Origin of the sequence: Polaribacter sp. Hel1_85, from assembly GCF_000766795.1 — a bacterium.
In the GTDB taxonomy this organism is placed as follows: Bacteria; Bacteroidota; Bacteroidia; order Flavobacteriales; family Flavobacteriaceae; genus Polaribacter.
The window spans coordinates 235687-466372 of the sequence record NZ_JPDS01000002.1 but is presented as its reverse complement, the minus strand read 5'-3'; the positions used below and the strand labels follow the sequence as shown (position 1 = coordinate 466372).

214 protein-coding genes, 2 tRNA genes and 1 pseudogene (1 of these 217 cut by a window edge) are annotated in these 230686 nt (G+C 28.8%); 108 read left to right on the top strand and 109 right to left on the bottom strand.

Features of this window, described 5'->3' with window-relative positions; translation table 11 throughout:
* Positions 1-135: 135 nt before the first annotated feature.
* Positions 136-1314 carry an acyl-CoA dehydrogenase family protein gene (locus PHEL85_RS09335; protein WP_036824359.1) on the bottom strand — a complete coding sequence of 393 codons (1179 nt, stop codon included), beginning with the start codon at positions 1312-1314 and terminating at the stop codon, positions 136-138.
* 208 nt (positions 1315-1522) lie between these two features.
* On the opposite strand from PHEL85_RS09335, the gene rnpA reads away from it, so the two are divergent.
* The 19 genes from rnpA (at position 1523) to PHEL85_RS09240 (ending at position 21820) form a co-directional block, all read left to right on the top strand.
* Complete coding sequence (gene rnpA / locus PHEL85_RS09330; RefSeq protein WP_036824358.1) at positions 1523-1915, top strand: ribonuclease P protein component; 393 nt, start codon at positions 1523-1525, stop codon at positions 1913-1915.
* The gene (locus PHEL85_RS09325) at positions 1905-3533 is read left to right on the top strand and encodes a S41 family peptidase (RefSeq protein WP_156109226.1); all 1629 of its coding nucleotides are present in this window, start codon (positions 1905-1907) and stop codon (positions 3531-3533) included. The genes rnpA and PHEL85_RS09325 overlap by 11 nt, the downstream gene beginning before the upstream one ends.
* A 27-nt stretch (positions 3534-3560) precedes the next feature.
* A complete protein-coding gene (locus PHEL85_RS09320; protein WP_036824354.1) occupies positions 3561-5240 on the top strand; it encodes a DUF6909 family protein in 1680 nt (559 codons plus the stop codon).
* 36 nt (positions 5241-5276) lie between these two features.
* Positions 5277-6314: a hypothetical protein gene (locus PHEL85_RS09315; protein ID WP_036824352.1), complete on the top strand. Its 1038-nt coding sequence runs from the start codon at positions 5277-5279 to the stop codon at positions 6312-6314.
* Between the two features lie 2 nt (positions 6315-6316).
* Positions 6317-7324: a dTDP-glucose 4,6-dehydratase gene (gene rfbB, locus PHEL85_RS09310; RefSeq protein ID WP_036824350.1), complete on the top strand. Its 1008-nt coding sequence runs from the start codon at positions 6317-6319 to the stop codon at positions 7322-7324.
* Position 7325: 1 nt separating this feature from the next.
* Entirely contained in the window at positions 7326-8180 is an 855-nt protein-coding gene (gene rfbA / locus PHEL85_RS09305; RefSeq protein WP_036824344.1) for a glucose-1-phosphate thymidylyltransferase RfbA, read from the top strand.
* Positions 8180-8722: a dTDP-4-dehydrorhamnose 3,5-epimerase gene (gene rfbC / locus PHEL85_RS09300; RefSeq protein WP_036824341.1), complete on the top strand. Its 543-nt coding sequence runs from the start codon at positions 8180-8182 to the stop codon at positions 8720-8722. Before rfbA ends, rfbC begins: the two co-directional genes overlap by 1 nt.
* Positions 8722-9462, top strand: a complete 741-nt coding sequence (locus PHEL85_RS09295) for a cytidylyltransferase domain-containing protein (RefSeq protein WP_036824339.1) — start codon at positions 8722-8724, stop codon at positions 9460-9462. Before rfbC ends, PHEL85_RS09295 begins: the two co-directional genes overlap by 1 nt.
* Positions 9459-10493: an N-acetylneuraminate synthase family protein gene (locus tag PHEL85_RS09290; RefSeq protein ID WP_036824337.1), complete on the top strand. Its 1035-nt coding sequence runs from the start codon at positions 9459-9461 to the stop codon at positions 10491-10493. Before PHEL85_RS09295 ends, PHEL85_RS09290 begins: the two co-directional genes overlap by 4 nt.
* The gene (locus PHEL85_RS09285; protein ID WP_036824333.1) at positions 10494-11015 is read left to right on the top strand and encodes a KdsC family phosphatase; all 522 of its coding nucleotides are present in this window, start codon (positions 10494-10496) and stop codon (positions 11013-11015) included. It abuts the gene before it with no gap.
* 16 nt (positions 11016-11031) lie between these two features.
* Positions 11032-12264, top strand: coding sequence for a lipopolysaccharide biosynthesis protein (locus PHEL85_RS09280; RefSeq protein WP_036824330.1), 1233 nt, complete (start codon positions 11032-11034; stop codon positions 12262-12264).
* Entirely contained in the window at positions 12257-13270 is a 1014-nt protein-coding gene (locus PHEL85_RS09275) for a hypothetical protein (RefSeq protein ID WP_036824328.1), read from the top strand. The genes PHEL85_RS09280 and PHEL85_RS09275 overlap by 8 nt, the downstream gene beginning before the upstream one ends.
* Entirely contained in the window at positions 13267-14529 is a 1263-nt protein-coding gene (locus tag PHEL85_RS09270) for a DUF6418 domain-containing protein (protein WP_162179434.1), read from the top strand. The genes PHEL85_RS09275 and PHEL85_RS09270 overlap by 4 nt, the downstream gene beginning before the upstream one ends.
* Entirely contained in the window at positions 14519-15679 is a 1161-nt protein-coding gene (locus PHEL85_RS09265) for an O-antigen ligase family protein (RefSeq protein WP_156109163.1), read from the top strand. Before PHEL85_RS09270 ends, PHEL85_RS09265 begins: the two co-directional genes overlap by 11 nt.
* Positions 15680-16034: 355 nt before the next feature.
* Complete coding sequence (locus PHEL85_RS09260) at positions 16035-17138, top strand: glycosyltransferase (RefSeq protein WP_036824316.1); 1104 nt, start codon at positions 16035-16037, stop codon at positions 17136-17138.
* Between the two features lies 1 nt (position 17139).
* Complete coding sequence (locus tag PHEL85_RS09255) at positions 17140-18495, top strand: exopolysaccharide biosynthesis polyprenyl glycosylphosphotransferase (RefSeq protein WP_052108516.1); 1356 nt, start codon at positions 17140-17142, stop codon at positions 18493-18495.
* A gap of 5 nt (positions 18496-18500) precedes the next feature.
* Entirely contained in the window at positions 18501-19271 is a 771-nt protein-coding gene (locus tag PHEL85_RS09250) for a glycosyltransferase (protein WP_036824310.1), read from the top strand.
* 51 nt (positions 19272-19322) lie between these two features.
* Entirely contained in the window at positions 19323-20597 is a 1275-nt protein-coding gene (purD, locus tag PHEL85_RS09245; RefSeq protein WP_036824305.1) for a phosphoribosylamine--glycine ligase, read from the top strand.
* Between the two features lie 164 nt (positions 20598-20761).
* Positions 20762-21820: a glycosyltransferase gene (locus PHEL85_RS09240; RefSeq protein ID WP_036824301.1), complete on the top strand. Its 1059-nt coding sequence runs from the start codon at positions 20762-20764 to the stop codon at positions 21818-21820.
* On the opposite strand, the gene PHEL85_RS09235 is transcribed toward PHEL85_RS09240, so the two are convergent.
* The gene (locus tag PHEL85_RS09235) at positions 21785-22825 is read right to left on the bottom strand and encodes a sensor histidine kinase (RefSeq protein ID WP_036824298.1); all 1041 of its coding nucleotides are present in this window, start codon (positions 22823-22825) and stop codon (positions 21785-21787) included. The two genes, PHEL85_RS09240 and PHEL85_RS09235, sit on opposite strands and share 36 nt — an antisense overlap.
* A gap of 12 nt (positions 22826-22837) precedes the next feature.
* Positions 22838-23533: a response regulator transcription factor gene (locus PHEL85_RS09230; protein WP_036824295.1), complete on the bottom strand. Its 696-nt coding sequence runs from the start codon at positions 23531-23533 to the stop codon at positions 22838-22840.
* A gap of 243 nt (positions 23534-23776) precedes the next feature.
* Here PHEL85_RS09230 and PHEL85_RS09225 point away from each other — a divergent pair, with 243 nt between their 5' ends.
* Positions 23777-25849 (top strand): T9SS type A sorting domain-containing protein, encoded by a 2073-nt coding sequence (locus PHEL85_RS09225; protein WP_036824294.1) that lies wholly within the window; start codon positions 23777-23779, stop codon positions 25847-25849.
* 105 nt (positions 25850-25954) lie between these two features.
* The gene (locus tag PHEL85_RS09220; protein WP_036824293.1) at positions 25955-26674 is read left to right on the top strand and encodes a 3'-5' exonuclease; all 720 of its coding nucleotides are present in this window, start codon (positions 25955-25957) and stop codon (positions 26672-26674) included.
* On the opposite strand, the pseudogene PHEL85_RS09215 reads toward PHEL85_RS09220, so the two are convergent.
* Positions 26671-28540: pseudogene (locus PHEL85_RS09215) on the bottom strand (ABC-F family ATP-binding cassette domain-containing protein). The gene PHEL85_RS09220 and the pseudogene PHEL85_RS09215 overlap by 4 nt on opposite strands.
* Before the next feature lie 280 nt (positions 28541-28820).
* Entirely contained in the window at positions 28821-33005 is a 4185-nt protein-coding gene (locus PHEL85_RS09210; RefSeq protein ID WP_036824291.1) for an immunoglobulin-like domain-containing protein, read from the bottom strand.
* A gap of 365 nt (positions 33006-33370) precedes the next feature.
* Here PHEL85_RS09210 and PHEL85_RS09205 point away from each other — a divergent pair, with 365 nt between their 5' ends.
* From PHEL85_RS09205 to PHEL85_RS09190, 4 genes are read left to right on the top strand one after another with little or no spacing between them, the layout of a single operon-like run.
* Entirely contained in the window at positions 33371-34387 is a 1017-nt protein-coding gene (locus PHEL85_RS09205; RefSeq protein ID WP_036824289.1) for a sugar phosphate nucleotidyltransferase, read from the top strand.
* The gene (locus PHEL85_RS09200; RefSeq protein ID WP_036824285.1) at positions 34388-35368 is read left to right on the top strand and encodes a tetratricopeptide repeat protein; all 981 of its coding nucleotides are present in this window, start codon (positions 34388-34390) and stop codon (positions 35366-35368) included. It begins immediately after the preceding gene.
* A 2-nt stretch (positions 35369-35370) separates the two neighbouring features.
* On the top strand, positions 35371-36144 hold the full coding sequence (locus PHEL85_RS09195) for a DUF4292 domain-containing protein (RefSeq protein WP_036824282.1): 774 nt from the start codon (positions 35371-35373) through the stop codon (positions 36142-36144).
* The gene (locus PHEL85_RS09190; RefSeq protein WP_081965106.1) at positions 36144-37379 is read left to right on the top strand and encodes a murein hydrolase activator EnvC family protein; all 1236 of its coding nucleotides are present in this window, start codon (positions 36144-36146) and stop codon (positions 37377-37379) included. The genes PHEL85_RS09195 and PHEL85_RS09190 overlap by 1 nt, the downstream gene beginning before the upstream one ends.
* Position 37380: 1 nt before the next feature.
* Here PHEL85_RS09190 and PHEL85_RS09185 read toward each other — a convergent pair whose 3' ends face one another.
* The 3 genes from PHEL85_RS09185 to PHEL85_RS09175 form a co-directional block, all read right to left on the bottom strand.
* On the bottom strand, positions 37381-37884 hold the full coding sequence (locus PHEL85_RS09185) for a mechanosensitive ion channel domain-containing protein (protein ID WP_036824280.1): 504 nt from the start codon (positions 37882-37884) through the stop codon (positions 37381-37383).
* 15 nt (positions 37885-37899) lie between these two features.
* Entirely contained in the window at positions 37900-38409 is a 510-nt protein-coding gene (locus PHEL85_RS09180) for an acyl-CoA thioesterase (RefSeq protein ID WP_036824276.1), read from the bottom strand.
* 74 nt (positions 38410-38483) lie between these two features.
* Positions 38484-39395 (bottom strand): SPOR domain-containing protein, encoded by a 912-nt coding sequence (locus tag PHEL85_RS09175; protein ID WP_036824274.1) that lies wholly within the window; start codon positions 39393-39395, stop codon positions 38484-38486.
* Positions 39396-39490: 95 nt separating this feature from the next.
* On the opposite strand from PHEL85_RS09175, the gene dprA reads away from it, so the two are divergent.
* Both dprA and PHEL85_RS09165 read left to right on the top strand, forming a co-directional pair.
* The gene (gene dprA, locus PHEL85_RS09170) at positions 39491-40591 is read left to right on the top strand and encodes a DNA-processing protein DprA (RefSeq protein ID WP_200882341.1); all 1101 of its coding nucleotides are present in this window, start codon (positions 39491-39493) and stop codon (positions 40589-40591) included.
* Between the two features lie 43 nt (positions 40592-40634).
* Complete coding sequence (locus PHEL85_RS09165) at positions 40635-41693, top strand: hypothetical protein (protein WP_036824268.1); 1059 nt, start codon at positions 40635-40637, stop codon at positions 41691-41693.
* 100 nt (positions 41694-41793) lie between these two features.
* Here PHEL85_RS09165 and PHEL85_RS09160 read toward each other — a convergent pair whose 3' ends face one another.
* The 6 genes from PHEL85_RS09160 to mutY all read right to left on the bottom strand — a co-directional run bounded on the left by PHEL85_RS09160 (position 41794) and on the right by mutY (position 47860).
* On the bottom strand, positions 41794-42651 hold the full coding sequence (locus PHEL85_RS09160) for a DMT family transporter (RefSeq protein ID WP_036824265.1): 858 nt from the start codon (positions 42649-42651) through the stop codon (positions 41794-41796).
* A 128-nt stretch (positions 42652-42779) separates the two neighbouring features.
* Positions 42780-44336 (bottom strand): hypothetical protein, encoded by a 1557-nt coding sequence (locus PHEL85_RS09155; protein WP_156109161.1) that lies wholly within the window; start codon positions 44334-44336, stop codon positions 42780-42782.
* 110 nt (positions 44337-44446) lie between these two features.
* Positions 44447-44998, bottom strand: coding sequence for a gliding motility lipoprotein GldD (gene gldD, locus PHEL85_RS09150; protein WP_036824262.1), 552 nt, complete (start codon positions 44996-44998; stop codon positions 44447-44449).
* Complete coding sequence (locus PHEL85_RS09145; protein ID WP_036824260.1) at positions 44991-46319, bottom strand: gliding motility-associated protein GldE; 1329 nt, start codon at positions 46317-46319, stop codon at positions 44991-44993. Before PHEL85_RS09145 ends, gldD begins: the two co-directional genes overlap by 8 nt.
* A gap of 19 nt (positions 46320-46338) precedes the next feature.
* Entirely contained in the window at positions 46339-46776 is a 438-nt protein-coding gene (locus PHEL85_RS09140) for a single-stranded DNA-binding protein (protein ID WP_036824257.1), read from the bottom strand.
* 40 nt (positions 46777-46816) lie between these two features.
* The gene (mutY, locus tag PHEL85_RS09135) at positions 46817-47860 is read right to left on the bottom strand and encodes an A/G-specific adenine glycosylase (RefSeq protein WP_036824256.1); all 1044 of its coding nucleotides are present in this window, start codon (positions 47858-47860) and stop codon (positions 46817-46819) included.
* A 141-nt stretch (positions 47861-48001) separates the two neighbouring features.
* Between mutY and PHEL85_RS09130 the strand changes: the two genes are divergently transcribed.
* Together PHEL85_RS09130 and PHEL85_RS09125 are read left to right on the top strand one after the other, a co-directional pair.
* Positions 48002-48292, top strand: a complete 291-nt coding sequence (locus PHEL85_RS09130) for an HU family DNA-binding protein (RefSeq protein WP_036824254.1) — start codon at positions 48002-48004, stop codon at positions 48290-48292.
* 287 nt (positions 48293-48579) lie between these two features.
* Positions 48580-50112 carry an Rne/Rng family ribonuclease gene (locus PHEL85_RS09125; protein WP_036824252.1) on the top strand — a complete coding sequence of 511 codons (1533 nt, stop codon included), beginning with the start codon at positions 48580-48582 and terminating at the stop codon, positions 50110-50112.
* A 161-nt stretch (positions 50113-50273) separates the two neighbouring features.
* Here the strand turns inward: PHEL85_RS09125 and PHEL85_RS09120 are convergent, their stop codons facing one another.
* Positions 50274-51329 (bottom strand): endonuclease/exonuclease/phosphatase family protein, encoded by a 1056-nt coding sequence (locus PHEL85_RS09120; RefSeq protein WP_036824249.1) that lies wholly within the window; start codon positions 51327-51329, stop codon positions 50274-50276.
* Positions 51330-51461: 132 nt separating this feature from the next.
* Between PHEL85_RS09120 and PHEL85_RS09115 the strand changes: the two genes are divergently transcribed.
* The 8 genes from PHEL85_RS09115 to truB all read left to right on the top strand — a co-directional run bounded on the left by PHEL85_RS09115 (position 51462) and on the right by truB (position 59413).
* On the top strand, positions 51462-54218 hold the full coding sequence (locus PHEL85_RS09115; protein WP_036824246.1) for a carboxypeptidase-like regulatory domain-containing protein: 2757 nt from the start codon (positions 51462-51464) through the stop codon (positions 54216-54218).
* A 25-nt stretch (positions 54219-54243) separates the two neighbouring features.
* A complete protein-coding gene (locus tag PHEL85_RS09110) occupies positions 54244-55665 on the top strand; it encodes a DUF5689 domain-containing protein (RefSeq protein ID WP_036824244.1) in 1422 nt (473 codons plus the stop codon).
* Positions 55666-55743: 78 nt separating this feature from the next.
* Positions 55744-56223 carry a hypothetical protein gene (locus tag PHEL85_RS09105; RefSeq protein WP_036824241.1) on the top strand — a complete coding sequence of 160 codons (480 nt, stop codon included), beginning with the start codon at positions 55744-55746 and terminating at the stop codon, positions 56221-56223.
* Positions 56224-56294: 71 nt separating this feature from the next.
* Positions 56295-56696, top strand: a complete 402-nt coding sequence (gene mce / locus PHEL85_RS09100) for a methylmalonyl-CoA epimerase (RefSeq protein WP_036824239.1) — start codon at positions 56295-56297, stop codon at positions 56694-56696.
* 74 nt (positions 56697-56770) lie between these two features.
* Positions 56771-57649 carry a cell division protein FtsX gene (locus tag PHEL85_RS09095; RefSeq protein ID WP_036824236.1) on the top strand — a complete coding sequence of 293 codons (879 nt, stop codon included), beginning with the start codon at positions 56771-56773 and terminating at the stop codon, positions 57647-57649.
* A 4-nt stretch (positions 57650-57653) separates the two neighbouring features.
* Positions 57654-57896, top strand: a complete 243-nt coding sequence (locus PHEL85_RS09090; protein ID WP_036824234.1) for a DUF3098 domain-containing protein — start codon at positions 57654-57656, stop codon at positions 57894-57896.
* Positions 57897-57898: 2 nt separating this feature from the next.
* The gene (locus PHEL85_RS09085; protein WP_036824231.1) at positions 57899-58693 is read left to right on the top strand and encodes an undecaprenyl-diphosphate phosphatase; all 795 of its coding nucleotides are present in this window, start codon (positions 57899-57901) and stop codon (positions 58691-58693) included.
* A 24-nt stretch (positions 58694-58717) separates the two neighbouring features.
* Positions 58718-59413, top strand: a complete 696-nt coding sequence (gene truB, locus PHEL85_RS09080) for a tRNA pseudouridine(55) synthase TruB (RefSeq protein WP_036824228.1) — start codon at positions 58718-58720, stop codon at positions 59411-59413.
* Positions 59414-59463: 50 nt separating this feature from the next.
* On the opposite strand, the gene PHEL85_RS09075 is transcribed toward truB, so the two are convergent.
* The 7 genes from PHEL85_RS09075 to PHEL85_RS09040 all read right to left on the bottom strand — a co-directional run bounded on the left by PHEL85_RS09075 (position 59464) and on the right by PHEL85_RS09040 (position 64723).
* The gene (locus PHEL85_RS09075; RefSeq protein ID WP_081965105.1) at positions 59464-60180 is read right to left on the bottom strand and encodes a DUF4097 family beta strand repeat-containing protein; all 717 of its coding nucleotides are present in this window, start codon (positions 60178-60180) and stop codon (positions 59464-59466) included.
* Positions 60181-60241: 61 nt separating this feature from the next.
* Positions 60242-61045: a DUF4097 family beta strand repeat-containing protein gene (locus PHEL85_RS09070; RefSeq protein ID WP_036824226.1), complete on the bottom strand. Its 804-nt coding sequence runs from the start codon at positions 61043-61045 to the stop codon at positions 60242-60244.
* 14 nt (positions 61046-61059) lie between these two features.
* Complete coding sequence (locus tag PHEL85_RS17350; protein ID WP_081965146.1) at positions 61060-61824, bottom strand: zf-HC2 domain-containing protein; 765 nt, start codon at positions 61822-61824, stop codon at positions 61060-61062.
* Positions 61821-62357 (bottom strand): RNA polymerase sigma factor, encoded by a 537-nt coding sequence (locus tag PHEL85_RS09060; protein ID WP_052108514.1) that lies wholly within the window; start codon positions 62355-62357, stop codon positions 61821-61823. Before PHEL85_RS09060 ends, PHEL85_RS17350 begins: the two co-directional genes overlap by 4 nt.
* A 134-nt stretch (positions 62358-62491) precedes the next feature.
* A complete protein-coding gene (gene mscL / locus PHEL85_RS09050) occupies positions 62492-62902 on the bottom strand; it encodes a large conductance mechanosensitive channel protein MscL (protein WP_036824221.1) in 411 nt (136 codons plus the stop codon).
* A 52-nt stretch (positions 62903-62954) separates the two neighbouring features.
* Positions 62955-64052 (bottom strand): alanine racemase, encoded by a 1098-nt coding sequence (gene alr / locus PHEL85_RS09045; protein WP_036824218.1) that lies wholly within the window; start codon positions 64050-64052, stop codon positions 62955-62957.
* A 29-nt stretch (positions 64053-64081) separates the two neighbouring features.
* On the bottom strand, positions 64082-64723 hold the full coding sequence (locus PHEL85_RS09040) for a thymidine kinase (RefSeq protein WP_036824216.1): 642 nt from the start codon (positions 64721-64723) through the stop codon (positions 64082-64084).
* Positions 64724-64878: 155 nt separating this feature from the next.
* Here PHEL85_RS09040 and PHEL85_RS09035 point away from each other — a divergent pair, with 155 nt between their 5' ends.
* The 4 genes from PHEL85_RS09035 to PHEL85_RS09020 all read left to right on the top strand — a co-directional run bounded on the left by PHEL85_RS09035 (position 64879) and on the right by PHEL85_RS09020 (position 67646).
* Complete coding sequence (locus tag PHEL85_RS09035) at positions 64879-65601, top strand: hypothetical protein (RefSeq protein WP_235318254.1); 723 nt, start codon at positions 64879-64881, stop codon at positions 65599-65601.
* 10 nt (positions 65602-65611) lie between these two features.
* Positions 65612-66595, top strand: coding sequence for a glycosyltransferase family 4 protein (locus PHEL85_RS09030; RefSeq protein WP_036826084.1), 984 nt, complete (start codon positions 65612-65614; stop codon positions 66593-66595).
* A gap of 24 nt (positions 66596-66619) precedes the next feature.
* Entirely contained in the window at positions 66620-67093 is a 474-nt protein-coding gene (locus PHEL85_RS09025; RefSeq protein WP_156109159.1) for a hypothetical protein, read from the top strand.
* Between the two features lie 76 nt (positions 67094-67169).
* Positions 67170-67646 (top strand): DUF4252 domain-containing protein, encoded by a 477-nt coding sequence (locus PHEL85_RS09020; RefSeq protein WP_036824209.1) that lies wholly within the window; start codon positions 67170-67172, stop codon positions 67644-67646.
* A gap of 21 nt (positions 67647-67667) precedes the next feature.
* On the opposite strand, the gene PHEL85_RS09015 is transcribed toward PHEL85_RS09020, so the two are convergent.
* The gene (locus PHEL85_RS09015) at positions 67668-68015 is read right to left on the bottom strand and encodes an arsenate reductase family protein (protein WP_036824206.1); all 348 of its coding nucleotides are present in this window, start codon (positions 68013-68015) and stop codon (positions 67668-67670) included.
* Between the two features lie 40 nt (positions 68016-68055).
* Here PHEL85_RS09015 and PHEL85_RS09010 point away from each other — a divergent pair, with 40 nt between their 5' ends.
* Positions 68056-68511: a DinB family protein gene (locus PHEL85_RS09010; RefSeq protein WP_036824203.1), complete on the top strand. Its 456-nt coding sequence runs from the start codon at positions 68056-68058 to the stop codon at positions 68509-68511.
* A gap of 6 nt (positions 68512-68517) precedes the next feature.
* Positions 68518-69753 carry a cation:proton antiporter gene (locus PHEL85_RS09005; RefSeq protein WP_036824201.1) on the top strand — a complete coding sequence of 412 codons (1236 nt, stop codon included), beginning with the start codon at positions 68518-68520 and terminating at the stop codon, positions 69751-69753.
* 93 nt (positions 69754-69846) lie between these two features.
* On the opposite strand, the gene PHEL85_RS09000 is transcribed toward PHEL85_RS09005, so the two are convergent.
* The 3 genes from PHEL85_RS09000 to PHEL85_RS08990 are packed head-to-tail and all read right to left on the bottom strand — an operon-like array spanning position 69847 to position 73064.
* Positions 69847-70638 carry a THC0290_0291 family protein gene (locus PHEL85_RS09000; RefSeq protein ID WP_036824199.1) on the bottom strand — a complete coding sequence of 264 codons (792 nt, stop codon included), beginning with the start codon at positions 70636-70638 and terminating at the stop codon, positions 69847-69849.
* 60 nt (positions 70639-70698) lie between these two features.
* The gene (locus PHEL85_RS08995) at positions 70699-72321 is read right to left on the bottom strand and encodes an Ig-like domain-containing protein (RefSeq protein ID WP_036824196.1); all 1623 of its coding nucleotides are present in this window, start codon (positions 72319-72321) and stop codon (positions 70699-70701) included.
* 56 nt (positions 72322-72377) lie between these two features.
* A complete protein-coding gene (locus PHEL85_RS08990; RefSeq protein WP_036824193.1) occupies positions 72378-73064 on the bottom strand; it encodes a ComF family protein in 687 nt (228 codons plus the stop codon).
* Positions 73065-73192: 128 nt separating this feature from the next.
* On the opposite strand from PHEL85_RS08990, the gene PHEL85_RS08985 reads away from it, so the two are divergent.
* Positions 73193-74734 carry a glycine--tRNA ligase gene (locus PHEL85_RS08985; RefSeq protein WP_036824192.1) on the top strand — a complete coding sequence of 514 codons (1542 nt, stop codon included), beginning with the start codon at positions 73193-73195 and terminating at the stop codon, positions 74732-74734.
* A gap of 75 nt (positions 74735-74809) precedes the next feature.
* On the opposite strand, the gene PHEL85_RS17640 is transcribed toward PHEL85_RS08985, so the two are convergent.
* Positions 74810-75355, bottom strand: a complete 546-nt coding sequence (locus PHEL85_RS17640; protein ID WP_081965104.1) for a cation transporter — start codon at positions 75353-75355, stop codon at positions 74810-74812.
* 93 nt (positions 75356-75448) lie between these two features.
* On the opposite strand from PHEL85_RS17640, the gene PHEL85_RS08975 reads away from it, so the two are divergent.
* The 15 genes from PHEL85_RS08975 (at position 75449) to PHEL85_RS08905 (ending at position 87730) form a co-directional block, all read left to right on the top strand.
* On the top strand, positions 75449-76321 hold the full coding sequence (locus PHEL85_RS08975; RefSeq protein WP_036824190.1) for a DMT family transporter: 873 nt from the start codon (positions 75449-75451) through the stop codon (positions 76319-76321).
* Positions 76322-76469: 148 nt separating this feature from the next.
* Positions 76470-77147: a 50S ribosomal protein L21 gene (rplU, locus tag PHEL85_RS08970; RefSeq protein WP_036824188.1), complete on the top strand. Its 678-nt coding sequence runs from the start codon at positions 76470-76472 to the stop codon at positions 77145-77147.
* A gap of 40 nt (positions 77148-77187) precedes the next feature.
* Positions 77188-77448 carry a 50S ribosomal protein L27 gene (rpmA, locus tag PHEL85_RS08965; protein WP_036824185.1) on the top strand — a complete coding sequence of 87 codons (261 nt, stop codon included), beginning with the start codon at positions 77188-77190 and terminating at the stop codon, positions 77446-77448.
* Between the two features lie 91 nt (positions 77449-77539).
* Positions 77540-78772 carry a 3-deoxy-D-manno-octulosonic acid transferase gene (locus tag PHEL85_RS08960; protein ID WP_036824183.1) on the top strand — a complete coding sequence of 411 codons (1233 nt, stop codon included), beginning with the start codon at positions 77540-77542 and terminating at the stop codon, positions 78770-78772.
* Between the two features lies 1 nt (position 78773).
* On the top strand, positions 78774-79331 hold the full coding sequence (locus PHEL85_RS08955; RefSeq protein WP_036824180.1) for a YeeE/YedE family protein: 558 nt from the start codon (positions 78774-78776) through the stop codon (positions 79329-79331).
* A gap of 3 nt (positions 79332-79334) precedes the next feature.
* Positions 79335-79748: a DUF6691 family protein gene (locus PHEL85_RS08950; protein ID WP_036824177.1), complete on the top strand. Its 414-nt coding sequence runs from the start codon at positions 79335-79337 to the stop codon at positions 79746-79748.
* Positions 79748-80164: a hypothetical protein gene (locus PHEL85_RS08945; protein WP_036824174.1), complete on the top strand. Its 417-nt coding sequence runs from the start codon at positions 79748-79750 to the stop codon at positions 80162-80164. The genes PHEL85_RS08950 and PHEL85_RS08945 overlap by 1 nt, the downstream gene beginning before the upstream one ends.
* Positions 80157-81149 (top strand): GTP 3',8-cyclase MoaA, encoded by a 993-nt coding sequence (gene moaA / locus PHEL85_RS08940; RefSeq protein ID WP_081965103.1) that lies wholly within the window; start codon positions 80157-80159, stop codon positions 81147-81149. Before PHEL85_RS08945 ends, moaA begins: the two co-directional genes overlap by 8 nt.
* Positions 81150-81329: 180 nt before the next feature.
* On the top strand, positions 81330-82520 hold the full coding sequence (locus PHEL85_RS08935) for a molybdopterin molybdotransferase MoeA (RefSeq protein WP_036824170.1): 1191 nt from the start codon (positions 81330-81332) through the stop codon (positions 82518-82520).
* A 247-nt stretch (positions 82521-82767) separates the two neighbouring features.
* On the top strand, positions 82768-83088 hold the full coding sequence (locus tag PHEL85_RS08930; protein WP_036824167.1) for a GIY-YIG nuclease family protein: 321 nt from the start codon (positions 82768-82770) through the stop codon (positions 83086-83088).
* 113 nt (positions 83089-83201) lie between these two features.
* Entirely contained in the window at positions 83202-83678 is a 477-nt protein-coding gene (moaC, locus tag PHEL85_RS08925; protein WP_036824164.1) for a cyclic pyranopterin monophosphate synthase MoaC, read from the top strand.
* A gap of 113 nt (positions 83679-83791) precedes the next feature.
* A complete protein-coding gene (locus PHEL85_RS08920; protein ID WP_036824161.1) occupies positions 83792-84949 on the top strand; it encodes an NTP transferase domain-containing protein in 1158 nt (385 codons plus the stop codon).
* Between the two features lie 48 nt (positions 84950-84997).
* On the top strand, positions 84998-85462 hold the full coding sequence (locus tag PHEL85_RS08915) for a hypothetical protein (protein ID WP_036824159.1): 465 nt from the start codon (positions 84998-85000) through the stop codon (positions 85460-85462).
* 50 nt (positions 85463-85512) lie between these two features.
* The gene (locus PHEL85_RS08910; protein ID WP_036824157.1) at positions 85513-86922 is read left to right on the top strand and encodes a sensor histidine kinase; all 1410 of its coding nucleotides are present in this window, start codon (positions 85513-85515) and stop codon (positions 86920-86922) included.
* Between the two features lie 34 nt (positions 86923-86956).
* Positions 86957-87730, top strand: coding sequence for an enoyl-CoA hydratase/isomerase family protein (locus PHEL85_RS08905; protein WP_036824154.1), 774 nt, complete (start codon positions 86957-86959; stop codon positions 87728-87730).
* Between the two features lie 89 nt (positions 87731-87819).
* On the opposite strand, the gene PHEL85_RS08900 is transcribed toward PHEL85_RS08905, so the two are convergent.
* The 3 genes from PHEL85_RS08900 to PHEL85_RS08890 all read right to left on the bottom strand — a co-directional run bounded on the left by PHEL85_RS08900 (position 87820) and on the right by PHEL85_RS08890 (position 90123).
* On the bottom strand, positions 87820-88404 hold the full coding sequence (locus PHEL85_RS08900; RefSeq protein WP_036824152.1) for a hypothetical protein: 585 nt from the start codon (positions 88402-88404) through the stop codon (positions 87820-87822).
* Positions 88405-88681: 277 nt separating this feature from the next.
* Positions 88682-89266, bottom strand: a complete 585-nt coding sequence (locus PHEL85_RS08895) for a hypothetical protein (RefSeq protein ID WP_036824149.1) — start codon at positions 89264-89266, stop codon at positions 88682-88684.
* A 278-nt stretch (positions 89267-89544) separates the two neighbouring features.
* Complete coding sequence (locus tag PHEL85_RS08890) at positions 89545-90123, bottom strand: hypothetical protein (RefSeq protein ID WP_036824146.1); 579 nt, start codon at positions 90121-90123, stop codon at positions 89545-89547.
* Between the two features lie 204 nt (positions 90124-90327).
* Here PHEL85_RS08890 and PHEL85_RS08885 point away from each other — a divergent pair, with 204 nt between their 5' ends.
* The gene (locus PHEL85_RS08885; protein WP_036824143.1) at positions 90328-91200 is read left to right on the top strand and encodes an AraC family transcriptional regulator; all 873 of its coding nucleotides are present in this window, start codon (positions 90328-90330) and stop codon (positions 91198-91200) included.
* A gap of 4 nt (positions 91201-91204) precedes the next feature.
* Positions 91205-91375 (top strand): hypothetical protein, encoded by a 171-nt coding sequence (locus tag PHEL85_RS17955; protein ID WP_200882340.1) that lies wholly within the window; start codon positions 91205-91207, stop codon positions 91373-91375.
* On the opposite strand, the gene PHEL85_RS08880 is transcribed toward PHEL85_RS17955, so the two are convergent.
* The 3 genes from PHEL85_RS08880 to PHEL85_RS08870 all read right to left on the bottom strand — a co-directional run bounded on the left by PHEL85_RS08880 (position 91376) and on the right by PHEL85_RS08870 (position 92760).
* A complete protein-coding gene (locus PHEL85_RS08880; protein ID WP_036824140.1) occupies positions 91376-92035 on the bottom strand; it encodes an HD domain-containing protein in 660 nt (219 codons plus the stop codon). It lies immediately after the preceding gene.
* Between the two features lies 1 nt (position 92036).
* Positions 92037-92276: a hypothetical protein gene (locus PHEL85_RS08875; protein ID WP_036824137.1), complete on the bottom strand. Its 240-nt coding sequence runs from the start codon at positions 92274-92276 to the stop codon at positions 92037-92039.
* Between the two features lie 73 nt (positions 92277-92349).
* Complete coding sequence (locus PHEL85_RS08870; protein ID WP_036824134.1) at positions 92350-92760, bottom strand: BrxA/BrxB family bacilliredoxin; 411 nt, start codon at positions 92758-92760, stop codon at positions 92350-92352.
* Positions 92761-93114: 354 nt separating this feature from the next.
* On the opposite strand from PHEL85_RS08870, the gene PHEL85_RS08865 reads away from it, so the two are divergent.
* The 6 genes from PHEL85_RS08865 to PHEL85_RS08840 all read left to right on the top strand — a co-directional run bounded on the left by PHEL85_RS08865 (position 93115) and on the right by PHEL85_RS08840 (position 99748).
* A complete protein-coding gene (locus PHEL85_RS08865) occupies positions 93115-93879 on the top strand; it encodes a TerB family tellurite resistance protein (RefSeq protein ID WP_036824132.1) in 765 nt (254 codons plus the stop codon).
* A gap of 80 nt (positions 93880-93959) precedes the next feature.
* Positions 93960-97367 carry an isoleucine--tRNA ligase gene (gene ileS, locus PHEL85_RS08860; protein WP_036824130.1) on the top strand — a complete coding sequence of 1136 codons (3408 nt, stop codon included), beginning with the start codon at positions 93960-93962 and terminating at the stop codon, positions 97365-97367.
* 5 nt (positions 97368-97372) lie between these two features.
* Positions 97373-97750, top strand: a complete 378-nt coding sequence (locus PHEL85_RS08855) for a TraR/DksA family transcriptional regulator (RefSeq protein WP_036824127.1) — start codon at positions 97373-97375, stop codon at positions 97748-97750.
* 122 nt (positions 97751-97872) lie between these two features.
* Positions 97873-98451: a hypothetical protein gene (locus PHEL85_RS08850; protein WP_156109156.1), complete on the top strand. Its 579-nt coding sequence runs from the start codon at positions 97873-97875 to the stop codon at positions 98449-98451.
* Positions 98452-98494: 43 nt separating this feature from the next.
* The gene (locus PHEL85_RS08845) at positions 98495-99115 is read left to right on the top strand and encodes a lipoprotein signal peptidase (RefSeq protein WP_036824122.1); all 621 of its coding nucleotides are present in this window, start codon (positions 98495-98497) and stop codon (positions 99113-99115) included.
* A 36-nt stretch (positions 99116-99151) separates the two neighbouring features.
* Complete coding sequence (locus PHEL85_RS08840; RefSeq protein WP_052108513.1) at positions 99152-99748, top strand: DUF4230 domain-containing protein; 597 nt, start codon at positions 99152-99154, stop codon at positions 99746-99748.
* Between the two features lie 66 nt (positions 99749-99814).
* Here PHEL85_RS08840 and PHEL85_RS17950 read toward each other — a convergent pair whose 3' ends face one another.
* Together PHEL85_RS17950 and PHEL85_RS08835 are read right to left on the bottom strand one after the other, a co-directional pair.
* Positions 99815-99982 (bottom strand): hypothetical protein, encoded by a 168-nt coding sequence (locus tag PHEL85_RS17950; RefSeq protein ID WP_200882339.1) that lies wholly within the window; start codon positions 99980-99982, stop codon positions 99815-99817.
* A 25-nt stretch (positions 99983-100007) separates the two neighbouring features.
* On the bottom strand, positions 100008-102020 hold the full coding sequence (locus PHEL85_RS08835; protein ID WP_036824117.1) for a T9SS type A sorting domain-containing protein: 2013 nt from the start codon (positions 102018-102020) through the stop codon (positions 100008-100010).
* Between the two features lie 359 nt (positions 102021-102379).
* On the opposite strand from PHEL85_RS08835, the gene PHEL85_RS17345 reads away from it, so the two are divergent.
* Positions 102380-103381, top strand: a complete 1002-nt coding sequence (locus tag PHEL85_RS17345) for a hypothetical protein (protein ID WP_052108512.1) — start codon at positions 102380-102382, stop codon at positions 103379-103381.
* Between the two features lie 55 nt (positions 103382-103436).
* On the opposite strand, the gene PHEL85_RS08825 is transcribed toward PHEL85_RS17345, so the two are convergent.
* The 6 genes from PHEL85_RS08825 to PHEL85_RS08800 form a co-directional block, all read right to left on the bottom strand.
* Positions 103437-104054 carry a phage tail protein gene (locus PHEL85_RS08825; protein WP_200882338.1) on the bottom strand — a complete coding sequence of 206 codons (618 nt, stop codon included), beginning with the start codon at positions 104052-104054 and terminating at the stop codon, positions 103437-103439.
* 165 nt (positions 104055-104219) lie between these two features.
* Positions 104220-104900: a response regulator transcription factor gene (locus PHEL85_RS08820; protein ID WP_036824111.1), complete on the bottom strand. Its 681-nt coding sequence runs from the start codon at positions 104898-104900 to the stop codon at positions 104220-104222.
* A gap of 13 nt (positions 104901-104913) precedes the next feature.
* Positions 104914-105705: a sensor histidine kinase gene (locus PHEL85_RS08815; protein ID WP_036824109.1), complete on the bottom strand. Its 792-nt coding sequence runs from the start codon at positions 105703-105705 to the stop codon at positions 104914-104916.
* A gap of 135 nt (positions 105706-105840) precedes the next feature.
* Positions 105841-106488: a hypothetical protein gene (locus PHEL85_RS08810; protein ID WP_036824108.1), complete on the bottom strand. Its 648-nt coding sequence runs from the start codon at positions 106486-106488 to the stop codon at positions 105841-105843.
* Between the two features lie 25 nt (positions 106489-106513).
* Complete coding sequence (locus tag PHEL85_RS08805) at positions 106514-107173, bottom strand: hypothetical protein (protein WP_036824106.1); 660 nt, start codon at positions 107171-107173, stop codon at positions 106514-106516.
* Positions 107173-107580, bottom strand: a complete 408-nt coding sequence (locus PHEL85_RS08800) for a hypothetical protein (RefSeq protein ID WP_036824103.1) — start codon at positions 107578-107580, stop codon at positions 107173-107175. The genes PHEL85_RS08805 and PHEL85_RS08800 overlap by 1 nt, the downstream gene beginning before the upstream one ends.
* Positions 107581-107756: 176 nt before the next feature.
* Here PHEL85_RS08800 and uvrC point away from each other — a divergent pair, with 176 nt between their 5' ends.
* Both uvrC and PHEL85_RS08790 read left to right on the top strand, forming a co-directional pair.
* Positions 107757-109553 carry an excinuclease ABC subunit UvrC gene (gene uvrC, locus PHEL85_RS08795; RefSeq protein WP_036824100.1) on the top strand — a complete coding sequence of 599 codons (1797 nt, stop codon included), beginning with the start codon at positions 107757-107759 and terminating at the stop codon, positions 109551-109553.
* Complete coding sequence (locus tag PHEL85_RS08790; protein ID WP_036824097.1) at positions 109550-111751, top strand: patatin-like phospholipase family protein; 2202 nt, start codon at positions 109550-109552, stop codon at positions 111749-111751. Before uvrC ends, PHEL85_RS08790 begins: the two co-directional genes overlap by 4 nt.
* A 64-nt stretch (positions 111752-111815) precedes the next feature.
* On the opposite strand, the gene PHEL85_RS08785 is transcribed toward PHEL85_RS08790, so the two are convergent.
* Both PHEL85_RS08785 and PHEL85_RS08780 read right to left on the bottom strand, forming a co-directional pair.
* On the bottom strand, positions 111816-114095 hold the full coding sequence (locus tag PHEL85_RS08785; RefSeq protein ID WP_036824095.1) for an inorganic phosphate transporter: 2280 nt from the start codon (positions 114093-114095) through the stop codon (positions 111816-111818).
* 79 nt (positions 114096-114174) lie between these two features.
* Entirely contained in the window at positions 114175-115404 is a 1230-nt protein-coding gene (locus PHEL85_RS08780) for a porin (protein WP_036824092.1), read from the bottom strand.
* A 338-nt stretch (positions 115405-115742) separates the two neighbouring features.
* Between PHEL85_RS08780 and PHEL85_RS08775 the strand changes: the two genes are divergently transcribed.
* Together PHEL85_RS08775 and PHEL85_RS08770 are read left to right on the top strand one after the other, a co-directional pair.
* Positions 115743-118541, top strand: a complete 2799-nt coding sequence (locus tag PHEL85_RS08775; protein WP_036824089.1) for a TonB-dependent receptor — start codon at positions 115743-115745, stop codon at positions 118539-118541.
* Positions 118542-118671: 130 nt separating this feature from the next.
* On the top strand, positions 118672-120636 hold the full coding sequence (locus PHEL85_RS08770) for a hypothetical protein (RefSeq protein WP_036824088.1): 1965 nt from the start codon (positions 118672-118674) through the stop codon (positions 120634-120636).
* Between the two features lie 72 nt (positions 120637-120708).
* Here PHEL85_RS08770 and PHEL85_RS08765 read toward each other — a convergent pair whose 3' ends face one another.
* From PHEL85_RS08765 to PHEL85_RS08725, 9 genes are all read right to left on the bottom strand, one after another.
* The gene (locus tag PHEL85_RS08765) at positions 120709-121062 is read right to left on the bottom strand and encodes a hypothetical protein (RefSeq protein WP_036824085.1); all 354 of its coding nucleotides are present in this window, start codon (positions 121060-121062) and stop codon (positions 120709-120711) included.
* Positions 121063-121314: 252 nt separating this feature from the next.
* A complete protein-coding gene (locus PHEL85_RS08760; RefSeq protein ID WP_036824083.1) occupies positions 121315-121812 on the bottom strand; it encodes a hypothetical protein in 498 nt (165 codons plus the stop codon).
* 71 nt (positions 121813-121883) lie between these two features.
* Complete coding sequence (locus PHEL85_RS08755) at positions 121884-122402, bottom strand: DUF3575 domain-containing protein (protein ID WP_036824081.1); 519 nt, start codon at positions 122400-122402, stop codon at positions 121884-121886.
* A gap of 103 nt (positions 122403-122505) precedes the next feature.
* Positions 122506-123636, bottom strand: coding sequence for an efflux RND transporter periplasmic adaptor subunit (locus PHEL85_RS08750; protein WP_036824079.1), 1131 nt, complete (start codon positions 123634-123636; stop codon positions 122506-122508).
* 14 nt (positions 123637-123650) lie between these two features.
* Positions 123651-127964 (bottom strand): CusA/CzcA family heavy metal efflux RND transporter, encoded by a 4314-nt coding sequence (locus PHEL85_RS08745; RefSeq protein WP_036824076.1) that lies wholly within the window; start codon positions 127962-127964, stop codon positions 123651-123653.
* 71 nt (positions 127965-128035) lie between these two features.
* A complete protein-coding gene (locus tag PHEL85_RS08740) occupies positions 128036-128425 on the bottom strand; it encodes a hypothetical protein (RefSeq protein WP_036824073.1) in 390 nt (129 codons plus the stop codon).
* 71 nt (positions 128426-128496) lie between these two features.
* The gene (locus PHEL85_RS08735; RefSeq protein ID WP_036824070.1) at positions 128497-131874 is read right to left on the bottom strand and encodes a hypothetical protein; all 3378 of its coding nucleotides are present in this window, start codon (positions 131872-131874) and stop codon (positions 128497-128499) included.
* A gap of 230 nt (positions 131875-132104) precedes the next feature.
* On the bottom strand, positions 132105-132605 hold the full coding sequence (locus tag PHEL85_RS08730; RefSeq protein ID WP_036824067.1) for a methylated-DNA--[protein]-cysteine S-methyltransferase: 501 nt from the start codon (positions 132603-132605) through the stop codon (positions 132105-132107).
* Positions 132605-133369, bottom strand: coding sequence for a TatD family hydrolase (locus PHEL85_RS08725; RefSeq protein WP_036824064.1), 765 nt, complete (start codon positions 133367-133369; stop codon positions 132605-132607). Before PHEL85_RS08725 ends, PHEL85_RS08730 begins: the two co-directional genes overlap by 1 nt.
* Before the next feature lie 101 nt (positions 133370-133470).
* Between PHEL85_RS08725 and PHEL85_RS08720 the strand changes: the two genes are divergently transcribed.
* Entirely contained in the window at positions 133471-134823 is a 1353-nt protein-coding gene (locus PHEL85_RS08720; RefSeq protein WP_036824061.1) for a DEAD/DEAH box helicase, read from the top strand.
* Positions 134823-135188, top strand: a complete 366-nt coding sequence (locus PHEL85_RS08715; RefSeq protein WP_036824058.1) for a hypothetical protein — start codon at positions 134823-134825, stop codon at positions 135186-135188. Before PHEL85_RS08720 ends, PHEL85_RS08715 begins: the two co-directional genes overlap by 1 nt.
* 173 nt (positions 135189-135361) lie before the next feature.
* Here the strand turns inward: PHEL85_RS08715 and PHEL85_RS08710 are convergent, their stop codons facing one another.
* Positions 135362-135970 carry a hypothetical protein gene (locus PHEL85_RS08710; protein ID WP_036824055.1) on the bottom strand — a complete coding sequence of 203 codons (609 nt, stop codon included), beginning with the start codon at positions 135968-135970 and terminating at the stop codon, positions 135362-135364.
* A 284-nt stretch (positions 135971-136254) separates the two neighbouring features.
* On the bottom strand, positions 136255-137100 hold the full coding sequence (locus PHEL85_RS08705; protein WP_036824050.1) for a flagellar motor protein MotB: 846 nt from the start codon (positions 137098-137100) through the stop codon (positions 136255-136257).
* A gap of 115 nt (positions 137101-137215) precedes the next feature.
* Here PHEL85_RS08705 and PHEL85_RS08700 point away from each other — a divergent pair, with 115 nt between their 5' ends.
* Together PHEL85_RS08700 and PHEL85_RS08695 are read left to right on the top strand one after the other, a co-directional pair.
* The gene (locus PHEL85_RS08700; protein ID WP_036824048.1) at positions 137216-138208 is read left to right on the top strand and encodes an FAD:protein FMN transferase; all 993 of its coding nucleotides are present in this window, start codon (positions 137216-137218) and stop codon (positions 138206-138208) included.
* A gap of 74 nt (positions 138209-138282) precedes the next feature.
* Positions 138283-139596, top strand: a complete 1314-nt coding sequence (locus PHEL85_RS08695; RefSeq protein WP_156109154.1) for a WG repeat-containing protein — start codon at positions 138283-138285, stop codon at positions 139594-139596.
* Here the strand turns inward: PHEL85_RS08695 and PHEL85_RS08690 are convergent.
* Genes PHEL85_RS08690 through gpmI form a run of 5 tightly spaced genes read right to left on the bottom strand, consistent with a single transcriptional unit; the run spans position 139579 to position 143705 of the window.
* Positions 139579-140373 (bottom strand): class I SAM-dependent methyltransferase, encoded by a 795-nt coding sequence (locus PHEL85_RS08690; protein WP_036824039.1) that lies wholly within the window; start codon positions 140371-140373, stop codon positions 139579-139581. The two genes, PHEL85_RS08695 and PHEL85_RS08690, sit on opposite strands and share 18 nt — an antisense overlap.
* A gap of 5 nt (positions 140374-140378) precedes the next feature.
* The gene (gene map / locus PHEL85_RS08685) at positions 140379-141188 is read right to left on the bottom strand and encodes a type I methionyl aminopeptidase (RefSeq protein WP_036824035.1); all 810 of its coding nucleotides are present in this window, start codon (positions 141186-141188) and stop codon (positions 140379-140381) included.
* A 59-nt stretch (positions 141189-141247) separates the two neighbouring features.
* Positions 141248-141649 carry a BT0820 family HAD-type phosphatase gene (locus tag PHEL85_RS08680; protein WP_036824030.1) on the bottom strand — a complete coding sequence of 134 codons (402 nt, stop codon included), beginning with the start codon at positions 141647-141649 and terminating at the stop codon, positions 141248-141250.
* A complete protein-coding gene (locus PHEL85_RS08675; protein WP_036824026.1) occupies positions 141649-142173 on the bottom strand; it encodes a thioredoxin family protein in 525 nt (174 codons plus the stop codon). The genes PHEL85_RS08680 and PHEL85_RS08675 overlap by 1 nt, the downstream gene beginning before the upstream one ends.
* 14 nt (positions 142174-142187) lie before the next feature.
* On the bottom strand, positions 142188-143705 hold the full coding sequence (gene gpmI, locus PHEL85_RS08670) for a 2,3-bisphosphoglycerate-independent phosphoglycerate mutase (protein ID WP_036824024.1): 1518 nt from the start codon (positions 143703-143705) through the stop codon (positions 142188-142190).
* Positions 143706-143971: 266 nt separating this feature from the next.
* Between gpmI and PHEL85_RS08665 the strand changes: the two genes are divergently transcribed.
* The 3 genes from PHEL85_RS08665 to PHEL85_RS08655 all read left to right on the top strand — a co-directional run bounded on the left by PHEL85_RS08665 (position 143972) and on the right by PHEL85_RS08655 (position 146708).
* Complete coding sequence (locus PHEL85_RS08665) at positions 143972-144358, top strand: ankyrin repeat domain-containing protein (protein ID WP_036824020.1); 387 nt, start codon at positions 143972-143974, stop codon at positions 144356-144358.
* Positions 144359-144635: 277 nt separating this feature from the next.
* Entirely contained in the window at positions 144636-146381 is a 1746-nt protein-coding gene (locus tag PHEL85_RS08660; RefSeq protein WP_036824018.1) for an aromatic amino acid hydroxylase, read from the top strand.
* A gap of 9 nt (positions 146382-146390) precedes the next feature.
* The gene (locus tag PHEL85_RS08655) at positions 146391-146708 is read left to right on the top strand and encodes a rhodanese-like domain-containing protein (protein ID WP_235318253.1); all 318 of its coding nucleotides are present in this window, start codon (positions 146391-146393) and stop codon (positions 146706-146708) included.
* An 89-nt stretch (positions 146709-146797) separates the two neighbouring features.
* Here PHEL85_RS08655 and PHEL85_RS08650 read toward each other — a convergent pair whose 3' ends face one another.
* From PHEL85_RS08650 to alaS, 9 genes are all read right to left on the bottom strand, one after another.
* Complete coding sequence (locus tag PHEL85_RS08650) at positions 146798-147184, bottom strand: hypothetical protein (RefSeq protein ID WP_036824016.1); 387 nt, start codon at positions 147182-147184, stop codon at positions 146798-146800.
* 48 nt (positions 147185-147232) lie between these two features.
* The gene (locus PHEL85_RS08645) at positions 147233-147886 is read right to left on the bottom strand and encodes a response regulator (protein WP_036824013.1); all 654 of its coding nucleotides are present in this window, start codon (positions 147884-147886) and stop codon (positions 147233-147235) included.
* A gap of 46 nt (positions 147887-147932) precedes the next feature.
* Complete coding sequence (locus tag PHEL85_RS08640) at positions 147933-149894, bottom strand: tetratricopeptide repeat protein (RefSeq protein ID WP_036824010.1); 1962 nt, start codon at positions 149892-149894, stop codon at positions 147933-147935.
* A 26-nt stretch (positions 149895-149920) separates the two neighbouring features.
* Complete coding sequence (locus tag PHEL85_RS17890; protein ID WP_036824007.1) at positions 149921-150193, bottom strand: hypothetical protein; 273 nt, start codon at positions 150191-150193, stop codon at positions 149921-149923.
* Between the two features lie 89 nt (positions 150194-150282).
* A complete protein-coding gene (locus PHEL85_RS08630; RefSeq protein ID WP_036824004.1) occupies positions 150283-150735 on the bottom strand; it encodes a hypothetical protein in 453 nt (150 codons plus the stop codon).
* Between the two features lie 96 nt (positions 150736-150831).
* Positions 150832-151305 (bottom strand): DUF6252 family protein, encoded by a 474-nt coding sequence (locus tag PHEL85_RS08625; protein ID WP_036824002.1) that lies wholly within the window; start codon positions 151303-151305, stop codon positions 150832-150834.
* 92 nt (positions 151306-151397) lie between these two features.
* Positions 151398-152471: a hypothetical protein gene (locus tag PHEL85_RS08620; protein ID WP_036824001.1), complete on the bottom strand. Its 1074-nt coding sequence runs from the start codon at positions 152469-152471 to the stop codon at positions 151398-151400.
* Positions 152472-152935: 464 nt separating this feature from the next.
* Entirely contained in the window at positions 152936-153889 is a 954-nt protein-coding gene (locus tag PHEL85_RS08615) for a GSCFA domain-containing protein (RefSeq protein ID WP_036823999.1), read from the bottom strand.
* A 72-nt stretch (positions 153890-153961) separates the two neighbouring features.
* Positions 153962-156580, bottom strand: a complete 2619-nt coding sequence (gene alaS / locus PHEL85_RS08610) for an alanine--tRNA ligase (RefSeq protein ID WP_036826074.1) — start codon at positions 156578-156580, stop codon at positions 153962-153964.
* Between the two features lie 160 nt (positions 156581-156740).
* Here alaS and PHEL85_RS08605 point away from each other — a divergent pair, with 160 nt between their 5' ends.
* From PHEL85_RS08605 to PHEL85_RS08580, 6 genes are all read left to right on the top strand, one after another.
* On the top strand, positions 156741-157709 hold the full coding sequence (locus PHEL85_RS08605; protein WP_036823995.1) for a M23 family metallopeptidase: 969 nt from the start codon (positions 156741-156743) through the stop codon (positions 157707-157709).
* A 149-nt stretch (positions 157710-157858) separates the two neighbouring features.
* Positions 157859-158188 carry a MerR family transcriptional regulator gene (locus PHEL85_RS08600; RefSeq protein WP_036823991.1) on the top strand — a complete coding sequence of 110 codons (330 nt, stop codon included), beginning with the start codon at positions 157859-157861 and terminating at the stop codon, positions 158186-158188.
* A 114-nt stretch (positions 158189-158302) separates the two neighbouring features.
* On the top strand, positions 158303-158914 hold the full coding sequence (locus tag PHEL85_RS08595; protein WP_036823989.1) for a LemA family protein: 612 nt from the start codon (positions 158303-158305) through the stop codon (positions 158912-158914).
* 2 nt (positions 158915-158916) lie between these two features.
* On the top strand, positions 158917-159354 hold the full coding sequence (locus tag PHEL85_RS08590; protein WP_036823986.1) for a TPM domain-containing protein: 438 nt from the start codon (positions 158917-158919) through the stop codon (positions 159352-159354).
* Positions 159351-160184, top strand: coding sequence for a TPM domain-containing protein (locus PHEL85_RS08585; RefSeq protein ID WP_036823983.1), 834 nt, complete (start codon positions 159351-159353; stop codon positions 160182-160184). The genes PHEL85_RS08590 and PHEL85_RS08585 overlap by 4 nt, the downstream gene beginning before the upstream one ends.
* Before the next feature lie 56 nt (positions 160185-160240).
* A complete protein-coding gene (locus PHEL85_RS08580; protein ID WP_036823980.1) occupies positions 160241-161089 on the top strand; it encodes a hypothetical protein in 849 nt (282 codons plus the stop codon).
* Here PHEL85_RS08580 and PHEL85_RS08575 read toward each other — a convergent pair.
* From PHEL85_RS08575 to msrB, 9 genes are all read right to left on the bottom strand, one after another.
* Positions 161086-161469: a DUF423 domain-containing protein gene (locus PHEL85_RS08575; RefSeq protein ID WP_036823978.1), complete on the bottom strand. Its 384-nt coding sequence runs from the start codon at positions 161467-161469 to the stop codon at positions 161086-161088. The two genes, PHEL85_RS08580 and PHEL85_RS08575, sit on opposite strands and share 4 nt — an antisense overlap.
* Before the next feature lie 5 nt (positions 161470-161474).
* Positions 161475-165167, bottom strand: a complete 3693-nt coding sequence (locus tag PHEL85_RS08570) for a metallophosphoesterase (protein ID WP_036823975.1) — start codon at positions 165165-165167, stop codon at positions 161475-161477.
* A gap of 35 nt (positions 165168-165202) precedes the next feature.
* Positions 165203-165796 (bottom strand): NTP transferase domain-containing protein, encoded by a 594-nt coding sequence (locus tag PHEL85_RS08565; protein ID WP_036826070.1) that lies wholly within the window; start codon positions 165794-165796, stop codon positions 165203-165205.
* Position 165797: 1 nt separating this feature from the next.
* The gene (locus PHEL85_RS08560) at positions 165798-166811 is read right to left on the bottom strand and encodes an XdhC family protein (RefSeq protein WP_036823972.1); all 1014 of its coding nucleotides are present in this window, start codon (positions 166809-166811) and stop codon (positions 165798-165800) included.
* Between the two features lie 65 nt (positions 166812-166876).
* Positions 166877-167821 carry an aldo/keto reductase gene (locus PHEL85_RS08555; RefSeq protein WP_036826068.1) on the bottom strand — a complete coding sequence of 315 codons (945 nt, stop codon included), beginning with the start codon at positions 167819-167821 and terminating at the stop codon, positions 166877-166879.
* Between the two features lie 87 nt (positions 167822-167908).
* Positions 167909-169471, bottom strand: coding sequence for a protein adenylyltransferase SelO (locus PHEL85_RS08550; protein ID WP_036826065.1), 1563 nt, complete (start codon positions 169469-169471; stop codon positions 167909-167911).
* The gene (locus PHEL85_RS08545; RefSeq protein ID WP_036823968.1) at positions 169471-169707 is read right to left on the bottom strand and encodes a glutaredoxin family protein; all 237 of its coding nucleotides are present in this window, start codon (positions 169705-169707) and stop codon (positions 169471-169473) included. Before PHEL85_RS08545 ends, PHEL85_RS08550 begins: the two co-directional genes overlap by 1 nt.
* Before the next feature lies 1 nt (position 169708).
* On the bottom strand, positions 169709-170245 hold the full coding sequence (gene msrA, locus PHEL85_RS08540; RefSeq protein ID WP_036823964.1) for a peptide-methionine (S)-S-oxide reductase MsrA: 537 nt from the start codon (positions 170243-170245) through the stop codon (positions 169709-169711).
* Between the two features lie 2 nt (positions 170246-170247).
* Positions 170248-170700, bottom strand: coding sequence for a peptide-methionine (R)-S-oxide reductase MsrB (gene msrB / locus PHEL85_RS08535; RefSeq protein ID WP_036823963.1), 453 nt, complete (start codon positions 170698-170700; stop codon positions 170248-170250).
* A gap of 187 nt (positions 170701-170887) precedes the next feature.
* Between msrB and PHEL85_RS08530 the strand changes: the two genes are divergently transcribed.
* Entirely contained in the window at positions 170888-172096 is a 1209-nt protein-coding gene (locus tag PHEL85_RS08530) for a Pycsar system effector family protein (RefSeq protein WP_036823960.1), read from the top strand.
* A 1-nt stretch (position 172097) separates the two neighbouring features.
* On the opposite strand, the gene PHEL85_RS08525 is transcribed toward PHEL85_RS08530, so the two are convergent.
* Both PHEL85_RS08525 and der read right to left on the bottom strand, forming a co-directional pair.
* Positions 172098-174482 carry a hypothetical protein gene (locus PHEL85_RS08525; protein ID WP_036823956.1) on the bottom strand — a complete coding sequence of 795 codons (2385 nt, stop codon included), beginning with the start codon at positions 174480-174482 and terminating at the stop codon, positions 172098-172100.
* 78 nt (positions 174483-174560) lie between these two features.
* Positions 174561-175871 (bottom strand): ribosome biogenesis GTPase Der, encoded by a 1311-nt coding sequence (gene der, locus PHEL85_RS08520; protein ID WP_036823953.1) that lies wholly within the window; start codon positions 175869-175871, stop codon positions 174561-174563.
* Between the two features lie 81 nt (positions 175872-175952).
* Between der and PHEL85_RS08515 the strand changes: the two genes are divergently transcribed.
* Complete coding sequence (locus PHEL85_RS08515; protein ID WP_052108511.1) at positions 175953-176477, top strand: hypothetical protein; 525 nt, start codon at positions 175953-175955, stop codon at positions 176475-176477.
* Here PHEL85_RS08515 and era read toward each other — a convergent pair.
* Positions 176474-177358, bottom strand: coding sequence for a GTPase Era (gene era / locus PHEL85_RS08510; RefSeq protein ID WP_036823951.1), 885 nt, complete (start codon positions 177356-177358; stop codon positions 176474-176476). The two genes, PHEL85_RS08515 and era, sit on opposite strands and share 4 nt — an antisense overlap.
* Positions 177359-177529: 171 nt before the next feature.
* Here era and PHEL85_RS08505 point away from each other — a divergent pair.
* Positions 177530-177602 (top strand) — tRNA-Met (locus tag PHEL85_RS08505).
* Here the strand turns inward: PHEL85_RS08505 and PHEL85_RS18335 are convergent.
* From PHEL85_RS18335 to PHEL85_RS08375, 26 genes are all read right to left on the bottom strand, one after another.
* Complete coding sequence (locus tag PHEL85_RS18335; protein WP_410477249.1) at positions 177562-179151, bottom strand: recombinase family protein; 1590 nt, start codon at positions 179149-179151, stop codon at positions 177562-177564. The genes PHEL85_RS08505 and PHEL85_RS18335 overlap by 41 nt on opposite strands.
* On the bottom strand, positions 179138-179284 hold the full coding sequence (locus tag PHEL85_RS17755; protein WP_156109152.1) for a hypothetical protein: 147 nt from the start codon (positions 179282-179284) through the stop codon (positions 179138-179140). Before PHEL85_RS17755 ends, PHEL85_RS18335 begins: the two co-directional genes overlap by 14 nt.
* A gap of 12 nt (positions 179285-179296) precedes the next feature.
* Positions 179297-180088 carry a hypothetical protein gene (locus PHEL85_RS08500; RefSeq protein WP_036823948.1) on the bottom strand — a complete coding sequence of 264 codons (792 nt, stop codon included), beginning with the start codon at positions 180086-180088 and terminating at the stop codon, positions 179297-179299.
* A 78-nt stretch (positions 180089-180166) separates the two neighbouring features.
* On the bottom strand, positions 180167-180850 hold the full coding sequence (locus PHEL85_RS08495) for a hypothetical protein (protein ID WP_036823945.1): 684 nt from the start codon (positions 180848-180850) through the stop codon (positions 180167-180169).
* On the bottom strand, positions 180843-182408 hold the full coding sequence (locus PHEL85_RS08490) for an AAA family ATPase (protein ID WP_036823943.1): 1566 nt from the start codon (positions 182406-182408) through the stop codon (positions 180843-180845). Before PHEL85_RS08490 ends, PHEL85_RS08495 begins: the two co-directional genes overlap by 8 nt.
* A gap of 17 nt (positions 182409-182425) precedes the next feature.
* Entirely contained in the window at positions 182426-183154 is a 729-nt protein-coding gene (locus tag PHEL85_RS08485; protein WP_036823941.1) for a hypothetical protein, read from the bottom strand.
* Positions 183155-186193: an N-6 DNA methylase gene (locus PHEL85_RS08480; protein WP_036823939.1), complete on the bottom strand. Its 3039-nt coding sequence runs from the start codon at positions 186191-186193 to the stop codon at positions 183155-183157. It abuts the gene before it with no gap.
* Between the two features lie 92 nt (positions 186194-186285).
* The gene (locus PHEL85_RS08475) at positions 186286-187224 is read right to left on the bottom strand and encodes a hypothetical protein (RefSeq protein WP_036823936.1); all 939 of its coding nucleotides are present in this window, start codon (positions 187222-187224) and stop codon (positions 186286-186288) included.
* A 308-nt stretch (positions 187225-187532) separates the two neighbouring features.
* Positions 187533-188198 (bottom strand): recombinase family protein, encoded by a 666-nt coding sequence (locus tag PHEL85_RS08470; RefSeq protein ID WP_036823931.1) that lies wholly within the window; start codon positions 188196-188198, stop codon positions 187533-187535.
* Positions 188199-188280: 82 nt separating this feature from the next.
* A complete protein-coding gene (locus tag PHEL85_RS08465; RefSeq protein WP_036823929.1) occupies positions 188281-188679 on the bottom strand; it encodes a hypothetical protein in 399 nt (132 codons plus the stop codon).
* 36 nt (positions 188680-188715) lie between these two features.
* A complete protein-coding gene (locus PHEL85_RS08460) occupies positions 188716-189444 on the bottom strand; it encodes a hypothetical protein (protein ID WP_036823927.1) in 729 nt (242 codons plus the stop codon).
* A 95-nt stretch (positions 189445-189539) separates the two neighbouring features.
* On the bottom strand, positions 189540-190298 hold the full coding sequence (locus PHEL85_RS08455; RefSeq protein WP_036823924.1) for a hypothetical protein: 759 nt from the start codon (positions 190296-190298) through the stop codon (positions 189540-189542).
* 220 nt (positions 190299-190518) lie between these two features.
* Complete coding sequence (locus PHEL85_RS08450; RefSeq protein ID WP_036823922.1) at positions 190519-191385, bottom strand: RnfABCDGE type electron transport complex subunit B; 867 nt, start codon at positions 191383-191385, stop codon at positions 190519-190521.
* 54 nt (positions 191386-191439) lie between these two features.
* On the bottom strand, positions 191440-192297 hold the full coding sequence (locus PHEL85_RS08445) for a ferredoxin--NADP(+) reductase (protein WP_036823919.1): 858 nt from the start codon (positions 192295-192297) through the stop codon (positions 191440-191442).
* Positions 192298-192548: 251 nt separating this feature from the next.
* Positions 192549-193130 (bottom strand): electron transport complex protein RnfA, encoded by a 582-nt coding sequence (locus tag PHEL85_RS08435; protein WP_036823915.1) that lies wholly within the window; start codon positions 193128-193130, stop codon positions 192549-192551.
* Entirely contained in the window at positions 193127-193759 is a 633-nt protein-coding gene (gene rsxE / locus PHEL85_RS08430; protein ID WP_036826060.1) for an electron transport complex subunit RsxE, read from the bottom strand. Before rsxE ends, PHEL85_RS08435 begins: the two co-directional genes overlap by 4 nt.
* Positions 193752-194468 carry an FMN-binding protein gene (locus tag PHEL85_RS08425; protein ID WP_036823913.1) on the bottom strand — a complete coding sequence of 239 codons (717 nt, stop codon included), beginning with the start codon at positions 194466-194468 and terminating at the stop codon, positions 193752-193754. Before PHEL85_RS08425 ends, rsxE begins: the two co-directional genes overlap by 8 nt.
* Positions 194465-195484 (bottom strand): RnfABCDGE type electron transport complex subunit D, encoded by a 1020-nt coding sequence (locus PHEL85_RS08420; RefSeq protein WP_036823911.1) that lies wholly within the window; start codon positions 195482-195484, stop codon positions 194465-194467. The genes PHEL85_RS08425 and PHEL85_RS08420 overlap by 4 nt, the downstream gene beginning before the upstream one ends.
* A complete protein-coding gene (rsxC, locus tag PHEL85_RS08415) occupies positions 195477-196835 on the bottom strand; it encodes an electron transport complex subunit RsxC (protein WP_036823895.1) in 1359 nt (452 codons plus the stop codon). Before rsxC ends, PHEL85_RS08420 begins: the two co-directional genes overlap by 8 nt.
* A 5-nt stretch (positions 196836-196840) precedes the next feature.
* A complete protein-coding gene (locus PHEL85_RS08410) occupies positions 196841-201811 on the bottom strand; it encodes a 2-oxoacid:acceptor oxidoreductase family protein (protein ID WP_052108510.1) in 4971 nt (1656 codons plus the stop codon).
* Between the two features lie 1056 nt (positions 201812-202867).
* Positions 202868-204415 (bottom strand): T9SS type A sorting domain-containing protein, encoded by a 1548-nt coding sequence (locus tag PHEL85_RS08400; RefSeq protein WP_036823885.1) that lies wholly within the window; start codon positions 204413-204415, stop codon positions 202868-202870.
* Positions 204416-204877: 462 nt separating this feature from the next.
* Positions 204878-205111 (bottom strand): hypothetical protein, encoded by a 234-nt coding sequence (locus PHEL85_RS08395; RefSeq protein WP_036823883.1) that lies wholly within the window; start codon positions 205109-205111, stop codon positions 204878-204880.
* A gap of 11 nt (positions 205112-205122) precedes the next feature.
* Positions 205123-205746 carry a thiamine diphosphokinase gene (locus PHEL85_RS08390; RefSeq protein ID WP_235318252.1) on the bottom strand — a complete coding sequence of 208 codons (624 nt, stop codon included), beginning with the start codon at positions 205744-205746 and terminating at the stop codon, positions 205123-205125.
* Positions 205747-205795: 49 nt separating this feature from the next.
* The gene (locus tag PHEL85_RS08385; protein ID WP_036823879.1) at positions 205796-207118 is read right to left on the bottom strand and encodes a serine hydrolase domain-containing protein; all 1323 of its coding nucleotides are present in this window, start codon (positions 207116-207118) and stop codon (positions 205796-205798) included.
* Positions 207119-207121: 3 nt separating this feature from the next.
* Positions 207122-208564 carry an alpha/beta hydrolase family protein gene (locus PHEL85_RS08380; RefSeq protein WP_036823878.1) on the bottom strand — a complete coding sequence of 481 codons (1443 nt, stop codon included), beginning with the start codon at positions 208562-208564 and terminating at the stop codon, positions 207122-207124.
* A gap of 3 nt (positions 208565-208567) precedes the next feature.
* A complete protein-coding gene (locus tag PHEL85_RS08375) occupies positions 208568-208909 on the bottom strand; it encodes a MotA/TolQ/ExbB proton channel family protein (protein ID WP_036823876.1) in 342 nt (113 codons plus the stop codon).
* A gap of 205 nt (positions 208910-209114) precedes the next feature.
* On the opposite strand from PHEL85_RS08375, the gene PHEL85_RS08370 reads away from it, so the two are divergent.
* The 8 genes from PHEL85_RS08370 (at position 209115) to PHEL85_RS08335 (ending at position 215734) form a co-directional block, all read left to right on the top strand.
* Positions 209115-210158, top strand: coding sequence for a sensor histidine kinase (locus tag PHEL85_RS08370; RefSeq protein WP_036823875.1), 1044 nt, complete (start codon positions 209115-209117; stop codon positions 210156-210158).
* A 9-nt stretch (positions 210159-210167) separates the two neighbouring features.
* Positions 210168-210881: a LytR/AlgR family response regulator transcription factor gene (locus tag PHEL85_RS08365; protein ID WP_036823872.1), complete on the top strand. Its 714-nt coding sequence runs from the start codon at positions 210168-210170 to the stop codon at positions 210879-210881.
* Positions 210882-210918: 37 nt separating this feature from the next.
* Positions 210919-211998, top strand: coding sequence for a diphosphomevalonate/mevalonate 3,5-bisphosphate decarboxylase family protein (locus PHEL85_RS08360; protein WP_036823870.1), 1080 nt, complete (start codon positions 210919-210921; stop codon positions 211996-211998).
* 25 nt (positions 211999-212023) lie between these two features.
* A complete protein-coding gene (locus PHEL85_RS17340; RefSeq protein WP_052108508.1) occupies positions 212024-212419 on the top strand; it encodes a toxin-antitoxin system YwqK family antitoxin in 396 nt (131 codons plus the stop codon).
* A 54-nt stretch (positions 212420-212473) separates the two neighbouring features.
* Complete coding sequence (locus PHEL85_RS08350; protein ID WP_036823862.1) at positions 212474-213400, top strand: mevalonate kinase; 927 nt, start codon at positions 212474-212476, stop codon at positions 213398-213400.
* A 4-nt stretch (positions 213401-213404) separates the two neighbouring features.
* Positions 213405-214322 (top strand): geranylgeranylglycerol-phosphate geranylgeranyltransferase, encoded by a 918-nt coding sequence (locus PHEL85_RS08345; protein WP_036823857.1) that lies wholly within the window; start codon positions 213405-213407, stop codon positions 214320-214322.
* A gap of 36 nt (positions 214323-214358) precedes the next feature.
* The gene (locus PHEL85_RS08340; RefSeq protein WP_036823855.1) at positions 214359-215213 is read left to right on the top strand and encodes a pseudouridine synthase; all 855 of its coding nucleotides are present in this window, start codon (positions 214359-214361) and stop codon (positions 215211-215213) included.
* 71 nt (positions 215214-215284) lie between these two features.
* Positions 215285-215734 (top strand): hypothetical protein, encoded by a 450-nt coding sequence (locus PHEL85_RS08335; protein ID WP_036823854.1) that lies wholly within the window; start codon positions 215285-215287, stop codon positions 215732-215734.
* A 45-nt stretch (positions 215735-215779) separates the two neighbouring features.
* On the opposite strand, the gene PHEL85_RS08330 is transcribed toward PHEL85_RS08335, so the two are convergent.
* A tRNA-Phe gene (locus PHEL85_RS08330) sits at positions 215780-215852 on the bottom strand.
* 99 nt (positions 215853-215951) lie between these two features.
* On the opposite strand from PHEL85_RS08330, the gene PHEL85_RS08325 reads away from it, so the two are divergent.
* The 7 genes from PHEL85_RS08325 (at position 215952) to PHEL85_RS08295 (ending at position 223576) form a co-directional block, all read left to right on the top strand.
* Complete coding sequence (locus tag PHEL85_RS08325) at positions 215952-216680, top strand: type III pantothenate kinase (RefSeq protein ID WP_036826053.1); 729 nt, start codon at positions 215952-215954, stop codon at positions 216678-216680.
* The gene (locus PHEL85_RS08320; RefSeq protein WP_036823841.1) at positions 216677-217963 is read left to right on the top strand and encodes a membrane protein; all 1287 of its coding nucleotides are present in this window, start codon (positions 216677-216679) and stop codon (positions 217961-217963) included. The genes PHEL85_RS08325 and PHEL85_RS08320 overlap by 4 nt, the downstream gene beginning before the upstream one ends.
* A gap of 15 nt (positions 217964-217978) precedes the next feature.
* Complete coding sequence (locus tag PHEL85_RS08315) at positions 217979-219310, top strand: tetratricopeptide repeat protein (protein WP_036823839.1); 1332 nt, start codon at positions 217979-217981, stop codon at positions 219308-219310.
* Between the two features lie 6 nt (positions 219311-219316).
* On the top strand, positions 219317-219874 hold the full coding sequence (lptC, locus tag PHEL85_RS08310) for an LPS export ABC transporter periplasmic protein LptC (RefSeq protein WP_036823837.1): 558 nt from the start codon (positions 219317-219319) through the stop codon (positions 219872-219874).
* Positions 219875-219881: 7 nt separating this feature from the next.
* Positions 219882-220082 carry a membrane protein gene (locus PHEL85_RS08305; RefSeq protein ID WP_036823834.1) on the top strand — a complete coding sequence of 67 codons (201 nt, stop codon included), beginning with the start codon at positions 219882-219884 and terminating at the stop codon, positions 220080-220082.
* Between the two features lie 15 nt (positions 220083-220097).
* Positions 220098-221363, top strand: a complete 1266-nt coding sequence (locus PHEL85_RS08300; RefSeq protein WP_081965102.1) for a hemolysin family protein — start codon at positions 220098-220100, stop codon at positions 221361-221363.
* A 122-nt stretch (positions 221364-221485) separates the two neighbouring features.
* Positions 221486-223576 (top strand): peptidylprolyl isomerase, encoded by a 2091-nt coding sequence (locus PHEL85_RS08295; RefSeq protein ID WP_036823828.1) that lies wholly within the window; start codon positions 221486-221488, stop codon positions 223574-223576.
* A gap of 285 nt (positions 223577-223861) precedes the next feature.
* On the opposite strand, the gene rho is transcribed toward PHEL85_RS08295, so the two are convergent.
* Positions 223862-225568, bottom strand: coding sequence for a transcription termination factor Rho (gene rho / locus PHEL85_RS08290; RefSeq protein WP_036823825.1), 1707 nt, complete (start codon positions 225566-225568; stop codon positions 223862-223864).
* Between the two features lie 196 nt (positions 225569-225764).
* Here rho and PHEL85_RS08285 point away from each other — a divergent pair, with 196 nt between their 5' ends.
* The 4 genes from PHEL85_RS08285 to PHEL85_RS08270 all read left to right on the top strand — a co-directional run bounded on the left by PHEL85_RS08285 (position 225765) and on the right by PHEL85_RS08270 (position 229841).
* Positions 225765-226196 (top strand): DUF4293 domain-containing protein, encoded by a 432-nt coding sequence (locus PHEL85_RS08285; RefSeq protein ID WP_036823822.1) that lies wholly within the window; start codon positions 225765-225767, stop codon positions 226194-226196.
* 280 nt (positions 226197-226476) lie between these two features.
* Positions 226477-227142, top strand: a complete 666-nt coding sequence (locus tag PHEL85_RS08280; RefSeq protein ID WP_036823819.1) for a response regulator transcription factor — start codon at positions 226477-226479, stop codon at positions 227140-227142.
* A gap of 203 nt (positions 227143-227345) precedes the next feature.
* Positions 227346-228020: a hypothetical protein gene (locus PHEL85_RS08275; protein ID WP_036823817.1), complete on the top strand. Its 675-nt coding sequence runs from the start codon at positions 227346-227348 to the stop codon at positions 228018-228020.
* A 24-nt stretch (positions 228021-228044) separates the two neighbouring features.
* On the top strand, positions 228045-229841 hold the full coding sequence (locus tag PHEL85_RS08270) for a tetratricopeptide repeat-containing sensor histidine kinase (RefSeq protein WP_235318251.1): 1797 nt from the start codon (positions 228045-228047) through the stop codon (positions 229839-229841).
* Here PHEL85_RS08270 and PHEL85_RS08265 read toward each other — a convergent pair.
* On the bottom strand, positions 229828-230325 hold the full coding sequence (locus tag PHEL85_RS08265) for a metallophosphoesterase family protein (protein ID WP_036823813.1): 498 nt from the start codon (positions 230323-230325) through the stop codon (positions 229828-229830). The genes PHEL85_RS08270 and PHEL85_RS08265 overlap by 14 nt on opposite strands.
* Positions 230326-230425: 100 nt before the next feature.
* Here PHEL85_RS08265 and truA point away from each other — a divergent pair, with 100 nt between their 5' ends.
* Positions 230426-230686: the 5' end (the start) of a tRNA pseudouridine(38-40) synthase TruA gene (gene truA, locus PHEL85_RS08260; RefSeq protein WP_036823798.1), read on the top strand. It continues 465 nt past the right edge of the window; 261 of the gene's 726 nt are visible here — the first part of the coding sequence; the start codon lies at positions 230426-230428; its stop codon lies beyond the right edge, outside the window.

Here is a 230686-nt window from a genome sequence, read left to right as displayed (position 1 = left end):
GTGTTTTTAAACAGAAAAAAGACTGTTGTGTTTAATCGTTTATAATAAAAAAACCATTGAATTTAAATTCAATGGTTTTTTTACTACTCGTTTTTTGAAACTCTTTATAAGAGCTAAAATGTTTGTTTTTTAATATTATTTAAATGCATTTAAACCTGTTACATCTAAACCAGTTATTAATAAATGAATATCATGAGTACCTTCGTAAGTAATAACACTTTCTAGGTTCATCATATGTCTCATAATAGAATACTCGCCAGTAATTCCCATTCCGCCTAACATTTGTCTTGCTTCTCTAGCAATTTTTATTGCCATGTCTACATTATTGCGTTTTGCCATAGAGATTTGTGCAGAAGTGGCTTTTCCATCGTTTTTTAATGTACCTAATCTCCAAGCTAATAATTGTGCTTTGGTAATTTCAGTAATCATTTCTGCTAATTTTTTTTGCTGAAGCTGAAACTGACCAATAGGTTTCCCAAATTGTTCTCTTTCTTTGCAGTAACGTAAAGCAGTGTCATAACAATCCATTGCAGCTCCAATTGCACCCCAAGCAATTCCAAATCTTGCAGAATCTAAACAACCTAAAGGAGCTCCAAGACCAGATTTATTAGGTAATAAATTTTCTTTTGGCACTTTTACATTATCAAAAATTAATTCTCCAGTAGCAGAAGCGCGTAAAGACCATTTATTATGAGTTGTAGGTGTCGTAAAACCTTCCATTCCACGTTCTACAATTAAACCATGAATTCTTCCTTCTTCATTTTTTGCCCAAACAACTGCAACTTGTGCAAAAGGCGCATTAGAAATCCACATTTTTGCTCCGTTTAAAAGATAATGATCTCCCATATCTTTAAACTTAGTTTCCATTCCTGAAGGATTAGAACCGTGATTTGGCTCTGTTAATCCAAAACAGCCCATCCATTCTCCAGAAGCTAATTTTGGTAAATATTTTTTACGTTGTGCTTCATTTCCATAAGTATAAATTGGATACATCACTAATGATGATTGCACAGAAGCTGTAGAACGAACTCCAGAATCTCCACGTTCTATTTCTTGCATAATTAAACCATAAGAAATCTGATCTAAACCAGCACCTCCATATTCCTCAGGAATATAGGGTCCAAAGGCTCCAATTTCTGCTAAACCTTTAACAATTTGAGTTGGAAATTCTGCTTTTTGAGCATACTCTTCAATAATAGGAGAAACATCACGTTTAACCCAATCACGAGCAGCATTTCGTATTAATTTATGTTCTTCAGTTAATAAATCGTCTAAATTATAGTAATCAGGAGCCTGAAAGAGATCTTGTTTCATGGTTTTGTTGAATTTAAAATTATCTAATTCTAAGTTTAGAGGTTGTTTTGTTAAAGAAAATGTAATATTAAATCAAAAATAAGGATTGTAAATGAGATTTCTTCTTTTTTATAGTAAAAAAAGAGTTATCTAATATTAAAATAAAGAAATGTGAAGTTCAGTTAGGTAAAGGATAGAAAATTAGTTCTTTTCTATTAAGTTTGTAATAATGAAATACACTTTAGGAAAAGAAGAACGTTTAAAAAGTAAGAAGCTCATAGAAAGGCTTTACGAAGAAAAGAATTCTGTGAAAGCTTTTCCTCTTAGAATGATTTTTTTACAGACTGAACATACATCAAGTTTTCCTGCTCAAGTTGGTGTTTCTGTACCAAAAAGAAACTTTAAGTTAGCTGTAGATAGAAATCGAATTAAACGTTTAATGAGAGAAACCTATCGATTACAGAAGGAAATTGTATATAATGACTTGGAAAAACCTTATGTTTTTATGATTTCGTATCTTGGGAAACAAGAATGTACCTATGAAGAAATGTTCTTAAAGATGGAAAAATTATTAACTCGGTTTGTTAACGAAACAAAAAATATAAAAAATGATGAAATTTAATCTTTCTAAAAAAACGATTATAGTTCTTTTAGTAGGAACTATTTTTTTATCGTTTTCATTTAAATCGAAGTTTTTTGAAGTTGCAAAACAAATAGAAATTTACAATACTTTATTTAAAGAGTTAAATATGTATTATGTAGATGAAATTAATCCTGCAGAATTAACAAATAAAGCAATAAAAAATACACTTAAAGATTTAGACCCATACACTAATTTCTATAACGAACAAGATGTTGAAGATGCAAGAATAAGAAGAGAAGGAGAATATGGAGGAATTGGAGTTTCTGTATACTATTCAAAAAAAGGTATTCAAATTAATGAGATTTATAAAGGATATTCTGCTGATAAAGCAGGCTTAAAAGCTGGAGATGTAATTATTTCTGTTGATGGGCAATCAGTTAAAAATATGGAAAGAGATCAACTTTCTATGTTTTTAAAAGGTACACCAAATAGTAAATTTTCTATTGAGATTGAAAGACAAGGAAATGTTGTTCAAAAAGAAATTATAAGAGATAAAGTAGTTGTAAATCCTGTTCCTTTTTCAGAAATGATTGATGAAGAAACAGGTTATATTATTTTAACTCGTTTTAATAATAAAGCTTCATCCGAAGTGAAAAAAGCCTTTAGAAAACTAAAGAAAGAAGGAATGAAAAAGTTGGTTTTCGACTTACGTGCTAATCCTGGAGGTTCTTTGTTAGAATCTATTAGAATTTCTAACTTTTTTCTTCCGAAAGGAAAAAAAATAGTAAGTACAAAAGCTAAAGTTAAAAAGTGGAGTAATACCTATTTTACAAAAAATGATCCTTTAGATTTAGAGATTCCTATTGTTACTTTAGTAAATGGTCGTTCTGCTTCAGCATCAGAAATTGTAAGTGGTTCTTTGCAAGATTATGATAGAGCAGTAATAATGGGGCAACGCTCTTTTGGTAAAGGATTGGTGCAACGTTATAGAGAACTAACTTATGGAACTCAGTTAAAAGTAACGATTTCTAAATATTATACACCAAGTGGAAGATGTATTCAAGAATTAGATTACGCAAATAGAGATAAAAATGGAAAAGTTCCTAAATTTTCTGATAAAGGAATAAATGAGTTTAAGACAGCAAATGGAAGAACTGTTTTTGATGGTGGAGGAGTTTTACCAGACGTAATCATTGAAACATCAAAAAGAACTTCAGCAACTAAAAAATTACTAAAATCAAGAGCAATTTTTAACTTTGCCTCAAGTTATTATTATCAAAATCCACAAATAGAAAGTGAAGATAGTTTTGAGTTTTCAGATACAGATTTTAAAAAATTTACAACTTATTTAAAAGGAGATACAACTTTTGTAACTAAACAAGAGTTATTATTTAAGAACGCTTATAAGGAGTCAATGTCAAATAATATATCTAAAGAATATGAAAAAATTCAAGAGAAATTATTTGATGAAAAAATTAATGAAATATCAAAAAATAAAGATATCCTTAAAATAGTTTTGAAAGAAGAAATTTTAAATAGATATTATTATAAAGAAGGAGTTTATAATCATAATTTAAAAAATGATTTAGTGATAAAAGAAGCAGTTAAGTTACTGCATAACCAAGATAAATATAAGCAGCTATTATCCGCTAAATAATTTTATCTTTGAACCCTAAATTTTAGAATGGCAAAAGTTAACAAAATAGATAGAACAAGAGCACAAGAATCTACAAATGCAATAGAAAAGTTATATATTTCTATGCGTCATTTATTTACTCGAGGTTTTTATAAACCAATGGGAATTTCTGGGGAAACATTAAGAAAGTCTTTACTTTCTTTAAGACCAGAAATTTATGGCTCAATTGCAGAAGATAGAGTAGAGTTAAATGGATTAATATACGTAATAGAAAGACTTCCAAAAGGAATAGAAGAATGTCAGTTTATTAATCTAACTGCAGATGAAGGGTATAGTGATTCTCATTTTGAGACAATAATTCCTCCAAAAAGAAGAAGAAATTGTTACAGAATAGATAAAGATCAAATGAATATCGAGATTACTAGAGGAAGATCTGAAATTTATGATATTTTGACGCATTTAACTTTTTTGTTTATCGAATCTCATAAAATTCAGAAAAGGGTAACAATTGGAGATGGAGTAGATTTTATTAGAGAATGGAAATATTTAGAAGATATTGTTATTCATAATAAAGTAATTTCTGAACAAGAAAGAGAGGTTGCTATTGCTCACTTAGGAAACATTCTTGGAAGGACTTTTGATGAAGTTTTAAGTATTCATAAGGCGCTTAAAACAACAGAAAATCAAGATAGATTTTTTCATCTAATTTATTGGTTAGGTAAATTAGGAATCAACGAAGTTTTAGAACAAAAGAAAAGAACAATTACATTTAGTACTGTTTTAATTGAAGAAATTGGTCATCATATTTATGGTGATGTTTGGGCAAATAACATAAAAAAAGTATTAAAAGAAAATCAACTTTTAAAAAGACCAATTCATATTATTAGTGCAAATATGCACAGTGTATTAAATTCTATTTATGCAAAAGCAGCTTTACCAAAAGAAGCAGCAGAACATGAAGGTTTTGAGTTGTATCAATTATTAAGTAATGCAGATAGTAAACCATTACAAAAGGCAGTTAAAGAATATGCCTCTGAAAACGGTTTGATTTATATTAAAGATACATCTGGTACAAATATAAATGTACAGGTTATAGATACTGATAAAATAAATTTTGAAGTTTCAACGTTTAAAAAAGAGAATTCTATTAACAAAAGTCCTGTAATTATTGTTATGGATTATGCTTTTGGAGAACAAGCTTATGAAACAATGGATGAACTTTTAAAACCATATAAAAATAGCAAGAAAAAGAATCATTTAGATGTGAAATCTGTTTCTGTAATGGGAAAAGCAGGAATTTTAGAAGGAGGTAAAGGAGATATAATGATTCCTTCTGCACATATTTTTGAAGGTACAGCAGACAATTATCCTTTTAAAAATGAGTTATCTAAAGAAGATTTAGAAGGTTTTGGAGTAGAAGTGTTTGATGGTTCTATGATTTCAGTATTAGGAACTTCATTACAAAATAAAGACTTATTAAAGTTTTTCCATGATTCTACTTGGAATGTTATTGGTTTAGAAATGGAAGGCGCACATTACCAAAAAGCCATACAATCTGCATCAAAAATTAGAGGTAATATCTCTAAAAATGTAAAAGTTAGATATGCATATTATGCATCAGATAATCCTTTAGAAACAGGAGCTACATTAGCTTCAGGAGGGTTGGGTATGACAGGAGTTACGCCAACTTACGCAATTACTCAAAAAATATTAGAACAAATTTTTTAACAGTCAATAGACAGATTTTATAACCAAACTAAAACAATGTCAACAAATCAAAATAACAACGAAGAAGAAGTAGATTTAGGGTCCTTATTTGTAATTATAGGAAAAGGTTTTGCTAAGTTTTTCAATTTTATTGGAAATATTTTTAAAGGGATATTTCATGCTATAATTTCAGTTTTAATTTTCTTAAAAGAGAATATCATTAAAATAGGGATTGCAACAGTAATTGGTTTTGGAATTGGTCTTTTTTGGCAAATAAAAACAGAAACTAAATATGGTTCAGATTTATTAGTACAACCAAATTTTAAAAGTGCAAGACAATTATACAATAATATAAACTATTATAATGATTTAGTTAAGCAAAAAGATACTTTAGGAATTCAAAATACTTTTAAATTAGATAAAAACACAGCTGCATCTCTAAAAAAGTTTACTATTGAACCCATCATAAATGAAAATGATATTATAAATTCTTATAATGATTTTATAATAGAAGTTGACACAACAACTGTGAATAGTTATAGTTTTGATGATTTTAAAGTTTCATTTACTGATTATGATTATAAAATTCATAAAATCAGTGTAATAGCAGGTAAAAATGATGTTTTTAAAAGTTTAGATGAGGTAATTATCTCATCAGTTGTAAAAAATAAATATTTTGATAGAAAAAAAACTCTAACCAATGTAAATTTAAACAGAACAGATTCTTTATTACTTCAAAATTTAGGACAGGTAGATTCTTTAAGAAAAGTTTACATGCAAGTAATGATAGAAGAATCTAAAAAACTATCTAACGGAACCAATATAGATTTAGGAGGAGAAAAAAGAACAACTAAAGAGTTAGAGTTGTTTGAAACAAATAGAAGAATTAATAAGGATTTAAAAGATCTTACAGAAGATAGGTCTGAAAAATATGAAGTAATAAATATAGTATCCAATTTTCAAGATATTGGTTATGAAATAAAAGGGGTTATTAAAAATAAAGCAGTACAATTAGCTATTTTGGGAGCAGTATTAATGATATTAATATTACTCTTAAAGCAGTTAAATAGTTATTTAAATAATTATAAAAAATAGGAATGCAAACGATTCTTGTAACTGGAGGAGCAGGCTTTATTGGATCCAATTTTATACCTTACTTTTTAAAAGAAAATAAAAAATGTAAAGTTATAAATTTAGATGTATTAACCTATGCAGGTGATCTTTCTAATTTATCTGAAGTCGAAGATAGTTCAAGATATACATTTATTCATGGTGATATTTGTGATAGAGGTTTGGTTGAAAAACTATTTAATCAATACAAATTTAATGGAGTTATTCATTTTGCTGCAGAATCTCATGTAGATAATTCTATTAAAAATCCAGATGCATTTGTAAAAACAAATGTTTTTGGAACGTTTAATTTATTAGATGTTGCCAAAAACTATTGGATGGAATCTCCAAATAATTATAAAAAAGGATTTGAAACAGCTAGATTCCACCACATTTCTACAGATGAAGTATATGGTACTTTAGGAGAAACTGGTTTATTTACAGAACAAACCTCTTATGCACCTAATAGTCCTTATAGCGCTTCAAAAGCATCATCAGATTTTATGGTTAGGAGTTATTTTCATACTTATGGAATGAATGTAGTTACAACTAATTGTTCAAATAATTATGGGCCAAAACAACATGATGAGAAACTAATACCTACAATAATTAGAAAAGCAATTTCTGGAGAAAAGATACCTATTTATGGTGATGGAAAAAACATTAGAGATTGGCTCTATGTCTTAGATCATTGTAAAGGAATTGAGTTAGTCTATAAAATTGGAAAAATAGGAGAGACTTATAATATTGGAGGTAGAAATGAACGTGATAATTTATATATAGTTGATACAATTTGTGGGATTTTAGACACAATTATACCAAAAGAAGAATCATATAAAGAACAAATTAGTTTTGTTAAAGATAGACCAGGACACGATTTTAGATATGCAATAGATGCATCAAAAATAGAAAATGAGTTAAGTTGGCAAGCTGATGAAAATTTTGAAACAGGCATCCAGAAAACGATTGAATGGTATTTAAAAAAATATCAATAATATGAAAGGAATTATTTTAGCAGGAGGTTCAGGTACTAGGTTACATCCACTTACATTAGCGGTTAGTAAACAGCTAATGCCTGTGTATGATAAACCAATGATTTATTACCCAATCTCTGTACTAATGTTATCAGGAATTAATGAAATACTAATTATATCGACACCTCAAGATCTACCTTTATTTAAAAGACTATTAGGTGATGGGAAAAAATATGGATGTGATTTTCAGTATGCTGTACAAGAAAATCCAAATGGATTGGCTGAAGCTTTTATTATTGGAGAAAACTTTATAGGAAAAGACAAAGTAGCTCTAATTTTAGGAGATAATATTTTTTATGGATCTGGACTCCCAAAATTATTGAGAGCAAATAATAACCCTAATGGAGGAATTGTTTATGCTTATCATGTAAATGATCCTGAAAGATATGGTGTAGTAGAGTTTGATGAAAATATGAATGCAATTTCTATTGAAGAAAAACCACTAAAACCAAAATCGAATTATGCAGTTCCAGGAATTTATTTTTATGATAATTCTGTGATTGAAATTGCAAAAAACATGAAACCTAGTAAACGAGGTGAATTAGAAATTACGGATGTAAATAAAATATATTTAGAGAAAGGGAATTTATCCGTTAGGGTTTTAGACAGAGGTACAGCTTGGTTAGATACAGGTACTTTCAATTCTTTAATGCAAGCATCTCAATTTGTACAAGTAATAGAAGAAAGACAAGGTTTAAAAATAGGTTCTATTGAAGAAGCAGCTTATAGAAGTGGTTTTATAAATAAAGAACAGTTACATAAATTAGCAGAACCTTTATTAAAAAGTGGTTACGGAAAAAATTTAATGGATATTTAATGAAAGTTACAGAAACATATTTAAAAGATTGCTTTGTAATTGAACCTCAGATTTTTGGTGATAATAGAGGTAGCTTTTTATTAGAATATAATAAAAAAGAGTTTGCAGAAAAGACAGGATTTACAGGTGATTTTGTTTTAGGAAACCAATCAACTTCTCAATACGGAACCATTAGAGGTTTGCACTTACAAAGAGGAGAGTATTCTCAAGCTAAATTGGTGAGAGTTGTTAAAGGTAAAATTTTAGATGTTGCAGTTGACGCTAGAAAAGACTCAGAAACTTTTGGAAAAGTTTTTTCAATTGAATTATCTGCTGAAAATAATAAACAATTATTAGTTCCTAGAGGTTTTTTACACGGTTTTTCTGTACTAGAAGATGATAGTATTGTATCTTATAAATGTGATAACTATTATCAACCAGAAGCAGAAGATGGAGTTCTGTATAATGATGAAGAATTAAGTATTAATTGGAAAATTCCTTTAAAAGATGTTGTTTTATCAGAAAAAGACGCAAAATTAAAAACATTTAAAGAGTTTGTTTAATGATTGAAGATGTTGGTATAATAATACAGGCAAGAGTTTCATCTACAAGATTGCCAAGAAAAATTATTTTAGAAATAGATGAGCAAATTACATTCTTGGATATTTTATTGAATAAGTTAAAAAACTTAAAAGTAAAACTTCCTATAATTTTAGCTACATCAAATTTACCTGTAGATTCTGTTTTAAGTGAATTTGCTAAGAAACATAAAATAAAATTTTATAAAGGTTCAGAAGAAAATGTACTAGAAAGGTTTATTGATTGTGCCGAAGAAAATAAGATTAAGACAATTGTAAGAATTTGTTCAGACAATCCTTTTATTGACTTGTTCTACATTGAAAAAATGATTAATAACTATAAAGGAGAAGATTATTTGTCTTATAAAATTAATAATTCTCCTTCAATTTTAACACATTTTGGTTTTTTTACTGAAATAGTAAGTTTAAAAGCATTAAAAAAAGTAGCCTCAAAAAACGATAGTAATTGTATAGAACATGTTACAAACTGTATCTATAAAAATCCAGATCATTTTAATGCTCGATTTTTAGAAGAAAATATTGAAAATAATGATGTTAGATGTACATTAGATACTAAAGCTGATTTAGAAATACTAAAAGAAATTTATTTTGATTTTATAAAAGAGAATCCAAATGCAGGATATTTAGAAATTATTAAATTTATAGAAACAAGACCAGATTTGTTAATTGGAATGAAAAGAATAATAAAAGAAAATACAAAATGACATATATAATTGGTGAAATTGGGCAAAACCATAATGGATCTGTAGATTTATGTAAATTAATGGTTGATGTTGCTGCAAGGCCAGTAAAAGATAATTTATTTGGTAAGGATTTAAAACAGATGGATGCTGTTAAACTTACAAAAAGAGATTTGTCTCAAGAATTATCATCAACTCAAATGAAGAGCTTGTATAATTCTCCACATTCTTTTGGTAAAACTTATGGAGAGCATCGATCTTTTTTAGAATTAAATGATGAGCAACATTTTGAGGTTTATCAATACACAAAAAAGAAAGGTTTAGATTTTGTAGAAACTTTATGTGCGATTGGTTGTTTAAGTATGCTTAAATTATTTATACCTGATAAGTTAAAAGTTGCTTCTAGAGATTTAACAAATTTACCTCTGCTTTCTGCTTTAGCAGAAACTGAAATTCCTATTATTGTTTCTACAGGGATGGCTGGAGAAAAAGAATTAAACCAAGCATTAGAAACTATTAACAAATATCACCAGAATATTTCAATCTTACATTGTGTTTCTGAATACCCTACTAGGTATGAGAATGTTAATTTAAAAACTATTACATATTTACAAAAGAACTATCCACAATATACAATTGGTTATTCAGATCATACTATCGGTATTTCTACACCTATTGCAGCAGTTGCAATGGGAGCAGAAATTATTGAAAAACATATTACTTTAGATAGATCAATGAAAGGTACTGACCAAAAAGGGTCTCTGGCTATAGATGGTATTTATAGAATGATTAGAGATATAAGGAATTTAGATATGTCGATGGGTGAGGAGAAAATTGAAATTGTAAACTCTGTGGAGAGTGCAAGAAATAAATTAGAAAGGTCAATAGCTGCAAATAAAGACTTAAAAAAAGGTGCGTTGATTTCAGAGAAAGATATTCATCTTTTAAGTCCTGGAGATGGTGTTAAATGGATAGATAAAGATAAATTAATAGGAAAAACACTTTCATTAGATATTCCTAAAGATGAAATTATATACTTAAACAAAATAAAATAGATGCTTCCAAAACTTATTTTAACTGATATAGATGGTGTTTGGACAGATGGAGGTATGTTTTATGATGAGTTAGGAAATGAATTCAAAAAATTTCATACTTATGATAGCGCTGGTGTTCTTTTTTGTAAAATACTTGAAATTCCGATAGGTATAATTACAGGAGAGAATGTCAAATCTGTAAAAAGAAGAGCCGAAAAATTAAAAGTTGAACATCTTTACTTGGGAATTAAAGAAAAAGTAAAAGTTATTCAAAATTTAATAAATGAATTAAATATTAATTGGGATGAGGTTGCTTATATAGGAGATGACATAAACGATTATTCATTATTGAAAAAAGTTGGGTTAAGTGCTTGCCCATCTTCTGCACCTAATTACATGAAAGAAATAGTTGATTGGCAGTTATATAAAAAAGGAGGGGAAGGAGTTTTTAGAGAGTTTGTAGAAAAAATATTATCGAATAATAATATTGATGTAGTAAATTTACTTAAGGATAATAATCTTATTAAAGAATATAATCAATAAAAGAGGTTTATTATTAATGGATAAAAATTCACTTTATTTAAAACTGATCAATGTTTTTTTAAGAATTGGAGGAATTGGTAGTAAGTTTTTAATTATTACTCTAATGTCTAAATATTTCGATGTTAAAGTCTTTGGTAATTTTGGATTAATAACTTCCCTTATAACAATTCTTATTTTTGCCCTAGGTTTAGATTTTTACAATTTTAGTATTAGAGATATTTTAAAAACGAGTGATAAACAAAATATTTTAAATAAAGTTATTTCAACTGGGGTACTTTATTTATTTATTTATATTTCATTTATTGTTTTTGGTTATTTTATTTTTAATAACATAGATTATCTAAAACCATTTACTTTTTTGGTAATTTTCTTAGTGATAACAGAACACCTTTCTCAAGAAATTTATAGATTATTAATAGGCTTTAAGAAAGTACTTTTAGCAAACATTCTATTGTTTTTTAGAACTGCGGGATGGAGTGTGGTTGTAATTTATAACTATTACTCAAAAAGTTTAATTACGATTGAGAAAATTTTTAATCTTTGGCTTCTTGCTAATGTTTTAACCATTTTTTATGTTTTAATTTTAACTATAATTAAAAATCATAAAAAAATAAGTAAAACAAATTTAAATTTTGAATGGATTAAAAGAGGTTTAAAAGTGTGTTCTGTTTTCTTTCTTACTACAATTAGTTTAAAAACAATAGAATATGCTAATAGGTTTATAGTTGATTTTTATATGGGAGAAGAGGTTGCAGGTGTGTTTTTATTTTATTCTAACATATCTATTCTAATTACTGTTTATATAAATACTATTGTTATTTCATTTGAATTACCAGAACTTATAACTTCGGTAAATTCACCAAATATAACAAACCTTCTTAAAAAATTTAAAAAATCTTTATTAGTACATACTATTATTTCATCTTTCTTTATACTATTAATTATAAAACCATTATTAATTTGGCAAGATAAAGCAGAATTTGAAGATTATTTACCATTAATGTATTTCTTGATTATTGGTGTTGGGCTAATGAATTATTCTTTATTATATCATTTTAAATTATATATTTACCACAAAGACAAAGCATTGCTGAAATCTATGGTAGTGCCTGCTCTATTTAGCCTATTACTAAGTGTTATTTTAACGTTTTTTTATGGAGTTTATGGTACAGCTTTAGCTTTTGTACTTTCTTGCAGTATCTTGTTTTTTATGCGTTATAATGAAGCGAAAAAAATGAATTATGATTAATATATACATAGGCTTGTCAAAAAATCAAATATCTTCTTATGAAGAAATTATAAAAGAGAACAAGAATAAAGATTGTGAAAATATATTAATTTCTAATAAAACATTAGAAAATGATTCTATTTTATGGAATAAAGTTATTCGTGCTGAACAGTCTTTTAATAATCAGTCAAATGGTACTTTATCTGCAATAAAAAATATTATTGTAAAAATTAAGCAATACAAACTTGTAATTAAAGAACTTTCTATTTACAAGAAAGAAAAAAAAATAACTTTTTATTTTACTTATCTTGAAGATATTTTAACCAATTATCTATTGTTATCTTTTAACAAAAAAATGAAAGGTGTTGTTGTAGAAGATGGAACATTAAATTATTACCCTCATACTATAAAATCTTTATCAAAAAAGAAAGTGTTTTTGAAATGGTTTTTAAGTAATCTATACAATGTTAGGTTTAAATACTACAAAGGGCATTCAAGTGGTGTAGAATTTGAAAAAGTAATTAAACAATATGTAAGAGTTCCAGAACTATCTATGTTTCCTGAGAAATCGGTTAAATTACCTTACCCTACTAGAATATTAAATTTAACAAACACAATTTTAATTATTGGGCAAGAGGGATACATAAGTCAATTTGGTGAAGAAAAATATACTAATAACTTAATTGATTTAACAAGTTTAATTAAATCTATGGATTATTATTCTAATATTGATAGAATATATTATAAGTCTCATAGAAATGGTAAAAGAATTGATATTGGAGTTTTAAAAAAACAGTTTATTAAAAAAGAATTGGTTTATTTAGATTCTGATGAACCTCTAGAAGATTTGTTTTTTAAAAAACTGGGGTCTAAAAGTGTATTTTCTTTTGATTCTAGCGCGTTATTAAATATTTATCTAGAAGCTGAAGAAGAAAAGAAAAAAGAACTTAGTTTTAATGTTCTATTAAGGTATAATAGTCTCTTAGAACCAATTTTTAAGAAATTTGAATTTAATATTTATAGATGATTATTGCGTTTAATATTTTAATTGCCCTTATAGCTATTGTTATCACTCTATACTTTCTAGAAAAGAATCTAGGTCTTTTTCTATTATCTATTATGATATTTGTTCAATATATTTGGATGTTTTTTTCTCTAGTTGTTATAGAATCAGGTGTTCATGTAGTTGAACAAGGGAGAGATGGATATTTTGTTTATAGTAGTTTAGTTTTGTTATTGTTTTTTATAACAACTATTCTTTCATTACTATTTTTTAAACAAGTTTTTACACGATTATTTGAAAACATCAAAGTAACTAAAATTAAATTTGGGAAAATAAAAGAGTATCAAATAATAAGAGTTTTTTTAGGATTTATTTTTTTTATGGCTTTCTTAAACTTACTTTCATCTTCAATACCAATTTTTTCAGATGATGTGTCAAAATTTAATTTTTGGGAACATGCTAGATTCCCTTTTTTGAAATCTATTATAGGAAATGTAATGGCATTTGCCGCATTTGGAACAGCAATACTTTATAAATATTATAAAAAAACATCAATTTTATTTTTTACACTCTATATCTTTTATTTATTATTAATAGGGCAGAAGTTTACTGGTTTTTTTATAGGAATAACAGGTGTTCTCTTAGCGCTTTATTTTACTTCAGAAAATAAAATAAACTTTAAATTAAAATGGGTTTTTAATAAGTATTTAATTCTATTTATTGGAGTGATGTTTTCTTTAGTGCTATACAAATATACAATTAGTAGACCTTTTAGAAGTTTAGGATTAACCCCAATAGAATCTGTTTTTTATAGGTTTTTTGGTCTACAGGCACATGTTTTTTGGGGTGTTACAGAACAGTATGTTTATTTAAATAAGTCTAATACCTGGGATGTTTTAGAGCTTTGGAAAGGAATGCACCATTTAATGTTAGAATTTTGGCCATGGAGATATCAAGATTTTATTTCAGTAACCACAAGGGGAGTAAGTTGGACAAATGCTTACCCATCTATTTTAATTAGAATTTTCCCTTTACCATTAGCATTAGTCGCTAACTTTTTTTTAATTTCATTTGTTTCTTTAATTCAAACCTTATTAAGTATTTTTATTAAAAGGAAGTCTTTATTTATAAGTATTATTTTATTTCAATTATTAATTTGGACTAGTTATGCTTATACAATGGCTTATTTTAGTAAGTTGTTAATACCTTTTTTCTTCATTTTACTCTTTTTTGCTTATAGATTTCTTGTATTATATTCTAAAAAAGAATCAAATGAAAAATAAGATATCATTAAAAATTTCAACTTATTCTTATTTATTGTTGATGTTTTTTTTACCCATTTCATTACTACTAGATAATATTTTTTTAATAATAATGTTTTTGAGTACCCTTTTTAATGTAAAAAAAGTAAGGGATAATAAAGTTACTTATTACCTTTTAGCTTTTTATTTATTTATATTATTTAACGGATTACTTAATTATGAACTTGTTTTAGAAAAAGAAAATTATATTAAATTACTTCCTTTTTTATTGATTCCTTTTTGTCTTGAAAATATAGATAATGAAATAAAATTAAAAGGATTATTTTTTCTTTTCATTAGTATTATAATTATCCAAGTAAATTCAGTTTATGGTATAATTAATTATTATTATTTTACTGAGGGTAAAAAGTATGCATTAAAAAATTATTCAAAAATTAATGAGATATTAAATTATGAGAGACCATATTTAGGTTTTTTTTCAGCATTAAATATTATTATTTGTTTTTATTTTTTTTCAATAAAAAGGAAAAGATTTTTAAGTATTCTGATAGCTGTTTTTTCTCTAATTTTAATTATTGTTATATCAGCAAGATTGGCAATAATTGTTGTTTTTTTTACAGGAGTTATTATTTTTTTTAAAGAAATTAGCAGAAGGAAAGTGATGATAGCTTTATTCGTTTTAATCGGCACGCTTTTAATTGTATTACTAAGTGATAGTTCTTTAAAAGAAAGGTTTAATCAGATTGGTAATGATGCTAGGGTTGTAACATGGAATGGAGCAATTCATTCGTTTAACAATACTAATAAATATGTTTTTGGTTCAGGTAGCGGGCAAAAAACCAGAATTGATTTATTAGAATACTATAAGAATTATGAAGGCTTTATAAGTCAAGATGAAAAAAATAGGTTTATTTCTAAAAATTATAATACACATAATCAGTATTTAAATGAATTATTAAGAGGCGGTTTTATTGGTTTTTTCTTGTTATTAATCCCTCAGATAATATTATTATATTTTAATTTTAAGAAAAATAATGTTATTGGATTAATGTTTCTTATTGCTATTATGAGTTTTAGTTTAGTAGAAAATATTTTAGATAGACAGGTCGGAGTATATTTATATGCATTACTTTTGAGCCTAACAAGAATTACATATAAAGTAAAAGAATAAATGATTAAAATTTTACATGTAGCAACACCAATTGGTGGAGTAGGTGTTTATTTTCGTTATTGTCTAAGTACATCGATAGTACTAAGTTTTCAAATACAATAAGATGTAATAAAAACGAGAAAATCATCAATATAAATAATGATTCTGGAAATAAAATAGACCATTTTCATTGTGAGTTAAAAAGAGAAATACATTTAATTTTCAGGGAAATAATAAGTGAATTTGTTTTTTTTTTAACTTGAGTTATTGAGTTTCAATCTTAAGAAGTAAAATCTTATGGAGATTTTTTAGATTTTTTATCGATTTTAGTACAATATTCTATAAATTTGAAAAAAAAATAAGATTTAAATTGTCTATGAAAAAAGCACTAGTACATGACTGGTTTTATACGAACGGAGGTGCTGAAAAGGTAGTTCATTCCATAGGTAATATTTGGGATAAATTAGATTATTTTTCTTTAATAGATTTTTTAGATAAAAAAGATCGAAATTTTATTTTAAAAGGTAAAACAGCAACAACAACCTACATTCAAAATTTTCCTACTGCAAAAAAAAATCATAGAAAATTTTTACAATTTTTTCCAAAAGCAATTGAATCATTTAATCTTAACGATTACGACGTTGTAATTTCATCATCATCCTCAATTGCAAAAGGAGTTTTAACAAATCAAAATCAATTACATATTTGTTACTGTCATTCTCCAATGAGATATGCTTGGAATTTGTACCATGAATATTTAGAAGATAAAAACTTAACAACTGGGTTGAAAGGGTGGTATGCAAAATATATATTGCATAAACTTAGAGTTTGGGATGTTATTTCTACCAATAGGGTTGATTATTTTGTGGCGAATTCTAATTATATTGCACAAAGAATAAAGAAAATTTATAATAGAGATGCGACAGTTATTTACCCACCAGTTGATGTAAGAAATTTTCAATTAGAGGAAAATAAAGAAAATTATTATGTAGCAGCCTCAAGATTAGTTCCTTATAAGAAAATTCATTTAATTGTAGAGGCTTTTAATAAAATGCCGAGTAAAAAATTAAAAGTTATTGGAGAAGGTCCAGAGTTGTATAAAATTGTTAAATTGGCTAATGGTAATATTGAGGTTTTAGGTAAAAGAAGTCAAAGTGAAATGGTTAAAATCTTACAAAAGTCTAAAGCTTTGGTTTTTGCTGCCGATGAAGATTTTGGAATTTTACCTGTAGAAGCTCAAAGTTGTGGTACACCTGTTATCGCTTTAAATAAGGGAGGGTTAAAAGAGACTGTGGTTGAAAATGAAACGGGTGTGTTTTTTGAAAAACAAAAAACGGCGGATATTATTGAAGCTGTAAACAGGTTTGAAACTTTAAAATTTGATGCTAAAATAATAAGAAAAAATGCTGAGCGTTTTAGCAAAGAAAGATTTGAGAAAGAGTTTAAAGAATTTGTTGAACAAAAAATAAAAGATTTTTAATTTGAGAAATAGATATTCGAAATATATAAAACCTTTATCGATATTTTTTGATTTATTAATAATAAATTCAGTTGTATTTTTTATCTCAGATATTCAGTTTTTAAATGGATTGTTTCTAATTTATATATCATTATTTTGGTTTATATCTTCATTGTTTATTGAATATTATAATATTTTTAGACATACAAAATTATATCAACTTTTTAAATTATTAATAACACAAACCGTTATTTTTATTTTAGGATATTTTACATATTTTGGTTTTTTTAGAGAAGGAGATATTATTAATAATCAAACAAAAATACTACTTACCATTATTCTTTCTTTATGGAGTTTTAAGCTTTTTGTTTTTTATTCAATCAGAGTTTATAGATCTAAAGGAAATAATTATAGAAAGGTAGTTGTTTTAGGAAGTGATTCTTCCACTAAAAAAATTATAGAAACTTTAAAAAAAGAGAAGGAATTGGGATATAAATATCTCGGTTTTTTTTCTAATAAAATTAGAAATAATAGATTGTATTTAGGTACTCTTAAGGAAAGTTTTAATTATATAATTGATAATGAGGTTGATGAGGTGTTTTGTTCCTTAAATGAGTTAAAAGAGGTAGAGTTAAGAAAAATTATAAAATTTTCGAATACAAATAATTTAGTGATAAAATTAATACCCAATCCAAATGAATTATATAATAAAGATGTAAATGCAGAGTTTTTTGGAAATTCTGTAGCTATTTTAAATGTAAAAAAATTACCTCTAGAAATTTTTGAAAATAGAATGTTAAAAAGGTTTTTTGATTTGATGTTTTCAATCTTTATTTGTGTTTTTGTTTTTTCTTGGTTGTTTCCAATAATAATCTTATGTATTAGAATTGAGTCCAGAGGGTCAACAATTTTTAAGCAAAAAAGAGAGGGTATTAATGGCGAAGTATTTGTTTGTTATAAATTTAGGTCTATGTATCAAGGAAAACCTTTAGATATAGGACACACCAAGAAAAATGATGAAAGGATTACTAAAGTAGGTGCTTTTTTAAGAAAAACAAGTTTAGACGAACTTCCCCAATTTCTTAATGTTATTATTGGGCAGATGAGTATTGTAGGGCCAAGACCTCACATGAATGTTCATTCTTTAAAGTTTGATAAAGAAGTTGCTAATTATATGAAAAGAAAATCTGTAAGACCAGGTATTACAGGAATAGCTCAAATAAGTGGATATCGAGGTGAAATACAAAAAAAATCAGATATAGATAATAGAGTTCGTTTAGACGTTTTTTATATAGAAAATTGGTCTTTTTTATTAGATATAAAAATTATATTTAAAACTGCTATTAGTGTTTTTAGTGGTGAAGAGAAAGCATATTAAATAATATGAAAGAAAGATTAGGCATAACTGTATCTATTGTTCTTTATAATGAAGATTTAGAAGAGCTTACAAAAACAATAAATTGTTTTTTAAATATTCCTATCAGTAAAAAGCTTTATTTAATAGATAATTCAGGAAGTAGTACATTAAAACAAAAATTTAAACAAAAAGAGATAGAATACATAACTGTTGGTAAAAATATAGGTTTTGGAGCTGGGCATAATATGATTCTAGATAAAATAAAACTTAACTCAAGATATCACCTAATATTAAATCCTGATGTTATTTTTAGTCCATCGGTTATACCTAATTTAATTTTAGAATTAGGAAAAAACGAAAACATATCTATGATTGCTCCAAAAGTATTATTTCCTGATGGGCAACATCAATATTCATGTAGAAGATATCCTTTAGTTTCGGAGCTTTTAGCAAGAAGGTTTACTTTTTTAAACCCTATATTTAAAAGAAAAATTTTTGAAGGGCAATATAAAGACAGAAATTTAAGTGAGGATTTCTTTGTAGAATATATAACGGGTTGTTTTCACCTTTATAAAACGGATGATTTTGTTAAATTAAAAGGTTTTGATGAGCGTTATTTCTTGTATATGGAAGACGTAGATATATGTAAGAAAATTGATGGTTTAGGAAAAAAGAAGTTATACTATCCTAAAGAAGAAATTATACACGTATTAAAACAAGGTTCCTCAAAAGATATAAAATTATTTTTGCTTCACATATCTTCAGCAATTAAATATTTTTTAAAGTGGGGATTCTAGTTTCCTGATTTTTTTTAAAATATATTTGCACCCACAACAACACAATAAACAATGAATGTACTTATTTTAGGTTCTGGAGGTAGAGAACATGCTTTTTCATTAAAATTAATAGAAAGCGATAAAATTAATAAACTTTTTGTAGCTCCAGGAAATGCTGGAACTGATAAAATTGCAACAAATATTAATATAAATCCTACAGATTTTGAAGCAGTTAAAAAGACTGTTTTAGAAAATAATATTAAAATGGTAGTTGTTGGCCCTGAAGCGCCTTTGGTTGAAGGAATTCATGATTTCTTTTTAGCAGACAATGCCCTGAAAAACATACCTGTAATTGGACCAAAAAAAGATGGTGCTTTATTAGAAGGTTCTAAAGATTTTTCTAAACAATTTATGCAAAAACATGGAGTTCCTACTGCAAAATATAAATCATTCACAAAAGAAAATTTAGAAGAAGGTTTTGCTTTTTTAGAAACTTTAGATCCTCCTTTTGTTTTAAAAGCAGACGGTTTGGCAGCAGGAAAAGGAGTATTGATTTTAAATTCTTTAGAGAATGCTAAAGTTGAACTAGAAGAAATGGTTTCTAACAAAAAATTTGGAGAAGCATCAACTACAGTAGTAATAGAAGAGTTTTTAAAAGGAATAGAATTGTCCGTTTTTGTTTTAACAGACGGTAAAAATTATAAAATTTTACCATCGGCAAAAGATTATAAAAGAATTGGAGAAGGAGATACGGGTTTAAATACTGGTGGAATGGGAGCAATATCTCCAGTGCCATTTGCAGATGATGCTTTTATAAATAAAGTTGAAGAATTGGTTGTAAAACCTACTATTGCTGGTTTACAAAAAGACGGAATTGATTACAAAGGTTTTATTTTTATTGGCTTAATGAATGATAACGGAAATCCTTCAGTTGTAGAGTATAATGTTAGAATGGGAGATCCTGAAACTGAAGTTGTTTTGCCTAGAATAGAATCTGACTTGTTTGATTTATTTGAAGGTGTTGCAAATCAGAACTTAAATGAAAAATCTTTTTCTGTTACAGATAAAACTGCTACCACTGTTATGTTGGTTTCTGGCGGATATCCAGAAGCGTACGAAAAAGGCAAAGAAATGTCTGGTTTTGATGCGCTAGAAGACTCAATTGCTTTTCACGCAGGTACAACCATTAAAGATGGTAAAGTAGTTACAAGTGGAGGTAGAGTTATGGCAGTAACTTCTTTTGGAAACACCATAGAAGAGGCTTTAAAAAAGAGTTATAAAAGCATCAACAAAATTCATTTCGATAAAATGAATTACAGAAAAGATATCGGTTTCGATTTAGTGTAAATACATTTTTATTTGGGCGTTTTAACAGGCTTTCCATTATATCTTTTTTTCAGAAAAAGAAAAAAGGATGCCATTTCAATCCTTAACGCGCTTTTTTAAAAACGAATTTTTAACCTAAAAAAGGAAGTTATATTTAAAAAATTGGTAGATTTAAATTGAATAAAATGAAAACTACCAACAAAAAAATAATAATTGCACCTTTAAATTGGGGTTTAGGTCATGCAACACGTTGTATACCAGTAATAAATGCATTATTAGAAAACAACTTTACACCAATAATAGCTTCAGACGGAAAGGCTTTAAGTTTTTTAAAAAAAGAATTTCCAGATTTAGAATATTTAGCAATCCCGACTTATAATATTTCTTATCATAGAAATTTAAAGTTGGGATTACTTTTTCAAATTCCTAAAATTTTAAAAGCAGTAAAGAAAGAAAAACAAGTAATTGATAATTTTATACAAAACAATAAAGATGTTGTTGGTATCATTTCTGATAATAGATTTGGAGTAAGAAGTAATTTAGTCCCATCTGTTTACATCACACATCAAGTAAATGTTTTGTCTGGAAATACAACTTTTTTAACATCTTATTTTCATCAAAAAATCATTAAAAAATTTGATGAATGTTGGATTCCAGATAATATGAATTCTCAATTTTCAGGAAAATTATCAATTTCAAATTCTAAAATAAACGCCAAATTTATTGGAGTTTTAAGTCGCTTTAAAAAAGAAGAATTACCTCAAAATATAGATGTTTTAGTTATTCTTTCTGGTCCAGAACCTAATAGGACCTTTTTTCAAGATAAATTAATTTCTGAGCTTAAAAACCAATCTAAAAACATTGTTTTTGTTTTAGGTAAAGTTGAAAGTGAGCAAAAAAAGTGGACTTCAGAAAATATAGTTTTCTATAATTATTTACTTACCAATCAGCTTCAAGATAAAATAAATTCGAGTAAAATAGTTGTTTCTAGATCTGGTTATTCTTCTATTATGGATTTAGCAGTTTTAGAAAAGAAAGCTTTATTTATTCCTACTAAAAATCAATCAGAACAAGAATATTTAGCAACATATTTAGAGGGTAAAGAAATTGCTCCATTTTCTATCGTAGAAGATTTTTCAAAAGAAAATCTTTTCAAAATGAAAAAATATATAGGTTTAAAATCGAATGAAACAAAACTGAATTCTCAGTTATTTAGCCTTTTCAAGCGTAAAAGAAAATTCTGAACCTTCACCGTATTTGCTTTTTAAGAAAATAGTTTCATTATGAGCTTCAATAATATGTTTTACTATAGACAAGCCTAAACCAGAACCTCCTTGTTCTCTAGATCTACTTTGGTCTACTCTATAAAAACGCTCAAAAAGTCTAGGAAGGTGTTTTTGTTTTATTCCTTCTCCATCATCTATAACCTTAATAATAAATTTTTGATCATTATAACTATCTATAGTTAAGGTAGTTGTGCCCTTTGGTTTGCCGTATTTAATAGAATTAACCACTAAATTTATTAAAACTTGCTCTATTTTTTCAATATCGCCCCTAACGTAAATTGCAGATTTATAGGTTTTTTCAAATTTTAAAACAATATTTCTTTTTTTTGCTTTCATTTCTAACAAGTCAAATACATTTTGTATTAGTTCTATAATGTTAAAAACGTCGATATTTAGTTTTAAACCCTCGTTTTCTAACTTAGCAATCATATCTAAGTCTTTTGTAACAGCAACCAATCTTTCTACTCCTTTATTGGCTCTTTCTAAATATTTGGTCCTTATTTGTTTGTCGTTTATAGCACCTTCTAATAGAGTTAAAATATAGCCTTGAACTGTAAATAATGGGGTTTTAAGTTCATGTGCTACATTACCTAAAAAATCTCGCCTAAAAGAGTCTCTCTCTGTTAAGCTTTTTATTTCGAGTCGTTTACCTTCAACGAATTTTTCCATTCTTTTAGAAAGTTTTTCAATATCGGTAGTTACAGAATCATTGCGAAAATCGTTTTCATCTAAGATTGAAACCTCTTCGTATATTTTTTTTAAACGCCTGTATATAAAATGTTCTGTTCTGTATTGAATAATGAAAAATGAAATAAAGAATAATGCAAGAATTGAAATAATAACCGTGCTAACTCCAAAATGTTGAACAATGAAAAAGTATGAAATAGCCGCTATAGCTGTAGAGAGTAGTGTTAAGTATAATGCAGACCAGAGTGCATAAGAATATGTTTTCTTTATTTTCATTGAGACAGATGTTTATTTATCTTCGTCTAAAACAAATTTATAACCAACCCCTTTTACAGTTTTAAAGTGATCGTCACCAATTTTTTCTCTCAATTTTCTAATATGAACATCTATAGTTCTACCTCCAACAACAACTTCATTTCCCCAAACTGTATCTAAAATAACTTCTCTTTTAAATACTTTACTCGGTTTTGAAGTTAATAAAGAAAATAATTCGAATTCTTTTCTGGGTAGTGATATTTTTTTTCCAGCTTTATAAACTACATATTCATCTCTGTCTATAACAATATCTCCAATTTTAAAAACCTCTTCGCTTTCTTTTTCAGTTTTTAATCTTCGTAAAAGAGATTTTACTTTACTTACTAAAACTTTTGGTTTTATAGGTTTGGTTATATAATCATCTGCACCAGCTTCAAAACCTGCTACTTGTGAATAATCTTCTCCTCTTGCTGTTAAGAATGTAATAATTACATTTTCTAAAGATTTTATTTTTCTAATTTTTTCACATGCCTCAATACCATCCATTTCTGGCATCATAATATCCAATAAGATTAAATGAGGAATATTTTTTTTTGCAGACTTTACAGCTTCAAGTCCATTAGTAGCTGTGAAAATTTGATAGCCTTCATTTTTTAAATTATAACCTACAATTTCTAAAATATCTGGCTCATCATCAACCAATAAAATTTTAATATCACTTTTATTCATAAAACAGATTAAATAACAACGAATATCAAAAATAGGAATAATTATAGTAGAATCATAAGTACTTAACAATCATTTAATCTGTTGAGCTTCTATTAACGTTTATGTAACATTGCAAAATTTAATTTATTTATTATCAAGAGAATAGAATCTTGTAATAATTAACGATTAATTAATCTATTACTAGTCAGTGTGTAATTTATTTTTTCACTATTTTTACGAAATAACTTCATAAAAACACATCACATGAAAAAAAATTACTTTTTTACTTTATTATTAACCCTTTGTTTTAGTGTATTGTCTTTTGGGCAGGATTTATTAATTACTGGTGCATTCGATGGTCCTAATACTGGAGGAACACCTAAAGGAATAGAGCTTTATGTTGCAAATGATATTGCAGATTTAAGTATTTATGGTATTGGGAGTGCTAACAATGGTGGGGGTACAGATGGTGAAGAATTTACTTTTCCATCAGTTGCAGCCACAGCAGGAACTTTTATTTATGTTGCAACAGAAGCTCCTCAATTTACTGCTTTCTTTGGTTTTGCACCAACTTACACTGATGGCTCAATGGGAATTAATGGAGATGATGCTGTAGAGCTTTTTAAAAACGGAAGTGTTGTTGATACTTTTGGAGATATTGCGAAAGATGGCACAGGAGAAGCTTGGGATTTTGTTGATGGATGGGCGTATAGAAAAGATGGAACAGGACCAGATGATGGATTTGTTTTAACGAATTGGACTTTTAGTGGAACGAATCAATTAGAAGGAGGTTCTACAAATGCAGCAACTAACTCACCTTTTCCTGCAGGTACTTATTCTGCAGTAGCTTCTACAACACCAGAAATTACAGCAACTGGAGATTCAGAAAGTTTTGATTATTTTGAAGGTCATGGGCCTTCAGCAGAACAATCATTTACAGTTATGGGAACAAATTTAACTGCAGACATTACTGTGACTATTCCTACAAATTTTGAAATTTCCTTAACTTCTGGGAGTGGATTTGGGAGTTCTGTAATGATTCCACAAACTGATGGTTCAGCCTCAGGAATTATTTACGTGAGATTATCTGCTGGATTGAGTGCTGATACTTATACAGGTGATATAACTGCTTCATCTGCTGGTGCTACAGATCTTACAGGAACATTTGAAGGAATAGTTAGTCCTGCAGATCCACAATTTACAGTGACTGCTTTTTTAGATGATTTTAATTATGTAATTAGCGCAGGTTTACCTTCAGCAGAACAAACTTTTAATGTAGAAGGTTTATTTTTAACTGCAGATTTAATTATTACAGCACCAACTAATTTTGAAGTTTCTTTAGCTTCTGGAGCTAGTTTCGGATCTTCTGTTAATGTCTCACCAATTTCTGGAACTATAACAGAAACAATGGTTTATATTCGTTTAAAATCTGGTTTAACTGCGGGTAATTATTCAGGAGATATTATTTTATCATCTACAAGTGTTGTAGATAAAAGTATATCCGTGAATGGAAATGCTTATGGAGCACCAACAAATAGTATGATAATTACTGGAGCTTATGATGGTAATTTATCTGGGGGTACTCCTAAAGGAATTGAGTTGTATGTGCTTAAAGACATTGCAGATTTAAGTTTATTTGGTGTTAGTTCTGTTTCTAATGGAGGTGGGTCAACAGCTGGAAATATTGAATATTATTTTGAAGCAGGAACAGCAAAAGCAGGAACTTTTATTTATATATCTACAGAAGAAACTAATTTTACAACCTTTTTTGGAATGGCACCAACATATACAACTGGTACAGTTGGCATAAATGGAGATGATTCAATAGAACTTTATGAAAATGGTCAAATAATTGATGTTTTTGGAACAGTTGATTGTGATCCAAATAATGATGGAACTACTTGCCCTGAATGGGATTATCTTGATGGTTGGGCTTATCGAAAATCAAATACAGGGCCAGAAGGAACAATATTTACTCACTCAAATTGGACTTATAGTGGAGCTAATCAATTAGAAGGTGGAACAAATAATGCAACATCAGATGTTCCTTTTCCAATAGGAACTTATACAAATACTACAGCATCTACAATAGATAATTCAATTGAAGGTTTTGCAACATATCCAAATCCAATTACTGATAAAAGATTTACAATTATTACTAATAGTTCTGATGTAAAACAAATATCAATCTTTAATGTTTTAGGAAAAAAAGTTTTAACAACTAATTTTTCTGGTTCAAAGAAGAGTATAAATGTATCTACAATTAATTCAGGTATCTATATTCTTAAAGTTACTGAATCAGGTAAAACAGCTACTAAGAAATTAGTAATCAGATAAAAAAGACTTATTTACTATAAAGTATTTTACTATAAAAGCTTCGAATTTATTCGGAGCTTTTTTATTTTCACTATCTTTAGTCAAGAAAAAGAAAAACCTATTGCTATGAATTTGTCTATCAAATTAAATGATGTCCTTTTTTTGGATATTGAAACTGTACCTCAAAAAGAAAATTGGAATCTACTACCTAAAGAAACTCAAGAGCTTTATAAAAAGAAAACTCAATACCAGCGCAAAGAAGAGTTTACCGCTGAAGAATTTTATGAACGCGCAGGAATTTGGGCAGAATTTGGTAAAATAATATGTATTTCAGTTGGTTATTTTGTTGATATCGAAAAGAGTAAACAATTACGTTTAACTTCTTTTTTTGGTGATGATGAGCATCAACTACTAACTGATTTTAAGGTATTGTTAGATAAGCATTTTGTTAAAAAAAGCAATGTTTTGTGTGCTCATAATGGAAAAGAATTCGATTTTCCTTTTATAGCAAGAAGAATGATAGTCCATCAAATAGAATTGCCTAAAAAGCTTAATTTATTTGGTAAAAAACCTTGGGAAGTTCCACATTTAGATACTTTAGAATTGTGGAAATTTGGAGATTATAAGCATTATACCTCTTTAAAATTATTAACTTCAATCTTAGGAATTCCATCTCCAAAAGATGATATTGATGGGAGCGAAGTTGCTAGTGTTTACTACAAGGAAAAAAATATACAAAGAATTGTAAGCTACTGTGAAAAAGACACAATAGCTGTAGCTCAAATTTTATTACGTTTTAATAATCAAGAATTATTGAAAGCTGAAAATATTGTTAGTATCGATTAATCTTCTAATTTCATAGAAAGTTCTAGCCAACGTTCTTCTTTTTGTTCTAGAGAGATTATAGTTTCCTGTAATTCTTCAGATTTTTTAGCGATATTATCTGGTTCTATTTCTACGTTTAAAAATTGTTTTTCAATAATTTCTTTTCTTCTTTGTAGTCTTTCTATATCTGCTTCTAAGGCACCAAATTCTCTTTTTTCATTAAAACTTAATGCATTTTTAGATTCTTTTTTAGCTGGTTTTTTCTCGTTCTTTTTGATTGTAGTTTTTTCTGAAATCTGTTTTGAACTAGAACTATCATAAGCTCTAAAATCAGAATAATTCCCAGGAAAGTTTTCTACTACTCCTTCACCTCTAAAAACAAATAAAGCATCCACAATTTTATCCATAAAATAACGATCGTGAGAAACTACCAAAAGGTTTCCAGGATAATCTAATAAGAAGTTTTCTAATACGTTAAGTGTTACAACATCTAAATCATTTGTTGGCTCATCAAGAATTAAAAAGTTAGGATTCTGAATTAAAACTGCACATAAATACAAACGTTTTTGTTCTCCTCCAGAAAGTTTTTCTACAAAATCATATTGTTTCTTTTTGTCAAACAAAAAACGCTCTAATAATTGTGATGCAGAAATTCTTCTTCCTTTCGTTAAGGGAATTTCTTCTCCAAATTCTTTGACAACTTCTATTACTTTTTGACCTTCTTTTATTTCAATACCAGCTTGTGTGTAATAACCATATTTTACAGTTTCACCTAAAACAACTTTTCCTCCATCTAATTCAGATGTCCCTGTAATAATATTTAAAAAAGAAGATTTTCCTGTTCCGTTTTTACCAATAATTCCAACACGTTCCCCGCGTTTAAAAACATAATCAAACCCATCTAAAATCTTCTTGTCTCCAAAAGATTTATATACTTTATGAAGTTCAAGAATTTTACTTCCTAAACGCTCCATGTTGATTTCTAATTGAACTTGATGATCTTTTCTACGTTGATGTGCTTTTTCTTTAATTTGGTAGAAATCATCAGTTCTAGATTTCGATTTTGTAGTTCTAGCTTTTGGTTGCTTTCGCATCCATTCTAATTCTTTTTTAAACAAACTTTTAGCTTTACCTAAATTGGTGGCTTCTAAAGCTAAACGTTCTTCTTTGTTTTGTAAATAGTATGAGTAATTTCCTTTGTATTTATATATTTTTCCTTCGTCTAATTCTAAAATTTCATTACAAACTCGCTCTAAAAAATAACGGTCGTGTGTAACCATAAATAATGTAATTTTTTCTTTAGCAAAGAAAGCTTCTAACCATTCAATCATTTCTAAATCTAAATGATTTGTTGGCTCGTCAAGAATTAATAAATCAGGTTTATTAATTAAAACAATTGCTAAAGAAAGACGTTTTCTTTGTCCTCCAGAAAGTGATCCAACTTTTAAAGATAAATCATCTAATTTTAATTTTGATAAAATCTGTCTGTACTGAGTTTCAAAATCCCAAGCATTATATTGATCCATTAAATCAAAAGCAGCTTGATACGCATCTGCATCATCAGGGTTTTTTTAAAGCATTTTCATATTGATTAACAATTGAAAGAATTTTGTTATCTGTAGCAAAAATCGTTTCTTCAATAGTTAAGTTTGGATCAATGTCATCTTTTTGTGCTAAATAAGCAATCGAAATTCCTTTTCTGCTAACTACTTGTCCAGAATCAGGTACATCTAAACCAGCAATAATATTTAAAATAGAAGTTTTACCACTTCCGTTTTTAGCTACAAATGCAACTTTTTGATCTTTGTTAATTCCAAAAGAGATGTCTTCAAATAAGATGCGTTCTCCATATGCTTTAGAGATATTTTCTACTGATAAATAATTCACGGAAATATTTTTATTTTTTGCAAAGAAACAAAAAACCCAAGCTTAAACTTGGGTTTTTGATGTCATTTAATTTTTTAAAGGGGGTTCCTTGGGGGGATTTAAATTAAATGTTACTATGATGGTGTAAAAATAAGAGAAATAAATGCTGTTGTCAATCACTGAAAACAGTGAAATTTTCACTTCACTGAAAATGGTGAGAAGAGTAACTGAAAATGGTGAGGTCAATAAAAAAACCCAAGCAATAGCTTGGGTTTTAGTAATATCAAAATATTAAATAATTTTACTGTTTGATGAATTTTTCAATAATAATTTCTTCTCCATCGTTAATTTCTATCAAGTAAATTCCTGTTTTTAAGTTAGAAATATTAATTGCTTGATTAGAAATACTACCAGATTTTACTGTTTTACCAATAACATCTATAATTCTAAATGAATTCTTTCCATCTGTTGCTAATCTTACATTTAGTAAGTCTTTAGCTGGATTTGGATACATTTTAAAAGTGTTAATAGTATTAACAGAATAAGTAGTATATAAACTCGTGTTATTTGCAGCCGTATTTGAAAGGCTAATATTATCTATTGCAACATCTGCTTGCCAAGTACTTCCAGTAACTCTATTAAACCTTAATTGAACGGTGTTTCCTAAGTAAGAAGAAAGATCTACACTAGCAGAAAACCATGAGTTTCCTTTGTTACCAGATTGACTCCAAATACTTGTCCAAGTAACCCCATTGTCATTACTTGCTTCTAGAGCAATAGTTCCCATGTCTGTAGCTCCATACATATGATAATCAAAATTAAATGATGCAACTGATAATCCAGATAAATCAAAACAAGGAGAATTAATAATAGCTTGTTTTGTAGGATACCCTGTTTCGCTTCCAGAAGCTTCAACGAAAATATAGTAAGTTCCTTGATTAGCAGAAGCTGGACCCGTATTGCTAGATGGAGTTCCACTTGAATTTACTGACCAATCAATATCATCTGCTGCTGATTGACTCCAAGAACCTAATGTGTTTTCAAATCCTTGTGAATAAGGGAATGAAGTTATTTCTGCTACACATCCACTTCCACTACTACCTCCATTTGTAATCTGAACATTGTCTAAAGCTATATCTGCTTGCCAAGTGCTTCCGGTAACTCTATTAAAACGTAATTGTACACTCCCTCCAACATAAGCATTTAAATTAACACTAGCAGTTAGCCAAGAATTACCTTTATTTCCAGATTCATTCCAAATGCTAGTCCAAGAAGCACCATTATCAGAACTAATTTCTAAAGCAATTGTTCCCATATCAGCAGCTCCATACATATGGTAGTTAAAAGAAAAAGTAGCTTCTGTTTCATTAGATAAATCATAACAAGGAGAATTAATAATAGCTTGTTTTGTAGGGTATCCTGCAGTCCCAGAAGCTTCTACATAAATATAGTAAGTACCTTGGTTTGCAGAACTTGGTCCTGTGCTACTAGATGGAGTTCCTCCAGAATTTATTGTCCAATCAATATCATCTGCTGAAGATTGTGTCCATGCTCCTAAAGTATTTTCAAATCCTTCATTATAAGGGAAAGTTGAAACACCATTTGTACAACCACCTGTACTAACATTATTTACATTTACAGTTCTTGAAACTTGAGTTGCTGGGTTTCCTGCAGCATCACTTACATTGTAGTTTATAGCATAAGTTCCTGCTAAATTTGTGTTTACTGACCCAGTTATAACAATACTTGAAGTTAAATTTCCATCAACATTATCAGTTGCAGTTGCTCCTTGTTCAGTATAAGTATCACCAACATTTAAGTTAATTGTTGATGCTCCGTTTAATGTTATTACTGGTGCAGTACCATCACTAACATTTACAGTTCTAGAAACTTGAGTTGCTGGATTTCCTGCAGCATCACTTACATTATAATTTATAGTATAAGATCCTACAACATTTGTATTTACAGTTCCAGTAGTAACAATACTTGATGTTAAATTTCCATCAACATTATCAGTTGCAGTTGCTCCTTGGTCGTTATATGTGTCACCAACATTTAAATTTATTGTTGATGCACCATTTAATGTAATCACTGGTGCTATTGTATCAGGTCCTGAAGATGCAATAACAACTGTGTAATCTTCTGTTTCTCCATAATCATATGAACCACAAGCAGAAGGTATTGTATTATACTGCATAACAACACGCATTGTAGTTGCACCTGAAACAGCAGAAGCTGGTACAGTAAAAGTTCCACTTACTGGTGTAGTTTGTGAAGCTGCATTTGTCCAAACAGTTTCTCCACTATCAGCAAAATCACCATCTTTATTATAATCAATAAACACTCCATAACCTTCGTTATATTGAGTTCCTGTCCAAGTTGGAGTAATTGTAATAGTTTCTGAAGCACCTTTGGTAAGATTTGTAGATTGTGATGTATAATCTGCATATCCACTTCCTGATGCACCTGTTGTATTGTTAATACTTCCCATTGTTACATTGCTAATATATTCATCTGCAACACTATTACCATTAGAGGTGCAATAGTTTAATTGAAGTTCTGTAGTTGTAAAGTTAGCAGTAGAGCTATAAGCAGAATTTCCTGAAGTACACTTACTACGAACTTGTACTTCATAAGATGTAGTAAGAGATAGTCCACTTAAAACAGTAGAACTTCCAGTAACAGCATTAGTTGTCCAAGAAGTTGTTCCTGAAACTCTATATCTCACGTCATAAGTTGCAGCAGGTACAGCATCCCAAGAAATAGTTGCTTCTGTATCAGATACATTTGTAGCACTAACATTTGTTGGAACTGTAGCGTTACAAACTACTGGAGTTCCTGTTAAACCGGTAATAATTAAAGAATAATTTTGGCTTCCACCAGTTAAAGAACCTTTATTAGTAACAGTAATTGTATATGTTCCTGATGCTCCTGAAACATCTACTCTTTCATATGGGTCAACATTGTTATCTTGTTGCGCATTTGATGTTGCTCCAGTTAATTCATAAGGAAAGTATGTTGTTGCTCCTTTAGAAACTCTAATGTCTAAATCATTAACTAAAACAGGTGTTGTTAAATTTACAGTTCCTGTATTTGCTGTTCCTGCTCTATCAGTCCAAGATATAGATGCTAATAAATCATTAACACCATCAGAATCTACAGTAATTGTATAAGTTTGACCTGAAGTTAATGTTAATTCTTCAATTTTAGATTCATTTCCATTTTGAGTAATTGCTTCAGCTGCAGCTTTAGTATTCATTAATCCCCATCCAAAAACTGCATCAGGTCCAGTTACACCAGAATCATCTGCTGTATGTAATGCTAATCCTTTTAAAGTTGCTGCCTTCATATAAGAACCATTTACATTATTAGCATGTTGTTGTAATAATAGTAAAGATCCAGCTACATTTGGTGAAGCCATTGATGTACCTGAAATAGAACTATATGCTGTGTCACTATTTTCGTATGTAGAATATACTGAAACTCCATTACCAGCAATATCTGGCTTTATACGAAAATCATCAGTAGGTCCTTCACTACTAAAAGTAGCAATTGTAGTACTTATTAAGTTACCATTTGCATCAACGTTTGCATCGTTTGCAGCAGCAACAACTAAGTTGTTTTTTGATGTTGAATGACCTGTTAATTTATCAAATCCAGAACCACCGGTTGGGTTTGTGTTTGCAGTATCATCTGTTCCATCATTACCTGCAGCAACTACCATTAAATAATTTGGAGCGTTAAACATAATATCATCCCAATCTCTAGAGTCTTCAATATAACCCCCAAAATAATATTGTGGTAACTGTACTTGACCAAGTGAGTTTCTTGCTGCATAACCATAAGAGTGGTTAGAAATTAACATACCATTGGTAGCAGCTGTTGTAGCTTCTGCTAAATCGCTGTTCCAATCATATCCAATTGCTTCAGCATGAGAAGCCATTCCTTTTGCATTAGCATCTACTCCAGAAGCTATAATAGTTCCTGTTACATGAGCAGAGTGATAGTTTAATGCACCAGAATCTCCAGTAGAAAACCTATTTGTTCCACCAGCTCCATCATATTCTTGATGAGATGCTCTTGCAACACCACCATCCCAAACATAGGCAGTCATATTTTGTCCATCTAAGTTTAGCCCTAAAGAACCACCAGAGTTTAGGTGGTCAACTCTTGTAGATTTAGCTGCAGCTACGTTAAATGTTGTATAATAAATTGGTTTTCCATCAACAACTTTTTGTAGCTCTAACATGCGCCCATCTTTAGTTGTAAATTTGGTTTGCCAACCTTTTTCTTTTGCAATTTTAATTGCTTTTTCTTTTTCAATAATAGATTTTTCTTTAAAGCCCTTTTTTAAAGAGGAAAGCTTTTGTATATTATACTTACCGCTAATTTTTTTTCGTTCAACTTTCTTTTGTGCATTCAAATTGAATGTTAGGGTAAAAAAAACTCCCAACATAATAAGTTTACTTAAGTAACCTTTTTTCATTTTTTCTGTGTTTTTAAATTAGTGATTATTTGAATTAATTTTATCGCTCTATTTTTTTGAAAGTCCAAACGATAAGACTTATAATTCCTAAGGTTTAATAAATTAATTTTTGATGATTATTGATTAATTTTTTTAAATATTTCTCACTTTATTGTTAAAAAAGCATAAAAATTTAAATTATTCGCTACAAACATATTAATTAATTGTTATTATCACAATCACTGAAAACCGTGAAATTTTCTTCTCACTGAAAACAGTGAGTTGTCTAACTGTATTCAGTGGGATAAGTTGAGTAAAACTTAAATCTATCTTTTTACATTTCTTAATAAGTGGTATATTGCGTTCTTATAATTGATAAAAAAAATATGAAGATAATTGTACCAATGGCAGGAATTGGGTCTCGTTTAAGACCTCATACTTTAACGATTCCAAAACCTTTAACTGTAATAGCAGGTAAACCAATTGTACAGCGTTTGGTAGAAGATATTACATCAGTAGTAAACCAGAAAATAGAAGAGATAGCTTTTATCATTGGACCTTCTGCAAAAGGATTTCCTGCTGATACATCAGAAAAATTAATTAAAATTGCTGAGGAATTAGGTGCTAAAGGTTCTGTTTATGTACAAGAAGAAGCTTTAGGAACAGCTCATGCAATATATTGTGCTAAAGAATCTTTAAACGGACCTTGTGTTGTTGCTTTTGCAGACACTTTGTTTAAAGCAGATTTTAAATTAGATGCAAATGCTGATGGAGCAATTTGGGTAAGTCAAGTAGAAGACCCAAGTGCTTTTGGAGTTGTAAAATTAAAAGATGGTTATATTACTGATTTTGTTGAGAAGCCTAAAGATTTTGTTTCAGATTTAGCAATTATTGGAATCTATTATTTTAAAGATGGAGATAAAGTTAGAAATGAAATTCAGTATTTAATTGATAATGATTTAAGAGAAAACGGTGAATATCAACTTACAAATGTTTTAGAGTCTTTAAAGCAACAAGGAGCAAAATTTATTCCTGGAACTGTTAATGCTTGGATGGATTGTGGTAAAAAAGATCCAACTGTAGATACAAACAAACAAGTTTTAGGATTTGAGTATGAAGCTGGAAATAATTTAGTTTCTAAAGATGTGGTTTTAGAAAATTCAGAAATTATTCAACCTTGTTTTATAGGAGAAAATGTTGTTTTAAAAAATACAAAAATAGGACCTTATGTGTCTATAGGAGCTAATAGTGTTGTAGAAAATTCTACTATTATTAATTCTTTAATACAATCTAATGTAGAAATTTCTAATGCAGATTTAGACAACGCAATGATTGGAAATCATGCAAAATATAATGGGAAATATACTTCTGTAAGTATTGGTGATTATACAGAATTAACCTAAATGAATAACAGAATTAAGATAAAGAATTTTAAAGAAAAGAGAAAAGCGTATAAGTATGAGTTATTTCTCTTTTCTCTTTTCTTTGTACTTTTTTCTTTGAATACTTTTTCTCAAGACAGTATTCCAATTGCAGAAGATTTAACTGAAGAAAAAGAGTTAAATTTTCAACAATTTTTTTTTAAAGCTTTATCAGAAAAATCAATTGGAAATTACCAAAAAGCGATTGAAAATTTAGAAAATTGTAATCAAATTTTGTCTGATGAGGTTTCTGTTTTCTTTGAGTTTTCTAAAAACTATTTTGAACTTAATAAAAGCTTATTAGCTAAAGAATATATTAGTAGAGCTCTGCTTAAAGATCCAGAAAATATATGGATGCTTAAGCATTTGGTTAAAATCCATGTAAAAGACAGGAATGTTTCTGAAGCAATTTCTGTACAACAAAAAGTGGCTGCTATCAATTTAAAAGAAAGAGAGTATTTACTTAAATTATATTTACAGCATAGAGATTATAAAAAAGCCATTTCTTTAATGAATGTTATGGAAGATAATAATACATTGTCATCTAACTTTATCAAATTAAAAAAGAACTTAGAAAATAGAAAAAAAAATACTGTAGTTGAAGAAAAAAAGAACAATGTTGGTTCTTTAGAAGATCAATTTAAAACTAATAAATCTTACGCAATTTTAAAGCAAATTTTAGAAGAATCTAAAGACAATTCTGAAGTACTTTTAAAGTATAGTAATGAAGGAATTTCGCTTTTTCCTGCGCAGCCTTATGTGTATTTAATGAAAGGAAGAGTGTTAAATTATCAGAAAAAATATAAAAAAGCGTTACAGAGTTTACAGAATGGTATCGATTTTGTTATAGAAGTTGAAATGGAAGCAGATTTTTACAATGAAATGGCAGTTTCTTACAAAGGTTTAGGTAACTTTAAAGAGGAGAAAAAGTTTATTGAGAAATCAAATAAAATTAAAAGTTAAGAATGAAATTTATAAAATATTTTGCGGTTCTTGTAATTGTATTTACTTCCTGTAAAGCAAAAAAGAATTTAATGAACTCAACAAATATTGTTGCCGAAGAAATGTCGGCTAAAAAAGTAGCAAGAAAGCATGTTGCATCTAATTTTGATAAAAAAACAGTAGATGCAAAATTGAAAGCAAGTTTTAATAACGGAAAACTAAAACAGAGTTTTTCTGTTAGTTTCAGAATGAAAAAGGATGAAGTTATTTGGTTGAAAGGAACGAAGTTTATTACCCTTTTTAAAGCGAAAATTACTCCAACTTCTGTTCAGTTTTATTCCTCCTTGAATAAAAAGTATTTTGATGGAGATTTTTCTATGCTTAAAAAAATGTTAGGAACAGATATTAACTTTAACCAACTTCAAAATTTATTATTGGGGCAGTCTTTAATGAATGTTAAGGAGCAAAAGCAAAAGGTAATTATACAGGATAATTCTTATGTTTTATCGCCAAAAAAACAAGAGGATTTATTTGATGTTTTCTTTGCTGTAAATCCTTCTCATTATAAATTAGATAAACAATCTATTGTTAACGCTGTAAAAAACCAACGTTTGGATGTTTTATATCCTTCTTATAATGTTGTTGATGATGCAATTTTTCCATCAGAAATAAATATTAAAGCAAAACAACCTGGTAAGTTTACAAACATAGATTTTGTTGTAAAATCTGTGCTTTTTAATACGGAAGTTAACACGTCATTTTCAATTCCAAAAGGTTACAAGCAAATTAAATTATAGTGAAAAGTAAAAAAATTTACATACCGATTTTAATTTTTTTTCTAAGCGTTTTTTCTGTTTTTGGTCAGACTAGAAAACAATTAGAGGCGCAGCGCAAAAAGCTGAATAAAGAAATAAAACAGGTAAATACATTACTTTTTAATGAAAAGAAGAAAGAAAAAAATGCTTTAGAAGACTTAAAAGATATCAATAAAAAAATTGAAGTTAGAGCTAAACTAATATCAACTATTAATTCTGAAGCAAAAATATTATCGAAAGAAATTGGTGTAAATGAAGCTGAGCTTAAAAAGTTAAATAAAAAATTAGTTGATTTAAAAAAGGATTATGCAGATATGATTTTTAAATCGTACAAAAGTAAATCTCAACAAAGTAGAACGATGTTTTTACTCTCTTCGCAAAATTTTTATCAAGCTTATAAAAGGTTAGAGTATATGAAACAATATACTTCTTTTAGAAAAAACCAAGGAGAAGAAATTGTTGTTAAAACAAATGAAGTTCAACAAATGAATGACTCTCTACTGTTTCAAAAGAGAGTAAAAGATACTTTAATTTTATCAGAAAAGCAGCAAAAAAAGGAAATAGAATCTGATAAAAAGAACCAAGAAAAGTTAATAACTACCATTAAGAAAAAAGAGAATAAGTATAAGAAAGAGCTCCAGAATAAAATTAAAGAAGAAAAAAGAGTTGTTGCTAAAATTGATAAAAAAATACGTGAAGAAATTGCACGAGCAAATAGAATAGCAAGAGAAAAATTAAAGAATAAGACAAAATCGGTTAAGAAGAATGAGTTTATTTTAAGTCCCGAAGCAAAAGCTTTAGCTACAAAATTTGAGCTCAATAAAGGAAAACTACCTTGGCCTGTTAATGAAGGTATTATTGTTAGAAGATTTGGTAAACAACCTCATCCTTCATTTCCAGGAATTACTGTAAATGGTACAGGTTTGCATATTGTAACCAAACATGGTAAAGAAGCAAAAGCTATTTTTAACGGAAACGTATTAAATGTTTTATTAAGTTCTGAAGGGAGAAAGAATGTTTTAATTCAGCATGGAAATTATATTTCATCATATAATAACCTAGAAAAAACCTATGTTAAAAAAGGCGATAAAATTACAACTGGACAAAAAATAGGTCAGATTTTTACTGATAAGGTTTCTAAAAAGACCAAACTTATTTTTGTTTTATTTAAAAATACTACACGTTTAAATCCTTCTTCTTGGATTTTAAAAAGGTAAATTAATTTTCTGGCTGAGGAGAATATTTAATATTTTTCTGAAGAATAATAGCATTAGGTAATGTAATTAATTCTTTTTCAGGTGTTCTTAATGTGATAAAGAATGCACCAATATCTCTAATTTCACCTGTAATATTATTGTCTTTTTCTAAAATTGTAATTGTGTCTCCTATTTTTACTGGGTAATTAATAAATAAAATTATACCAGCAGTAATATTAGAAAGAATAGACCATTGTGCAAAAAATGCAATACCTAAAATGGTTAAAAAAGACGAGATATAAACTAGTAACTGTTTTTCATCAACTCCCCATATAAAAGAGATAAATACAATTACATTAATATAAATTAGAATTGTAATTATTTTATTGGTAACTAAGATTCTAGCTTTTTGAAACCCAAATTTTGTTTGAATTTTCTTTAATGAATTCGTAATCAATAAACGGATAAAAAAGGCTACAATAAATATAGCAACAGAATAGATTATTTTATAGTTGAGTACTTCCATAAAAATAGAATTTAATTAATTAAACAAAGCTTTTAAAGCAGTTGCATCATGTGCATTTAACTTACCAGCTAATACTAAACTTAATTGTTTACGTCTAAGAGCTCCTTCAAAACGTTTTTTTTCTAAATCAGTTTCTGGTGTAATTTGTGGAATTGTAACAGGTTTTCCAACTTCATCAACTGCAACAAAAGTATAGATACCTTCATTTACTTTTGTTCTAGATCCAGATAGTCTGTCTTCTGTCCAGACATCAACATACGTTTCCATAGAAGATTTAAAAGCTCTAGAAACCTTTGCTTCTACAGTTACTACACTTCCAACAGGAATAGGTTTGCTAAAAGCTACATGATTTACAGATGCAGTAACTACAATTTGTCTAGAATGTCTTCTAGCAGCAATGCTACAGGCTCTATCCATTCTCGCTAATAATTCTCCACCAAAAAGGTTGTCTAAAAAATTTGTTTCACCAGGTAAAACTAAGTCAGTAAGAACGGTTAAAGATTCTTTTGGAGTTTTTGCTTCCATCAAAAAATATTTTAGGCAAAGATAACAATCACTTATTTAAAAGTGAAGTTAAAAAATGATAAAGAAAAATTGAACTAGTTTAACTTTTTTATCAATAACCAAGCATCTTTAGAAACAGTATCTTGAATCTTGTAAAGATTGTTAGTTGCTTCGTTACGATCTGCATAACTATTAAAAGTTACTTGAGTAAGTCCCCATTTGTTAACTCCAATTATTTTGGCGTCAAAACCTTTTGCTTTTAATTGCTTTACTTTCTTTTCTGCATTTTCTACAAATTGAAAAGCTCCAGCAACAATATGAAATGGTTTAGAAGTTTCTTTAACAACATTTAAATTAATGGTTGGTAAAGGATTAGAGATTACAAAAGTTGCAGATTGTATCTTTTTTTGAATCGCTTTTTCTTGATTTGCAAGTACTTCTTTCTGTTGCTTTTGTTGATAACCATTATAACCAGCAACACCTAATGTTAATAAAATTGCAGCAGTTGCAGCGTATTTTATAAATGCAGGAATACCTTTTTTGGCTACTTTTTCTTGAACAGGAATCAAAGGTTTTACTTGTTGTTTGTATCTAGAAATTGCAGAAGATTCTACAGTTGCTAAACCAAAAGATTCTGTTAAGTAATTAACTTCGGTATTAGGTTCAAAAACAATTTGTTTTTCATTGTTTAATGATAAAACACCTAAATTATCAATCTCTACAGATTTAGATTGTAATTCGTTTTGCCATTTAATTACAGATAAAGAAATAGCGGTAGAAGCTTTCTCGAAAGAGATGTTCTCTGCAGAAGCAATGTAGTTAGCTAATAAACCATCATTATGTTTTAACAGACTGTTAAATGTTACCTGTTTTGTAGGTGGAGAAAAAGTGTGTGTAAAGTGATTCACTTTTGCACCAATTCTATTGGTAACAAATCCGCCAAAGTCTGGTACAATTACGCAATCGTATCTGTATAATAAATCGTTTATGTAAGTAGCTAGTGTCATTATAACAAATATAGAGATTTTGAAGTTTCTTAAAAGAAAGTTCTCTAAAAATTATCAACAATTTTTTTATATATTGGTTGTCAAATTGTTATCTATTGGAAGAAGAAAAACTACTCGCTATTTTAAGATTGCAGAAAAGTAAAGCTGTGGGCGATATTTTGGCAAAGAAACTCATTGTAAATGTGGGAGATGTCTCACAAATATTTAAAGAAAAAGCAACTACCTTATCAAAAATAAACGGAATAGGAACTCATGCTTTAAAACACCTTTTTGATGCAGAAAACGTCAAATTGGCTGAACAAGAGTTAAAATACATTCAAGATAATAATATATCTTATTCTTATTTTTTAGAGGATGATTATCCAACAAATCTTCAACATTGTATCGATAGCCCTATATTGTTATTTAAAGACGGAAACTTAGATTTCTCAAACAATAAAATTATATCTATTGTTGGTACAAGAAATATAAGTTCTTATGGACGTAATTTTTGCAATCAATTTATAGAAGAAATCTCAGAATACAATCCAATAATTGTAAGTGGTTTTGCATACGGAGTAGATATTTGTGCGCATAAAGCTGCAATAGAAAATAATTTACAAACCATTGCAGTTTTGGCTCATGGTTTTGAACAAATTTATCCAAAGGTTCACAAGAAATATATAAATAAAGTAAATGAAAAAGGTGGGTTTTTAACTGAATTTTGGAGTGAAGAAGATCCGTTAAGAGAAAATTTTTTAAAACGAAATAGAATTGTTGCAGGTATTTCTACAGCAACAATAATTATAGAATCTGCAGCAAAAGGAGGTTCTTTAGTAACTGCAGATATTGCTAATTCTTATAATAAAGATGTGTTTGCAGTTCCTGGTAGAACAACAGATATTTATAGTAAAGGTTGTAATAATTTAATAAAAAACAATAGAGCTCATTTGCTAAATTCAGCATCAGATATTGTAAAAATGTTAAATTGGGATGTTCATCAAAAACCCAAAGTAATACAAAAACAACTATTTATGGAGTTGAATGAAAGTGAACAAAAAATCTATGATTTATTACATGAAAAAGGACAACAATTACTTGATGTCATTTCTTTAGAATGTAATATTCCTATTTTTCAATTATCATCAATTTTATTGCAAATGGAATTAAAAGGTATTACAAAACCATTGCCAGGAAAGATGTTCGAAATAGTATAGAGTCTATTAATAATCCTTATTTTTGTAGAATATTCAAAGAAAAATGTCTGAAAATCAAAAACTGATATCAAAAAAGAAACCAACTTTTCCGGTAAGTAAATTGTTGGCAGCTTTTTTAAAAAAACATAATAGAAGTACTAAAATTAGTATTTTATATAATGATTTGTTGCGTTTTCAAGGTTCTGTTTCTGTGTATGATAAAAACGATGAAGATACACTTTGGGTAAGAACCTATTATTCTGAGTGGGATAGAGAAGAAATAGATTTAAGTTTAAAACAGATATATACAATTCTACATTCCGATGGTAATGATAAAACAATTCCTTATTTAAGTGTTGATGCTATTGATTTTTGTACGTTCGGAAATTCAAAACCATTTAGAGTTAAGGTAAGAAATATTCTTAATGACAATTTTACATATTTTTATGTAAAACAAGCAGATGCTTCTCGTATTTATGGTTTAGAATTAGAACATATTTTATCTCCTTATACAATTAATTATTTAGTGTATAAAGACACCTTAATTGAAGAGCATATTTCAGGAATTCCGGGAGATGATTTTATAAATAACATTCTTCCTTCTTGTACTAGTTCAGAAAAATCGCAGATTGCAAAAGAATTTGTTAAATTTAAAGAAAGATGTTTTATTAGGTTGTTAGGAGATATGCGTTCTTACAATTACGTAATAACACCAATTCACGATTTTGATAAAATTATCTACAAAATTAGAGCCATAGATTTCGATCAACAATCTTTTGAAGGCAACCTAAAAGTTTACAATTTACAGTTCTTAAAAGAGAATTTTAAAATGGTAGAAATGGTTGGAAAAAGACTGCAAAATAGCTCTATAGAGCAATATAAAATAGAAGAGCGTTCTTACATTGCAAAAAGGATGATTAGTTCTCCAGACAGAATTCAGCATATCGTTAGATGTATGAAACAAGATTCAATTTCTTTCCCAAAACACATAGAGCGTCTAAAGCAAGATTTAATAGATTATGTTGGAGATGTAGAGTTTAAAAAGTGCAAAAACATGGGCGAAATTTTAGAAACCATTTTAATTTTTGTAAAGCGTAACTATTTAGATATTAGTACTAAATAGTTTTTTTAGAAGCTATTTCCTGCTTTCCATTATATCTTTTTGTAAAAAACAAAAAGGATGCCATTTCAATCAGGGCTAAACTTGTTTGCCGTTGTTTTTATTACTTTCTACTTCTAACACTTTCAATAACAACAGTTAATAAAATTAAACTTCCTCCAATATAAGTATTAAAGCTAGGTATTTCATTTACAAAAATGTAAGCAATTATAATTCCAAATATCGGTTGCACACTACTTATAATACTTGCTGTAGAAACAGAAAAGTGTTGCAAAGAATAAACCAACATTGTATGTCCAATTGCTGTGGTTAACAAAGCAACTAGTAATAATAAAGGTAATTGACTTTCAAGATTCGAAAAATCACCAAAAAATAAAACAGGAATCAAAAAGACAGCAACTACAATCATTTGATAAAACATCAACATACTTCCATTGTAATCTTTTACATGTTTTTTAATAGTAAGATTTCTAAGGGCATAACATAAAGCAGAGAAAATTCCGAATAAAATTCCTTTTAATTGATCGTTTTCTAAAGAAAAATCTGGAACTAACATATAAACACCAATTAAAACTAAAATTGCTAGAAAAACATGAATAGGATTAAGTTTTTGCTTAGAAAAAAAAGGTTCTAATAAAGCAGTTATAACAGGAAATGTATACATAGACAACATGCCAATTGCTACATTAGATAATTTTAAAGCATAAAAATAAGTAACCCAATGAGCAGCCATAAAAAAACCACTTACAATAAATGAATTACGATCTTTTTTAGTTTGAACTTTTAAATCTATTTTTTTAAATCGACAAAAAATATAAATAAAAACAGCAGCAAAACTAGCTCTACATAAAATAATTACCTCAGGAGATAGAGCAATATATTTGCCTAATACACCAGAAGTACTTATAAAAAGTGTTGCTAAAAGTAAAAATGATAAGTTTTTTACATGCGTATTTTCCATAACTAATTTTTTACTTAGCAAAACTGCAAAAAAATGATGGAAGAAAAAGCTTTTTGTTTATGGATTATATTAAAATTAAAAAAGTGGTTTAAAAGAATTCTTTTAAACCACTTTTTTTTGAAGTTACTTTACTCTGTAATTTGTTTAGTTAATGTTACTTTCCAAATTTTGTTTGAGGCTCTAGAATTTCTTTTTCCATAAGTTCCTGGGTTTGATTTAAAAGCTTCTATACCTCCAAATATATAGCCAACATCTATACTGTTAGTGTTTTTAAAAGAGGTGTTTATATCGATTATTTCATCTGAATATTTCGAATAAGAAATGTTTGTGCTAGGAAATAGAATCGCTTCTGCTCCATAAAAAGGAGGTTTATTTTTAGAATTCTCACTAAATAAGTTTTTGCTAAATATTTTATTTTCACTTTTTAAAGGATATTTATTTATATCCGTTTTTATGTGCATTCCTGTGTTGGTAAAACCAGATAATTCATCATTATAATCTTTCTCAGGACCATCACCAATTCCTCCTAATAAATAGGAGTGTGAAATACCAGAAATACTATCATAAGCTACAAAATTTGGAGAAGCGTACACGTTATAATTCTTTTGGTTATAGGTTTTATCATATGTAAATAACTTACTTTCTTTATTTGCCCATTGTGGATGGACATAGATTGCGTCATTCCAAGCTTGTAAATTACTATCATCTCCAGGTTTAAAAACACCAGCATAAATAGCAATTCCTGGTAAAACTTTATTAGAAACGGGACTTCTATAAATTGAAGGTAAAATTGGTCCATCTCTTCTTCTAAAGATTGAAGTATTATCTGAAGCCACTCCTTTAGGATCACTCACATCGGAAATAGCAGCACTTAAACTTACCTTTAATACATGAGGATTTTTTCCTGTTTTAATTGAAAAAGGGTAAACGGCATCTACATATTTTTGTCCTCCAGCAGCTGTGTTTCCAAAATTATGGCCTCCAACTAAATAGAAACTTCCATATTTTATGGTTTTACCACCAATATAATAAAGCTCTCCACCAGTACTAACTAAACTCTCGTTTCTTGCAAAAGCAAACAATTTAGATTTTTCGATTCCTTCATAATTCCCTTTTACTAATTGAATCATTGATGGAACGTGAATACGAGCAACATGATCGTAAGTAATATAACCTTTAGTTGGTTCTTTAAAATTGATGGCTCCATAACCACCAGTTATATATAGAAATTCGTCAACTTGTTTTACGTTTGCATTTGTATTTTTAAATACACTTAAAAACTTTTTAAAAAGAGCTGTGTTTTCTTTGTCAAAATGTTCTGAAATAATAGTAGTCATTTTAGAGATACTTATACTTGTTGGTACAGCGTCAATAATTGGGTCATAAACATAAATGTTTTCATTAAAAGAAACTTTTGTAAATGAAGTGTTAGCATAGTTTCCATTTAAATTATGCAAACCACCATTTAGTGAGTCAATAGAATTTGTTCTACCTGCAAATAGTAGCCATTCAGAACCAGATGTTCCGTGTATAAAAGATTGTAAAGAAGGTGCGTTTCTATTTGGTTCAGCTTCAATAGAAACCACATATTCAGGGGTTAAAGTTGCTTTTTTAGGGTTATTACAAGAATAAAACATCAAAAAAGATAATGTTAAAACGCTGAAATAAAGAATACTTTTTTTCATAATTAATAAGTTTAGTTTGTCGCTAGCAAGAACTAAATAATTATGAAAGTGGTAAAGAGTTTTATTTTCTGTTTTAAAAAACAGGTAGATTTACTTAAAGAAAAAACAAGTTAGTTTTTCCATTCTAATGATTCTACCAAACGTGAAATATCTTCTTTAATATAAGCGACTGCAGGTAAAAGTGAATCGTAGTTTGGTTTTATATAAAAATACAAAGAGCCTTTTATAAAATTATTTGTACTGTCTGTAATATGAAATTGTATTTGAGAAGCTGCGTTTCCGGTAATTTCATACATGCTTCCAAAAACTCTTTTATTAGAGTTTACAAAGTCTTTCGGAATAATTTGTTCTGCTTTTACAGTATGTTTAAAAACCAATTTTTCTGCCTCTGTTAAAAGTTCTTTTAAGTTTTTATTTACTGGTCTGTAGGTAATATCTATAGATGCTTTTAAGTTTGGGTATTTAATTTTTAACCAATTATTTGTCTCGTTAATTACAGTTGTGTTTTTTAAAATATCAAAAGAATAAGGTCTCTCTAGTTTTAGTTTTTCGTAAGATTTTTTAGGATATGTTAAACTCAAATACGCTTTTGGTTTTGGTAAAACATCTTCTTTACAAGAAATAAAAAAAATGAAGAAAATCAATAAAAAAATGTTACGCATTTCTGGTAGCTTTAACTTGTTTAATGCGTTTTTTGTCTAACGCTTCAATAGTAAACGTATAATTCTTGAAGTTTATTTTCTCTCCTTTTTTAGGAAATTTACCTGAGATCTCTAAAATAAATCCAGCCAAAGTTTCACTTTCACCTTTTTCTTCTTCAAAAATGGCTTCATCTTCATCATCTAAAACTCTACAAAAATCTTTGATAGAAGTTTTTCCTTCAAAAATATAGTTGTTGGCATCTATTTTAGAATATTGTAAATCATCATCATCAAATTCATCATTTATATCACCAACAATTTCTTCAATAACATCTTCTAAAGTCACCAAGCCACTTGTTCCTCCATATTCATCAACAACGATTGCAAGGTGGTTTTTTCTTTCTCTAAAATCTCCCAATAAATCATCTAATTTTTTGTTTTCTGGCACAAAAAAGGGTTCACGTAGTAATTCTTGCCATTTAAAAGTTGATTTATTTAAATGTGCTAATAAATCTTTAGCATATAAAACACCTGTAATATTATCTATATTTTCTTTGTAAACCGGGTTTCTAGAGTATCCGTTTTTTAAAATTTTGTCAAGAACAATATCATAATTTTCTTCATCAGATATTGCAAAAATATCTATTCGAGGCTTCATAATTTGTACGGTTTCTGTGTTTCCGAAATTTACAATTCCTTCTAAAATTTTTTGCTCATCTTTTGTAGTAGCGCCTTCAGATGTTAGCTCTAATGCTTGGGACAATGTTTCTACAGAAAAGTTAGAGTTTTTGCTTCCCAATTTTTTTTCAATCCACTTTGTTAGTGTAATTAAGGGCAAACTAAATGGCGTTAATATAATGTTTATAGCATGAATAAATTTAGACATTATTTTAGAAAATCGAAGTGCATTTCTAGAGGCATATACTTTTGGTAAAACCTCTCCGAACAAAAGAATTAAGAAGGTAACTAAAACAATTTCTAATAAAAAACGAACAGGAATTGTAAAGAAATACAAGCTTAATTGATAGTTAAAATGACCAAATAAAGTTTCTGCTAAAGATGCAAAAAGTAAAACAATTAAAATATTTATAAAGTTATTTGTAATTAAAATTGTAGCGAGTAATTTTCTAGGTTTTTCTAATAAAGTAACAACAATGTTTTTGTCTTTTCCGTTGTTAGAAAGTTCGTTTAAATCGGTTTGAGAAAGAGAGAAAAATGCAACTTCTGTTCCAGAAACTAAGGCAGAACAAATTAATAAAACAATTAATACAACTCCGTTAAATACAGTTAACAAATCTATAGAGGCTAAAAGTAAAAACAAAATTTCGGGATCTGGGTCCAAATGTTATAATTTTGGTTAGTTAAAATGGTAAATCATCATTTTCTTCTGGAGCAACAGTTTTTGGTGCTGGACTAGAAGGTTGTTTTTGAGTTGGTTGAGGACTGTTTGTGTTTTCTGGATTTCTTTTGGTAGAAAGCATCGTCATTTCATTTACTTGAACCTCTGTAGAATAACGTTTTACTCCATCTTGTTCCCACTGACGATTTTTCAATTTTCCTTCAACATAAACTTTATCTCCTTTGGTTAAATATTTTTCGCAAACTTTTGCCAATCCATTTCTAACAACAATATTATGCCAATCAGTTGTAGTAACTTTTTCTCCTGTTTGTTTATTGGTGTAACTTTCGCTGGTTGCAATAGGAAAACGTCCAACACAATTTTGATCATCAAAATAATGCATTTTAACATCATCACCTAAATTACCTATTAAAATTACTTTATTTATTGTTCCTGCCATAACTTCTGTATTTCTACATCAAAAGTACTAAAAATATCAATTACTTTTTTTGTTGAAATGCTTCTAAAAAATTGGCAATTAAAATAGGAACAGGATATTTTTCAATTTCATCCCAATTTATGTTTACTTCGGATGAATTTTCGGTTTCTACAATCCAGAATTGTGTATGTAAATGTTGGTGTGATAATTTATGTACAATGTCTTTTTTGTTGAAAAGTGAAATAGTAGTTGTAGAAGGAAATAAATTAATAAATTCTTCGGATGAAATCAGTTCTTCTTTGTTAATGGTTTTCTCTTTTTCAATTAATGGAAATTGATACAAACCTTGCCAAATGCCTTTTCCAGTTCTTTCTGATAAAATTGTTTTATGATCATCGGTTTTAATCACTAAAAAATTAAAATAGCGTTTTCTAACTTTTATTTTTTTCTCTTTTACAGGAAGTTCTTTGATGAGTTTTTTTTCTAAAGCCACACAACTATCAGCAAAAGGACAAGTTTCACAAAGCGGATTTTGAGGTTTACAGTGAAGCGCACCAAAATCCATAATTGCTTGGTTAAAATTTCCTGGTTGACGCTCGTCAATTAGACTTTGTGCTAATGTTTTAAACTCTTTAATTCCTGCAGAGGAGTTAATAGGTGTTTTAATTCCGAAATAGCGAGAAAGTACTCTGTAAACATTTCCATCTACAACTGCAGTGGGTTCGTTAAAGCAAATAGAAGCTATTGCAGAAGCTGTATAATCGCCAATTCCTTTTAATTTTATAATATCTTTATATGTTGATGGAAATTCTCCATTTAATTCATTTGCAATTTGTTTTGCAGAAAAATGGAGGTTTCTTGCTCTAGAATAATAACCCAAACCTTGCCACATTTTTAAAACGGTACTTTCATCTGCTTTAGCAAGATCAAAAACAGTAGGAAAAGTGGTAGTAAATTTTAAATAATAAGACAAACCTTGAGCAACTCTTGTTTGTTGTAACATGATTTCACTCAACCAAATAAAATAAGGGTTTCTGGTACTGCGCCAAGGCAATTCTCTATTGTTTTGTAAATACCAGTATATTAATATGTTAGAAAATTTCATCCTTTTAAAATAGATTTGCAATATTACATTATAAAATTCACATAAATTTAGGTGTTATTATTTTTGGAGTTGATTAATTATCATATATTTGCATCCGCATTTTTGAAATTAAATTAATAAAATAATAGTAAAAATAGAGACATGACGAAAGCAGATATCGTATCAAAAATTTCAGATAAATCAGGAATCGAAAAAACAGATGTATTAGCAACTGTAGAAGCATTCATGACTGAAGTTAAAGATGCATTAGAAAATGGCGATAACGTTTATTTAAGAGGTTTTGGTAGTTTTATTATCAAAACAAGAGCAGAAAAGACAGGTAGAAATATTTCTAAGAATACTACTATTAAGATTCCTGCACACAACATTCCAGCTTTTAAACCAGCTAAAACCTTTACTGAAGGAGTAAAAAGTAAAGTAGTAGTTAAATAACAAAATATTAATCTAAACCTTAATTAGGTTTAATAAACAACAGAACATTATGCCAAGTGGTAAAAAAAGAAAGAGAGCTAAGATCTCTACACACAAAAGAAAGAAAAGAGCTAGAGCAAATAGACACAAGAAAAAGTAAGCATCCGCTTACTTTTTCGTTTATAGTTTAGCGAAAAAACAAAAAGTTCATTGACATAAGAGGTTAAACTAACCTCGCACGGTATTTCAAATACCTGACAATATTAATCCATCTACACAATTATGTGTAGTGTTAAATCCAGTTCAGTATGAAAACAGAATTAATAATTCGTTCAAATTCATCTGATATTGATTTTGCCTTATTAAGGGATGGAAAACTTATTGAATTAAATAATGAAACAACTGGTAACAAATTTTCTGTTGGCGATATTTTTTTAGCCAAAATAGGAAAAGTTTTAACTGGTTTAAATGCAGCCTTTGTAAATGTAGGTTACCCAAAAGATGGGTTTTTACATTATCATGATTTAGGAGCGCAAGTAAACTCATTAAATTCGTTCATTAAGAAAGTAAGCACAGGTAAGTATAAAGAATTCACTTTAAAAAACTTCCGTAAGGAAGAAGACATTAACAAAGACGGTAGTATCAACAATGTACTAAAAACAGGACAAAACCTATTAGTACAGATAGTAAAAGAACCAATTTCTACAAAAGGACCTAGATTAAGTTCGGAGTTGTCTATAGCAGGTAGATTTTTGGTTTTAGTTCCTTTTTCTAACCGAGTTTCTGTTTCTCAAAAAATAGCAGACCCAAAAGAAAAAGAACGTTTAAAAAGATTAGCAAAAAGCATTAAACCTAAAGGTTTTGGTGTTATTTTAAGAACTGTTGCCGAAGGCAAAAAAGTCGCAGAATTAGATAAAGACTTGCAAAACTCTTTAGAACGTTGGGTAAAAATGTGTAAAAGTATACCAAATACAAACACTCCAACAAAAATTTTAAGCGAGTTAAACAGAGCATCTTCTATTTTAAGAGATGTAATGAATGAGTCTTTTACTAGTATTGTAACAAATGATGAAACTTTGAAAATAGAAATTAAAGAGTATTTGCAAGAAATTTATCCTGAAAAGGAAAAAATTGTAAAATTACACAGATCTGAAACTCCTATTTTTGAAAAATATGGAATAGAAAGACAAATTAAAACATCATTTGGAAAAACAGTTTCTATGAGCAAAGGTGCCTATTTAGTTATAGAGCATACTGAAGCTTTACACGTTATTGATGTTAATAGCGGAAACCGTTCTAATAAAGCAGGTTCTCAAGAAGATACGGCATTAGAAGTAAATCTAATTTCAGCTACTGAAATAGCTCGTCAGTTACAACTGCGTGATATGGGAGGAATTATAGTTGTAGATTTTATTGATATGCACAAGGCTGAAAACAGAAATAAACTGTATCAGCATCTTAAAGAGCAAATGGCTTTAGATAGAACAAAGCACAAAATATTACCTCCAAGTAAATTTGGATTGGTACAAATTACAAGACAAAGGGTAAGACCAGAGTTGAGTATAAAAACTACCGAAGCCAACCCAAATTTAAATGGACAAGTAGAAGCTCCTATTGTCTTATTAGACAAATTAGAAGCAGATTTAGAGAAGTTTATGTCAAACTCTAAAAACAATAAAAAAGTACAATTACATGTACATCCATTTATTGCTGCATATCTAACAAAAGGAGTAAATTCTATACGTTTTAAATGGTATTTAAAACACAAAAAGTGGATTACAATTATACCTCGTGACGCTTACACATACTTATATTATAGATTTAAGTCTCCAAAGTCTTAAGTTTTATAATATAAAGGCAATAATTTTTTATCAAAAAACCCCGCAACTTAAAAGTTGTGGGGTTTTGTTTTTTTTAAGAAGTTTTTAAATTGAAAAATCTATACCTTATATTTTAATAAAACCAACTTTTACTCTAAATGCCTGTTATAGTCTGTTGATGACTATTGTTTTTCTTTAATCAAATATATATAAACAGGATAATGATCCGAATAACCACCTGTGTAGTTTCCGTTAGAAAAACTTCTAAAAGGGTATCCTTTATATTTTCCTTTTTTAGTTGTTAAAAAGCGTTTATTAAAGATCATTGCTTTGTACATTTTGTAGGTAGAAAAATCTTTTTCACCTTTATCTAACAGCGGTGAAGTAAAGAAAATCATATCAAATAAGTTTATTTTATCTCTGTATTTTAGAGTGTTAAAACCTCGTCTAAACATATCTTCATAAGGATTGTATAAATCGCCTTCATTTACATTTTTCTTCCTGCTTTTTGTTTTTAAAACATTTTTAAAGCTAGAATTTATAGGATCGTCATTAAAATCTCCCATAATTAAAATTTTTGCATTAGGATCCTGAGTTCTAACTTGCTTAATAATCTTTAAATTTTGATAAGCAGCTTTTTCTCTTGATGGTCTACTTGCAGCTTCACCACCTCTTCTAGAAGGCCAATGATTTACAATTACATGTATCAATTCATCATCTAAATAACCAGAAACTAAAAGCTGGTCTCTTGTATAAACTTTAAAGTTATCCCTATAAATGTTTGGATTAAAAGCTTCATGATGAATTGGTTTAAAGTACTTTTTTTGATATAAAAAAGCAACATCTATTCCTCTTTTGTCTGGTGAATCGTAATGTATAATTCCGTAATCATTTTTTACCAAATGCTTAGATTTTACTAAATCTTCTAAAACATTTAAATTTTCTATTTCAGAAACACCAATAATTGCAGGACTTGTTTTTGCTTTTTCTTCTCCAATTTGAGCAAGGGTGCTTCCTAATTTATTAATTTTATCCCAATAAACTTTAGATCTATTGAACTTCAATTCCATTATTGGGCTTTTTTCATCTTCTTTAGTAACATCATTAATAGTGTCAAATAAGTTTTCTAGATTATAAAAAGCGATAGTTCTAATATTATATTTTTTTCCATTTTTCTGAGAAAAACCTAAAGTTATTGAAAAGGAAAAAATAAAAAGCAAAAATATTTTCTTACTCATTTTGGGGATTTTGTGTTCGTGTAAAAGTAATAAATTAAAGCTATTTTATACGTTAAGAAATTTCAAAATTCTATGATATAATTTTTTTTCACTAAATTGAAGTGCTATTTAGAAAAAAGAAAAATTTATTTTATGAAAAAAATTGTTATGGCAACTTGTTTGCTATTAGCCCCGTTTATTGGGTTTAATAGTCAAAACATAGTAAAAGGAATTGTTGTAGACAACGATTCTGAAAAACCACTCCAAGGAGTTTTAGTTAAATTTAAAAACACACTTCTGAGCAAAACTACAGATTCAGAAGGCGCTTTTTTATTTAAAAACCTTACACAAGGTAAATATCTTTTAGAAGTAAATTTTAAGGGTTATGAAACCCAAAATATCTCGTTAGAACTTTTCGATAAAACTTTAGATTTAGGGATTATTTCACTTTTTAAAGATATTTCTGAAGATCAAGATTTAAGTTTGATTACTATAACAGATGATGAATTAAATGATGATGTAAGTTCTGCTGATAATATTTCTGGGCTTTTACAATCATCAATGGATATTTTTCTTAGAACTGCCGCTTTTGAATTTAGTTCCTCTTTTTTTAGAGTTAAAGGATTAGATTCTTCAAATGGTAAGGTGCTAATTAATGGTATAGAAATGAACAAAATTTATGATGGTAGAGCTCAATGGAGTAATTGGGGAGGTTTGAATGATGTGCTAAGAAATCAAGAGTTTAGAAGTGGTTTAAGTTCTTCAGATGTTACTTTTGGTGGCCTTTTGGGTTCAAAAAACATGAATACTAGAGCATCAGAACAAAGATATGGAACTCGAGTTTCTTATTCTTCATCCAATAGAAGTTACCAACATAGAGTTATGGCTACTCATGCTACAGGAATCATAAAAAATGGTTGGGCTTTTACTTTTTCTGGAAGTAGAAGAGCAGGAAATGAAGGTTTTAATGAGGCTACATCTTACAGTGCAAATTCCTTTTTTGCATCTATAGAGAAAAAACTAACGGATAAGAGTAGTATTAATTTTACAGGAATTTTTACACCAAACAGAAGAGGAAAATCTTCTCCAAACACACAAGAAGTTTTTGATTTAAAAGGAATAAAGTATAATGATTATTGGGGTTTTTTAAACGGAAAAAAAACAAACTCAAGAATTAAAGAAGTAAGTGAGCCCATTATAATGTTAAATCATTATTGGGATATTTCTGATAAGACATCTATAAATACAAATATTGCATATCAATTTGGTAAGATTGGTAATAGTAGAATTGATTATAACGCAGGTTCAAACCCTAGTCCTACTTACTATCAAACATTACCAAGTTATTTTTTAAGAAATGATAATTATGAAAAAGCTTATGACGCTCAGAATAACTTTTTAAATGATGGGCAAATAAACTGGATTCGAATTTTTGATGCAAATAGTATAAATGCAAGTTCTAATTTAGAGAATGCTTATGTACTTTATGAAGATAGAAATGATGATAAACAACTTTCTATAAATACAATTTTAAGTAAAGAAATAAATAATAATATTTTATTAAATGGTAAAGTTGGGTTAAAACGATTGCAATCTCAAAATTTTGCAGAAGTGATAGATTTGTTAGGAGGTAAAGGGTATTTAGATATTGATCCTTTTGGAGCAACTGAAAATGAAAAACAAAATAACCTATTAAATCCAAATAGAATAGTTGGTGTTGGAGATAAGTTCAAGTATAATTTCAATTTAAATTCTACGATTATTTCTGCTTTTGCACAAGCTCAGTTTAATTATAATAAAATTGATTTTTATACAGCTGTAAATTTTTCTAATACAACACATCAAAGAGAAGGTTTGTATAAAAATGGAGGTTTTCCTGATAAATCTTTAGGGAAATCAAAAGAACAAAAGTTTACAAATTATGGTATTAAAACTGGAGGGACTTATAAAATTACAGGTCGTCATTTAGTAGATGTTAATGTTGGCTATTTAACGAATGCGCCAACAATTAGAAACACTTTTTCAAACTCTAGAGAAAACAATAATGAAGTGTTTGATTTACAAAGTGAAAAAACACTTTCATCAGATATTAGCTATGTTTTTAGAAATCCAATAATTACATCAAAAGTTACAGCGTATTATACATCAATAAAAGATGCCACAGAAATTTCGTTTTATTTTGCTGATGGAGTTGGTGGAGATAACACTGCTTTTGTACAAGAAATTCTTTCAGGAATTGATAAAAAACATTTGGGCTTAGAATTAGGATTAGAAGCACAACTAACATCAACATTTAAACTAAAAGGAGCAGCATCTATTGGTCAGTTTACCTATGATAATAATCCAAATTTAGAATTAACCACAGAAGCAGATACCGAATCTTTAGTAGCGGGTTTTGTAGATGGATCTAAAGATTTTGGAGAAGCTAATCTTAAGAATTATAAATTGGCTGCAGGACCACAAAATGCCTATTCTTTTGGATTTGAATACAGAGATCCAAATTATTGGTGGTTTGGAGCAACCGTAAACTTTTTCAGTAATACATTTATAGATATTTCACCATTAAATAGATCTAAGAATTTTTATTTAGATGATGATGGATTGCCTTTTTTGGATTACGATACAACGATTGCAAAAGAACTTTTAAAGCAAGAGAAGTTTGATGATTATTCAGTTGTAAACCTTGTTGCAGGTAAGTCTCTAAAAATTAATAAATATTATATAAGTGTATTTGCAACTGTAAATAACTTATTGAATAAAACGTATAAATCAGGAGGATTTGAGCAAGGCAGAAATGCAAACTACAGACAATTAAAAGAAGATAAATCTCTAGATAAACCAGTTTTTGGAAGTAAGTATTGGTATGGAAGAGGAACAACATATTTTTTGAACGTAAGTGTAAGTTTTTAATAAAAATTTTAAAAAAAAAGAGAAAATGAAAACAAATAAAATATACAATTTAATACTACTCATTTTAGTGAGTACTTCTTTTATTATGTGTGTAGAAGAAGGAGATTTTACAATTCCAGAAAGTTTAGGAGTGGAAGAAAATGAAGATGTAGTTAAAATTTTAGACAGTATTAAATCAGAATTACTTCAGGATAAAAAAATAAAAGAATTAAAACAATTATATATAACTGGCAATAATCCGGTAGAAATTACATCTAATATTGTTGTAAAAGGATATGTAGTTTCTTCTGATAAATCAGGAAATTTTTACAAAGAATTTTATATGCAAGATACTCCAGAAAATCCAACTGCGGGAATAAAAATTTCACTTAATTTAAGCAATAGTTATAACAAGTTTAATGTTGGTAGAGAGATTTACATTCGTTTAAAAGGGTTGTATATAGGTGAATCAAATTCTGGTGACGGAATAATAACAATCGGTGGAAAAGTAAAGTCTACAGATGCAACAGAAGTTGATAATATTACTGTAAATCAAATACCAAATCATATTTATAGGTCAGAAATCACTAAAGAAATTACACCAAAAGTTGTTGACTTTGCTTCAGTAAATGACAGTTATATTGGGACTTTTATAACGCTAGAAAATGTTTTTTTCGAACCTAATTTACTTGGTAAATCTTATGTTGATCCAAAAGAAGATTTTGATACCCAACGAAAAATTCAAACTTGTTTAGGTTTGGGTTACGATGAGTTGTTATTAGAAACGAGTTCTTTTTCTCGTTTTGCAAACGAAACTTTACCAGAAAAAGCAGGAAGTATAAATGCAATCGTTTCTAAAGATTTTGGAGGAAATTTTATTGTATTAACTTTAAATGATACCAATGATGTTGATATGAGTGATGAAAGATGTTCTCCTTTACCAATAGAAGATTTTACAACAATTTTATTAGAAGAAAATTTCGACGATCAATCTGGAGATATATCTGTTACAAATTGGATTAATTATAGAGAAGTTGGAACAAAATCTTGGAGGTCGTATACAGATTCGTATTCGCAAAGTAAAGCTGCTAGAATTGGTTCTAGTAATTCTAATGATGACAGCACAATTACATGGTTAATTACAGATAGTTTTAATTTAGATACAACTTCTCAAGAATTTTTATCTTTTCAAACTTCCAATAGTTTTGCAAATGGCAGCGAATTAGAAGTACTCATTTCAACAGATTTTGATGGAGATAAAAACAATATAAATATTGGAACTTGGAATATTTTACCAGCAAAAATTGTTTCTGATGGAGAGAATTTTAAAAATTGGGTGCATTCTACTTATGTAGACTTGTCAAATTATTCTGGTACTGCATATATTGCTTTTAAGTATACAGGAAATGGAAATGTAAATTTTGATGGAACTTATGAGTTAGATAATGTAATAATTAATGCAAAATAATAGCCTTATAAATATTTAGGTGTTTTTCCTCTTTCAGAAATTTCTAATAAAATATAATTTTGAGAAAAAGAAAATTATATGAAAACCAATGTTTTAGAAAAGTCAGTTAAAAGCATGAGTAGTTTTAATTTAAATGAAGAATTAAAAGAATTAACTACTAGTGGTATTGTGAATTTTTATTCAAAAAAAGAGAGAGTTATTTTTAATTCTTCTTGGAATGGTGAACGATTAGAAATAGCTGTTTATGGAGTTTATAAAATATCTTGGGGTTTTTATCAAAACTCTATTTACTCTTTTTATAAAGATGTAAAAACAGAATTAGGATTGTTAATTAATAGTAAAAGTCATGATGAGAAAGCAGAGATATCTATTAATACTCCTTGTTTTCATGCAATAAAATCATCACATAAAACACTTACACTTTTATTAAGGGAAAACGAAAATTTATCTTTGAATGCAGAGGTTTTTAATGCTGAAAATTTAATCATGAAAAATGTTTATTTAAAAGTAGAAAAGTTAAATATTGAAGATTATAATAAATTCGGATACGAAAATTAGATTGTATAATTATTTGTTGATAATGAAAGACGCTTCAATTTAAATTGAAGCGTTTTTCTTATTTTTACAGCATGAAAAAAATTGAGCATATAGGTATTGCTGTAAAAGATTTAGAAAAATCAAATGAGTTATTTGCGTCACTTTTCGGAAAACCTCATTACAAAGTTGAGGAAGTTCTTTCTGAAGGAGTAAAAACATCTTTCTTTAAATCTGGGCCAAATAAGATTGAATTGTTAGAAGGAACAACTGCAGAAAGTCCAATAACTAAATTTATAGAGAAAAAAGGAGAAGGAATTCATCATATTGCATTTGCTGTTGATGATATAGAAGCAGAAATAAAAAGACTTCAAAAAGAAGGTTTTATTGTTTTAAATGAAACGCCAAAAAAAGGTGCAGACAACAAACTAGTAGCTTTTTTACATCCAAAATCTACAAATGGTGTTCTTATAGAATTGTGCCAAGAGATCGAATAGTTAAAATACTGCCAACTCTTACTGTCAACTGCTTTCTAATTATTATCTTGCAAGCCTAAAAATCAATCTAAAATATGTCTTCCAAATTTGATTCTTATCAAAAACGACGACTGCAATCTTCTTACTTTTCAGTAGTAATAAGTATTGCTTTGGTACTTTTTATGGTTGGTATTTTAGGATTAGTTTTATTAAAATCTACTTTAGTTGCAAATCGTGTTAAAGAAAAAGTAGCAATTACTTTATTTTTAAAAGATGATGTTTCTTCCAAAAACAGAAATGATTTGAAAGCTTCTTTACAAAAAGAAGCGTTTACAAAAAGAATTATTTACACAAGTAAAGAAAAAGCTGCAAAAATTTATAGCAAAGAAATTGGCGAAGATTTTTTAATGTTTTTAGGGAAGAATCCATTAAAAAATGGAATTGATGTTTATCTAAAAGCCGATTTTGTTACTCCAGAAAAAATGCAAGAGTTAGAAGAACGTTTTCAAAAAAATGCATTTATCGCAGACGTTTCTTATGATAAACCCTTGATTAACTTGTTAACTAAAAATATTAAAAGAATTAGTTTTTGGTTGCTAGTTGTAAGTGCATTTTTTGGTTTAGTAGCAATGATTTTAATTAATAGTTCTATTAGATTATCAATTTATTCTAAGCGTTTTAATATCAAAACCATGCAAATGGTTGGAGCAACTAAAGGTTTTATTAGAAGACCATTTATTTGGCAAAGTATTAAATTAGGAACTCTTGGTGCTTTAATTGCTCTTCTAGGATTAGCCGTAATTGTTTATTATGTAGATAAATATGCACCAAGTTTAGAGTTACTTAAAGATTACATTACCTTAGGATATTTGGTTGGAGGCGTTTTAATTTCAGCTTTTTTAATTACTTGGATAAGTACTTATTTTGCAACACAACGCTTTTTAAACTTACAAACAGACGAACTTTATTATTAATAATATGGAAAACGAAAATATACAAAAACCAAGCTTTTTATTTGGTAAAAGAAATTATATCATCATGATTGTTGGTCTTATCTTTATTGCACTAGGCTTTATATTTATGGCTGGAGGAGGAAGTGATAATCCAGCAATTTTTAATGAAGAAATATACAATTGGCAACGAATTCGTTTAGCACCAACATTAGTAATTATTGGGTTAGGTATTGAAATTTATGCAATTTTAGCAAATCCTAAGAAATAAGAATGGACGTTTTAGAAGCAATTATTTTAGGAATTATTCAAGGTTTAACAGAATTTTTACCAGTTTCTTCAAGTGGGCATTTAGAGCTTGCAAAAGCAATTTTAGGAGATACTTCTGTGCCAGAAGAAAGCTTAACTTTTACAGTAGTTTTACATTTTGCAACAGCATTAAGTACACTTGTTATTTTTAGAAAAGAAGTGGCAGAAATTTTTAAAGGCTTATTTCAATTTAAATGGAATGATGAATTAAAATTTTCATTAAAAATTATTCTATCAATGATTCCTGCAGTATTTGTAGGATTGCTTTTTGAAGAACAATTAGAATCATTTTTTGGAGGAAAAATTTTACTAGTAGGAGTTATGTTATTAGTAACTGCTGTACTTTTATTGTTAGCTGATAAAGCAAAAAACACGAATAAAGAAGTTACATTTTCTAATTCTGTAATTATTGGAATATCTCAAGCAGTTGCTATGTTGCCTGGTATTTCTAGATCAGGTGCAACAATTTCTACTTCTGTTTTATTAGGAATTGATAGAACTAGAGCTGCACGTTTTTCTTTTTTAATGGTTGTTCCTTTAATTTTTGGGAAAATAGGAAAAGATTTATTAGGTGGTGATATTAGTTTTCAATCTTCAGAAATTATACCAATTTCTGCTGGTTTTATAGCTGCTTTTTTAGCAGGTTTATTGGCTTGTAAATGGATGATTGCTTTGGTTAAAAAAAGTAAATTATCATACTTTTCTTTATACTGTGCAATAGTAGGTTTTATTGCAATTGGTTATGCAGTTTTTAATTAATACTGAATAAATTCAGCATAAATAATGACAGAAGAAGACTTTAAAAACGGTCAGGTTTTATTGATTGATAAACCTTTAAATTGGACCTCATTTCAAGTAGTAAACAAACTTCGATGGGAAATAAGACAACGCTTTAATATTAAAAAAATTAAAGTTGGTCATGCAGGTACTTTAGATCCTTTGGCAACAGGTTTATTAATTATTTGTACGGGTAAGCAAACCAAAGAAATACACATCTATCAAGGTCAAATAAAAGAATATACTGGTACTTTTACAATTGGTGCTACAACTCCAAGTTATGATTTAGAGAGTGAAATTGATAAAACGTATCCAACAGAACATATTACTGAAGAGTTATTACACGAAACCACCAAACAGTTTATAGGTGAAATTCAACAAAAACCACCCATTTTTTCTGCGATTAAAAAAGATGGAAAGCGTTTATACGAATTAGCAAGAAAAGGAGAAACTACAGAAATTAAAGCAAGAACTGTATCTATTTCTGAGTTCGAAATCACAAAAATAAATTTACCAGAAGTAGAATTTAGAGTTGTTTGTAGTAAAGGAACTTATATCCGTTCATTGGCTTATGATTTTGGTTTAGCTTTAAATTCAGGAGCTCATTTATCGGCTTTAAGAAGAACTAAAATTGGTGATTTTTCTGTTGATAATGGAGTTTCAGTAGAGAGTTTTATTGAGAATCTAAAAACAGATTCATAAAATAAAAAATAGCCTTTTTCAAAAAATGAAAAGGGCTATTTAATAAGTGTTTAAATCTTTCTTAAGAAAATATCTCCACTAATTGTGTTTAGTTTTAAAGAAGCAGTTCCATTATTTATAGTTGCAACTATTTTAGAACCAATTCCATTCTTTTTCCTTTTTTCAAAATTGATGTCTAAATCTGAATATACAGAACCACTTAAAGTTTTAGCTTCAAAAGTAGCATCAGAAACATAGATGTCTATATCTCCACTAATTGTTTTTAAACGCATGTCTTTAGAGTGTTTTTTCACAGTAATATTCCCACTAATTAAATCTAAATTTAAGACGCCATTATAAGAATCAGCTTCTACACTTCCAGAAATACTTTTAATCTTTAATTCCATTTTTTTAGGAACATAAATTACATAGTTTATAGTCATTTTATTATTACAATTAGAGTAATAAGTACGTCCATTATCACCAGTTATTTTATTTCTGTTTTTCTTAAAGAAATCTCCATAATCTGATTTCACTTTGTATGTAGAGCCAATTTTATCACCAATTAAAGAGAAGAAATTATTGTCTTCATTATCGTTTAAATTAACTGTGGCTTCAATAGAAATTTCATTTTTATTCCAGTTTTTCACAATAATATTTTCTGCAAATTTTAAGTGTACATAGACATCTTTAATACTAGAACTTGATGTGTTTTTAATTACTTTTTTTTGCGCTGTTAGGTTGCTAAAAGTCAATAGCAATCCTATGAAGAAGATATATCTTTTCATTTTTTGTGGTTTAAGTTATGTGATTTTATTTTTTTTACTTCTGATTTATGCTCAGGAAGAATTATTTTTTTCGGAGATAAATATTTCCCATAGAAGATTTTATATAGATTTTTACACCTCCGTTATTTAATTTAGAAACAATACTTTTTCTGCCACTTATACTAGGTAAATCTTTTTTCTTTGGATTTGGAAAATCAAAATTTGTGTACACAGTTCCTTGCGTTCTTAATTCTAAATTTGCCTTTGTGTTTGCAGGTAAAGCAACATCAATTTCAGAAACAGAAGTGCTAATTGTTATTGGAGATTTTTGACTTACAACATCAAAATCTATATCAATTTTACCAACACTTGTGTTTGCTGTAATTGGGCCTGTTACATTTTTCATCTCTATTCTACCAACATTAGATTCTGCTTCTACTTCTCCAGTAAAACCAGTAATATAAATAGAACCTAAATTACCAGAATCTACAGAAATATTGATGTTTTTTGGTAGTTTTACATATAATCCATGGCGCTGCATGTAAGATTTTAGATCTGTTATATACAATGTGGTACCTTCTTTTAAAACAGAAAAACCGAATCCATTTGTATCATCTTTTCCTCCAGGATATATAGCTGTTAACCCTTTTCTTTTATCCTCTTTGCTTTTTTCATCTCTTTCAGGAAAATGATTGTCATGGTCTTCTGAATCACCTTTTTTAGAATCTGTTAAGATTAATTCTTGAGTTGTACCAACTTCAATTTTTATTGTAGTATCAGAAGATAAAACAACTTTTTTAACTCCAGATAAAGAGTATTTAAATTCTTTTTTTTGTGCAGATATTATTGTGCTAACAAATAATAATAGGATTAATATTTTTTTCATGATTTCTTAATGTTTTATAATAAACTAGGTAAATTTAATTCTAATTGTTGTTTAACGTATTGAGGTGTTTCTTCGTTTTTTAGCATTTTTTGCATAGGTTTTAAAGCTCTTTTTTCTTGTATTTTAGCTAAAATTTGAATCAAATCTATTTGAACTGAAGAGTTTTTTTCTGTTTGCAAAGACTTAATAAGTGCATCTCTCACAATTATTTCTGAAGAAAACTTAGACAATGCTTCTGCTGCAGCAGAACGTACATTTGTGTTTTTATCAAAGAATAATCTATTAATTAAAGCCTCAATTATTTTAGTGTCTTTTTTTGAAAAACCTTCTGCATTTGCAATTGCTAAAATTCTTTTACTTGCAGAATTGTTCTCTAATAAAGCCAAAACTACTTCTTGATTTTGTTCATTGTTATTTGCTATTTTAAAAATATTAGATTGATGTTTTCCGAACAAGAAAGCACTTACTACAATTACAATACTTGCTGCAACTTTAAGATATGATTTCCAATCAGATTTTGGTTGAAATTTCACGACTTTAATGCCATTCTTTTTAATTTCTTGAGCTAACATTTCTTCAAAATTTGTGCGTAAATTAGCTGAAGTTATTTCTATTTCTTGGTTATCTAAAACCATGAAAAAAGATTTTATTTCTTCTAATTCTTGTTTACAAGTTCCACAGGATTTTAGGTGTTTTTCTATTTCAGAATTTGCAACTTCTGATAAAGAGTTTTCTAGATATTCTGAAAACTGATTTTGAATTTCGTTACATTTCATCATACTACTGTTTGAAAATATATTTCTTTTAATTTCTTTAACGCTCTGTGTACTTTTACTTTCACTGCATTTTCATTACTACCAATAATTTGTGCAATTTGCTCGTATTTAATTTTTTGAAATCGATGCATTACTATCAATTCTCTATCAGAATTAGATAATTTCAATAATGCTTTTTGTAAATGATCTAGCTCTTCTTGTTTGTTTTCAGAAACCATTGATTCATTAGCAACAAGTTTATCATCATCAATAATATTAGAACGTTCTTTTTTAATTTTTTGATAATAACTCGAAAAAATATTGCGCGCAATTGTATATATCCAAGCTGCAAAATTTCCATTTTTGTAAGATGCTTTATATTTAATTACTTTTAAGAAAACATCTTGAGTTAAATCTTCACTAACCATTTTATTATGAACCATTTTATTGAAAAAGTTATAAATACGTACATTATACCTATCAAATAGAATAGTTAACATATCTAGTTTGCCTTGGGCTATCTGTAACATTATTTCTTCGTCAGTTAAATGTTTCAATGTTGGTTGTGGTTAGTTTCTATTGTTAAAACCTTCAATTTACAAAAAGGTTACATTTATTATAAAAAAAAGATTAGACATAAAAAAACCCAAGCATTTGCTTGGGTTTGTATTTTAAAAAGAAAAGTAGATTATTATTTCTTAGCTAATAAATCTCTAATTTCTCCTAATAAATCTTCTTGACTTGGTCCTGCAGGAGCTGCTGGAGCTTCTTCTTCTTTCTTTTTAGTTTTGTTGTATGCTTTTACAATCATAAACATTACAAAACCAACAATGATTAAATTGATAATTGTATCAATCCAAGCACCATAAGTAATTGCATTTTCTGGTGTTGCTACTTTACCTGCTGCGTCTAAAACTGCTTCAGATAAAACATATTTTTGATCAGCTAAACTTACACCTCCTGTAAATAAACCTACAACTGGCATAACAATATTGCTTACAAAACCTTTTACAACTGCTCCAATTGCACCAGCCATAATTACTGCGACAGCAAACTCAATTACATTACCACCAGTAATAAATTCTTTAAATTCTTTTAACATCTTTATTGATTTTTAATTAGTTATTAGAATGCTAATGTAATAAAAATAATTATTACTTTAACGTTTTATTAACACGTTGAGAAATTGCAGTCAATGTTTCATAAGGAATTGTCTCTGAAACATCTGCAATATGTTGTATCATTTCTTGACTATTAAAGATAATTACTTCATCACCTTCTTTACAATCAATTTTAGAAATATTTACCATAATCATATCCATACAAACATTTCCAATAATTGGTGCTTTTTGATTATTGATAAGTACAAATCCTTTTTTATTTCCTAGTCTTCTAGACAATCCATCTGCATGACCAATAGGTATTGTAGCAGTTTTACTTTGCCTTTTAGCTATAAATGCTCTATTGTAACCAACAGTTTCACCTGGTTCTACTATGTGAATTTGAGAAATAATTGATTTTAAGTTATGTGTGTTTTTTAACTGAGCAGTTTCTTTTTCATCATTACCAAAACCATATAAACCAATACCAACTCTAACCATATCAAATTGTGCTTTTGGGAAGTTTACAACTCCAGAAGTATTTAAAATATGCAACATAGGTTCATAACCTAAATGTCTGTAAAATTGTTGAGCTATGTATGCAAAATTATTAATTTGATTTATGGTGAAATCTTGTTCTTCTAAATCTTCACTTGCTGCTAAATGAGAAAATAAAGATTGTACTTTAACATGTGTAGTTTCCTTTAAGCTTGTAATTATTTTAGGAATATCTGTATGCCAGAAGCCTAACCTATTTAAACCGGTATTAAATTTTATATGAATTGGGTAATTCATTAACGGAATTTCATCAGCTAACTTTAAGAAAGCATTAAAAATTTTAAAATTGTATAAGTTTGGTTCTAATCTATAATTAACAATTAATTGCAAATTAGGTATTTGTGGATGTAAAACTAAAATAGGAGTTTTAATATTTGCTTCACGTAATGCAATTCCTTCGTTAGTATAAGCAACAGCAAAATAATCGACCTTATCTTCTAAGAATTTTGCAATTTGTATTGCATCACTACCATAACCAAAAGCTTTAACAACTGCTAGAATCTTTGTTTCTGGTTGTAATTTTTGTTTGATATAATTTAAGTTATGCAAAAGTGCATTACTATCTATTTCTAATACAGTAACGTGATTATTCATTTTTGTGCTGAATTTATTTCAGTATCTCTTCAATGTGTTTCAGAATCTTTTAAATTAGATTCTGTATTTTTTTTTGAAGAATTTTTTTCTTGTTGATTTCTTAAAGCTTTGTAATAAGCTGCTCTACTCAAAGGTTCGTATTCTTGAGTTTCACCTAACATAACCAAATCATCATTCTGTGCTTTTCTAAAACTATAATGAGCTAAATTACCAGTATGTGTACAAACTGCATGTACTTTTGTTACGTATTCTGCAGTAGCCATTAATGCAGGCATTGGCCCAAAAGGATTTCCTTTAAAATCCATATCTAATCCTGCTACAATTACTCTAATACCTCTATTTGCTAAATCGTTACAAACTGCTACAATTTCATCATCAAAAAATTGCGCTTCATCAATACCAACAACATCAACATCATTTGCTAACAAACGAATATTTGAAGCCACAGGAACAGGTGTAGAACGAATTCTATTATCATTATGAGAAACTACTTCCTCTTCATCATAACGCGTGTCTACAGCAGGTTTAAAAATTTCTACGCGTTGTTTTGCAAATTGTGCACGTTTTAATCTTCTAATTAATTCTTCTGTTTTACCAGAAAACATAGAGCCACAAATTACTTCTATCCAACCAAATTGTTCTATATGATTTACTGTATTTTCGAGAAACATTTTGTAATTTTAGGCATTAAAATATTAAATTTGATGTTACTTTGGTTTTCAACAAATTTATGAATATTTACCAGTAAAAAAATAACTTCAACTTACAACTTATGCACAAAAGATTAGAAACTGATTTAATAAGTTTGGCACACAGCATTTTAAAAATGAAGAATAAAGCAGATGTCTTTGCTTTAAAAGAAAAATCGCAAGAGATTTATGAGAAATTATCCTTATTAGCATTTGTTGAAGAATATGTGAATACAACACCAAATGAAAAAATAACAAAAGAAGAATTTATTTCTAAAATTGAGGGAGCTCTTGAAAAAAGGGATTCTAATGAAGATAATGAAGAAATTAAAAATGAGGTAGAAAAGGTAATACATCAATTAGAAGAAGTAGATGATATTATACAGGTTGAACAAAAAGAAGAAGTTAAGCTTGAAACCGAAATTGAAGAAATTTTAGAACAACCTTTTGATGAATTGGTAGAGATAATGCATTCTGAAAAAAAACCAGAAGTAGAAATTATAAATGATGTTCTTAAGGTTGAAGAAAACAAAATTTTATCTTTAGAAGAAGAGTTAAAAGACACTATTTCTGTGGATGAAATGGCTACTTTATTTGATATTCCGGCACCAAAGTCTTTAAATGATAGATTAGCTACAAACATTCAAATAGGTTTAAATGATAGAATTGCTTTTGTAAAGAATTTGTTTGATGGAAGTCAAGAAGATTTTAACAGAGTCGTATCTCAATTAAATACGTATGCAACAGAAAAAGAAGCAAAGAAATTTATCAATAAAATGGTAAAACCAGATTATGATTGGTCTCAGCAAGAAGAGTTAGAAGCTCGTTTTGTAGAAATTGTAGAACGTAAATTTGCTTAAAATTACATATTTGAAACCAATTTTAATACATACACATTTTCATAAACGAAGAACAGGCGTAACTAGAAGTATAGAAAACGTATTGCCTTTTTTCGATAAAAACTTCGAAACTTATATTTATGGCTATAATGTAGAAGGAAAGAAAATTTCTACATCAAAATTAAAATCTTTATTATTTTCTGATAGAGAAGTTGTAGTACATTGCCATAGAAATAATGAAATAATGCGAATGTTGTTTCTTCGTTTTTTAGGTGCAAAATTCAAATTAATAGCAACACGTCATGCAGAAACTAAACCTTCTAATTTAACTCTTAAATTGCTTAAGAAAGCAGATAAAGTTGTAACGCTCATAGAAAGTATGAGCAAAAATTTAGGCATAAAAAACTCAATTGTTGGTCATGGAGTAAATGTAGATTTATTTAAACCAAAAGAAGATGTTGTCTTAGATAAGGTTCAGCAAAAAAACATCATTTTATGTGCAGGAAGAGTTCGTAAAGCAAAAGGACAAGTTGTTTTGTTAGAAGCTGCAAAAGTATTGAAAGATCATAAAAATTGGGCTTTAGCAATTGTTGGTAAAATAGATAAGCCAGCTTTTTTAGAAGAATTAAAAACAATAGCTAAAAAACATTCAATAGAAAGTCAAGTATATTTTATTGATGAAACATCCGATATTATTTCTTATTACCAAGCATCAAAAATAGCAGTAGTTCCAAGTTTTTCAGAAGGATTTTCTTTAGTAACAGCAGAAGCAATGTCTTGTGGTTGTTCTGTAATTGCAACTAAAAATGTAGGCGTTCATTCTTCATTAATAACGCATTCAAAAAATAGTTATTTGTTTGAACCTGGTAATATTTCTGAGTTAGAAGACTTGTTATCAAAATCTATAAAAAACGAAATTCCTAATTTAGGAAAACTAGCTAGAGAAGAAATTTTAAGTAATTGGAGTTCAAAAAAAGAAGCAGAAAATTTAATAAAAGTGTACCAATCAAGTTAATTACAAACCCAAAAACTAAAAAAAATGAAAAAACTAATTTTATCAATTGTATTCTGTATCGTAGCATTTTCATCTATAAATGCTCAAAAAATTGAAATGAAAAAATCTTTTGGAGAGAATATGTTTTATCAAAATGACAAAAAACTGAAGCCAAGTCAACTTACAGAATTATTAAAAAGTAATACAGAAGCTTTTGATTTAATGAAATCTGCCAAATCTAATTATACTTGGGCAACTGTTTTAGGGGGTGCTGGAGGTGCTTTAGTTGGGTTTCCAATTGGAACAGCAATTGGAGGTGGAGATGCAAAATGGGAATTAGCTGGTGCAGGTGCTGCCTTAATTTTGGTTGCAATTCCTATTCTTAATAATTATAATAAAAAAGCAAAAAAGGCTGTAGAAATATATAATAATGGGATTCCTTCTGTAAGTTCTAGCTTTAATCCAGAATTTAATTTTAATATTAAAGGAACAAACATGGGGATTTCCATGAGTTTTTAGGTATAAATAATTAGGTAAATAAATTACTAATGTAACAAACTCTTTTGCTAGTCGTCTAAATTTAAAACCCAGTATTATGAAACGATTAGCAACAATTTTATTTGCATTTTTTATTACAGCAGTTTCAGCTCAAGAAGCTAAATTCGAAAAATTTTATAAAATTAATAAAGAGAAATCAACATTCTCAATTAATTTATCAGCTTCATTAGCAGGCTCATTTTTAGATAATGAAGATGATAATGATTTAATGAATATCATAAAAAAATCGAGCGATTTTAAATTAATGATTTTTGATAATGGAGACAATAATGTATCTAAAGATTTTAAAAAATTTAGAAGAAATAATAAATTAAAAACCTTGGCAAGAGTTAAAGACAACGGCAGTAAAGCTGAATTGTTTTTTCTTGAGAAAAACAATTTAATAAGAGAAATCGTTATTAGAGCAAATAGTAATAATGATAAATTGGTGCTATTTGGCTTAAAAACTAAAATCACTCATGATGAGTTAGCCGCCATGATTTCTTCATCAGATATTAATATTACATCAGATTAAAAATAGCTAAAAAGAGAAGATTTAACCAATCTTCTCTTTTAGTTTTTCTATTACTTTTTTACTATTTCCAATAAAAATTTCTTCATCAAAAATAAAAACAGGACGTTTTAAAAACGTGTATTCATCCAAAAGAAATTGTCTGTAATCAGTTTCAGATAAATCCTGATTTTTTAAATCCATAGCTTTATACAACTTAGCACGTTTGTTAAAAAGCGCTTCATAACTACCAGAAAGTGCATACATTTCTTCTAATTGAGTAGTAGTAATATTGTTTGCTTTAATTTCTTGGCGTTCAAAACCATCTGTATTTACTTCCTTTAAAATTCTACGACAAGTATCACAAGTTTGTAAAAAATAGACTTTCTTCATTTTTATAGATTATATTTACAGCTCAAAATTACACATAAAAATGAACATACAATTTGATGTTTTACGAAAATCTAGAGAACTTGTTTTAAAAGAGTTAGAAGGTTTAACGCTAGAGCAAATTCATGCAATTCCTAAAGGATTTAAAAACAATATAGCTTGGAATGTGGCACATTTAGTAGTAACACAACAACTTTTACACTATAAATTATCTGGTTTAAACTGTTTATGTCCAGATGATTTAATAGATGCACATAAAAAAGGAACTGCACCAACTAAAACCTTTACAGAAGAAGAGTTTGAAGAAGTAAAAGAACTTTTAATAGGTTTGCCAGATACGTTGCAAGAAGATTTTGAAGCAGATATTTTCGAGACTTATACAGAATATCCAACAAGTACAGGATTTGTTTTAACTTCTTTAGAAACAGCAATTACATTCAATAATTTCCATGAAGGAATTCATTATGGAATTATTAGATCTATTAAGAAATTTATTTAATTTTCTATGGATTATTTTTTAATAGCAACTGTTTTAATAGTGCTTTCAGCAGCTTTTGGGTATATAAATACTAGGTTTTTAAAATTGCCAAATACCATTGGTTTAATGTTGATAACCATTTTATTTACACTGGCTGTTTTTGTATTAAGTTATTTTGATGATACATTGTTGCTTAAAGAAAGAGAACTTATAACAAGTATCGATTTTAAAACGGTACTTTTAGATGTAATGTTAAGTTTTTTGCTTTTTGCAGGAGCTTTACATACTAACTTTCAGCAATTAAAAATTCAACGAAAACCAGTATTAATTTTTGCAACTTTAGGAACTTTTATATCAACATTTTTAGTTGGTGTATTTGTTTTTTATGCACTAAAAATAATAAATTTTGATGTTGATTTTATTTACTGTTTGTTGTTTGGAGCATTAATATCGCCTACAGATCCTATTGCAGTTTTAGGAATTATGAAAAAAGTAGGAGCTCCAAAAAAACTAGAAACAAAAATTGTTGGAGAATCATTATTTAATGATGGAGTAGGAGTTGTAATTTTTTTAACAATATATCAAATTGCAAGTGGAGGAAGTGAAATGTCTTTTAGTAATATCGCAGAATTATTTTTGGTAGAAGTTGTTGGAGGAATCATTCTTGGGCTCATTATTGGATGGGTAACTTATAGATTATTAAAAAGTATAGACGATTACGATACTGAAGTAATTATTACGCTTGCATCAGTAATGGGAGGAACTTTATTTGCACAACATTTTCACTTATCTGCACCTTTAGCTATGGTTACAGCGGGTTTAATTGTGGGTACAGATACTGTTAGAAAAAACTCTATGAGTGAAGTTACTGAAGTTTATGTCGACAAATTTTGGGAATTAATTGATGTACTTTTAAATACCATTCTTTTTGTAATGATAGGTATGGAAATTTTAGTGTTAACCTTTGATTCAAGCTACATTTTAGCAGGATTTATTATAATCCCATTATTATTGATAGCAAGATATATTTCTTTGTTGTTACCCATAAAACTGTATGCAAAAAAGTTAGATTTTGTTCCGAAAACAAATTTAATTATGACTTGGGGAGGTTTACGTGGAGGTATTTCTATTGCTTTAGCTTTAAGCTTAACACAAACAATGGAGCGTGACTTATTTTTGGTGATAACTTATATAGTTGTTGTATTTTCAATACTTGTTCAAGGATTAACTGTTGGTAAATTGATAAAAAAATTCACTTCTTAATTTAAATATTTTAAGCACAAAAAAAGAGAGCCTATTGGCTCTCTTTTTTTATTTAAATAATTTAGGGAATTATTTAAATTCTTTGGGGGTTTCTTAATAGAATAAAGGTGAGCTAAAGTTTAGATGATAAGCAATACCAACCTGTATATTTAGCAACCATTCATTATTTCTGTTTTCAATTACTTTTGCTTGTAGGCCATCAATTTTATCAGAAAAGAAGTATTGATAAGAAAATTGAGTTACTAGATCAATCTTTGGAGACAATTTAAATCTTGTTCCTAAACCTACACTTAAGGATATTGCTTCTCCTGAGCCAATATCTAACGCATTTTTTAATGTATATTTTTGCGGTAAAACTGAAATATCTTCATTCCAATCTCCTAATTCCGAGCTTAAACCATTAGTGTACATGGAGTATTTAAAACCAAAAGTAAAAAAAGGATTAAACCACATGTCACTGTATGGGTATACAAATTCTTCTAAAGGGCGTAAAAAATATTCTAAGTTAACACCTAGTTCTAGCATTCTTAAGGTACCTTTCATGGCTCTTAACTGTTCACCTCCATAAGAATCTTTTTCAACCCATTTTCCATGATGATGTAAATTAGCATTTCTAAGGTATTGAATTTCTGTCTTAACCAATAAATGGTTGTGAAGAGCATTGTTAGGATCCCAACGCAAAGTTCTATTATAAAAACTAAGGTAGTGCGCAACAGAAAAAGATAGTCCGTTGTTACTCCATTCGCTGGTTAAGTTTCCTCTTTGGCCGTAATCTGTTTGTAAACTAGTTGAGCCAACAAAAGCACCAATATCATGGGTGAAGTGTTGAGCCTTAAATTCTAGAATAAAAACAATTACAAAAATAATTGTTACAGGGGTTTTCAAGATTTAGGGGTCTTAAAGTAAAAACACAAATATAGTGCAAATTTTTTATAATGGCAAAATTTAATCTGAACTTTTAATTATAAAGACATTTCCATCTAAGTAATAATTTGCTCTTAATTTTAATTCTTCTTCATAGTAAATGATTCTTTCGGGTTGCTGTTTTAGCAGGTAATTTCCAGTATCCCATTTGTTATTGTTGTTACTATCTATAATTGCTCTAAGAAAATATGTTTTAGGTTCTAAAAGGTTGAATTGCATTTGGTTAGAGTCCTTTGTAAACCTTCTTTCAATTAGTTTGTCTTTGTTTTTTCCTTCTAGAAGTTCAATAATTAAATTTTCATTAGTTTGGTTTTCTATGCTGAAAGTAATTCTACCATAATCTTCAATTTCTTTTGTGGTAAAATTGAAACTTAAGGTATCGTTTTTTTGCTCAAATATGTCAAAAATGGCTTCAGGGAGTATGTCTAATGAGTATTCTTGCTGAGGTTTTTTCTCAAAAACGATTGCAATTTTATTTTCTTTTTTAGAAATATAACTAGAGTATGGAATATTTAAAGTGTCTTTATCTGTAATTTTAATTCTACTTGTATCTATTGTTACAAGTGGATTATTCCCTTTAATAAAAAAAGTGTCTCTAAAATGTAATATTCTACTAATTGAAGAACTTAATAATAGAGAATCTATATTTTTTTTACGAAGTTTAACGGTAAAAGTATCTATAACTTTTTCGTTCGAAATTATAAAGTTTAATGAATCAGCTTCAAAAGGTTTAAACCAATAGTTAAGTGTGTCTTTGTCTATTTCAAATTTTGAAATACTTTTAAAATCTTCTGGAGTTTCAGAAATGATTTTAACTTGTAAATCTTTTACTTCACCTTCGTAACCAAATGCAATTTTACCTTTAGTAAGTTCTTTACCTCGTTTAAATTTATAAGGCTGTGTTTCTTTAAAAAGTTTAATTGGTTTACTGATAATACTATCTTTAGGTAGTGAAATTGTATCAGGATAAAAACCTATTTTATCTTCTCTAGAGTTAAAAAGATAGTCACTTGCAGTTTCTTTTAATGCAATCATTAAATATTTTCCTTCTTTTAAATTAGAAAGATTAAAAACAGAAGTATCTAAAGTATTAGTAACATAGCTAGGTTTTTTATTAAAAACAATGGAGTCGTTAAAAGTACTATCTATCTTATATAATAAAACATTAGTGTTTTTAGGTTTTTCATTAAGATAAGCATCTTTAATGTTACCAGTAGTCGTAAGTGAATCTATATAATTTCCGGTTGAGAAAACATATTTAAAACTCTCTAATGTGTTTCCTTCATTGTTGTCCTCAATAGCGTTTCCAAAGTTTATAATATAGGTGGTGTTTTCAGTTAAAGTATCAAGAATTTTTAATCTTAAGAACTTACTTGCAGATCCTTGAGGTGTTACTAATAAAGGTGTTTTTAAAGGTGGAGAAACTATAAGTTGCTTGTTTAGGTCTTTAAGTTTAATATATTCATTAAAGTTTAATTCTATTTCTTTTTTATCAAAATTAATAGTTTCGTAGGGAGGTTTAGAAGTTACAAACAATGGGGCATCTTCATCTTTTGGACCACCTTCTGGTCTTCCTGTTCTTGCGCAGTTAGATAAAATGAGAATTGAAATACTAAAAAAAATAAATCTAAAAAAGAGTTTCACAAAAAGTAAATTTTATACAAATTAACAATATATTTTTGACTTAAAAAGCATAAATTTTACTCTGTATATGCCATCGTTAAAATACTAATTTTCACACCCTCCGTTTTTTGAAATTCTTTTGCACATGCTTCTAAAGTTGCGCCAGTTGTAATAACATCATCTATTAATAAAACATGTTTGTTTTTAAAGGCTGATGTATCATTTAACTGAAATTTTGTGTCATTATTATTAAAACGCTCAAAACGAGCTTTAAAAGTTTGGGTTTTGGACGTTGAGGTTCTTAGTAAAACATTTTCTATAAAAGGTTTTTCTAAGTAAAAACTTAAAGTATTTCCAAATTTTGAAACTTGATTATATCCTCTTTGTTTTAGTTTCTTTGGATGTAATGGAACAGGAATGATTAAATCGATAGTAGATAATTCTTCATTTTCTTTCAAAATTTCTCCTAACCAATTACCGAAAAAAGATCCTATTTCTTCATTTCCTTTGTACTTAAGTTCGTGAATTAGCTTTTTTGTGATGCCTTCTTTTCTATAAAAAAGTAAAGAATTAGCTTTTTCTATTGAAACTCTTCCGTAAAAAGTTTTGGTTATTTTATTGTTAGAATAATTCGTGAAATTTGCTAAAGGTAAGTCGTGCCTACAAAAAGTGCAGACAGTATTTTCATTTTGAGCCAGCTGATTATCACAATTAGCACATAACTCAGGATAAAATATCCTAAAGAAATCTTTTAAAAATTTCATATTTTTCTTAGCAATTCATTATTAAAGATAAGTAAAAATATCAATATTAATAAGTTGAATGTCATGTCCAAAAACTTGAAAAGTTTTTTCTTGAAAAATTTCTGTAAACGTGTATCTTTGCGCTCATTATGGCAAAACAAGAAGATCAATTTAAAAAAGTTTTATCGCACGCTAAAGAATATGGTTATGTTTTTCAGTCTTCTGAAATTTATGACGGTTTAAGTGCGGTTTACGATTATGCTCAAAATGGAGTTGAGCTAAAGAAAAATATTAGAGATTATTGGTGGAAAGCAATGGTGCAAATGCACGAAAACATTGTAGGTATAGACGCAGCAATTTTAATGCATCCAACAACTTGGAAAGCTTCTGGACATGTAGATGCTTTTAATGATCCTTTAATTGATAATAAAGATTCTAAAAAACGATACAGAGCAGATGTTTTAATTGAAGATTATTGTGCCAAAATAGAAGGTAAAATAAACAAAGAAGTTGCCAAAGCAGCAAAACGTTTTGGTGAAGCTTTTAATAAAGAAGAATTTTTAGCGACCAACGGAAGAGTTGTTGGTTACCAAGAAAAAATTACTTCAATTTTAGCAAGAATGGGTAAGTCTTTAGAAAATGAAGATTTAGCTGATGTTAAGTTGTTAATAGAAGAGTTAGGTATTGCAGATCCTTTAACAGGTTCTAAAAATTGGACAGATGTTAAGCAATTCAATTTAATGTTTGGAACAAAGTTAGGAGCTTCTGCAGAAACGGCAATGGATTTGTATTTACGTCCAGAAACTGCACAAGGTATTTTTGTTAACTTCTTAAATGTTCAGAAAACTGGACGTATGAAGATTCCTTTCGGAATTGCACAAACTGGTAAAGCTTTTAGAAACGAAATTGTTGCAAGACAGTTTATTTTTAGAATGCGTGAGTTTGAACAAATGGAAATGCAATTTTTTGTAAAACCAGGAACTCAAAAAGTTTGGTATGAACAATGGAAAGAAACGCGTTTAAAATGGCATTTATCATTAGGAATGGGAGCAGAGAACTACCGTTTTCATGATCATGATAAATTAGCACATTATGCAGATGCAGCAGCAGATATTGAGTTTAATTTTCCTTTCGGATTTAAAGAATTAGAAGGGATTCACTCACGTACTGATTTCGATTTAAAAGCACATGAAGAATTTTCTGGAAAGAAATTACAATATTTCGATCATGAAGAAAATAAAAGTTATGTGCCTTATGTTGTAGAAACTTCTATTGGTTTAGATAGAATGTTTTTAGCCGTTTTTTCTAATTCTTTAAAAGAAGAAGCTTTGGAAAACGGTACATCAAGAACTGTTTTAAAATTACCAGCAGTTTTAGCACCTTTTAAAGCGGCAATTTTTCCGTTAGTTAAAAAGGATGGTTTGCCAGAAGTTGCTCGTGAAATTATGGACGACTTAAAATGGGATTTCAACGTTTTTTATGATGAAAAAGATGCTGTTGGTAAACGTTATAGAAGACAAGATGCTGCAGGTACACCATTTTGTATTACTGTAGATCATGATACTTTAGAAGATAATTGTGTAACAATTAGACATAGAGATACTATGGAACAAAAAAGAGTTGCCATTGCAGATTTAAAAGAAATTATAAAAGCAGAAGTTGCAGTAAAGACTTGGTTACAGAAAATGTAATCAATTTATAACGACATAAAAAAAGCTGAATCTTAATTATTAAGATTCAGCTTTTTTTTATTAAAAGAGTATGTATTATGCTTTATTTTTATCAGCACAACATGCTTTTTTACAATCCTTTTTACAGGCTGTTTTTGTATCACCATTTTTATTAGCAGAGCAACAAGCTTTTTTGCAATCAGGCTTGCATTGTTTTTTAGTCTCACACTTTTTACCTGCTGTACACTCTTTTTTTGCTCCGTCTTTAGTTTTGCATTTTTCTTTACAAGCTGCAGAGCATTTAGCACCATCTTTTTTAGAAGTAACAGAAGCTTTGTATAATTCTCCTCCTGCAATTCCGTCTACAAAAGCAACTAAGTCTTTTTTAGAAGTTTTATTTGCATCAAATTCAATATTAGCAATGCTATCAGTAAAAATAACTTTAGCATCTAAAACACCTTCTTTTTTAGATAATTTAGATTGAATTGTTTTAGCACAACCTATTTCGCAAGTCATTCCAGAAATAGCTAAAGAAACATTTTCTTTTTTTACAGGTAATACTTCCTTTTTTGCTTCAGTTTTGCATCCAGTTAATATAAATAAAGCAATTGCAACAGAAAATAATATTTTTTGAATTTTCATTATTATTAGTTATAAGATTATTATACAAATTTATTAATAAAACGATTGATATTTAAACTTTTATCGGATTTTTGCTCAAAATATTTATAATAAATGAATAATCAGCAACAAAAATGGTTTTATCTTATTGTGCTTTCAATAGTTTGGGGTAGTTCTTTTATTTTGATGAAGAAGGCTTTATTGGGTGTAAGTCCTATTCAGTTAGGTGCTTTAAGAATGATTTTTACTGCCTTATTCTTATTGTTAATTGGTTTTAAGAGCATAAAAAAAATTCAGAAAAAACATTGGATTTATATTGTTTACACTGCGCTTTTGGGAACTTTTATTCCAGTATTTCTGTTTTCGTATGCAATTTTAGGTATTGATAGTTCTATTGTTTCAATTTTAAATTCATTTACACCTTTTAATACATTTATTTTTGGAGCTTTAGTTTTTGGTTTTTCATTTAAGAAAAAGCAGTTTTTAGGAATCTTAATTGGTTTAGTAGGTACTTTAATATTGATTTTAAAAGGAGCAGATTTAAATCCAAATCAAAATTATTGGTACGCATTATTAGTTTTAATAGCTTCAGTTGGATATGCTTTTAACGTAAATATTGTAAAAAAGTATTTATCTGATTTAGATGCTTTGGCTATAACAACTGGTAATTTTTTATTGTTGATAATACCTGCAATTATTGTTTTAGGATTTACAGATTTTTTCACTTCATTTAAAGCGACAGAAACAGGTTTAGAATCTTTAGGTTATATTGCAATTCTTTCTATTGTTGGTACAGGAATTGCAAAAACAATGTTTAACAAGTTGGTACATATTTCTAATCCAATTTTTTCATCATCTGTAACATATTTAATCCCTATTGTAGCAGTTTTTTGGGGGATTATTGATGGAGAAAAACTAAGTTTAATTCAGCTTTTTGCAGGAGTTATTATACTCTTTGGAGTTTATTTGGTGAATAAAGCAAAGTAGTTTTTTAATAAAAGCTGGTATTACCTTGATTTTGATAGAATTATTTATCAAAACAATATTGGTACATTCTAAAAAAGATGTATATTTGCACCCGCATTTTCGTTTAGTTAATGCAAACTAATTAGTAATAATACGCAAAACAAATAGTATGTACGCAATCGTAGAGATGGCAGGGCAGCAGTTTAAAGTTGCAAAAGACCAAAAAGTATACGTTCATCGTTTACAAGGAGAAGTAGGATCAAAAGTTACTTTTGACAATGTACTTTTACTTGACGAAAAAGGTAACGTTACAATTGGCGCCCCAGCTATAGAAGGAGCTTCAGTAACAGCTCAAATTTTAAGTCACTTAAAAGGTGATAAAGTAATCGTTTTCAAAAAGAAAAGAAGAAAAGGTTACATTAAGAAAAACGGACACAGACAGTATTTAAGTGAGATTCTTATTGAATCTATTGCTGCTTCTGGTGCTAAAAAAGCAACTAAAAAAGCTGCTCCTAAAAAGGAAGAAGCTAAAGTAGCTGCTCCAAAAGCAAAAGCGGCTCCGAAAAAAGTTGCTCCAAAAAAAGCTGCTAAAGCAGATGATTTAAAGAAAATTGAAGGTGCAGGACCTAAAGCTGCTGAAGCTTTAGTAAATGCAGGTTTAAATACTTTTGCAAAAGTAGCAAAAGCAGATCCAGCAAAATTGAGTGAAATCTTAACTGAAGCAAGTTCTAGATTATCTCATTTAGTAACAACTACATGGCCAAAGCAAGCTGGTTTAGCTGCTGAAGGTAAGTGGGATGAATTAAAAGAATTACAAGATAGATTAGACGGAGGTATTGAAAAATAATTCCTAAAGATTTAACTTTAACCTATAAAAACTCAATAACATGGCACATAAAAAAGGTGTAGGTAGTTCGAAGAATGGTAGAGAATCAGAATCGAAACGACTAGGTGTAAAAATATTTGGAGGACAAGCTGCAATTGCAGGTAACATTATTGTTCGTCAAAGAGGAACAACTCACAATCCAGGAGAAAACGTTTACATGGGTAAAGATCATACTTTACATGCAAAAGTTGATGGTGTTGTAGAATTCCGTAAGAAAAAAGACAACAGATCTTATGTTTCTATAACTCCTTTTGAAGTTTAAGAAATCAAGATTATAATTTTTAAAACGCTCAAACAATGTTTGAGCGTTTTTTTATGCTTCTTATTTAGGTTGAATTCGTACTTTTGCAGTTATGAAATTTTTATACAATTTTGTCGTTTTTATTACTTCTCTATTGTTGCCAATAATTGCGTTGTTTGATAAAAAAATAAAATTATTTGTTAAAGGAAGAAATGAAACGTTTTCTAAAATTTCTGAATTAAAAAAATCAAAAACTATTTGGTTTCACACAGCATCTTTAGGCGAGTTTGAGCAAGCAAGACCTATCATTGAAGAAATAAAGGAAAAGTACCCTTCGTATAAAATTTTAGTTACGTTTTTTTCACCTTCAGGATATGAGATTAGAAAAGGTTACGATTTAGCAGATGTAATTTGTTACTTGCCTTTAGATTCGAAATCAAACGCAAGAAAATTCATAAAAGAAGTAAATCCACAATTTGCGATTTTTATAAAGTATGAGTTTTGGCCAAATATTTTAAACGAATTAAAACGAAATGAAATTCCAACAATTTTAGTTTCAGGAATTTTAAGAGAAAAACAACTTTTCTTTAAAAATTATGGAGGTTTTATGAGAGATTCTTTAAAAGCTTTTCATCACTTTTTTGTGCAAGATGAAAATTCTAAAGAATTATTGAATTCTATTAATTTTGAGAATGTTACAATTGCAGGAGACACGCGTTTCGATAGAGTTTCGAAGATTTTAGAACAAGATAATACACTAGATTTTATTGATCAATTTAAAAACAATCAATACACAATTGTAGCAGGAAGTACTTGGCAAGAAGATGAAACTTTATTGGTAAACTATATTAATAATAATGCTTCAGAAAAAGAAAAATTTATTATTGCTCCTCATAATATTAAACAAGACGTAATTTTAGAATTACAGAATTCTATCAACAAAAAAACGGTTTTATTTTCAGATAAAGAGGATAAAAATTTGGCAGAATACACTGTTTTTATAATTGATACTATTGGAATTCTAACCAAAATTTATGCAGCTGCAGATGTTGCTTATGTTGGTGGAGGTTTAAAAACAGGTTTGCATAATATTTTAGAACCTGCAACTTTTGGAATTCCTGTAGTGATTGGAAATAAATACGACAAATTTAAAGAAGCTGTAGATTTGGTAAAAATTGGTGGTTGTTTATCAATAAAAAATCAACAAGAATTTACAGCGAATTTCATCAAACTAAAAGAAGATGAAAATTTTAGAAAATTAACTGGAGTTATCAATAAAAGATATATTAAAGATAACTTGGGTGCAACAAAATTAATTATGAATTATTTAAATAATAAATTATAAAATGGAGTTTATAACACAACCTTGGCCTTGGTATGTAGGAGGGCCGTTAATAGCATTTGTACTATTTTTAACTTTCTATTTCGGAAAAGTTTTTGGCGTTTCTAGAAGTTTAGAAACGTTTTGTACAATTGGTGGAGCTGCAAGGTTTTCAGATTATTTTAAGGTAGATTTAAAAGAAAGAAAATGGAGTTTGTTCTTTGTAGTTGGTATTATAATTGGAGGTTTTATTTCTTCAGAATTTTTAATGAAAACTCAAGCAATAGATTTAAATCCAACAACTGTTAAAGAATTGGCAGATTTAGGTTTTGCTAATGCAGGAAATAGTTATCTGCCAGAAGAAATTTTTAGTTTAGAAAACTTACTTTCTATAAAAGGGTTTCTAATTTTAATTGGTGCAGGAATCTTAATTGGTTTTGGAACACGTTATGCTGGTGGTTGTACTTCTGGTCATGCAATTACAGGTTTAAGTAATTTGCAATTACCATCTTTAGTAGCAACAATTGGTTTTTTTATTGGTGGTTTAATAATGACTTGGTTTATAATACCCTTAATATTTTAGAAAATGAAAAACATTAAATTTTTAATTGTAGGAGTTTTATTCGGTATTATTTTGAGTAAAACAGAAGTAGTTTCTTGGTATAGAATTTACGAAATGTTTAAGTTTCAATCTTTTCATATGTTTGGAGTTATTGGAAGTGCAGTTGTATTAGGGATTGTATGTATGCAGCTTTTTAAGAAAGGTGTTATTAAAGATTATTTAGGAAATAAAATTGTAGTTAAAGACAAAGACAAAGGTTTTATAAGAACACTTGTTGGTGGAACCATTTTTGGATTAGGTTGGGCATTATCTGGTGCTTGTCCAGGGCCAATGTTTGTTTTAGCAGGTCATGGAGCTTTTGCTATTTTAATTGTGCTTTTTGGCGCAATAATTGGTGCTTTTATTTACGGATTACTAAGTAAGAAATTACCAGATTAATGGAGCGTCATTGGAAAATTTCTGACACTGAATTTGAAGAGCAATTTAGTTCAAATAAATTTAGACCTTTATGGTTTTCTCATGAAGCTCATTTACGTTTAGCATGGATTTATATAACTAAATATGGAAAAGAAATTGCATTAGAAAAGTACAGCAAGCAATTGCAGGACTTTGCAAATAAATACAATGCAGAAGGTAAATACAATGCAACTGTAACGTTTGCTTCTATTCAGATAATAAATCATTTTATTGAAAAATCTGATGCATACGATTTTCAAGATTTTATCAATGAATTCTCACAATTAAAAAGTAATTTTAAAGAAATTATAGCAACATATTATTCTGGTGATGTTTTTACGTCAATTGAAGCAAAACAACATATTTTACTACCAGATTTAAAACCTTTTAATGAGTAAACTAGTAGACAATTTTGGGCGACAAATGGAATATGTGCGATTAGCAGTTACTGATCGTTGTAATTTACGTTGCCAATATTGTATGCCTGCTCAAGGAATAAAAATTGTTGAAAGGCAAGAGCTACTTACTTATAAAGAAATGTATCGTTTAATTCGTGTGTTAACAGAGTTGGGCGTAAATAAAGTTCGTTTAACAGGTGGAGAACCTTTTGTACGTAAAGATTTTGTGGGTTTTTTAGAAATGTTGTCTTATAACGATTTGTTAGACGCTATTAACATAACCACAAATGGTGCATTAATTTCTAAACATATTGCTACAATTGAAAAACTAGAGAAAGTAAAAAACATCAACTTAAGTATAGATAGTTTAGATAGAGAAAAATTTGCGAAAATTACACGTAGAGATGTTTATCCGGAAGTTTATAAAACCTTTGAATTACTCGAGAAAAGTAGTTTAAACCTAAAACTGAATGTAGTTGTACAATCTGGTTTTAATACGGATGAAATTGTTGATTTTGTAAGATTGACAAAAGATAAAAAAGTGGATGTGCGTTTTATTGAGGAAATGCCTTTTAATGGAAAAGGGCAACGTGAAATGCAAGAAAATTGGACTTTCAAAAAGATATTAAACGAGATTAAAACGGAGTTTGATGTATCAGAAAAACAATCAGAAAAATCATCGACTTCTAGAAATTATGCTATTGATAATCATTTAGGAACCGTTGGGATAATTCCTGCATTTACAAGAACAATTTGTAATGATTGTAACCGAATTAGAATTACATCTACAGGAACATTTAAAAATTGTTTGTTTGATGATGGTGTTTTTAACCTAAGAGATTTTATTAGAAAAGGAGCTTCTAATGATGATTTAAAAGAACTTTTCTTAGGTTTAGTAAAACAAAAACCAGAAAATGGTTTTATTGCAGAAGCAAACAGAAAATATGGTGGCGCTTCTGAAAGTATGAGTACAATTGGAGGATAGAAGCCCATCTTAATCTTCCCAAAGGGAAGAAATACTCTTGTGTTAAAATAATTTTCTAAAATTCTGTTTGTCATTCCTGCGCAGGCAGGAATCTAAAATTAGAATACAAGTTTCTAAAATAGTTATTTAATGATGACAATTACACAGTTAAACATATAAACAATTAAACGTTTTTAACAAATGATTTCAGTAGAAAAAGCTTTAGAAACCGTTTTAAACTCAACCCAAAATTTTGGAGTTGAAGAAATTCCGTTTATAAAATCTGTCGGTAGAATTTTAAAAGAAGAAATTACTGCAGATAGAGATTTTCCTCCATTTAATAGAGTTTCTATGGATGGAATTGCAATCAACTATTCGTACTTTAAAAACAGACAAAGAGATTTTAAAATAGAAGGAATTCAAGCTGCAGGAAGTAAACAAATTACACTTCAAAATTCAGATAATTGTATTGAAGTGATGACAGGAGCTGTTTTACCAAATAATTGTGATACTGTAATTCGTTATGAAGATGTAATTATAAAAAAAGGAATTGCAATTATTACTGTTGATGAAATTAACGCTTGTCAGAATGTTCATAACAAAGGAAAAGATGGTAAAGTTGGTGATGTTTTAATAGAAGAAAACACAATAATTTCTGCGGCAGAAATTGGTGTTTTAGCAACTGTTGGAAAATCGTTTGTAAAAGTTGCAAAGCAACCAAAAGTTATGATTGTTTCTACAGGTGATGAATTGGTTGGCGTAGATGAAATTCCGTTAGAACATCAAATAAGAAGAAGCAATGTTTTTACATTGGTTTCATTGTTAGAAAGATTACATATTCCTTCAGAAATTGCACATATTACAGATGATAAATCCATTTTAAAATCTAAAATTGAAGCGTATTTACAAGAATATGATGTTTTGCTTTTTAGTGGAGCAGTTAGTAAAGGTAAATACGATTTTTTACCAGAAGTTTTTGAGGAATTAGGAGTAGAAAAATTGTTTCATAAAGTAACTCAAAGACCAGGAAAACCTTTTTTCTACGGAAAAACGAGTGATTGTAATATCTTCGGATTTCCAGGAAATCCAATTTCAACTTTTGTAAATTGTTTAGCGTATTTTTATCCTTGGTATTACAAATCTGTAGGATTGGAATCCAAAAAAGAAACTGCAATTTTAAATGCAGATGTAACTTTTAAACCTAATTTAACCTACTATTTACAAGTACAATTAGATTATAAATTCGGACATTTAGTTGCAACTCCAATTAAAGGAAATGGTTCTGGGGATTTAGCAAGTTTGGTAAACGCTGATGCTTTTATTCAATTACCAAAAACAGAAGAAACAGAATTTAAAAAAGGAGAGAATTTTCCTATTATAAGATATAGATAGTTCAGTTTATATAAACTAGCTAACACACTGTCAGTTCGAGTGATTTTTCTGACAGAGGAAGAAAAATTGTATCGAGAACACGTTAGAAAAACATAAAATTTCTCGATACAAAATTCTTGAAAAAAGAATTTCACTCGAAGTGACAATGCGTAATTAATTATGAATAATAGTGAAAATATTCTGTTAGTAGAAGTGAATTTGTGAGGAACGAAAAAATTTGTATCGAGAACATTTTAAAATTTCAAAAATGAAAATCTACTATCTCTATATTTTAAAATGTTCCGATAATACATACTATACAGGATTTATATCAAATTTAGAAAAAAGGTTTTTTGAGCATCAACAAGGAAAATACCAAGAAAGTTATACTCATAAAAGAAGACCTTTAGAATTAGTTTTTTATGCAGAATTTTCTGATGTAGGATTTGCAATTGATTGGGAAAAGAGAATAAAAAAATGGTCGAAAGTTAAAAAAGAAGCTTTGATTAATGATGAGTATGAAAAACTTCCTAATTTAGCAAAGAAGAAATTTAAAAAGTTAAAAATCTTCTCGATACAAAATTATTGAAAAAAGAATTTCACTCGAAGTGACATTGTGTTATCTAGTTTGAACCTAGTGGTTGTCAGTTCGAGTGATTTCGATTTTCCATAGAAATTGTATCGAGAACACTTAAAGAAAATATGAGCGATTTTTCACACATCAACAAAAAAGGAAACCCTAAAATGGTAAATGTTTCTGATAAGAAAATTACCAAAAGAACTGCCATTGCAAAAGCAACCATGTTTTTAGGAAAAGAAGTAATTGCTCATTTTACAAATGATGAGTTAATCACTAAAAAAGGACCTGTTTTTCAAACGGCAATTATTGCAGGAATTCAAGGTGTAAAAAAAACATCAGAATTAATACCAATGTGTCATCCTTTATTAATTAATGGAGTAGATGTTGATATTAATATTATTGATTCTGAAAATATAGAAGTTTTATGTAAAGTGACAATTACTGGTAAAACGGGTGTAGAAATGGAAGCTTTAACAGGTGCAAATATTACTTGTTTAACTATTTATGATATGTGTAAAAGTATCAGTCAAAAAATGGTGATAAAAGAAGTGAAACTGTTGGTTAAAACTGGAGGGAAATCGGATATTAAGAATAAATAGTTTTATTGTCATTTCGAGCGAAATGAAATGAAGTCGAAAAATCTCTTAATAGCTATGAGATTTCTCCATAAAGTCGAAATGACATAACTGAACTGAATTAAATTCAGCATAAAATGAAAAAACACAAAAAACATACAAATTTAGAAAGAAGAGATACTGATAATTTTGCTCCTAATGAAATTGCATTTCTTGGAACAAATTGTGGAGTTATTTCGGATTTAGTTCATACAATTTCTGAGAAATTATCAAACTATAAATTAGCATATTTTGATGCTTCACATGCAAAAGATGTAGCAAAAAACAAGTTGTCGGAGTTTACTTTTCATCATCAAGGAAACCTACAAATTACAACATCAGGAAATATAAACAAGTTTGAACAACGCTTGCAATTTGCACAATATGATTATGTTTTTATCAATGGAAATCATTACCAAGGTGCAAAACAAATTTTAATTTTAGATGAATCAAAAGAAGCTTCTGTTTTAAAAAGGTTAGAGCAGTTAGATAGCATTCAGTTTGTAGTAAAGTTGAATTCAGAAACTGAATTTTTTAGTTTTCTAGAAGAAAAATATCCACAGATAAAAAACATTACTTGTTATACAATTGATGCCATTGATCAAATTGCAAATCACATCAATAATCTAATTCAAGAAAAAATTGCTCCTGTAAAAGGATTGGTTTTAGTAGGAGGGAAAAGTACAAGAATGGGAACAGATAAATCTGAGCTCAATTATTTTGGAAAACCTCAAAAAGAATTTTCTAAAGAATTGTTAGAAAACAATAATTTAGAAACGTTTTATTCTGTAAGACCTTTCGACTGCGCTCAAGGTGACAATGAGGAACTGAATGTCATTTCGAGTGAAATCGAGAAATCTCAAGAAATTCCTGATGTTTTTCTAAACCTTGGCCCTTTTGGAGGGATTTGTTCTGCATTTCAGAAAGATCCAAATTCAGCTTGGTTTGTGCTGGCAACAGATGTTCCTTTTGTAAATGATGAAGTAATTCAGTTGGTATTAAAACATAGAAATCCAAGTAAAGTTGCAACTGCAATAAAAGGAAAAAGTAAAGATTTTCCAGAACCATTAATTACTGTATACGAACCAAAGGCGTATCCTATTTTATTACAATATTTAGCCCAGGGTTATTCTTGTCCTAGAAAAGTATTAATTAATTCTGAAGTAGAAATAATTGAAATTGATGATTCTTTCATTAGAAATGTTAATACTCCAGAAGAATTTGAAATTGCTAAAAAGGAGATAAATAAATTGTAAATTAGAGACTTAAAATACTAGTTTTAAGACTCCAAAATATTTTTTATAATGAAAACAAAAACTTTATTTTTTATTACGCTATTTGGAATACTTTTTGCGAGTTGTGAATCAGAACTTTCTACGAAAGATTTTATGGTTGATAGTTGGCAAACAACTTATCTAAAAATAGAAATGGTTACAGTAAATAAAACAGATTCTTTGCAGGTTTATGAAGATAAATTTGAAAATAATCCAACGTTGGTTGCGCAATCTAAATACAATAAAGATGGTACTTTTTCTGCTTGGTTTAAAAACAAAAAAGGAGAACAGGTCTCAAAATCTACTGGAAAGTGGAATGTTGTAAAAGATTCTTTAACAGTAGAATTTAATTATGGAGGTAGAGATATGAAAGTGAGTTATTTTATAACAAAAACTGACGAAGGTTTTATAGGAAAAAGTACATATGATTGGGATGAAGATGGAGATTTTGATGATCTATTAACAATGGAAACAAAGAGAATAAAAACTGACTAAATTTGAGTAGATTTAACAAGATTTCTTTAAGAATACGTATATTTTTATCAATGATTTTATTGGTGTTATTAGCATCAGTATTAATATTGGTGGTAACTATTTATCAATATGATGAACAGACAAAAGATTATAATATTCAGCGTTTTGAACGTAAAGAAGCAACTACAAAAGAAACCATAGAATTAGAGTTAAAGAATAAGACTACGTATCCTGTAAATACAGAAAATTTACCTAAAATATTTCAAGAACGTATTTATGAAATATCATCTATCAATAAACTAAATATTTCAATTTATGATTTACAAGGTAATCTTTTAAAATCTTCTATTGCAAGTGCTTTTGAGAAGATAGAATCACATCCAATTTCACAAGAACTTCTAAAAGAACTGTCTCAAAATTCAAATCATAAAATTTTAAAGGTTAGGGAAGAGAAAGGAATCGGTTTTCAATCTTCATTTTCTTTTATTCATGATCCAAAATTTAAAAGAATTGGAATTTTAGAAATACAATTTACGCAAGACAACTCAGAAATTGAAAAAGAGTTAAAAGAGTTTATGTTGCGATTAGGTTTGGTATATATTTTAATGTTTTTAATTGCAATCGCAATTGCTTATTTTTTATCAAGTTATATTACAAGATCCATAAAAACCATTTCTGATAAAATGGAACAAACTCGTTTAAACAAACGAAATGAAAAGATTATTTTAAGTAAAGCAAGTTCAGAAATTGGAATTTTAGTTGAAGCTTACAATAATATGATTGATGAATTGGGAGAAAGTGCCGCTAAACTTGCAAGAAGTGAGCGTGAACAAGCTTGGAGAGAAATGGCAAAACAGGTAGCTCATGAAATTAAAAATCCATTAACTCCTATGCGATTAACTGTTCAAAGTTTTGAACGCAAATTTAATCCTTTAGATGAAAAAGCAAAAGAAAAATTAACAGAATTTAGCCAAACTTTAATTCAGCAAATAGATGTAATGAGTTCTATAGCTTCTGCTTTTTCTGATTTTGCAAAAATGCCTACTCAAAAGAAAGAGCAAATAGAAATTATTAGTGTTGTTAAGTTTGCGATCGATATTTTTAATGAAAAATATATAAAGTATCATCCACAAGAAAAAGAATTATATGCTAACTTAGATAAAACTCAGTTGATTAGAGTGGTAACAAATTTGGTTAAAAATGCAATTCAGGCAACAGATAAAGAAGAAAACCCTTTAATTGAAGTAAAAGTTTTATCAGAAGGAAATAACCTAAAAATTACAGTTTCTGACAACGGAAAAGGAATATCTGAAGAGGTAAAAGATCTAATATTTGAACCAAAGTTTACGACAAAGACGAGTGGAATGGGACTAGGTTTAGCGATGATTAAGAATATAATTGAAGCCTATGATGGTTCTATTTCTTTTACCTCTAAAGTAGGAGTTGGAACTGTTTTTACAGTTGTTTTACCAAAGAAATAATAAAGTTATCAAATAGTAATTAAATTAATAAATAATGAATTTCGAAAATATTTTAGTTCAAAAAAAAGATAGTTTAGCACAAATAACGATTAACAGACCCAAAAAATTAAATGCTTTAAATAAAACTACAATTAACGAGTTAAATATAGCATTTGAAGCATTAGAAGATGATGAAGATGTTAGAGTAATTATTTTAACTGGTAGTGGAGACAAAGCCTTTGTTGCAGGTGCAGATATTTCTGAGTTTTCTCATTTTTCTGTGGAAGAAGGAGGTGGTTTGGCAAGACTTGGTCATGAAATTTTGTTTGATTATGTAGAAAATTTAGCGACACCAGTAATTGCAGCAGTTAATGGTTTTGCTCTAGGAGGAGGTTTAGAATTGGCAATGTCTTGTCATTTTAGAATTGCGTCAGATAATGCAAAAATGGGATTGCCAGAAGTTTCATTAGGAGTTATTCCTGGTTATGGAGGTACTCAACGTTTGCCACAATTAGTTGGTAAAGGTAAAGCAATGGAAATGATTATGACTGCTGGTATGATTTCTGCTGAAGAGGCAAAAGATGCTGGTTTGGTTAATCATGTTACTTCTCAAGACGAATTATTACCATTAGCAGAAAAAATAGCGAGTAAAATTATGAGGAATTCTTCTGTTGCAATTTCTGCAGCAATTAGAGCAATTAATGCTGGTTTTAAAGATGGTGTTAATGGTTTTGATTTAGAAATTGAAGAATTTGGAGAATGCTTTGGAACAGATGATTTTAAAGAAGGAACCTCGGCGTTTTTAGGTAAAAGAAAACCTAATTTTTAAAAATAGGTCAAATAAAAAGCGAGTCTAATTCAGACTCGCTTTTATCATCAAAATATAGCAGTAGTTTTGATGAACAATTAACTAATTTTTTAGATATTAAAACTTTTAACATAAGTTCTATTATCTGTATTGATAACTACTTTATAGTTTCCTTTTTCGGTTTCAGATAATTTGTAAACTCTGTTTACAATATTTTTACCTTCTAGTTTTTCAGAGTGAATAATATCTCCTTTATAATATAAATCTATTTTTAAAGGTTGATTGTTAAATGCAATTTTAGAAATTAATAACAAATCTCCTTTAGATCTAATTACAGGTTTAAAAACTTTTTTAGTTTCTTTCTTTAAAAAAGTAACAAATCCATTCTTAACATCAATTTTCTTAATAATATATTCAAAGTCTTTTTCTAGTTCTGTTGTATATATCCCATCTTCTAAATTGGTTAAGTCAAATGTTTTAGAATAAGTACCAGAGCTTTGAAATTTTTGTTTAAATATAATTATTCCATTCTCGTCTTTAATAATAAAAGCTTGACCTTTCTTTACGTCTTTGTATTCAACTTTTACTCTTTTTACATCTACTGTATTAGTAGTATTAGTGTTCTCATTTGCGTAACTAATTAATGTTCCAAACATTAATGTTACTAATAAAATTGTTTTCATTGTTGTTCTCATTTCTTTTCATTTTAAGATTAATAACACTACAAATATATAGTGGTATTTAACTTTAAAAAACATCAGAATTGGTTAATTTATATTCTAAATTACCTGTTAATTAATTACTAATTAATTGTTAAGTTAATATAGTATATTTTGTTGATAATTTTAGATACTACGCATGCATAGTATAATTGGTGAAAAAAGTATTTTACAAATAAAAAGCGAGTCCTATAGAGACTCGCTTTTATCATCAAAATATAGCAGTAGTTTTGATGAACAATTAACTAATTTTTTAGATATTAAAACTTTTAACGTAAGTTCTATTATCTGTATTGATAACTACTTTGTAGTTTCCTTTTTCGGTTTCAGATAATTTGTAAACTCTGTTTACAAGATTTTTACCTTCTAATTTTTCAGAGTGAATAATATCTCCCTTATAATATAAATCTATTTTTAAAGGTTGATTGTTAAATGCAATTTTAGAAATTAATAACAAATCTCCTTTAGATCTAATTACAGGTTTAAAAACTTTTTTAGTTTCTTCCTTTAAAAAAGTAACAAATCCATTCTTAACATCAATTTTCTTAATAATATATTCAAAATCTTTTTCTAGTTCTGTTGTATATATTCCATCTTCTAAATTGGTTAAGTCAAATGTTTTAGAATAAGTACCAGAGCTTTGAAATTTTTGTTTAAATATAATTATTCCATTCTCGTCTTTAATAATAAAAGCTTGACCTTTTTTTACATTTTTATATTCAACTTTTACTCTTTTTACATCTACTGTATTAGTAGTATTAGTGTTCTCATTTGCGTAACTAATTAATGTTCCAAACATTAATGTTACTAATAAAATTGTTTTCATTGTTGTTCTCATTTCTTTTCATTTTAAGATTAATAACACTGCAAATATATAGTGGTATTTAACTTTAAAAAACATCAGAATTGGTTAATTTATACTCTAAATTACCTGTTAATTAAATATTAATTAATTGTTAAGTTAATATAGTATATTTTGTTGATAATTTTAGATACTACGCGTGCATAGTATAATTGGTGAAAAAAGTATTTTACAAATGAAAAGCGAGTCCCAAAGAGACTCGCTTTTATAGTCAAACTACACCACTAGTTTGATCAAATCAATCAATTAAATTTTTATATTGTAAAACTTTTTACATACGTTCTGTCATCAGAATTAACAACAACTTTGTAGTCACCTTCTTTATTTTCAGACAATTTGTAAGCTCTATTTAAAAGTTCTTCACTTGTAACAGTTTCAGAAAGAATTTCTTCATCATTATAAAAGATTGTTATATCTAAAGATTCTTTATCAAAAGTAAGTTTAGAGATATAAAGTAAATTATCTTCTGCTCTAATTACTGGCTTAAATATTTTTACATCAGTGTTGTTTAAAAAAGTAACTAAACCGTTTTTTACAGCAAACTTTTTAATAATAATTTCAAAAGCTTTATTTAATTCAGCAGTATAAATACCATCTTCTAAAGCAGAAAAATTGAAAGTTCTAGAATAGTTACCAGAAATACTCATTTTTTGATTATATACTTGTATGCCGTTTTCGCTTTTGATTGTTAAAGTTTGTCCTTTTTTTACATTATTAAATTCTACTTTAACAGTTTTCTTAGCTTTAACTTCGTTGTCGTTGTTGTTTGCGTAACCAATTAATGTTCCGAACATTAATGCTACTAATAAAATTGTTTTCATTTTTGTTTTCATCTTCTTGTCATTTTTACTATTAATAACACTGCAAATCTATGGCAGAAGTTTCTACTGTAAAACATCAGAATTGACACATTTATATGCTAAATTATCTGTTATTTATATGTTAAAACAATGTAAAGTTAATATAGAATACAATTTTGGTAATTTTATACATTTTATTCGAATTAAGTGTTGTAAATTTGATTTTAAAATAAGAATATGATGAATGTTAAACCAACTTTAGAAAAAATTAGTCCAGATTTCGGAAGCTCTATACTGGTAAAAAAACATACAGAGTTTTTAAAGCAGATAAAAGCTTTTTGGCATTTTCACCCAGAAATTGAATTAGTCTATGTAAATAAAGGTAAAGGGAAAAGACATATTGGTAATCATTTGTCTTACTTTAATAATAGTCAGTTATTATTAATAGGGTCTAATTTGCCTCATAATGGATTTACAGATAGGCTTACCACAAATGGTTCTGAAACATTAATACAATTTAAGCCAGATTTTTTAGGAAAAGATTTTTTTGATGCTTTAGAGATGAAACCTATTAGTATTTTATTTGAAAAAGCTAAAAAGGGAATTCTTTTTGGAGTGAAAACAAAACAAAAGTTAGGTCCAAAAATTGAAAAAATTTCTGAGAAAAAAGGATTCAAACAAATTTTAATTTTATTAGAGATATTACATACGCTTTCTAAGTCAGAAGATTATACATTATTAAATGCAGATGGTTTTGCTTTTGAAACACAACCACAAGATAGTAGTAAAATAGATATTATTTTTAAACATATAAACGAGAACTTTAATCAGCATATTAGTTTAGACGAAATTGCTAGTTTGGTGAGTATGACAGTTCCTGCTTTTTGTCGTTTTTTTAAAAAAACAACAGGTAAAACTTTTACGAAGCTTGTAAATGAATATAGAGTTGTGCATGCAACTAAGTTATTATCAGAAAGTCAAACAAGTATTACAGATATTTGTTTTGAATGTGGTTTTAATAACTTTTCTCACTTTAATAAGTTGTTTAAAGAGTTTACTGGTAAATCTGCATCAAAATATAGAAGTGAAATGATGAGTTTAATTCAATAATAATATGGATAAAATAGAAAAGGCTATTGAATACTACACTTTTAAAAGTAAAGAGTTGTTAGATTTTGTAAATTCTAATAATAACTTATCTATAGAAAAAATTATTGAATGTGGAGAAGAGTTGGCTGTCTTAGAAAATAAAATAACGGCATTAGAAGTGGCAAAAGAGAATTAATTATTTAATTCCATTCCATTCATCATCAAATTGTTTTAAAAACTCTTTCATATATATATGTCTACTAGTTGCAATTTTTTTTCCTGTAACTGTATTCATTTTATCTTTTAATAAAAGTAACTTTTCGTAAAAATGATTTATTGTTGGAGCAGAAGAATTTTTATACTCTTCTTTAGTCATGTTTATATTAGGTAGAATTTCTGGGTTATAGAGAGCTCTATTTTTAAACCCTCCATAATTAAAGCAACGAGCAATACCAATAGCACCTATAGCATCTAACCTATCTGCATCTTGTACCACTTCTAATTCTTTAGATGTAAATTTTTCTCCAGTTTTATCAAAAGAATTTTTATAAGAAATATGCTTTATAATATTAATTACATGAGTAATAATTTCGTTTTCAACATGTTGTTCTTCCAAAAATTTTGTTGCCATTTTAGGCCCAACAGTTTCATCTCCATTATAAAACTTTGGATCAGCAATATCGTGTAGTAAAGCTGCTAAAGAAACTATATAATCATCAACTTTTTCTTCTTTAGAAATTAACAAGGTGTTTTTATAAACACGTTCTATATGAAACCAATCATGACCTCCTTCAGCACTTTCTAGCTCTTTTTTTACAAATTTAATGGTATTTTCAATTACTTTTTCTTGATTCATATTACTTTCTTTGAGCCAGTTCTTTTTTTATTTTTTTCAATTCAAAGAGCATTACAAAAATCATTGGAGTAAAAAATAAAGGTAAAAAAGTTTGAAAAGAAACACCTTTTTCAATAGTTGAAAAAACAGCATAAACAATCATTAAAATCACAACTATTACTTGAATTATAAGAATAGTTTTTTGCTTTTTAAGCTTTTTTAATAGTTCTTCTTTTGTGTAGGTAGAGAATAGTGATGCCATTAATTTTAATTTTTTATAAAAATAAAAAATCCACTCTAAAAGAATGGATTTTTATACTTAATATTTTAAAGTTCTAACAAAACTCGTCGTAAGCTTGTGCTAAATTCTGTGCAATCATTTGTGCAGATCTCCCTTCAATATGGTGACGCTCTAACATATGAACCAAGTTACCATCTTTAAACAATGCAATTGCTGGAGATGATGGAGGAAAAGGAACCATAAACTCACGTGCTTTTTGTGTAGATTCTTTTTCTACACCTGCAAAAACAGTAGTTAAGTTTGTAGGTGTTTTCTCAGCCCCTAAAGAAGCAACTGCTCCTGGTCTTGCTGTACCTGCTGCACAACCACAAACTGAGTTTACAACAACTAAAGTTGTTCCTTCTTTAGATAGTGCGTTTTCAACGTCTTCACTTGTATATAATGCTTCAAAACCTGCGTTAATTAACTCGTCACGCATTGGTTTTACTAATTCTTCTGGATACATATTTTCTAAATTTAAAATGCAAAGATAGGTATTTGTTTGTCAAAACTCAACATACTTAAAATGGTAGTTTCAATAGAAATATCAAAAAAATTGATACTAAAAGGATGTTTTAGTTTTTGGGCGTGCCCATTTTTAAAAATATTATTCCGTTATCACTCCACAAAATTTTAAAAATCGTCAGGCTTTCCGCACTCGCTTTTTTTGAGAAAAACAAAAAAGAGCTCAAACAAATGCTTCAATCCTTCACGCAAATAAGGCCTAACTATTTTTCTAATTTGTAAAAATCCAACAATCTAAGTATTCAAAAATCTATTTTAATCTTTGTAACTTTACAACTTTCAAAAAAAATATAATATGGGAAGTTTCACCAAATGGTTAGGCGCAGGTTTAGGATTTAGTTTAGGAGGGCCAATAGGAGCAGCAATAGGTTTTGCAATTGGTAGTTTTGTAGATGGTTTTTCTGCAGATGAATACAAACAAGAACAAATAGATTACGAAAGAAATAGGCAATCTAGAGGAAAAAGAGGTTCTGTAAATACACAATCTGGAGATTTTGAAATGAGTCTACTTGTTTTGGCATCAATAGTTATAAAATCTGATGGAAAAGTAGATCAACGTGAACTAGATTATGTTCGTGCTCAATTTGTGAGTATGTATGGTAAACAAAGAGCTAACAACGCTTTCAAGCTTTTTAGTGGAATTATTAAAAAGCAAGTTTCTGCAAGACAAGTTTGTATACAGATTAGGCAAAATATGCCTCATGCTTCTCGTTTACAATTAATTCATTTTTTATTTGGTATTGCTAAAGCAGATCAGTTTGTAGTTGATGCAGAAGTAGAAGATATTAGAAAAATAGCGGGTTATTTATACATCAATCACAGAGATTTCGAATCAATTAAAGCCATGTTTTATGATGCTTCAGAAAATGCTTATAAAATTTTAGAGATTACTAAAATTGTTTCTGATGATGAAGTGAAAAAAGCCTATAGAAAAATGGTGAAAAAATACCATCCAGATAAGTTACAAGGTTTAGGAGAAGAGCATTTAAAAGGTGCAAAAGAAAAATTTCAAAGCATACAAGCTGCTTACGAAAAAATTAAAAATGAAAGAGGGATGTAATCCTTCTTTTTTTTTGCTTCTAAAAGCCCACGTTTTCAAGAAAATCAGTATTTTCGCAATCTTATTAGAAACGACAGAAAATGAAAGCTAAATTTCCTGAATATAAAGGACTTGACTTACCAAAAGTTGCAGAAGAAATTCTTAATTATTGGCAAGAAAACAACATATTTGAAAAGAGTGTAACTTCAAGAGAAAATGCAGAGCCTTTTGTGTTTTTTGAAGGACCTCCTTCTGCAAACGGTTTACCTGGTGTACACCACGTTTTAGCAAGAGCCATTAAAGATATTTTTCCTCGTTATAAAACCATGAAAGGTTACCAAGTAAAGCGTAAAGCTGGTTGGGATACTCATGGTTTACCTATAGAATTGGGTGTTGAGAAAGAATTAGGAATTACCAAAGAAGATATTGGTAAGAAAATTTCTGTAGAAGATTATAATGCAGCCTGTAGAAAAGCAGTAATGCGTTATACAGATATTTGGAACGATTTAACTCAGAAAATGGGGTATTGGGTAGATATGGATGATCCATATATTACGTACGAACCAAAATATATGGAATCTGTTTGGTGGTTATTAAAACAGATTTATAACAAAGAATTAATTTATAAAGGGTATACAATTCAGCCATATTCTCCAAAAGCGGGTACAGGTTTAAGTTCTCACGAGTTAAATCAACCTGGTACTTATCAAGATGTAACAGATACAACTGTTGTTGCACAATTTAAAGCGATAGAAAATACACTTCCAGATTTTTTACAAAACGAAGGAACTGTTTATTTTATAGCTTGGACAACAACTCCTTGGACATTGCCAAGTAATACAGCATTAACTGTTGGACCAAAAATTGAATATGTTTTAGTAGAAACTTTTAATCAATATACATTTGAACCAATTAAAGTTGTTTTGGCTAAAAATTTAGTTGGGAAACAATTTGCTGGTAAAAATAATGTTCAGGTAGAAACTTCAGAAGAATTAGGTTCTTACAATGCTGGTGATAAGAAAATTCCTTACCACGTTATAAAAGAATTTATTGGTAAAGATTTAGTTGGTATTAAATACGAACAACTATTAGATTACTGTTTGCCAAACGATAATCCTCAAGATGCTTTTAGAGTAATTGCTGGAGATTTTGTTACCACAGAAGATGGAACAGGAATTGTACATACAGCACCAACCTTTGGACAAGATGATGCTCTAGTTGCAAAACAAGCAACACCAGAAATTCCACCGATGTTGGTAAAAGATAGTGATGATAATTTAGTTCCTTTAGTAGATTTACAAGGTAAGTTTAGACCAGAAATGGGCGAGTTTGCTGGTAAATATGTGAAGAACGAATATTATGAAGATGGTGAAGCTCCTGAAAGATCTATAGATGTTGAGTTGGCAATTAAATTGAAAACAGAAAATAAAGCCTTTAAGGTTGAAAAATATAAACACAGTTATCCTAATTGTTGGAGAACAGATAAACCAATTTTATATTATCCATTAGATTCTTGGTTTATTAAAGTAACTGATGTTAAAGATAGAATGCATGAGTTAAACAAAACGATTAACTGGAAACCAGAATCTACAGGAACTGGTCGTTTTGGAAACTGGTTAGCAAATGCAAATGATTGGAATTTATCTCGTTCTCGTTATTGGGGAATTCCATTGCCAATTTGGAGAACAGAAGACGGTAAAGAAGAAATTTGTATTGGTTCTGTTAAAGAATTAAAAACTGAAATGGCAAAAGCTGTAGAAGCTGGAGTTTTAGCAAAAGATATTTTCGCAGATTTTGAAGTTGATAATAACTCAGAAGAAAACTATGCAAAAATAGATTTACATAAAAATATTGTTGATGAAATTGTATTAGTTTCAGCATCCGGACAACCAATGAAACGTGAAAGCGATTTAATTGATGTTTGGTTCGATTCTGGTTCTATGCCTTATGCACAATGGCATTATCCGTTTGAAAATAAAGGAAAAATTGATAATAACGAATCTTTCCCAGCAGATTTTATTGCAGAAGGAGTAGACCAAACACGTGGTTGGTTTTATACTTTACATGCAATTGCAACTATGGTTTTTGATTCTGTTGCCTATAAAAACGTTGTTTCTAACGGTTTAGTTTTAGATAAAAACGGACATAAAATGTCTAAGCGTTTAGGAAATGCAACAGATCCTTTTACAACATTATCAACTTATGGTGCAGATGCAACACGTTGGTATATGATTTCTAATGCCAATCCTTGGGATAATTTAAAATTTGATTTAGACGGAATAGAAGAAGTAAAACGTAAGTTTTTCGGAACTTTATATAATACCTATTCATTCTTTACTTTATATACAAACCTTGATGGTTTTGCTTACAAAGAAGCAGATGTTGCTTTAGAAGAAAGACCAGAATTAGATCGTTGGATTTTATCAGAATTACACACATTAATAAACAAAGTAGATAAATTTTATGCAGAATATGAGCCTACAAGAGCTGCAAGAGCAATATCAGACTTTACACAAGATTATGTAAGTAACTGGTTTGTGCGTTTAAGTAGAAGACGTTTTTGGAAAGGAGATTATCAAACAGATAAAATTTCTGCATATCAAACTTTATACACTTGTATGAATACTATTGCAAAGTTAAGTGCGCCAATTGCTCCGTTTTTTATGGATAAATTGTATCAAGACTTAAATTCTGTAACAGGTAAAGAAACATCAGAAAGTATCCATTTATCAGATTTCCCTAAATATGATGCTAGTTTTGTAGATAAAAGCTTAGAGCGCAAAATGGAAAATGCACAAACTATATCTTCATTAGTTTTATCATTAAGAGCAAAAGAAAAGATAAAAGTGCGTCAGCCATTACAAAAAATTATGATTCCTGTTGATAATGAACAACAAAAGGAAGAAATTTTAGCAGTTGCAGATTTAATTAAGAATGAAGTAAATATTAAAGAGATTCAAATTTTAGATGATGCTTCAGATATTTTAATCAAACAAATTAAGCCTAATTTTAAAACTTTAGGGCCAAAGTTTGGGAAAGACATGCGTTTTATTGCAGCAGCAGTAAAAGAGTTTAATCAAGAAGATATTAACAAAATAGAAAAAGTTGGCAACATTATTCTTGAAATTAACGGGAAAAATATTACTTTGGAACTCTCAGATGTAGAAATATCATCTAAAGATATAGAAGGTTGGTTGGTTGCAAATGAAGGAGCGTTAACAGTTGCTTTAGATGTTACAATAACAGAAGAATTACGTAAAGAAGGCGTTGCCAGAGAATTGGTAAATAGAATTCAGAATGCACGTAAAGACACAGGCTTAGAAGTAACAGATAGAATAAAATTAACGGTTTTAAATTTCGAAAACTTACAAAAATCTATCACAGATAATAAAGACTATATTATGAGTGAAACATTAACTAAAGAATTGGTTTTTGTTGACGAATTAACAAATGGTACAGAAATTGAGTTTGATACCATTAAAAGTAGAATATTAATCGAAAAAATGTAAGATTTATGTCAGACATAAAATTAAAGTATAACGAAGAAGACTTACAAGAGTTTAAAGAAATTATTCATAAGAAGATAGCAAGAGCAGAACAAGATTTGGCTTCATTAAAAGCAGCTTATAAAAATGATGCAGATAATGGTACAAATGATACATCATCATCATTTAAATCTTTTGATGAAGGTTCTGAAGTAATGAATAAAGAAGCGAATGTTCAGCTTGCAATTAGACAAGAAAAATTTATAAGAGACCTTAATAATGCTTTGTTAAGAATTGAAAACGGTACTTATGGTGTATGTAGAGTTTTAGGTAAATTAATACAAAAAGAGCGTTTAAGATTAGTACCTCATGCAACATTAAGTATAGAGGCAAAACGTAAACAGTAATTGTTTATTTATAATTTAAGATTTAAAAGCTTCTGTAAAGAAGCTTTTTTTATACAATGAAGATTCATTTTATCATTTTATTTTGTTTGATTTCTACTGTGATTTTATCGCAAAAAAAAGTAATGAAAAAATTTGAAACACAAGCAACAGAAATAGAAATTTCTACCTTAGGTTTAGATGATTTTGTGATAGAAAATTCAGATTCAGGTTTTGTTGAAATTTATTTATTTGCAGAAAATATAGAAGAACAACATATTCTTTTTAGTGAAGCGCATAAATTGGTGAAAATTCAATTTGAAATACCAGAATACAAGATTGAAGATAAAGTTTTTAGAAAGTTTATTACTGAAAGATTACATAGAGCAAGTGCAATTATTAAACTACCAAAAAATAAAGTAATTACTGTTTTTGGTGACGAAATAAATATTGAATCCAAAAGTTATAAAGGAGATTTAAAAATTTTCATTGAAAAAGGAATTTTAAAACTACATTCAATTTACGCAAACTTACTTGTAAAAATGTATACAGGAAATCTATATGCCAATTTAAATGAAGCGAGTATTAATGTAGCTTCTAAAACAGGTAAAATTAAAATTAACGATATTTTAGTTGAAAAAAGTTATCAAAAAAAGGAAGATAAATCTGATAAAGAAATTACTATTAACTCATTAAAAGCTAATATTTTCTTAACAACCCAATAAACACAATAATATTGTTATTTTTGTGAGCACAAATTCAAGAAAAATGTCAAAAAAGTACCTTGCAATTCTAACTATTATAATCGCAATTATTTTAGATCAAGTAATAAAGATCTATGTAAAAACTCATTTTGTACTGGGTGAAGAAGTGGTGGTTTTTAATTGGTTTAAAATCCATTTTGTAGAGAATAACGGAATGGCAATGGGTTTTGAGTTTGGTGGTAAAGCAGGGAAACTTTTTTTAACTCTTTTTAGATTGGTTGCTGTAACAGGGATTATCTATTGGTTAGCACAGAATATTAAAAAGAAAGTACACAATGCTGTAATTATAGCAATTGCACTTATTTTTTCTGGAGCAGTTGGTAATATTATAGATTCTGTTTTTTACGGAGTTATTTTTGATTCTTCTAACCACAAAGTAGCAACACTTTTTGCAGACAAACCTTATGGCGAATTTTTTCATGGTAAAGTAGTAGATATGTTATATTTTCCTTTTATAGAAAATGCTATTTTACCAGAATGGATTCCTTTTATTGGAGGTGACGAATTTACTTTTTTTCAATATATTTTTAATCCTGCAGATGCTTTTATAAGTGTTGGGGTTGCTTTACTTTTTATTTTTAGCAAACAAGCTTTTCCTAAAGAAGAAAAAATAGTAAAAGAATAATCTTTACTATCTTTAAAGAAAGTTTAAAAGATTATTATGCGTTTTCTAAAATACATCGCAGTTTTTTTAGTCGGGTTTTTTATTGCCAAGTTTTGGTACGATAAAAAGGAACAAAATAACAAACAAGAAGAAATACAAGTTGTTGTAAATTCCATTAAAAACTTGAGTAAGTTGGTGGTTTCTAAAGGTACTTTCTCTGAAGTTTATAATTATTCAGATTCTAAAAAATATTTTTACGATTATTTATCATTTGATAAAAAAGCCATTATTACTGTAAATGCGGATGTTGAGGTTGGTTATGATTTATCAAAATTAGAAATCCAGATAGATTCTATTGGGAAAAAAATAATCATCAATAAAATACCAAATCAAGAAGTAACAATTTTTCCAGATGTAAAATATTTTGATTTACAACAAAGTCAGTTTAATACTTTTTCTAAAGAAGAGTTGAATAAAATCAACCAAAAAAGTATTGATAAAATTAAAGAAACAATAGCAATAACAAACTTAAAAGAGAAAGCAAAAACTAGGTTGTTTGAAGAACTGTCTAAAATTTATCAACTCTCTGCCATTTATAATTGGCAAGTTGTAGACAACACAAATACGAGTTTTTTAAGCGATTTTAAAAATTAAAAAAAAAGACTGTCAAAAATTAATCTGACAGCCTTTTAATAAGTATTGCTACTTTCCCCTATATTATTAGAACCCTTCTCCCGGCGCTTCAGGACTTGAAGCCTGAGCTTTTTGCGGATTTAAAATTAGGTAAGTTCCCAATGCAGTTAAAGCTGCATATTTACCGTAATTTCCTATTTTTTTAATTGCTTCTTTTCTTGTGATGTCTTGTTTGTTTTCTATATTTTTTTTCATGATGTTTTGTCTTTTAAAAGTTAGATTATTCTAAAATTATTTTTTTGTTCAACTTGCCAGAATTGGTTTTTAGTTGAACCAGATAAACACCTTTAGATAGGTTTGGTAAATCAATATTTTTAACACCATTAGAAGTAAAAGAAGTATTTAACACTTGTTTTCCTAATAAATTAAATATAGAAACTGTTGTTTTTTCTTGTGATAAACCAACAATTCTTAAAGTAGATTTGTCTAATTTATAAATACTAACATTCTCTAAAGCTACATTATTATCAACACTTAGTGCACTGTTGGTTGTATGTAAATAGAATCTGCCAATTCCGTTTAAATTTTCAGATGGAGTAACTTTATAATTACTATTGGCTTCATCTAAACGCGTAAATGTATTTGTGATTCTATCTTCTAAAAAGATTTTAATGCCCGATGGTAAATTTAAGCCTTCTGCAGTAAAAGTAATTTCTTTATCAGCTGTAACAGAAACACCAACAGGTATAATCATGTTTTCGAAATTAGTATCTGGTAATGCTTGTCTTTTAAAATCTACACCCTCACTATTGCTAACTAAATGAGTATAAATATTTAAGCTAGATGATTGACCTGTAAAGGTACCAATATCAAAACCAGGATCTAAACTGGTAGTTTTACCTTCTAAATAATTAATTTCTGTAGATTTTGTTTTGGTATCATCAGCCATTAATAAGGTTAATTTTGGGTTTGATGTAGTTTTGTAAAAAGTAACCCCATTTTGGTCACTTTGCATTGCTTTGGTAAATTGTACAGAATCAAAAGAATTATTAGAATTAACAAAAAATGCTTGACCAGGATGAATTTGACCAGTTGTTAAATCTTGATATTCATCTGCAGTAGCATTCCAAACATAAACACTTTCATGCGTATCTGTTATTGCTAATGCATTTGATGCTAAAAAAGTAGCAATATTAATATAAGCAGGATGTGGGTTACCTACTAAATTCCATCTGTTTTCATTAGCAGTACCTTCACTACCTCTAGAAATATCATAGTTAGTTGTAGGTTCAGGAAAAGTACCTGTAAAAGTATAATCTCCAGCACCCGTTCTTTTTAATGAATATCCAGAACCAGAACCAAACGTAGTTGATGAACCCGAATCTTGAAAATAGATCCAATCACCATCTGCATCACTTGTATTTATATAACGAGCTACTGCTTCATTTGGTAGATTGGTAGCAATACTGTTTGCAGTGTTCCAAATATCACCATATTGTTCTCCTACAACAGGAGAAGAAACTAAATGCCATTTATCATCTGCAACATTTACATTATAATTAAAATCTCCATTTACAGTAGCAGTTCCTTCAATAATTAAAGAACCTCCACTTTCTACAGTTACAGAAGAAGAAGCGTCTATTGTAATATCATTTGCAACAGCTCCTGTGCTTGAACTAACAACTGGCTTATTAGTTACATTTGGTATTACAACATTATCAGTTGCAATTGGTGCAGAACCATCTAGCCAGTTGCTATCTGTTGACCAATCTGTATTGGTGGTTCCAGTCCATTGTTTACCAAATTCCCACGTAAAGGCATCTAAAGCCATGTAATCTAAATTACCAGTACTAGAAAAAATTAACTCGTCTATTCCTTTATTAGAATTATCTGAACCTCCTTCTGAGGTAAAATCTATAAAAGTAAAACCGTTATTAGCACTATAATCAGGTTGAAAGCCTGCACTCTTTGTAATTGTAAATATTGTTATGTTAGCTCTTTTACCAGTAATTGTTAAAGTTCCTCCATGACTTAAGCTAATTCCCTCAGCAGTTGCAGTAAACAAATAAAGGTTTTTAACATCTATTACATTTCCATTATTTGTTTTAATAGTAAAATTACTACCATTTGAACTACCATTTGTATTAACGCCGTTATCTATAAATTTGTCACTACTATTATAACCACAATCATTACAAGTGTTAGTACTTTCTACACCAGTAGATGTTTTTAATTCCTTTTCGCCATAGACATATACATTATATACTTCTCCAACACTTGTTACATTAAACACTTGCCCATTGTCTGTAAAAGAAGTTGAATTGTTCGTTTCGTCTTCGAAATTTTCAGTAGTTTGTGCAAAGGAGTTTTTTGCTAAAAAAAAGCTTAAAAAAGTAAATAAAAAAAAGTAGTTTTTTTCATAATTTAAAAAATTTAAAAACCTTAAAGCTATAAGTGCTTAATGGTTAGGTTAGTACCCTAAATATAGGTGTGTTTAAATAATAAATCAAATATAATTTTATTATTTATTTTAAAAACAGGTGTAAATACCTGTTTTTTAGATTGAGTAACTATACTTTTTTTTAAGCTGCTCGTAAAAAAGGATTGGTAATTTGTAGTTAATTAATATTATGTCTGTTATATTTACTAACAATGAAAAATATTGAAATTAGTTTTAAAAAAACGATAATAGATCTATTAAAATCAAAGACAGTTACAGAAGAAATTTTAGCTGTAGATAAATTAATTAAAGAGTACAAAGAATTATTTAAGGAGTTGTTTTTTGATGACTCTTTAAAGGAGAATAAAGAAACTATTATTAGTGGAGGCATCGCTTTATCATCTACACATGCTAGAGATTGTTTAGAAGACCCAATTAGAACAGCTCGTTTTTTAAAAGGAATTTATAAAGCTATTTTAGTGGCTCAAGATCGGTTTCCGAATGAAAAAATTAGCATTTTATATGCAGGCTGTGGTCCTTTAGGAACTTTATTAATTCCTTTATTGCATAGGTTTTCTTCTAACGAAATTGAAATTGTTGTTTTAGATATACATCAAACTTCTATAGATTCAGTAAAAAAAATTATAAAAAAAATAAAGTGCGAAACATATATTAAAGAATATTTGGTTACAGATGCTACAAGGTACAAGCATTCAGTACAAAATCCATTACATATGATTGTTACAGAAACAATGGATAAAGCTTTAACCAAAGAACCTCAAGTAGAAATTACTAGAAACTTAGGAAATCAAATAGTAAATAATGGAATTTTTATTCCTGAAAAAATAGAAATACAAAGAGGATATTCGTTTTTTGCTAAAGAATTTGTTTTTAAGACAAAGGAAGATATTTCTTTATTGATAGCTAAAAAAGAAGAAATAAAAACAGAAAAATTATTTTCCATCACTAGTAAAATAGAATCTTTAGAATCTTTTAATTTTGAATCAGATTGGATTTCTATTCCAAGTAATTTTAAAAAAACACCAGATATTTGTTTATATACTTCACTTATAATTTTTGATGATATTTATTTAACTAAATCAGAATCTTTAATAACGAATCCATACTGCGTTAAATCTTTATATAACGTAAAAACAAAAAAATATAAGCTTCAATATGCTACTGAAGGAATTCCTACTTGGAAAGTAGTATAAAAATAAAAGTCAGGTTTTTTAAACCTGACTTTTAAAATATCTAAATTATAGTAAACTAACTTCTTGAAGGAAAAATACCTACCAGAGCTATAATATAATTAACACCTAAAAAAGGTTGCATATTGTTAACGGGTTGGCTACCTCCGCTAGTTCCAACTGTAATAGAAGAATCACCTGTTGGATTAGTAACAACTTCAACGCCACCTAAAGCAATATCTGGTGTAGTTTCATTATACATTTTTACTGGACTAGTGTTTCTACCTGCTCCTTCATTACCAGCAGCTAATACGGCTCCATCTGTTGGTGTTTCTAATGTTGCTGCAGCAGAACTAGCTTGTACTTTTACATTTACTTCAATTGATCCCGCTGTTTGCTGCGCAATATGATTGTGAATTGGCATTTGAAGAACATTTAATGTATTGGTTTCTAGCCCTGATCTTTGCCCTAATTTTCTAGTAGAAAGTCCTGGTCCTGTTCCAGGATGTATTGGTGCCCTACCTCTTAAATCTGGTAATGCAAATGTGGTTCTGCCATCTCCACCATAGGTTGTTCCTATAATAGAAAATAAAGCTGTGTTTTGTGCAATTGATAATAATTGTCCGTCGCAAAAAGCCCATCCTCTTGGGGCAAAGTTTCCTGCAAATAACATAATTTGTGCAATCATTGGATCCATAATAAAATAATTTTTTAATTAATAAGTTTAGTTTGTATACTATATACATTTCAAATTTACATGGAACAATTGATGGGTTTTAGAGAACAACTTACTAATAAATAAAAAGGGTATAAATACTTATTTTATGTAGTATTTATACCCGTTTAATTGTTGTAAAGTTAACTATAGGTTAAAATCTGGCGTAATTTCTATTAATTTTTTTTGAATCCCATAGATTACCAAACCAGCTACATTTTTAGATTGTGTTTTTAAGAGTAGATTATTTCTATGACCCTCTACTGTTCTTGGGCTTATAAAAAGTTTTTCTGCAATTTCTGTAGTGGTATGTTGTGCACAAATTAATTCTAAAACATCAATTTCTCTTTTAGAGAGTAGTTTTTTATCTAAATCACTTTTTATACGTTTTCCACTTGATGAAATAATATTTTCATGAATAATAGTCAAAACTTTTTCATCATAATAAAAACCTTTTTCAGAGACCTCATTTATGGTATGAATTACCATTTTTGGTGTGGTGTCTTTAAGTAGATAAGAAGAAGCACCAACATCAATCATATTAGTTATAAAAGACTTACTGCCAAAACTAGTTAAAGCAATTATTTTAATGTCTGGGTGTGTTTTATGAATCACTTTAGTGGCTTCAACACCATTTATTTCTGGCATTTTTAAATCCATCAAAATAATATCTGGAAATTCTTCTGTTTTAGAAATATAATCGATTAATTTTTTACCGTTTTCTACTTCATAAATAATATTAAAATTCGGTTCTCTTTCTAATAAAAAGCGAATTCCTTTTCTAAAAAGTTCTTCATCATCAGCAATTACGATGTTAATTTTTTTCATAATCTGGGGGTTTTTATATTACAATTAAAATTTTAAAGCCTTTTCCTACTTCACTTCCAATACTATATTTTCCGTTTAATAAAGAAACTCTACTTTCTATGTTTTTCATACCAAGTCCTTTCTTAGAATCTATGTCATCAGCATTAAAACCAACACCATTGTCTGTATAGTTAAAAATTAATTCATTGTCTTTATAATAAATATTTATAGTACTATTATTAGCTTTTCCATGCCTAACAGAGTTGTTAATTAACTCTTGTGTAATTCTAAAAAGATGTAACTCGTTTTGAGGAATTAAAAGTTTTTTTGGGTACTCTATGTTGTATTCTATATTAATTTTTCTACTATTATTAAAACCATCTGCCAATTCTTCTACAGCATCTTTAAATCCAAATTCTTCTAGTATTGGTGGCAATAAATTATGTGCAATTTTACGAGCACTTTCTAAGGTTTTATCCGTAGCTTCTAAAATACCATTATTAACTTTTGTATATTCTTCTGGTGTTAGCTCACCATCTTTTAAAAGATTTGCATTTAGGTTAATTACATTTAGTTTAGAGCTAATATCATCATGTAAATCTTGTGCAATACGTTTGCGCTCTTCTTCTTGCGTAATAATAATAGACTGTATTATTTCTTTTTGATGATTTACTTCGAGGTTTTTTTTCTCTAGTTCTTTTTCCACTATTTTTTTTCTGGAGAAGAAGAAAAATAGTAGTAAAGCAACTCCCATAAGAAGAAGCATTAAAACACCTATTAATACTATTGTTATCACTTGGTTTTCTTGAGTAAGCAATTCTTCCATAAGGGGGTTTTGAAAAGTCAAAACGAATTTACGGAAAAAATTTTTATCTAAAGATAGGTGTTGCTATCTGAATTAAAAAGCCCGAAATGAAAATCAGGTGTTTATACCTAGTTTAATTTTTTTTTATAAAATCTATTAATTTAGATTTCTTATGTGGCGTAATGGTTTTCTAAAGTTTTTGTACCATTCTACAAAAATTAAAACTTGAAAAACGAGGTATAATGTATTATTAAATAGCCATGCATATGACTTAATCTCCTTAGAACCTAAATTGCCTATAGTAAAAATTAAAGTGCTACAAAGTGTATAAACAAAGAAACCAGCGTTAAAGTAGATGTATTTTTTATCAGAATTATTGTCTAAATTTTTTATAAAAAAGTAAAAACTATAAATAATTAATGGTATTGAAGTGATGGCAATTTCTAAAACATTCCATTTTTCGTAAGCCTTGGGGTTTGCTTTTAAGTAAATTGCAAAAACCAAAACTACCGCAAAAGTTAAAAACCTATTTAAGTTTTTATATTTTTTAAATTGATATAATGTTGAAAAGAAAAGACTTAAAAAAAGAAACTGACCAATAAAAAAATAATGACTTAAAAAGAGATTGTGTTCACCTAAACTAGATAAATAATGTGAATAAAGTTGAATAAAAAGACAAAGCAATAAATACAAAATAAAGTATTTTAATACTTTGTCTTTTTTAGTATAACTTGTAATAAATACTAGTGTGTTTGTAATTAAAAATATATACCCTGTATTTGTAATAAAATCATCAAATTCCATTTAGATTCTATATTTTAAATAGTCTTTACTCATTATTTACGAAAATACTACTTATTTTTTTTGGTCTAAAGTTTTTATACCAATCTACAAAAATTAATATTTGGTAAATTAAATATAAAAATGCATTAAAAGACCAAATAAAACGATTCCAAAAAGAAACCGATGAAGATACATAGTTTCCTGCAACAAATAGAAGTGTGCTTGATAATAGGTAAATAAAAACACCCGAATTTAAATAAATAAAATCTTTTTTACCACTATCTATATTTAGAATGAAATATAAAAATGCATAAAATATTAATGGTATAGAACAAATAACAATTTCTAACAAATTAAACCTATCATACAGTGCAGGGTTTCTATAATATTGAATAGAAAGTACTAGTAAAATAATTACAAAAGTTATTTTTAAAATTAATTTATGAAGCTTCTTCTTTAAAAGGTTTTTATACAATAAAGACAATAAAATAAATTGTCCAATAAAATAAAAATGTGATAAAAATAAATTATGTTCTTTACCTATTTTTAAATATTCTACTCTTAATTGTAAAATAAGGGAAAATAAAAGGTAAAAAGATATAATTTTAAAAGCTATCGTATTTTTACGATAGCTTTTAAGATAAATAAGTGTATTAATAGCTAAAATAAAATAGCCTAAATAGATTATTATTGTTTGAAAATTCACTAATTATTACCATTTAATGGACTGTTTGGGTCACACAAGTTTGGGCAAGGACTTGAAAAATCATAAATATTACCACTCTCTGCATCTAAAGTAAGTCCGTCAGAAGAAGAAAGAATATCTACTCCACACTTATTTACACCAACTATCATTAGTTTTTCTTGAAAATATATATCACCACATTCATTCTCTAGTTTTTCAACTCCAATATAGGCTCTGACACTTTCTACATGGTCTTCACTTAAAACCTCAATTAAATCTTTTTTTGGAATATTAAAAGCTCTACAATCATGATATCTATTATAACTACTCTCTTTTTGTCTCCATCGTTTTGCCCAATTTTTAGCAATTTCTAAACTAATAGTGTTTCTTGGATTTGGTTTTGGCACGTCGTTTGGTTTTTTTTCCATGTTTAAATAGTTTTTAGTTTAAGTTTATAAAAAATTTTAGTTAGACTCTAAAAATATATAAAATAAAATAAAAACAAAGTATTAATACTTGTAATTTAATATAAAACACGTGTTTTTACGTGTTTTAAATACTTTTTTCATTTACTAGATGATTAAAAAAAGTGTATTTTCGTTAGATGCCAACACCCTTAGAACTTCAAATAAAAACATTGCCAAATGAACCTGGTGTATATCAGTATTTTGATAAAGAAGATATAATTATTTATGTTGGTAAAGCGAAAAACTTAAAAAAAAGAGTTGCTTCTTACTTCAATAAAAATCACGAAAATGGTAAAACTAGGGTTTTAGTAAAAAAAATTGTTCGTATTAAACACATTGTTGTTAATACAGAAACAGATGCTTTATTATTAGAGAATAATTTAATCAAAAAATACAAACCACGTTATAATGTTTTATTAAAGGATGATAAAAGTTATCCTTGGTTGTGTATTAAAAAAGAACGTTTTCCTAGAGTTTTTATGACGCGTAGGGTTATAAAAGATGGTTCAGAATATTTTGGACCATACACTTCTGTAAGAACTGTAAGAGTTTTATTAGACTTAATAAAAGAATTGTATCCGCTAAGAACTTGTAATTACGATTTAAGTCATCAAAATATAAATGAAGGTAAGTACAAAGTATGTTTAGAGTATCATTTAAAAAACTGTAAAGGCGCTTGTGAAGGGTTAGAAACAGAAACGCATTATAATAATTCTATCAAAGAAATTAGAAATATTATAAAAGGTAATTTTAAAGAAAGTTTAGAGAAGTTTCAAAAAATGATGTTGAGTTTTGCTGAAAAAATGGAATTTGAAGAAGCGCAAAAAATTAAAGAGAAATTAAGTTTATTAAGTAATTATCAATCTAAATCTACCATTATAAACCCGTCTATTAATAATGTAGATGTATTTTCTATTATTTCTGATGAAACGCATGGTTATGCAAACTTTTTAAAGATTTCTAACGGATCTATCATTCAATCTCATACAACAGAAATAAAGAAAAAATTAGACGAAACTGATAAAGAGTTATTAGAACTTTTTATTGTTGAAATTAGGCAACGTTTCGATTCTCAATCGCCAGAAGTTTATGTTCCTTTTAAAGTAGATTTAGGTGAAAACTTGAAAGTTACAATTCCTAAATTAGGAGATAAAAAACGCATTGTAGAATTGTCTGAAAGAAATGCAAAATATTACAGACAAGAGCAATTTAAACAGATTCAAATTGTTGACCCAGATAGACATGTTAAACGAATTATGGCGCAAATGAAAAAGGATTTACGCCTTTCCGTTGAGCCAAGACATATAGAATGTTTTGATAACTCTAACATACAAGGTACAAACCCTGTTGCTGCTTGTGTAGTTTTTAAAGATGGTAAGCCAAGTAAAAAAGATTACAGACATTACAATATTAAAACAGTTGATGGGCCAGATGATTTTGCATCTATGGAAGAAGTTGTTTACAGAAGATACAAACGTTTGTTGGCAGAAGACCAACCTTTACCACAATTAATTATTGTTGATGGAGGAAAAGGACAATTATCATCCGCTTTAAAAAGTTTAGATATTTTAGGTTTAAGAGGTAAAATTGCCATTATTGGAATAGCAAAACGCTTGGAAGAAATTTATTATCCAGGAGACCCAATTCCTTTGTATTTAGATAAAAAATCTGAAACTTTAAAGATTACACAATACTTAAGAAATGAAGCGCACAGATTTGGAATTACGTTTCACAGAAATAAAAGAAGTAAAAGTGCCATTAAAAGTGAATTAGAGCAAATTCCTGATGTTGGTACACAGACTATTACAACTTTATTGCGTAAATTTAAGTCGGCAAAACGTGTTAAAGAAGCTTCTAAAGAAGATTTGGTAGAAGTTATTGGAAACGCGAGAGCTACAAAGGTTTTTCAATATTTTCATCCACCAAAAAAATGAAAAAGTTTATAGTAACTGTTTTTGTATTATGCTCAATTGTTTTTTATAGTCAAGAAAAACAACCAAAAATTGGTTTGGTTTTAAGTGGTGGAGGTGCAAAAGGGTTTGCTCATATTGGTATTTTAAAAGAAATTGACAAAGCTGGTTTACAGATAGATTATATTGGAGGTACAAGTATGGGTGCAATTGTTGGTGGTTTATACGCAATTGGTTATTCTGGTGAGCAAATAGAAAAAATAGTTTTAGAAACCGATTTTATCTCTTTATTACAGGATAAATTACCAAGAAATTCTGAACCTTTTTTCGAAAAAGAGTTTGGTGAAAAAACAATGATAACTTTACCTGTTAAAAATGGTGCTTTAGGTTTGCCAAAAGCAGTTTCTAAAGGACAAAGTGTGTTAAATCTTTTGTCTGAATTGTTAGCTTCTGTAGAAGGTGTTACAGATTTTAATAAATTACCGATTCCTTTTTTTTGTATTGCTACAGATGTTGAAAACGGTGGTGCTATTTTGTTAGAAAACGGATCTTTGGCTTTGGCATTGAGAGCAAGTAGTTCTTTTCCTACCTTATTAAATCCTGTTGTTTTAGAAGATAAATTGTTGGTTGATGGAGGGGTTGCAAATAATTTTCCTGTTTCAATTATAAAATCTAAAGGAATGGATATTGTTATTGGTGTAGATGTTGAAGGAGAATTATCTCAAAAAGAAAAACTAAATTCTGTTTTAGATATTATGAATCAGATTGTTAGTTATCAAATGTATAGTATAACGGGTAAAGAAAAAAAGAGGTTAGATGTATATATCCATCCCAAAATTAAAGGATACAATGTTGTAAGTTTTGATAAAAAAATAGAGATTCTAGAAAAAGGAATCGAAGAAGGAAAAAAGTTTGCTTCAGTTTTTGAAGAACTTGCTTTAAAACAAACGATTAAAAAAGAACGTAAGAAATTAAATTTTGATGAAAAGAAATACTTAATCTCAGATATTGATTTAATAGGTTCTAAGAATTTTACAAGAGCTTTTGTTTTAGGGAAAGTGAAAATTAGGAAAGGTGATAGTCTTTCAAGAAAAGAAATTACTAAAAGAATTCATTTATTATCAGCAACCAAAAATTACGAAAGAGTAGTATATAATTTAATTAAAAAGGAAGACAATACGTATTCTTTAAAATTCACAGTAAAAGAATCTACTGAAAATGCAAATTTAAAATTGGGAGTTCATTACGATTTCTTATATCGATCTGGAGTTCTTGTAAATTATAATAAAAAAAATGTATTATTAGAAAATGATTTGTTTTCATTAGACATGATTTTGGGTGATAACTTAAGGTTCAATCTCGATTATTTTGTAGATAATGGATTTTATATTAGTTATGGTTTTAAATCTAGATACAATCACTTTAGAGCTAACTCTAAGTTTAATCCAATTGTTTCTCAGTTTCCTACAATTAGTAGTATTGATTTGAGATATACAGATATTACGAATCAATTTTTTTTACAAACCACTTTTAATAGAAGGTTTGCAATTGGTATTGGTTTAGAGCATAAATATTTAAAAGCAACAACAGAAACAATTGCTTCTGCAAACAGTCATGATACTACTTTTGATAATAGTAATTACTTAAACAGTTTTGGTTATTTAAAGCTAGACACATATGATAAAAAGTACTTTCCAACAAAAGGGTATTTTGCTGATTTTAACTTTAAATGGTTCATGGTTTCATCAGATTATAATGAAGATTTTTCAAGTTTTGCACAAACAAAAGGAACTTTAGGTTTTGCTGCTACTTTTTCGGATAAAATTACTTTTCAAATGACCAATGAAGCAGGTTTTACCTTAAACAAAAACAATTCTGAGGTTTTTGATTTTTATGTGGGAGGTTACAATCAAAATTACATCAATACCTTTGTTTCTTTCTATGGATATGATTTTGCAGAACTTTCTGATGACAGTTTTATAAAATCAGAATTTAATTTAAGATATGAAATTGCAGATAAACATTATGCATCGTTTATTGCAAATTATGGAAGATTAGATGGCAATGTTTTTAGAGATATAGATCTTTTTAAAGATATAATATCTGGTTACGCTCTAGGTTATAGCTACAATACTTTTATTGGACCAATAGAGATAAAGTATAGTTGGTCTCCAGATAATAATCAGAAGTATTGGTTATTTAATTTAGGCTTTTGGTTTTAAGGAAATTATTAAAACAAAAAAAAACCATGAAGAAATTCATGGTTTTTTTAACTTATACTAAACGTTATTTAGTTTCATCTGGATTATTAATAGTTGCTGGCTCAATTGAACTATCAAAAGAGTTATGATAATCTTCTAAAAGGTTCATAGTTGCATCAACTAAATCTTTTGTTTCTAAAAGAATACCAAAGTGTAAAGTTGTATTTTTTGGACTAGATTCTTCTAAACGAGTACGTTCAATTTGTTTTTCTATTTTTTGATTCAATAAAGTATAAATAACTTTCTTTTCTTTTAAGATAACTCCTATCTTATCAAAAGATTCCGATTTAAATGCTTTTTCAATATCATTAAATAAAATCTCTAACTGCTCATCAATTACTTCAAGTTCATTGATTTGACTACTTTTTAATTTTTTATGGTTGTTATTGATGTGCTTATAACTTATTTTAGAAATATATTCTAAAGATTGAGACATGTCTTGTAAATGACCTAAAATATTAATATAAAAGCCACTTGCTTCTAAACTTGATGCATCTAAGTTTTTAATAAAATAGGTAATATTATCTCTTAAATCATCAATTTCATCAGTTAATTTAACAACTTGATTTTTACTCTTTTTAAGTAAAGAGATATCTTGTTTTGCTAAACCTGCAATAGAATTAGAATAAATTCTATTTGTACGCTTAACTACTTTAGAAATGTTTTTAGCACTTTCATGAATAACACCTTGAACAGAACTACTTTCTGCTTCACTTAAGCTATCTTCATCTTCTGTTTTTGATGATTTAACTTTATGAGATTTATAATTTCTATATAATAATAAAGCTGTTAATAAAAGTAAAATTGGTACTATAACACTTGGGTTAAAGTTAATTAAGAATACTACAATACCTGCAGCAATAAATGCTCCAATTGCAGTTCCAAACCAACCACCAATTACATTTAATACCCCAGCAACTCTATAAACAGCACTTTCACTTCCCCAAGCTCTGTCTGCTAAAGAAGTTCCCATTGCCACCATAAAAGTAACATATGTTGTTGATAAAGGTAATTTCATTGATGTTGCAATTGCAATTAATACTCCAGCCACCATTAAATTTACAGAAGCACGAATCATATCAAATGCAGGTGCATCAATACTTTGATTCTTTGTCATTGTATAATTTGGTTTTTCAAAACTCTTTCCAATACTTTTTGAAACAGATGATGGAATAATAGCAGAAAAATAAGAAGCTAATTGAGTAGTACTTTTTACAATAGCTCTTGAAATTCCATTTGGGTCAAATTTCTCGTGAGTTTCTCCTTGACGAGAAAGGCTTATTTCTGTCTCAGCAACTGTTTTTGCTTTTTTAGAGAACCATAAAGTAAGTACCATAATAGTACCTGCAATAAATAGTAAAAAAGGTTCTGCGGGTACTTTTTTCTCTAATACAGCCATAGACATTGTAGTGTCCATTCCTCCAGCAACCCATGCCTCGTATGAGTGATAAGCAGCCATTGGTACACCAATAAAGTTTACCAAGTCATTTCCAGAAAAAGCTAACGCTAATCCAAATGTTCCAATTGCTATAACAACTAATAAAACTGTTTTTTTAGTTGTTTTTTCAAATATGAAAGAAAATAATGTCCAGAAAATAAAACTTCCTATAATTATGAAGATTTCGTTACCTTCTAATACACTTTTTAAATCTTTATAATATGGAGTTCCTTTTAAGCCTTTAAGGAAAATAAAATAAGTAATTGCTGTTAGCGCTACTCCTCCAAAAATAATTCCGAAGTTTTTTACTTTTTTCTCATAGTTAAAAGTAAATATAAGTCTAGAAACCCATTGAACAAATGCACCAACAGAGAAAGCAATTACTACTGATAGTAATATACCTGTTATAATCTCAATAGCTTTTGCAGTATTAATATAGTTTGCTAAATCGGCTAAGGTTTCAGTATCTGAGTGACTAATTTTAATTAAAGACATTACAACAGCAGCTCCTAATAAATTAAATACAATAGAAACTGTAGTTGAGGTTGGAAGACCTAGTGTGTTGAAAAAGTCTAGTAAAAGTATGTCTGTAATCATTACAGCCATAAAAATTAGCATAATCTCTCCAAACTCAAATTGAGCAGGAACAAAAATACCTTTTCTGGCAACCTCCATCATTCCACTAGAAAATACTGCACCAATAAAAATACCTAAACTGGCAACAATCATAATCGTTCTTAAAGACAGCGCTTTAGATCCAATTGCAGAGTTTAAAAAGTTAATAGCATCGTTACTAACTCCTACTATAATATCCGCTACAGCTAGTACTGTAATGGCAATCAACATGAGTAAATAAATATTATCCATAATATAATTTAAATTTAGTTTTGCAAATTTACAAACATATAAAGTAGTGAATGTTACCTTTATGTTATGTTAATATGTGTTAAAAGTGAATGTCTACTTGAACTCTATACAATAATTGGTTTGTACTAAAACCAATATCAGTATAGCTTAAATCTGTTTGTACTTTTAAACTATGACCAGAAATATATTTAGATAAACCTAAAGTATATTGGTTTTCTGCTCCTTTACCAGTAATTGTTTTATCTAAAGAAATATTTGTATAACGACCAGAAAGTTCTACTGTTTTAGAAAGCATATATCCAGACTGTAAGTTTAAACCATTACCAACTTGTACTTCATCACCTGTTAAAGTTCCATCAGAGTTTTTTGCATAAGGATCATCTGCATTTCTTTTTGCATATTCTGCCATAAAAGAAAAACCTTTATGCTTATACATTGCGTCGATAAATAATGTAGAAATGTTAGTTTGGTAAAATTCAGCACTAGAACCTTCTGAAGAACTATTTATATACATATAAGAACCTTGATTACTTCTTGTTTTAGATGCATTGTTATTAAAATCATAGGCAACTCCAAGAGATAATTTTGGGTTTTGTTCAAATTTTAAATCACTTCCTTTATAATCTCCTTTACTAGCAAATTCTCCAAAAGGAAATAATTCAACTCTTGTAGTAAATTGATGTCCACCTTGGTTACCTCTAGTAATATTTCTTCCTTCACCTTGAGCAATTGAGAAAATTTCTTTTACAACAAAGTTTTTTGAAAGGTTAAATTTATGTCTTAATTGAATTCCCATATCTCTATCAATAGTAAATCTACTATTTAATAAAGAACGATCTACTTGTTGTAAATTTGCTGAAGAAATTACTCGTTCTCTGTTCCCAGGAAGTTTAGTTTGTCCAAACCATAAAACAAAGTTTCCTGAGAAATTCCATTTTAAGACAGCATCTAAAATTTGTCTTGATGAATTGTGTGTATAGTAAGAAGCGCCAGATTGATCTCTGTTAGATAACCCCAATTCTAACTTATATTTTAATTTAGGAGAAAAAGCATAACCATCAAATTTTAAACGAGATCTTCTTATTAACATAGAAGATTCTGGATTAGTAAGACCATTGCTGGCATCCCATTGAGAGGTAACTAGTGTTTGAAATCTTGCACCTACTTTCATTGTCCAAGTACTATCTTGTCCAACTAAATTAAAAAGTCCTTTTCCAAATTTTGGAGCATTCGTTTTCTGCGCATTAATACTTAAGAAAGCAGAAATACAAATTACAGAAACTACAGAACGTAGTTTAGTTAAATTCATAATTATTAGTTTTTGTCACTGCAAAGAACTTATAGTTATGTTAAGTTAATGTTAATGAAGTATTAAGAAAACAAAAAAAAACTGCCTTGGCCGAAGGCAGTTAGTCATATAAAATAGTTGACAAAAACTAATTAATTTATGATGACATAATCTTATAAAGATTTCTACAAAAATGTAACTAATATTTAAAATTAATGTTTTCTGTAAATTAAGAAACTGTTAATGATTTTTTTGTAGTTAACATTAATTTAATGTTTCTGTAATACAATCGTAATTTAGAACTAACATATACTTTACAAACGCAATGGACTTTTGCACTTGTAAATTATACATATATAATGAAGAAATTTTTATTTATTACATTTTTAGCTTTGAGTCAAATTATAGTAGCGCAAAGCAAAGGAACATTAAAAGGTTTATTAACTGACAAAGAAACAAATAATGAGCCATTACCTTTTGCAAATGTTCAAATTAAAGGAACTAGCATTGGAACTACCACAGATTTTGACGGTAACTATGTTTTAAGTGTATCAGAAGGAAATCATATTGTTGTTTTTAGTTTTTTAGGTTATAAAACGATAGAAAAATCTTTTACAATTTCTGCAGGACAAACAGTTACAGTCAATCAATTAATGTCTGCTGAAGAAGGTGTTTCTTTAGATGAAATTGTTGTTAAATCTTCTAAGAATAAAGAGTCAGTTTCTGCACTTTTATTAGATCAAAAAAAAGCAACTATAATTAAAGAAAGTATAGGGGCGCAAACCTTATCTAAAATTGGTGTTTCTGATGCAGCAACAGCAACAACTAAAATTTCTGGTGTTACTAAAAGTGAAGGTTCTGGAGATATTTATATTAGAGGTTTAGGAGATAGATATTTATCTACAACAATGAATGGATTACCAATTCCTTCTGATGATGTAAATAATAAAAATATAAACCTTAATTTGTTTTCTACCAACATTATTAAAAATGTAGGAATTAGCAAAACATACACAACTTCTAGTTATGCAGATCAAGGTTCTGGTAATGTAGATGTAAACTCTAAAGAATACTCAGGTAAAGAATTTACTATTTCGTTATCTGGTGGTGTAAATACAAATGTTTTAGATGTTTCTAACTCATTTAGAAGTACTGTTATTAACAACGATGTTACTTTAGGCTTTCATAAAAAGCAATACGCACTTCAAGATGCAATTACCTATCAAGGTTGGGATACAGAAACTATTTCTACTCCTATTAACTTTAGTGGTTCTTTTTCTGCCGGAAGAAAATTTGAAATCTTTGGTAAAGACCTGGCAATATTTGTAGCAGGTTCTCACTCTAAATCATTTGAGTATAGAGAAGGCGTTTTTAATTCTTATAGATTAAATGTTTTAAACACCTCTTTTCCAGCTGTAACAAGACAAGTTAATATTGATAGAGGAGTAAGTTCTAATGAAAAAGATGTTGAGCAATATATCTCAACCACAAATACAACAGGTTATATAAATGTTGGTTTTAAATTTAATGAGAATAATAAGCTTAAATACAATACACTATTTGTTAATAACGGAATTGATAACTTATACGAACAAGGTAGAAAAGGTTATGGATATGTGTATGATCAAGATCCACAAGATGATGGCGCATTTGTAAGAGATCAAAACTTTAAACAAACAACACTTTTTATCAATCAATTATTAGGTGAGCATAAATGGAATGAAAACAATACTTTAAATTGGGCAGCTGGTTATAATTTTGTATTGGCAGAAGAACCAAATAGAATTAGAAACGAAGTAAATATTTTAAATATTGATGTTTCTCCAACAATTCAATATGCACACGTTGGCGATTATCAACAAAGAAAATCTAGCCAAAAAATTGAAGATATAGAATACAATGCACTTGTAGAAAATAAATGGGCTTTGGGTTTACCTGATGAAAATGATGATAAACCGTTTGCTTTAAACTACGGCTTTAATTATAGACATAAAGAAAGAACCTTTAAATCGTTATTTGTTGGTGTTAAAGCAAAAGATTTTACTGCACCTTCTATAGATCAATTATCAACAACTTTTACATCTACAGGTTTTAATAATGGATTAACATTAACAACACAACCTACAGATAGATATGAAGCAGATTTAGATATTATGGCAGGTTTTGTAAACTTCGATTTTTCTTTGGATAAATTATCTGGTAATCTAGGTTTTCGTTATGAAAAAGATGAAATAAAAGTACTTTGGGATGTTGGTAATTATGTAGGTAGAATAGGGATTTTAGATAAAACTTACGAAAGTTTTTACCCAAGTGTAAACCTAAAGTTTGAAGTAAATGAAAATCAATATTTACGTTTTGCATCTAGTATTACACAAACTTTACCAGAGTTTAAAGAATTAGCTCCTTTTGAATATGTTTCTCCAACAGGTCGTGTTACAAAAGGAAATCCAGATTTAGAAAAATCAGAAATTTATAATTGGGATTTAAAATATGAAATGTTTCCAAATAGAGGACAGTTATTTTCTGCAACTGCATTTTACAAGCAAATTAATAATCCTATCAATTTAGCGTTAACAAGAGGTTCATCAGGGTATTTTTTCTACGCAAATACTGGAGATAAAGCTACTGTTTATGGTTTTGAATTAGAAGCAAAAACAGATTTAATTAAAAATAGTGATGATGAAGGGATTTTAAACATAACTGGTAACATTACTAAAATGTGGTTAAATCAAGATTTATTTGAAAACTTTCAATATAAAGATGCTACAGAATCTAGCTTACAAGGTGCATCAGATTTTATTGTTAATAGTTCTTTAAGCTTCAGCAACAAAAAAGAAAAAGAATTTTTAGCAACCTTAACAGGTAATTATTCTTCGGATAAAATATTTTCTTTAGGAGGTGCAGAAGGGTATGCAAACAGAGCTACAGAATTTAATGATCAAATTATAGAAAAAGGTTTTGTTACGTTAGATTTAGTGATGAGTAAAGAGTTAACAAAGAATTTACAAATAAAACTAGTTGGTAGAAACTTAATGAACCCAGAAATTAAGCAAACGCAAGACATTAAAGACATTATAACAGGTGTTGAAACTAATGAAACTGTGCTTTCTTACAAAAAAGGAAGTCAGTTAACATTAGGGTTTAAATATGATTTTTAAGTAATTAACGATTACTTAACAAAACAACAAAAAGAATATAAAAGCTAACATATTATTAATATTTAGGTAAAGATAATTAGAGAATAAGTCGATTTCTTTGTAGAAAATTAATAAACATATTATACTAAAAATGAAAAAATCAGTTTTTAAAATTTTAAACATCGTAGCTTTTTCTATTGCTACTTTATCATTCACAAATTGTGGTAGTGATGAACCTTCTATAATTATTGAAGAGCCAACATCAGAAGTTATAGGAAACTTAAACTCTGGAGTTATGAGTGGAAACTTAGAAGAGGATTTCACATTAAGTTCTAGTACAATTTATAATTTAAGTTCTTCATTTATTGTTCAATCAGGTGTAACATTAACAATTCCTGCAGGAACAAGAATTCAAGCAGCAAATGGAGGAACAAATGTTTACATTGCAGTTTTAAAAGGTGGTAAAATAGATATTCAAGGTACTTCTTCAAACCCTGTGTTTATGACTTCTGCTTCTGGAAATCCAGGAGATTGGGGTGGATTAACAATTTGTGGAGATGCAACTACAACTGCGGGCGTAGATGCAGAAGCAGAAGTTGGTGGTTTTATCTATGGTGGAACAAATGATACAGACAATTCTGGATCAATCAATTATTTAATTATTAAAGGAACAGGAGCTCAAATTAATGCAGATTCTCAATATAATGGAGTTTCTTTATATGCAGTTGGTTCTGGAACAACAATTAGTAATGTTGCTGTAATTAATGGTTCTGATGATGGTTTTGAATTTTTTGGAGGAACTGTTTCTGCAAGTAATTTATACTTAGAAAACAATGAAGATGATTCAATTGATTGGACTGAAGGATGGAGTGGAACTGTAGATAATGCTTACATTTCTCATACAGTTTCTGGATTTTCAACTGTTTTTGAAGGAGACAAGCAAAATAACAATCCTAAATTTAATAATATTACTGCAGTTTCTACTGTTGGTGGTACAGCTTTACAATTTAAATTACAATCTGGAGGTACAATTACAGGTTTATCTTTAACAGGTTATGATGTGTCAATCGATATGAAAGATGATGGGCCATTAACAAATGTTTTAATTGATGGTGTTGCTGCAAACCCATTATTGTCTTATACAAATGCACCAAGTGTTACTGCTTCAGATTTTACTTGGGTAAATTCTAGTGTTTCAATTCCTACTTCAATTTTACAAGGTACTGTAACTGGTACTGTAACTTTAGACGCTTCTGTAAGCTATAAATTAAATTCATCTTACATTGTTCAAGATGGTGGAGAATTAGTAATTCCTGCAGGAACAAAAATTGAAGCTAGAAATGGTGGTACAGGTGTTTACATTGCAGTTTTAAAAGGTGGTAAAATAGATATTCAAGGAACAGCTACTAATCCAGTTGTATTTTCTTCTGCTGCTGGAACAGCTGGAGATTGGGGTGGATTAACAATTTGTGGAGATGCAACTACTACTGCTGGTGAAGATGCAGAAGCAGAAGTTGGTGGTTTTATTTATGGAGGAACTAATAATGCAGATAGCTCTGGGTCTATTAAATACTTAGTAATTAAAGGAACAGGTGCTCAAATTAATGCAGATTCTCAATACAATGGAATTTCTTTTTACGCAGTTGGTTCTGGAACTACAATAGAAAACATTTCTGTAATTAATGGAGCAGATGATGGAGTTGAGTTTTTTGGAGGAACTGTTTCTGCATCAAATATTTACTTAGAAAATAACGAAGATGATTCTGTAGATTGGACAGAAGGTTGGAATGGTACTTTAACAAATACGTATATTTCTCATACTGTATCTGGTTTTTCTACTGCTTTTGAAGGCGATAAAGATAATTTGAATCCTAAATTTGTAAACTTAACAGCAATTTCTACAGTTGGTGGAACAGGGTTACAGTTTAAGAAAAATTCTGGAGGAACTATTACAAATATCTGGTTAGAAGGTTATGATCTTGATATAGATATGGTAGATGGAGGTTCATTAGACAATGTTATTATTGATGATGTTTCTGCTTCAACTACTGCAGATTACAAAACAGGAACTAAAGTTGATGTTAGTACTTGGTCTTGGAAAAGTGCAGGTTTATAATAAATTGATATTGATTGAATAAAAAAAGCAGGCTTTTAAAGCCTGCTTTTTTACATTTGAAAATTATTTGAATTATTTATTATTAATTGCAAGTCTAGATTCAGATTTCCAATCATTAACATTAACAATAACATTGTTAACGTAATTAATTTCTTTTAAAGAATCATTATTCCAAACAAACCATTTTCCAACTTTTTTACCCTCATTGTATTGAGCGATTTGAGTTTTGTTTCCTTGTTTGTCAAAACTTGTCCATGTTCCAGTTAATTTTTTATCCTTAAAAAAACCTTGAACTTTAACATCGCCATTATCATAAAAGTAGGTAGCTTTCACTAAGTCTCCTTCTTTTTCGTAAGTAGTTGCTTTATCTTGAGAATATCCTATTGCTGATATAAATAATATTGCTAGTAAAATTGCTTTCTTCATCTTCTTTGGTTTTTAGTAATTAACATTTTGCTTACACAAATATACTAATAAATTACGTTAAATATACAATTACATAACATTAAGTTAACACATAAAAAAAGAAAAAACAACATAAAAAACTAATAATGAGTTGTTTATATTATTTTTAAAGGTAAAAGCTTAACATTGGAAATGAATATTTTAGTTGTAAAACCAAAAAAACCTCTTGAAATAATCTATTTCAAGAGGTTTTTTTATATAAAATGGAGTTAATTAGAATCTCCAACCAATATTTAAACCTAATCTAGGAACTAGTGTAGGAGAGTTAGAACCAAATAAATTTCTACCAATACCTCCATATAAATCAATAATTAATCCACTAGAACTAATGTATTTTGTTCCAACAGCAATACCTAAAGCACCATCTGTATATTTTACATCATAATTTCCAGAATCTTCAATAGATTCTTTTTTTCCTGTATTTATACCAAGAAAACCTTCACCAAAAAAGTTCCATTGTTCGTTTGTAGAGAAATATTGACGATAATAAGGAGTAATCATTGTATTCTCTTTATATCTAAAGGAAACGTCTTGTTTATTTAAGTTAAAAAGAGCAGAAACACCAAAAGAAGTATTTTCAGTTAAATAATTTTCATAAGAAAATTCTAAAGCTTTAATAACTAAAGCATCTCCAATATCTAATTTAAGTTCTTGCTGAGAATATCCTAAAGAACTAATTAAAAGCCCAAGCGCTAAAAGTATTTTTTTCATATTTTATTTTTGTGTATAACGTATTGTATGAGATATAATTATATTACAAACATACAAAATTAAGGTTGTTTTTAGAATCTGTATCCTAAAGATATTCCAATTCTACCAACACCTTCATTATTATTACTCTCTAGAAAGTTTCTACCAAAACCTAATAATAATTCAGTAGAAAAACCTTTATTAGAAACAAATTTTCCACCAACAGAAATACCTAGTGCTAAACCTGTTATTTTTTCATTATTACTATTAAAAAAATTATTGTCATCTGCAGAGAAAAGCATTCCAAAACCTTCAACAAAGAAACCACGAGCAAATTTTCCTGAAAAATAACGTCTATAATAAGGAGTTATAGAATATTTTAAATCTGAGATTTCAGAGTCCGTATTTAAAGTTATTGCTGTTCCAAAAGAAGATTCTTCATCAATCAGTCTCTCGTAAGAAACATCTATCCATTTTGCTGCAAGTAAGGTAAGTGCATTAATTTTTACTTCATGTTTTTTATTGGTGTCTTGTGGGTGTTTTTCTTCTTTTTCCTGTGCAATAGAAATTGTTGTAATAAATAATAAAACTAATAAGCTAATTTTTTTCATAATTCATTTTTTAGGTTGATTGATGCAAACGTATCAAAAAATGAGCCAAGAAAAACAATTAATGATATAAAAAAGACTCTTAAAATTTTTATAGTTATTTAATTCACTCATTTTCAAGATGTAGCATAAAGCTTCCTTTTGTCAAAATTTTTTTGTTTTCAAAATCCTCAGTGTTTAATATTTCTAAATAGGATTCATTATTTTCTCCAACATCAAGTTTTACTTTATTAAAAGTATAATTACCATCTTTCTGATTATTTAAAATTAAAGCAAAGTAATTATTCCCAATTTCTAAAACAGCATCTTTGGGGAGTGCTTGTCCTTTTTTAGCATCAATAATTATTTCTGCTTCAACAAACATTCCTGTAACAAAATTAATTGTTTCTTCATTTTCTATATGTCCATGCACTGTAATTGTTCTTGATGTATCTATAGAAGTTCCTACTAAATGAACTTCCGCTTTAAAAACTTTATTTGAAGCTTCAGGAACTTTAAAATTAATCTGCTGACCTTTTTTAATCTTTAAAATATCTTTTTCAAAAACAGATAATTCTAAATGTATATGATCTGTATTTATAATTTCTACAATTGGATTTGAAGAAGATATATACGCACCATTACTCGCATAAACTTTTGTAACATAACCGTCAATTGGAGCATATATATTTATAGTTGATGAAATATTTCCTTGTGCTACAGAAGTTGGGTTCATATTCATCATTTGTAATTGTTTTTGCAAACCATTATAACTTGCTAGAGAAGTTTTATAAGTACTTTCTGCTTTTAAAAAGTTCTTTTGAGAAGTAATTTTTTCATTATACAAAGTTTGCTGTCTTTCAAACTCAGATTTTAAGTAATTAAGTTGTTCCGAAATTTCTAAAAATTGCTGTTGAATTTCTATAAACTCAGTGTTTTCAAGTGTAACTACTAATTGCCCTTTTTTAACTTTATCTCCAACTAATAATGGTGTTCTTTTTACATAACCACTTAAAAAAGCACTAACATTTGCTCTGTTTTGTGGTGGAACATCAATCATTCCATTCGTTTTTACAGTTTTATTAAAAGATTGTTCTGTGAGTGTACCTAATTCCATTTTTTCTGAGCCAAATTGAGACTGAGTAATAGTTATAGAATTATCATTAGCAACTTGTTTTTTTGCAGTTTCTGCGTTTTTTTCAGACTTTCCACAAGAGATTAATACAAGTGAAAAAAGTAATATATATATGCGTTTCATAACGTTTGTATTTCTTATAAGATTAAATAATTTATTGCAATAACTGTTTGATTGTACATTTGTAAATTATCAAGATAATTTAATTCAATCTCAGTAGCATTTTCAATACTTTGTATGTATTGAAAAAAGTCTATTTCACCGTTTTTAAAACTAATTTCGGCTGTTTTTATAATTTCATGAGATAAAGATTTTCCTTGAGTTTCATAATAACTTACAGCATCTTCATGTTGTTTAAGTTTTGCCAATAGCTTATTGTATGCTGCAAAAAGTTTTGCCTTATAATCATTTTGTTGTTCCTCAACAATTTCTGTTGCAATTTTTGAAGCTTTTATCTTTGATGATTTTCCACCAAACAACAACGGAATTTTTATTCCAAATTGATATCCTTCAATACTATTATTTAAAGTGTTATTTCTACCTTGAAAATATTCTACACTTAAATCTGGAAGTAATTGTTGTTTTTCTTGCTGAAGCAAAGCTTTGTAATAGGTTTTTGAATCTTCAAAATATTGTAAACCAACATTATTTTCTTTAGAAATATTTTTTAACGGAAGTTTTATTAATATACTTTCTTCAATTGCAATATGATCTACTTGCACCACTTGTTTAAGCTGCTCATAATGTAAAATTACTTCTTGTTGTGATTGTCTAAACAAGGTTTGCAACTGCTTTTGCTTAGATTTTGCAGTAATCATTTCTAAATAATTGGTTTCACCTAACTCAAAACGACGTGTTGCTACTTTTGTAAAATTTTGATATAAACTATCTAAAAAACGGTATATTTTGACTTTGTTTTTAGCATAACTCAAATTATAATAAGACAAATACACATCTCTTTTAATTTCTTCTAATTTAATATTGTAATTAGCTTTTTCGATGATATTTTTAGCTTTATGAACCTTTTTATTGGCAAAATAGACTGTTGGGAATTTAAAGTCTTGCGCAATACCAAATATTTTTAAAGGCAGATTATTTATTGCTAAATTATTCTCATCATAATTATAATAGATAGATGTTTTGTCAAAATCAAAAGCACTTCCCATTAATGCTTTAGATGCATCAACTTTTAAAGAAGATGCTTTTAAATTAGCGTTATTCTCTATAGTTAATGCAATTACTTCATCAATAGTTAACGATTTTTGCTGTGCATTTACTGTAAACGAAAACAGTATAATTAATACTGAAAATATTCCTTTTTTCTTCATTTTTAATTCCGTTTTTTCTTCAAACCAAGCATATAAAACAGGTAATACAACTAATGTTAAAATGGTAGCTGTTGCCAATCCCCCAATAACTACTGTTGCTAATGGACGTTGTACTTCTGCTCCTGCATTTGTAGAAATTGCCATCGGTAAAAAACCTAAAGCAGCAGCAGCAGCAGTTAATATTACAGGACGCAAACGTTCAGATGTTCCTCTTTCTATTCGCTCTTTTATATCTGTAACACCTTGCTCTTTTAGTTCTTTAAAATGTTCAATTAAAACAATACCATTTAAAACTGCAATTCCGAAAAGTGCAATAAACCCAACTCCTGCAGAAATACTAAAAGGTAAATCTCTAATCCATAATAATAAAATACCACCAACAGCAGATAAAGGAATTGCAGAATATACCATAAGAGCTTCTTTAATAGATCCAAAAGCAAAATGGAGTAAAATAAAAATAAGAACCAATGCAATTGGAACTGCAATCATTAATCGTGCTTTTGCACTTTGAAGATTTTCAAATTGTCCTCCATAAGAAATTGTATATCCTGTTGGTAATTTTAGGTTATTTTCAATAATTGATTGCACATCGTCAACAACCGACTGTAAATCTCGATTTCTCACATTAATACCAACTACAATACGACGTTTAGTATCATCTCTAGAGATTTTTGCAGGTACAGTTGTATAATTAATTTCTGCCAATTCATTCATCGGAATTTTTGTTCCATTAGGTGTGTCTACATATAAATTTTGAAGGCTTTCTAAGTTTTTTCGATGCTCTTTGTCTAAACGAATAACCAAATCGAAACGTTTTTCACCTTCAAAAACACTTCCAGCTACTCCACCAGAAAACCCCATAGAAATTACCTCATTTAAATCGGCAATATTTAAACCATAACGCGCAATTTTATTTCGGTTATAATTCACACTCATTTGAGGTAAACCTTCCACTTTTTCAATGATAATATCTGACGCTCCTTCCACATTTTGAATTAGTGATTTTATTTCATCAGCTTTGTTTGCTAAAACAGATAAATCTTCACCAAATATTTTGATAGCAACATCAGCTCTAACACCAGTAATTAATTCATTAAAACGCATTTCTATAGGTTGTGTAAACTCTACTTCCATACCAGGAATTACGGTTAAAGCTTCTTTAAATTTATCTGCCAATTCATCTTTACTTTTAGCAGATGTCCATTCTTTTTTTGGTTTTAATTTGATAATTACATCACTTTCTTCCATAGACATTGGGTCTGTAGGAACTTCTGCAGCTCCAATTCTACTTACTACTTGATCTACTTCTGGGAAATTATCAAGAAGAATTTGTTCAATCTTTGTAGTAATGTCAATTGTTTTGCTTAATGAAGTTCCGGTTTTTAAAACAGGTTGAATTACAAAATCTCCTTCATCTAAAGTTGGTACAAATTCACCACCCATTTTACTAAAAACCCAAATGCTAGAAACTAATAATATAACTGAAAGTGAAATCACTGTTTTTTTATGACCTAATGCCCAATGAATTGTAGGTTTATATATTTTTGTTAAGAACTTCATTAAACGTACAGAAATGTTTTTATCACTTTGTTTACTAGGTTTTAAAAACATTGAAGAAATTACAGGAACATAGGTTAAACAAAATATCATTGCTCCAATTAATGCAAAACTGAAGGTTAATGCCATTGGTTTAAACATTTTGCCTTCAACGCCACTTAATGATAAAATTGGTATAAAAACAATAAGTATGATGAGTTGTCCAAAAATAGCAGAATTCATCATTTTAGAAGCACTTTTAAGTGTAATAGTATCTACATCTGTTTGTTGTTCTTCTTTTGATAAGGACTCTATTTTACCTGCTTGAGCTGTAATTTGAAACGCAATATATTCAACAATAATAACGGCTCCATCAATAATAATCCCAAAATCGATAGCACCTAAACTCATCAAATTGGCATCAATTCCAAAAATGTTCATTAACGAGATTGCAAATAGTAAGCTCAAAGGTATTACTGAGGCAACTACTAAACCAGACCTTAAATTTCCTAACAATAAAACCACAACAAATATTACGATTAGTGATCCTAATATTAAATTTTCGGCAACTGTAAAAGTAGTTTTACCAATTAATTCACTTCTTTCTAAAAATCCATTAATATAAACGCCTTCTGGTAAAGAACCTTGAATGGAAGATACGCGCTCTTTAACAGCATCAATAACTTGTTTAGAATTACCATTTTTTAGCATCATCACTTGGCCAAGTACTTTTTCTCCTTCACCATTTCCTGTGATAGCACCAAAACGAGTTGCACTTCCAAAACCAACTTCTGCTATATCTTTTATATAAATTGGTAAACCTTCATTTTTAACAACAATATTACCAACATCTTCAAGAGATTTTATCAATCCTTCTCCTCGAATAAAAAAAGATTGGTTAGTTTTTTCAATATAACCACCACCAGCAACACTATTGTTTTTTTCTAACGCTAAATAAATATCTGAAATAGCAATATTCATTGCTTTTAATTTCTGTGGATTGATGGCAACTTCGTATTGTTTTAAAAAGCCTCCCCAAGTATTCACTTCAACGACTCCAGGGATTCCTGATAGTTGACGTTTTACAATCCAGTCTTGAATCGTTCTTAATTCTGTGGCTGAATAACGATTTTCGAAACCTGGTTTTACATCTAAAATGTATTGATAAATTTCACCCAAACCAGTTGTTATTGGTCCCATTTCTGGAGACCCAAAACCTTGTGGGATTTTTTCGGAAGCTGATTTTATTTTTTCAGCAATTAATTGTCTTGGTAAATAAGTTCCCAAATCGTCATTAAAAACAATAGTAACAACAGAAAGACCAAATTTAGAAACCGAACGAATTTCTTCAACTCCTGGAAGATTAGCCATTTCTAACTCCACAGGATACGTGATAAATTGCTCTACATCTTGAGTAGACAAATTTCTAGATGTAGTAATAACTTGCACTTGGTTATTGGTAATATCTGGAACGGCTCCAATAGGTATTTGACTTAAGGAATATATTCCGAGACCAATAACAGAAGCTATAAAAAGTAGGATAACAAGCTTATTTTTTAAGCTGAATTTTATAATATTTTCTAACATAATTCATATATTAAAACATTGTAAGCTATTGAAAAATAGCTTATTAAGAAATGACTTTAATCAGTGGTGAATTATGTTAATTTTGGTGGTTGAAAAACAGAAGATTTTTCAAAAGAGGAAGATGATTCTTTGTAAATGAAACTAGAAGAAATTTCTAGAATTGGACGATTTCCAATCTCAAAAATTATTGGATTTAATGTAAAATCAGTAATTAAATGACTGCAAGTTTGAGAATTATGCTTAAAAGGTAACTTTTCATGCTCTTTATGTTTATTGCTAGCTAGATATTGATCTTCGCCATAATGTTCAGATAAAAACTCAAAAAAAGTATCACCATATTTATCTTGATGATATTGGGCATGTTCTAACATTACTTTTACTTTTGTAAAAGATTCCAAACCAATATTAAGACTCTGTAAGAGAATTAAACTTGATAATAGTATAGCAGATAATTTCATCATTACATTACAAATTAAATACTTTTTTTCAACTATTTATGATATAATTGTTACATAATTAAGAATTTAACATATTAAAAAGTAGCTCTTAATTGTATACTTCCTGTATGTATGGTTTTTGAATCTTCACTTTTTCTACCTAAATAATTTAAATTCAAATTTAAAAAAGCGTTTAATTTTTGATTGAATAAAACATTCCAAGTATAATTTTTACCAGACTGCAAACCTTCTAACATTTGGTAAGCAACAGGTGTATTTGTATCTCCTGTAAAATCATTTAAAAACACATTTGCATTGGCAGAAATTTGATTTTTTTTACTGTTGATGTAAAAATATTCTAGACCAAATTTTTGTTGGTTCAATTCTTCGAAATTTTGCAACTGATTTTCTTTGTTTTTAAAATGGTAAAAAGCTGTAAAACGATTGTTTTCATTGTACAAAAAACTAATTTTTGGCTGAATTTCATTTGCATTTATTGAGTAATTTCTATTGTTGAAATTTTCAGTCTCTAAATCATTTGTAGCTGTTTTTCCCATCAATTCAAATAACCAGAATGTTTTAAATTTATGAGCAAAATCTATTTGATGTAATTTAATGTTGTTTTCTTGATTTCCTATAAAATATTGTTGCTGATTTCTGTTTTTTCCAAAGGTGTAAGTAACACTGTATTTTTGTAAGTTTTTGTTAAAATAAAGACTGTTTCTAAGGTTAAAACTAAGTCCTATTAATTTACTTTCATCAAAATCGAAAGGATTAAAATTAAATGTATTTCCAATTCTTTCTTGTTCATTTTCTACACTTAAAAAACTTTGATTGTAAAATTTAGAAAGTATTTTTTTGACTCCTTTTTTAGAAGACCAAACATTAGGGTTTAAAGTTAAAGATTGTGTAAACTTAGCTCTTTGAGTAGCAATAAATTGCAAATTAGGTTTTGGCAAACGTAAGTATGATGCCTGATCTTGAAATTCTGCAATTTCAAACTCGTCAAAATCTTGAACACCATCAGAGTTATAGTCAATCCAAGTATAATAACCCAAACCGGGTTCTGTTTTTACATAAATATACTCTTGCCTTGCAATATTACCAGATGAGGTTTCATAAACAGTACCTAAATTAATAAAGTTTTTAAATAGTTTTTGATTAAAAACAACTCTAGAATTCAGTGATTTTTCATCATCTGCAAACTTATTTTCGGTCAATCTATAATTTGCAAAAATACTTAGATTGGTTTTTTTGTTTTGTATCAGTTTACTGTTTAAATAAATTGTTTTTCTATTATTTATTTCAGTAAAAGTATTCGATTTAATACTGTCATTATTTCTATAATTAAAACCAAGTTTGGCAAAGACATTTGTACTATCTCCAATACCAATATAAGTTTCAATTTCTTTAAATCGATGACTTGTATTTATATATTCTTTTGTGTTGATGTTTTGTCTAGAATTTGTTTCAAAATTGATAAAAGTACCTAACCATTTTTTATTAAAATCTCTTTCTGCTTTTGCTTTTGCCCTAAAAAACGAATTATCTTCTGTAGTTGAGGTGTTTGTTAAAAAGCTTCCATCAATATAAAAAGAAGTTTTTTGAAGCTTCATTTTAGATTGCAATTCATGTTTATTTCCGTTAAATGTATTTGGGTAATTTAAGTTGTTATATCTGTATAAAACAAAATCATTTTTTTTATTCTGAAGCATTAATTCAGATTGAAAATAGTTTTTGGTAGCGTTGTTGGTTAAAATGTTCCAATCTCTGTTAAACTCAACAGTTTCCCACCTTATTTCTGTGCTAAAATTATTTTGAACAAATTCATGAGAAATAGCACTTTTTAATTGCCATTTTTTGTCAACCAAAATTTGTTGCCAATCTACTTTTGCAGCAACTGCAACATTATTTGCATTATCTTTTGTAGAGAATAAATTTGCATCATTATTACTGATGGCTATTTCAGAATTTATTTTTGTTTTCTTAGTTGAATCATAATTAGATTTTAACACAAATGTTTGTTGTTTTGTAGGAGGCGTTAATTTAATAATAGGGCTGTAGTTTCCTTGATTTACACCTACATAAACAAAAATGTTTCCAATTGCTGTGCTTCTGTCTAATTGATAATTTCCACTATTAGCCCCAACATTTGTAAAAGTTACAAAATAGAGTTCTTCGTTAGAATCTTTAGAATATTCGAAAGTTTCTATAGTGCCATTAATTACTTTTTTGTAGAGTATTTTGTTTTCATCAAAAGCGTCTAAAAAAGCACTTTCTGCCACCATTAAACTTGCATCACTTCCAGCATCAGCTAAAATTTGTTTTTGGCTATCAGTTAAACTTTGTTGTAAAGGTTGATTTTTAGCATCATTTTCATTGTAAAAATAGGCGCTTATATTTAATTTTTCACTTGTATAGTTTGCTTCTTCATAAGTAACAAATCGTGTATAATTTCTGTCAGAATATTGAAATTCTACAGTAATTCTCATATCGTTTGTAATAGGATATGTTGTATTAAAAGAAATTTCTGCTAAATTATAATCTATCATATATTCTTTATCTTCTCCACGTTCAATTTCAATTCCGTTTATGTAAACTTTTTCACTGCCTCCAATAATTATAATGGCAGCTTCATTATTTACACCATAAATTTTATAAGGTCCTTGATTTCCTTCACTTCCAGTAACTTTATAACGATTAAATTTACCTCTAACAACTGCACCAGAAGCTGCAACTTTTAGGTTTTTATTGATTTTTGCTTCTACTCTTAAACCTGCAATTTGTTTGCTAATAGGCATAAAATAACTCTCTGAGTTTTGTAAAGAAATATCACCTGCTTTTACATGCCAATTGTCAGTAAACATTTCAATAAAAATTCGATCGAAATCTGTAATGTTTTGCGAATATCCATTTTCTTGAATAGGGATATTTGTATCAAAAACATTAGCTCTTAATGTTACATCTTTAGAGAGTTTACCAGATATTTCTAAATCTAAAGCAGAGTTTGTTACTGCATTTTGATTGTTTCCAGAAGTAACTCCTCTTGTAATAAAACCTTTGGTTTGTAAACCGTCAAAAAGTTTTATTTCGGATGATTTTTTGTTTTTGGATAAGCTGTATAATTCACCTGAATTTGTTCTGTTTGGGAAAATAAATTTCTCATCAAAAGGAGTGTAAATTTTGGTGATAAAATCTGGAATTCTAAAATATTCTACAGTAATTTCTGGATATTTTTTAGAATTGATTATTAAGATTGCATTGCTAAAATCTGTTTTATATTCTGATGTAGGAATTACTTTTAAAGAAGCATCCAAAACTTTAAAATTTTGAGGATTTAAAGCCACAGAATCTAATTGAATGGTATCTTTTTCAATCAAAAATTTCTTCACTCTAAAATCTGTAGATATTGTTTGAGATTGGATTGATAATCCAATAAAAAGTAATAAAAAAAAGAGTATTTTTTGAGTCATAAAAAACGATACAATCTTAACGTAAAAATATGTTTTTTAATATTTGAAATAAAATAAATAATTTCTTGAAACCAAATATTCTAAAGTTATACAGGGGAATTTAGTTAGTTACAAGTATTGATCTTTTTTCTAATAAAAAAAATAGAAATTTTGTATTTAGATTCCCGTTTTTACGGGAATGACAATTTCAACGATAACATAGAAGCAATGTCTCTAGGAATTCTTTTCAATTAAAAAAGAGATTGTTGTTTTACGGGGTTTTCATGTGCTAATAACCATTTTTTACGCCAAATACCACCAGCATAACCTGTTAAAGAACCATCAGAACCAATAACTCTATGGCAAGGAATAATTATCCAAATTGGATTTTTTCCATTTGCAGAAGCCACTGCTCTTATTGCTTTTACATCACCCAAAGCTTTACTTTGTTCTAAATATGTTCTGGTTTTATTAAAAGGAATGTTTAATAATTCGTCCCAAACTTTTTTCTGAAATTCGGTTCCTTGAGGATTTAATTTTAAATCAAAATTGGTTCTTTCTCCATTAAAATATTCATCTAATTGAGTTGTACAATCTAGTAAACATTCAGGGATATCAGATTTTACCAATTCGAACTCAGTCGAGAAGTCATCATCGTCCAAAACAGCAACAGATTGAATTCCATTTTCGTCTCCAATAATTTTTGCAGTTCCTATGGGTGTTTTATAATATGTGGTTTGTAATTCTTGCATTAAATACCAAAAACTTCTTTAGAATTCTGAGTTGTAATTTCCGCAATTTCTTTAAAAGAAAGTCCATAAATGTCTACTAACTTATCAACAATATTGGTAATATACGCACTTTCATTTCTTTTTCCTCTATATGGAGTTGGTGCTAAATAAGGCGAATCTGTTTCTAAAACGATGTGTTTTAAATCAATTTCATTTAAAAATTTATCAATCTTACCATTTTTAAAAGTTACAATGCCCCCAATTCCTAATTTCATATTGTAAGAAATCGCTTTTTTAGCTTGTTCTAAAGTTCCTGTAAAACAGTGAAAAATTCCTCTTAAATCATCTCCTTTTTCAGTTTCTAAAACTTCAAAAATTTCATCAAAAGCATCTCTACAATGAATAACTATAGGTAGTTTTTTTTCTTTTGCCCATTGAATTTGAGTTCTAAAAGCTTCTTGTTGTTGTTCTAAAAGAGTTTTATCCCAATATAAATCAATACCAATTTCACCAATGGCATAAAAGTTTCTTTTGTCTATCCATTCTTTTACATGCGCCAATTCTGCCAAATAATTTTCTTTTACAGATGTTGGATGCAAACCCATCATTAAAAAAACATCATTAGGAAAGTCTTTTTCTAAAGAAAACATACTTTCTGTATAAGAAGAATCTATTGCAGGAATAAAAAAGCGAGAAACACCAGCGTCTTTTGCACGCTGAATCATTGCTGCTTGGTCTTCATTAAATTGACTAGAATATAAATGTGTGTGAGTATCTGTAATCATTTATTATAAAAATTTCATCAGCAAAATTACGAATTATTCTTAGTGAAAACAGCTATTGTATCCCGTTTTATAAAACGTACCTTTGCAGAAAAATATTTAGAATGACTTTTCAAGATTTAGGTATCTCTAATCAATTGCAGTATGCTATTGACGATTTGGGTTTTGTAAATCCAACTCCAATTCAAGAACAAGCATTTTCTGTTGTAAGATCGGGGAAAGATGTTGTAGGAATTGCGCAAACAGGAACAGGAAAAACGTTTGCTTATATGTTGCCTATTTTGCAAGATTTAAAGTTTTCTAAACAACAACACCCAAGGGTTTTGGTATTAGTACCAACGCGTGAATTGGTTTTACAAGTTGTTGATGAGATTGAAAAATTATCTGAATATATAAATACGCGTGTTTTAGGAGTTTATGGAGGTACAAACATCAACACTCAAAAACAATCAATTTTACAAGGTCAAGACATTATTGTAGCAACTCCAGGTAGATTATATGATTTGGCTTTGAGTAATGCTTTAAAACTAAAGTCTATTCAGAAATTAGTGATTGATGAAGTAGATGTAATGTTAGATTTAGGATTTCGTTTTCAGTTGATGAATATCTTTGATGTGATTCCAGAAAGAAGACAAAATGTTTTATTTTCTGCAACGATGACAGAAGATGTAGATGCTTTAATTTATGATTTCTTTAAAAATCCTGAAAAAATTTCTGTTGCAGTTAGTGGAACACCTCTAGATAATATTGAGCAAGTTTCTTATAATATTCCTAACTTTTTTACCAAAGTTAATTTATTGCATCACCTTCTAGCAGATAAAGAAACGTATAGTAAAGTATTGATTTTTGTTGGTTTTAAAAGAACTGCAGATTTGTTATTTAAACATTTAGAAGAAGTTTTTAATGATGAAATGTGTGTGATTCACTCTAATAAAACTCAGAATTACAGAATACGTTCTATAAAACAATTTGATGAAGGTAAAAATCGAATTTTACTAGCTACAGATGTAATGGCTCGTGGTTTAGATTTTGATAATGTTTCTCATGTTATTAATTTTGATACACCAGATTTCCCTGAAAATTATATGCACAGAATTGGTAGAACTGGTCGTGCAGAAAAAGCGGGAAAAACATTGCTATTTTCAACAGAGAAAGAGCAAGAATCAAAAAGGAAAATAGAAGCTTTAATGGATTTTAAAGTTCCTGTTTTAGAATTGCCAGAAGAAGTAGAAATTTCTGAGTTACTTACAGAAGATGAACGCCCAAGAGAAGATCAAGGAATTTCTAAAAACAGAACTTCTTTAGAATATGTTCCTGGACCAGCTTTTCATGAAAAGAGTGAAAAGAATAAAAAAACCAACCAAGGAGGTTCTTATAGAAGAGAAATTGCTAAAAAGTATAAAAAGCCAAAAACGAGAGGAGATAAAAACTACAACAAACGTAATAAGAAAAAATAATGCAGATTTTAACCGAACAAGAATTGCACAATTTGGCAATGAATATTGTAGGTGAAAAGCTTACAAAAATGGGTTATGAGTTTCAAGCCATAAATAGTAAGTTAAAAAAGCATCCTCAATTTGTACTCTTTAAAAAAGGAGAGCCTACAATTTTTGTGTTGGTAAAAGCAACTAGTAATATTCAAAATCCAAATGAATATGATGTTCTTTGGATGGAAACTTTTAAAAATCATGCAAAAAAACAAAATGCTAAAGTTTGGTTTGCTGGTGTTGGTTTAGCAAATGCAGAAAGTGTTGAGAATCCAGTTTTTAAAAATCAACCTTATTATGAGGCTTTTGATGATTTTATAAAGATTTTAGAGTAGGCTTTGTTTAATGGGTTTATGTTTTGAAAGTTGAGTTGGCTAGCAACTAAATTAGCAAAAGAAATCTAAACAGAGGAAAATCCGTAGGATTTTCCTAGTATACACAGAATAAGCAATTGATTATACAAGTCTTAACTTTGTCTTTTAATTAAATTTGATATTAAAAGTTTGTTTTACTCAATATATAATTTCCGTTTTTTATAACCAATAATTAAACCTGCAATACCAATAAGAAACATAGCTAAAAAACTAAAAAATATATTTTTATTATCAATGAAAAATTTAGAAAGAACAGTAATTATTAAAAAAACAAGTCCTAAGTATATCCATATACTATCGTGTTCTAATCTTTTTTTAGTTGAATATGTTGGTTTTTTATTAAATAATATTTTTAAAGAATCCCAATCCCAATAAAGTAAAAATAATGTTGAAATTAACATTAATCCAGTAATGATAGGTGTTCCTCTAAAATCATAGGAAATTGTAATCACAAAAACATTGACTATTATTGGTAAAAAAAGAATTGCTCCTAGTTTTGCAAAGCGTTGTGTTACGAGTAGTGTTCCAGTAATGAATTGTGCTAATCCTAAAAAACGCCAATATATACCTGACTCATATAAAGTTTCAAAAAAGTGCCAAGAAGAATTTATTGGGTTTTGAGCTCCACTTTCTGCTGTAAAACGTAATCCTTGTATTTTTACAAGGCTTGCAAAAATAAAAGCAAAACCGATTAAATATCGAAGATAGATGATGGATATTTGCATCCAAGACTTATGTTTCATGTGAGAAGTTTTTTAGACGACTTACTTAGAAGACGATATAAGGTTAATTTTGTTACTCAATTAATCATAAACATTATCTCTTTATGTTATTTTTTTAATTAAAATTTACCTTGTTATTAAGCTGAACCTGAATGTAGTTTAAATGTGTTAGCTGATATGACGCCCGTTTTAATAACTTATATCAGAAGTTAAACGAAGTTTGTAGTTTTTTAGAGAGTTAAATCTCTAAAAACAAAAAACCACCTGAATTTCAGGTGGTTTTTTAATTTTCTTTTAACTAAAGATTACTTAGCATCTTGTTCTAATAAATCAAAGAATTGATTTAATTTAGGCATAATAATGATTTTAGTTCTTCTGTTTTTTGACATATTTTCTGGAGAATCATTAGCAACTAAAGGCACATATTGGCTTCTTGCAGCAGCAATTAAACGCTCTGGTTTTACACCAAATTTATATTGTAAAATTCTAGTAATAGAAGTAGCTCTTTTAGCAGATAAATCCCAATTGTCTTGTAAGAATTCAGTTTTAATTGGTCTAGAATCTGTATGCCCTTCAATCATAACTTCCATTTGAGGTTGGTCGTTAATTACTTTTGCAATTTTTTCTAAAACTGTATAAGCACCTTCAGTTACATTATAACTTGCACTTTTAAACAATAACTTGTCAGAAATAGAAATAAATACAACAGTTTTTTCAACATTTACTTCAATGTCTTTATCTTGTATTCCGTCTGTTAAATTCTTAGTTAAATGATATTTAATAGCAAGATTTAATGAGTCTTTTTGAGTCATTGCTTTTCTTACACCATTAATGTATTTGTCTTTTTCACTTAACTGAGAAATAACACTTTTAATGTTATCAGATGAAGATTGTGTTAAAACCGTTAAGTTTTCAACCTGTTTTAAAGCTGTTTTTTTATCTTCTTTTAAGTATTTAACTTGTTCAGTTAAAGAAAAAACTTTTGAATCTTCTTTTTCTTTTTCAATTAAACACTTTTGTAAATTTGCTTTTACATTTACTAATTCTGTTTTAGCTTGATCATGTTTTGCTTGTAAAGCAACAAACTCTTTTTTTGCAACACAAGAACTTACTAAAATAGCTGTCAATAACAGTAATGATATTTTTTTCATCGATTAGATATTAAATTCAGTTAACAAATTTAGGAAAATGTATTTACAAAAAATATTATAAATGATATTTTATGAAAACTTTATGCACTATTTTTGCTAACAGATTCTAAAATTAATGATACTTAAAAAAAACCTTGTATTAATTACGATTATACTAATTATTTTTTCTTGTACTAAGGAAGAAAAGGCGGCAGATTTTGTTTTAAAAGGACATGTTTTTGGGACAACTTATAAAATTGTGTATTTAAATGCCAATAAAAATCATCAAAAATCTATTGATAGTTTGTTCTATTTAATGAATAAATCATTGTCAACTTATATTCCTACTTCCGATATTTCAAGAATAAACAAAGGGGATTCTACAGTAATTGTGGATGATTTATTTTTAGAAGTTTTTAATAAATCGAAAAGAATACATAAAGAAACCAATGAGTATTTTGATCCAACAGTTGGAAACTTAGTCAATTCTTGGGGATTTGGACCGAAAAGAGAAAAGAGAAATCTAACAGAAGAAGAGGTAAAAGAGCAAATGCAATTTGTAGGTTTAGATAAAGTAAATATTGTAAATAATAAAGTTCAAAAACTAAATCCTAAGATTTATTTAGATTTTAATTCTATTGCCAAAGGATTTGGAATTGATGTTGTAGCCCGTTTTTTAAGTAGTAAAAATATTGAAAATTTTTTAATAGAAATCGGAGGCGAAATTCGTGCTAAAGGAACCAAAGAAAATAAAATACCTTGGGTTATAAAATTAGTAGATCCTATTAAAAAAGATGCTGAAAAAGGTTATAAGAATATAAATTTATCTAATAAGTCTATGGCTACATCTGGTAATTATAGAAAATTTCGATTATCAGAAAATGGACAGAAATTTGTGCATACTATAAATCCTAAAACAGGGTACGCTAAAGAAAGTAATTTGTTAAGCGCTTCTGTAATTGCAAGTTTAGATTGTGCAGATGTAGATGCTTATGCAACTGCTCTTATGGCTATGGGATTAAAAAAATCAAAAGAATTTTTAGAAAATCATAAAAATATAGATGCTATTTTATTATTTGTTGATTTAAATGGTAATTTAAAAGAATATCAAACAAATACTTATAAGTAGGTAGTTTTGTTGGTTTTAAACGCTGTATTTTTGTTATATTGCATTTTATAACCAGGGGATAATTAACTACTACTATGAAAAAATTACTTTTGGCATTTTTATGCCTAATGACTTTTGCCTTCACTGAAGCTCAATCAAATAAAGATATTTCTAATGTATATATTAAGAGGGCTAAAGAAACTCTTGATAGAGATGCAGATTTTGAAGAGGCTTTAGTACATTTTGAAAAAGCCCTAAAATATTTAGACACTATTACAGATAAAAATACAGCTTCTCTTGCTTCATTAATTTATTTCGAAAATTATTCTTTACAGTCTGATGTAAAAGAGCAATTATTTTTTTTAGAAAAATCTGAATCTTATAGTAAACAATATTTTTTACTTGAGAAAAATGTAAATTCAGAAGAATATCTAAATAACGTAGAAAGTCTTGTTTTAATTAAGGAAACTATTGAAGAAATAAGTGAGCAGATAAAAAGAGAAGAAGAAGAACGAATTAGGAAAGAAAAAGAGCTTAAAAAAATCGATTCTTTAAAAAATATTTGGACAAGTAAATCTGAGTCACTTTCCTTAAAGTTTGATAGTATTTATAAATTTAATAAAAATAATTTAGCCCTATATTCCGTAAATAATTATTACGGTATTATAAATGATAGTGGAGAAATTTTGTTAGAAGCAGATAAATATCAAGATGTTTTAAGCTTCGATGGTTATTTTATATTCAAAAACAAAGAGCAAGAAGCTACTCAAATTTATTGTTATAATACTAATGATAAAACTGGTTTTTTATTGCCAAGTCCATCAGACTTTAATACGCTTTCTACCCATTTTGGTAACATAATGTTACCTAGAGGAAATGGAAGGTTAGTGGCATATCCAAACAACTCTTATGAGCCAATGGTATATGATTTAAGCGTAAAGAAAAATGTAAAAGTTTCTAACAAACAAGACTTATTTAAAAATTTAAAAAAGAATGATATTATAGATAAGTATAATAAGGATGATGAAGTTAAGATTAATAAAGTTTGGTATAAATTTGGAGGTCATTTAGGTGGTGGAATTCATCCATTATATCTGAATAATAATTATGATGTACATTCATTTTTATGTTCTATTGATGGAAAAATGTTGAGTACTTCTTCAAAGTATCAATACATAGGTGCTTTTTACAATAACAAGTTTCAAGCTTTAAAAAATAACGAAACTGTTTGGATTAACCAGAATGGAACAAAAGTAAGTGCTCCTAAAGATGAAGCAGGAGTTTATTCAGGAAATACTAAAGTCGTAAAGTTAGATAATGGATCTTATCAACTAATGAAAGATAGTTTAATTATTTTAGGAACTGAAAAATTAGAAAAAATGTCTGATTTTTTAAGGAATAATAAGTAATAATTTATTTTTTTTATAACATACAGGAAGAATTTCATTCTTCATTAAGCAAAATCGTTCTAGTTTTTCTGGAGCGATTTTTTTAGTGTAATCAATCTCATCAACTTTAAAACCTATAGAACGAAGTTTATTAAAATAATCTTTTCCATAAACTCTAACATGGTCATATTGGCCAAATATTTTAGCGCGCTCTTTTTTGTCGGTTATAGAATCATCCTCAAAAGTTTTTTCTCTAGATAAATCTTGAGGAATCTGAAAAATACCAAACCCACCTTTTTTCATTACTCTAAACAATTCTTGCATTGCTTTTGTATCATGTGTGATATGTTCTAAGACATGGTTGCAGAAAATAACATCAAAAGTATTATCGTCAAAAGGTAAGTCGCAAATATCAGCTTTTACATCTGCAATTGGAGATTCTAAATCTGAAGTAATGTAGTCAAGATTTTTTTGTTGTCGAAAAATATCAAGAAAACATTGTTCAGGAGCAATATGTAACGTTTTTAATTTTTCTTGTGATGTAAAAAAAGCAGTTTCATCTCTTAAAAACAGCCACATTAATCGATGTCTTTCTAGTGAAAGGGTAGAAGGAGAAAGTGCGTTTTCTCGTTGTTTTCCATATCCATAAGGTAAAAATTTACGAAAAGATTTTCCATCTATAGGATCTGTAAATTTATCACCTTTTAAAGTGAATGCAATGATGGGTCTAACTAGGTAGCTAGCTTTTATTAACCAAGGTCTTGGTATAGTATTTAGTATGGATTTAAATATAGACACGAATCTTAAGAATCTGCTCTAAATTCATCTTCTTCATCGGTAATAATTCCTAATGCTTCATGTACATATTTAAATGTAGAAAGTAGTTCTGGTTTTCCATTAACAATGGCAACATCATGTTCAAAATGAGCAGAGGGTTTATTGTCTAAAGTTGTAATTGTCCAACCATCTGCATGTTGTCTAATTTTATGAGTTCCTAAATTAGTCATTGGTTCTATTGCAACTACCATTCCTTCAACAAACTTTTTTCCTCTACCTCTTTTTCCGTAATTTGGCATTTCTGGATCTTCATGCATTTCTCTTCCTAAACCATGACCTACCAATTCTCTTACAACTCCATAACCCTGTTTTTCTGTGAAATTTTGTATTGCAAAACCTACATCACCAACTCTGTTACCTGCTTTAAATTCACGAATGCCTACATATAAACTTTCTCTAGTTATATCTAAAAGTTTTTTTGTTTCTGGATTAATTTCTCCAACAGCAAATGTATATGCATGATCTCCATAAAAGCCATTTTTTAAAGCACCACAATCTATAGAGATAATGTCTCCTTCTATTAAAGGTTTTTTATTAGGAATTCCATGTACAACTTGAGAATTAGGACTCATGCAAAGTGTATTAGGAAAATCATACAATCCTAAAAAACCAGGAATAGCGCCTTCAGATCTTATAAAATCTTCAGCAAGTTTGTCTAAATATAAAGTAGAAACTCCAGGTTTTACTTCTTTTGCAAGCATACCTAATGTTTTAGAAACTATTAATGCACTTTCGCGTATTATTTCTATTTCTTCTCTAGTTTTTATCTTAATCATGTTAAAAAAAATTGAACCGCAAAGTTACTATATTTTCTATTCTTACAAAGAAAGTTTACTTATTTGAAAAAAGAGAAAAACCCTTTTTTCTTTTTTGGAGTAGGGTCGTGATTAAAGATTGATTTATAGATGGCTGTCCATCCTAAAAAACCACCAACATTTCTATCGTCTATAAATAAATCGGCATGAATTTTACGACTGTATTTTTCATCATATTCTTCTTCTGGGAAGTTTTTATTTACAGCGTAAAATTCAAGATTATTTTCTTTACAAAATGCGACAGCTTCATCTAATCTTCTACCACTTCTGTAAGTCCAAAGTATTAATCTATGGCCTTGAGATTGTAGTTTTTTTAGTGTATCAAATGCAAAAATCATTGGTTCTCCAACTTTAGGATATGCATCCTCTACAATAGTGCCATCAAAATCTACAGCAATAATTAAAGTATTAGTTGGTAACATTATTTATCGTAAGAATGTTTGTAAGGTTGTCCAGAAACAATTTTCAAAATATCTTTTTCTAAAGATTCTCTAGCATATTCTACATATCTACCAATCTCTTTACCTTCTTTGTAAAAAATAAAAGTAGGGACTCTTTTAATATTTAAACCTTCTTGTAAATTATCAGGAGTTTTTTTACTTCTGTTAACCGTAATTAGTTCGAAGTTATTTAAATTAAAATCCGTTTGTTCTAAAATTTTATAGAAACGCGGAGTTTCTCTTTTACTATCTCCACACCAAGTACCCATAAAACCTTTAATTTTAACTCCCTTTAATTCCTTTTTAAGAGAAGCAATTGTAGCTGCATCTGGTGTATAGGTGTTGAATTTTTGGTTAAACCAATTATTATAAGGTGCTTGATTAAAAGATTCTTTGTCAGCAAACCCTACTAAATCCCCTCTTTTGTTTTTTTCTGCAGTTACTTTTTTTTGTACACTACAAGATGATAAAACAATTATAAAAGCTAATAAAAAAAGTTTTTTCATTTTTAAAAATTAAATTACAATAAAGAATGTTGCGTCATTTCTTTAGGTTGTTCAACTCCCATTAAATCTAAAATTGTAGGAGCAATGTCTCCCAATATACCACTTTTTATTGATTTTATTTCTTTGTCAATTAAAATGAAAGGTACAGGGTTTGTAGTATGTGCTGTGTGAGGAGAACCATCTGGATTCATCATTGTTTCACAGTTACCATGATCTGCAATTAATAATATTGAATAACCATTTTCTAAACCTGTTTCTATCACTTCTTTGGCACATTCATCTACAGCTTCACAAGCTTTTATAGCAGCTTCCATAATACCTGTGTGGCCAACCATATCTCCATTAGCAAAATTTAAACAAACAAAATCCGCTTCACCTTTTTCTAAATCTTCACATAAAGCATCTTTTAATTCATAAGCAGACATTTCTGGTTTTAAATCGTACGTTGCCACTTTTGGTGAGTTTCTTAAGATTCTAGACTCACCTTCAAAAGGTTCTTCTTGTCCTCCAGAAAAGAAAAAAGTAACGTGAGGATATTTTTCAGTTTCCGCAATTCTAATTTGTTTTTTACCAGCTTTAGATAAAACTTCTCCTAAAGTATTTTTAATATTATCTGTATTGTAAATTACATTTATTCCTTTAAAACTAGCATCGTATAAAGTAATTGTTGTGTAATACAAGTCTAATTTCTTCATTCCAAATTCTGGGAAATCATTTTGAGATAACGCATTTGTTAACTCTCTTCCTCTATCTGTTCTGTAGTTGAAGAATAAGACAACATCACCTTCTTTAATCTGAGCTTTTGGAGAACCGTCTTCATTTGTTATAATGATTGGTTTATGAAATTCATCTGTTATACCCGATTCGTAGTTAGCTTTTACAGTATCAATAACGTTCGTAGTTTTTGTTCCAATTCCATTTACAATACCATCGTAAGCTACTTTTACACGTTCCCATCTGTTGTCTCTATCCATAGCGTAATAACGACCTGTAACAGTTGCAATTTCACCTGTGCTTTTGTCCATATGTTCTTGAACCTCGTTTAAAAAATAAGGTGCCGATTTTGGATCACAATCACGACCATCTGTAAATGCATGTAAATACACGTTGTCTACTTCATTTTCTTTTGCAACATCTAATAATCCTTTTAAATGATTAATGTGTGCATGAATTCCTCCATTAGAAACCAATCCTAATAAATGAACATCTTTGTTATTTTCTTTAGCATATTTAAAAGTATCTAACAAAACTTTTTCTTTACCTAAAGTTTTTTCTTTTACTGCCTTGTTGATACGAGCTAAATTTTGATAAACTATTCTACCTGCACCTAAATTCATGTGGCCAACTTCAGAATTACCCATTTGTCCTTCTGGTAAACCAACATGTTCTCCATCAGTTCTTAATTCAGCATTTGGATATTTCTTATATAAACCGTTAATAAATGGTGTTTTTGCATTGTAAATAGCGGATACTTTTGGGTCTTGTGTAATTCCCCAACCATCCAAAATCATTAATATAACTTTCTTGTTCATTGTCTTAAAATTGAACAGTAAAAATAAGAAAGATTTTTGGCTTGTTTTTATTTTTTTTACGAAACCGATAACGTAAATAATATGTGTTTTATAAAACTAAAAATTGTGTAGAATTTATTTTAACGTTAATTGTGATTTTCTTAATAAAAACACATTTATTTTGTTAAATACCTGTTAATTGAATGTTTTCATTGAAACATTATTGATTTTTAGTGGTCTTTTAAATATAACAAACGAATAATTTATAAACCCAAAACCTTATTATTATGAAAAAATTAATCTTACCAATGTTATTATGTCTTTTTGCATTTGGATCTGTAAATGCAACAACTCCTGAAGCGTTTAAAGCAAAGAAAGTTATTACTACAAAAACGTATTATAATGTTAACACTTTTTGTAAGTTGATACAAATGGGAAAATTTGAAGCCGTTAAAGCTTTAATTGAATCAGGTGAAAATGTAAACAAAAAATCTAATGGATTAACGCCATTAATGTTTGCTGCAAGGCACAATAAGGCAAAAATTGCAAAACTTTTAATTGAAAGTGGTGCAAAATTAAAAGTTAAGTCTGATAGAGGAAATATGACAGCTTTGGCAATTGCAAAAAGATCTAAAGCAACAGATGCTATAAAAGTTATTAAAGAAGCACTTTAGGGTTATTATTTGAATTAATTAGTCTAGAGCAAAACAGACTGTCTTACAAGACAGTCTGTTTTTTATTTATAAAGAAACTATTAATTACTCAATATAATTTAAACCAATTAAAATAACTTTCACCTTTAATTATATATAGTTTTATAAATATAAAATGTTACATGTAATGTTTATTTACATTATGGTATATCTATAGAAAATAAAGTTTTAACAGCTTTTAAATGTGAAATCAATATTATAATATGTAATTTTGTAAGAATAATTCAATATTTTTTTAATGAGTCTACATTTCGAATTGAACGAAGTCACTAAAAAATTACCCAAACATTTATACCAGTTTGTGGTAAAACAACCTTATGAAGAATATACTGCCCAAAATCAGGCTGTTTGGCGTTATGTAATGAGGATGAATGTTAATTATTTAAGCAAAGTAGCTCATAAGTCTTATATAAATGGATTAGAAAAAACAGGTATTTCTGTGGATGTTATTCCTCATATGGATGGAATGAATAGAATTTTAAAAGAAATAGGTTGGGCAGCAGTTTCTGTAGATGGTTTTATTCCTCCAAATGCTTTTATGGAGTTTCAAGCATATAATGTTTTGGTAATTGCTTCAGATATGAGAACGATTAATCATATAGAATATACACCAGCGCCAGATATTATTCATGAAGCTGCAGGTCATGCACCAATTATTGCAAATCCTGAATATGCTGAATATTTAAGAAGATTTGGTGAAATTGGAAGTAAAGCAATTTCATCTTCTAAAGATTATGAAATGTATGAAGCAATTCGACTTTTATCAATCTTAAAAGAAGATCCAAATTCTAGTGAGAAAGAAATTGAAAAGGCTCAAGAAAAAGTTGAATTTCTTCAAAATAATATGGGAGAATTATCTGAAATGGCGCAAATTAGAAACTTACATTGGTGGACTGTAGAGTATGGATTGATTGGTACTCTAGAAAACCCTAAAATATATGGTGCAGGTTTGCTGTCATCAATAGGAGAAAGTGCATGGTGTATGCAAGATGAAGTAAAAAAAGTAGATTATTCGATTGATGCAGCTACCAAAACTTTTGATATTACTAAGCCTCAACCACAATTATTTGTAACCCCAGATTTTGCTTATTTAAGTTTGGTTTTAAATGAGTTTGCAAATACAATGGCTTTAAGAACTGGAGGCTTAAAAAGTATTCAAAAATTAATTGATTCAGAAAGTTTAGGTACTGTTGAATTAACAACTGGAATTCAAATTTCGGGTATATTTTCGAAAGTTATTCGTTATAAAAACAATAAAGTAGCTTACTTACAAACTGTTGGAGCAACCGCTTTATCAAATAGAGATAAAGAATTAATTGGACATGGAATTACAAGTCATGCAAATGGTTTTGGAAGTCCAGTAGGAAAGTTAAAAGGAATTAATTTACCAATTGAAGATATGAGCCCTAGAGATTTAAAAGCCTATAAAATTTATGAAGGTGAATTTATGACTTTAGAATTTGAAAGTGGTGTCATTGTAAAAGGTAAAGCAATCACAGGTACTAGAGATTTAAGAGGAAAAATTTTAATTATTTCTTTAGACGATTGTACAGTAACATATAATGATGAAGTTTTATTTAAACCAGAATGGGGTATTTATGATATGGCAATTGGTAAAGAAGTAATTTCAGCCTATTCAGGTCCTGCAGACGTAGATTCTTTTTTAGGTTTAGGAAAGGTTTCTGAGATAAAAACACGTAAAATTACATATTCTAATGAAGAAGAAAAATTATATGCATTATATGCAGAGGTTAGAGAAATGAGAGAGAAAGGCTCATCGACAAATAAAAAAATAACAGAAATTTTTAATCAGTTAAAAAGTCAATTTCAATTAGATTGGTTATTGTCATTAGAATTATATGAATTAGCTTTGCAGAATAACTATACTATTAAATCTGAAATCTTAACGAGGTTAGAAAATTTAAAATGTAACAAAAGCTACACAAAACTAATAGAAAATGGCTTAGTTTTGTGCGAAAATTAATAAAATAGTATGGGGTTATTTAACTTATTTAGAAGAAAAAATATGGGCGAAGAGATTAAAGAATATTTAGAAAAAGGAGCAATTGTTTTAGACGTAAGAACAAAGCAAGAATGGGATGAAGGTCATACAAAAGGAGCAAAACACGTAGTTTTAACGGTTATTCCTTTAGAGGTTGATAAAATTAAATCTTGGAAAAAGCCTATTATAGCTGTCTGTAGAAGTGGAGCAAGAAGCGGTCAAGCAACTCAGTTTTTAGCAAAACATGGAGTAGACGTTATAAATGGTGGACCTTGGCAAAATGTTGATCAACACGTAACTGCCAAATAATTTGTAAATAATCGATTAAATTCGGTTGTTTTTTAATAGTCTTAAAATGACAAAATAGAATTGTAACATACTGTTATGATTCTATTTTTTTATTTTCTAAAACCTTTTTTTCTATGTCTTTGTAGTCTATTGTATACTTTTATAGAATGGGTTATTTTTCTAATAACGGCAAAAGTACCTCCAAGCATTGCACCAACAAAAGCGCCCATTGTTATTGGGTCGTAATGATGACCTGTTATAAGATATTTTGCATAAAAAACAACTATACCTATAAAAATAGAAACAAGAAAAACCTTTAATTTAGATTTTGAATTATAGGCATAAAATCCACATAAAGCACCTGTAATAATTGATGTTGCTGTTATTTTTGTATATAATAATTCTATAAATGTAGTTTCCTTTGAAACAAAAATAGAGGTTATAAACAAACCAATAAAAACTCCCGAAATTATTCCAATTAATATTTTATTTATCATTTTTATGATGGTAAATTAAGCTTCATAAAAATACATAAATTATTGTTATTATATTAAGTTTCTTTTTTGCGCTTTCATAACAGCTTCTATTTTACTGTGTACTTGTAGTTTTTTGTATATATTTTCTATATGTTTTCTTACTGTAGATGGAGAAATAATTAGGTTTTTAGAAATTGCATTATAATTTAAACCTTTACTTAATTGTATTAAGATTTCAGTTTCTCTTTTAGATAATTTTACTTCTTCAGTTTCTTTAGATTTAGAACCTTGTAAATTTGGGTTTCTTAGTAGATTTAATGTTTTTAAAGCTATACTTGGTGTCATTGGTGCACCGCCTTCTGTTACTTCAATAATACTTTTGTGTAAATTTTCTGCATCAATTTCTTTTAATAAATATCCATTTGCACCTGCTTTTATCGATTTAAAAACACAATCGTCATCATCTACTACTGTGAGCATAATTATTTTTATTTGTGGATATTTGTTTTTAACAATCTCTGTAGCTTTTATACCATTCATTTCAGGCATTTGGATATCCATTAAAATTACATCTATATTGTGGTTTTCTTCTAATTTACCAATAAGCTCTGCACCATTATTAGCGTGAAATTTTATAGAAATATCATCGAAAAAAGAAAGCTTTTCTCTAATTGTTTTTACAAGAAAGTAGTTGTCTTCTGCAATACAAATTTTTAAGTTCATAAACTTGGTTGTTTTTTTCTAAATTAACAATTGTATTAGATTAATGTTATAAGTCTTTTGACGTATTTTTTAATGAAATACTAAGAGAGATTTTAGTGCCTTTTTTTTCTTCGGACTCTATTTTTACTTTTCCATTAATTTCACTCATTCTTTTTTCCATATTACTTAATCCATTGCCGAGTTCTATAGATTTTAAATCAAAACCATTACCATTATCTTTTATAATAGCTTCAAAAAAGTTATTATTTTTTTGTAATTGTACTTCAATTTTTGTTGCTTCAGCATATTTTAATGAATTATTAATTGCTTCTTGAATAACTCTAAAGATATTCATTCCTACAAGAGAAGAAAAAGACATGTTTTTGTCAATATTATAATTTACTTCAAATTCAATATTTTGATAAGTATTTTTTGCTTTTTCTACAAATGATAATATTCTAGTATGTAAATCTTCAACACTCACTTCAGATTTATTCATCGCCCAAATAGTATCTCTTAATTCATGAATTGTTTGAGATGTAAAAGAACTAATGCCAGATAATTTCTCTATTAATTTATCATTTACTCCTTTGGTAATATACTTTAGATTATCTACAGAAGAAATAATAAATGTAAGCTGTGAGCCAATATTATCATGTAAATCTCTAGAGATTCTTAATCGTTGTTCTTGCAATCTATTTTGGGTTTTTATGGTTGCTAAAGCATCTTTTAAATCAATTTCTTTTTGTAGTTGTTTTCTTTTAAATTGATTTTTTTTGTAGATACCCCAAAATATAATTCCCAAAATTAACAATACAGAGCTAAGAATGAATGCATATAAATTTCTATTTTTTATAGCTAATTCTTGTTCTAGTAATAGTTCTTTTTGTTGTGCAATTTCCTTTTCTTTTTTTGCTGTTTCGTATTTGGTTTCAATTTCAGCAATAGATTTTATTTTTTCATCATTTAAAATACTATCATTATATTTTATAAAAAGCTTTAAATATTTGTTAGAAAGTTTGTTTTCATTTTTCTTTTCGTAGAGTTTGGCTAAAATTTTTGAAATATCAACAATATATTCTTTGGCATTTACTTCTTTTGCAAATGAAAAAGCTTTTTTTGCAGTAAAGAGTGCTTCTGTGTATTTTTCTTGTTTATAGTATAAATTGGCTAGCGAGTAATTTAAGAATGCTAATTCATAAGGTTCTCTATTTTTAGTGTGTAATTTAATGGCTTTTAAGTAATTTTTTTTTGCTAGTTTATAGTTATGTAAACTATCATACGCAATTGCCATAACACTTATTGGATATGCTGTATAGCGTTCAAAATTTAATTTTAAAAAGTATTCTTTAGATTTATTTGAATATTTAATTGCTTTTTTATATTGCCCTAATTCATTTTGAGTTCCAGCAATATTATTATTAGCCATAGCTACACGAAGAGAGTTTTTAATTTTCTTATATATTTCTAGAGATTTAAAATTATATTTTAATGATTTTTTATATTCTTTTAACTTTCTATAGTCCCAACCTATATTTAAATAGGAATTTGCAACACCTAAGCTGTCTTTTATCTTTTCATAAATGGATAATGTCTTAAAATTATATTCAATTGATTTTTTCAAATCACCATGCTTTGAATATGTTATTGCAAAACCATTATAAATATCTGCTATAGAAGTAGAGTCTTTTAATGTAAAACTAATTGGTAGCGCTTTTTCAAAGTTTTTAATTGCTCTTGAGTAATCACCCGACTCAAAACTTCTGAACCCTAAAGACATTAAAGCTTTCATTTTCAGTGAATCATTATTAATTTCTTTAGAAATTTCAAATGCTTTTTTTGTATATAGATTAGAACTATCTAAATTAATACGACTGTAAATTTCAGATATTTGAAGTAAAGTCTTAAATTTTTGTTTTCCATTTTGAGATTTACTTAAAAATTTGAGGCTATCAATTTTTTTATTTTGAGAAATACATTTAGAGCTACAAAAGAGGATCGATATAATTATTAAGATTTTAATCTTCATAAAATAGTTTTTAATTATAGAGGTTTTTAGTTAAATATTTCTGATAAAGAAAACTGAATATTAAGAGTTTCAACCTTTATATAATTTATCTTTAGTTGCATTTTTTTTTCAATAAAGTTAAAATTTAACGCTTTTATTTTTAATTTTTCAGAAACTAATTTTTCTTTTTTTAACTCTAAAAATAAATAATTTAATTTATTTATTTCTTGTGCCTTACTTTTTTTATGTCTGTAGTGAAAAAATAAAAAGATTGCAGAAATTATAAAGATGAATAAAAAATATTCTAAAATGAGTATCATAAATAATTTGTTTTTTTAAAAAAAAGGAGATGGTTGCCATTATTTTAAAACGAACAACCATCTGTAACCCTAAAAACAGTCTTTATATTTTAACGATTGTTAAACTGACCTAACCATTTGCCTGTTTCTGTAGATGAAATATTTATTTCATTTAATGCACCATTGTTTTCAGAAACATCATAAGAAATTTTATCTCTACAAGTATCTCTAAATTGAACTTCTGTAGAACCAGCGGTTGTTAACCTTGGGTTTTTAATAGTTATACATTCTTCACCATCAACTTCTATAGTTAAAATATTATTCATTAAAGTAAAAGTTGCTTTTGTGCCTTCTGGGTAAGGAGAGTCTGCGTCTGGAAAGTGCATTGTTAAATTATGAGTACCTTCTATTGATGCAGCAGCAGTTCCAGGTGTATCACTAGAAGTTAAACTGTACTCACAAACTGTGTCACAATTTCCACCATTATTATCATCATTTTTTGAGCATGCGGTAAATAGAGTTGATAATAATAAAAGAGTTAAGATTTTTTTTGAAGTTTTCATATATTTTAGTTTAAGATTACTTTACAAACTTCTGTAAAATTGTAGCCAAAAAAAATACGGCAGATGCCGTATTTTTTTACTTTTCATAGAAATTTATTAATTTTTTGGGGCATTAAATTTCCCTTCGGTTACCTCTTTTCTATCGGTATTACCATTATAACCCAAAAAAGAAAAAGTTCCTTTAATGTTAGAATCTGTATCTTCTGTAATTTCTATTGTACCATTTCCAATATCAAAAGTAGACATCCAAGATGCTAAAGGAGTTAAAGTTCCGTAAGCAATAGAGTTTACGTTAGATATTGCATCACCAGTTTTATATGTGGCAACACCTTTATAGTTCATGAGATTTATTCTAATATATTCTCCTGTAGCGTTAGAGCCTTGTATTGCTAATACACCATTTGTGTCTATTGCACTAACTGTAGATTTTAAAGATTCAAAATTTGTACCACTAACTTTTGCTGTTAAAGATCCTTCTCCTCCTAATAACTCATCAACTACATCATTAGTACTACATGATAATAGTATTGTTGTACAAACAAATAATAATAACATTTTTAAATTTTTCATAATTTTTGTCTTTATAATTATATTGTACAAAACTGATGATTATTAGCATTGAAGTCAATACGGCATTTACCGTATTTTAGTTGCTACAATTCTTATTTTAATTTATTAAAAAAAGCATTTAATTGTTTTTCTAAAAAGGTGTTGCAAGCATTGTAAAAACCATCTGCATATTTATCTGGGTCAACATCAATCCATTTGGTGGTTTTAGAAAAACGGTCTGCTTTTGCATCTAAATAATTAGAAAAAGTAGAGAAAGAAGTTGGCGTAAAAGAACCTTGCTTTTGATATGCTACAATTTTTTGTTTTTTCAATACACCTTCAATTTCAATATCATCTTTTAAGCTACCATTAAATTGTGCTGTAGTTCCTAAACCAGCTTTTCCATAAGAAAAAGAAACCATAGAATTTACAGGGTAGCTCTCTACTGCACCTTTAAGTTGAACAGAGCCAAATAACTTACCTAAAGTACTTTTTTTCTTTTTCAATTTTTTAGGAATGGTAACTACATATTCATCAATTAAACGCAAATTGGTTAAAACTTTTACTTTAGCACCACCAGCACTAAAAAAGTTGCTTCCATTTTCAGAAAACATTACGTGCATATTTACATCTGCAATAATTGCATCATCTAATTCTTTAGATAGTTTTGCTTGAATCCCTAAACCACCCAAACCTAAAGCACCAGCTTTTTTATAATAAAAAGTATAGTTTTTTGGTGCACAAGTAATAATACCAGTTCTATTTTCTATAATATAAGGACCACTTGCTTTATCCCAACCTTGTAATGCTTTTGTTTTGCCAGCTTCTTCACCAGATATAATATCATAACCTTCCTTTTTTAATTTATTTACATAATTATTAAAAAGTAAGTTTGTTTTTTCTTGCATTTTATTAGCATCAACTCCATCTAAACCTAATGCAGCTCTTGCAATTGCACTGCTTTTGTTACCAGAAATCCTTCCTCCATTTCCACCAGCTTTAAAATCTACTGCTTCTTTATAAATTTCAAAATCTACATTAAAAGAGTTAATATAAATTCTTTTAGAAGCCTTTTTCATTTTACTCAATCCATAATTTTTGTTGGTAATTTTTACATTTCCTAAACTTTGTGCGTTTAATGAAATAGCAAAACAAATTCCAATTGTAAATAAGAATAATTTTTTCATTTTTAAGTGTTTTTATAGTTACAAGACAAAATTCTCTAAAAGATAAAATATGTACAATACGTCATATGCCTTATTTCTAGAAATTGTAAATACTTGAATCCTTGTAAAAAATAATTTAAAAATATATTTTATGAAAATGATAAAAAAGCCACACTAAAAGTAAATAGGGAACAAGAATGTGCACATGTAAAATCTAAAATAAAGGCAGGGAGATTACAAATAGGTTTTGGTTATGCAACAGGTGCAGTAGATCTTTTAATTAATGAAGAAATTTTAAAAGAAAACGTAACTTATACGTGTGCAAAAAGCGAAGTTAGTATTTGATTTAATAACCTTAATAAAGTAAAATATGGCAGGTTTTTAATTACCAAATTAGACAAAGAAAATAGAATTATGTCTGGTCAATTCGATTTTAAAGCAGAAAGTAATGATTATAGTCAGGCTTATGATTATGTTGTAACTTATTAATTAAAACTAATAAAAGAAAACTCTTTTTTCAATTTTTCTTTTTTGACCTCCAAGTTTTTTAAAAATTGTTGATGTTGCTCAGAATTCTCATTAAAAGGTCTGTGAGCAATTCCTTTTTGAATTACTTCAATTTCATTCATTGTTGATTTTGAGTTTTCAGTAAACCAAGTATTTATAAATTTTTCCCAAATGTAATTTATGGCTGTTTTGTTTGGGTGAATCATATCCTCTGAATAGAAACGATAATCGCGTAATTCATCCATCATAATTTCATAAGAAGGAAAATAAAATGTATTCTTTTTTTGATTAATAACATTATGAATTGCACTTATTAAATGAGATTTACTGTGCGTATTTTCTATAAAACCATCTTTTAAATGCCTTACAGGAGAAACTGTAAAAAGTACATTTACATCTTTATTTACAGATTTTATAAGTGAAATGATAGCTTCTAATGTTTCCGTTATTTCATCAACAGAAAGTAATTCTTTTAAGAATTTTTTTTGCGGAATTTTATGACAATTTGCAACAATCATATCTGTTTCTATAAACCTGTAAACCCAAGAAGTACCTAGTGTTATTATTATGTGAGAAGCTTCTTTTAATTTTCTTTTTGTTAAAGATATAGTGGTGTTTAATTTCTTTAAAAATAGTTTTTCATTGCTAGTACTTAAATTAGAATGTGCATCAAAACTATGCCAACGTTCATTTTGAAAAACAATATCATTTACATTGTATTCTTTTTCGTTAATTGCATTTGTAATTAATTTTTCTATTGCTTTTGGATGAAAAAGAATTCCAAATGGATTTTGAAATGTTTGAAACTTGTAATAATTAAGTTTATCGCCAATATTTTCTGAGAAACAAGAGCCTAATAAAAGAATTTTAGAATTATAATCTATTCCGTTTCTTGTTACTTTTTTTAAAGGAATTATAGTTTGAAGCTGCATAGTATAAAGGTAAAATAAAAAAGGCTCAAAATAAAATTTTGAACCTTTTCTAAGATGTTTTTAATAAGTTTTTTAAACTAAATAATCTTTAGCTCTTTCTAAAACTTTCGGAATTCCTCCAGGATTTTTTCCTCCAGCAGTTGCAAAGAAATTTTGTCCACCTCCACCACCGTGAATTAGTTTTCCAAGTTCTCTTACTACTTTTCCTGCATCATAACCACGTTCGTTTGCTAATTCTTTAGAGATGTAACAAGTTAGCATTGCTTTGTCTTTTTTCTCTGAAGTTGCAAAAAGTAAAAATAAATTTTGATGTTCTTTTCCTAAAGAAAAAGCTAGATTTTTAATTCCGTTTTGGTCTAAATCTATTTTTGTAGCTAAAAATTGAACGCCATTAATTTCTTGCAATTGATTTTTTAGTTCACCAGATAAATTCTGAGCTTTGTCTTTTAATAATTGCTCAATTTGCTTTTGTAAAGAAGCATTTTCATCTTGTAATTTCTGAACCGCTTTTACAGGTTCTTTCGTATTGTTTAGTAGGTCTTTAATTTCAAATAATGCTCTGTTGTTTTCGAAGTAAAAATCTTTTACAGCATCATTGGTAATTGCTTCAATTCTTCTAATACCAGAAGCTACGGCTCCTTCAGATTTAATTTTAAAATGCCAAATATCACCAGTATTTTTTACGTGAGTTCCACCACAAAGCTCAATTGATTTTCCGAATTTTATTGCTCTTACAGTGTCGCCATATTTTTCTCCAAATAAAGCCATTGCACCATCAGCAATTGCTTTTTCCATGGTAATATTTCTACTTTCTTCTAATGCAAGTTTACCATCAATTCTTCTATTTACAAAGTTTTCTACTTCGCGTAATTCTTCTACAGTTAATTTAGAAAAATGAGAAAAATCGAAGCGTAAATATTTTGAGTGAACAGCAGAACCTTTTTGCTCTACGTGTGTTCCTAAAACTTCTCTTAAAGCCTGATGTAAAAGGTGAGTAGCTGTATGATTACATTCTGTTCTAGAACGTTGTTTTTTGTCTACAACAGCTTTAAATGTTCCATTAAGATCGTTAGGTAAGTTTTTAGAAAAATGAATAATTACGTTATTCTCTTTCTTAGTATCTAATATATAAATAACATCTCCACGAGAATCTTCTAAATATCCTTTGTCACCAACTTGTCCTCCACCTTCAGGGTAAAAAGGAGTCAAATTAAAAACGAGTTGATACATTTCTCCATCTTTTTTAGAAGTAACTTTTCTGTATCTAGTAATTTTTACATTTGCTTCTAAAGTATCATAACCTATAAATTCTTCTTCTGCATCTTCAGCTAAAATTGTCCAATCATCTGTAGACATTTCACTTGCTGCTCTAGATCTACTTTTTTGTTTTTGAAGTTCTGTTTCAAATCCTTTTTCATCCAAAGTTAATCCTTTTTCAGAAAGAATTAAAGATGTTAAATCAATAGGAAACCCATAGGTGTCATATAATTCAAAAGCTTTATCACCAGAAACTTCATTACTAGCAGTGTTGTCGATAATTCTGTCTAATAAAAGTAAACCTTGGTCTAAAGTTCTTAAAAAAGAAGTTTCTTCTTCTTTAATTACATTTTCTATTAACTGTTTTTGAGCTTTTAATTCTGGGAAAGCAACGCCCATTTTTTTACTTAAAACATCAACCAATCTATAGATAAAAGGTTCTTTTTTATTTAAGAAAGTAAAACCATAACGTACAGCTCTTCTTAAAATTCTTCTAATTACATAACCAGCACCTGTATTACTAGGTAATTGGCCATCTGCAATAGAAAATGCAACTGCTCTAACATGATCAGAAATTACACGAATTGCGATATCTTGTTCTAAATTTTCACCATATTTTACATGAGTTATTGTTTCAATTTCTCTAATTATTGGTGTAAAAACATCTGTATCGTAATTAGATTTTACGTTTTGCATTACCATGCATAAACGCTCAAAACCCATTCCTGTATCAATATGTTTGTTTGGTAATTCTTCTAAAGTTCCATTTGCTTTTCTATTGAATTGCATAAAAACTAAGTTCCAGATTTCTACAACTTGAGGATGATCTTCGTTTACTAAAGTTTTACCATCAACTTTTGCTTTTTCTTCTGCAGAACGAATGTCTACATGAATTTCAGAACAAGGTCCACAAGGTCCTTGCTCGCCCATTTCCCAGAAATTATCTTTCTTATTTCCTTTTAAAATACGATCTTCAGAAATAAATTGTTTCCATAAATCATAAGCTTCAGTATCCATTTTTAAATTGTCAGCATCATCAGAACCTTCAAAAACAGTTACATATAAAATATCCTTATCAATTTTATAAACTTCGGTTAATAATTCCCAAGCCCAAGCAATAGCTTCTTTCTTAAAATAATCTCCAAAAGACCAGTTACCTAACATTTCGAATAATGTATGGTGATAAGTATCGTAACCAACTTCTTCTAAATCGTTATGTTTACCAGAAACACGTAAACATTTTTGAGAATCTGCTATTCTATTCTTTTTTGGTTTTCCATTTCCTAAAAAATATTCTTTAAAAGGTGCCATTCCAGAATTTACAAACATTAATGTTGGATCGTCCTTTGTTACCATTGGAGCAGAAGGAACAATTAAATGCTCTTTTTCTTGGAAAAAATTTAAAAAAGTAGCACGAATATCTTGTGATTTCATAAAAAAAGAAGTTTCCAACAAGTTGGATTATGTTAAATTATTTTTAAAAATATTGCTAAAAAAAAGCAATTGTAAAACATTTTGTAAATTTGTCTGTTATTAAAAATGAGTTTTAATATATAATTCATTTTAATAGCACAAAAATAGTATAAATCCTCTTATGGCAAAAGTAAAATATTATTACGATGCAGACACGCTTTCTTACAGGAAAATTACTGTAAAGAAAGGCGAGTATTACAAAAAAACTATTTTCGGAATTTTAGCTTTATTCTTAACTGCCTTTATTGGTTTTATTGTTTTTAGTCAAGTTATAATGTCGCCAAATGAGCGTGCTCAAAAAAGAGAGTTAGAAAATTTAAAGCTGCATTACGAGTTACTTTCAAAAAGAATGCAAGAAGGATCGTCTATTCTAGCACAATTACAAGAAAGAGATAATAATATTTATAGAACTTATTTCGAAGCAAATCCAATTTCAGATGAACAAAGAACTGCAGGTTTTGGCGGTGTAAATAGGTATGAGAAATTAGAAGGTTTTGATAATTCTAAGATGATAATGAACCTAACTAAAGACATCGATATACTTTCTAAACAATTGGTGGTTCAATCTAAATCTTTAGACGAAATAGTTACTTTAGCAAAAGAAAAAGAGAACATGTTGGCGTCAATTCCAGCAATTCTACCTGTTAAATTAGAAGATTTAACAAGAATGGCTTCTGGTTACAAATGGAGAATGCATCCAATTTTAAAAATTAGAAAATTCCATAAAGGGATGGATTTTACTGCGCCAACAGGAACGCCTATTTTCGCTTCAGGAAACGGAACTGTTATAAGAGCCCAAAGAAGTGCTACTTTTGGTAAAGTTGTTTATATAGATCATGGTTATGGGTATAAAACTATTTATGCACACATGAGTAAAATGAAGGCTAGAAAAGGGCAAAAAGTAAAACGTGGAGATTTAATTGGTTACGTTGGTAATACTGGTCGTTCTGTTTCTTCACATTTACATTATGAGGTTCATAAAAATGATAGAGCTTTAAATCCTATAAATTTTTACTACGGAGATTTAACTCCAGAAGAGTTTGCTGCAATGCAAAAAGCTGCAGAAGAAGAAGGACAATCTTACGATTAACTCTATTTATTTTTTACATTTTTATTGATTTTAAAAGTTATTATAATTTAATCATTGTTATTTGCTTAACTTGTAGTTAGTTTTCTATTTTTGAATACTGAATACTGAATACTGAATACTGAATACTGAATACTGAATACTGAATATAAATGCATATAGATTTACCCGAAAAAAGGTATTATAAAATAGGTGAAGTTGCCAAAGCTTTTAACGTAAATACATCTTTAATTCGTTTTTGGGAAAAAGAGTTTGATATTATCAAACCAAAAAAAAATGCCAAAGGAAACCGTTTATTTACTCAAGAAGATATTAAAAATTTCAAATTAATCTTTAATTTAGTTAAAGAAAGAGGCTTTACTTTAGAAGGAGCAAAACAAAAGTTGAAGAAAAATCCAGCATCTACTTTTGATAAACATGAAATTATTACAAGATTAGAAGCTGTTAAAGCAGAGTTGGTTAAAATTAAAAATCAACTGTAACTCTTTTACTTTTTTTGTGTCTAACAATTAAAATTGGCTTTATATTCTGATGAATATTAGGTAGTTTTGTAAAACAGAAATCAAAAATCAATCAAAAATTAAAAACTAGAAATTATGAAAAAATGGTTAATTCCAGTAATAGTAATCGCAGTTATTGCTTATTCACTTTACAGTTGGGCAGTAGGATTTAACAATACAGCAGTAGAATATCAAGAAGATGCTAAAACAGCTTGGTCTAATGTAGAGAGTTCTTATCAAAGAAGAAATGATTTAATAGGAAACTTAGTAAAAACTGTACAAGGAGCTGCAGATTTTGAAAAAGAAACCTTGACAGATGTAATTAATGCAAGAGCAAAAGCAACTTCTGTAAACATTAATGCTGGAGATTTAACACCAGAAAAAATGGCTCAATTTCAACAAGCACAAGCAGGAATGAGTGGAGCACTTTCAAAATTATTAGTTTCTGTAGAACGTTATCCAGAGCTAAAAGCAAACGCAAACTTTTTAGAGTTACAAAGTCAGTTAGAAGGAACAGAAAATAGAATTAACATTGCGAGAGATCGATTTAATGGAGGTGTAAATGTTTACAATAAACTGATCAAAAAATTCCCTGGCTCTATATTAGCAGGTGTTTTTAATTTTGATGCAATGGAACGTTTTAAATCGAATCCTGGTTCAGAAAACGCACCAGATGTTAACTTTGATTTTAACAAGAAAAAAGAATAAAAATGTCTAAAGTAGAAGCATTTCTTACTCAAGAAGAAGAACAAGAAATTATTTCTGCTATTAGAACTGCAGAGAAAAATACTTCTGGCGAAATTCGTATTCATATTGAAGCTTCTTCAGAGAAGAATCATGATGAACGTGCGTTAGAAGTATTTCATTTGCTAAAAATGAACAATACCAAAGATGAAAATGCGGTATTGATTTATGTTGCTGTAAATGACAAGAAATTTGTTATTTATGGTGATAAAGGAATTAATAATGTTGTTCCTGATAACTTTTGGAATTCAACAAAAGACGTAATGCAAAATCATTTTAAACATGGTAATTTTAAACAAGGAATTGTAGATGGAATCTTAAAAGCAGGCGAAGAATTACAAGAACATTTTCCTTGGCAGATTGATGATGAAGATGAACTTTCTAATGAGATTTCTAAAGGATGAAAAAGATAGTTTTTAGTTCTCAGTTTTTAGTTTTTAGTAGAAAATTGTTAGTAATACTTAGTTTTATATTTTCTCTAGGTCTTTTTTCTCAAGGATATGAGATTCCTGAAAAGCCAAAGTTTCAAACTAGTGTTTATGATTATATTGGTTTACTTTCTAGTGGGCAAAAATCTAGTTTAGAGAGAAAATTAATACGTTATTCAGATACTACTTCAACTCAAATAGTAACTATAATTATTGCTTCCACCGAAGGTGAAAACATAAACTATTTAGCGGCAAATTGGGGAGAAAAATGGGGTTTTGGAGATGCTGAAAAAGATAACGGAATTATAGTTTTGTTAGCTAAAGATGATAGAAAAATTGCTATTCAAGCGGGTAAAGGAACAGAACATTTATTAACAGATTTTCAGTCTAAAAGAATTATTGAAAGAGTTATAATTCCTGAGTTTAAAAAAGGAGATTATTATAGTGGTTTAGACAAAGGATCAGATTATCTTTTTAAAACTTTAAACGGCGAGTTTCAAGGTGTAAGACAAGAAGATTCTGAGTTCGATCCAGGAATTATAATCTTTGTAATTATCATCATCATTATTTTTATTTTTATTTTAATCTCTAGAGGAAATAAGAATAATAGAGGTGGAAGAAGAGGTTATAGAAGACGTTCTGTTGCAGAAGATATTTTTGAAGCCATAATTTTAAGTAATGCAGGTAGAGGAGGAGGAAGCTTTGGAGGTTCTTCTAGTGGAGGTTTTGGCGGTTCTTCTGGTGGCTTTGGCGGCGGATTTGGTGGTGGAAGTTTTGGTGGAGGTGGAGCTTCTGGTGGTTGGTAAAAGACTCTTTATTTTCTTAAAAAAACTCAGATATTTATTGTAAAACATCATTTCTCTTGAAAAAAATAGCATTATTATTCAGTGTATTATTATTTATTGGTTGCCAAAATTTTGGAAATTTAAAATTCATATCAAATTTATCTAAAAACTTAGAGGAAGTTTCTGGAACTGAAGTTGTTTCAGATTCTAAATTAATTTGGATGTTAAATGATGGAGGCAACAAACCCAAAATCTATGGAGTTTCTAAAAAAGGGAAAATTGTAAAAGACATTACCATAAAAGCAAAAAATAACGACTGGGAAGATTTAGCATCTGATGAAAAAGGAAATCTTTATATAGGTGATTTTGGGAACAATGAAAGCGATAGAAAAAACTTAACTATTTTAAAAATAAAACATAAAGATTTATCGAGTTCTAAAAAAGTTGAGGTGGAAAAAATTAAGTTTTATTACCCAAATCAAACAAAATTTCCGCCCAAAAAGAAGGAATATTTTTTCGACTCAGAATCTTTTTTCTATTACAAGAATTCATTCTATATTTTTACTAAAAGTAGGGTGAAAAATAAATTTGGAAAAACGTCTTTATATAAGATTCCAACAAAAAAAGGAAATCATAAAGCAGAATTTATTTCTGAATTTAATAATGGTAAAGAAATGGATTCTTGGATTACTTCTGCAGATATTTCTAATGATGGAAGTAAAGTAGCTTTGCTTTCTCCATCATCAGTTTTAATTTTTTCTGATTATAAAAATGATGATTTTTTATCAGGAAAACTGACTAAAATTCCATTAAATTACATTTCTCAAAAAGAAGGAATAACATTTAAGAACAAAAACACTTTATTAATTACCGATGAAAAAGCACATGGAGTTGGAGGTAACTTTTATGAGCTAAAACTTAATTAAAAAGCAACTACAAACTTATAAAGTAACATAGACCAACCTACAATTAAAAACAAGCCGCCTAAAGGTGTAATTGGACCTAAAAATTTTAGTTTTTTATTATTTGCAGAAGAAATTACCAATCCGTAAATTGAAAAAGAAAACAGTATTATTCCAACTATAAAGGCATAAATAATAGCGTTATTTATGGTTACATCATTATTTAATTGAAAGCCTAAAAGTAGTAATACTATGGCATGGTACATTTGGTATTTTACTCCTGTTTCAAAACTCTGTAATTGTTCTGTAGTTAGTTTTTTCTTTAATAAATGTGCTCCAAATGCACCAAATATTACTGCTGTTAAACCAAATATTGCTCCAAAAACTAATGCGATTTTATCCATGTTTATTAAAATTTAAATCCTAAACTAATTGCTAATCTTAAGCCATCATCACTATTAAATAAAGCAAGATTTGCTCCTAACAAATTTGCAGCATTAATGAAAACTCCACCTCCATAAGAAGTGTTCCAATTTTTAAATGTAAAAGTTGGGTTTACTGTTAAACTTTGTTCTCCCCAAACTCTTCCGTAATCAAAACCACCATAAATACCAATATTTAAAGGAGCTAAACCTGTTTTAACGCTTTTTATATTAACACGTATATCAGAACTATGATAAAATGAGTTTTTCCCTGTAAATCTTTGATTTCTATAAGCTCTTAAACCATCATTTCCTCCAATGCTTGCAGCTTGATAAAACTCATACGAATCTCCAAAAGTAAAATGACTTTTAACTTTAGTAGCTAAAACTATTTGTCCACTAGAAACTAATTTATGGTCAAATGAAATAGAAGGAATTAAATAACCAAAATTATTTTTATTTGCTAAGTTAGATGTATAACCAACTTTTATGAAAGTTTTCATTCCCATTGTTGTAAAAACATTATTGTCTGAGTTTTCAAACTGATAACTAGCTTCACTATTTATAAATTTATTTTTTTTAAAAACAGAAGAATTTGGAGAAAATTGATTGTTTAAATAACGGCCAGAAATATTTTCTACTTCTATTTTTTGAAAATTTACACCTAATTTAATTTTTGCTCCCAAATCTCCTTTCCAATGAAGATAAGAACCGGCAAATAGTTTTCTTGTTTTAACTCTATTATAATCTTCTTCTTTTAGATCTTTAGCCTCTGGATTTGATGAGTTGTTACCCAAACCAAAATAGTTTATAGTAAAATTTGGACTCGTAAAAGTTGCATTTACACCCAAGTTCCAGGCTTTAAATACATTGGCAAATTCACTTGAGTGGTTTAGTTCAAAACCTTTAGTTGCAAAATAGAAAGAAGCATCTAAAACGTGTTGTGAAGAAAATGGATTTCTTTCAAAACCAAAAGCTGTATAAATATTAGAAACTCCAATTTTTATACCATCATCTGGATTAAAACCTATAGATGGTGTAATCATATATTGATTCTTCTTAAGTTTCTTATAATCATAAACATTTGTTTCGTAATCATCCGTTAACTTTTTTCTACCATTTTTAGTTATAAAAGTGTTCTTTTTAGATTTGTAGTCGTAAATTTTTACTCTTTTACCATTTATAATATTATAAGTATCGTTGTTTTGACCACCAATAATTCTAATCATTATTTGGCAAGTTCCATTGCCTTTTACAACAAAAGTATCTTTATCATCTAAACCATAAATCCAAATTTCTTTTGTGTAATCTTTGGTGTATTTTTTTTGATGAAAAATGGTGCTTTTTTCTCCTTTCTTTAATCTGTATCCTGTAATTAACGTTTCACCATTTTCTAATCTTTCAATATCAAACCAATCATCTTTTTGAGTACCTCTTATTACTTGAAATTCGTTTATATCGTTAAAGTATAAATCAGAAATCTTCTGAAGATTACTTCTTCTTCCTTTTAGTTTTCTTTTAATATCTAAGATGGTTTTATCGTTAACTTCAGTAGGAAAATCATTAAAAGCTTCATCAATTACAGTATCTGTTAGATTTGTAGTGATATGTTTTACTTGAGCATCCCAATCTTCTTTTTTAGCATTGGTAATTAAAACCATATCTAAAGGGTAAGGTTCTAAATTAAACCATTTAGGTTTTTTTAATTCTTCTTTATAAGATTGCATTAGTTTTAAAGCGGGAATCGTTTTTGTAACAAAGTTCAACAAAAAACCATCTCCCATTATAGAAAAAGCTTGGTCTCTATCTCTAGGAATTGGTCTATAAACTGTTTGCTTTCCTTCTTTAAAAACAGCCCATCTCCATTGGTCTTCATGTCTGTCCCAATCACCAATTAACATATCAAATAAACGCGCTTTTATATAGGCATTTTCATCCAAAAGATGTTTTTCGTTTTTATTTAAATTCTCTAATAAATCATCTGTACTTATTACCTTATTGGCAAACCCAAAACTGGCTTTATCTCCATGACCAGAAGCTGCTCTTTCTTCAATCATATATAATTCGTCTCCAAATTCAGAATTGAAATGACCTAAACTATTTTGTTTTGGTATATAATATAAAACAGGATTTGTATGATAAATACCAACTGCATCAGACAACTTGCCAATAACAAAAGGTGCATAAGGATGTGACCCTGTAAAAACATCGTTCAATAAATTTTCTGTTTTAGTATCATCAAACTGGCCTTCAATATATTGATCTTTAAAAGCTACTGCTTGTAAGTATTGCACTGCATTTTTACGTAAAGCACGCATTACATATTCTCTACCTTTATTGTCTATCAATCTTAAAGATTTAGATTGATGTCCACCCCCTTTTCTAACAGGTTTTAATCCGCCAAAAAGTGTGTCTAAATCTACAGTTAGAGCATTTACTTCTGTGCCAAAATATTTTCTGTAACGTTCTCCCCACAAAAATTTATAAAACCTACTTTTATTGATTTCTTCTTTGGTATAAATAGAAGCTGTTTTTTCTGAAATTCTATTTTGAGGAAACGTTGTGTACTGTTTTTTTTCAAAAGCTTCTAAAACTTCAGTTTTATAAACAATTTTATCATCTTTTACGGTATAAAAAAGAACATTTGAAGAACCATCTTTGTAAATATTTAATTTTGCAAAACCTTGTTCTCCATAAGTAAATTTAGCATTTCCTGTTAATTTAGTTGGAGTTGTTTTTGATCCAGAACCACTAACTATTTGAGGTAAATTGTCTTCTACTATGTATTGTAAATTATGATCATGACCAGAAACAAAAATAGTTCTGTCGTTTTCTTGAGATAATGTTACAATCCGTTTTTTAAGTTCATTATATTTTTTATTTTGTATGTCAGTATTTGTTAATCCAGATGTTTTACGAATTAAATTTTTGAGAGAACCTAAAATAGGTAGAGGACTCATATGGCTTCCAAAAGAATATTTTCCTCCATGAGAACCATTTGTAAACATTGGGTGATGCAGTGCTACAATAGTAGTTTTTCCTCTTGCTTTTTTTATCAATCCTTCAAATTCATCTAAAAACTTTGTTCTTGTTTTTATCTCACAATTATCATTTATTGTTGGGTGTTTGTCCCAATTTGTTAAATACCAATGCGTATCAACAATAATTAAAACAATGTCTTTAGAGATTTCTACTTTTTCTAAAGGACAACCATTCTGCGGTAAAAAAGAGTTTTTACCCAAAGCTTTTTCAACTAACTTTTCTTCTCGTTTTAGGCCATCTAAACCGTTGTACCAATCATGATTTCCAGGAATAAATATTGAGTTTCCTTTAAATATTTTGGCAACATCAGTTTGTGCTTCAATTCTTCTTTTTGCTAAAGGGTAGTTTTTAGATTTTTTCTTCGGAATTCCTGTTTCGTAAACATTATCTCCTAAAAAAAGCAATGTTGATTCTTTTGATGAATTTTCAATATGCTTTTTTAAAAAGTTTAAAGCAGGAGAATTATTTGTTAAAGTAGAATTACCAGCATCACCAATTAAATAAAAAGTATGCGCTATTTTTGAATTACTTTTTATAGTTTTAGTAGTTGTTTCATCAGAAAATTGAGCTTTATAAGTAGCACAACCTGTTAGTAAAACAAACAAAACAAAATATAAAAAAGATTTAAATGGAGTCATGAAAAAGATTAGATAGCAAAGTAAAAATAAATAATTTAAATAGAATTGATATATGATAGATAATCTTCTTGTGTATCAATATCCTTTAATGGTTTTTCTCTTTCTATTTTAATAATTTCTGATGTATGATTTTTTAAAAACTTTTGAGCACCTTTATCTCCTTTTAAAAGTAAAAGTTGATTAAAATATTTTTTAGGGAAAACCGCAGGAACACCTGGTTTTTGAGAATAATTAGAAGCAATTATTTTTTGAGGATTTTGCAAAGAAAGATTTATTAAACTATTTAAATATTTAGGATTAATTTCTGGTTGATCTGATAACAAAATTAAAATAGAATTTAAATTTGAATGTTTTTTCTGAATATAATTTACACCATAAACAATGCTTGAACTTAATCCTTCTTCAAAATTTTCATTGAAAATGTAGTTCATGTTTTTGATATTGGTTTCTTTTTTGATTTTTTCTGCATTAGCACCTAAAACGCAAAATACGTTTTCAGGATTTATATTTTTGGCAGTTTCTAAAGTGATTTCTAATAAGGTTTTGTTATTAATTTTTAGCAATTGTTTAATAGCCTTCATTCTTGAAGATTTTCCTGCAGCTAAAACTAAAATTGCGAGTGAATTCATTTTAATTATGAATTTTACCATTTAATTTTCTTAAAGAAAAAGGCTCTTTCTTTCTGATTACTGATAAAATTTCGGCAACTATAGAAATAGCGATTTCTTCTGGAGTTTGAGCACCTATATGTAAACCTGCAGGTGTATAAATAGTTTCTAAAAAGTCATCAGAAATATCTGGTACAAATTCAAAAAGTTCGTTAAACAAACGCTCTCTTCTGTTTGGAGCGCCTAAAATTCCTATATATTTTGGTTTGTATTCAGAAAGTTTTACAGCATATTTTAAATCCTGCACATAGCTATGATTCATAATTACAATGGCCGTATTTTCTTCAATATTTTTAAATTGAATGGTTTCAGAAGCATTACCAATTACGGAATTTGCTCCAGGAAAATCTGAAATTTGTTTGCTGTCTTTTACAGAAGTAATTACATCTATTTCCCAACCAAGGTTTGATGCCACTTTACAAAGTTTAACGGCATCATGTTCACCACCAATAATTATTAATTTGAAACTTGGTTGTAAAATTTGGGAATAAATTGCCAAATCCTTTTCATTTTTATAAGAATTAGAAAATTTAAATTGTTCTTTGTTTTCAAAAGTTATAATAGAACCAAAATCACCAAAAGCTTCATTTTCTTTGGTAAAATTACTTTCAATTTTTATGGTTTCTCTATTTTTAGTTGCTTTAGAAAAAGTATTTATAAATTCATCAGAAACTAAAAAAGGTTCAATTAAAATATACAAAACACCTTCGCAACCTAATTTATATCTACCATCGTAAGTGATGATTTTCGGTTTGTTATCTGAGAAAACACTTTTTGATCTGTGAATAATTTCTTTTTCTACACAGCCTCCAGAAACTGCACCAACAGAATTTAAATCTTCAGAAATTAACATTCTTACTCCAGGTTTTCTATAAGAAGAACCGTCTAAATGTACCACTGTCGCTAACACATTTTTCAATCCTTTTTTTTGATTGATGACAGCTTGAAAGATAATTTCTTTGAATTCGTGAATCATTTATTTTGATAAAGTTGTTTCTAATATAAGGTTTTTTTAGAATTATTAAATTGATTCTTAATCTTCTAATTCCATTCTAATTTTTTTCTTTCAGACCAGTAAAATTCAGGAGCAACTTTAAAAGAATTTAACAATTCAATTTCATCATTAGAAAGTGAAAATGAATTCAGTTTTAAATTCTCTTTTAATTGTTCAGAATTACTTGCTCCACTTAAAACAATGCTATTTGTGATTGTTTGCTCGCAATATTTCAAAGAAATTGCATCTACACCAACATTATGTTTTTTAGCTAAATTTTCTAAAATAGCATACATTTTATCATAATGGGGATATTTTTCGTTCTTAAAAATTCTTCCATTTGCTAAAGCTTCTTTAATAATAATCGATTTGTTTTTACGAATTAATTCATCAGAAATATCGCTTAAACTCTGGTCTAAAAAGTTATAAGTTACCTGAAATAAATCAAAAATTGGTGCTCCATCAACAAATACATCCAATGCTTTTTTAATTACTTCAACTTGGTTTGTTCCTGTTGTTGTCAATCCTATTTTTAAGTTGTGTTCTTTTTTTAAAAAAGCCAATTGTTTTAAAACTTCTTTGTTTTCTAAAACTCCGGTTTCTAAAGTTGCAGAATGAATTTGATATACTTTTAAATAGGGCAGTAATTGTTTAGAGAAATCCCACTGTTCATTTAATTTAGATAAACTATGTTCTTTTACTTCATGAACTTTAGCGTTTGCATCAAAATTTGCGGTATATGTATACCCCCATTTTGTAGCAACTTCAATAGTTTTGTCGTTTTTAGTTTGCAGCCATTCTAACAATAATTCTTCTGCCAAACCATAACCTGGAGCAGTATCAAAATAACGAATTCCAGAATTATAAGCATTTTCTAGTACTGAAAAACTTTGTTTTCTAAATTCAGTTAAGTTTGAGTTGTCGCATTCTTCTAAACGAACATTTATATATTGTGGTCTACCTAAAGCAGCAGTTCCTAATCCTAATTGCATATTTTTATTTTTTTTAAAAGTCATTTTTTAGCTTTTAACTATTAAAGATTTCTCCACAAGGTCGAAATGACAAATTAATTTATTTTTTTAAGAACTACAAGATAACATAGAACATCCTACTTTGTTTCTTGCCCATTCTGGTCTTTTTGCAAACCATTTTTGATTTTTTGGTTGTTCTGAATATGGTTTTTTTAAAAGTTGAAATAATTCGTCAATTAAATCGTAATTCCCTTTGTCAGCTTCATCAATTGCTAGCTGCGACATGTAGTTTCTTAACACATATTTAGGATTTACAGCATTCATTTTTTCTTTTCTATCTTCGTTTGTATGGAATTCCATCTGTAATCTTTGAAAATAAGTGTCAAACCATAAATTCCATTGGATTTTTACTTCATCAGAAATATCATCTAAATTATAAAAAGCATTTTCTATAATATTTAAACTATTACTTTTATCGACTTTGTCAAAATTAGCCAAATTTCTAAAAAAGATAGTCATATCAGTTTCTACCAATTGTAAATTATCTTCTAAATTTTGAATCAGTTTTAAATCATCTTTATGATTGGTATATAAACCTAATTTAGATTGCATCATTCTTAAAGATCTATGCTCAAAATCAATTTTATATTGTTCTAAAATAGCATTTAAAGGTTCCACTTCTTCTATAATTGGGTACAAAGCATTTGCTAATTGATACAAATTCCACAAACCAATATTTGGCTGATTTCCATATCTGTAGCGTTTGTGTTGTCTGTCTGTTGTGTTAGGCGTCCAACCAAAATCGAAACCTTCTAACCAACCATAAGGTCCATAATCAATCGTTAAACCTAGAATAGACATGTTATCTGTATTCATAACTCCATGCACAAAACCAACACGTTGCCAATCAATAATCATATTTAAAGTACGTTCTGAAACTTCCTTAAAAAAGTTGATATAATTTTCTTTTGATGGCTTTCCTAAATGCGAAAAATGATGTTTGATGGTATAGTCTACCAAAACTTTTAAATTCTTTACATCTTTTCTAGCTGCAAAAATTTCATAATTTCCAAATCGTAAAAAAGAAGGTGAAATTCTAGAAACAATTGCGCCTTTTTCGTAAGCAGGATTTCCATCATACAAAACATCACGTAAAACATCATCTCCAGATAAACTTAACGACAAAGATCTTGTTGTTGCAACGCCTAAATGAAACATTGCTTCTGCGCATAAATATTCTCTAACAGAAGATCGCAAAACTGCTAATCCATCTGCAGTTCTAGAATATGGAGTTTCTCCTGCGCCTTTTAATTGTACTTTCCAGTTTTTATTTTGATGTTGAACTTCAAATAAATTAATTGCTCTTCCATCACCTAATTGTCCTGCCCAGTTTCCAAATTGATGTCCGCCATAACACATCGCAAACGGTTTTGTGTTAGGATAAATTTCGTTTCCGGTAACAATATTTTTAAAGAATTCTGATTTTGTTTCTTCTTCAGAAATATTTAATTCTGAAGCCATTTCTGGAGAAATATGTAACACTTTAGGTGCATTTGTTTTCTTTGGATTTGCATATGAAAATACAGCCTCAGTAACTTGTCTTCTAGAGTTTTCTAGATTTGAGTCTGCAGGGTTTTCTGATGTGAAAGTATTTTTTATGTTTAGTTTTATCATAACTTATCAATCCATTTTTGTAAATCTTTATCAGAAGGATTTCTTAATTTTTTATCATTAATAGTAATTGTAGGGAAATTTAGTTTTTTATTTTCATACAAGTTACGCAATTCTTCTGCAAAGTTTTTATTTTGTTCTACATCTAAAAACGCGTAATCTAAATTACGCGTTTTTAAAAATGTTTTATAATATTGAGTTTTATGGCATTTTTCTGCGCCAAATAATTTAATCATGTTACTTCAATTTGTCTGCATGTAATTTTCTCAATTTTGCTAATTTTGGTGCAATTACAAAACTACAATATCCTTGTTGAGCGTTTTCTCTATAATAATTTTGATGTTCTTGTTCAGCTTCATAAAAAATTTCTAAAGGACTAATTTCTGTCACAATTTTGTCATCATAAAAAGGTTGAATTTGCTTCAACACTTCCTCAGTAATTTGTTGTTGATGTTTATCATGATAATATATTACTGAGCGATATTGAGTTCCTCTATCTGCTCCTTGTCTGTTTAAAGTTGTTGGATCATGCGTTGTCATAAAAATGACTAAAATATCTTCAAAAGAAATAATTTCTGCATCAAAAGTAATTTGAATTACTTCTGTATGACCTGTTAAGCCAGAACATATTTCCCTATACGTTGGTTTTCCTGGAGCATTTCCGCCAGAATAACCAGAAACCACTTTTTCTACGCCTTTTACTTCTTGGAATACAGCTTCTGTACACCAAAAACATCCACCTCCTAAAGTGGCAATTTGTAAGTTTTTATTCATTTTTAAGAATCGCCTTTCTCTAATTGCATAGATTCAGAATTAATACAATAACGCAATCCACTAGGTGCTGGTCCATCAGGAAAAACATGTCCTAAATGGGCATCACAAGCATTACACATTACTTCAACTCTTACCATACCAAAAGATACATCTTTATGATATTTAATGGCATTTTCTTTAATAGGTTGTGTAAAACTTGGCCAACCAGAACTAGAATCGAACTTAATTGTAGAATCAAATAAAGGAGTGTTACAACAAATGCAGTTGTATTGTCCTTCATCATAAATACTACACAAATCACCAGTATGTGGTCTTTCTGTTCCTTTTTGTCTTGTAATTCTAAATTGCTCTTCAGTTAATTGAGCTTTCCATTCTTTTTCAGATTTTTCAACTCTTTTATCTGGAGTTGGATTTCCTTTTACAGTGAAGTTGATAACTTCTTTCCAAGTTAGCATATTTTATTCCTTTCTTTTTTATGTTAGTATTTTATGCTCTCTTTTTTAGGCGTAAAAACGCTTGCTACCTTACAAATAATTCTTAATTTGTAAGCTGTTGAAAGCAATTCATAAATTTACGACGAATATTGACAAAGTATTGAATGGAGTTATAATTTCTTTTGATTCATTTATAAAATAATTTTACATGAGCACATTAATTCTTGAAACAGAAAAGTACGTTTCTAATTTATTAAATACAGATTTAGAGAAAAAATATGTGTATCATAATTTAGCACATACACAAAGAGTAGTAAAAAAGACAAAAGAGCTTGCAGAAAATTTAAAAATTGCTAAAACTGCTTCAGAGAACATAGAAATTGCAGCCTGGTTTCATGATACTGGTTTTATAAAAGGAGCAGAAAATCATGAAGAAGAAAGTCTAAGAATTGCTGTAGATTTTTTAAAAAATAATAAAGTTTCAGGTAAAAGGATTGAAAAGATATCTAATCTTATTTTGGCAACTAAAATGAAGCATCAACCTAAAGATGATTTAGAGAAAATAATTATTGATGCAGATTGTGCACATTTAGCTTCTAAAAACTTTTTTGAATATACTTTTTTACTAAGAAAAGAGTGGGAGTTAACTGGTTGTAAAAAGGTGTCTGATACAGAATGGGTTAAAGATAATATCGCTTTTTTTTCTGAACAACATCGTTTTAATACAGATTATGCTTTAAAAAATTGGACAAAAACTAAAGAGAAAAATTTATCTAAACTGTTTAAAAAGCAAAAGGAAATAAAAGAAGAACATAAAAAATTTTATCAAAAACAAGATGCTTTAAACTTAAAGAAAGAGAAAGGAAATGTACCTGAACGTGGAGTTGAAACTATGTTTAGAGTCGCTTTAAAAAACCACATGACTTTAAGTAATATTGCAGATACAAAAGCAAATATTTTACTTTCTGTAAATGCAATTATTGTTTCTTTAGCATTGTCTAATTTGTTGCCAAAACTAGACAATCCTTCAAATAGTTATTTAATACTACCAACAGTTGTTTTTATCATTTTTACAGTTGCATCAATTATTTTATCAATTATAGCAACAAGACCAAATGTTACCAAAGGAAATTTCACCAAAGAAGATGTTGCAAATAAAGATGTAAACTTATTATTCTTTGGTAATTTTCATCAAATGAAATTAAAAGATTTTGAGTGGGGAATTACAGAAATGATGAAAGATAAAGATTATTTATACAGCTCTTTAACTAAAGATTTGTATTTTTTAGGATTGGTTTTAAATAGAAAATACAAAATACTCAGAATTACTTATACTGTTTTTATGATAGGTATAATTGTGAGTGTTTTAGCTTTTGCTTTATCATTTAAAATGCAAGAAACAGGCGGTGTTTTATAAATTAAGCTTCAATTTCTTTAATTAAATCATTAAAAGTAATTGTTTTGTTTTCATCAAAATCTTTTTGATATACAACCTCTACTCTTAACGCTTTTAATCCAGTAACACCTTGTAAATCTTCTAGTTCTAAAAATTCAATTTTTCCTAATTGATTTTTAGATTGTAAATAATTAATATACTTTATATACTCTAAAGCATCTTTATCTTGAGAATAAACAATAGCAACTTTACCAGGAACTGTTAAACGTTCTTCTGAATTTTTTATATGTGCTTTGTCTATTCGTTTTTTAATGATTTCGTACCTTATATTATAGGCTCCATCAACATCAAATTGCTTTTCATCCATTCTAAATTTTATAGCCATTGCATTGCTATGAACTAGAATTAATGATGCAACTCGTAAATCATGTTTCATATTTTTACGCTCGTAAAATGCAAGGTTTTCCATTTCACAAGTAGTTTGTAATTGCCATAAACGCAAATTGTATAAATACAAACTGTCAAAGGTTTTGCTCTGCGTAATAGATTGGCCTATGTACATGTTATACTCAACACCATCTGTTTTGTATCGCTCAAAATAATGAGGAAACATTTCTTGCGCTTCCTTTTGTTTGTTGTCTAAGAATTTAGCTAGCTTATCATTTAAAAGTGTAACACTATTTTCGTACTCTTTTCTTTTTTCGTAAACAACATTTAGTTTTTTATCTAAACGATTCATGTAAACGCTTACTTTTTTAGAAAGTGCTGTGTTAATGTCTTTAATATGATTAAAAACAGGATAAATTTCTCTATTTAAAAAATCTAAAATACTAACTTCATCACCAGCATTTAATCCTTTTTCTACATCTTTTAAATAAGATGAAACTCTAAACATTAATTCGTTGTAAATTGGTAGTTTTTCTGATTTACAAGCATCTTTAAGGACTGTAATTGCTAATGATAGTTGCGTGATTAAATCTTCTTTTATAGCTGAGTTTCTTGCTTCAGAAGAGCCTTTTATATCACTTTGGCCAAATAAAGGATACACATCTTTAAAAACAATTTCATCTAATTTTGCGTTTTCACTAGCTTGAGTTTCATTATGATATTTTTCTGCAGCTTCATAAAAACGCCATTTTACAGAATTATGAATAGATGTATAGTTTTCTTGAATAGTTGCTTCTAAAACATTTTGACGCTCTTCTGAAGTTCTTTTTACTGCTGCTTCAAAAACAGGGATAATGTCTTTTAATTTATTGATATTCACAGAATTTAATTCATAAGCTCTTGGAGAAGCAATTTCTAGTAAAGCCAAATCTCCATTTTCTGTTGCCTTAATAGGAATTAAAATAATACTCTGTATGTTAGAATTTTTTAGGTTTTTATAAAATCCGTTTTTGTTGGTTTTTTCACCATATTCTTCAACATCAGAAATTATAAACGTTTTATGATCTTTAAAAACAGTTTGCATAATCCCATTACAGAAATAACCAGTATCACATTTTATTTCTGAATCATTAAGTATTAAACTATTCGATTTATTAATCTTAGTTTCACAAACTTTAGTGTTTATATTGTCGAAAATAGAAAAACCTAATTTTAAATCTTTTATACTATAAAAATCTCTTAAATTACCTTGAAGATTTGGAATTAAATTTTCTCCTCCTTCTAATAAATTTGCTTTAATTGATGATAGCATTTCTTCTGATGTAACATCAAATAAATTTATAATACCAAAACCTTTAAAAATATAACTATTTGGAGGGAATTTTTCTTTCCAAAGAGCTATGTTTTCAAAATTATTAAGTAATTTTTTAAAATCTTTTTCTGTTATAAATGGGGCGTTTTTAGTAGGTGTAATATCAGAAAAATCTGCATTAAAAGCAGTTCTGTAATATTTCATTGTTCCAGTTTTTTTGTCTGGGATATCAAAATAAAATGGTCTTTTTACATCAATATGATAACCATAAACAAAACTTAAAATAAATGTACAAGCCATAATGTACATGCTATCATCTTCAAAATTACGCACATTTAATTCGTAATCTTTACCAGCATTTTTTAGAATATCGTTAAAACGATCTGTAAATTTAAAAGAGGTAAAAGAGAAAGGGATACTTGCAGCTTTTATTTCGTTTAATTTTAAAGCTTCTGGAAATAAAGGATCTAATAATAAGTTTATCTGCTCTTTATATTTCTGTAATAAAGTATAATCTGAAAAACCATCATTTAGTTCAGGATGTTTCTCAAAAATCTGCACCATTTTTATGGCAGAACTATGAAAAGGGTGATTTATAAATTCCTTTTTGGCATATTTTTCAAGCAACACAAAAACCTTTCTAAAAGAAATTTTTAGTTGTAATGGTAATTCAACTTCTGAAACTGAACTCGATTCTATTATTTTCATGTCCTTTATGTCGTAAAAAGATTTACAATATTAATATACATTTAGACGTGAAAAGGTAACATAAGTTACAGAATAATTCTATTTCTGTCTAAAATAAATTGTTATTGGTGTTCCTGTAAAATCGTAAATTTCTCTTAATTTGTTTTCTAAGAAACGTTTATAAGGATCTCTAACGTATTGTGGTAAGTTACAGAAAAATGCAAATTGTGGTGTTGGTGTAGGCAATTGCATACAATATTTAATTTTCACAAATTTACCTTTTGTAGCTGGTGGTGGGTAACTTTTAACAATGTCTAACATTGCATCATTCAATTTACTTGTAGGTATTTTTTTCTTTCTTTTTTCAAAAACTTCTACAGCAGTTTCTATCGCTTTAAATAAACGTTGCTTTGTTAAAGCAGAAATAAAAACAATTGGCACATCTGTAAAAGGTTCAATTTGTTTTCGAACCATAGCTTCAAAATCTCGCATTGTGTTGGTTTCTTTCTCAATTAAATCCCATTTATTGATTAAGATAACAATACCTTTTCTGTTTTTTTCTGCCAACCAAAATATATTTTGATCTTGTCCTTCAAAACCACGAGTAGCATCTACAACTAAAATAATAACATCAGAATATTCTATAGAACGAACCGCTCTCATTACAGAATAAAATTCTAAATCTTCTTTTACTTTAGATTTTTTACGGATTCCTGCCGTATCAACTAAATTAAAATCGAAACCAAACCTATTATATTTTGTATCAATAGAATCTCTAGTTGTACCTGCAATATTGGTTACAATGTTTCTATCTTCTCCAATTAAAGAGTTTATAAATGAAGATTTCCCTGCATTTGGTCTTCCAACTACAGCAAACCTAGGTAACTCTTCTTTTTCTAAATCTACTTCTTCAGGAGCTGGCATTTTTTCTGCTAAAGCATCTAATAAATCTCCAGTTCCACTTCCATTAATAGAAGCAATTGTATAATATTCTCCTAAACCTAGATTGTAAAATTCTACAGCATCTGGCTCACGCATTGCATTATCAACCTTATTAACTACAGTAAAAATTGGCTTTTTTACTTTGCGTAAAAGTTTAGCAACCTCAGCATCCATGGGTGTTATACCATCTTCAACATTAACTACAAAAACTATTAAATCTGCTTCTTCAATAGCAAGGTTTACTTGTTTTCTAATTTCTCCTTCAAAAATATCATCAGAACCAGTAATATATCCACCAGTATCAATAACAGAAAATTCTTTTCCATTCCAATCTGATTTTCCATAATGTCTATCTCTTGTAACTCCACTAACAGAATCTACAATAGCTTCTCTTCTCTGTACCAATCTATTAAAAAGTGTTGACTTTCCTACATTTGGTCTTCCTACAATGGCAACGATACTATTCATTTGAATTGAAATTTTTTGCAAAGATACAATTTACTATATGATAAATTATTGTAAATTGAAACAGTTATAAAATTGATTTTTATGAAAGAAAAGCAACATGTCTTAATTGAGAAGAGAAATAGTGAAGTTTTTCTGCGTCCTAGGTTTACAATTGATTTAGAAGATAATCATGAAGAAATATTAAAACAATTTTCTAATGAGTTTAAAAGTGATGATTGTAAGTTTTTAGGCAGTATTGTTGATGGACATGTTTTTATACGTGTTTCAAAGAAAGATGAGCATTTTTGGTCTCCACAATTACACTTAGAAATTATAAAAAAAACAAGCAAAACGTCTCTTTTAAAAGGATTGTTTGGACCTAAACCTCAAGTTTGGACACTCTTTATGTTTGTGCATTTTGTAATAGGAATTTCCTTTCTAGGTTTTGCGGTAATGCTTTTTAGCAATTTATCATTAAAAGAGTCTATTCTTCTTCCTTTATTAATGATGATTTTTTTACCCTTATTTTGGATTCTATTATATTTCTTAGGAAAAGTAGGGCGAGCTACAGGTAAAGATCAAATGAAAAGTTTGCATGATTTTATGATAGAAGTAATCAATCACTAACTCTGGTTATACCCAAAACGTTTTAGTTGACTTTTATCACTACGCCAATTCTTATTAACTTTTACATAAAGTTCTATATATACTTTCTTTTCGAAGAATTTTTCTAAATCTTTTCTTGCTTCAGCACCAACACGTTTCAAAGCAGAACCTTTATGTCCAATAATAATTCCTTTTTGAGTTTCTCTCTCTACCATAATTACAGATCGAATTCTAACAATATGTTCTTCTTCTTTAAACTCTTCTGTTTCCACTTCTACAGAATAAGGAATCTCTTTTTTGTAATGCATTAGAATTTTTTCTCTAATTTTTTCATTTACAAAAAATCGCTCAGACTTGTCTGTTAATTGGTCTTTTGGATAAAAAGCAGGTCCTTCTGGTAATAATTCTTTAATTTTATCAAAAACTGCAGGAACATTAAATTTTTCTAGTGCAGAAATTACAAAAACATCTGCATTAGGAACTTTGTTTCTCCAGTATTCTATTTTTTCTTCAACTTCCTCTTGAGAAGATTTATCAATCTTATTCAATAATAAAATAACAGGAATTTCGCTATGTATTATTCTTTTAAAGAAAGCTTCATTTTTTAATTCCTTCTCACCAATTTCTACCATGTAGATAAGTATATCTGCATCTTCAAAGGCAGATTTTACAAAATCCATCATGGAAGACTGCAATTCATAGGCAGGTTTTAAGATTCCAGGAGTATCAGAAAAAACAATTTGATAATCGTCTTCATTTACAATTCCAAGAATACGATGCCTTGTAGTTTGTGCTTTTGAAGTGATAATAGATAGTTTTTCACCTACCAAAGCATTCATTAATGTTGATTTACCTACGTTAGGATTTCCAATAATATTTACAAAACCAGCTTTATGTGTCATGTTGCAAAGGTAATTAGTTTTTGTAGGTGATTAGAATTTAGAGCATTAAAAAATAATTAAAATAAAGTTTGGAAAACAATTAGATTGTGTTGTATCTTTGCAGTCCAATAATTTCGGCGACATTATGAATCGCAATGTTAATAGCAAAAATGAAAGAATTGGAGAATACAACGCGGGATAGAGCAGTAGGTAGCTCGTCGGGCTCATAACCCGAAGGTCACTGGTTCGAGTCCAGTTCCCGCTACTAAGTAAGACACGTTAGAAATTTCGTGTCTTTTTTTATTTTCAACACTACTTAATCCTTTGTTACTGTTGAAAATAAGAGCAATTACATCGTTAAATTTTGCGGTTCGATACTTTTTATTTTCAAAAACTAATTTTTCAGAAAATATCGAACCAATTATTTTTCTTTTAATTTCTGTATTTGCCTTTTTGTAAAAAACATTAATACTAGTAAGGAATTGTATTCCAAAATCAACATATATCCTAATATCCTTTTGGTAGTTAGAGTGTTCATCTATGTTTAGAGTTAAATCATTTATTTGATTATTGTAATCATTTCTTAGTCGATTGTAACTCCCTTTGTCAATAATTCCTTCTACAAATTTTTCAGTTAAATTATCCAATCTATCTTCTATCTGTTTTTTTTGCCTTTGTAATTTTTTTAAAATATTAATTTTATTTGATTTACTAGATTTGTATTTGTCAATAAGTATCTCTTTGAATAACTCTAATACTTCCTTTTGAGGCTCTAGAGCAATTAAGATTTTGTTTAGTTCATTATGTGCTATCTCTACTTTAAAACGCTCTTTACAACCTTTTCTTGAATTGCAATGATAATAATAGTGATGATTTCCATTTCTGCTTTTAGATGGACTTCCAGTTAAATTAGAATTACATTTGGCACATTTTAATATTCCTCCTCTTAGAGGTAGTTGCTCTTCGTGTTTACTGTTTTTCTTTGCATTTATCCGACAGTTGGCTCTATTAAGTTTTACTTGTTGAACCTTATGAAAAGTTAATTCGTCAACTATTCCTTGATGTTGTCCTGTGATTATTTCAGCAGGTAATTCTTCATATTCAGGAACAAATACTTTTCCCATATAAATTATATTTGAGAGCATATTACTGAACTGACTTTTACTTCTATTAATCCCTTTTTTAACGAACTCCTTTCTTAAAATTTCTTGGGTATAGTTACCAGTAGCATATTTCTCAAAGATAAGTTTAATTAAGGGGGATTTTTCTGGACATAATTGAATCAAAGGTTTTTTAGTTTTATTCAACCCCTTATCGTTGTAATAACCAATTGGTGCTCTGCTTGTTAATCGTCCACTTCTTAACGCACCATTAATCCCTTTTTTAGTGTCGTTACTTCTTATTAGGTTACTAACATATGGCTGAGATAAGAAAAGACCAAGCATATTATATTGAGTAGGGTCTTTAAAGTTAATCCATTGAGTCATAGTATTTATTTCTATTCCTCTATCCATAAATTCGCCTATAACTTGATAGGATGAAAATACATTTCTTGAAAATCTACTCCAATTATAACATAAAATTAAATCTACTTTATTTTTCTTTGAAAATTCGACTAGCTTTTTAAACTCTGGTCTTTGAAAATTCTTACCAGAGTAATCTTCTTCATATTGTTTGATAATCTTAATCTCATTTTTTGAACAAAAGTTTTTCAGTAAAATTTCTTGTTGATCTAAACTGTGACCATTTTCTTTCTGTTCGGTAGTGCTTACTCGTGTATATAATATTACTGACTTTCCTTTAAGGTTTTTCATCTTTAATCATTTTAACATCATCAATTATACTTGCAAACTTGTATAACTCATCCATAATTTGCCTTACCTTTTCATCTGATACTTTTTTGCCACCTGCTTGTAATATTCTTTTGCCTTTTTCAAATGTAACCATAGCAAAATAAGTTTAATTTTCAATGATGAATTTGACTTCATCGTTGATTTGTACTGTTATTGATTTAAATCTCCAATCCTGTACAATTTTTAATAACTTTTTGTTAACTTTTAAGTCAGATGAATCTGTTATTAATCTAGTGTCTCCATCAGAAAGTACAATTCTAATTTCTTTAAAATCATTTGTTTTTAGATAAAACAATAGAGTTACTTTTTCAACATCTTCATCAATATTTTTAATACCAAAATCAATGTTGAATTTATTGTTTGGATATTCTAATTGGATATAGTTAATAAAGCGAAGATTAATATGCGAATATAATCGCCCTTTTGCTACTTTATCCGCATAACTTTGGTATGGATAAAACCCTACTTCATTGTTATCATTAATTACTAGATATTCAGGACTATCTATAATTGATTGTAATATTTTTAACTTAAATAGGCAGTAATCATTTACTAAGTAATCGAATAGTTGAGTTCTAATATATTTTAGTGAATTTAATGGTATGCCAAACTTTCTTAAATCAATTACAACATTTAGCCAAATGTTTTCTAGCCTATTAAATCTTTTAACTTTACCAATATCTGAATCATCTATTTTGATTACATCTTTTTGTAACCAATTTGTAATTACTCTAGCAGAAACGTTTGTATTTATTCCTGTTTTAGTTTCATTCAGGCTGTAATTAGAGATTTCGTTATTTGTAAATTCAAAAAATGATGCAGGAATATGTTCTAGTTCTTCTTCTATTGCTTTCCTCTTAATTTTTGGAGAAAGTTTATTCAGTTTCTTAATATCCATTAGTGTAAAATTTCAACAAAGATATAAAAATTACACTAGTGTAACAAATTTAATATTTTAAGGAACTATGCGTTATATTTAAGAGTTTTCAATAAAATCAAGAATAGATTCCTTTGCTTTTTCTAATTCTACTTTAACATAATTTCTTTTTTCTTTTCTTAATCTTCCAGTTATTGATTTGAAAGATTTTTTTCGAGAATTTAAAACATCAATATAGTCTAGTACAATTTGGTATCGGTGCATATTACAAAATTTGTAAGTTGCAGGTCCTTTCGTATTTGGTTTTGGAACAAGAAAGAATTTATCTTGAATTTCAAAATGGTCTGACCATTTATCAAAATGAGGGTTGAATATTTTAAATTCATTAGAATTACTTGGACAATGATTTGCATTATGACCATAATTATTCTCGTGACTAATCATTGTATTATCTGAACCTTTAGAAGAATTACAACCAATACAAGCAACTGTAAGATTGTGTTGAACAAACATCCATTGAGGTTTATGTTTTCTAGGCATTATATGTTCAATTGCATTTCCGTATGCATCTGGATTTATAGTCAATCTACAATACGCACACTTTCTATTTTGCCTACGCCCGTAATGTTTGCGGATATTCCCTTTTAATGTAGTAAAAACACTTTTATCCCAATCTTCTTTTAAATATGTTGGATTATTATTAATAGTTAGTTGCTCATCGGCAAGTATGTTATATGTTTTATTGACTAGAGTATAGTCTAATAGTTTACTTAGACTAGCCATATTTTTCTATTAATTTATCGATTATTTCCTTTAAAGGGTCTTCATTAGATAGTTTGTCAATATTTTTATCTTGTAAATCTTTAACTGCTTGTTTAATTAAATTAGTGTCTTTATCGGGTTTTGCAATCTCATCTAGTATTGAACCAATACGCTCAGAAACAAAATGATTTCTAGTGGTAGGAACTTGAAAAATATCTAAAAGTATTTCTTCTGCTGACCAACCGTATGTGTTGGTGTTGATATGTAAGGTTTCAATTTTAGTGTTAGTTTTTTTTAGTCCAATTATTTTTGAAGACGCTCCTTGTAAATCTGAAATTAAAAAATGTGAATGAGTAGCAATAATAATATGGCAAGTGTTATACTTTGGTTCATTAAAGAGTTTTCTAATAAATGCTAAATACTTCATTTGCCAGTTCGGATGCAAACTTATTTCAGGTTCATCAATTAAAATTAGACTACCTGGCTTAACGGTCGCCATTAACCCTACCATAGTGGAGAAAAAATGAAACTCTCCAGAACTCGTTTGCTGTATTCCTAAAGGCTTATCATTATGTATGAAATTAACACTTGGAGGATTTACCAATCCTAATTTTCGTAACTTATCGAGGTGTTCATATTCCTCTTTTAGTAAACTATGTTCAAGTTTGTTATCAACCCTATAACTTAGTTCTTTTTTAGTGCTTCTATATACTGGTATTAATCTATCTGTTTTAAAAAGTGTGTTAATGAAAAAAACTAGCCGATCTAATTCTCCATCTTCTTTTGTTAAAGATTTAAAATAGTTTAATTTAAATGGAGGGGTTACCGTTGAGTTTTTATATTGCTCATCTATTTTGTAGAAATAATCTTCTAACTCCTCTTTTTTTAAATTTCCAGTATAAAACTTTTTAGTATAAATTGTACTATACCGAACTTCAACAGAACCATTAAAACCTAAAAATTTTGATAGGTTAGTTATGCCTTCTTTAAATACTTCCGAATTTAATTGTTCTACAATAAATTCAACTGTTTTACGAACATAAGACCTAGTACTTGCTTGTTGTGGTCTATTACGAACTCCAAGGTATTTGTAGATAGGAAAATCTGCTTGTTCTCGTCCATTTCTAGGTGCTATAAATTTATCGGTTAGCATTAATGAGTTCGCAATAATACTAGACGGAAAAGCATTTATAAATTCTTCTCTTTCAATAGTTTTATTATTCAAATAAAAGTTAGGAGATGGATATTTTGACTTCTTATTAGTAATGTCAACAAACTTAATGTCTCTATTGTTGCTAAACTCAAATAAATAGCCACTATTCCAGAACTTTAAAGCAAAAAAATAGTTAACACGAAATCTATTCCCCTCAATAAGATAAACCCCTCTGAATAGATGAAGAATTAATTTTAACAATTCACTTTTTCCTGTACCATTAGACCCAATTAAAACAGTAAAGTATATTGAATTAGAATCATCTTCTTTATCTAAGAAGTTAAATGTATTATTCCCTAAAATAGGATGGTCTCTAACTTCTAAAGAATCTAACTTAAAACCATTTTGTATTATACTTTTTTCCATCCCACTTAATGTTAAACTTAATTTTTATTTAATTCAAAAAGCAAATGATGTAAAGTGAAGTCCTTGTTAAAACGAGAGTGAATACTATCGAAAGTAAAATCGTTTGCTAGAATAGATTTATTAATTATTTGTCTTAAATCTCCATTAGGGGAAGTGTCAAATTGATTATCTAATTTTTGAATTATTCTATCCTTAATACTTTTTATATCATCAGCCAATACAAAGCCTAATAGACCTCCAAAATTTTGATTTTGTGCATATTTTCCGTTAAAATAGCGATAAACACCACCATCCATTTTTGGAGGTTTGTTTTTCGGATAGATTTTAGTATAAACATATTTGTCAATGTGGGACTTTTTAGAATCAAGACTTAAATTCTTACATTCAAAATAAAACTCGTTTTCCCAATATGAATGAATTAAAGTTATGTCATAATTGCCTTCTACATCTTCGTCATTAGTTACCTCTCCAAATACTTTAAAGCCGCGTAAACTGAACTTTATATTATCTCTAAGATACTTTCTTATATATTTTGTTATTTCTCTCTCAGGTCTTGGGTGCTTTCTTGTTTGCTCCTCTTTAATTATTGTTTGAAGTTCTAATTTTGAATGGTTTTTATAGAAATCGAGCAAATAATAAAAAACCCATTCTTTCCAAAAATTGTCATTCAAATCTTTTAGATGATTTGTGTTTGTTGGCATTGGAGAAGATGGTTCTACAATTTTAATATACTCTCTCTTCTCCATCTATTTCATAAGTTTTTTTAGTACCTCTTGACCATCTTCATACGCTTTAGTTTTAGTCCAATTAGTATTTATATCTTGTTTAATAATATAGATGCAATCTTTACCCCAAATTTTTTCACGAGATGCTAAAAAGTTTTCTTGTGGATTTTGCTCAAAAATTTCATTGAGTAAATATAAACCTGTCTTCTTTGCTGATGGAGTGTCAGAAGTGTCATTCAAATTAATTTTTATGGCTAGTAAGCCTAAGCCTGTATTGTGTTCTTTCTCAAAAGTTACAGGTTTTTTTAGAAAAATATTAATAGAAGATTCTAAAGTTTCAATATAATCTCCAATTTCATTTTTAGATTTTGTTACTGCTTTCTTATTCAGAAAATAATCTTTAATTCTCTGTCTTTCTAAATAGGACAAATCATATAAATCAAAGATTAATTCATTTAAGTTATCTTGAACCTCATCATTGTACTTACATTCTTTATCTGTAAGATTTTTACTAATTCTTGAAATTTCAAAAGCAGTATTGTTGTTTAATTCTTTTGGGATTGGAAGTTCTTTTATTGCGCTTACATTTAAGTATGAAAAATTACTGCCAAATCGTTTTTGATGTTTCTGTTTTAAAAAGTAATCGATGACTTTAGAGTTGATTATTGCTGTAAATAAATAGTAATAATTTTTATCTTCTAATTTTAAACCAAATAATAGATTTGAGAAATAAAAAGTTTCTTTAACAAATACGGCATTTATTTTTTTTCCAAATAAATTCAATAAGATGTTCTCTTCTTCATAAATAAAGTGGTTTCTAGTCCTTTGAAAATTGTCATTTATGATATGTTTCTTATTGGTGTATCCATCAATTTTATTAATTATAAATTTACTAATCTTTCCGTCTGGTCTGTATAGATAAGGAGTATTGTTAGTATCAGTTTTTGTTTTTGACAAAAATTTATCATAAGCATATTGATAGTATAGTTCTACTTTTTCTTTTGAATTTATTTTTTTGTCAATTAGATTGTAATGCTTCTTTAACTTGTTAAATTCAACTCCATCTAAGCCTTTGAAACTAGAGTAATTATTGTTTTTAGATAAGTAATCTTCTAATGAATTATTATCTGATAGTTTATCGATTAACGAAATGTCAAGATAATTTCCAATTAAAAAATCTCTTAAATCAAAATCGTTATTTATTAAATCATTTTGTTCTATTATAAAAGATTCATCTTCTTTAATAATTAGTAAGTTGAAAGGTTTCTCTGAAAATAAACCCATTTTAACTGGGTAATATTTAATTAATCCAGAATGATTTTTTTGATTAGAAAAGATTAATGCCAAAACACTTTCAGAGGCATTTTCAAATAATATCTTTTTTACTCTTGATAATTCATATATTTTTTTGATGCCATATTCGCTGTAAAAGAATTTTTGAAAATCTTTTGATTTCTCATTATCAAAATTGGAACTATTTGAAACAAACCCAAATTTGGTATTTTTATTACTCCAATCTTTTATTTTAATGAAGAAACATTGAGAAATCTGATGTTTCCCAACAACTTCTTTTGCATTGTATTTAGTGGTGTCATTTTTATAAGTAAACTTATCGATGAAACTAATTTCTATTTTAAATTCATCAGTATTCTTAACTTCAAAAAACGGAGGATTACCAACTATATAGGAAAATGTTTTGTCTTTATGTGGAATTTTATTGAGGTCGGTTTCTAGAGAATTAGCGTGCTGTATATTATTGAAAAAAGAATGTTTTTTAAACAATTCAACTTGACCTTTCTTTTTTAATTGATCTGCGATAAAATCTCTTATCTGTGTTTTTTCTAACCCTCTGAATAATTGTAAGGATAATGAGAAAAGTGTAAAGCGTTGGGCGGTTAATTCTTTTTCAATACCAAAAATATTATCTTTTATAAGTTTAGTCCTAAATTCAATCCTAGAGGCAACATCTTTTAATTCTTCTTCCTTGCTATTCTCTAATAATCGTTGAAAAGCAGTAATTAAAAACATTCCAGAGCCACAAGATGGGTCTAAAACGGAACCAATTTCATCTTCTACAATAATATCATCAACTATAAGTTGTGCCAGTTTTTTAGGAGTGTAATAAATACCATTTTCTTTTTGTTTATCAGTCAAGAATATTTCATAAATATAACTGATAAATTCAACAGGAATAATATCAAATCTAAAGTCAAAAAGACGTAATTGCCCAACTTCAATATTATGGTTTAAAGAATCTTGTATTAATCCACAGATTTTTGAGTTTAGATACTTTTTCGGGATTGTTGGTTTTTCAAACAACTCATTATTAAAAATATTATGAATTATTTCAAACAATTTATTTAATCCAATGCTATCCGTGTTTAATAGTAACTTTTTATAATCTACTTCGCTGTCTTTAAAATGATGTTCATAAAAAAAAGAGTTTATAATATGATTATCTTCAAGATACTTTATATAAAGTGTTCTGTCAATTAAGGCTTGGACATACTCTTCTTTCTTTTCGGTATTATCTGAAACTAAAGAAAAAGCAGAGTTTAATTGATTTTTAAGAGCCTCAAGTGTTCCGACTAACTCTTTATCAATGCTTTTGAATTTTTTACTTTTAATCAAAAACTCTTGATAGTTAGTCCAAAAAATACCACTATCAAATTTCCAGCGTTGAATTTTATCTAACTTCTCTTGCTCCTCAATTGAAATATTAAAACGATCTAGTTCACAATCATTATCAGAAACATTTGGAGACACTTTAGCATATTGCAGAACTAGTTTTGTTAGATTATCGTTTTTTAAGTAGAAAAGTAGGTCTGCTTTGTTTTCATTCCAGATATATTTTCTAATTTCTTTTAATTCTTTTTCTTCTAGTATCTCATTTATAAAATAAAAAGAAGTATTGGTTTGATTAGGGCTATCAAAAAAAAAGGCTGAGTTTTTTAATTTTTTATTAAGTTTTGATGAATTTTCAATAACGATTTTTTTAGGCAATAAATCTTTATCAAGATTAAAGCCTAATTCATAAAAAAAATCTGTTACAATATCCATTTCACTTAAAAATACCCTGTTAAATAATTTGCACCTAATCTACAAATTTAATTAATAATTATAACAGGGCTTGGATAAACGAAAAAACTTTTTTAATAACAGTCTAAATCTCTCATTTTTTCATCGATAAAGTCCATTAGTTCAAGTTCTTTATTTGCTATTTTCCCAGTTGAATGCTTAATTTCTGACATATCAGCAGCAATTGTAAATTGTTCTTGTAGTTCTCCGCAGTTTTTATCTATAATCAATTTGTAAATTCGCTTTTTTACAATAGGGTCGTATTTATTCCAAAACTCATCATTCCCCATAATCTCATTGAATTTTCTACGCTCATTTGCAATTTTCTCTTCTTTAATTACTTCTTCTTTACGGTGTTTAACAGTAGCCTCATCAACAAAAGTTTCAAAACTCGGCACATCATTAATAGTCATAAATTCTTTTATGATTTTCGCATACGTTATTGTGGTCTTTTTTAAAGTGATACTATCATCCTCATCAATCTCATACTGCAAAGCATAGCCTTTGATTTTTCCGTTTTTAGCATCGTCTTTTAGATAACTGATATCATCCGAACCGTTATAATCAAATTTAGGATTGAATGTAAGAACTGCTACTTTTTTAATGCTGTCGTATTGTTCCGAAATATAACCCTGTTTAGGATGCCTTAATGCATAGTTATTATTACCAAACATACTACCAATTTCTGCTAGGTTTTTTATGTTTTGTAGAGATTTATCGTTTTTGTTATTCTTGATGTAATTAATTAGTACATCTTCTTTGCTTCCAAAAACCTCCGCATCACTTTTAGGCATAAATACTCCAGCAATTAGTAATAATCCGATATAAATACTGTAGCGTATTTTTTTGTTTTGAAACAAAATAACTTGCTCCTTAATTTTTTCTGATACTGGAGGTAAAAGTATTCCACCTAAAATTAGAGTTAATAAACCTGCAATAAAGTCTCCTTTTGCTATAAAGCCGAAACCTCCCATAATTAAGAAAATTGATAAAATGTATTTTGCTATTTTCATAGAACTGATGTTTAGGTGCTTTCAGCCTCAAAAAGCAGTTATATGAAACGAAAAAGGGCGTGAGGTCTGAAACGTCATTCTTAAAGGCATCGCCAGAAGCCCACAGTCAAACAGAAACAGCCTACGCCCAATCGGACGTAGCCATAAACTGTATTCTTGACTGTTATTTGAAACTGGCGATTTCTTAAGAACAGAATACGATTACGCTACTTTATTTTAATTATCTATTTTATATCTAAATTTTTTGTTCAAAGACAAAATTACATTTTTTTATTTTGTTTCAATGCAAAATTAGTGCCATTGTAGTACTAATTATTTAAGTGTCTATCATATAACCGTTGTACTTGATTTTGCTGAAACTCTTTGTTGTTACGTGTTTTATACCCTAGTTTATTTAATTCTTTAGTAATAGCATAAAAAGAAAGCCCATTTTGATACAAGGAAATAATAAACCCTTGCGCTTTTCGATTGTTCTCGTTATCTCTTGCATTTCTCATTCGAGCCTTTAACCCTTTTTCTCTTGCCTCTTTGTTTAGGCTTTGAGGAGAGCCTAACTTAATGCCTTGCTTAATTAACTCCGCTAAAGCATCTTTTGTACGTTTAGAAATACGTTCTCGTTCGTCTTGGGCAAGTACTGCCATAATTCCGATTGTAACAGAATTAGCCTCTGGCATATCAACACATTTGAATTTAACTTGCGTGTCACGAAGCGTAAAGATAAATGCAGCGTTTCTACTCAATCTATCGAGTTTAGCAATCAAAAGTGTTGCATCGTTATTTTTACAATCCTCAATGGCTTGTAATAAGTTTGGACGATTGTTATTTTTACCGCTTTCTACATCCGTATAACTTTCAATAAGTAAATCATCGTCATTAATGAAATTTAATACTGATGATTTTTGAGCGTCTAATCCTAATCCCGAATTGCCTTGCATTTTAGTCGAGACCCTGTAATATGCTATGTATTTTTTCATTACTTACGTTTTTTAAAGGTTAGTTTAAAAAATGTAAGTACTAATGATTGTTGTTCTGACTGGTTGACTGTTTTCATATTTTTTATTCTTCTGCGTTTATTATTGCTAATAGTTCTTCTACTGTTTTATCTTTCATATCATCTTTAGGAATTTCGGTGTTGAGGTTGTGTTTTGTCTCTACATAACCACGATGTTTTCCTTTTGTTTTTAAATGAAAAATTATTGCTGTTGTATCTCCTGCCTGTATTCTTTTTCGGAGTGCTGCTTCTGAAAAGTCTAAATCTATTTCAATGGCTTCTTTTATTGCATTATGATATTTAACATCTTCATTCATCCATCGATAATGAGTATCTCTATGTATGCCTACTTCTCGTGTAGATGCGGTTACATTGCCAAGAGTAGTATGCATTGCGTGTATCATTGCTTTTTTCTTTTGTGCCTTTGTCAACTTTGCTGTGGTTGGTTTTCTATTTTGCTTCATCTGTTCTCTTTTTTATAGTGTCGGATTTTGTATAATTTATATAACCGCTCTGTTAATTAAATCGCAATTCTCATTAAGGGCATCGCAGGGGTGATCCCAGTATTTATAACCATTATAGTAAAACACACGATACAAAACACTCTCGAAAATTTCTGCCTTTCCATAAAATCTAATATGTGAGACTATGTGTAAAAACAGTTCATTATTGCCGAAATTCTTGCGTAAAGTGTAAAAATGCGGGTTTTTAGGCATCGTTTTAGCAAAAATCCATTCGCTTTTTTCAAGTATCTGACCCACATATTCATCAGTTAAATTATAATGCCCTTGTGCTTTGTATTGGTTTTGTTCCCAGTACGCTTTTTGGGTGTTTAAATCAACGTTTCCAACTTCGGTAACACTAACTCCGTTTGCATTAAGATAATCGCTTAAAATATGTCGATAGCAGAAATCATCGCCCTCTCCATACCCACATAATGCTATTTTACTTTTATTTTGTTTGGAAACAAGATTTTGCAGGTCTGCTTTCAATTTTTCTATTCCTTTTTTCTTTAGGATGTCTCGGTACAGGATATTGCAGGCATACCAATCTTCTGCTTTGATATGGTAATAAAATCTAAAAGTATTAAGGCTAGTTATTCTTTGTATTTCTTCTCTTGCGTATTCCCCATATACTTTTCCTATGATGCTTACACATACATAATCCTCTTTAAGTAGTCTATCTACTTCTGTAAAGTTTGCTGTTACTATTTGTTTTATTTCTTCCATTACTTAAAAATACGATGTAGTTTCTGCGCAGGCAATTGTAGTTGAGTTTATTGGTTTCCCTTAGAAACCCATAATGTCCGTTTACATTTTTTCCATTATAGAACACGCTTCTTTTTTAGGTGGATGTTAGACTTTATTAAATCTGCTTCAACTATTTTTAAATACTTCTTGCCTCTACGAATACGTCTTGCAATTGATCTGCCTTTATAAAACTTATAAGAATGGAAATGAGCGTTCGTTAATCGCTCTCCTTTGTCATTGGTTATGAATACCAAATTTTTCTTTTTTGTTATAAAGCCGATTTTGTGTGCTTCGTTTTTGTAGTTGTAAGCAGTCTTTTTACTTACACCTAAACATTCTGCTAAGTAGTTACAAGAAATTGTATAGAAACCTTTAGGATATGTCTTGCAATTCGTAGTGGCACGCTCCATATTAGCGACCGATTGCTTTTGAAAATATCTTTTCCTGTTCCTGTAAAATATTATAACTACTGCACAGCAGAATGCTTTGAAATCAGAAAAACTTTCTGGTTCATATATTATTGCAGTTTTAGATTTGAAGTTAAGTTTTGTAAATAATTTTGGATAGCCTTTGATGTGAATGGCTTTACTTATACTGTTTATAGTAATCCATTTTTCTCTGATTAGCCACTTAAAACAGTTTAGTACTGTTTTATAATTTAGTTGTAACTCATCTGCCCAATCTTTTGCACATTCAAAAACATCTAATTCATATTTTATATGTCCGCTTGATTTAAGTTTTAGTAATAGATACAGTTTCGTGTGATTAACTTTTCTGTTAATCAAAGCGTATTCGCATAACTCAGCAGGTATGGTAGTATAATAATTTACCACGCCTGTAATTGGTTTGTGTCTGTTGGAATAGGGTATAAGCCTGCTTCTTCAAGTACAGGTTTTAATTCGTAGAGGTTTTTAAAGCCTATATATATTTGGTTCGAGAACACTCCACTTGGGGCTACAAGGTTTATACCAATTTAAAAAAAACGGTTCGTGTTTCACGAACCGTTTTTTTTATTCCTTAATTTCTTACTTTTACAGAATCAAGGGAGATCATTTACGAATTTCCCATTGATTTGATACCCTTACGAATAATTTTTCTACTTTCTTTGCCTTTAACCACTTTTCCGTTATCTTCTAACCATACAATTGCACCGGTTGGGCATCGTTGAATAGGTTTTTGTGTATTATGATTTTCTGCATAGTTAATCACTGGCAAATTGTTTATCATAGTAATTAAATCATCAGGTGCATCCATATCACATTTTCCACAGGCAGTACAACCTACCTCGCAATCTTCAAGAACAGCATTTCCGTGTTCAAGATTTTTACATGCTACCCAAAGCCGATGACTTATTGGTTGTAAAGAAAATAAATCTTTAGGACAAGCTTCAACACAATCACCACAGGCAGTACATTTTTCATTAACTACTATAGGTAAGCCATGTTCATTCATGATAATGGCATCAAAATCACAAACTACTTCGCAATCACCATGTCCCAAACAACCCCAGAAACAACCTTTACCACCACCAGAAACCAAAGTGGCTGCCTGACAACTTTGAATTCCAATATATTGAGCTCGATTGAGAGCTACATTCGTTCCGCCAGCACAAGCTAGACGAGCGACTTGCTTTTCTTCAGTACCTAATGCAACACCGAGAAATTTGGCTATAGACTCCCTTCCTTCATCTGTACTGACAGTACACTTTCCTGGTAAGGATTTTTGATGCACTAAAGCCTCCGCAAAAGGGCGACAACCTGGGTACCCACATGCACCACAATTTGCATGGGGCAACATGTCTTCCACAATTTCTATGCGTGGATCTTCATAGACATAAAGCTTCTTGTTCGCAATAATTAGCATTATTGATAGAACTAAGGTTAAACCTCCGAGTGCGGCTATTGCAACAATGATAGACATATTATTTTGTGGATTTATTAAAAAATAGGGTCTCTTTTATATCTCAATACAGGGTTAATAAATAATTTCAGCCCATTTTTTACCGGCAACTAATTCGGCTTTTCGAAGTCGCCATTTTTCTTCTGAGCCTAAAATATCTGAAAATGCCTTATTAAGCTTTTTGTGGATGGCTTCATATCCAGCAACATAAATACAGGTGTTTGACTTTCCAAGTAATTCAATTATTTCAGCAGTTTGCCCTACAATTGCTTTTTCTAGTTCAATGGGGTCAGACCACTCTGGTCTTGGACTCAATGCATGAAAGGCCTTGAATGTTTCTTCATCATAATAATTTGTAAGATCTCCATCTTTGTCATTTAAATACAATAATTCTAAACCACTGCGTGCACCATAAAATAAACGAATTTGCCCTTCCCAATCTTTTACATCTTGATAAATATGTTTGATAAATGCTCGGAATGGTGCAATACCTGTACCCATACCAATGAGAATTAAATTGGAAGTTTTGTCTTGTGGAACTTTAAAAGGTAAATTAAATGGGCCTGTAACCATAATTTCATCACCTTTTTTGCGATTGCATAAATAATTTGAAGCAACACCCTGATATTCTTCTCCATTGAATTCATCAACGTAAGAGCAACGTTTCACTAACATAGTAAGTTGCCGTTTACCTTTGATGCTTTTTGGTAAATCAGCCACACTATATAGTCTATGATGGAAATTATTTCCAAAATCACCAGAAATTTTTACCAATACTCCAAAGCTTTGGTTTACTTCGCATTCAAATTCAGAATCTTTCACTTCAAGTACAATTTCACGCACTTCTTCAGTGTCTGTTGGTGTTAGTCGTGAAGTCTTTTTAACGATTGCCTTATACCTTTTTTTAATATCAAAATCTAATAAATTTGCCATGGCTATTTTTTAATTATTATTGTTAAATGTATCATAATCAATGTTTAATCATTTTCTTTTTTTCTCTCACAAACAGAGGAAGTGCAACCGCAATTTGAACAACTTCTTCTGCCTGCCAGCACATCATCTTCTAAATATTCCTCGCGAAACACATTTTTCCATTGGGTTTGTACTAATGTCCATAACAGTACTAAAACTACAGTTGAACCAATTCCGATTATAAGTGATTGAAACATATTTTCTTTTTTTTATTAAGCCCCAAGGCCTGCAAACCCCATAAAACATAAGGATAATATTCCTGCGAGAAACAAGGTTAATGCTGTTCCTTTGGAAACGTTAGGTACTTCAGCAAAATTCAATTTTTCTCGTAAACCAGAAATTAATAGCAGTGCTAATGTAAATCCTACTCCGGCTCCTAAGGCATAAATCACACTTTCTAAAAATCCATACCCTTTATTTGTTTGAAATAATGCCACACCTAGTATAGCGCAATTAGTTGTTATCAATGGAAGAAAAATACCCAAAGAACGAAATAATGCCGGACTCATTTTTTTGATGAACATTTCGACTAATTGTACAGTAGAAGCAATCACTACAATATAACTAATCAGCTGAAGGTAAGGAGCATCGATTGCTACCAAAAAGGCATGAATACCATAAGCACACATAGAACTTATTAGCATTACAAACGTAACTGCACTCCCCATTTTTGAGGCTGTTTCTATTTTTCCTGATACGCCCAAAAATGGACAAATACCAAGAAAGTAAGCCAGAACAAAGTTGTTAACTAAGACGGCATTGAGAAAAATAGTTCCTAGAGATTCTGTATTCATGATTTTATTTTTCTTGTTTGTATCAAATTAATTATAAGTAACCAAGCTGCAAGGGTAAAAAAACCGCCAGCTGGTAATATCATTACTATCCAATTTTGAAAATTCGCAGGGAAAATGGCAAATTGAAAAATTGATCCATTACCAAGGAGTTCTCTCACTGCCCCTAAGCAAAAAAGAGCGAATGTAAAACCTAGTCCCATACCAAGTGCATCAAGCATAGATTTTCCTACCGTATTTTTAGATGCAAATGCTTCTGCACGACTTAGAATTAGGCAGTTTACCACAATTAGTGATATGAATGCGCCAAGGCTTTTGTACAACTCTACACTTATAGCTTGAATAGCATAATCTGTAACAGTAACAAATGTGGCTATTATAAGAATATACGAGGCAATACGTACTTGTTTGGGAATAAAATTACGCAGTAAGGATACCAAAATATTAGACATCAATAATACAAAAGCTGTTGCTAATCCCATTGCAAGCGCATTTTCTGCCGTATTTGAAACAGCCAATACGGGGCACATACCCAATACTTGCACAAATACCGGGTTATCTCGCCAAATTCCTTTGATAAATTCATCAGTATTGGAGGGCTCTTGTTTGGATGAGGTATTATCTTTACTCATTGTTTTCTGTTTGTTTTTCATTAGGTTTAGAATCGTCCATAATCTTCTTGTGATTGTTAAAGAGAATAGGAACGTCTTTTGCTGTACTTATGCCAATAATCTTTCCGATTGCCCGAGAAGAAATCGTTGCTCCGGTTATTCCGTCAATTTCCCAAGGGTTTTGTTTTTCACCTTGCTTCACCGTAATTACTTTGTTTTTAATCTTTCTATCATTAGTAAGGCTTACGTCTAACGCTTTAAAATTGTCAAGAAATCGTTGGTCTTTTTCAATTTTATCACCAAGTCCAGGAGTTTCTTTGCTTTCTAAAACTTGAAACCCAATTAGGATTTGTTCCTTTGGATCGTAACCATAAAGTACTCTGATAATATCGGCATAACCTTGTCCGGCAGCATCAACTGCATAACCCACAAGTTTCTCATTTTTATTATATCCTGCATAATAGGTAGATTCAGGTTTATCACCATTTTCCAACTTGGTTAATTCTCCATCGGCATTTATACCAAAAGCCTGTGTACTAATAGTTCCTGGAAGAACTTTAAAAATAGCTTTCTCTAATGCTTCAGCCTTAAGTTGTTGTACTCTCGGCAGTGTTAACTGGTAAGCTGATACAATAAGTAGAGCACTTAATATTCCAATAACCAGCATCGCTTTTAGCATTTTTATGCTACTCGAAGATTCTTGTTTTTCTATTTTGGTAGCTTTACTCATGTAGCATTTAATTTTTTAATTGTTCCATAAACCCTGTTTTTAACAAGATTATCAATATGGGGAGAAATAGCATTGGCTAATAAAATAGAATACATAACTCCTTCAGGTAAACCACTCCATATTCTAATCACAATAGTTAAGATGCCGATAATACCTCCATAAATCCATAAGCCTAATGGCGTAAGTGGTGAGGCTACCATGTCTGTAGCCATAAATACGGCACCAAGCATTAGTCCACCAGAAAATAACATAAAGAATGGAGAAGGATATATTTCACTATTGCTTAAATAAAGGATTCCACTTAATATAAATGCGCTTAATAGTACCGCCAATGGAGTTCTCCAACTCATCATATTTCGGGCTATTAAATAAATACCACCCAAAGCAATAATTACAGCACAAGTTTCACCAGCGGAACCGCTAGTTAGACCAAAAGCTAATTCTATAGTTGGTGATACAATGCCATCAAATTTAAAAGACGTTAAGGGAGTTGCTCCTGAAATGGCATCAAATTGTGGCTGCATAAAAGGCCATGTAAAGATTGACTCAGCAATAGTAGAAAATCTATTTGGTAAAAAAGCTGGATGCCAGGTAGTAATTGCTACTGGGAAGGCAGCTTGTAAAACAGCGCGAGCCACAAGTGCTGGGTTGAATACGTTATAGCCTAGTCCACCAAAAATATATTTACCAAGCGCAATACTTATTACACCGCCAACAAAAGCCATCCATAAAGGAAAGCTTGGGGGTAAAGTAAGCCCTAATAATAACCCTGTAATTACAGCAGAGTAATCATGTACTGTGGATTCTTTTTTAGAAAGTTTACATAAAAAATGCTCCGTCAATACACTGGCAAGTGTTGCTGTAGCAATAACTAGTAAGGCATTTAATCCAAAAGAATAAACAGAGAAAAATACAACAGGCAACAATGCCCATACAACATTTCTCATAATGTCACCGGTACTTCGCCTTTTATAAATGTGTGGCGATGAGCTTATATTTAATGTCTTTTTAATCATTTATTTTTTCTTTTTTTTCTGCTTCCCGTTTTCTAACAACTCGTTTAGCCAAGCGGAAATACTGAACCAAAGGGATATGGGATGGGCATACATAAGTACATGATCCGCATTCAAAACAGTCCATTAAATTATTATCTGAAGCCATTTCGTCATAAGCTTCAAATTTTGCTAGGATACCCAGTTTGGATGGATTTAACATAATAGGACAGGCATCTAAACAGGCACCGCATTTAATACAAGGATATATTTGGGACGACTTGCCCACATCTTCTCCTGTAAACACCAAAATACCTGAAGTTCCTTTTACGATAGAAATATCGAGGTTTGAAACCGCTACTCCCATCATTGGCCCACCCATATAAACTTCGCTAATTTCTTCTTCCACACCTACATAATCTAAAACGAAACGTAATGGTGTGCCTACTGGAATTAGGTAGTTTCCTTTCTTTTTAACTCCGTGACCAGTAATGGTGATAACACGTTCCTGAATACCACGTCCATGAGGCAGTAATCGCCCAATCTCTGCAGTTGTAGCAACATTTATTACCACTGCACCAACGTCTATAGGTAATCCTTTTGAGGGAACTTCCTTATTTAAGATGGAGGTGACCAACATTTTCTCTGCCCCTTGCGGGTACTTCACTGGAAGTACTTTTATAGAAACAGGTAATTCTTTAGGAATATGTTTTGCTAAGTGATCAGCTGCATCTTGCTTATTGGCTTCAATACCAATAATGGCTTTTTTAGCTCCTGTAGCCTTTAGTAAATATTTAATTCCAGTAAAAATGTCGTTTTCCTGTTCTAGCATAACGCGGTGATCCGTCGTTAAATAGGGTTCACATTCTACTCCGTTGATAAGTAGAGTTTCGCATTTTTTTCCTTCAGGTACTTTCAATTTTACATGGGTTGGAAAGGCCGCTCCTCCTAGACCAACAATTCCTGCATCCTGAATTGCTTGCAAAATTTTTTCTGCAGTAGCTGTATCAGGATCAATCGGTTTTCCTTCTAGTACTTCTTGCGTAGAAGATGGAAATGTTTTGAGATAAATCCCAAGGGACATTTTCCCAGAAATTGTCGGGACATTTGCTATCTTTTGAATAATACCAGAAACTGGAGCGTGTAATGGAACGGAAACGTAACCCACAGCCTTGGCTAATAATTCACCTCGATGCACTTCCTGACCTTCGCGAACAACAATTTGTGACGGAGCACCAATATGTTGGGCCAAAGGCAAAATGATTACAGGAGCAAAGGGAAATTGCTTGATCGGAAGATCATTGGTTTCTCCTTTGCTTTCTGGAGGGTGAATACCGTGTTTAAACGTATTCTTATAAAAATTGAATAGACCCATATTCCTTAGTTGAATTTTTCACCTCGGGCTATCCATTTTTCTATATCCTTGGCAGACCTATCTGCTGGCAATCCTGGATGAATTACACCTGCTGTACATTTTTCTGCCGCTTTGACTAAGTCTTGATAAGGGCCACCTTTAGGATTTTTTATAAAGGCCTTGCTATCTCCATTGTATTCAAAAATATTAGAATTGATTTTAGTACACTCATCACATGATGTACATTCTTCAGTTTCTAACCAAGGAGCTAAATATTCTCCATTCGATGGCTGCTCTTCGACTAATACATCTACATCGGTCGCAGGAGCTTTATTCATTGCCATTTGTACAATGTTATCTCCGTTACCGCCAGCAAGCTGCATAAGGCCTTGCGCAATATTACCTACAACTTCACTTCTTATTTTTTCTTCCAGATTTTCTTCCTGTGGTTTCTCTATTTCTACTCCAGCAAGATCACGTAACATTAACCAGAAGTCTCTTCTTTCTTCACAAGACTCAACGATTGGTTTAGCTACCAATACTCGATTAAGTTTTTGTTCTCTATCTACTGCCCATATATATGGGAATTTGCCTTCTTGTTCGCTTTCTTCTAATAGTAAAAAGTCTGCTAATAACACCATATTATCATTCCAAGCACTACGAGGAACTTTTCTAAAGTGTTTTCTAAATCGAGCTTCTGTTAATGCAAAGTCAGCAAAAGTCATTGGTAATTTCATGGTAAGGTCTTGGCCATATTCCTGATATTTTAGGTTGTATGTAGGCCATGTTTCTTCGATAGATGGATTACCAGATAAATCGAGACCTTCTCGAGTTTTGATACCGTTGTCTGGATTGTATTTAAATATTGGATATGCTCTAGATTCTACAGCAAGTTTTGCTTGGTGTGAACCTAAATCATCTGCAACACCATGCTCTGGTTGGCAAGTAGTGTATAGATTGAATAATGCAGGTCGTTTGGTCATTAAACCATCAATAAAACCTTCAATCATATGACCTGTATTAGCTAGCGTCCCTTGCATCACGTAAGTGTTTCTGTGCGCCATAGCAATAAGACCAATCTCTTTTCTAGGTTCCGTTTTTCCTTTAGCTACTTTACCATATTGCGCCATATCAGAAATCTGTCCAATGAATCCAGAAGTACAAGCTTGTCCTCCTGTATTAGAATATACTTGCGTATCTACTACGATTACTTTAATTGGTTTTCCTGAAGCCATCATTCTGGATAGGTTTTGGAAACCAATATCATACATAGCGCCATCACCACCAAGTGCCACGACAGGTGGGCAAAGCAACCATTCTTCATCGGTAAACTGTTCCCACTTAAAGTAAGTAAAGAAGTCATCATGTTCTTCTGCATTGTATTTTCCTGCAAGCTCCAATTCTGCCTTACGAATAGCTTTAAAGCCGTCCGCCATTTTTGCCATATGCCCTTCAAAAACTCCCATTGCCATAGATGTTGAATCTTGGAATAAGTGGTTGGCCCAAGGGAATGGATACGGATTGAATGGCCATGAGCTTCCCCACACGGAAGTACATCCGGTAGAGTTAAGCATCCCCATATTGGAACGACCTTTACCGGTTGTACCATTGGTATATTTCCATTTTAATTTCTTCAATTGTGCTAGAAGTTGTGTTACATTGCGCAACCACTCTTGGTCAATTGGTTCACTATCATGTTCAGATTCTAACCTTCGGGTAATTTCTGCCATGGTTAAATCTGAGTTTTGCATTTCTTTGACAATCTTCGTCATTATCTCCGAATCAGTCAAATCCAAACTATTCATTAACTTAACTTGGATGTGTTTCTCTAATTTAGCTGTCAACCCATCAATATATGCCATATGTTTTTCAATACGTGGCTGCATAAGTGACTCAACAGTAGCAGTAAATATATGTACCACTGACTTTTCAGAACAGCCCAAGCAAGCACCATCACCACTGGCAAAGTTTAGATATGCTTCTTTATTTAATAGAATGGTCTCTAATGGACCAATCTTCTCTTCAAGATTGTCTATACGATTGAATTTTGGTTTAGTACTAGGTAAGTCCATCCATAGATCCCATTCTTTATTAAGTTTTACAACTGAACCTTCGGTTTGTGGTATCTTAATCAAGGCATTATCATTACAGACTTTAACACATTCCATACACCCTTTACATGTATTTGGATTGATGGTTATACTAAATAAACCACCACTATTTTCTTCTTTTTTCTCATGTAAATCAAAATATGGCCTTGTTAGGGCGAAGTTGAATTCTCCTAATTCCTCTTTAAACCAACCAAATTCTTTGGCTAATTCTTTACCAATTCCATTATCAGAAGCGTCAATAGTCATTTCGATAGCATTAGTAATACAATCATTGACAGTTGCTTCATCTTTTGAGGTAGAAAATAGTTTTCTAACATTACCTTCTAACTTGCGAACAGCTTTAGGTAAGTGCTCTAGTTTTCCGTGATTCTTTTTCACACGTTTCACAATGGTATCAAAAACATCAGATACCTCACTTACAAGTCCTGGTATAGCCGTGTCTGGACAAACCGTATAGCAGTCTCCACAAGCCGTACAATTGTTAGGAATCCATTCAGGATGTTCAAATCGTATACCCGTCATATTACGGAAAACTGACGTAACTGCTGGCATTACACTTAGTCCTATAAATGGGTCTGTAAGATTATCATTACCCATACCGCGTAAATAAAAATTACCTGTTTGTTCCCAGAAGCGGTGAATATCACTTAATTGTGACTCGCTTTGAGGAATATTTTTCATCATTTTTGGTATAGGTGGCATAATTGCGAAAGCATTACCAGTAGTTTTGGCATCTTTTCCATTACTCAATACTTTATTAGTTATCTCATGTACTTCATCAAAACCACGTTTTACGACACGCATATTATCATCTACTACACGTTGCCCTTTAGATCCAAATTTATCCTGTAATTGGTCTTCAATGGCTTTCAATAATTGTTCGTCCGAAAATCCGGATTTTTCCATTAAAGGAGAAGCAGAGAAAAACGCGCCTTGGAAGGCAATTCCTTGCATACGTAATTGCAATTCTGGATCGGTGGCTTCTTCACGTGCAATTTTAAATCCATCTATATAATACACATGGATTTCTTTATCGATAATTATCTTTTGATAATGCTCTGGAATATCAGCCCACACTTCCTCAGCTGTTGCTCTTTCACTTTGAATAATAAAATTACCTCCTTTTTTAAGTCCCGCTAGTGCGTTGGTATGTTTAAAAACATTAGGGTCTGGAGATAAAACAACATCTACAAAGAAATATTCACAGTTTATTCTAATAGGTTCCGAAGAAGCTGCTAGATAGTAAGTGGTCGGTTGTCCTTTTTTCTCCGAACCATATTTTGGATTAGCCTTAATATTGTACCCTAATAATTCATATAAGGTCATCGCCATGTTTTTACCAGTAGTAATTGCACCCCAGCCACCGATAGAGTGGAAACGTACAGTTATAGCATCCTTTGGCATTAGGTTTGGGTTCTCTGACCCATGAACGGCTAATTCTTTAACTTTTGGATAGGATTCCACAATAGTTTCTTGGTATGCCTTTTGTTTTGGTGAGTATGGAATTTCATGAATAAAATCTATAGACAGATAAAACATTTTTTTATGTTTTCCATCGGGTAGCATATTTTCTATTGTTCCAATGATTCCTTCTGGTTGTAAATCTCTACTTCCCATACCAAATGACCCAGAGTAAACTGCAGGCATTTCGGATATGGAATAAGAAGTTAATTCAGGATAAGGTTTCTGTTTTTTATCCATACCATTTTCAACACACTTGTTCAAAACAGCACGAACTTCACGAGTAATTGGTGAATCTACGGCTAATGGTTGATCTAGTCGTTCCAATATAGTGACAGCTTTTTTACCTTTTAATATTTTTGCAAGCATATCAGCTGGAAATGGTCTAAACATAACAAGGTTGACAACCCCTACTTTTATTCCACGTGTTTCTCTGATGTAATCCACAACAACTTCTGCACTGGGCACTATACTACCTTGACCTAAAATAAGATAATCAGCATCTTCTGCTTTATAAGTCATCACCCGTTCGTAGAGTCTACCTGTTAGTTGTTCATATTCTTTAAATGCTTTGTCTGCTAACTCCTTAATATGATCAAAGAAAAATGGACGTTGTGCAGCAACACTCTGCATATAAGAATCTTGGTTTTGTACAATACCTGCCATAACAGGATTGTCTACATCCCATAGTTCTGGAATACGACGACGTGTTTCGCCATAAATAATTCGCTGAGAGGGTGTTGGTGTATTGATTATATCATCAGGTCTGCCTAGATATTCTTTAATCAATTCACGTTCTGGTAAAAGAAACGATTCGATTAAGTGTGTAGTTAAAAAACCATCCTGAGCAATAATACCCGGAGTAAGTGCTAATTCCGCAATACGGTGTGAGATAATATTAAGATCGGCTACATCTTGTGCTTTTTTTGCAAACATTTGGAAAAAACCTGTATCATCTACAGCATGATAATCATCGTGCCCTGCGTGTACGTTTAAGGTAGATTTAGTCATTGCACGGGCGCCAACATTCAACACATAAGTAAGACGTTTTCCTACAGCGGCATAGAGTGATTCGTGCATGTAAGCAATTCCCTGACCAGACGAAAAGTTAGATGTACGTAAACCAGTCATCGATAAGCCAGCAGTTACAGCAGCAGCAGCATGTTCACCTTCTGGTTCAATGAATATTAAAGGTCTATCAGAAATATTTAGATGCCCTTTGGCAGCAGCATCTGCCCAATACTCACCCATTTGGGTTGATGGAGTGATGGGATACGCTCCAGCAGCATCTGTAGATTCACGTTCACACATGATTGCTGCCGTATTTCCATCCATAGCTACAGGCTTACCCGGGTATTTGTATTTGTTTTTGATTCCTTTTGCATTCTTGGAAATGCCGATTTTTTCTAAAAATGATTTGCTCATAATTATGCTCTATTTGATAAGTTTTCTTTTAGTTACTTTAGTCTTATTTAATTAACCAATTGTTTCGCCTATTCTGCTAAATCAATATAGTTTTCCATTTCATTTAAATTCGTACTATAATTTTATATCACTCAAATCAACGTTAATGAACTAATTGTCAATAGCACGACATTATTTATAATAATGCCTCCATAGAATCTTCTTCAACGAACTTAACTCCACTTTTCAAGAGATACCCTTGCAAATAATGAAATATGGAACGATATCGATATAGTTCGCCTTGAGTCGATTCAAGAAGTTTACTAGCTTGTTCGACTTTGATTTCATTATTGTTTACAGGTAATAATTTTAATTCATAATAGAGAACAATAGAACCCTGATGAATAGACACTAAAAGTACATAAGTCAATGTTCTGATTTTATGACTTTTATCATGAAGAGAATCTTTCGCTTTGACTTATTAATATAATGGAAGAGGTGTGGGGAAACGAAAATTTTATGGTTTGATATTTATCAAAAACTTTCAATTTGTAATTACAGTAGTTTAAACCACTTATATTAATGCATTGCAGCTAAATATTTTTAGTGTTGATAATGGGTCGGGGAAATTGGAATAAAAAAAAGGAAAAACGCAGATTTCAGAAAGCTACTACTTAAAAGTGATTAAGAAATCACCATACTTATTTTAAACATTTGTATGTGTATTGCTTTTAAAATAAAGGCTATAATAATAGTTTGATTTAAATTGAACACGGTTTAAATAATATTAAGGTTAAAAATTAGTAAATTAATATATTATCATGATTCATAACCAAAGGCCGCTGGTTCGAGTACAGTTCCCACTACTAGGTTTATGCCAATTATAAAAAATGGTTCGTGTTTCACGAACCATTTTTTGTTTTATTAAGTTTTTTGCTTTTACATCCCGTACTCGAAAACGTAAACTGTTTTGTTTATTTTTCTTATCAATAAGCATTTTTAGACAGTTTTTCACCAAAGACTAATAGCACTAGATATTTGATTAGTTATTATAGTCAGACTATACTGCTTTTTTATTTATTTCATAATAATAAATTTTTTTACTCCTAAACGTTCTCCTGACACGAGTACTAAAGTATAAATTCCTTTGGCTAAATCAGCAACATTAATCTGAGTCTGGTTTTGATTCAGTGTTTTAGAACGAATCAACTGACCATTTATATTATAAATTGTTACTTCTGATTCCATGCTATTTCCTTGTTCAACATCTAAAGTAATAATATCTGAAACAGGGTTTGGATATAGCTTTAATAGATGGTTGTTTTCGTAAGAACCTTCAATGCCTAAAGTAAGTGATCCTGATAGTTTAAATTTGTACCCTTCAGTAGAATATCCATTACCACAGTGTAATCGTAAGAAGTATTTACCTGCTGTTGGAATATTGATATTAATAGGTGTACTTCCGATAAGCGCAGCATATGGACTTGCTCCTACAGGGTTTTCAAATTCGTCATAAATAAAAAGTCTGTCATAATTTGTTCCCCAATTAAGAATTTGAATCCATCCGTCTAACGTTAATGAATATTCCCCTGCACTGGCAGCATTAAAAAAATAATAGTCTTCATCGTCTGCTACATTCATAGAGTTATCTACTGAGCGCCATTCGTAGGCTTGATACCATACATCTGCTTCAGAAATCAATTTGGCTGTTGCAAAATTATCGTTGGGCTCATAAATGTCGTTAGCAGGTGTAAATGATGTACTAAAATGATAGGGTGTAGTGTTTGTTGTTGATCCCGCATGAAATCGTAAATAGTAATCTCCTTCATGTGATAAATTCATCTCAATGACTACTGGATCTGTGTCTGTACCACCACCCATCATCCAAGAATAAAAATCGTTACCGCCAGCAAAACCAATTGATTCTCCCGCTGAATTGTAAACAAATAACCTGTCATAATCTGAAGACCAATTGTATAAGGCAGTCCAGTCAACTAGTTCGATTCTTAATATACCTGGTGAATTTATTGACACCTTGTACCAGTCTTCATCACCTTGAATTTCCTCAGTGTTGATTTGTCTCCATTGGAATGCGTTAATCGCACTACCAACAGAAATTGTTGAAGCCGAAGCAAGATTGTCGTTAGGTTCGTATACATCGTCACAATATATTGCAGTAACCTTCATTTCATATTCTTGCATGGTAGCTGTTTCCCAACCCCATTTTTCACCAGAGTGAACGGAAATAGTATAGGTATCAGCTTTACCAACATTAAAGATTAAGCCTTCACTGGCTTCTATCATGTGAAATAGGAAAGGATCTGATTCAGAAGCAAATGAGTTTCCTTTTAAAGGAACACCATTGCTATTATAAACGTAAACTCGATCATAATCTATATCCCAATTGTAAGTTGACTTCCAATTGTCAATATGGATTGTAATTTCTCCTGGTGATACTATAGTTAATTGGTAATTAACAGTACTTGAAGGTTGTTGAACAAAACTATACAACTCTCCAACCTCAATTGTAGTTTGTGCATTTATATCATTATAATTTAGCCCTAATATTATAATGAAAAAACTAAAATTTAGAATTTGTTTTTTGATGTTTGTAAACTTTTTCATCGTATTTATTATTTAGATTAATAATTTTTTTATCTGCTACTAAAAATCTTTTTAATTGTTACTGTAAATGAAATAGTATAAGAAAAATACAATACTTGTATTTAGGTTATTATTTTAATTATAATCAGGTTTAATTTAATGAAACATTTCAAAGGATTCTATGATAGTTGTCAGTTTATAAAAAAAAATAAAGTTTTCTAAATTCTTATATAGTATCATTAACTTGTTTGCTATTTGGGAGTAGAATTAGAATCTCTTAAAAAAGTTGTGTGATAGCCTATATTTGAGTTTAATATTTACAAATTCTAAATAGAAAATAAATATTATTTAGAGTACACGAAAACGCAAACAATTTGCCTATGAAATTGAGTTTTTTTAAACCCAAAACCTATATAGGAAAGTAGATGTTTTAAATTGTAATATTATAAAATTAATTGGTTTTTTATGAAGCTAAAAACTAAATTATCCAATTTCTCCACGATGAGGTTTTAAAGCATCTCTGAAAATTTTCATGTATTTTTCATCAACAGTTATAAATGCAGAAAACAACATTTCGTTTTTTTCTTGAATATCAATTTCATGAAAATTTAGATTTTCTATAGTTGCAAATTCTTTTAAGTGAATACAATGATGTTTTGCTGTTTCCTTTGCATCTGGACCTCTAAAATCCCATAATAATTTTATTTTTCTAGACATTTTAGTGTTTCTTAATGATTGATAAAAATAAACAATTCTCCAGTTTTAAAACTGATTTCTATCTTATTTTTAACAGCTTTGTTTCTTGTGCCAATTCTTTCTCCGAAAGTTAAATTTTCATCATTTAAAGAATATTGTAACCCTCTTGTACTGATGTTTTTTACTTCAGGAAAAGGAACTAAAGAAATTATTTTTTGGTTACAATGTAGTATTTCAGTTTTATTATCCGCTAAAAAATAACGGCTATAGTTATCAAAAAAAGTAAGTTTTAATTTACTTTTCCATTGAATTACTGTGTGTAAGTTTCCTAAAAAGTGATCTTGTTCTTGTCCACTTGCCCCAAAAACGTGTATATTTTTAAAACCTTTTTCAAATAAAATTTGAAGAATTTTATCAAAATCTGTGAAATCTTGATTTGGTGTATGAATTACTTCAATATTTTTTGGTAAGTTTTCTAAAGAATCAAAATCGCCAGAAATAAAATGAGGTTTAATGTTGTTTTTCTCTAAAAATTGATAAGCGCCATCTGTAGCACAAATTAACTCATAATTAGAAAAATCTGGAAGTTTTTTGGGAAATTCACCATTTAAAAGTAAAAAGACAGTTCCTTTATTCATGGATACAAAAATACCCATTTCTTAATTAATGAAATGGGTATTTTAAATCAACTATTTTTTAAAATTATTATTCTCTTTCAAGTAAATGTTTTTTTCCTCCAAAAGTAAGTTCTATAGTTTTTTCAGGTAAATTAAAATCAAAACGAATTCCCATAGCATTATACAAAAAACTATCTTTTTTTATAGCTATTAATTTAAAAATTGGTTGCCCAGTAGCTTGTGCAAATAATATATTATCTTTCTTTGTAAAAGTTACTTTTGCAGGAAATGTTTTACCGCTATAAATACCTAAATAAGCATCTAATTCTTCAGGTTTTAAATTAATTGTGTTTTCTTTTTTTAATGATGAATCATTTTTAAAATATGCTTCTAAAATAGAAATTACTACAGGCATTGTAGATGAGTTTAATCCATTGAAAGTAAAACTCATTGAAATATTTCTCTCCGGAATATACAATGCATATGATTGAAATCCATCTATTTCACCATCGTGACCAAATACTTTTAAACCTTTAAAATCGAATTGCATAATTCCTAAACCTTTTCCTTTTTTTATTGTCATTAAGTTTTTTAACGAAGCTTCGGAAGTTAATTTTTTTGAAAATAAGTTTGTAAAAAAGATGTTTAATTCGGTTGAAGTAGAAACAATTGCTCCAGCTCCCATTGGGGCAGACATGTGGGTTTGTATATCAATTAAATTCCATTTATTTCCCTCAAAATAATAAGCAAGAGCTTCATTGTTTTTTGCTATAATCGGATTTCCGAATTCTGTTCTTTTTAAGTTTAAAGGTTTAATTATTCTAGATTTTAAAATTTCTGAAAATGATTTTTTATCTATCATTTCAGAGATGTAAGAAAGAATTATAAAATTTGTGTTAGAGTATTTTGATTTTTCTTTTGGTTCAAATTGAATTCCGTTTTTTACAAACCTAACAATCATTTTCTCACGAGTTTGTGGTTTTGTAATCCAAGTAGCAATATCTTTATTTTCAGTAATATTTGCTAATCCGCTTTCGTGTCTTAATAAATCTTCAATAGTAATTTTATCTGCATTTTGTATTGCCGGAAAATATTCTTTAAGTAACGTGCTTAGTGTTAGTTTACCTTCATCAATTTGTTGTAGAATAATTGTAGTTGTAAAAATTTTGGTAATGGACCCAATTCTATATTTGGTAAATTTATCTCCAATTGTTTTGTTTTTGATGTTGGAAAAACCAATGTTTTTTTGATAGAACTCAGCTCCGTTTTTAGCTATAGAAATTGTTCCCATAGCTTTGTTCTCTATTTCAAATTTATCAAATAATTTGTCAAGGTTTTTTATTGTGCTTGTTTGTGCTTCAGTAAAAACTGAGCAGATTAATAGTGTAATACATAGTATATTTTTAATCATAATCTATTTTTTAGTGATTTTTAATGACTTGTGTTTATTTGGAATTTTTAATAAGTTATTTTCTTTGTTTTTCAAGTAATTGTCAAAAAAAGAAAGAACAACCTCATTTATTATTTTATAAGCTTCAGAAGGAGCAATAGTTCCAGCTTCATTTAATTTTGGAATATTTATCATTAAAGGAATATCCATAAAACTGGCATGACCAGAATTTATAATTTTAGCGTCATAAAAAACAGAAGTACTTCCTTTTTGATATGCATATTTGTTAAAATTTGGATGTGGAGATTTCCAATCTGAAGAAATATAAAGAAAAGGTTTTGTTAATTTAGTATCAATTATGTTTCCCCATTGTACACCATCAAGATTAATCCCTGCAGAGATTCTATAGTCATCTAATGTTGCTTGTCCTACTGCTGATGCACCTTGTGAATGCCCAAATACACCAATTTTTGAAATGTCTAAATGATTGGCTAAAAAAGTATTTTGATTCCAGTTCTGTAATTCATCAATAACAGAAATAATATCTTTAGACCATCTTTTTGAAATGTCTGCAGCAATATAATTTTTCAAAATATTTTCTGAAGCTAAAAGTTGTTCTTCATCATTTTTAGCATTGTTATAATCTTGCTGACTTTTCCAAGCCATTTCTGCCATTTTTTGAGTGCTCACATACTTTTTGTCATATTCTTGATTGTAGAGTTTTATACTTCCATCAGGAAATAAAGTCCCTGTACTTTCGTATGTGTGATTAATGTTTAAAACAATATAACCTCGACTTACAATTTCTTCAATAATTGCGTAATATCCTGAAGCTTTAGAATAAGAGCCATGAGAGAAAATAAGAACAGGAAACTTTTCATTTGCAATTTTAGGCTTTAAATATGTGTTTGTTTTTATATGATTTAAATACTTAAAAGTAGATTTTGGTAACCCATATTTTGCAGCAAAACTAATTCTATCTCCTTCATTTAAATAAGGCTCTTTATTTTCGTTTTCGATGCTTGCAGGATACCAAACCTTAATCATTAACTCTCTTTTATCATCAGGATTAGAGGTTATAGTTTCTTTTCTGTCTGTTTTTAAATGAATGTATTGAGAACCAATTTTGTATTTTCCAGTTGGTTTTGGTAATTCAAAAATTGGTAAAACTGTTGGAAGGATATAACCAACAATTAATAAGATACTTACACCAATTATTGTAAAACTTTTTTTTAGCCAACTTCCATTAAAAATTGAATATTCTTTATAAAAACAAAAAGCAATTATACATAGTAAAATGTAAATAGGTAGCATTTGCCATCTATAACCTTCAAACAAAAAATGAATAGTTAGTAAACTTAAAATGAGTACTATTTCTACTTTTTTATGAATGCTATTTTTTACTAAAGTGATATAAAAAATTGAAGCTAAAGAAAATATTAGCAGGAATATTTCAAAATATCTCATTAATTATTCCTTTTTCATCCATGTAAGCACAATAATACCTAATCGACCAACAAGGAAAGTAAAAGTTCCTAAAGTAGGAGGTAAGATTCCTCTTTTAATTCCACCAGCTAAAACTGCTGGATGGATATCTCCATTTATAGATTCTAAAGCGTCTAAAGCATTAATTAAACCTAAAATAAATCCAAAGAAACCAAAAACAAGTGCAAATAAACTAATAGCTTTAATGAGTTCTACATTTTTTTGTGAATTTTTTTTAAATCCTTTAGCTACTAAGAAAATAGTAATAATTAGTAAAATAAGTAATGAGACCATAAATGAAGGACCTCCTTCGTTAATTAATTGCATAGTATTTGTTTTAAAACTAGATTCAAATATATTTTTAAAATTCCTTGTAAGATTTTATTTGCGATGGATGAACAATTTCTACTAGGTTTCTACAAAAAGTAGTTTGTTTTTGTAAAAAAAGCACAAATTTTGCTTTTTCGAGACGAAAACATGAATTTCGTCGATATTTATTCTAATAGTTAAACCTTTATTTTTATTTTGTAGCATGCAAAAAAAACAGCTTTTAAACTTTAAAGAAGCGCTAATTCATCTCTTAATTTGGAGTTTAGTTTGGTTTTTCTTTAGAAGTTTTTTTAGTGTAGGTACAGCGAATAAAGAGTTTTTATTTTGGTTTTCTACTTTATTAAGTTTAATAGCTTTAGTAGCTTCTTACGTTTTTGTGTACGATTTAATCCCTAAATATTTATTGACTAATCAATATAGAAAATTTGCTATTTACACTTTCTATTCTGGTGTATTTGTAACTACAGGCGTTTTAATGACTGTTGCTTTTGGTTTTGTTTTTTTCTTCAATTTAGAATATCAAAAAATGCCAGTTTTAATTAAAAGTCCTGCAGTGATTTTAGTCTGTGTGTTGTTAATTGTTGCATTGGCCAGTGCTTTAAAAATATTAAAACATAGCTATAAATCTTTAGAAGAAAAGAAGACTTTAGAAAATAAGTTTTTGCAAACGAAGTTGGAATTAAAAGAACAAGAGTTACGATTTTTAAAGATGCAAATTCATCCACATTTTTTGTTTAATTCTTTAAATACAATTTATGGTTTTGCAATCGCTAAAGCGGATGAAGCTCCTGAAATGATTTTAAAATTATCTAATTTATTAGATTATATTTTATATCAAGTAGAAAAACCAAAAGTACTTTTAGCAGAAGAAATAAATCATTTAGAAGATTATATTTCATTAGAAAAAATGCGTTTTCATGATACTTTACAAGTTAGTTTTAAGATAGAAAATATAAATGATAGTTTGCAAATTTCGCCAATGTTATTAATTCCGTTTGTAGAAAATAGTTTTAAACATGGAGCAATTATTGATGGAGTTTTAAAAGTTGATATCAATCTAAAAATAGAAAATAATAAACTGTTTTTTGAGATAAAAAACTTTTCATCCAAAGAAAAGGATACAGAAAACGGAATAGGTTTAGAGAACATTAAGAAGCGATTGTTAATGTTATACCCAAATAAACATCAGCTTAAAATTGAAGAGACAAGTTTGAGTTTTAAAGTAACTTTAGAAATTGAATTTTAAAAAATAAAAATGAGTAAAATAAATTGTGTAATTGTTGATGATGAGCCAGTTGCTAGAGAAATACTTACTTCTTTTGTGGCTAAAATTCCGAAATTAAAACTGGTTAAAAGTTGTAAAAATGCCATGGAAGCATTTGAAATTTTAAATCAGCAAAAAGTAGATTTATTTTTCTTAGATATTAATATGCCAGATGTTTCTGGACTCTCTTTAGCAAAATCGATTAATAAAAATTCTAAGATTATTTTTACAACTGCGTATAGAGAATATGCAGTTGATGGTTTTGATTTACAAGCGGTAGATTATTTGTTGAAACCAATAGCTTTCGATCGTTTTTTACAAGCTGTAAATAAATTTTTTGAAACTAAAATAGTAACAAAACCCTCTTTAGATATTGAAGAAACATTAGTGAAAAATAATTACATTTTTGTAAGATCAGACCGTAAAATGGTAAAGGTGGTTTTTGATGAAATTCTGTATGTAGAAAGTTTATCAGATTATATTAAAATTTATACAAAAGAAAATGTTTTAGTAACAAGAGAAACTATTTCTAATTTAGAGATGAAATTACCATCGCTACAATTTTTAAGAATCCATAGATCTTATATTATTAATATTGATAAAACAGACTCTTATACAAACGAATTTATTGAAATCAATAAAAACGCAATTCCTATTAGTAGAACTTACAAAGAAAATGTACTAAAAAAGTTAACTGAAATTTAGCCGAAATAGTTTTATCTTTGATGCAAATTTTAAACGTTTGAATACAGCACAATTTATATCGAAATCGGTTAATAAATCAATAGAAAAAGCAAGTTTTACCTGGAAAACACCTAGTAATATTGCCTTAGTAAAATATTGGGGAAAAAGTAACCCTCAAATACCAAAGAACGCTTCTATAAGTTTTACACTAAATAATTGCCATACAATAACTACAATCGATTTTGAACAAAAAGAAAAATCAAAAAATGTAGATTTCGATTTATTTTTTGAAGGAAAACAAAAAGATGCTTTTAAACCAAAAATTGCCGAATTCTTTAAAAGAATACAAGAATATTGCCCTTATATTTTTGAATATAAAATGACAATTAACTCAGAAAATTCTTTTCCACATTCAAGCGGAATTGCTTCTTCTGCAAGTGGTTTAAGTGCTATTGCTATGTGTTTAATGAGTTTAGAATCTGAATTAAATCCTGATTTATCAGAGAAAGAAATCAACAAAAAAGCTTCTTTTTTAGCAAGATTAGGTTCTGGTAGCGCAAGTAGAAGTATAGAGGGACCTTTGGTTGTTTGGGGAAATCATCCAGAAATTGAAGGGAGTTCAGATTTGTTTGGTGTAAAATTTCCTTATAAAGTACATTCCGTTTTTGAGAATTATCAAGATGCAATTTTGTTAGTAGATAAAGGCGAAAAACAAGTTTCTAGCACTGTTGGTCATAATTTAATGCACAATCATCCTTATGCAGAAAGTCGTTTTATTCAGGCAAATGATAATTTAGCCAAAATTTCAGAGATTCTTCAAAATGGAGATATAGAAGCGTTTATCAATTTAGTAGAAAGTGAAGCGCTTACTTTACATGCAATGATGCTAACAAGTAGTCCGTATTTTATATTGATGAAACCAAATACTTTAGAAATTATTAATAACATTTGGAAGTATAGAAATGAAAATGATAGTAATATTTGTTTTACGTTAGATGCAGGTGCAAATGTGCATGTTTTGTATCCTGAGAATGAAAAAGAGAAAGTAAATCAATTTATAGAAAATCAACTGTCTAAATACTGTCAAAAAAATCAGTATATTTGTGATTCTGTGGGTTTTGGAGCAAAAAAAATGTAAAATTCTCAGAATAAAATACTCATAAATGAAAGCTTTTATTAAGTTTGTAGTTGTACTAGTTTTTCTTTTTTCGTTATCTGTTTCTGCCCAAAAAACAACTTGGTTGGATGCTGATTTAAGGGCAACAAATCAATCAAATTCAGTTTACTATAAAGTAACTTCTTCTGATGATAAAAAAGTAGATTACTTTTATAAAAGTGGAAAAATATTTAGAAAAGTAAATTTTAAAAACAGAAAACCAATTGGAGTGTTTTCTGAATTCTATGAAACAGGAGAGTTAAGAGTTTCTGGTAAATATGAAAATGGTTTAGAAGAAGGTGTTTGGAAAACTTATTATAAAAACGGAAAAATTAAGGAAAAAGGAAAATATAAAAAGGGAGAAAAAGTTGGTATTTGGAAGACTTTTTATAAGAATTTTTAATAAGATCTTTTTAACATAATAATTTGTATTTTTGCAGAACTATAAAAAAGAAAAATGAAAGGACCATTATTTTATGCTAAAATTCTTCTCTTTGGAGAATATGGAATCATAAAAGATTCTAAAGGTTTAGCAATTCCGTTTAATGCTTATAGAGGAGCTTTAAAAACTTCTTCAGATTTATCTGATAATCACAAACTTTCTAATCAAAATTTACAACGTTTTTATCTGCATTTAGCTTCGTTAAAAACGGATTTAGTATCTTTTGATTTAAGCGATTTAAAGAAAGATATTGATAACGGAATGTATTTTGATTCTTCAATACCACAAGGTTATGGAGTTGGAAGTTCTGGTGCTTTAGTAGCATCGATCTACGATAAATATGCTAATGATAAAATAACTGTTTTAGAGAATTTAACTAGAGAAAAATTATTAAAATTGAAACAGGTTTTTTCTTTAATGGAATCTTTCTTTCACGGTAAAAGTTCTGGTTTAGACCCTTTAAATAGTTACTTAAGCTTACCGATTTTAATCAACTCTAAAGATAATGTTGAGCCTGCAGGAATTCCTTCTCAACAACAAGGTAAAGGTGCAGTTTTCTTATTAGATTCTGAGCAAATTGGAGAAACAGAACCGATGGTTAACATCTTTATGAATAAGATGAAAAACGAAGGTTTTAGAAAAATGATTAGCGAAGAATTTGCAACTACAACAGATGCTTGTATTGAAGATTTCTTACATGGAAATGTAAAATCTTTGTTTGGAAATGTAAAATCCCTTTCTAAAATTGTTTTAAAGAACTTTAAACCTATGATTCCTGATGCTTTTCACAAAGTTTGGGAAAACGGAATTAAAACAAATGATTACTACTTAAAGCTTTGTGGTTCTGGTGGTGGAGGCTATATTTTAGGCTTCACTGAAGATTATGAAAAAGCTCAAAAAAGTCTTGAAAACTATAAGTTAGAATTGGTTTATAGATTCTAATTTTATGTTGAGCTTTAAATTAAAAAGATTCATTTTTAAATTTTTCAGCTTACTTTCTGTTATAAGAGGCTATAACATTCTTGTTTTGGTGTTGGCTCAGTATTTAGCGGCCATTTTTATTTTTTCACCTAAAAAATATGTTAGAAGTATTGTGCTAGATGTAGATTTATTTTACATCGTTTTGGCAAGTATATGTGTTGTTGCTTCTGGTTATATTATCAATAATTTTTATGATGTTAAAGTTGATAGAATCAATAGACCATTAAAATCTAATTTAGATAATTACGTAAAACAGTCTACTAAGTTAAAGCTATATTTTACTCTAAACTTTATAGGATTTGTTTTTGGGTATTTAATTTCTTGGAAAGCAGCTTTGTTTTTTGCTAGTTATATTTTTGCGATTTGGTTTTACTCACACAAGTTAAAAAAGTATCCTTTTACAGGTTTGGTTTCTGCTACAGTACTTACAATTTTACCCTTCTTTGCAGTATTTGTGTACTATAAAAATTTTTCAAAAATAATTTTTGTGCATGCAGTTTTTCTTTTTTTGGTATTAATGGTTAGAGAATTGCTAAAAGATTTACAGAACATGAAAGGGGCAATCGTGAACGATTATGCTACTTTTCCTGTTTTTTACGGAGAAAAAAAAACAAAACAATTATCAATTTTTTTATTAGTATTAACACTTTTTCCTGTGATAATTTTATTTAGTTATCCTGCATTAAGTTATATGAGATACTATTTCTATTTTGCTTTAATAGTTCTAATTTTCCTAGGGTTTTATTTGTGGAATTCAACAGAAACCAACCAATATAGAATGATGCATAATGTTTTGAAAGTGTTGCTTTTAATCGGTGTTTTTTCTTTAATTTTTATTGATACTTCTCTTATTGTAGAAAAAGTGATACACAGATTGAATTAAGATTTTTTATGCTTATTTTTGCAGAAATTTTAAGTAATGAATTCAAATAAAAACTCGTCGAGAGGACGACAAGAAGGTAAAAAAAGTACTCCTCTAAGCAGAAAAAGAAAACCTTTAGACAGAAAAAGTACTAAAAAAACTTTTACTAAAATTAAACCTATTCAAAAATCTGATGAATCATCAGGAATCCGTTTAAACAAATACATTGCAAATTCTGGAGTATGTTCTCGTAGAGAAGCAGATACTTATATAGAGCATGGAAGTGTAGAGGTAAATGGTAAATTAGTAACAGAAATGGGATACAAAGTTCAGCCTAACGATATTGTTCGTTTTGATGGAACTTCAATTACACCAGAACAAAAAAGATATATTTTACTAAATAAGCCAAAAAACTACATCACCACTATGGATGATGATAGAGGTAGAAAAACAGTGATGGAATTGATTGCAAATGCATCAAAAGAAAGAATATATCCTGTTGGAAGATTAGATAGAAACACTACAGGTTTGTTGTTGTTTACTAATGATGGTGATTTGGCAAAAAAATTAACACATCCAAAACATAATGTTCGTAAATTATATCATGCTTCTTTAGATAAGAAGTTAGAATTAAGAGATTTAGAGAAATTACGAGGAGAAGTTATTATTGAGGGTAGAAAAGTATTTATTGATGCTATTTCTTATGTTGATGGACAACCAAAATCTGAAATTGGAATAGAAATACATTCAGGTAGAAATAGAATTGTTCGTAAGATTTTTGAACACGTTGGTTACAAAGTAAATAAATTAGATCGAGTAATTTTCGCTGAATTAACGAAGAAAAATTTACCAAGAGGAAGATGGAGAGAGCTAACAAGTTTAGAACTTGCCAATCTTCAAAAGATGCAATAGAATAAAAAAAACCAGCTTAATGCTGGTTTTTTTTAGTCTATCTTTCAATCAATTAAAATAATAAATCTATTATGTTGCAAAAAGAGTTTCATTTTATCCAAGAGCATTTAGTTTATATAGATAAAGAAGATATAGATGTTTCTAAAGCAAATGTTGGTTGGCATTTAGATCATTCTTTAAAAGTGGTTAATAGTGTTTGCACAGCGATAAAGAATTCTAATGCAATAGATTATAAGAGAGAGTTTAATTTGTTGCGTTTAATCACTTTTACTTTGGGATTTTTTCCAAGAGGGAAAGCAAAAGCTCCAAAAAGAGTTTTACCACCAGAAGTTGTTTTAAAAGAAGAAATTAAAAGCCAGTTAGAATTGGCATTCTCAAATTTAGAAATGATGAAAGTTTTAGATGAGAATCAATATTTTACGCATCCATTGTTTAAACAGTTAAATAAAAAGCAAACTTTAAAATTTTTAAAATTGCACACCAATCACCATTTAAAGATTGTAAAAGATATTTTGAAATAGTTTAAAGTACAAAAAAACCCAAACTAAAAAGTTTGGGTTTGTAAGTGGTACCTCCAGGAATCGAACCAGGGACACAAGGATTTTCAGTCCTTTGCTCTACCAACTGAGCTAAGGTACCATTGCCTTAGCGGATGCAAATATAAAATGTTTTTTTACATCTGCTAGAGAAAATTTAAAAAAATGTGTTGTATTTTTGAAATTGTCAATAAAAATAAAGATGAATTTAATTATAGATGTTGGTAATACAAGAGTTAAAGCTGCTGTTTTTGAGAAAGATACATTGGTAGAGCTTGTGTTTTTTGATAAAAGAAGAATCTTATCAGAAATAAAAAAAATAGTTAAAAAATATTCAATTTCTAAAGGAATAATGTCAAATGTTGCTTCAATTTCAGATTTGAAGCTTAAAAAATTGCAAAAAATAGTTCAAATAAGATCTATTTCTTCTTCTACAAAGGTTCCTTTTAAGAATCTCTATAAAACACCAAAAACTTTAGGAGTTGATAGAATTGCATTAGTTGCAGGTGCAGTCAGTCAATTTTTGAATAAAAATGTTTTGGTTATAGATGCTGGTACATGTATTACTTTTGATTTTGTAAATTCTAAAGGAGAATATTTAGGTGGCGCAATTTCACCAGGAATAAAAATGAGATTTAATTCTTTAAATTACTTTACAGCAAATCTACCTTTATTAGAAAAAGAAGAGGTTTGTAATTTTATTGGAAGTAGTACAAAAGAAAGCATGAATTCTGGTATAGTTAATGGAGTAATTCAGGAAATTGATGGCATTATCAATCAATATAAAAAGAAATATTATGATTTAACAGTTGTTTTAACAGGAGGAGACACAAATTTCTTGTCAAAACAATTAAAAAGTAGCATATTTGCCAATCAAAATTTTCTCCTACAAGGATTAAATAAAATATTGATATTTAACATAGACAAATGATTAGAAACATTTTATTAGTCTTTTTGCTAATAACTTCTATAGCTGCATCAGCTCAAAGAACAAACTCATCACCATATTCTTTTTTTGGTATTGGAGAAGAATTTAATCCAGTTACTGTAGAGCAAAGTTCAATGGGAGGAATTGGAGTTGCTTTTAGCCATTATAAGTATTTAAATTTCACAAACCCTGCAGCTTACGCAGATTTAAGATACACAACATATTCATTTGGATTGTTAAATAATAGGTTAACAATTGATAATGGTTCAGCAAAGGAAACTTCAAATTCTACTAGTTTAAGCTATTTTACATTAGGAGTTCCTTTAGGCAAGAAAGCAGGTATGTCTGTTGGTATTCAACCAGTTTCAACTGTAGGTTATTCTTTGTTTAATGCTGGTTTAGAAAGTAGTGGAAAAAATACAGAGACTCTTTATTCGGGTAAAGGTGGTGTAAGTAGGGTTTATGGTAGTTTTGGTATAAAGTTAACTAAAGAAATTTCTTTGGGTATAGAAGCAGATTATAGTTTTGGTAACGTTGAGAACAGTATAACTAATAAGATTGAAGACGTATCTTTAGCAACAAAATATAAAGAAAGCACACAAGTTAGAGGAGGTTCTGTAACTATAGGAACTCAATATAAAAAAGAACTAAAAAACAAACTCGTTTTAAGTGGAGGAGCTACTTTTAAAATGGGTAATGATTTAAAAGTAACAGGAGACGATTATTTATATTCTCTTACACTTTCAAGCACTGGTGCTGAATTTGGTAGAGATACAATATCTCAATCTAGTATTATTGGAAATTATAGTTTACCTCTTAAAACTACTTTAGGAGCTGGTTTGGGTAAATATGATAAATGGTATGTTGGTTTAGAATATGAAAACCAAGATGCAATAGCAACAACAGGTTCTTTAAGCACTACTAATGCTGCTTATAAATATGGTGAATCAAATAGGTTTTCTTTAGGTGGATATTATCTTCCTAAAATAAATTCAATATCAAGTTACTGGGAAAGAATTACCTATAGGGCAGGTGTTCGTTTTGAAAAATCAGGTTTATTAGTGGATGGATCAAGTTTAAATACGAATTTTACTCCAATAGACGACTTTGGCATATCTTTTGGTCTAGGTTTACCATTGAAACAATTATCCACAATAAATATGGGTTTTGAATTCGGTAAGAGAGGAACAACTAATAATAACTTAATTCAAGAAAATTATTTTAATTTTAGATTAAGTTTATCTTTGACAGATACTAATTGGTTTCAAAAAAGAAAAATAGATTAACAAAAAACTAACAAAATGAAGAAAATTACGTTTTTACTAGCTGCAATGTTTTTATTAGCTTCAGCAAAAACAAATGCGCAAGATGATGCGAAAAGAGAGTGTACAATTAAGTATAATCTTTTTAAAGGAGATTATCAATCAAAAAAATACGATGAAGCTTATGCTAATTGGATTTATTTAATGGATAATTGTAAGGATCTATCTGTAAATGTTTACAAATTTGGATCAAATTTAGCAGAAGATGTTAGAAAAGACCCTGTTTTAGCTAAAAGAGTTTACGAACAAAGGTTACAGTACTTCCCAACAAAGAATCCAGCAAAAGTTCATAGTGATTATGCTACATATTTGTCAAAAAATAAATTAGCTTCTGATGATGAAATTTTCTTAATTTTAGAAAAAGGATATAATATTGACCCAACTAAAATGGGAGTAAAAAATTTATATGTATACTTTCAAGGAGTAACTGATAGAAATAAAGACACAAATCCTCAAAAAGTTTTTGATACTTATGATGATGTTTTAGAATCGGTAAGTGAAAAATTAGAAGGTTATGCAAAAAAATTAGTTCCTTTATCGGATTCAACAAAGGTTTTAGATAAAAGAGAAAAAAGTTTAAAGAGAGCATATTCTATAAATTCAAAAGCTTTAGGAACTGTAGAAGGAGGATTAGATGCAATAATTTCTGAAATAGCTACTTGTGAAAGATTAGTACCATTATATAAAAGAGATTTTGAAGCTAATAAATCAAATTCAGTTTGGTTAAGAAGAGCAGTGTCTAGAATGTTTAACAAAGGTTGTCAAGACGACCCGATGTATGAAACATTAGCAAAAGCATATGCAGAAGCAGCACCTTCTCCAGATTCAAAATCATTTTATGCAGGTATTTTAGAGAAAAATGGAGATGCTAGTGGAGCAGCTGCAATGAGACAAGAAGCATTTGACTTAGAAACTGACCCATTAAAGAAATCAAAATATAAATTAAAATTTGCTCAAGCAGCGAAGAAAAGAGGTCAAAAAAGTAAAGCAAGAAGTTTAGCTAGAGAAGCAATTAGTTTTAACCCAAATTCAGGTAAAGCGTATTTATTTATTGCAAACTTATATGCTGGTAGTGCAAACTCTTGTGGTAAAAGTGAATTTGAAAAAAGAATGGTGTATGTTGCAGCTTTAAGAATGGCGCAAAGAGCATCGTCTGTAGATCCAAGTATTTCTGGAGTTGCAGGAAAATATATAAGAAGTTATAAAGGAAACGTACCAAGTAAAAAAGTAATTTTTACTGCAGGTGTTACTCCTGGTAGCAGTTATTCAATAAAATGTTGGATTGGAGAAACTGTAAGAGTTCCTAATTAATATTTAGTGAGTAGCTCTAAAAATATATTACACAAAAGCATTACTGTTCTTTTTATAACAGTAATGCTTTTTTCTTGCTCTAATAATACGCAAGAAGTTAGAGATTTTTTGGCCTCAAAGAATTTGCCAATTGGTGTTGCAAAGGACGCATTTCATGTATATAAAGATTCTGGGAGAATAACATCAAAACTAATTACTCCTTTATTACGTGATTTTAGTAATAGAAAGCAACACCCTTATAATGAGTTTCCAAAAGGAATAAAAATTATAAATTTTGAAGGAAAAGATTCTGTTACAATAACAGGTAATTATGCATTGTCATATTCTAAAACATCAATTTCAGAAATTACTGGTAATGTTGTTGTGCTAAATCACAAAGAACAATCTAAACTAGAAACAGAGCACTTGCTTTGGGATCAAAACACAAAATATTTTTTTTCAGAAGCAGCATTTACCTTAACTACTTTAAAAGATACTATTTATGGAGTAGGGTTTGAAAGTAAGGAAGATTTGAGTATGCATCTAGCAAAAAAAACAACAGGAAAATTAGAAACAACAGAATAAAAATAAGATGAATAAACTTTGGAAATTCTTTCAGTATGGCTATTTAATTGTAGCAATAATCTGTTTAATAGAGGGTATTGTTAGATGGAGTGAAGACAGAGAAAAGGCTTATATGTTTCTTGGTGCTGCAATTTTTATTACCTTAGTTTTTTTCTTTAAAAGGCATTTTAGAAAAAAAGTAGAAAAAAGAAACAACTTAAATAAATAGATTGTTTATTTCTTAATGGAAATTGAAGCTATAATTATATTGATCTCAATTATACTTTCCGCATTTTTTTCGGGAATGGAGATTGCTTTTGTTTCAGCCAATAAACTTCATATTGAGTTAGAAAAAAAACGAGAAGGTTTCATTCCGAAAATTCTGAATAGAATTACTCAAAAATCATCAAAATTTATTACCACAATGTTGGTGGGTAATAATATCTCTTTGGTAATTTATAGTTATTATATGGGAAGTTTCTTAGTTAAGATACTTCCATTAGATAGTTATAATGATTTTTCTGTTCTTTTAATTCAGACAATTATATCAACCATAATTATATTAATAACAGCAGAGTTTTTACCAAAGGCTATTTTTAGAGTTTACGCAAATGAGGTGTTAAAATTATTTGCTGTTCCTGCCTATATTTTCTATGTATTGTTTCATTTTATTTCTGAGTTTATCACTTTTATTTCAGATTTCTTTCTGCGTGTTTTCTTTAAAACAAATGCAGATGAAGAACAAACCGAATTTAGTAAAGAAGAATTAGGAAACTATATATCAGAGCAATTAGAAACTGGTAATGATGATGATGAAGTGGATTCTGAGATTCAAATTTTTCAAAATGCATTAGATTTTCATAATGTAAAAGCCAGAGAAGTGATGGTTCCTAGAACCGAAATTGTAGCAGTAGAGTTGCATGAAAGAGTAACTAATTTAAAAAATATTTTTATAGATACAGGTTTGTCTAAAGTTCTAGTATATAAAACCTCGTTAGATGATGTAATTGGTTATGTAAATGCTTTTGAGTTATTTAAAAAACCTAAGAGTATAAAGTCTATTTTATTGCCTGTAGAAGTTGTGCCAGAATCTATGATGATAAATGATGTTTTAAATAGTTTAATGAAAAAACGCAAAAGTGTTGCTGTTGTTGTTGATGAATATGGAGGAACATCTGGTATGATCACTGTAGAAGATATTGTAGAAGAATTATTTGGCGAAATTGAAGATGAACATGATACTCAAGAGTTTTTAGAAAAGAAATTGTCAGAAAATGAATTTAATTTTTCTGCAAGAATAGAAGTAGATTATTTGAATGAAGAATATGAGCTAGGTATCCCAAAATCTGAAGCTTATGAAACTTTAGGAGGATTTATTATTGAGCATACAGAGAATATTCCTGAAGAAAATGAAGTAGTTGATATTGAGGGTTTTGAAATTAGAATCTTAAAAATGAGTAGCGCTAAAATTGAAGAAGTGCACTTAAAAATAAAAGAAGAAGAAGTTTAAAACGAATCTATTCATTTTCAGTGATTAAAATACACTTTCACTTACTATTAATAAGTAAAAAATCGGTTGCAATATTAAAACCCAAATCGTATATTCGCCAACTGAAATAAAATAAACGACGTATGGCAGTTTTATCAAAAATTAGAGAACGTTCAATGTTCTTAATCATTATAATTGGTTTAGCACTTTTTGCTTTTGTATTAGATCCATCTACTTTAGGTGATTTTTTCAATTCAAGTAAAGTTAACGAAATAGGTGAAATAAATGGAGAATCTATCTCTAGACAAGAGTTTGCTGCAGAATTAGAAGCATATAAGCAACAAGCTGGTAATAGAGTTTCTGAAATGCAAGCAAGTAAAACTGTTTGGGATAATATGGTTAGAAAAAAAATCTACCAAAATCAATTATCAGAAGCAGGAATTACTGTTGGTGAAGCAGATGTTTGGGCAGAAGTTATAAACGCTCCTTCAGTAAATAGTAATCCTCAATTTCAAAATGAAGCAGGTTTATTTGATGAAGCAAAATTCAAACAATTTTTAGCTGATACTAAAGAAAACAATCCACAAATGTGGGGAGCTTGGTCTAATTATATGAATCAAATTAGAGACAATGCAGAAAGAAATACATATAATAACTTAGTTACTGCAGGTCTTGGTTCTTCTTTAAAAGAAGGAGAATTTCAGTATTTTACAGATAACACGAAATTAAATGCGCAGTTTGTATATGTACCTTATACTTCTATAGCAGACAGTTTAGTTTCTGTTTCTAAAGAAGAAATAGCTTCTTATATTAAAGAAAACTCAAATGATTTTAAAGTAGAAGAATCTAGAGATATCTCTTATGTAAAGTTTGATATTACTGCAACTGAAGAAGATGAAAATGCAATTAAAGCTGAATTATATGGGATTATTGAAGACTTTAAAAATATTACTAATGATGTAGAGTTTTTAAGTGAAAATGATTCTGATACAAGCATTGATGATAATTTTAAATTTGAAAATGCAGTTAATAAAACTGTAGCTTCAGCTATTTTTAGTGGAGTTAAAGGAGATGTTTTTGGACCTTATAAAGATCAAGGATTTTTTAAAATATCAAAAATTACATCAGTTGCAAAAATGCCAGATTCTGCAAAAGCAAGTCATATTTTAATTCCTTTTATTGGTGCACAAAGAGTTGCTCCAGATGTTACTAGAACTGAAGATGAAGCTAAAAAATTAGCAGATAGCCTTTTAAATGTGGTGAAAAGAAGAGGAAGTAAGTTTGCAAGTTTAGCTAAAGAATTCTCTTCTGATAAAGGTTCTGCAGAAAAAGGAGGGACTTATGATTGGTTTAACTATAATAGAATGACTCCTGCTTTTAGAGATTTCGCTTTTGAAGGTAAAAAAGGAGATATAGGAGTTGTTAAAACACCATTTGGTTTTCATGTAATTAAAGTAGATGGACAAAAGAATAATCAAACGGTTGTAAAATTAGCAACTTTTGGTAGAAAAATAGTAGCTTCTGAAACTACAGAGAATGCAGTTTTTCAAAAAGCAGAACAATTTGCTTTAGCTACATCTAAAGACAAAAAGTTTTTTGCAATAGCTAAAGAGAACAAATATGTAACTAAGCCTGCTATTGGTTTAAAAGTTTTAGATGAAAATGTTCCTGGTTTAGGAAATGAAAGACAAATTGTTTCTTGGGCTTTTGGGAATGATACAAAACCTGGAGATTTTAAACGTTTTGATTTAGAAGGAAGTCATGTTGTAGCTTTTGTAACGGCTAAAACTGAAAAAGGATTAATGTCTGCAGCAAAAGCAACAAATAGAGTTAAACCTACTTTAATTAATGAAAAGAAAGCAAAATTAATTGCTGATAAATTTAATGGAAGTGCTTTACAGGATATTGCAAAAGAAAATAATACTTCTGTTAGAAATGGTAATGGAGTTACTTTAAAAAGTCCAACATTATCAGGAGCTGGTTCTGAACCTAAAGTGGTAGGTGCGATGTTTAATGCAGAATTAAATAAAGTTTATAAAAACATAGAAGGTAATAGAGGTGTGTATGCTTTTACAGTAACTAATAAAGAGTTGCCAACTGCTTTACCAAATTATGAGGCTGCTAGAAAATCTATTTCTGACGCTAGAAAAAACAAAACATTTGTAATGTATGAAGCTATTAAAAAAGCTTCTGAGATTGAAGATAACAGGTCAAGCTTATACGTAGGAAACTAAGTTAAGTTTTATAAAATATTAAAACCGTTCAAATTTTTTGAACGGTTTTTTTATGCTCTAATTTAAGGTAACTGAATCTTAATAAGTCTTTTGCTTTTCTTTAAGTATTGCCAATTGCAAGTTAGTTTAGCCCTGATTGAACGGTTTGTTTGAGCTCTTTTTTATTCTTTTTTAGGATAAAAAAAGCGAGTAGTGAAAGCAGGAAATAGCTTCCAATAAAAAAACCTTCTTGATTTCTCAAAAAGGTTTTGTATAAATTTTTGTTTTAAAATCTATAGGTTATTTCTAACCATTCATAGAGATTAAAAACTCGTCATTGTTTTTAGAGAATTTAATTCTTTCATTGATAAATTCCATTGCTTCTATAGGATTCATGTCTGCAAGATACTTACGTAAAACCCACATTCTTTGTACAGTTTTTGCGTCTAATAATAAATCATCACGTCTTGTAGAAGATTTAATTAAATCGATAGCTGGGTAAATTCTTCTGTTAGAAATATTTCTATCTAATTGAAGTTCCATGTTACCTGTTCCTTTAAACTCTTCGAAGATAACTTCGTCCATTTTAGAACCTGTTTCTGTAAGAGCTGTAGCAATAATGGTTAACGAACCACCGTTTTCTATGTTTCTTGCAGCTCCAAAGAAACGTTTTGGTTTATGTAATGCATTGGCATCGATACCACCAGAAAGTATTTTTCCTGATGCTGGAGCAACTGTATTGTATGCTCTAGCCAAACGTGTAATTGAATCTAAAAGAATAACAACATCGTGTCCACACTCTACCAAGCGTTTTGCTTTTTCTAAAACAATGTTTGCTACTTTTACGTGTTTGTCTGCAGGTTCATCAAAAGTTGAAGCTACAACTTCTCCACGAACATTACGTTTCATGTCTGTAACCTCTTCAGGGCGTTCGTCTATTAGTAAAACAATTTGATATACTTCTGGGTGATTTGCTGCAATAGCATTTGCAACATCCTTTAAAAGCATTGTTTTACCAGTTTTAGGTTGTGCTACAATCATACCACGTTGTCCTTTTCCTAAAGGAGAAAACAAATCGATAATTCTTGTTGATAAAGAACTTCCTTTTTCTGCTAGATTAAATTTTTCTTGTGGAAAAAGTGGAGTTAAATGCTCAAAAGAAACTCTATCTCTAACAATGTTAGGGTTTAATCCGTTTATTTTTGATACTCTAATTAAAGGAAAATATTTTTCACCTTCTTTTGGTGGACGTACATTTCCTCTAACGGTATCTCCAGTTTTTAAACCAAATAATTTAATTTGAGATTGTGATACATAAATATCATCTGGAGATGATAAATAATTATAATCAGAAGAACGTAAAAAGCCATAGCCATCAGGCATCATTTCTAATACACCTTCACTTTCAATAATTCCATCAAATTCAAAATCAGGATCTCTATATCTATTGTTTGATTTATTACCTCTACTTACTTGAGGTTTTTTATCTCTATTTTGATTCTGGTTTTTGTTTTTGTTTTGATTCTGTTGATTTTTATGCTGAGGCTTGTTTTGTTGAGGTTTGTTTTGGTTATTGGCAACAGGTTTTAGCTCTTGCTTTTCAACTTTTTCAACTGCCTTTTCTTTATTTGTTTCAGTAGCAACTTCTGTTTTTACTTCAGCTTCTTTATGCACAACTTTCCTAGGATTAGGTTTTTTAGCAATTGGTTTTTGTTGTGGTTTTTTTTCTTGCCTAGGTTCTTCTATTGCTTTTTCTGTTATTGCAATTTCACTTGCTGCTTTAGCAGGTGCAGAAGGTTTAGAAACTCGTTTTCTTTTAGGCTTTTCAGTTTTTTGTTTTACTTCAGTTTCTGAAGATTTAGAAACTTTTGTAGGGTTTGCAGCCTGTGTATCTAATATTTGATACACTAAATCTAGTTTTTTAAGTTGACTTGTCTTTGTTAGACCAATAGATTTTGCAATTACCTGTAAATCAGCAAGCGTTTTTGCTTTTAGTTCAGAGATTTCGAACATTCTTTATATGTTAAGTTAAAATGTAAATCTTAATTATGTAAGATTAATTATAATATTTTTAGATTTTATGTATTGTATATAGTGCTATACAATTTTTAATGTGCGGTTATTATATTACAAATATATACATTTTTTTTAAGTTTTAGGTTTTCTTTTTAAAAAAGAAAGTTCTACTTTTGTAAACCTATTTTTTAAGATGATTCAAAGAATACAAAGTATATATTTATTATTAGCAACCGCAGTTTCTGGAGGTTTGATATTTGTATTCGATTTATGGGAAAATCTTAAAGGAGAAATTTTTGCTTTGGATTTATTTTCAAGAGATTATTTTCTTTTAAAAGTAATTCCAATGTTGTTTTTACTTTCTGCTATGGTATCTCTAATAACAATTTTTTTGTTTAAAAAGAGACAGTTACAATTTGTAGTAGGGCGTTTAATAATTTTGATCAATCTCTTTTTATTAGGATTATTGATTTATGTGTCTCTAACTTTACCTGGAGAAGTTTCGATTTCGGAGAAAGGTATTGGGATGTTCTTACCAATTTTAGTTATTTTGCTTATTGTTTTGGCAAATAAAGCTATTAAAAAGGATGAAGATCTCGTAAAATCTGTAGATAGATTACGATAAACCTATCATATTTATTTAGTGCGAAAAAAAACCGAGAATTTGTTTCTCGGTTTTTTATTTCTATTTTTTTTCGTTTAAAAATAAAATCAATATAATTTTTGTATTTTTAAGCAACTATAATGTACAGAATTCTGTTTATTAAGGTGCTATATATCAGTATTTTAATAAATTTTTATCACTGTTTTCAGTGAAGGAACTCACTGAAAACAGTGAGAAGAAAATTTCACTGAAAATGGGGGTTGTACAATCTTTATATGTACTCTAAATTTGTAAAGTAAAAATGAAAGAAAAAATATACGTTCACGTAGCTGATGATCATAAAATATTAATAGAAGGGATTATAGCTGTAATAAATACTGATAAAGAGATTGAGATTAAAGGATATTCTTTAACAGGACAAGAAGTAATTGATTGGTTTGACAATAAAGAAAACTCTGCTGATGTTTTAATATTAGATATTACAATGCCAGTTTTAGATGGTTTTCAAGTCTTAAAGCATTTTAAGAAGAAAAAAATAGACCAAAAAGTTATTATATTATCTAGTTATGATGATCTTAAAATTGTTCAAGAAGTTTTAAGTCTTGGTTGTAAAGGTTATATCTCTAAAAACAACGCTGGAGAGCATATAGTAAATGCTATAAAAGCTGTTGCACAAGGAGAACAATATTTTAGTACAGATATTCAAAGTATGTTACTAAAATCCTTATCAGGTCAAATGGTACCGCAAGGAGAAATGCCAGACAAGTTCTTGTTAGATAGTTTAACAGAAAGAGAACTAGATGTTTTAAAGTTAATTACTAAGGAGTACAGTACAATAGAAATGGCTGATTTAATGAATCTTAGTACAAATACAGTTGAAACGTATAGAAAGAGTTTATTAAAAAAATTAAATGTAAAAAATGCAGTAGGATTAGCAATGTATGCAGTAAAAAACAAAATAGTATAGTTCCTATCCCCAAAAAAAAACTATAAGGAAGCTTTAGATTTGTTAAAAAATCGTCCCCTAGAAGGCTTTTTATAGTTAAACCCTCAGAAACTATTTGTTGTATACATTACTAACCTTACTAATTTAAATAAAAATATTATAAACCAAAATAACCACCCCTAAATAACCCAAACAAATTATTATTTAAACAACAGTTCCCCATTATGAAAAATTTTAACTTATTTGCATTATTAGCGTCGTTAACATTAGTATTCTCTTCTTGTTCAACAAATGAAACATTATTGCCAGAAGAACAATCTTTAGATTTATTAAAAACATATACTATTAAAAGAGATGCCAATGGAGCATATTCTTTAGATTATAATTTAAACAGCGATGCACAAGTAGAAAATGTTGTTGATGAAAGTACAAACACTAATAATATATACTTATATTCGTCAGATAAGCAGACAAGTAGAAGAAGGTCTCAAGAATTAACAATTGACGGAGAACAATTAAAAGTAGGGTTTGTTGATACGAACTCAGATAAACAGCCTAAAATAACTATTATAGATGATAATATTGTTTTTGCAAAAGATACAGATAGTAATAAAATGTTATCAGAATATGGAGTTACAGGAAATGAAGATGGAACATATACTCTAGACTTTATAGTTAAAAATAAAGTAACTGTAGATTTTGTATACAATGAAGATGAAAAGGTTTATGAAATTCATTTAGAAGAAGGGAAAACATCAGAAACAAGTTTTTCTAGAGTTTTTGAAAAAACAAATGGTGAACTTTTAAAAATATACTTTATTAATCATGATAACAAAGCTCAGGCTAGGTCATCAATTAAATCTGACAACACTGGAAAACCAGCAGTAATAATTCAATAAATATTATTTAAATATATAGGTATTTTGAAGGAGAAACTTTTGTTACTGTCTTTGTGTATATTAATAAGCTTTTATTGTTATAAAATAAAAGGAGAAGCTGTATTTAATACAGCTTCTTTTTTTGTACAAAAAAAAGATTCTTTATCCAATGAATACACAAAGGCTTTATCTTTATATGAGAAAAAAGATTATGTTAAATCATTAAGATTAGCTTTGAAAACTCTTGAAAAAAATAATTCTTTAAATGAGACCATATTGTTGAATTATTTAATAGCTAACATCTATTTTGATACGAAAAGTAACTATAATGCTTTAAAATTCTATAGAAATACTTTAAAGTTTTTCAAAAAGGAAGGTAATTTTTTAGATGAAAAAGTTAAATATCTTTTTGATGAAAATTATATAAAGTCAGAAAGTTTGCTTAAATATGGAAATTCTTTTTATAGATTAAGTTTTCTTGAAAAAAATGAATCTTTTAGAGATAGTGCTTTATATTATTATAAACAAGTTGATAAAATTAATACATTTAATAAAAAAAATTTAGAAGTAAAATCAAAAGCATATAATAATATTTCTGGTATTTACATGAATGATAGTATTTATGATAAAGCCAAAGATTTTGCTTTGAAATCGATTAAAATTTATAAAAAACTGAATAAACGAGTAAAAGAGGCTGGGTCATTAAGTAACTTATCTAGTATTTATTTGTTAGAAGGAAATTATAATGATGCTCAAGCAACTTATTTTCAAGCAATAGATTTAATTAGAAACATAAATACTAAAGAGGCTTTAAAAGTTAGAGAAAAACTTTATTATAATTTAGCTTATAACTTATATATACTAAAAGATTACAAGGCCTACGATTATCAAGAATTATCTTACAATATTAAAGATAGTTTAAGAGATAAAGAGTTAAGAAAAATGATTGCTGATGTTAATGCTAGGCACAATTTTGATGTTAAAAAAAATTTATTATTAAAAGAAGAAGAAAACAAACGCCTTAAGGATCAAAGAATTTTTTTGGTTGTTGGTATTATTTCTTTTGTAATTATACTTTCGTTATTATTTTGGCTAAATTATTATAAACTGAAACAAAAGAATTTAGGGCTTCAACTTTCTCAATCAGAATTGATTCAAAATCAAAATATAGAAAAAATAAGATCAGAATCTCAGGTAAGAATTTTAAATGCAACGATAGATGGTAAAGAGTCTGAAAGAAAACAAATAGCAGAAACTTTACATGATAGTGTTAGTGCACTTTTATCTTCTGCAAATTTACACTTGCAAGCTACTAGAACTCAATTTAATGGAAAAACACCAATAGAAATTGATAAAACTCAAGAAATTATAACAGAAGCTTCTCAAAAAATTAGAGATTTATCTCACACGTTGGTTTCTTCAGTTTTATTAAAATTTGGATTAAAATTTGCTATCAAAGATATGGCTGATAAATACTCTAATTCTCAAATTAATATTGAAACAAATATTGGAGAAACTAGAAGGTATCATCAAAACTTTGAAATAAAGGTTTATAATATTACTCAAGAGTTTGTAAACAATATTTTAAAGCATAGTAAAGCAAAAAATGCTATGATTAAATTGGATGAAATTAATGGTAAATTATCTTTAAGTATTTCAGACGATGGTATTGGATTTGATAAAACCTTAATAACAAATAAAGATGGTTTGGGTTTAAATCAAATTGAAGCAAGAATACAAATGATGTATGGAGAGTTTCGGATAGAATCTAGTAAAAAGATTGGTACTGTTATTAAAGTTGTATTACCAATTTTAGAGAAAGAAGAAGCTATCCTCGTTTAGAAAGTTCTATAATTTCCATATTTTTTATTTCACTATTATCTAACTCAAAACGCAACATCGTTCTTACCTTATGAAATCCATGATTTCCTGCAGCTCCAGGGTTTAAATGCAATAAATTTAGTTTCTTATCATATTGTACTTTTAATATATGAGAATGTCCAGAAATGAATATTTTAGGAGGATTTAATTTTATTTCTTCACGAATTCTTTGATAATAGTTATTAGGATACCCCCCAATATGTGTCATCCAAACTGGAACCTTTTCTACTTCAAACTTTGCGTCTAAAGGAAATTCTGATCTTGCATCAGATCCATCAATATTACCAAAAACAGCACGTAAAGGTTTTAGCTTTTTTATAGCATCTGTAACTTCTAAATTTCCAATATCTCCTGCATGCCAAACTTCATCAGCTTGTTTTACAAACTTTAAAATTTGGTCATCAATAAAACTATGAGTATCAGATAATAATAAGATTTTCTTCATGAAAAAAATAGTAAGAAAAGTTTAACGTCTCTATTAGCTTCAAATGTAATCATAACAAAATAATTTCCGTAATTTTGAAGACTACAAAAAACAAAACTTCTTGAGGTATTTTATAGAACTTTCTTATAAAGGAACAAATTATCATGGTTGGCAAATTCAACCCGATGTTATTTCTGTACAAGAAAAATTAAACAAAGCAGTTAGTACAATTTTTCAAAATAAAATCGAAGTTGTTGGAGCTGGTAGAACAGATACAGGTGTGCATGCATCACAAATGTTTGCTCATTTTGATTTGGATAAAGAATTAAACGGAGATATTCCTCATAAATTAAATTCTCTTTTGCCATCAGATATTGTTGTA

Bases quoted from the DNA above. Each gene is read 5' to 3' on its own strand.
- PHEL85_RS09335 (WP_036824359.1), bottom strand. From the start codon at position 1,314: ATGAAACAAGATCTCTTTCAGGCTCCTGATTACTATAATTTAGACGAT.
- rnpA (WP_036824358.1), top strand. From the start codon at position 1,523: ATGAAATACACTTTAGGAAAAGAAGAACGTTTAAAAAGTAAGAAGCTC.
- PHEL85_RS09325 (WP_156109226.1), top strand. From the start codon at position 1,905: ATGAAATTTAATCTTTCTAAAAAAACGATTATAGTTCTTTTAGTAGGA.
- PHEL85_RS09320 (WP_036824354.1), top strand. From the start codon at position 3,561: ATGGCAAAAGTTAACAAAATAGATAGAACAAGAGCACAAGAATCTACA.
- PHEL85_RS09315 (WP_036824352.1), top strand. From the start codon at position 5,277: ATGTCAACAAATCAAAATAACAACGAAGAAGAAGTAGATTTAGGGTCC.
- rfbB (WP_036824350.1), top strand. From the start codon at position 6,317: ATGCAAACGATTCTTGTAACTGGAGGAGCAGGCTTTATTGGATCCAAT.
- rfbA (WP_036824344.1), top strand. From the start codon at position 7,326: ATGAAAGGAATTATTTTAGCAGGAGGTTCAGGTACTAGGTTACATCCA.
- rfbC (WP_036824341.1), top strand. From the start codon at position 8,180: ATGAAAGTTACAGAAACATATTTAAAAGATTGCTTTGTAATTGAACCT.
- PHEL85_RS09295 (WP_036824339.1), top strand. From the start codon at position 8,722: ATGATTGAAGATGTTGGTATAATAATACAGGCAAGAGTTTCATCTACA.
- PHEL85_RS09290 (WP_036824337.1), top strand. From the start codon at position 9,459: ATGACATATATAATTGGTGAAATTGGGCAAAACCATAATGGATCTGTA.
- PHEL85_RS09285 (WP_036824333.1), top strand. From the start codon at position 10,494: ATGCTTCCAAAACTTATTTTAACTGATATAGATGGTGTTTGGACAGAT.
- PHEL85_RS09280 (WP_036824330.1), top strand. From the start codon at position 11,032: ATGGATAAAAATTCACTTTATTTAAAACTGATCAATGTTTTTTTAAGA.
- PHEL85_RS09275 (WP_036824328.1), top strand. From the start codon at position 12,257: ATGATTAATATATACATAGGCTTGTCAAAAAATCAAATATCTTCTTAT.
- PHEL85_RS09270 (WP_162179434.1), top strand. From the start codon at position 13,267: ATGATTATTGCGTTTAATATTTTAATTGCCCTTATAGCTATTGTTATC.
- PHEL85_RS09265 (WP_156109163.1), top strand. From the start codon at position 14,519: ATGAAAAATAAGATATCATTAAAAATTTCAACTTATTCTTATTTATTG.
- PHEL85_RS09260 (WP_036824316.1), top strand. From the start codon at position 16,035: ATGAAAAAAGCACTAGTACATGACTGGTTTTATACGAACGGAGGTGCT.
- PHEL85_RS09250 (WP_036824310.1), top strand. From the start codon at position 18,501: ATGAAAGAAAGATTAGGCATAACTGTATCTATTGTTCTTTATAATGAA.
- purD (WP_036824305.1), top strand. From the start codon at position 19,323: ATGAATGTACTTATTTTAGGTTCTGGAGGTAGAGAACATGCTTTTTCA.
- PHEL85_RS09240 (WP_036824301.1), top strand. From the start codon at position 20,762: ATGAAAACTACCAACAAAAAAATAATAATTGCACCTTTAAATTGGGGT.
- PHEL85_RS09235 (WP_036824298.1), bottom strand. From the start codon at position 22,825: ATGAAAATAAAGAAAACATATTCTTATGCACTCTGGTCTGCATTATAC.
- PHEL85_RS09230 (WP_036824295.1), bottom strand. From the start codon at position 23,533: ATGAATAAAAGTGATATTAAAATTTTATTGGTTGATGATGAGCCAGAT.
- PHEL85_RS09225 (WP_036824294.1), top strand. From the start codon at position 23,777: ATGAAAAAAAATTACTTTTTTACTTTATTATTAACCCTTTGTTTTAGT.
- PHEL85_RS09220 (WP_036824293.1), top strand. From the start codon at position 25,955: ATGAATTTGTCTATCAAATTAAATGATGTCCTTTTTTTGGATATTGAA.
- PHEL85_RS09210 (WP_036824291.1), bottom strand. From the start codon at position 33,005: ATGAAAAAAGGTTACTTAAGTAAACTTATTATGTTGGGAGTTTTTTTT.
- PHEL85_RS09205 (WP_036824289.1), top strand. From the start codon at position 33,371: ATGAAGATAATTGTACCAATGGCAGGAATTGGGTCTCGTTTAAGACCT.
- PHEL85_RS09200 (WP_036824285.1), top strand. From the start codon at position 34,388: ATGAATAACAGAATTAAGATAAAGAATTTTAAAGAAAAGAGAAAAGCG.
- PHEL85_RS09195 (WP_036824282.1), top strand. From the start codon at position 35,371: ATGAAATTTATAAAATATTTTGCGGTTCTTGTAATTGTATTTACTTCC.
- PHEL85_RS09185 (WP_036824280.1), bottom strand. From the start codon at position 37,884: ATGGAAGTACTCAACTATAAAATAATCTATTCTGTTGCTATATTTATT.
- PHEL85_RS09180 (WP_036824276.1), bottom strand. From the start codon at position 38,409: ATGGAAGCAAAAACTCCAAAAGAATCTTTAACCGTTCTTACTGACTTA.
- PHEL85_RS09175 (WP_036824274.1), bottom strand. From the start codon at position 39,395: ATGACACTAGCTACTTACATAAACGATTTATTATACAGATACGATTGC.
- PHEL85_RS09165 (WP_036824268.1), top strand. From the start codon at position 40,635: ATGTCTGAAAATCAAAAACTGATATCAAAAAAGAAACCAACTTTTCCG.
- PHEL85_RS09160 (WP_036824265.1), bottom strand. From the start codon at position 42,651: ATGGAAAATACGCATGTAAAAAACTTATCATTTTTACTTTTAGCAACA.
- PHEL85_RS09155 (WP_156109161.1), bottom strand. From the start codon at position 44,336: ATGAAAAAAAGTATTCTTTATTTCAGCGTTTTAACATTATCTTTTTTG.
- gldD (WP_036824262.1), bottom strand. From the start codon at position 44,998: ATGCGTAACATTTTTTTATTGATTTTCTTCATTTTTTTTATTTCTTGT.
- PHEL85_RS09140 (WP_036824257.1), bottom strand. From the start codon at position 46,776: ATGGCAGGAACAATAAATAAAGTAATTTTAATAGGTAATTTAGGTGAT.
- mutY (WP_036824256.1), bottom strand. From the start codon at position 47,860: ATGAAATTTTCTAACATATTAATATACTGGTATTTACAAAACAATAGA.
- PHEL85_RS09130 (WP_036824254.1), top strand. From the start codon at position 48,002: ATGACGAAAGCAGATATCGTATCAAAAATTTCAGATAAATCAGGAATC.
- PHEL85_RS09125 (WP_036824252.1), top strand. From the start codon at position 48,580: ATGAAAACAGAATTAATAATTCGTTCAAATTCATCTGATATTGATTTT.
- PHEL85_RS09120 (WP_036824249.1), bottom strand. From the start codon at position 51,329: ATGAGTAAGAAAATATTTTTGCTTTTTATTTTTTCCTTTTCAATAACT.
- PHEL85_RS09115 (WP_036824246.1), top strand. From the start codon at position 51,462: ATGAAAAAAATTGTTATGGCAACTTGTTTGCTATTAGCCCCGTTTATT.
- PHEL85_RS09110 (WP_036824244.1), top strand. From the start codon at position 54,244: ATGAAAACAAATAAAATATACAATTTAATACTACTCATTTTAGTGAGT.
- PHEL85_RS09105 (WP_036824241.1), top strand. From the start codon at position 55,744: ATGAAAACCAATGTTTTAGAAAAGTCAGTTAAAAGCATGAGTAGTTTT.
- mce (WP_036824239.1), top strand. From the start codon at position 56,295: ATGAAAAAAATTGAGCATATAGGTATTGCTGTAAAAGATTTAGAAAAA.
- PHEL85_RS09095 (WP_036824236.1), top strand. From the start codon at position 56,771: ATGTCTTCCAAATTTGATTCTTATCAAAAACGACGACTGCAATCTTCT.
- PHEL85_RS09090 (WP_036824234.1), top strand. From the start codon at position 57,654: ATGGAAAACGAAAATATACAAAAACCAAGCTTTTTATTTGGTAAAAGA.
- PHEL85_RS09085 (WP_036824231.1), top strand. From the start codon at position 57,899: ATGGACGTTTTAGAAGCAATTATTTTAGGAATTATTCAAGGTTTAACA.
- truB (WP_036824228.1), top strand. From the start codon at position 58,718: ATGACAGAAGAAGACTTTAAAAACGGTCAGGTTTTATTGATTGATAAA.
- PHEL85_RS09075 (WP_081965105.1), bottom strand. From the start codon at position 60,180: ATGAAAAGATATATCTTCTTCATAGGATTGCTATTGACTTTTAGCAAC.
- PHEL85_RS09070 (WP_036824226.1), bottom strand. From the start codon at position 61,045: ATGAAAAAAATATTAATCCTATTATTATTTGTTAGCACAATAATATCT.
- PHEL85_RS17350 (WP_081965146.1), bottom strand. From the start codon at position 61,824: ATGATGAAATGTAACGAAATTCAAAATCAGTTTTCAGAATATCTAGAA.
- mscL (WP_036824221.1), bottom strand. From the start codon at position 62,902: ATGTTAAAAGAATTTAAAGAATTTATTACTGGTGGTAATGTAATTGAG.
- alr (WP_036824218.1), bottom strand. From the start codon at position 64,052: ATGAATAATCACGTTACTGTATTAGAAATAGATAGTAATGCACTTTTG.
- PHEL85_RS09040 (WP_036824216.1), bottom strand. From the start codon at position 64,723: ATGTTTCTCGAAAATACAGTAAATCATATAGAACAATTTGGTTGGATA.
- PHEL85_RS09035 (WP_235318254.1), top strand. From the start codon at position 64,879: ATGAAGAATAAAGCAGATGTCTTTGCTTTAAAAGAAAAATCGCAAGAG.
- PHEL85_RS09025 (WP_156109159.1), top strand. From the start codon at position 66,620: ATGAAAAAACTAATTTTATCAATTGTATTCTGTATCGTAGCATTTTCA.
- PHEL85_RS09020 (WP_036824209.1), top strand. From the start codon at position 67,170: ATGAAACGATTAGCAACAATTTTATTTGCATTTTTTATTACAGCAGTT.
- PHEL85_RS09015 (WP_036824206.1), bottom strand. From the start codon at position 68,015: ATGAAGAAAGTCTATTTTTTACAAACTTGTGATACTTGTCGTAGAATT.
- PHEL85_RS09010 (WP_036824203.1), top strand. From the start codon at position 68,056: ATGAACATACAATTTGATGTTTTACGAAAATCTAGAGAACTTGTTTTA.
- PHEL85_RS09005 (WP_036824201.1), top strand. From the start codon at position 68,518: ATGGATTATTTTTTAATAGCAACTGTTTTAATAGTGCTTTCAGCAGCT.
- PHEL85_RS08990 (WP_036824193.1), bottom strand. From the start codon at position 73,064: ATGAAATTTTTAAAAGATTTCTTTAGGATATTTTATCCTGAGTTATGT.
- PHEL85_RS08985 (WP_036824192.1), top strand. From the start codon at position 73,193: ATGGCAAAACAAGAAGATCAATTTAAAAAAGTTTTATCGCACGCTAAA.
- PHEL85_RS17640 (WP_081965104.1), bottom strand. From the start codon at position 75,355: ATGAAAATTCAAAAAATATTATTTTCTGTTGCAATTGCTTTATTTATA.
- PHEL85_RS08975 (WP_036824190.1), top strand. From the start codon at position 75,449: ATGAATAATCAGCAACAAAAATGGTTTTATCTTATTGTGCTTTCAATA.
- rplU (WP_036824188.1), top strand. From the start codon at position 76,470: ATGTACGCAATCGTAGAGATGGCAGGGCAGCAGTTTAAAGTTGCAAAA.
- rpmA (WP_036824185.1), top strand. From the start codon at position 77,188: ATGGCACATAAAAAAGGTGTAGGTAGTTCGAAGAATGGTAGAGAATCA.
- PHEL85_RS08960 (WP_036824183.1), top strand. From the start codon at position 77,540: ATGAAATTTTTATACAATTTTGTCGTTTTTATTACTTCTCTATTGTTG.
- PHEL85_RS08955 (WP_036824180.1), top strand. From the start codon at position 78,774: ATGGAGTTTATAACACAACCTTGGCCTTGGTATGTAGGAGGGCCGTTA.
- PHEL85_RS08950 (WP_036824177.1), top strand. From the start codon at position 79,335: ATGAAAAACATTAAATTTTTAATTGTAGGAGTTTTATTCGGTATTATT.
- PHEL85_RS08945 (WP_036824174.1), top strand. From the start codon at position 79,748: ATGGAGCGTCATTGGAAAATTTCTGACACTGAATTTGAAGAGCAATTT.
- moaA (WP_081965103.1), top strand. From the start codon at position 80,157: ATGAGTAAACTAGTAGACAATTTTGGGCGACAAATGGAATATGTGCGA.
- PHEL85_RS08935 (WP_036824170.1), top strand. From the start codon at position 81,330: ATGATTTCAGTAGAAAAAGCTTTAGAAACCGTTTTAAACTCAACCCAA.
- PHEL85_RS08930 (WP_036824167.1), top strand. From the start codon at position 82,768: ATGAAAATCTACTATCTCTATATTTTAAAATGTTCCGATAATACATAC.
- moaC (WP_036824164.1), top strand. From the start codon at position 83,202: ATGAGCGATTTTTCACACATCAACAAAAAAGGAAACCCTAAAATGGTA.
- PHEL85_RS08920 (WP_036824161.1), top strand. From the start codon at position 83,792: ATGAAAAAACACAAAAAACATACAAATTTAGAAAGAAGAGATACTGAT.
- PHEL85_RS08915 (WP_036824159.1), top strand. From the start codon at position 84,998: ATGAAAACAAAAACTTTATTTTTTATTACGCTATTTGGAATACTTTTT.
- PHEL85_RS08910 (WP_036824157.1), top strand. From the start codon at position 85,513: ATGATTTTATTGGTGTTATTAGCATCAGTATTAATATTGGTGGTAACT.
- PHEL85_RS08905 (WP_036824154.1), top strand. From the start codon at position 86,957: ATGAATTTCGAAAATATTTTAGTTCAAAAAAAAGATAGTTTAGCACAA.
- PHEL85_RS08900 (WP_036824152.1), bottom strand. From the start codon at position 88,404: ATGAGAACAACAATGAAAACAATTTTATTAGTAACATTAATGTTTGGA.
- PHEL85_RS08895 (WP_036824149.1), bottom strand. From the start codon at position 89,266: ATGAGAACAACAATGAAAACAATTTTATTAGTAACATTAATGTTTGGA.
- PHEL85_RS08890 (WP_036824146.1), bottom strand. From the start codon at position 90,123: ATGAAAACAAAAATGAAAACAATTTTATTAGTAGCATTAATGTTCGGA.
- PHEL85_RS08885 (WP_036824143.1), top strand. From the start codon at position 90,328: ATGATGAATGTTAAACCAACTTTAGAAAAAATTAGTCCAGATTTCGGA.
- PHEL85_RS17955 (WP_200882340.1), top strand. From the start codon at position 91,205: ATGGATAAAATAGAAAAGGCTATTGAATACTACACTTTTAAAAGTAAA.
- PHEL85_RS08880 (WP_036824140.1), bottom strand. From the start codon at position 92,035: ATGAATCAAGAAAAAGTAATTGAAAATACCATTAAATTTGTAAAAAAA.
- PHEL85_RS08875 (WP_036824137.1), bottom strand. From the start codon at position 92,276: ATGGCATCACTATTCTCTACCTACACAAAAGAAGAACTATTAAAAAAG.
- PHEL85_RS08870 (WP_036824134.1), bottom strand. From the start codon at position 92,760: ATGTATCCAGAAGAATTAGTAAAACCAATGCGTGACGAGTTAATTAAC.
- PHEL85_RS08865 (WP_036824132.1), top strand. From the start codon at position 93,115: ATGGGAAGTTTCACCAAATGGTTAGGCGCAGGTTTAGGATTTAGTTTA.
- ileS (WP_036824130.1), top strand. From the start codon at position 93,960: ATGAAAGCTAAATTTCCTGAATATAAAGGACTTGACTTACCAAAAGTT.
- PHEL85_RS08855 (WP_036824127.1), top strand. From the start codon at position 97,373: ATGTCAGACATAAAATTAAAGTATAACGAAGAAGACTTACAAGAGTTT.
- PHEL85_RS08850 (WP_156109156.1), top strand. From the start codon at position 97,873: ATGAAAAAATTTGAAACACAAGCAACAGAAATAGAAATTTCTACCTTA.
- PHEL85_RS08845 (WP_036824122.1), top strand. From the start codon at position 98,495: ATGTCAAAAAAGTACCTTGCAATTCTAACTATTATAATCGCAATTATT.
- PHEL85_RS08840 (WP_052108513.1), top strand. From the start codon at position 99,152: ATGCGTTTTCTAAAATACATCGCAGTTTTTTTAGTCGGGTTTTTTATT.
- PHEL85_RS17950 (WP_200882339.1), bottom strand. From the start codon at position 99,982: ATGAAAAAAAATATAGAAAACAAACAAGACATCACAAGAAAAGAAGCA.
- PHEL85_RS17345 (WP_052108512.1), top strand. From the start codon at position 102,380: ATGAAAAATATTGAAATTAGTTTTAAAAAAACGATAATAGATCTATTA.
- PHEL85_RS08825 (WP_200882338.1), bottom strand. From the start codon at position 104,054: ATGGATCCAATGATTGCACAAATTATGTTATTTGCAGGAAACTTTGCC.
- PHEL85_RS08820 (WP_036824111.1), bottom strand. From the start codon at position 104,900: ATGAAAAAAATTAACATCGTAATTGCTGATGATGAAGAACTTTTTAGA.
- PHEL85_RS08815 (WP_036824109.1), bottom strand. From the start codon at position 105,705: ATGGAAGAATTGCTTACTCAAGAAAACCAAGTGATAACAATAGTATTA.
- PHEL85_RS08810 (WP_036824108.1), bottom strand. From the start codon at position 106,488: ATGGAATTTGATGATTTTATTACAAATACAGGGTATATATTTTTAATT.
- PHEL85_RS08800 (WP_036824103.1), bottom strand. From the start codon at position 107,580: ATGGAAAAAAAACCAAACGACGTGCCAAAACCAAATCCAAGAAACACT.
- uvrC (WP_036824100.1), top strand. From the start codon at position 107,757: ATGCCAACACCCTTAGAACTTCAAATAAAAACATTGCCAAATGAACCT.
- PHEL85_RS08790 (WP_036824097.1), top strand. From the start codon at position 109,550: ATGAAAAAGTTTATAGTAACTGTTTTTGTATTATGCTCAATTGTTTTT.
- PHEL85_RS08785 (WP_036824095.1), bottom strand. From the start codon at position 114,095: ATGGATAATATTTATTTACTCATGTTGATTGCCATTACAGTACTAGCT.
- PHEL85_RS08780 (WP_036824092.1), bottom strand. From the start codon at position 115,404: ATGAATTTAACTAAACTACGTTCTGTAGTTTCTGTAATTTGTATTTCT.
- PHEL85_RS08775 (WP_036824089.1), top strand. From the start codon at position 115,743: ATGAAGAAATTTTTATTTATTACATTTTTAGCTTTGAGTCAAATTATA.
- PHEL85_RS08770 (WP_036824088.1), top strand. From the start codon at position 118,672: ATGAAAAAATCAGTTTTTAAAATTTTAAACATCGTAGCTTTTTCTATT.
- PHEL85_RS08765 (WP_036824085.1), bottom strand. From the start codon at position 121,062: ATGAAGAAAGCAATTTTACTAGCAATATTATTTATATCAGCAATAGGA.
- PHEL85_RS08760 (WP_036824083.1), bottom strand. From the start codon at position 121,812: ATGAAAAAAATACTTTTAGCGCTTGGGCTTTTAATTAGTTCTTTAGGA.
- PHEL85_RS08755 (WP_036824081.1), bottom strand. From the start codon at position 122,402: ATGAAAAAAATTAGCTTATTAGTTTTATTATTTATTACAACAATTTCT.
- PHEL85_RS08750 (WP_036824079.1), bottom strand. From the start codon at position 123,636: ATGAAACGCATATATATATTACTTTTTTCACTTGTATTAATCTCTTGT.
- PHEL85_RS08745 (WP_036824076.1), bottom strand. From the start codon at position 127,964: ATGTTAGAAAATATTATAAAATTCAGCTTAAAAAATAAGCTTGTTATC.
- PHEL85_RS08740 (WP_036824073.1), bottom strand. From the start codon at position 128,425: ATGATGAAATTATCTGCTATACTATTATCAAGTTTAATTCTCTTACAG.
- PHEL85_RS08735 (WP_036824070.1), bottom strand. From the start codon at position 131,874: ATGACTCAAAAAATACTCTTTTTTTTATTACTTTTTATTGGATTATCA.
- PHEL85_RS08730 (WP_036824067.1), bottom strand. From the start codon at position 132,605: ATGCAAGAATTACAAACCACATATTATAAAACACCCATAGGAACTGCA.
- PHEL85_RS08725 (WP_036824064.1), bottom strand. From the start codon at position 133,369: ATGATTACAGATACTCACACACATTTATATTCTAGTCAATTTAATGAA.
- PHEL85_RS08720 (WP_036824061.1), top strand. From the start codon at position 133,471: ATGACTTTTCAAGATTTAGGTATCTCTAATCAATTGCAGTATGCTATT.
- PHEL85_RS08715 (WP_036824058.1), top strand. From the start codon at position 134,823: ATGCAGATTTTAACCGAACAAGAATTGCACAATTTGGCAATGAATATT.
- PHEL85_RS08710 (WP_036824055.1), bottom strand. From the start codon at position 135,970: ATGAAACATAAGTCTTGGATGCAAATATCCATCATCTATCTTCGATAT.
- PHEL85_RS08705 (WP_036824050.1), bottom strand. From the start codon at position 137,100: ATGAAAAAAATATCATTACTGTTATTGACAGCTATTTTAGTAAGTTCT.
- PHEL85_RS08700 (WP_036824048.1), top strand. From the start codon at position 137,216: ATGATACTTAAAAAAAACCTTGTATTAATTACGATTATACTAATTATT.
- PHEL85_RS08695 (WP_156109154.1), top strand. From the start codon at position 138,283: ATGAAAAAATTACTTTTGGCATTTTTATGCCTAATGACTTTTGCCTTC.
- map (WP_036824035.1), bottom strand. From the start codon at position 141,188: ATGATTAAGATAAAAACTAGAGAAGAAATAGAAATAATACGCGAAAGT.
- PHEL85_RS08680 (WP_036824030.1), bottom strand. From the start codon at position 141,649: ATGTTACCAACTAATACTTTAATTATTGCTGTAGATTTTGATGGCACT.
- PHEL85_RS08675 (WP_036824026.1), bottom strand. From the start codon at position 142,173: ATGAAAAAACTTTTTTTATTAGCTTTTATAATTGTTTTATCATCTTGT.
- gpmI (WP_036824024.1), bottom strand. From the start codon at position 143,705: ATGAACAAGAAAGTTATATTAATGATTTTGGATGGTTGGGGAATTACA.
- PHEL85_RS08665 (WP_036824020.1), top strand. From the start codon at position 143,972: ATGAAAAAATTAATCTTACCAATGTTATTATGTCTTTTTGCATTTGGA.
- PHEL85_RS08660 (WP_036824018.1), top strand. From the start codon at position 144,636: ATGAGTCTACATTTCGAATTGAACGAAGTCACTAAAAAATTACCCAAA.
- PHEL85_RS08655 (WP_235318253.1), top strand. From the start codon at position 146,391: ATGGGGTTATTTAACTTATTTAGAAGAAAAAATATGGGCGAAGAGATT.
- PHEL85_RS08650 (WP_036824016.1), bottom strand. From the start codon at position 147,184: ATGATAAATAAAATATTAATTGGAATAATTTCGGGAGTTTTTATTGGT.
- PHEL85_RS08645 (WP_036824013.1), bottom strand. From the start codon at position 147,886: ATGAACTTAAAAATTTGTATTGCAGAAGACAACTACTTTCTTGTAAAA.
- PHEL85_RS08640 (WP_036824010.1), bottom strand. From the start codon at position 149,894: ATGAAGATTAAAATCTTAATAATTATATCGATCCTCTTTTGTAGCTCT.
- PHEL85_RS17890 (WP_036824007.1), bottom strand. From the start codon at position 150,193: ATGATACTCATTTTAGAATATTTTTTATTCATCTTTATAATTTCTGCA.
- PHEL85_RS08630 (WP_036824004.1), bottom strand. From the start codon at position 150,735: ATGAAAACTTCAAAAAAAATCTTAACTCTTTTATTATTATCAACTCTA.
- PHEL85_RS08625 (WP_036824002.1), bottom strand. From the start codon at position 151,305: ATGAAAAATTTAAAAATGTTATTATTATTTGTTTGTACAACAATACTA.
- PHEL85_RS08620 (WP_036824001.1), bottom strand. From the start codon at position 152,471: ATGAAAAAATTATTCTTATTTACAATTGGAATTTGTTTTGCTATTTCA.
- PHEL85_RS08615 (WP_036823999.1), bottom strand. From the start codon at position 153,889: ATGCAGCTTCAAACTATAATTCCTTTAAAAAAAGTAACAAGAAACGGA.
- alaS (WP_036826074.1), bottom strand. From the start codon at position 156,580: ATGAAATCACAAGATATTCGTGCTACTTTTTTAAATTTTTTCCAAGAA.
- PHEL85_RS08605 (WP_036823995.1), top strand. From the start codon at position 156,741: ATGGCAAAAGTAAAATATTATTACGATGCAGACACGCTTTCTTACAGG.
- PHEL85_RS08600 (WP_036823991.1), top strand. From the start codon at position 157,859: ATGCATATAGATTTACCCGAAAAAAGGTATTATAAAATAGGTGAAGTT.
- PHEL85_RS08595 (WP_036823989.1), top strand. From the start codon at position 158,303: ATGAAAAAATGGTTAATTCCAGTAATAGTAATCGCAGTTATTGCTTAT.
- PHEL85_RS08590 (WP_036823986.1), top strand. From the start codon at position 158,917: ATGTCTAAAGTAGAAGCATTTCTTACTCAAGAAGAAGAACAAGAAATT.
- PHEL85_RS08585 (WP_036823983.1), top strand. From the start codon at position 159,351: ATGAAAAAGATAGTTTTTAGTTCTCAGTTTTTAGTTTTTAGTAGAAAA.
- PHEL85_RS08575 (WP_036823978.1), bottom strand. From the start codon at position 161,469: ATGGATAAAATCGCATTAGTTTTTGGAGCAATATTTGGTTTAACAGCA.
- PHEL85_RS08570 (WP_036823975.1), bottom strand. From the start codon at position 165,167: ATGACTCCATTTAAATCTTTTTTATATTTTGTTTTGTTTGTTTTACTA.
- PHEL85_RS08565 (WP_036826070.1), bottom strand. From the start codon at position 165,796: ATGAATTCACTCGCAATTTTAGTTTTAGCTGCAGGAAAATCTTCAAGA.
- PHEL85_RS08560 (WP_036823972.1), bottom strand. From the start codon at position 166,811: ATGATTCACGAATTCAAAGAAATTATCTTTCAAGCTGTCATCAATCAA.
- PHEL85_RS08555 (WP_036826068.1), bottom strand. From the start codon at position 167,821: ATGCAATTAGGATTAGGAACTGCTGCTTTAGGTAGACCACAATATATA.
- PHEL85_RS08545 (WP_036823968.1), bottom strand. From the start codon at position 169,707: ATGATTAAATTATTTGGCGCAGAAAAATGCCATAAAACTCAATATTAT.
- msrA (WP_036823964.1), bottom strand. From the start codon at position 170,245: ATGAATAAAAACTTACAAATTGCCACTTTAGGAGGTGGATGTTTTTGG.
- msrB (WP_036823963.1), bottom strand. From the start codon at position 170,700: ATGCTAACTTGGAAAGAAGTTATCAACTTCACTGTAAAAGGAAATCCA.
- PHEL85_RS08530 (WP_036823960.1), top strand. From the start codon at position 170,888: ATGAGCACATTAATTCTTGAAACAGAAAAGTACGTTTCTAATTTATTA.
- PHEL85_RS08525 (WP_036823956.1), bottom strand. From the start codon at position 174,482: ATGAAAATAATAGAATCGAGTTCAGTTTCAGAAGTTGAATTACCATTA.
- der (WP_036823953.1), bottom strand. From the start codon at position 175,871: ATGAATAGTATCGTTGCCATTGTAGGAAGACCAAATGTAGGAAAGTCA.
- PHEL85_RS08515 (WP_052108511.1), top strand. From the start codon at position 175,953: ATGAAAGAAAAGCAACATGTCTTAATTGAGAAGAGAAATAGTGAAGTT.
- era (WP_036823951.1), bottom strand. From the start codon at position 177,358: ATGACACATAAAGCTGGTTTTGTAAATATTATTGGAAATCCTAACGTA.
- PHEL85_RS18335 (WP_410477249.1), bottom strand. From the start codon at position 179,151: ATGAAAAACCTTAAAGGAAAGTCAGTAATATTATATACACGAGTAAGC.
- PHEL85_RS17755 (WP_156109152.1), bottom strand. From the start codon at position 179,284: ATGGTTACATTTGAAAAAGGCAAAAGAATATTACAAGCAGGTGGCAAA.
- PHEL85_RS08500 (WP_036823948.1), bottom strand. From the start codon at position 180,088: ATGGATATTAAGAAACTGAATAAACTTTCTCCAAAAATTAAGAGGAAA.
- PHEL85_RS08495 (WP_036823945.1), bottom strand. From the start codon at position 180,850: ATGGCTAGTCTAAGTAAACTATTAGACTATACTCTAGTCAATAAAACA.
- PHEL85_RS08490 (WP_036823943.1), bottom strand. From the start codon at position 182,408: ATGGAAAAAAGTATAATACAAAATGGTTTTAAGTTAGATTCTTTAGAA.
- PHEL85_RS08485 (WP_036823941.1), bottom strand. From the start codon at position 183,154: ATGGAGAAGAGAGAGTATATTAAAATTGTAGAACCATCTTCTCCAATG.
- PHEL85_RS08480 (WP_036823939.1), bottom strand. From the start codon at position 186,193: ATGGATATTGTAACAGATTTTTTTTATGAATTAGGCTTTAATCTTGAT.
- PHEL85_RS08475 (WP_036823936.1), bottom strand. From the start codon at position 187,224: ATGAAAATAGCAAAATACATTTTATCAATTTTCTTAATTATGGGAGGT.
- PHEL85_RS08470 (WP_036823931.1), bottom strand. From the start codon at position 188,198: ATGAAAAAATACATAGCATATTACAGGGTCTCGACTAAAATGCAAGGC.
- PHEL85_RS08465 (WP_036823929.1), bottom strand. From the start codon at position 188,679: ATGAAGCAAAATAGAAAACCAACCACAGCAAAGTTGACAAAGGCACAA.
- PHEL85_RS08460 (WP_036823927.1), bottom strand. From the start codon at position 189,444: ATGGAAGAAATAAAACAAATAGTAACAGCAAACTTTACAGAAGTAGAT.
- PHEL85_RS08450 (WP_036823922.1), bottom strand. From the start codon at position 191,385: ATGTCTATCATTGTTGCAATAGCCGCACTCGGAGGTTTAACCTTAGTT.
- PHEL85_RS08445 (WP_036823919.1), bottom strand. From the start codon at position 192,297: ATGGCAAATTTATTAGATTTTGATATTAAAAAAAGGTATAAGGCAATC.
- PHEL85_RS08435 (WP_036823915.1), bottom strand. From the start codon at position 193,130: ATGAATACAGAATCTCTAGGAACTATTTTTCTCAATGCCGTCTTAGTT.
- rsxE (WP_036826060.1), bottom strand. From the start codon at position 193,759: ATGAGTAAAGATAATACCTCATCCAAACAAGAGCCCTCCAATACTGAT.
- PHEL85_RS08425 (WP_036823913.1), bottom strand. From the start codon at position 194,468: ATGAGTAAAGCTACCAAAATAGAAAAACAAGAATCTTCGAGTAGCATA.
- PHEL85_RS08420 (WP_036823911.1), bottom strand. From the start codon at position 195,484: ATGATTAAAAAGACATTAAATATAAGCTCATCGCCACACATTTATAAA.
- rsxC (WP_036823895.1), bottom strand. From the start codon at position 196,835: ATGGGTCTATTCAATTTTTATAAGAATACGTTTAAACACGGTATTCAC.
- PHEL85_RS08410 (WP_052108510.1), bottom strand. From the start codon at position 201,811: ATGAGCAAATCATTTTTAGAAAAAATCGGCATTTCCAAGAATGCAAAA.
- PHEL85_RS08400 (WP_036823885.1), bottom strand. From the start codon at position 204,415: ATGAAAAAGTTTACAAACATCAAAAAACAAATTCTAAATTTTAGTTTT.
- PHEL85_RS08395 (WP_036823883.1), bottom strand. From the start codon at position 205,111: ATGTCTAGAAAAATAAAATTATTATGGGATTTTAGAGGTCCAGATGCA.
- PHEL85_RS08390 (WP_235318252.1), bottom strand. From the start codon at position 205,746: ATGGGTATTTTTGTATCCATGAATAAAGGAACTGTCTTTTTACTTTTA.
- PHEL85_RS08385 (WP_036823879.1), bottom strand. From the start codon at position 207,118: ATGATTAAAAATATACTATGTATTACACTATTAATCTGCTCAGTTTTT.
- PHEL85_RS08380 (WP_036823878.1), bottom strand. From the start codon at position 208,564: ATGAGATATTTTGAAATATTCCTGCTAATATTTTCTTTAGCTTCAATT.
- PHEL85_RS08375 (WP_036823876.1), bottom strand. From the start codon at position 208,909: ATGCAATTAATTAACGAAGGAGGTCCTTCATTTATGGTCTCATTACTT.
- PHEL85_RS08370 (WP_036823875.1), top strand. From the start codon at position 209,115: ATGCAAAAAAAACAGCTTTTAAACTTTAAAGAAGCGCTAATTCATCTC.
- PHEL85_RS08365 (WP_036823872.1), top strand. From the start codon at position 210,168: ATGAGTAAAATAAATTGTGTAATTGTTGATGATGAGCCAGTTGCTAGA.
- PHEL85_RS17340 (WP_052108508.1), top strand. From the start codon at position 212,024: ATGAAAGCTTTTATTAAGTTTGTAGTTGTACTAGTTTTTCTTTTTTCG.
- PHEL85_RS08350 (WP_036823862.1), top strand. From the start codon at position 212,474: ATGAAAGGACCATTATTTTATGCTAAAATTCTTCTCTTTGGAGAATAT.
- PHEL85_RS08345 (WP_036823857.1), top strand. From the start codon at position 213,405: ATGTTGAGCTTTAAATTAAAAAGATTCATTTTTAAATTTTTCAGCTTA.
- PHEL85_RS08340 (WP_036823855.1), top strand. From the start codon at position 214,359: ATGAATTCAAATAAAAACTCGTCGAGAGGACGACAAGAAGGTAAAAAA.
- PHEL85_RS08335 (WP_036823854.1), top strand. From the start codon at position 215,285: ATGTTGCAAAAAGAGTTTCATTTTATCCAAGAGCATTTAGTTTATATA.
- PHEL85_RS08325 (WP_036826053.1), top strand. From the start codon at position 215,952: ATGAATTTAATTATAGATGTTGGTAATACAAGAGTTAAAGCTGCTGTT.
- PHEL85_RS08320 (WP_036823841.1), top strand. From the start codon at position 216,677: ATGATTAGAAACATTTTATTAGTCTTTTTGCTAATAACTTCTATAGCT.
- PHEL85_RS08315 (WP_036823839.1), top strand. From the start codon at position 217,979: ATGAAGAAAATTACGTTTTTACTAGCTGCAATGTTTTTATTAGCTTCA.
- PHEL85_RS08305 (WP_036823834.1), top strand. From the start codon at position 219,882: ATGAATAAACTTTGGAAATTCTTTCAGTATGGCTATTTAATTGTAGCA.
- PHEL85_RS08300 (WP_081965102.1), top strand. From the start codon at position 220,098: ATGGAAATTGAAGCTATAATTATATTGATCTCAATTATACTTTCCGCA.
- PHEL85_RS08295 (WP_036823828.1), top strand. From the start codon at position 221,486: ATGGCAGTTTTATCAAAAATTAGAGAACGTTCAATGTTCTTAATCATT.
- rho (WP_036823825.1), bottom strand. From the start codon at position 225,568: ATGTTCGAAATCTCTGAACTAAAAGCAAAAACGCTTGCTGATTTACAG.
- PHEL85_RS08285 (WP_036823822.1), top strand. From the start codon at position 225,765: ATGATTCAAAGAATACAAAGTATATATTTATTATTAGCAACCGCAGTT.
- PHEL85_RS08280 (WP_036823819.1), top strand. From the start codon at position 226,477: ATGAAAGAAAAAATATACGTTCACGTAGCTGATGATCATAAAATATTA.
- PHEL85_RS08275 (WP_036823817.1), top strand. From the start codon at position 227,346: ATGAAAAATTTTAACTTATTTGCATTATTAGCGTCGTTAACATTAGTA.
- PHEL85_RS08265 (WP_036823813.1), bottom strand. From the start codon at position 230,325: ATGAAGAAAATCTTATTATTATCTGATACTCATAGTTTTATTGATGAC.